We start from the raw sequence: 187,985 nt of genomic DNA, 5'->3' as shown, positions 1-187,985 counted from the left end.
AGATGTGTATAAGAGACAGGGGTCGGGTCGGGGTCGGTGGTCGGTGGTCGGTGGTCGGTGGTCGGGACCGGGATACGCGAGCGGGCGAAATGCCACGGTGCTCTTGCCAGCCCACCCACACATTTCGCCCGCTCGCCCGGATGACCCCGGGCTGCGGCTTCCGTGCTCCCTGCCGTCGCCTCCACCCCGCGAACGGGCGAAACACCGCGGTGCGGTCGGCGGCGGGCGCGGTGTTTCGCCCGCTCACGGGGGCTACCGTCCCTCCACATGGGCGAGAGCGGGCAAGCCGTCCACAGAGGAGGCCCGAATCCCGTCCTCGGGGTCGGCTCGCCGTCACGCTGTGGAGATGACCGCAAGACGCCGACTCCCGATGGCACTCCGCGACGCTTCGTTCCGGGTACGGGATGCGCTGCACCGAGGCGTTTCGCGTGGCCGACTCGACGCTCGAGATCTCGTCCGCCCGTTCCACGGCGTCCGATCAGCGTTCCCACCGGAGTCCGTGGATGAACGAGCAAGGGCGCTCACTCCTCGACTCCGCCCCGATCAGGTCTTCAGTCACGTCACTGCGGCAGCGATCATCGGCGTCCCGCTCCCCCGCCGTCTCGAACGCGATCAGCGGTTGCACGTCACGACGATCGGTACCGACCAAGCGCTCCGGGTTCGCGGCACGGTCGGCCACCGAGCTCGGTACGGATCGGTCCGCGCGACGATCGCACGAGGAGTGCCGCTGACCACTCCGGCCGACACGTTCATCGCACTGGGCTCGATACTGACGCTCGACGAACTCATCGTCGCGGGCGACGCGCTCGTGGGGTGGCTCGGCTGGGCGACGCTCGACGAACTCGCCCAGGCCGTCCGACGACGACGCGGCATTCGCGGCATCGTGAAGCTCCGCCTCGCGCTCGATGAGATCCGGAGGGGATCTCGGTCTCCCGGAGAGACCCGGACGCGGCTGGCACTCGTCCGCTGCGGACTCCCGGAACCGGCGCTCAACCACGATGTCGTCGTCGACGGGCAGTGGATTGCATGTGTGGACCTCGCCTACCCCGATGCCAGGGTTGCGATCGAGTACGAGAGCGATCTGCACCGCACTGATCCAGCCACCTTCCGGAAGGACCTGACGCGCGGGGAGCACCTCAAGGACGTCGACTGGTGGCTCGTCAGAGCAACAGCAGACGACGTCGCGCATGGTGTCGACCGTTTCGTGCACCGCATCCGTCAGCTGCTCGAGGTCGGCGCCAGAGGTGCCCACGACACGCGGTTTGCGACACTTGGGTGAACAATGGTTGACGCTTCAACCAAAACGGTGCACACTGTCGTAGTATCAACTCGATGCAGGCGCATGGAACGCGTCGCACCGCAGACTCTCGTTCGGAAGAAGGACCACCATGACGCTCACCGCTGACACCGTTCCCGGCTACAAGACCGGCACCTGGAAGATCGACCCGACCCACTCCGAGGTCACCTTCTCGGTCCGCCACCTCGCCATCAGCAAGGTCAAGGGCAAGTTCGAGACGTTCGACGCCACCGTCGTTACCGCCGAGAACCCGCTCGAGTCGACCGTCGAGGCCAACATCGACGTCGCGTCGATCAACACCGGCCAGGAGCAGCGCGACCAGCACCTCAAGACGAGCGACTTCTTCCTCACCGAGGAGCACCCGCAGCTGACCTTCCGCTCGACGAGCATCGAGGCGAAGGGCGACGACCTGCACATTGCGGGCGACCTGACCCTGCGCGGCGTCACCAAGCCGGTCGTCCTCAAGGCCGAGCTCGGTGGCTTCACCACGGACGGCTACGGCCAGGTCAAGTTCGGTGCCGAGGCGACCACGAAGATCGACCGCACCGAGTTCGGTGTGAACTGGAACGCGGCGCTCGAGGCCGGTGGCTTCACGCTCGGCAACGACGTCACGATCAACCTCGACGTCCAGTTCGTCCTCCAGGCGGCCTGAGCCACCTCTGACTCAACGCCCGACTGAGGGCACCGAGCGGCACTCCCCGAACCCGAGAAGAACGCCCCGACTCCGCACGGAGTCGGGGCGTTCTTCGTTGTCGGCACCGCTCCCCCGACCACGAGCGGGCGAAACACCCTGGCCCTTCGTCCTGTCACGTCAGGCATTCCGCCCGCTCGACGATGCCGGGCGCCGAAGTCGACGCTGATCCCCGCAATCACGCCCACGCCGGCGCCCGTACGCACGCCCACGCCCACGCCCACGAGCGGGCGAAAGACCGTGAAGATCCCCGTGGCAGGCCGGACATTTCGCCCGCTCGCGCAACGAGGCGCGAGCACGCCCGGGACAGGGAGGCAGCGGGCACGAGCGGACGAGCGCACCAGCGGACGAGCGCCCGGGCGCCGGACAGGCACCGCCCCCGCGTAACGTTGGCACGTGCGACGGCACCGAGGGGAATCCGCACGCCGGACCCCGAGTTGCACGAGAAGCACCAACCACGAGCACGCCCGCACGACGAACAGGAGCACCACCATGGCCACCGACTGGATCGCGATGCAGGCCCTCGCGGCAGCCGAGTTCGGCCGCCGCGTCGCCGCCGTCGCCGACTGGGACGCCCCCACCCCCGACTCCGAGTGGACCACCCGCGACCTCGTCGCCCACGTCGTCGACGAGCAGCGCTGGATCCCGAAGCTCCTGACCGGGTGCGACTACGCCCAGGCCCAGGCCGACCTCGAGCCGATCGGCGACGACCTGGTGGCCGAGTGGCACCGCTTCGCCACGGCGGCCACCGACGCCTGGCGGAACGCACCGCAGGACACCCCCGTGCACCTCAGCACCGACGTCGTCCCCGCCGCGCAGTACCTCACCGAGCAGACGAGCGACATCACGATCCACACGTGGGACCTCGCCCGGGCGACCGGCACCGAGGAGTCCCTGCCCGACGAGCTCGTCCGCGCCGTGTGGGAGTACTTCGAGCCGCAGATCGAGGACCTCGCCGCCACCGGCCTGTACGCACCCCCGGTCGACGTCACCGAGGACTCCCCGCTCCAGGTCCGTCTGCTCGCGGTCACAGGCCGTGATGCCAGAGTGACGGCATGACCACCGACACGAAGCGCCTCGGCAACTCGGGGCTCGAGATCAGCAGCGTCGTCCTCGGCATGATGTCGTACGGCGACCCGGACCGGGGCTCGCACGCCTGGAGCGTCGGCATCGACGAGGCCCGCCCCTTCGTCCGCCGCGCGTTCGAGGCCGGCATCACGACCTTCGACACCGCGAACGTCTACTCGGACGGCAGCAGCGAGGAGATCACCGGCACGCTCCTCGCCGAGCTGGCCCCGCGCGAGGACGTCCAGGTCTTCACGAAGGTCTTCAACCGGATGCGTCCCGGCCGGAACGGCGCCGGGCTGTCCCGCGCGGCGATCATGCACGAGATCGACGCCTCCCTGACGCGCCTGGGCACGGACTACGTCGACCTGTACCAGATCCACCGCTTCGACCCGGTGACGCCGATCGAGGAGACCATGGAGGCCCTCCACGACGTCGTCAAGGCCGGCAAGGCGCGCTACATCGGCGCGAGCAGCATGTGGGCGTGGCAGTTCGCCGAGATGCAGCACACCGCGGAACGCCACGGCTGGACGAAGTTCGTGAGCATGCAGGACCAGTACAACCTGCTCGAACGCGAGGAGGAGCGCGAGATGCTCCCCTTCTGCGAGCACACCGGCGTCGGCGTGATCCCGTGGAGCCCCCTCGCCCGCGGCCGCGTCACCCGCCCCTGGGACGCCTCCGGTTCGGGCTCACGCGCGCAGACCGACGAGTTCGGCAAGACCCTCTACAAGCAGGACGAGGACGCCAACCGCGCGATCGTCGACGCGGTCGAGGCCGTCGCCACGGAGCGCGGCGTCCCGATGGCGCAGGTCGCCCTGGCCTGGGTCGCCGGCAAGCCCGCGGTCTCCGCGCCCATCGTCGGCGCGACGAAGGAGCACCACATCGACGACGCGGTGGCCGCAGCGTCGCTGACGCTCACCGACGACGAGGTCACGCGACTCGAGTCCGCCTACACGCCCCGGGTGCCGTCGGGTTTCTGACGCCCCCACGAGCGGACGGGAGGCACGGTGCCAGCTGGCACCGTGCCTCCCGTCCGTCACGTGGTCGCGGTGACCGCCGTGCTCAGGCGACCGCGCTGCCGTCGGCGCGCTGCAGGCGCGCGATGCGCCGCCGCGCGGCCCGTTCGGAACCGGTCTGGTCGTCGAGCACCGCACCGATCCCGTCGAGCACGAGCTTCGTGGTGCGGACCACCGGCAGCTCCACCGGGCCGACGATCGGCGCACGGAGGCCGAGGAGCGAGCGGTGCCGCGGGTCGAGCGTGGACACCGCTCCCTGGAACACGGCGCGGTAGCCGGGTCGCAGCAGGCGGGACAGCGGCGGGTCCTTGATGAACCGGACGACGTCGCGGGTGCGCGAGTCGACCAGGAGTTCGCCGCGGTCGAGGTACCCGTTCATCTGGGCACGGAGCTCCGCCTCGGACTCGGGCGGGTCGACGATGCGCATGAGGCGCCCGGCCTCGGCCCATTCGCGCACGTAGGCGTCGGCGCCGCCGGGGATCGGGCCTCCCCACCGCTGGGCGGCGCGGAGGAACGCGTCGGTGAAGGCGAGGTGCACCCAGCGCGCCAGGTCTGGGTCGTTCGCCGCGTAGGGGCGGGTGGTGCCGTGCGCGTCGACGTACTGCCCGCGGACCCGCTCGTGGAGCCGGAGCACCCAGTCGCTGCCGCTGCGGGCGGTCTGCCGGTCGCCGTACGTGACCGTCGCGATCCACCGGCTGGTGCCGGCCAGACGGCCGAACGGGTCCTCGCGGTACCGGGAGTGGTCGGCGACGCCGGCGAGCGCGCCGGGGTGCAGCGCCTGGACGAGCAGTGCCCGCACGCCGGCGACGATGCCGTGGCTCCCACCGTGCACCGCCCACGTGGCCGAGCCCGGACCGAAGAAGCCCGCGTCGGTGCCGTGTTCCAGGTCGTCCATCCAGGCTTCCGTGCCGGTCGAACCACCCGTGAACGTCTGGTTGAGGCGGGACCGGAAGACGTCGGAGACAGTGGACATGTCGTCATGTTCCGTCCGTCACCTGGGCGCGGGGGTGGCATCGCGCAAAGTGGCCCTCCCAGCGTGCACGGGGGTGGCCCACTAGGTTGGGTCGGGTGAGCATCGACACGCCTCGTCCCTGGCTTGCCTCGTACGCCCCGGGGGTCCCGCACGACATCGAGGAACAGAGTGGTTCCCTGTACGACCTGGTCGAGCAGTCGGCCCGGAAGTTCCCCAGGCAGGTCGCCCTCGAGTTCTTCAAGCGCACCACGAGCTACGCCGACCTCGAGGAGCAGATCCTCCGCGCGGCGAACGGCCTGCGGAAGCTCGGCGTGGGCGCGGGTGACCGCGTCGCCATCGTCCTGCCGAACTGCCCGCAGCACATCGTGGCGTTCTACGCGGTGCTGCGGCTCGGCGCGATCGTGGTCGAGCACAACCCGCTGTACACGCCGCGGGAACTCCGCCACCAGTTCGAGGACCACGGCGCCAAGGTCGCCATCGCGTGGGACAAGTCCGTCGCGACGCTGCAGGACTTCCCGGCCGACGTGCACCTCGACGCGATCGTCTCGGTCGACATCACCCGGGCCATGCCCCGGAGCACCCGGCTCGCCCTGTCGCTGCCGGTCGCGAAGGCCCGCGAGTCCCGGGCGAAGCTGACGGCGAAGGTCCGCGGTACGGTCAAGTGGGACGACCTCGCCGACACCCGCAAGCTGTCGAAGCGGCACCCGCGGCCGGGAACCGACGACGTCGCGCTGATCCAGTACACGTCCGGCACCACCGGGACGCCGAAAGGCGCGGTGCTGAGCCACCGGAACCTGCTGGCGAACGCCGCGCAGGCCCGGGCGTGGGTGCCGCAGATCCGCCGCGGCGACAACGTCGTGTACGCGGTGCTGCCGATGTTCCACGCCTACGGACTGACCCTCTGCCTGACCTTCGCGATGAGCATGGCCTCGCGGCTCGTGCTCTTCCCCGCGTTCGATCCCGCCCTCGTCCTGACGGCGATCAAGCGCCACCCGCCGACGTTCCTGCCGGCCGTGCCGCCGATCTACGCCCGACTGCAGCACGCGGCCGACTCGGCGAAGGTGTCGCTCAAGGGCATCGAGATCGGCATCTCCGGCGCCATGCCGCTGTCGCAGGACATCGTCGAACCGTGGGAGGCCCGGACCGACGGCTACCTGGTCGAGGGCTACGGCCTGTCCGAGTGCTCCCCGGTCCTGATGGCCAACCCGGTCTCCCCCGAGCGTCGACTCGGATCGATCGGCCTGCCGCTGTCCTCCACCGAGGCGCGGGTGGTCGACCCCGACGACGACACGAAGGTGCTCGGCCTCGACGAGCCCGGCGAACTGCAGGTCCGCGGCCCCCAGGTGTTCCGCGGCTACTGGGGCAAGGCCGAGGCCACCGACGAGGTCTTCACGCCCGACGGCTGGTTCCGCACCGGCGACATCGTGGCCATCGACGGCGACGGGTACGTCCGGATCGTCGACCGCCTCAAGGAACTCATCATCACCGGCGGCTTCAACGTGTCGCCGTCCGAGGTCGAGGACACCCTGCTCAAGCACCCCAGCGTCAAGGAGGTCGCGGTCGTCGGCATCACGCAGGGCGGCAACGAGCAGGTCGTCGCCGCGGTCGTGCCGAAGGACCCCGCGACGTTCGACGGGGCCGCGCTCCGGGCATGGTCGCGCGAGCACCTGGCTGCGTACAAGGTGCCGCGCCGGGTCGTCGTGGTCGAGGACCTGCCGCGCTCGATGATCGGCAAGGTGCTGCGGCGGAAGGTGCGGGACCAGATCCTGGACGGCTGACCGGCGGCCCCGGGTCGGCGCCGGTCCGGCTGACGCGGGCGCCGCTGCTGGTCACCGGGTGCGCCGCCGCTGGTCAGCGGGCGCGCCGCGCGGGCAGCGCCAGCACGGACAGCCCGGCCACCACCAGCACGATGCCGGCCCATCCGCCGGTCCCCAGGCGCTCCCCCACCACGAGGACGGCCAGCACCGCGGCCACGACGGGCTCGAGCAGGGACAGCAGCGTCGCGACCGACGCCGTCACCGTCCGGAGCCCGAGCGCGTACAGCGAGTGCCCGATCACCGTCGGCACCAGCGCCAGGTACAGGAACACCGGCCAGTTGCCGGCGTCGGTCAGGAACGGCCCGCCCGCCACCACGGCGAGCACGACGAGCGGCACCGCGGCCACCCCGAACACCGCGCCGACGAGGCCGCGTTCGTTCGGCCCGCGGGCAGCTCGCGCGGCCGCGACCCCGACGTCCCCGCCGACCGGCATGCTGTCGGACTCCGCCCGACCGACGGCGATCGGCATCCGGCTCGTCGCGGCGTGCATCCCTCGCGCCACCGCCCACGAGTACAGCGCGTACGTCAGACCGGCGACCAGGGCGCTGCCGACGCCGACCGCGAGTGACCGCCCGCCACCGTCGTGCTCGGAGCGCGCGAGGGTGACGACGACCATGCCGACCACGCTCACCAAGGTGGCGACGACCCACCGCCGGGTGACGCGCCTCCGGTCGGCGACCCACTCGACCAGGCCGGCGAAGACGGGCGACGAGCCGATGGCCAGGGTCGTGCCGAGCGCGACCCCGGCGTCAGCGAGGGCCGCGTAGAACGCGACCGCGTAGACCACGAGCGATGCGGCCCCGAGCAGTGCCCAGCCGCGAGTCCGGCGCTGCGTGACGGCACGCAGCGTGCCCCGACCAGCGGTCGCGGCGAGCACGAGTCCGCCGAGCCCGAAGGTCACCGCACCGAACACGAACGCCGGCACACCGGGCGCGAAGTGCGTCGCGGTCCCGGTGGTGCCCCAGACCGCCGCGGCGACCGCGATCGCCGCCAGGCCGCCGACGGGCCTGGAGGCACGCCCCGCGCCCGGTCCGTGGCTCACGAGACGTGGACGCTCGGCCGTCGGTTCACTTCGGGTTCCGCTTCGCGCAGGACCTCTCGCGTGACGGGGGCGACGTCGCCGGCGCCGGTGAACACGAAGCGCAGGGCGTTGCGGATCGGGCTGCCCTCGTTCCACTCGAAGTAGATGCTCGGCACCACCCCGGCGAGGTCGCGGATGGCGAGGAGCGTCGACGCGATGGTGTTCGGGACGTTGCCGGAGCGGACCTTGAGCACGCGGAACCCGTGGATGACGTGCCCTTCGACCACCAGGTCCTCTTCGAAGTCGGAGGAGTCGGCGGGCAGGACCTCGAGGAACATCGTCGGCACGCGGGCCGGGATGCCGGAGTCGCGGCGTTCCTCGCGCCCCTTCGCCCGGTACGCCTCGGCCGTGCCGGCACCGGGTTCGTTCGCGATGATGCAGACGGAGCTGAACTGGTCGGCGTCGGCCTCGACGAACTGGCGGGCGGTCGCGTCGAGCTCGATCGACGATGCCCGGAGCTCGAACGAACGCCGCACGCGCGAGATGAGCGACACCACGACGATCGCGATGATGAAGATCGCCGCGATCCGCACGCCGTCGGGCCGCTCGATCACGTTGGCGACGGTGGTGTAGACGAACACGACCGAGATCACGCCGAACGCGATGGTGCGCTTGCGCTGCTGCTTGCGGCGCGCGGACAGCGTCACCGCGACCGCGGCGCTCGTGATGAGCACGAGCACGCCGGTGGCGTAGGCGCCGCCCTGCGCGTCGACGTCGGCCTGGAAGATGATCGTGATGACGAACGCGATGAGCGTGAAGATGATCACGAGCGGACGCACCGCACGCGCCCACTGCGGTGCCATGCCGTAGCGCGGCAGGAACCGCGGCACCAGGTTGAGGAGCCCCGCCATCGCACTCGCGCCGGCGAACCACAGGATGGCGACGGTCGAGAAGTCGTAGATCGACCCGAACACGCCGCCCATGTACTCGTGCGCCAGGTACGCCAGGGCGCGCCCGTTCGCACCGCCGCCGGGCTGGAACTCGCGCTGCGGGATGAGGAACGTCGTCACGATCGACGACGTGATGAGGAACGAGCTCATGATGAGCGCCGCGACGGTCAGCAGGCGCTTGGTGCCACGGATCCGGCCCTCGGGTCGGTCGCTGGTGTCGTCGGTGGCGTCGCCGCGGACCTGTGGCATCACCGCGACACCGGTCTCGAACCCGGAGAGCCCGAGCGCGAGCTTCGGGAACACGATCAGGGCGATGCCGACCATCACGAGCGGGTTGCTGTGCTGTGCCGTCAGCCCGGACCACCAGTCGCTCGCCACCATCGGGTTCTCGAACACGTGCCAGAGGGCGACGATGATGACGACGGCGTTCAGGGCGAGGAACACCGCGACGAGGCCGACCGCGATGCCGATGGCCTCCTTGAACCCGCGCAGGAACACGATGCCGAGCAGGAGCAGCAGCGCCAGGGTGAGCGGCACCGGGATCTCGGTGAACCAGTGCGGCGTGTACGGGTTCTCGGCGATGTGCGCCGTGGCGTCGGCCGCCGACAGGGTCATCGTGATCATGAAGTCCGTCACGGCGAACCCGAGCAGCACCAGCACGAGCAGCTTGCCCGCCCACCACGGCAGGAGCTTCTCGAGCATCATGATCGACCCGGCGCCCCGGAAGCTGTCGTGGGCGATCCGGCGGTAGACCGGCAGCGCCCCGAACAGCGTGACGAGCACGAGGACGATCGTCGCGATCGGCGACAGCAGCCCCGCGGCGAGCGCGGCGATGGCGGGCTGGTACCCGAGGGTGGAGAAGTAGTCGACGCCGGTCAGGCACATGACCCGCCACCACGGGTGGGTCTTCTCGACCTCGACCTGGTGCGGGCCCTGGTGGGAGGCTCCCTGGTCGGCCCCGTGCAGCATCCACCGGCGCAGGCGGGTGCTGCGGTCGAGGGGCTGCTCGGTGGCGTCGCGCTGGGCGGCCCGCTCGGCGTCTGTCGCGGTCACGTGGATGATGGTAAGCCGTCCGGGTGACCCCCGTGCACACCCGGACGGTCCTGTGGACAGGGCGCTCCCACTACCGCCGTGTGCGGGACAGTGTCGCCACGATCCCGGCCACGACCAGCAGCACACCGGCGGCGATGCAGGCGGCGAGCAGCAGGGTCGTGGTGTCCACTGAGAACATCGGCAGCGCACTCACGGCCATCGCCCCGGCGAACACGAGCATCAGGACACCCCACAGGATCGTGCCGAACCGTGCGCCACGGCGTGCGGGCCGCCGGACGGGCCCGTCGAGAGTGGCCGGTGGAGCCATCGGCGCAGTCGTCTCGTCGTTGGTCGTTCCGTCGTTCGTCATCGTCCCGTTCCTCACTCGCCGACCGTGATCGCCCGCGGCACGTCGACGCCGCCGCCGAGGATCCACAGGTGCACCGTCGTCATCTCGTCCGCATCGGCCGTGCGTGCCGCACGGTTCTCGAGCGTGGTGGTCCGGAGCACCCCACCGGTGCCGTCGTCGTCGCCCCCGCCGGTGTCGACCCCGTAGCCGACACCGCTCACCTCGACGCGCACCGGCAGGTCGGTCGGCAGCAGCACCTCGGCTCCGCCGGCACCCAGCCAGAGGTTCACGTCGCCCCCGACCGCCGACGGTTCGAGCTCGCGGAGGTCCAGCGTCGGACCGCCGGCCAGCATCGCGAAGTTCCGTTCGGTCCCCGGGGCGGCCCGTTCCACCTGCCACGTGGTGCCGCCGATCAGCGAGACCTGGGTGCCGGCAGGCAGGACCCCGGTGACCACCAGGGCCACCGCTGCGACCGTCGAGAACAGTCCGAGCACGTCGTCATCGCGGCCGCGGATCCCGGCGACGATCGTGGCGATCGCCAGCACCGCGAGCGCGGCAGCGATCCCGAGGACCGGGACGGACCACCCGGCCTGCTGCGCCCAGAACGCGACCCCGGCTCCGGCGACGAGTGCGAGTCCGAGGGACACGGCGACGTACGCCGCCCCGGGTCGCCGCTCCACCCGCTCGGCCCGCCGTTCGGCCGCCCGCTCGCGTTCGGCGCGCATCCGCTCCTCGTGCTGCCGTCGCCGGTCCTCGGGGCTCGCGGGTGCACCCCACTGCCAGGAGGCCCGTCCCGCGTCCGTCGCGCCGGTCGCCGCCGCGGTCCACGCGTTCCGGGCCGGGTGCGGCTCCTCGGGGCTGGTCCAGAAGTCGCCCCGCGGTGCAGCGGTCGGGTCGTTGCCGGTGCCGGTGCTCGCGGTCCGCTCACCGTCCACCCCGCGTCGGGCCAGGACCACGATGAGCCAGACGATCCCGCCGACGAGCACGATGCTCCACGCGGTGGCCAGGGTCGCCTCGAGCCAGCCGGGCATCCCCCAGGCGTCCGGGACCCCCTGCCACCAGAGGCCGCGGGCGGCGGGCACGAAGGTGAGCGCCACGAAGGCGCCGATCGCGATGAGCGCCGGGTCGAGGACCCCGCGGATCATCCGCTCGACGTGGATGCGCCCGGCGGTGTCGGGCAGCAGCGCCCAGCCGACGGCGTAGGCGAGGAAGACCGGCCCGCCCAGGAGCGCGACGACGATCGTCACGCCGCGGACCACGAGCGGGTCGAGCCCGGTGCGGCGGGCGACGGCACCGCACACGCCGGCGAGCCAGCGGTCGTCGGTGCGCGCGATGCCGAGGCCGCGGACCCAGTCGAAGAACCGGGTCGTCGAGTCGGCGCTGCCGGCGGCGGTGCCGGGAGCGGAGTCGTGCTGGTGATCGGTCATGGCCACCAGCATCCCGGCAGTGCTGCGCCGACACCATCGGGGTTCCCCCTGACCGGTCCCTGATCCCGGCCCCGGACCCTGCTGCGACCGCCGTCCGGGTGCCAGGATTGCCCCATGGCCACCGCGACGATGACGCGCCCGACCCCCAGGGTCGTCGGCGGGGTCTGCAGCGGGTTCGCGGCGCACACCGGGCTGCCGGTCGGCGCCGTCCGGCTCGCCACCGCGGTCCTGGTGGTCTGCGGTGGCGCCGGGCTGCTGCTCTACGCCTGGCTCTGGGCGACCGTGCCGAGCGCCGCCGCCGGGGCAACCGCCGGACGCGCACCGCTCAAGTCCGTGCTGACCCCGGCCGCCGTCGTCGACCAGGACGAGACCACCGCGTCCGCCCGGCGGGCCCCGGTCGTCGAGATCCTGCTCGGCGTGGCCCTGCTCGCCGCCGCCGGCGCGGTGGTCGCAGCGCGGATGGGGGTGGCCGTCCCCCTCGAGGTCATCGTCCCCGGCGTCGTGGTCGTCACCGGCGCCGCACTCGCCTGGCGGCAGTTCGACGCACTCCGCAACGTCCGCACGGCCGGGTCCTCCGCCCTCGTGGTCCGGGCGCTCGGGGCCCTGGTGCTCGTCGTGCTCGGCATCCTGCTGTTCTTCACGACGAGCAGCCGCCCGAACGTCTGGACCGTGCTCACCGCCGCGGTGGCCGTCCTGGTCGGGGTCGCCGTCGTGGTCGCCCCGTGGGTGGTCCGGCTCGTCCGCGACCTCGCCGAGGAACGCGCCGCCCGCGTCCGCGACCTCGAGCGCGCCGAGTTCGCGGCACACCTGCACGACTCGGTGCTGCAGACCCTCGCCCTCATCCAGCAGAAGGCCGAGCCGGGTTCGGACGCGGCGCGGTTGGCGCGGGCGCAGGAGCGCGAGCTGCGGTCCTGGCTCTTCACCGAACAGGCGGAACCGGCGCGCGACCTCGGCACGCAGCTGCGGGACGCCGCCGTGGACATCGAGGCCGAGTACCCCGCCCGCATCGAGGTCATCGCGGTCGGGCCCGCCCGCAGCGACCTGCCGGACGGGCTCGTCGCCGCCGCCCGCGAAGCGATGCTCAACGCCGCCCGCCACGCCGGTGGGACCGTGAGCGTGTACGCCGAGACCGCCGGCGACCGGGTCGAGCTCAGCATCCGCGACCGCGGCCCGGGGTTCGACGTCGACGCGGTGCCCGCGGGCCGGTACGGCGTCCGCGAGTCGATCGTCGGCCGGATGCAGCGCCTCGGCGGCCACGCGACCATCGCGCCGGGGCCGGGCCGCACCGGCACCGAGGTCCGGCTGACCCTGCCGCTCGCACCCGCGGCCCACGACGAGGAGCACGCATGACCGAGCCCGCCCCGTTGACCGTCGCGATCGTCGACGACCACTCCATCTTCCGAGCCGGCGTGCGCGCCGGGCTGCCACCGGGCCTCCAGGTCGTGGGTGAGGCGGCGACCGTCGACGAAGCCGTGACGCTCGTCGCGGCCACCCGCCCGCGGGTCGTCCTGCTCGACGTGCACCTGCCGGGCGGCGCCGGCGGCGGCGGCGCCGAGGTCATCACGCGGTCCGCACCGGAGAACCCGGACACCCGGTTCCTCGCGTTGAGCGTGTCGGACGCCGCCGACGACGTGGTGCGGGTGATCCGCGCCGGCGCCCGCGGGTACATCACGAAGAGCTCGTCGAGTGCCGAGGTCGCCGAGGCCGTGACCCGTGTGGCGGACGGGGACGCGGTGTTCTCGCCGCGCCTGGCCGGCTTCGTGCTCGACGCGTTCGGAGCGGTCAGCGGCGAGACGGCGCAGCACGACGCCGAGCTGGACCGCCTGTCCGCGCGCGAGCAGGAGGTCATGCGGCTCATCGCGCGCGGGTACGCCTACAAGGAGGTCGCGACGGAGCTGTTCATCTCGGTGAAGACCGTCGAGACACACGTGTCGAAGGTCCTGCGGAAGCTCCAGCTGTCGAACCGGCACGAGCTGACGGCGTGGGCGCTGCAGCGCAAGCTGCTCTGAGCGCCCACTCCGGCGTCACTTCGCGCTGATGCGGGTGTACTTGTTGACCGCCCACGGCACGAAGACCACGAGCATCACGGCGATCCCGATCAGGACGGTCAGCACGGGGTGCTGCATCGTCCAGATGTCCGGCACCGGCGCGGACCCGACGTTGCCGAACAGCTCCCGCGCGGCCTGCACGAGCGACGACACCGGGTTCCACTCCGCGAACACGCGCAGCACCAGCGGCAGGGTGTCGCTCGGCACGAACGCGTTCGAGATGAACGTCAGCGGGAACAGGATCATGAACGAGGCGTTGTTGATGACCTCCGGCGTCTTGACGCTCATGCCGAGCAGCGCCATGACCCAGCTGAACGCGTAGCTGAACAGCAGCAGCAGGGCGATGCCGGCCAGGAACTCGAGCGGCGACGAGTTCACCCGCCACCCGACCGCCAGGCCGGTGAGCATCATGATCGCCATCGAGATCGAGTTCAGGACGAGGTCGGAGTTCGTGCGCCCCACCAGCACGGCGGACGCCGACATCGGCAGCGTCCGGAACCGGTCGATCAGCCCTTCCTTCAGGTCCTGCGCCATCGCCGACCCGGAGAACGTCGCACCGAACACCACGGTCTGCGCGAAGATCCCCGCCATCAGGAACTGCGTGTAGTCGGTCCCCTGCACCTGGATGGCGCCGCCGTAGACCTGGCTGAACAGCAGCACGAACATGATCGGCTGCAGCACGGCGAACACGAGCATGTCCGGCGACCGCTTGAGCTTGATGAGGTTCCGCTTGGTGACGGTCCAGCCGTCCTCGACCCAGACGGCGAGCGGCGAGGTGACGACCACGGGCAGCTGGCGGCCCGGCGCGAGGGACGTGGTGGTCATCGTGCGGTCTCCTTCTGCTTGGTGGCCGCGGGTTCGTCGGCGTCGTCGTCCGTCGCGGCGTGCCCGGTCAGGCGGAGGAAGACGTCGTCGAGGGTCGGGCGTCGCATGCCGGCGTCGTGGAGTTCGATGCCGGCCTCGCCCAGGTCGGCGAGCACGCGCTGCAGGGCGGCCGGACCGGCCTCCACCGCGATGGCACGGGTTCGGCCGTCGCCCGAGGTCTCGACCTCGCCGACCCCGTACCGGCGCAGCACCGTGGTCGCCGCGTCGCCGTCGGCCTCGTCCACCAGGGTGACGACCACGCGGTGCCCGCCGACCTGCGCCTTGAGCTGGTCCGCGGTGCCCTCGGCGATGACGGCCCCGTCGTCGATGACCGCGATGTCGTCGGCGAGCCGGTCGGCTTCTTCCAGGTACTGGGTGGTGAGGAGCACCGTTGCCCCCTCGGCCACGAGGTCCTCGATGATGCCCCAGAGCGCCAGCCGGCTGCGGGGGTCGAGGCCCGTCGTCGGCTCGTCGAGGAACAGCACGCGCGGGTTCATCACCAGCGCCCCGGCGAGGTCGATGCGTCGCCGCATGCCGCCGGAGAAGCCCTTCACCGGACGGTCGCCCGCCTCGGACAGGTCGAAGACGTCGATGAGCTCCCGGGCACGGTCGCGCGCTGTCCGGCGGCCCAGGTGGTAGAGCCGCCCGATCATCTCGAGGTTCTCGAACCCGGTCAGGTTCTCGTCGACCGCCGCGTACTGCCCGGACACCCCGATGGACCGCCGGGTGGCCTGCGGGTCGGCGATCACGTCGATGCCGTCGATCGTCGCGGTGCCCGAGTCGGGCGTGATGAGGGTGGTCAGCACCTTCACCACCGTGGTCTTGCCCGCGCCGTTCGGCCCGAGCAGCGCCTTCACGGTGCCCTGCGGCACCGACAGGTCGAGTCCGGCCAGCGCGTGCACCGGCCCGGACTTCGACTTGTAGGTCTTGGTCAGCCCGGAGGCTTCGATGATGGCCATGTCGCTCCTTCGTCGGACACGGTGGGTACCCGGGGGGCCGGTGGAGCGACGGACGTCACTCAGACGTCGAAGTCACCACCACCGAAGTCGCTGAAGCCACCGCCGAAGTCGGATCCGCTGTCGCCCCAGCCCGCATTGTCGAAGCCGCCGCCGTCGGATGCGCCGCCGTCGGACGCCCCGGCATCACCGGATTCAGCACCAGTGTCCTCCGAACCACCGTCACCCGCAGCGTCGGTACCGCCATCGAACGATCCGGGGTCGGGCAGGAAGGCGCTCATGATCGCCGAACCGATGACGTAGCCGGCCACGGTCCCGAGGATCGAGGCGCCGATCATGCTGCCGAACGACGGACCGCCGCGCTGGCCGCCGAAGCGTCCGCCGCCACCGACGCCGCCGAGCGAGCGCTCCATGAAGCCCGGCTGGCGGATCTCGGAGCGGGTCGCCGACTGGGCCAGCGAGCGGGGGTCGTCGCCACGGGGCGCCTCACCGGGAGGCGCGGTCCGGGTGAACTCGTCGTAGACCATGCGCCGCTGCTCGTCGGTCAGCTTGGCGAAGGCCTCGGCGTGGACCTCTTCGATGCGCTCCGGCGGTGCCGTGCGGAGCAGGTAGCGGTAGCGCTCGACCGCACGCTCGTCGTCGGTCGTCGCACCCTGCTGCTGCGTCGGTGCACCGCCCCACTGCGGGACGCCGTACTGGTCGCCTCCGCCTTGCGGCGCGGGCTGCTGGTACGACTGCTGGCCGTACCGGTAGCCCTGCTGCTGCGGCGGCTGCCCCCACTGGTTCTGCTGTGCGTCGGCGGATCGGTCTCGCTCCGGACGTCCGAGCAGGCGGTCGAGGAATCCCATGGTCGATGCTCCTTCAGGTGCACGGTGAGCCCGGTCGGACCCGTCGTGGACTGCAACACTACGAACCCCCGGCGTCGGCTGACTGAGCACCCGCTCAGAGTCGGCCGGGAGGCGCGTGCCGGGCTGGCACCGTGCCCCCGGTCCGCACCGTGCGCACCTGCGCACCCCGTGCGCGGTTCCCAGCCCCGTGCGCGCTTGCAGCACCGCACCCGGCAGCCAACCCCGCACCGGATCGCCGACCCCGCACCGTGCCCACCACCCACCGGCCGGGAGGCGCGTGCCGGGCTGGCACCGCGCCCCCGGTCCGCACCGTGCGCACCTGCGCACCCCGTGCGCGGTTCCCAGCCCCGTGCGCGCTTGCAGCGCCGCACCCGGCAGCCAACCCCGCACCGCATCGCCGACCCCGCACCGTGCGCACCATCCACCGGCCGGGAGGCGCGTGTCGGCCTGGCACCGCGCCTCCAGTCCGCACCGTGCGCACCTACGCACCCCGTGCGCGGTTCCCAGCCCCGTGCGCGCTTGCAGCACCGCACCCAGCAGCCAACCCCGCACCGGATCGCCGACCCCGCACCGTGCCTCCGGTCGGCGCCGCGTGGCTCACCCCGCGGCGAGCGCCGCCGTCCACACCGCGTGCAGCTCGTCCGCGGCCCCCGGGTGCGCCACGAGGAACGGCTCCCCCACGGGCGGGAAGCCCTCGACGGGGCCGGACCGCGTCAGCACGACGCCCCCGGCCTCGTGCACGAGCAGCACCGCGGCACCGTGGTCGACCGGGTTGAACGCCGAGACGCAGCCGCCGATCCCCCGCCCGGCCGCGACCTGGGCGATCGTCAACGTGCCCGATCCCTGCACCCGGAGCGTGCACGACCGGTCGGCCAGGGCGTCGAGGAACGCCCCGAACCCCGGCCACGGGCGGTGTCCGTCGAGCTCGGTGCCGACGACGGCACCGGCGAGCGGCCGGGGTGTGTCGTCGAGCCGGAGCTGGCGGTCGCGCAGCGTGGCGCCGCGGCCACGTCGGGCCTCGAGCACCTCGCCGCGCCAGGGGTCCGCGACGACGCCGACGAGCGGACGGCCGCCACGGGTCAGGCAGAGCGACATCGAGGTCCAGGGCACGCCGTTGGCCAGGTTGGTGGTGCCGTCGACGGGGTCGAGGAACCAGCGGTGCCGGTCGCCGGGGGCCTCGCCGTACTCCTCACCGGTGAACCCGTGCGTCGGGAACACCATCCGCACGCGGGAGCGGACGTGCTGCTCCACCAGGCGGTCGACGTCGGTGACCAGGTCGGCGGGGTTCGCCTTGGTGTGGACCTCGCTGACCGGGTGCTCGCGCGTGTAGGCGATGACCTCGTGGGCGATCCGGTGGGCCAGGGCCTGGGCGCGCGAGGCGACCTCGGTCTCGGTGGGCTCGCGGTCGCGCTCGGGCCAGCCGTCGCGCTCGGCCGCCGACAGGGCTGCTCCGATGGACCCGACGTCGTTCGTGGTGATCGAGTCGACACCGAGCCGGGCTGCCCAGATGGCGGGCTCGACGTCGTCGATGGTCCAGACGGCGACGCGCAGGCCCAGGGCGTGCGCGACCTCGACCGTGCGCGGGGTGAGGAACGCGACGTCGAGGTTGAGCGTCGACGGCTCGAGCGCCTCGAGGTCCGCCGACACGGGCGGGTCGAGCGACTCCCACGCCAGCCAGACGTCGGCGTCGGGCAGCACGGAGCGGACGGCCGCCATCGCCGCCGGCGCCCCGCACCAGGCCACCGCGGTGGAGCCGGTGAAGCCCGCGACGGTGCGGGCCGCGACCAGGGCGTCCTCGGCGTCGGTCAGGTCGACGAGCAGGGTCGACCGGCAGCCGTCGAGGCGTTCGAGCGCGCCGTCGAGCCGCGGGATCCGGTCGAGGCCGTTGCCGAGCCGGGCGACGTCGCACCAGTCGACGTCGGACACCCGGCGTGCGTCGCCCCACATCCGGCCGAGGGTCTCGTCGTGCAGCAGGACGGCGACGCCGTCGGCGGTGCGGCGGACGTCGACCTCGATCACCTCGGCGCCGAGCGCCTCGGCGACCGCGATGGCGGGCAGGGTGTTCTCACGCCGGACGCGCGGCGCACCGCGGTGGGCGACGAGGCGTGGCGGGCGCACGCCGGGCCTCCCGTCCGGGCTGGTGGCGACCACACGGTCGACCGCAGCCGCAGCGGAGACCGCCGACACGGCGGCGCTCATCGGGCGACCTCGAGCAGCACGCCGTCGCGGTGGACGAGCACCTCGCCCAGGCGCACCCCGGTCTCGGTGCCGACCGCCGGCGGTGGCCCGGTGACGTAGGCGCGGAGCTCCGCGCCGTCGGTGCTGAGCACGACCTCGGCGAAGTGCCCCCGCATGAGCACCCGCGCGACCGTCGCACGGATCGGCGAGTCGTCGGTGAGCGCGACCTGCTCGGGGCGGACCAGCACCGTGTCGGCCGCCGTCGGGCTGACCGAGGTGCCGGCGAGGAACCGTCCGGTGACGACGCTCGTCGACCCGATGAACGACGCCACGAAGCTCGTGGCTGGGCGGGCGTAGAGCTCGGTCGGGGCCGCGATCTGCTCGATGCGGCCGTCGTGCATCACGGCGATCCGGTCCGAGATGCTGAGCGCTTCGTCCTGGTCGTGCGTCACGATCACGGTCGTGATGCCGAGCCGCTGCTGGATGCGGCGGATCTCGTCGCGGACGCTCACGCGGAGCTTCGCATCGAGGTTCGACAGCGGCTCGTCGAGGAGCAGGACGTCCGGCTCCTGCACGATGGCGCGGGCCAGGGCCACGCGCTGCTGCTCACCGCCCGAGATCGCGGTCGGCTTCGAGCCGGCGTGGTGGCTCAGGCCGACGAGCTCGAGCGCGTCGCGCACCCGCTCGGCGACCCGCGCCTTCGGCACCCGTCGGGTCCGCAGTGGGAACGCGACGTTCTGCGTCACCGTCATGTGCGGCCAGAGCGCGTAGTTCTGGAACACCATCGCGCTCGGCCGGCGCTCCGGACCGAGCGACGTGACGTCGCGGTCCCCCATGGTCACGACGCCGCCGTCGGCGGGCAGGAACCCCGCCACCATCCGGAGCGTCGTGGTCTTGCCGCAGCCGGACGGCCCCAGGAGCGAGACGAGCTCGCCCTTCGCGACGTCGAGGTCGATGCCGGCGACGACGTCGCGTCCGCCGAGCGTCTTGCGCAGTCCGCGGATGGTGAGGCCGCCGGATCGGGTCCGGTCCGTCGTGCTGCCGTCGGCCTGGAGGCCCGGTGCGCGTTCCGCGACGAGCGTTGCGTCCGTCATCTGGTCGCCTTTCGTGCTGGTGTGGGTCATCGGTGTCGGTCCGGGTGTCTGTCCGGGTGTCGGCCCGGTCGGTCGCGGCCGGGTCATCGGATCTGGAAGCCGTCCGCCAGTCGGCCGCCCATGATGTGCTTCCGGGCGAGCAGCAGCAGGACCACGGACGGGATGCTCAGCGCGATCGCGAACACCGCCGAGACCTGGCGTGGGGAGTTCAGGACGAGCGAGTACATCGCCGTCGGCATCGTCATGTACGTCGGGGCGCCGACCAGGTACGTGCCCTGCGCCTCGTCGAAGGACGCCAGGAACGACATCACCATCGCGACGAGGATCCCGGGCCAGGCGATCGGGAACGTCACCTTCCAGAAGGTGCGCCAGCGGCTGGCCCCGGCGTCGCGGGCGGCTTCCTCGAGGGACCGCGGCACGGCCGAGAACGCTGCGGCGGGCAGCCAGGTCATGAACACGACGCAGCCCAGGACGTGCACGATCAGGATGCCGGTGACCGTGTTCATGAGGTTCAGCGCGGTGAACATCGCCGACATCGTGACGAAGAGGCCCATCTTCGGGAACGCGTTCGTCGCGAACAGCCCGACGAGCACGAGGCGCCGCCCCGGGAACTCGATGCGGCTGATCGCCCACGCGGCGGGCAGGCAGACCACCGCGGCGATGAGGACCGTGAGCGGGGCGAGGACGAGCGAGTTCTGCACCGCGACGGCCAGGCTGCGGTCCTCGAACACGGTGCCCCACCACTGCAGGGTCCAGCCGTCGGGCAGCAGGTTCGGGTAGGTCCACGTCGTGGCGAAGGCCCGGGCCGCCAGCCAGACGAGCGGCCCGAGGATGAACACGGCCAGCACGATCGCCGTCGCCCAGACGAGGGCGTTGCCGGTCAGACGCTTGATCACTGCTGCTCCTGACGCTTCTCGTCGAGCTCGCCCGCGTTCGAGCGGACCGTCGAGCGGAGGTAGAAGACGCTCGCGGCCGCGGCGAACGCGAACACGATGAACGCCATCGCCGTCGACTGCTGCGGACGGTTGTAGGCCTGGAAGTACTTCGAGATGTCGACGCCGAGCATCGTCGGCGCGTTCGGACCGGTGAAGTACGGCACGGTGAACGAACCGAGCACCCCGATCACGGTGAACGTCGTCGCGATGACGAGCGGGGTCGCGGCCATCGGCAGGAGCACCTGCCAGACGACGCGCCAGGTGCTCGCCCCCGCGTCCTTCGCGGCCTCGACCAGGGCGTCCGGTGTGCCCTGCAGCGCCCCGGCGATCATGAGCACCGCGAACGGCAGGCTGGTCCAGACGCTGCCGAACACCACGGCGACGAGGGTGTAGCCCCACACCGGGACGTCGAGGCCGAACTGGGCGCCGAGGCTCCGGAGGAACCCCTGCGCGTCGGTGAAGGTCAGGATCGACCAGCTCGCGATGACCACCGGCACGAAGATCGGCACCACGGCCAGGACACTGAGGGTCTTGCCGAGGAAGCCTCCGCGGAGCCGCAGGATCACCGCGACGACGACGGCAAGCCCCACGGTCAGGCCCGTCGACAGCGCGGTGACCCCGAGCGTCGCGACCAGGTCGCGCAGGAACGTGGCGTTGCCGAGCAGGGTCGCGTAGACCGCGAACGAGAAGCCGCGCACGGTGTCGCCACCGATGTCGGCGAGCGCCTGGTTCAGGCCGCCCGTGAACCCGAGGCTGAACAGGGCGGCGTTCACCACCGGGACGCCGACGAACAGGACGACGACCAGGACCGGGGCTGCGACGAGGGCGAGGCCCTGCCACCGCCGGCGGCTGGCCAGCCGCTCCTGCGCCGTGCGCCCGCTGGCGGGGTGCGCCGGGCCCTGTGCGTGGGGCGGGACGGGCGGGAGGCCCGCGCGTCCCGCTGAGCGGCGGCGCGCCAGCGACGCGCGGGACGCGCCGAGCGAGCCTGCGAGCTCGGAGTCGCCACGGGCCTCCCGGCCGGTTGCCGGGCCGTCCTGGACGGTCTGGGTCACTGCGGGACCTTCGCGTCCCACGCCGCGTTCATGTCGGAGGCGAAGTCGCTCTGGAACCCGAGGCGGAGCTGCGAGGGGTTCGCGTCGGCGAACTGCTCGGCGACCGACGCCGGCAGGCTGTCGAGCGGGATCACCGGGTAGCCGGAGACGGCGCTCGCGACGAGCTGCTGCCCCTTCGAGCTCAGCACGAAGTCGGCGAGCTTCTCGGCTGCCGCCTTCTTGGCCTTCGGCTCGGTCTTGGGGATGCCGAGGAAGCTCGCGCTGCCGGTGAACGACGGGTCGTCGATCTGCACGGCCTTGACGGTCTTCGGGATGATGCCGGTCTTCTGCGACGTGATGAACTGGTCGCTCCAGACCGGGGCCATCGCGATCTGGCCACTGCCGAGCAACTGCACGACCTGGTCGTTGCCGTTCGGGTAGACGCCCTTCTGGTACGTCGACGGACCGAGGTCCTTCAGGGCCGCGAAGCCCTTGTCCCACTTCGACTCGAGGGACTTGTCGTACTTCGTCTGCATCGTCTCCTGCTCGGCGGGCGTCAGGTACTTCGCGAGCACCGTGGCCACGAACGAGCCACCCGAACCGCCGGACGACGGGGAGTTGTAGGCGAACTCGCCCGGGTTGGCCTTGATCCAGGCGAGCAGGTCGTCGAGGGTCTTCGGCGGGTCCGTGACCTTCTTCGCGTCGTACGCCAGCAGCACGCTCGAGGCGCGGTACGGGATGGCGCTGTCGCCGCCCTGCTGCTTCGTGGCGTCCGGGACGTCCTTCAGGTTCGGGATCGTGCTGTCGCTGACCGGTGCCATCAGCCCGGCCTTGCCGGCGGTGGTGACGAAGCCGGCGTCGACGAGGTCGTACGCGACGGACTTGCCGGCCTTGACCGCGGTGGCGAGGTTCGCCTGGGTCTGGGCGTCGTGCTCGCCGTGCAGGTCGATGCTCGTGCTGACGTGGATCTTCGGGTTCGCCTTCTCGAAGGCGGGGATGAGCGACTTGTCCCAGAGGTCCTGGACGTTGGTGTCGCCGCTGATGAACACGGTGAGGTCGGTGGTGCCGTCGGTGTCGGAGGCGTTCGAGGCGTTGGCGCTCTGGACGCAGCCGGAGAGTGCGACGGTCGCGGCTGCCGCGATGGCGAGGCCGGCGAGGACTCGGGTCTTCACGTGGGTTCTCCCTGTTCCGTGGTGCGTGGGGTGTGCGGGGGTGGGGCGTGCGGGTGTGCGGGGTTCGTGCGGGCGGGCCGTGTGGGAACGTTCCCGCGCCGGGGTCGAGTGTGGCGCTGCCGGGTGAACTCCGGGTGCCGCCGGCGTCGCCGCCGGGTGAACTCCGGGTGCGGTGCGGGCGGCGGGCGCGGTGCTGTGCGTCGGATGCGGTGACGGCGCACGGTGCGAGTTCCGCCGCCTCGTGCGAGGTTGACCGCTTCGTGCCCGGTTACAACCCTGCACGGAGCGGGCTGCTCGCCCCCGACCGGCGAAGGATGCACGGTGCGCGGCCCCGTTCGCTGCCGACGACCCCGCACCCAGCAGCCAGGTCGGCCCTGGGCGACGAACCGCGCACCGTGCGCACCGGCAAGAGGCCGAACAATCTCTCACGGTGCGCTACTGACACCCCTCAGCGCGACATGCGGACTCCGGCCTGGCGGAGCTTCGCGCGGAAGACCCACTCGTTGCGCAGGTCCGACCAGGTGAGCCGCACCACGGTTCGTACCTCGGGGAACGTGCGGAGTCGGTCTTCTCGGATCTTCTCGTCGAACAGCGCTTCCTCCGGCGTCCGTCCCCGCAGGTACGCACTGCTCCGGTACTTCACGGCTCCGTCGAACTCGACCACGACCCCGGCGTCCGGGAACCAGAAGTCCACGACGATGTCCGGCTCGCCGGGCGCTCGGAAGCGGTGCTGGAGGACCGGCGGTGGTGTCCCGAACTGGTCGAACCGCGCTCGTGCGTACGACTCCCCCGGTGAGTCCGATGCGGCATCGGCGAACCCGATCGCCCGGAGCGCGCGACGTCGTCCCTTCTGCCCGCGCCGCTCGATCGCCGACCGGACGTCTTCGCGCTCGACCTCGCGACGGAGGAGCGCATCGAGGGACACGACTGCGTCGGTGAACGGCAGTGTGAGTGCGAGGTCGGTCGCCAGCCGATCGAGTCCGCACAACAGCAACCCGTCGGGCGTGGCGACCGGACGCTCGTTCCGTTCGGCGTCGAGGTCGGCGTGCACCACGAAGGTCGCGTTCGTGGTGCGCCGGTCGGCACCGCGTGAGGTCACGTGGATCCGTGTCGGTGGTGGGGTGAGCAGGGGCACACCGAAGACGACGGCGGCGGAGACGTGTGAGATCAGGTCTCCGGGGCGGATCCGGTCGGCGAACGAGCGCAGCCGGACGTGGTGCTGCTCACTTGGGCGGAGCGCGGCCCATCCCGCAGACTCCGCGTACAGTCCGCGTGCTACCCGTGTGAGCTCGCCCGCAGCGGCCCGACGTCTGATGACATCGGACTCGTCGGGGCGCTGGGCGGAGGTTCGGAACGTGAGGACTTCGGGGACCGGTGCGAGCTTGAGGTTCATCGACATACTCGTGATGCTCCGGATCCTCCGCCTTCGGAGCAGCACCGCATGGGCGTGCTGTGGAGGACCAGCCGCGCCGAGCACCTTGTGGAGGAATGAGCGAGCAGCCCGGGGCCTGCGAGAATGAGCGGGTGAACGCACGCACCTGGGGTTGGCTCGCAGCCGTCATCGACGTCGTCCTCATCGTCGTCTTCGCGCTCATCGGGCGCTCGTCGCACGGTGAGGCCAACACGGCGCTGGCGCTCTGGACCACCGCCTACCCGTTCCTGGCCGGTTGGGCGATCGGGTACGTGACGAGCGGTGCCTGGGCTCGACCGCTGCGCTTCTGGCCGACCGGTGTCGTGGTCTGGGTACTCACGGTCTTCGTCGGTCTGGCCATCCGCGTCGCCACCGGCCAGGGCGACGTCGACGGCAACCCGCTGCCGATCTCGTTCGTCATCGTCGCGACGATCGTGCTCGGGGTGTTCCTGCTCGGCTGGCGCGCGATCGCCCGCGGCGTGCTCCGATTCACCGCGTCGCGGTCGCGACGGGACGCCGCAGCGTCCGACGCGTGAACGGCAGCCGCGGTTCCCAGCCGACGATCCTCGACGTCGCCGCACGTGCGGGGGTCTCGAAGTCGGCGGTGAGCCGCGTGCTCTCCGGGACCGGACGGTTCTCGGACGAGACCCGCGAACGCGTCGAACGAGCGGCAGCCGAGCTCGGGTACGTCGCGAACGCGATGGCTCGCGGGCTGGTCAGCGGTCGCACGAACACGATCGGGATGCTCGTCCGGGATGCATCGTCGATGGTCTACACCGCACTGCACGCCGTGATGGAGCGCCGCGCATCGGAGCTCGGCTACCGCGTCGTCACCACGACGGGCGTCGGCCGGGTCGAGGACGAGAAGTCCGCCCTCGCCGCACTCGTGTCGATGCGCGTCGACGGCCTCGTCGTGTGCAGCGGCCTGATGCCGTCCGCCGACATCGCCGAGTTCGCGCCCCGCATCGCCACCGTCGTCGCGGGTCGGCCCGAGCTGCACCCGGCGCTCTCGAGCGTCTACTGCGACGAGGTCGACGGTGGGGCTTCCATCGCGGACGCCGTCGCCGATGCCGGCCACACCACGGCCGTGGTGTTCACCGTCCCGCTCGACAACGCGATCACGCAGCACGCGCGATCGTCGGCGATGCTCGAGCGGCTCCGAGCACGAGGCGTCCGGGTGATCGACATCGACGCGAGCTTCGTGCGGCCACCCGACGACCTCGCCGCCGACCTGGTGGACGCCGTGCAGGAGTCGGGCGTGACCGCGGTGATGTGCCCGACCGACCGGCTCATGCTCGACGTGTGCGAGGCGCTGGCCCGCCGCGGTATGGAGGTCCCGCGCGACCTCTCCGTCACCGGGTTCGACGGCGTCTACCCGCTGGCGAGCGACTGGATCGGCTTCACGACACTCGAGCAACCGATCGAGCGCATCGGCCGCGAGGCCATCGACCTCGTCATCGGCCGCATCGACGACCCCACGCGCCCGGTCGAGCACCGCTCACTGCGCGGCACCGTGATCCCCGGCCGCACCCTGCTCCCCCGCTGACGCCGGCCCGCTGGCCCGCTGACCTCGCACGGTGCGCGTCGACTCGACCCGTGCAGGCTCCGGGCCTCGCGCACGGTGCGAGGTCGCTCAAACCGCGCACGATTCGTGATGCGGTGCGAGGCTCGAGAAGCACGCACGGTGCGAGGTTCGTCACACGGTGCCACCGTGGTGGCTCCGTGCGGCGCTACAAGCGTGCACCGAGCGGTCAACCCCGCACGGGCCGACACAGACAGCACCGTGCGGCTTCGACCCACGGCCGCCGCCCGCGCCCGCGCCCGCGCCTAGAACAACCCGCTGCGCGGGCCGTCCTCCGGCCCGTCGAACCCGCGGAACATGTCCGACACCAGCGCCTCGATCTGCGGCTCCACCAGGCGTTCCACGGCCTCGGCGATCCGCGGCCGGTGGTCGATGAGCGCCAGGCACACCGCGGTGCCGGTCGACCGCGCACACTCGTCGGACAGCGCGATCTCGTGCCGGAGCGCGGCCTTCGCCTCGTCGGACAACGGCTCGCGTGGCGTCTGCTCCCCCGCACCGGTGCCGGCCAGCTCGCCGAGCGTGAACAGGAACGGCGACCCCGGCGACGGCTCGGGGTCCACGTCGAGGCCCTGGAACTCCGGCGACAACCCCTCGGCAGGCTGGTACCCCGCGTGCCGCTTCCGGGCCGCCGCCCGCTCGAGTTCACGCTGCAGCAGCGGCAGGTTCTTCGCCGTGTAGTCGTCGACGGCATCCTCGACGATCGTCGAGATCCGCCCGATCAGCGCGTGCTGGACGGCGTGCGGCACGTCGGGCCCGAACCCCGCGGCCGCGGCGATCGGGGACCCGGTGCACTTCCGGCAGATGCGCGTGCGCGGGCGGGCGGTACCGATCTGCCAGCGCGGCAGCCAGCGCAGCCACAGGTCGACCGCGCCCCGCACGCGACCGTCGATGCCGTCCATCCCTCAACAGTAGGCCTGGAGGCGCGGATCACCCCCGGCACACCGCGCCGGTCGGGCAATCGCCGGTTCTCAGGCCTGTGGTTCCGTCACGAAGTCGATCAGCTCCTCGACGCGGCCGAGCAGCTCCGGCTCGAGGTCGGCGAAGGTGCGCACCTGCCCGAGGATCCGCTGCCACGCCCGAGCGATGTCGGCCTGCTCGGCGTGCGGCCAGCCGAGCGCCTGGCAGATGCCCGCCTTCCACTCGATCGAGCGCGGGATCGTCGGCCACGCCCGCAGCCCGACCCGCGCCGGCTTGACCGACTGCCAGACGTCGACGAACGGGTGCCCGACGACCAGCACGTGCGCGCCCCACTTGCCACGCATCACGGCGTCGGCGAAGCGGGACTCCTTCGACCCGGGCACCAGGTGGTCGACCAGGACCCCGACCCGGCGCTCCCGCGTCGGCTGGAACTCGTCGAGCACGGCGGCCAGGTTGTCGACGCCGGAGAGTTCCTCGACCACGACGCCCTCGACGCGCAGGTCGGCGCCCCACACCTTCTCGACGAGTTCCGCGTCGTGCTTGCCCTCGACCATGATGCGGCTGGGGAGCGCCACCCGAGCACGCTGCGACTCCACGGCGAACGATCCGGACGCGGTGCGGAGGCGACCACCGTCGGACGCCTGCCGCACGGCGGGCGCGCCCCCGGGCCTCCAGTCCGCATGGACGGAACCAGCGGCACCCGCACGGCCAGCGGAACCAGCAGCACCAGCGCCCCCGGCCGACCGCCCGACCGGCGCCGACGGCCGCCCCAGCGTCACCAGCTCACCCTCGAGCAGGAACTGCCCGGTGAAGGGGAAGGAACGCGTGCGGCCCTTCCAGTCCTCGAGCGCGATGTTGCCCGCCTCGAGCCCCACCACGGCACCGGCCCACCCGGAGTCCGGGTCCTCGAGCACCATGTCCCGTTCGAGCGGCACCTGCCGCACCTTCTTCACCCCGCGCGAGCGCCAGTCCCCCGAGAGCACATCGCCGCCGTACCGGTCGTCGTCCACCCGCACGAGGGTACTGTCGACGACGGCCCGGACGACGTCGACCGCGCCGGTTCCCCATCATCTCGACGGAAGGCCCGCGCGTGCGCGCAGCGATCATCCACGCCCCGAACGACATCCGCGTCGAGGAGCGCGACCGACCCGGGCTCCTGTCCGGCAAGGACGTCGTCGTCAAGGTCCTCGCGGCCTGTGTCTGCGGATCGGACCTCTGGCCCTACCGCGGCGTCACCGAGACGAAGCAGCCGCGTCCGATCGGGCACGAGCTCGTCGGCGAGGTCGTCGCCGTCGGTGACGACGTCACCGACCTGCACGAGGGCGACTTCGTCATCTCCCCCTTCACCATGAACGACGGCACCTGCCAGGCCTGCCGCAACGGCATGACCACCGGCTGCGACCACCTGTCCGGGTTCGGCAGCACGGACGCGTACGGCGACCCCGTCGGCGGCGCACAGGCCGAGTACGTGCGGATCCCGGACGCCGATGCCACGCTCGTCGCGGTCCCCGGTCCGGTCGACCCGGCCCTGGTGCCGTCGCTGCTCACCCTGTCCGACGTCTTCTCGACCGGCCACCACGCGGCCGTGTCGGCAGCGGTCGGCCCCGGCAAGACCGTCGTCGTGGTCGGCGACGGCGCGGTCGGCCTGTCCGCCGTGCTCGCCTCGAAGCGGCTCGGAGCGGACCGCATCATCGCGATGAGCCGGCACGCCGACCGCCAGGCGCTCGCCCGCGAGTTCGGTGCCACCGACATCGTGGCGGAGCGCGGCGACGAGGGCGTCGCGGCGGTCCGCGCGCTGCTCGGCGGCGACCTGGCCGACTGCGCGGTCGAGGCCGTCGGCACCGAGGAGAGCATGGACCAGGCGCTGCACTCCGTCCGTCCCGGCGGCAACGTCGGTTTCGTCGGGGTCCCGCACGGGGTGCCGACCATCGGCACGCGCTACCTGTTCGACACGAACATCGCCATCGCGGGCGGCATGGCCCCGGCCCGGAAGTACATCCCCGAGCTGCTGCCCGACGTGCTGTCCGGCGCGATCGACCCCGGTCGTGTCTTCGACCTGGAGCTGCCGCTCGACGAAGCCGCCGAGGCCTACCGCGCGATGGACGAGCGCCGGGCCATCAAGGTGCTGCTGCGCCCGTAGCGGCGCGCGTCGTGGACGCACCGGCAGACGGACGGGAGGCCCGTGGCGGCGTCGCCACGGGCCTCCCGTCCGTCGTCTGGTCGCGTCGGACAACCGGCGGCCCGCCCGCTCACGCGTCGCGGATCGCCAACACCCGGTGCGGCGCGGCCGCCTCGGCCCGCCACCCGCCGGGCAGCACGTCGCGGAGTTCGGGCACCGTGAAGCTCCGGCGGATCGACCGCAGGCCGTCGACGCGGATGAACGTCCCCGCCGCCACGAGCGGTGACGCCAGCGCGTACGCCCGGTAGGCCGCCGGCGACCGACGGATGTCCGAGTGCAGGCTGCGCCCGCTCGCGAGCAGTTCGGAGTCAGCCAGGAACCCCCGCCGTTCCTCGTCGCCCAGGTGGTGCAGCACGTGGTTCGACACGACGACGTCGAACCGCTCACCCGCCGCGACGAGGTCACGGCTCGACTGCTGCCGGAACGTCACGCCGGTCGGGGACGACCGCCGTGCCGCGGCGATGGCACGTTCGTCCGGGTCGACCCCGACGACCTCGAGGTCGAACCCGTCGCTCGCCGCCCAGCGCACCAGCGAGCGGGCCAGGTCGCCGCCACCGCACCCCAGGTCGAGTACCCGGCCACGGCCGCTGGCGGGCAAGGCCGGCACGACGTGCGAGCGCCAGGCCGCGCGCCAGCCACTCACGAGCGCGTTCACGACGGCGAAGCGCCGGAACGTGCGCGCGAGCGCACGCGGGTCGCAGTCCGGGTCGTCCATCAGTTCGATCAGGTCGAGCGCGCGGGTGCGCAGGTCGACGGCCGGGAGGCCCGTGGTGCCGCCGCCCTGACGGCTCACGCCGCGCCCGTGGTCGCGACGGGCACGCGGGCGGGTGCGACAGTGGGTTCTGCCGCGGGCGACTTCACGGGTTCTGCCGCGGGCGACTTCGCGGGTTCTGCCGCGGGCGACTTCGCGGGTTCTGCCGCGGGCGACGCCTCGGTCCGCACCGTGGTGAGCCGTGCGCTCTCGACGGTGAGTCCGGGGCCGAAGGCGAGCGCGACGACGGCGCTTCCGTCCTCGAGGCCGGCGTCGACGGCGTCCCGCAGCACGAAGAGCACGGTGGCGCTCGACATGTTGCCGTGTTCCCGCAGCACCCGCCGGCTCGACTCCATGGCGCTGTCGGGCAGGCCGAGCGACTCCTGGGTGCGGTCGAGGATGGCCCGGCCGCCCGGATGCACCGCCCACACCGGCACGTCCGACGCAAGCCCACCGTCGAGAAGCGGTTGCACGGCGCTCGGGACGTGCAGGCCGACGAGCTTCGGCACGGCGGTGGACAGGACCATCTCGAAGCCCTCGTCCCCGATGTTCCACGCCATCTCGGACGCCCCTTCGGGCACCACGGCCGTCGTGAAGTCGTCGAAGCGCAGACCGGCTCCGTCGCGGGCGACCACCGCGGCGGCCGCACCGTCGCCGAAGACGCTGTTCGCGACGATCTGGTCGGGGTCGTTCGAGGCGCGGACGTGCAGGGTGCAGAGTTCGCCGCAGACCACGAGCACGACGGCGTCCGGGTCCTGGTCGACGAACGCCGCGGCGATCCGGAGCGCGGGGAACGCGGCGCAGCACCCCATGAAGCCGATGTGGTGCCGGAAGACGCCACCGGGGAGCCCGAGCTGCTCGACGACGTCGATGTCGGGCCCGGGCTGCGTGAACCCGGTGCACGACACGGTCACCAGGTGTGTGACGGCCTCCGGCGCGATGCCGGCACGTTCCACGGCGTCGCGGGCGGCGGCGACGAACAGCGGCGGTGCGAGTTCGCGGTACCGGTCGTTGCGCGAACCGGTGGACGGCGAGCGCAGGGTGCCGTCGTCGTCACGGAAGGCCCCACCGGCACGCGCGGAGTCGAGTTCCTCGAGGACGGTGTGCCGCTGGTCGACCGCCGACCCGTCGAAGGCGGCGGGGACGAGCCGTTTGCCGAGCCGCCCGAGGTCGGGTTGGGCGGAGAACAGGTCACGCACCCGGGGCTGGTCGAGGGTCGTCTCGGGGACGGCGGTTCCGATGGCGCGGATCGTTGCGGACACGACTCATCCTGTCACCCGATCGCTGACGTGTCCCCAGGATGCCCACGGCGACCGGGACCCACGGAGGGCACGGCACCGACCGGTGCCGTGCCCTCCGTGGTGGGACTGCCTACGACTGCTGTGCGCGCTCCAGCACGAGTTCCCGCACGCGGGCGGCGTCGGCCTGGCCCTTCATGGCCTTCATGACCGCACCGATGATCGCGCCGGCTGCCTGGACCTTGCCGTCCTGGATCTTCGCCAGCACGTCGGGCTGCGCCGCGAGTGCTTCGTCGACCGCGGCCGTCAGGGCGGAGTCGTCCGAGACGACCTTGAGCCCGCGGGCCTCGACGACCTGCGCCGGCGAGCCCTCGCCCGCGATGACGCCCTCGAGCACCTGGCGCGCGAGGCGGTCGGTCAGGTCGCCGGACTCGACGAGCGCGATGACCTCGGCGACGTGCTTCGGCGACACCAGGTCACCGGGGGCGGCGTCCTGCGCGTTGGCGACGCGGCTGATCTCACCGGTCCACCACTTGCGGGCGGCCTGGGGTGCGGCGCCGGCGGCGACGGTGCCCTCGACCTCGTCGAGCAGGCCGCCGTTGACGACGTCCTGGAACTCCAGGTCGGCGAAGCCCCAGTCACCCTTCAGGCGACGGCGACGTGCGACCGGTGCCTCGGGCAGCGAGGCACGGAGCTCCGCGATGACGGCCGGGTCCGGCACGACGGGCAGCAGGTCGGGCTCCGGGAAGTACCGGTAGTCGTCGGCGTCCGACTTCGGACGACCGGCCGAGGTGCGACCGGTGTCCTCGTGCCAGTGGCGGGTCTCCTGCGTGATCGTGCCACCGGCGGCGAGGATCGCGGCCTGGCGCTGGATCTCGTAGCGGATCGCACGCTCGACGGCGCGGAACGAGTTGACGTTCTTGGTCTCGGTGCGGGTGCCGAGCTTCTCCTGCCCGCGAGGGCGCAGCGAGATGTTCGCGTCGCACCGCAGGTTGCCGCGCTCCATGCGGGCTTCGGAGACACCGAGCGCCCGGACGAGGTCGCGAATCACCTGCACGTAGGCGGCTCCGAGCTCGGGGGCACGGTGCTCGGCGCCGAAGATCGGCTTCGTGACGATCTCGACCAGGGGCACACCGGCACGGTTGTAGTCGACGAGCGAGTACTCAGCACCCTGGATGCGGCCGGTGGCACCGCCGACGTGCGTCAGCTTGCCGGCGTCCTCTTCCATGTGGGCGCGCTCGATCGGGATGTTGTAGATCGTCCCGTCGGCGAGCTCGACCTCGACCTCGCCCTCGTAGGCGATGGGCTCGTCGTACTGCGAGACCTGGTAGTTCTTCGGGTTGTCCGGGTAGAAGTAGTTCTTCCGGGCGAACCGCGAGGACTCGGCGATCGAGCAGCCGAGCGCGAGCCCGAGCTGGATCGAGTACCGCACGGCCTGCGCGTTCACGACCGGCAGCGAGCCGGGCAGCCCGAGGTCGACCGGGGTGACGTTCGTGTTGGGCTCGCCGCCGAAGAAGTTCGGGGCGTCCGAGAACATCTTGGTCTTCGTCGCGAGTTCGACGTGGACCTCGAAGCCGAGCACCGGCTCGTAGCGCTCGAGCGCCTCGTCGAAGTCCATCAGCGCGTCCTTCTGCGCCATCAGATCACACCTTCCTGCGCAGCGGACTGCTGACTCTGGTCGAGGTCCGGGACGGACGCGATGAGCGGCGCGCCCCACTGCTGTTCGAGCAGACGCTCGAGGGCGGCACCGTAGCGGTACAGCCGGGCGTCCTCACGCTGGGGCGCCATCAGCTGCACACCGACGGGCAGGCCGTCCTCGGGCGCGAGGCCGTTCGGGATGCTCATGCCGGGAACGCCGGCGAGGTTCGCCGGGATCGTGGTGAGGTCGTTGAGGTACATCGCCAGCGGGTCGTCGATGCGCTCACCGATCGGGAACGCGGTCGTCGGGGCCGACGGGCTGACGAGCAGGTCGACCTGCTCGAAGGCGGCCTGGAAGTCCCGCTGCACGAGCGTGCGGACCTTCTGCGCCGAGCCGTAGTAGGCGTCGTAGTAGCCGGCGCTCAGGGCGTAGGTGCCGAGGATGATGCGCCGCTTGACCTCGGGCCCGAAGCCGGCTTCACGCGTGGCGGCCATGACGTCCTCGACGGTGGCACCGTTCTCGGGTGTGACCCGGAGGCCGAAGCGCACCGAGTCGAACTTGGCGAGGTTCGACGATGCCTCGGCCGGGAGGATCAGGTAGTACGCGCTGATCGCGTACGCGAACGACGGGGCGTCGATCTCGACGACGACCGCGCCGGCCGACTCGAGCAGCGCGACCGTCTCCTGGAAGCGCTGGGTGACCCCGGCCTGGAACCCGTCGCCCCCGGCGAGTTCCTTCACCACGCCGACGCGCAGGCCGCGGAGGGTGTCCGCCTGCAGCCCTTCGCGTGCGGCGGCGGCCATCGAGGGCCAGGCGTCCGGGATGGACGTGGAGTCCTTCGGGTCGTGCCCGCCGATGACGTCGTGCAGGAGCGCGGCGTCGAGGACGGTGCGGGACACCGGGCCGATCTGGTCGAGGCTGGACGCCAGGGCGATGGCGCCGTAGCGGCTCACCCCGCCGTAGGTCGGCTTCACACCGACCGTGCCCGTCACCGCACCCGGCTGACGGATGGAGCCACCCGTGTCCGAACCGAGGGCGAAGGGTGCTTCGTGCGCGGCGACCGCAGCGGCCGAGCCACCGCCGGAGCCGCCGGGGATCCGGTCGAGGTCCCACGGGTTGCGGGTCGGACCGTACGCCGAGAACTCGGTGGTCGAGCCCATCGCGAACTCGTCCATGTTGGTCTTGCCGAGCGGCACGAGGCCGGCGGCGCGGAGCTTCGCGACGGGGGTGGCATCGTACGGCGGCACCCAGCCCTCGAGGATCCTGGACCCGGCGGTCGTGGGCATGTCCTGCGTGCACAGGACGTCCTTGACGGCGATCGGCACACCGGCGAGCGGTCCGAGGTCGTCGCCCGCGGCGCGGCGGGAGTCGATCGACTTCGCCACCGCCAGGGCGTTCTGGTTGACGTGCAGGAACGCGTGCACGTCGCCGTCGACGGCGGCGATCCGGTCGAGGTGGGCCTGGGTGGCCTCGACGCTCGAGACGTCGCGTGCCACGAGGGCGTCGGCGAGCGCCGCGGCGCTCAGCTTCGTGATGTCGTCAGTCACTGTTCTTCGCCCTACTGTTCTTCGCCGAGGATGGCGGTCACGCGGAACCGTTCGCCGTCGGAGTCGGGTGCCCCGGAGAGCGCCTGCTCCTGCGTCAGCGTCGTGCCGACCACGTCGGGTCGGGTGACGTTGCCGAGCGGCACGGGGTGGCTCGTCGCCGGGACGTCGTCGGTCGCGACCTCGGCGACCTTGGCGACGCTCTCGACGATGTGCGACAGCTCCCCGGTCAGCTTCTCGATCTCGTCGGGCGTGAGTGCGATACGTGCGAGGTTCGCCAGGTGTGCGACCTGCTCGCTCGTGATGTCAGGCATGGTGCTCCGTCGATCGGTTCGTGGAATGCCCCACAGTCTATTGGCTGCGTCGAGCGCGCAGGCGCGGCTGTGGACAACCCCTTGGAGGCCCGGTGCCGGTCCGCCGGACCGGCACCGGGCCTCCAGGGCGTCGAGGGTCACTTCCCGCTCTGGCCCCTCGCAGCCGGTGCCGCCGGGGCCACCGTGGCGGCGGGCGCTGGCGCAGCCGGAGCAGCGGGTGCAGCCGGAGCAGCAGGCGCAGCCGGCGCAGCCGGAGCAGCCGTCGGCGTCGTCTGGTCGTCCTGCGCCGTCCCCTGCCCGGACGAGGACCCCGACGACGACGAAGACGACTTGCTCGCCTGCCCGATCATCGCCTGGCTCGGCGCCGGCAGCGCTCCCCCGCCGACGGTCTGGTCGAGGTACGCCATCATCGACTTCCCGACCCCGAACTTCGCGCTGTACCCGGTGGTGCCCTGCAGGAACGGCCAGTTCGCCAGGCTCACGCTCCCCTGCACGTTGCCGACCCAGGTGGCGTTCGTGTACTTCGTCGACGACGCGACCAGCCAGTTCTGCACGTCGCCGTCGGTGGTGCCGGTCTTCGCGAACTTCGCCACGCTGTCCCCGGGGTTCGCACTCGCCGCGGTGCCCGAACCGGACAGGACGCCCTGCAGCGCGTAGTCGACCGTGCCCGCGACGTCCGCGGAGACGCCCTGCGTGCAGGACGACGGCGTCGGGGTGATCTTCGTGCCGTCCGCCTCGGTCACCGAGTCGATCGCGGTGGGCGTGCACACGATGCCACCGTTGGCGAAGCCCGCGTAGGCCTCGGCCAGGTCGATCGGCGACAGCTCGTTCACGCCGAGGATCGAGGACGGCGTCTGGCCGAGGGCAGCCCCGTCGGCACGGTGGATCCCCATCGCCTGCGCGAGCTGGGCGATCTTGCACAGGTCGAGCTGCTTGCCCATCGCGCCGAAGGCCGTGTTGATCGACTCGACGGTCGCGGCCTGCACGGTCATCGACGCCGGCACGGACTCCGCGTTCGCGACGGGCCAGACCCCGCCGCTGACGTTCTGGCAGGAGTTCGTGAACTCGGAGTTCTGGAACGTGTGCTCGGTGGTGGAGACGGACTCGGACAGGGTGTGCCCGCTGGCGAGCCACTCGGCCAGGGTGAACACCTTGTAGGTCGAGCCGGTCTGGAACCCACCGGAGTTGCCATACCCGGAGTCGGCGCTGTAGTTCACCGCCGTGGCCCCGGCGGCGGCGTTGTCCCCCTGCGTGTACGTGGTGTTCTGGACCATCGACATGATCCGGCCGGTGCCGGGCTCCACGGTGACGTTCGAGCCGCCGACGTCGACGCCGGCCATCGTGGCCGGCACGTAGGTGGACAGGGCGGACTGTGCCTGGCCCTGCAGGTCGAGGTCGAGCGAGGTGTGGATCTGCAGGCCCTTGGTGTCGAGTGTGGCGATGCGTGCCGCCGCGGTCTTGCCGAACGCGGGGTCCTGCAGCACCTGGTCGCGGACGTAGTCGCAGAAGTACCCGGCGTCGTAGTGCGTCGCGGCGGTCGAGCACCCGTTGGCGGTCTCGGTGATCTTCGGCGTGACCGGCGTCGCGATCGCCTTCGTCATCTGTGCCTTCGTGATCGACTTGTGCGCCTGCATCCGGCGGAGCACGTAGTCGCGGCGCTCCTTCGTCAGCTCGTACCCGTTGGCCTTGCCGTTGTCCTTGTCGCTCGGCACGTCGATGCGCAGGTTCGACGGGTTGTTGAGGATCGCGACGAGCGTGGCCGACTGCACGAGCGACAGGTCCTTCGCGTGCACGCCGAAGTAGTACTCGGCCCCGGCCTCGGCCCCGTAGACCCGCCCGCCGAGCCCGACGATGTTGAGGTACCCGGTCAGGATCTCGTCCTTCGAGTACTTCTTGTTCACCGCGATCGCGTACCGCATCTCCTGCAGCTTGCGCTGCGGCGTGACGCCGGCCGCGTCCTCGTAGCAGGCTTCGACCTTCTTCTCGGTGGCGGCCTGGTCCTTGCCCGTGAGCTCCTCGCACTGCTGCACCAGGACGTTCTTGACGTACTGCTGCGTGATGCTCGAGCCGCCCTGCACGTCCCCGCCGACGACGGTCGCGGCGACCCCGCGGAGCGTCCCGAGCACGTCGATGCCGCCCTCGTCGTAGTAGCGCGGGTCCTCGGTGTCGATCGCCGCCTGCTTGAGCGAGTCCGCCATCTGGTCCGCCGTCACGTTCGTGCGGTTCTCGGCGTAGAACGAGGCGATCTTGACCTGCTTCCCGCCCTGCTCCGCGTACACGGACGACACCTGCTGCGGGGTCTGCACGTCGAGGTACGTCGGCAGGTCCTCGAAGAACGAGACCGCCCCGGAGGTCCCCTCACCCGCGACGGCGACCGCCGGGGTCACGGCGACGGCGACGAGCATGCCGGCGAGCACGGACATCACCACGAACATCAGGAGAGCACCAGGCCATCGCACCACACGCATGACGGCACCGTAGGCAGCAGGGCTGTACTGGTTCTGCCCTGGAACGAGTGCAGGCTGCGGTCGCGCTCAGGTTGCCACCCAGGCGGTTCCGAGGACGCGTCGCGATCCGCGCGGGCGCACCGATCCGGCCGGGAGGCCCGCATCGGCTCCGCCACGTCGGCCGCCGGTCACGATCGGGTCACGTCCACCGCGTCGCCACGACCGGCGGGTCCGCCCGGTCGGTCAGGGCCGGCCGCCCACCGCCCGTCGGTCACGGCCCGTCAGTCACGGGGCTGCAGGTCCTGCGGGCGCACGAGGTACATGTCCGGCGAGGCGCCGACGATGCCGTCACCACCCGACTTGCCGCGTCGGACCTGCTCGCGCACCAGGTCGCCGCGTCCGATGCCGATCAGGGCGACGTCGTGCAGCGATGCCGTGCCCGGCTTGAGGTAGTCGTTGTGGCCCACGGGGCGGCGGAACATGTCACCGGCCGACAGCGCATCGGCGCCCCCGGCCAGGTCGAGCACGGTCGACCCGAACGACGCCCCGCCCGGGTCGGTGCCGAAGTACCCGGAGCCCGCGATGGGGTCGCTGTGCGCACCGCCGACGAAGACCTGCCCGGTGGCGACGGCGAGGTCGTCCGCCGTCCGGACGTCGCTGCCCGGCGACCCGAGCACGGTCAGGGTGTCGGCGGTCATCCGCCCCGACGCCAGGGCCGTCATCGCCGTGGTCGACCCGTACGAGTGCGCGACGATGTTCACGCGCGGTTGGTCGCCCGCCCGGATCACGCGAAGCCCTGCGACGGTCCGTTCGAGCCGCTCGGCCCCGGTCCGTGCGAGCCCGAGCGACAGGATGTTGGACAGGTCCGGCGTGCGGTACCCCATCCATGCGACGACGGCGGCTCCCGACCCGTTGCCCGCGGCGGCGAGCGGCGCCAGGGTGGCCTGCTCACGGGACAGGTCGTTGGCGGTGTTCGTGAAGTCGGTCATCTGCCCGGTGACCGTGAAGAACATGCCCGGCACCACGACGGTGACGTCGGCCGCGGTGTCGAGGTCGCCGATGCTGATCGCCGCACGCCCCGACCCCCGGGTGTCGAGCGCCACCAGGAAGCGCCGCGGGTCGCCGGGTTGCTGCACCAGGGAGTCCCGGACCTGCCCGAGCATCGCGGCCCGGGCTGCTCCGAGGTCGGCGTCGGCGAGGCCGGACGTCAGCGTCGCGCGGTTGGCCTGGTCACGGACCGCGTACGGCACGCCCTCGAGGTTCCCGACCAGGGCGGGCGCGTGCACGAGGAGGCGGTCCTGCTCGTCGGCGGGCAGGTGCGACCACCACTGCGCGACGGTCTGCGCGGGCGGCGGGTCGTCCTGCACCGTCGCCACGACGCCGCGGTCGGTGGCCGCGCTCCGCAGGTCTGCGGCACCGAGCGCACCGAGGTCCTCGACGAAGGCGCGTCCGTGCGCGGCGGCGAGGTCGTCGACCCGCACCGCTGTCGTGGACGACGCCGCTGCAGCCACCGGCGTCGCCACGGGAGCCGACACGGATGCCGACGCCGACGCCGACGCCGACGCCGACGAGAGTACGTCGTCGACCGGGACGATGCGGGTCGTGGCGGTGCTGGCGACCGTGACCTGGTGCGCCGGGGGCATGCCTGGGGCCTCGATCACTCCGAGCGAGTGCACCGAGGCGGTGAGCAGAGCCGCAGCGATGAGCAGCATTCGGGTCTCCCCCGGGAAGGCCGTCCCGACGTCCCCCTGCAGACGACGGGTGATGCTCGGTCGAGTCTATGGAGATGTCCGCGGATCATCCATGCGCGATGCAACTTGTCCCCCGAACTGGGCGCGTTCAACGGCGCGCCGCGCTCAGCGGATGCGACCGGGCGTGCTGTGTGCCCCGGTCGGTCCTCAGTCCTCGGTCGTGGGCGCTTCCGGTTCGGCGAGCGCCGCGGGCCCCTCGGTCACGAGCAGGTGGAACTGCTCGGCGTCGATGATCCGGACGCCCAGCTGCTCGGCCTTCGTGAGCTTCGAACCGGCACCCGGACCGGCCGCCACGAAGTCGGTCTTCTTGCTCACGCTCGAGGCAGCCTTGCCACCGGCGGTGATGATCGCCTCCAGCGCACCTTCTCGCGTGTAGCCCTCGAGTGACCCGGTCGCGACGACGGTGACGCCGCTCAGCACGCCGCCCTCGACGTCGGCGCTGCCCGGGCCGGGGTGGCCCGGGGTGGTGAACTGCACGCCGGCCGTGGTCCAGCGGTCGATGATCTCGCGGTGCCAGTCGACGTCGAACCAGGCGAGCAGGGCGTCGGCGATGATCCCGCCGACCCCGTCGACGGCGGCGAGGTCCTCGCGCGATGCCGACCGGATCGCGTCGAGGGACCCGAAGTGGTTCGCCAGGGCCCGGGCGGCGACGGGTCCGACGTGGCGGATGCTCAGGCCGACCAGGATCCGCCACAGGGGCTTCGTCTTCGCCGCGTCGATGTTCGCGAGCATCTCGAACGCGTTCTTCGACGGGTAGCGGCTCGGCTCACCGGTGTAGTCGGCGCCGCGTGCCTCGGGGTCGAACGGCGGGTCGGTCTTCTTGCGCGCCCGGCTGAACGGCGTGACGCGCTTCGGGGTGCCGTCGTCGTCGACCTTCTCCATGCCGGTCTCGGCGTCGCGGACGATGACCTCGATCGGGACGATGTCCTGCATCGTCAGGTCGAACAGGCCTGCCTCGGTGACGAGCGGCGGGGTCTCCGGGCGGAGGGGCTGCGTGAGCGCCGCGGCCGCGACCTCACCGAGCCCCTCGATGTCGAGCGACCCGCGCGAGGCGATGTGCTCGACCCGACCGCGCACCTGCGCCGGGCAGCTCTTCGCGTTCGGGCAGCGCAGGTCGATGTCGCCTTCCTTCGCGGGGGCGAGCTCGGTGCCGCACTCGGGGCAGTTGGTCGGCATCACGAACTCGCGCTCGGAGCCGTCACGGAGCTCGACCACCGGGCCGAGCACCTCGGGGATGACGTCGCCGGCCTTCCGCAGCACGACCGTGTCGCCGATCAGCACGCCCTTCGCCTTGACGACCTGCTGGTTGTGCAATGTGGCCTGGCGGACGACGGACCCGGCGACCTCGGCCGGGGCCATCACCGCGAACGGGGTGGCACGGCCGGTGCGGCCGACGCTGACCACGATGTCGGTGAGCGTCGTGTGCACTTCTTCCGGCGGGTACTTGTAGGCGATCGCCCACCGCGGCGCCCGCGACGTCGACCCGAGTTCCTCGTGCAGGGCGAGGTCGTCGACCTTCACGACGACGCCGTCGATCTGGTGCTCGACCGACGAACGGCGCTCCCCCGTGGTCCGGACGAAGCCGTTGACCTCGTCGATGGTGTCGAACACCCGGTAGTGGCTGCTCGTCGGGAGGCCCCAGGTCTGCAGCAGCTCGTACACCTCGGACTGGCTGCGGACGTCGGTGCCCTGCTCGAGTTCACGGACGGGCCACGCCCCGATGCCGTGCACGAGCATCCGCAGACGCCGCAGCCGGTCGACCATCAGTGCCCGCTTCGCCTCGGACTTGCCCTCTTCCTTCTGGCGGAGGGACCCGGCGGCGGCGTTGCGCGGGTTGGCGAACACGCGCTCCCCCGCCTCGCGCTGGTTGGCGTTGAGCTCGTCGAACTCGGCGACCGGGAAGAAGATCTCGCCCCGGACCTCGACCAGGGGCGGGTGACCGGTGCCGGACAGGCGGTCCGGGATCGTGCCCATCGTGCGGACGTTGCCGGTGACGTCCTCGCCGACCACGCCGTCACCGCGGGTGGCGGCGGAGACGAGCCGACCGTGCTCGTACCGCAGGTTGATGGCCAGGCCGTCGATCTTCAGCTCGGTCAGGAACCGCACCCGCTCGGCACCGGCGTCCCGCTGCACCTTGAGGGCCCACTCGGTGAGCTCGTCGGGGCTGAAGACGTTGTCGAGCGAGAGCATGCGCTCGGCGTGCTCGACCGGTGCGAACTGCGTCGTCTGCGCCTGCCCACCCACGGTCTGCGTCGGGCTGTCAGGCGTCAGGAGTTCCGGGAACCGCCGTTCGATCGCGTCGAGGCGGTGCACCAGGGCGTCGTAGTCGGCGTCCGACAGGGGCGAGGCGTTGCCCTCGTAGTAGTCGTGGCGCAGCTCGGTGACGCGGGCGCGCAACCGGTCGACCTCGCGCGCGGCCTGGGCGGCGTCGAGCCCGTCGGGGTCGATGGTCTCGAACGTCGCGTCGGTCTCGCTCATGGCATCAGTTCTACCGTGCACCACCGACGCGGCGTGCAGCGAGCGTGTGCCCCGGGAGCGGCGGGGTCAGGCGTCGACGGGGACGGCGCTGACCGTGGTGTCGATCGTGCACTGGCCGAGCACCCGTGTGCCGACGTAGACCACGGCCGTCTGCCCGGGAGCGACCCCGTGCAGCGGCTCGTCGACGTCGATCACGAGCACGTCGTCCTGCACCCGGGCGGTCGCGGGCACCGGGTCGGCGTGCGCGCGGATCTGCACGTCGCAGGCGAACGGCGTCGCGGGGTCGGCTGGCGCCGTGCCCGCCCAGGTGAACCGTGAGCCGGACATCGAGGTGACGGCGAGGGCTTCCTTCGGGCCGACGACGACGGTGTTGTCCTTCGGGCGGATCTCGAGCACGAACCGGGGCTTGCCGTCCGGTGCCGGGCGGCCGAGGGCCAGGCCGCGGCGCTGTCCGACGGTGTAGCCGGTGGCGCCCTCGTGCGAGCCGACGACCGTGCCGTCGCGCTCGACGACCTCGCCGGGGGCGGTGCCGACGCGGTCCGCCAGCCAGCCGCGGGTGTCGCCGTCCGGGATGAAGCAGATGTCGTAGGAGTCCGGCTTCTGGGCGACCGTCAGCCCGCGCTCGGCGGCCTCGGCCCGGACCTCGTCCTTCGACGGCGTCGCACCGAGCGGGAACATCGCGTGCTGCAGCTGCTCGGCGGTCAGGACGCCGAGCACGTACGACTGGTCCTTCGCCCACGCGGCCGACCGGTGCAGCTCGCGGGAGCCGTCCGGACCGGTGACGATCGACGCGTAGTGCCCGGTCGCGACGGCGTCGAAGCCCAGGGCCAGTGCCTTCTCGAGCAGCGCCGCGAACTTGATCCGCTCGTTGCAGCGCATGCAGGGGTTCGGGGTGCGGCCGGCCTGGTACTCGGCCACGAAGTCGTCGACGACGTCCTCCTTGAACCGGGCCGAGAAGTCCCACACGTAGTACGGGATCCCGAGGGCCGACGCGGCGCGCTGGGCGTCCATCGAGTCCTCGATGGTGCAGCACCCGCGGCTGCCGGTGCGCAGGGTGCCGGGCATCCGGCTCAGGGCCAGGTGCACACCCACCACGTCGTGGCCGGCGTCGACCGCCCGGGCTGCGGCCACCGCCGAGTCGACACCACCGCTCATCGCCGCAAGAACACGCATGCGTCCAGGGTAACCCGCCGACGAAGCGGTACCGCTGGCGTACCGTTGGTCGGGCGATGGCCACGACGGGGAACGACTCATTCGACTTCCGGTCCGTCCTGCTGTCCGGGTTCCTGCCCGCTGCGCTCTTCGCGATCGGCGAGGGCGCGATCATCCCGATCATCCCGATCGCGGCCGACTCGCTCGGTGCCAGCCTGGCGTTCGCGGGCTTCGTCGCCTCGCTCATCCTGGTCGGCGAGCTCATCGGCGACGTGCCGTCCGGCATCGTCGTCGCCCGCATCGGCGAGCGGAACGCCATGACCGGCGCCGCGCTCGTGTCCGTGGTCGGGCTCGTGGTCGCCACGACGGCCGCGAACGCCTGGGTCCTGGCGCTCGGGGTGTTCCTGGTCGGCGTCTCCACCGCGGTGTTCGCCCTCGCCCGGCACGCCTACATGACCACCGCGATCCCCCTGCGGATCCGGGCCCGGGCACTGTCGAGCCTCGGCGGCGTCTTCCGCTTCGGCTACTTCGTCGGCCCGTTCATCGCCGCCGGCGTCATCCACCTGACCGGCACCACCAGCAGCGCCTTCTGGATCCACGTCGTCTGCTGCCTGGCGGCGGCGACCGTGCTCCTGGTGCTGCGCGACCCCGCGACGGGCACACGCGGCCTGCGGTTGCCGCCACGGGCCTCCCGGCTGTCGGCCGACCACGCGACGGACGCGAGCGACCACGCGACCGAACCGCCCGTCGACACGGGCGCGCAGTTCGTCCAGCAGGAGGCGCAGGGCCTCTTCCGCACCATCCGCGCGAACGGGGCGGTCCTGCTGCGGCTCGGCAGCGGCGCCGGCCTGATCGGTGCGATGCGCGCCGGGCGGCAGGTGATCCTGCCGCTCTGGGCGGTGAGCGTCGGTCTCGACGACTCGACCGCGGCCCTCGTGATCGGCATCGCCGGAGCCGTCGACTTCGCGCTGTTCTACACGAGCGGGCAGATCATGGACCGGTGGGGACGGCTCGCGAGCGCCCTGCCCTGCATGCTCGGCCTGAGCATCAGCTACTTCCTGCTCGCCTGGAGCGGCCACCTGGACGCCCGGATCGGCTGGTTCGTTGCGATCGCGATGGGCATGTCCCTGGCGAACGGGGTCGGTTCCGGCATCCTCATGACGCTCGGCGCGGACCTCGCCCCGCGCGACGCCCCGGCACCGTTCCTGGGGGCGTGGCGGTTCACCGGCGACTTCGGGTCGGCGGCCGCACCGCTCCTCATCTCCGGCGTGACCGCCGTCGCGTCCATCGCCGTCGCGAGCGGAGTGATGGGCGTGCTCGGCCTGGTCGGCGCGGGCATCCTGCTCCGGTACGTGCCCCGGTACCTGCCGCGCCCGCTGCGCTGACGCGCTGCCGCGCTGGCGCACCGTGCGCGCTCCTCCGCTCCGTGCGCGGTTGACCGCACCGTGCACACCCACAGCGCCGCACCCAGCCGCCGAGCTCGCACCGGGTCACGTCCCACGCACGGTGCGTCCCACGGCCTGGAGGCCCGGCGCACGTCCGCCCCGCACCCCGCGCTCGGTAGACTGCCGCTGCTCGCGGGAGTGGTGGAATCGGTAGACACGCAGGATTTAGGTTCCTGTGCCCCAGGCGTGAGGGTTCGAGTCCCTCCTTCCGCACCGAGTCACCCCTGGCGCACCGTTGCGGTCATCCGCACGCCTCGAGCAGGTCAACCCTGCGAGGGATGGCCCGGTCACTTCCGGGCGGTACCCTCATCCCGCGGGAGTCCTCCCCGTGACTCCCGCTCCACGACCGGAAGAACCATGCACTCCGTCGCACTCGCCCTGATCCCGTGGCTCGATCCGCAGTACATCCTCGACCACTTCGGGGCCATCGCCGTGCTCGTGGTCTGCGCGATCGTGTTCGCCGAGACCGGTCTGCTCATCGGCTTCATCTTCCCGGGCGACAGCCTGCTGGTCATCACCGGCCTGTTCGCCTTCGACCGCGGTGGCGAGATCGGCGGCATCCCGATCTGGGTCGCGGCGCTGATGATCGGCGCCGCCGCGTTCCTCGGCGGTGAGCTCGGGTACTACATCGGCAAGAAGGCCGGGCCACCGATCTTCGAGCGGAAGGACAGCGGGCTCTTCTCGAAGGCGAACGTCGAGCGCACCAACGCGTTCTTCCACCGCTTCGGCCCGCTGGCCGTGATCCTGGCGCGCTTCGTGCCGGTCGTCCGCACCTTCGCCCCGATCGCCGCGGGCGTCGGCCGGATGGACTACAAGAAGTACTCGCTCTACAACGCGATCGGCGCCGTGGTCTGGGGCGTCGGCGTGACGTTCCTCGGGTACTTCATCGGGCACATCCCGTTCGTGGCGCACATCGTCCGCGAGTACATCGACATCATCCTGCTCGCCGCGGTCGTCGTGACCGTCGTGCCGATGGCGCTGACGTACCTGCGCAACGCCCGCAAGGCGAAGCACACGAACGAGGCCGAGGCCACCACGGCCCCGACCGTCGACCCGACGCTCTAGCGCCCTGCACGACCGAAGTCGCCCCGAACCACGTGATCACGTGGTTCGGGGCGACTTCGGTCGTGCGGGACGGAACGAGCGCGGGCGCTCAGACGCCGAAGTGCTCCCGCACGATCGGCGCGATGCCCCGGAACGCCTTGCTGCGGTGCGACAGGGCGTTCTTCTCATCGCGGGTGAGCTCCGCCGACGAGCGGTCGGCGTCGTCCGGCCGGAACACCGGGTCGTAGCCGTGGCCGCCGTCACCGACGGGTTCGGTCAGCACCTCGCCGTTCCAGACCGCCTCGACGACGTGCTCCTGACCGTCGGGCGTCACGAAGGCGGCAGCGCACACGAACGCGGCGGTCCGCTCGACGACACCCTGCAGGTTCGTGAGCAGCAGCGCGATGTTGTCCGCGTCCGAGCGGGTACCGGCGTAGCGGGCCGAGTGGATGCCCGGTGCCCCGCCGAGGGCGTCGACGGCGATCCCGGAGTCGTCGGCGAGCGCCGGCAGCCCCGTGTGCGCGACGGCGGCACGCGCCTTGATCAGGGCGTTCGCGGCGTAGCTGTCGCCGTCCTCGACCGGCTCGGGGCCGTCGTACCCGACGAGTTCGACACCCTCGCCCAGCGCCGACCCGAGGATCTCGCGCAGCTCGACGACCTTGCCCTGGTTGTGGGTGGCCAGCACCACCTCGCGGGACGTCACGCCAGACCCAGGACCGAACGCTGGATCGCCGCGAGCGACTGGTTGCCGACCAGGCCGAGGTCGAGCAGGACGTTCAGCTCGTCCCGGTCGAACGGCGCGTGCTCGGCGGTGCCCTGCACCTCGATGAACTTGCCCGACCCCGTCGTGACGATGTTCATGTCGGTGTCCGCAGCGGAGTCCTCGGTGTAGGCGAGGTCGAGCATCGGCTCCCCCTTGACGATGCCGACCGAGATCGCCTGCACGCTGTCGGTGAGCGGGGTGGCCTTCTTCGCGATGAAGCCCTTGGCGCGGCCCCACTCGATCGCGTCGGCCATCGCCACGTACGCGCCCGTGATCGACGCCGTGCGGGTGCCGCCGTCGGCCTGCAGCACGTCGCAGTCGATGACCAGGGTGTTCTCACCCAGGGCCTTCGTGTCGACGACCGCGCGGAGCGAACGACCGATCAGGCGGGAGATCTCGTGGGTGCGGCCGCCGACCTTGCCCTTGATGGACTCGCGCTGCATGCGCTCGTTGGTCGACCGCGGCAGCATCGAGTACTCGGCGGTGACCCACCCGGTGCCCTTGCCGGCGAGCCAGCGGGGCACGCCGTTGGTGAACGACGCGGTGCAGAGCACCTTGGTGTTGCCGAAGGAGATGAGCGCGCTGCCCTCGGCCTGCGTGCTCCACCCCCGCTCGATGGTGACGGGACGGTGGTCGGTGGCGGTGCGGCCGTCGACGCGGAGGGTGTCGGTCATGGGGTCCTTTCGGTGCGGGGCAGCGTGATGGCCCCCGTCTGGAGGTGGCCGACGCTCGAGACCTCGGGACCGAGGAAGCGCCGGGCGAGCCGGATGAAGCCGTTCTTGTCGTCGCCCGTCGCCTCGAACGAGTAGGTCGGGGCGGTGGTCGCGGTGCGCTCGAGCCCGTGCTCCACGAGCCGGCGGTAGACGTCGTTCGCGGTCTCCTCGGCGCTGGAGACGAGCGTGACCTCCGGACCCATGACGAACTGGATCGCGGCGGACATGAGCGGGTAGTGGGTGCAGCCGAGCACGAGGGTGTCGACGTCGGCGGCACGGATCGGGTCGAGGTAGCCGGCCGCGATCTCGCGCAGCGACGGCGACGAGGTGTCCCCGGCCTCGACGAACTCGACGAACCGGGGGCACGCGGCGGTGGTCAGCGTGACGTCGGCGGCGACCGCGAAGGCGTCCTCGTAGGCGCGCGACGCGATGGTGCCGACGGTGCCGATGACCCCGATGCGGCCGGTGCGGGTCTGCTTGACGGCGGCGCGGGCCGCGGGCTGGATGACCTCGACCACGGGGATGCCGTACGCCTGCTCGTACCGTTCGCGGGCGTCGCGGAGCACGGCGGACGAAGCGGTGTTGCACGCGATCACGAGCGCCTTCACGCCCTGCTCGACCAGGTCGTCCATGACCTCGAGCGCGTAGCGGCGGACGTCGGCGATGGGCTTCGGGCCGTAGGGCGAGTGCACGGTGTCGCCGACGTACCGGATGCTCTCGCGCGGGAGCTGGTCGATGATGGCGCGGGCCACGGTGAGGCCGCCGACCCCGCTGTCGAAGACTCCGATCGGTGCATCCGTCACGGCACCAGCGTACCGACGCAGGCCGACCAGCACCGACGCGACCACGCGCGCCACGCAGGCCGGGCGCACGGGGTGATCCGGGCCTCCCCACCGGTACGTCACTAGTGTCGGAGACGTGACCAGCGCGCTCCTCACCGACCAGTACGAGCTCACCATGGTGGACGCCGCCCTGAAGGACGGCACCGCCGACCGCCGATGCGTCTTCGAGGTGTTCGCCCGGCGGCTGCCGGACGGCCGCCGCTACGGCGTCGCGGCCGGGCTCGGACGCTTCCTCACCGCCCTCGGCGACTTCCGCTTCGGCGACGAGGAGATCGGGTTCCTGCGCGACCGCGGCGTCATCGACGCCGGCACCGCCTCGTGGCTCGCCGACTACCGGTTCAGCGGTGACGTCCGCGCGTACCGGGAGGGCGAGGTCTACTTCCCGAACTCCCCCATCCTGCAGATCGAGGGCACCTTCGCCGAGGCCGTCGTGCTCGAGACCCTCGCCCTGAGCATCTTCAACGCGGACTCCGCGATCGCCTCGGCCGCGGCCCGGATGGTGTCCGCCGCCGACGGCCGCCCGCTCGCCGAGATGGGCTCGCGCCGCACCGGCGAGTGGAACGCCGTCGCCGCCGCCCGTGCCGCGTACATCGCCGGCTTCGGTGCGACGAGCAACCTCGAGGCCGGGCGCACCTGGGGGATCCCCACGATGGGCACCGCCGCGCACGCCTTCACGCTGCTGCACGACTCCGAGGAGCAGGCGTTCCGGTCGCAGCTCGACGCGCTCGGCAGCGGCACGACCCTGCTCGTCGACACCTACGACATCGAGGCCGCGGTCGAGACGGCCGTCCGGCTCACCGACGGCAAGCTCGGCGGCGTCCGCATCGACAGCGGCGACCTGCCGTCCGTCGTCGCCGCCGTGCGTGCGCAGCTCGACCGCCTCGGCGCGACGGGCACGAAGATCACGGTGACGAACGACCTCGACGAGTACACGATCGCCGCGCTCCGAGCCGCCCCGGTCGACTCGTACGGCGTCGGCACCTCGGTCGTCTCCGGCTCAGGGCACCCGGCCGCCGGCATGGTGTTCAAGCTCGTCGCGCACCGGGACGCGGACGGCGGCGACTGGGTCCCCGTCGCCAAGAAGTCGGCCGACAAGGCGTCGATCGGCGGCCGGAAGGAAGCGGGCCGACGACTCCGCAACGGCGTCGCCACCGCCGAGATCGTGCTCACGGGTGCGCAGGTCGGGCCGGACGAGCGGCCACTGCTGGTCCCCGTGGTCACCGGCGGCGAGGTCGACCCGGCGTTCCTCGGCACGCAGGGCGTCGAGGCCGCACGCGCGCACCACAAGCGCGCGAAGGCGGAGCTGCCCGCCGACGCGTCGCGCATCGGGCGCGGCGACCCCGCCATCCCCACCCTGGTGATCTAGGGCACGCGCGCGCGTCGCGCGTCACGTCGCGTCGCGCGACGCCGCTTCGTGAGCAGCAATGGCCGGGTCTGCGTGACGGACCCGACCATTGCTGCTCACGAAGCGACTGAATGACGGACGGGAGGCCCGTGGCGGCGTCGCCACGGGCCTCCCGTCCGTCTGTTGGTCGCGTCTACTCGGCCTTCATCTTCTCGTAGATGGCCTTGCAGTCCCGGCAGACCGGGAACTTCTCCGGGTCGCGACCCGGGATCCACTTCTTGCCGCACAGGGCCTTGACCGGCTTGCCGGACAGGGCCGACTGCAGGATCTTGTCCTTCTTGACGTAGTGCGAGAACCGCTCGTGGTCACCGGGTTCGATCGCTTCGTCTTCGAGGAGCTTCTCGAGCTCCCGGTCCATCACGTCGAGGCCGCCGCCTGGTTCCGTCATGCTCATGGGTCCAGGGTACGACGGTCCGCCCTCGGGCGCGCCGCTCGTCCGCGCTGGGCGATCGTCGCGCGGATTCGCTCGGTGCTCGATGCGCTGCGCCGCTCGTTGCGCTGCGCCGCTCGTTGCGCTGTGTGGCTAGTTGCGCTGTGCCGCGGCGAGCAGGTCGGGTCCGCGGCGGTCGAACAGGCGTCCGCCGGCGGAGACACCGATCACGAGCACGACGGCACCGACCCCGATGCCCACCAGGAGCGTCAGCACCGACCAGGGCTCCGGACCCTGCACGACGGCGAGCACCGCGAGGCAGGCTGCGGGGACCGTGCAGAGCACGATGCCGATCACCATGGACGCCTGCGCGACGGTGGCGGTGACGCCGGCGGCCTGGGGCTGCTGGAACGGGTGGTCGCCCGGGCGCACCGTCGGGTATGGCATGAGCACGGACAGGACGCTCGACAACCCGAGCCCGGACAGCAGCGCGCTCGCACTCACGCCGATGAGCAGCGGGAACGCCGCCCAGTCTCCGAACAGCCGGGCGGACAGTGCGGCCCCGGCGACGATCGCGGGCGCCCCCACGACCAGCACGGGCACGACGCGGCCGAGCCGGTCGCTCCACCCGGGCGCACCCGATGCGACGTGCAGCCACACGGCGGTGTTGTCGTACGAGACGTCGTTGTGCGGCAGGAACCCGGCGATCAGCGCCATCAGCGGCAGGGGCACGAGCGCGGTCCACTGCCACGGCACCCCGGCGACACCGAGCGGGATGACGACGATCGGCACGAGCAGGATGATCAGGTACGACGTGCGGTACCGCGGGTCGCGGACCCAGTAGGTGAGCGCCCGGGCGGCGACGGCCGACACCGGGGCCGAACCGAACCGGTCGAACCAGCCCAGGCCCTGGTAGCGGCGGGTGCGGGCACGGTCGTCGACGGTCTCGAGCGCACGGCCGACGAGTGCCCACCACGCCCAGGCGAGGAGCGCGACGACGGCGACCGCGACGAGGAGCTTCAGGACACCGGCGCCGACGTGGCCGCTCGCGACCTCGGCGGGCACGGCCCACGCGGCACCCCACGGGGTCCACCCGGCGACGTCCGCGACGCGCTGCATCTCGGCGCCCTGCGGGTCGAGCCAGTCGACGCGCAGCAGCAGCGCCACCGTCGGGATCGAGAGCGCGATGATGACGAGCGCCACCAGCCACCCGGCGTCGCGGGAGCGGTCCGGCCCGATCAACCGGGAGCCGACGGTGCAGCAGACCCGGATCAGGAGCGCGCACGTGGCGACGCCGAGCAGCCCGCCGAGCACCGCGAGCAGCCCGAGACCGGGGTCGCGGGCCCAGGCGACGACCTGGCCGACCGCGACGACGACCACACCGATCACCGGGATGCCGACGAGGCCGGCGACGACGAGTCCGATCGCCAGGCGACGGCGCTCGATGCCGAACACCGCGAAGCGCCGCGGGTGGAGCTGGTCACTCCGGCCGACGACGAGCGGCACGACCGTGAACCCGAAGGTGATCAGGGTGCCGACGGGCACGATGACGGCACGTGCGACGTCCGGGTCGGCGTCACCGAGGGCGATGGTCTGCGACGCGACGAACACGGCGGCGAGGAGCCCGGCGAGGCTCCCGAGCACGACGGCGACGGACCGGCGGGCGGTGCCGCGGACCTCGCCCGCGAGCAGGTCCGCCCTCAGCCGGAGAAGCTGTGCAACCATTCCATGCTCTCCGCGACGACACGACCGCCGGCGAGTTCGACGAACTTGTCCTCGAGGCTCTTGCGCCCGCGGACCTGGGCCATGGTGCCGGACGCCAGGACCTTGCCGCCGACGATGATGGCGACCGAGTCACAGGTGCGCTGCACGAGCTCCATCGAGTGGCTGGACAGCACGACCGTGCCGCCACCCCGGGTGTACCGGCGCAGGATGTCCGTGATCGTCGCCGCACTCACCGGGTCGACCGACTCGAACGGCTCGTCGAGCACGAGCACCCGCGGCGAGTGGATCAGGGTCGCGGCCAGGGCGATCTTCTTCGCCATGCCGACGGAGTAGTCGGCGACCTGGCGGCCGAGCGCCTCGCCCAGCCCGAAGGCCTCGGCGAGGTCGGCGCTGCGCTTCCGGGCGGTGGCACCGTCGAGCCCACGGAGTGTGGCCGAGTAGTAGAGGAGCTGCGCGCCGGTCAGCCGGTCGAACAGGCGGAGCCGGTCCGGCAGCACACCGAGACTGCGCTTCGCCGCCGTCGGGTCGGCCCAGACGTCGTGGTCGAGCACCGTCACCGAGCCGGCGTCGGGGCGCAGCAGTCCGGTGATCATGGAGAGGGTCGTCGTCTTGCCGGCGCCGTTCGGGCCGACCACGCCGAAGATGGAGCCCTGCCGGATCTCGAGGTCGACCTCGTCGACGGCCAGGGTCTGCCCGTACCGCTTGACCAGGCCGCTCGCTGCGAGCACCACGGGCTGGAGCGTCTGCGGCTGCTTCGGGGCGGCGGTGCGGGGCGCACGCTTCTTCGCCGCGGGCGCGGCGGTGCTCGCCCGGTCGGCGACGTCCGTCGCGTCGTCCGCGTCGGTCGGGACGGGAGGCGCGGCGTCGGTCCGCGGGGCGGCCTTCGTCGGGCGCTTGGTGCGTCCCTTGCCGTTGCGCGCCTTCGCGGGGCGGGGCGCTGCGGCCGTCGCGTCGTCGGTGCGGTTGTCCGTCGTCGTGTCGTCGGTGCGGGCCTCGGTCGTCGCGTCGGTGCCGGTCGTCGCGTCGTCCGGGTGGTTCTCCGTCGTCGCGTCGGTGCGGACCGCCGTCCCGTCGGTCATCGCGTCATCAGTGGCGGCGTCGTCCGCATCAGTGTCCCCCGTGTCGTCGTCGGCTGCGTCGTCCTCAGCAGCCGCGGCGGTGTCCGCGTCGTCGGCGTCCCCCGCCTCGGTCATCCAGGCAGCGTCGGCCGTGGCGTACACGTCCTCATTCTCTGCTCGCGCTGGCATCGACCCACCGTACCAACGCTCTCCGACCGTCGGGAACCGTCGCGGCCAGGGTCACGAATTGAGTACGAAGCACGCAGACCCGTACCCCACGAGGGGGTGTTTCCGTATCATTCACCAGGGCACGAAGGAGTGTTCACCACTTGGAAACCTGCTCCAGCAGGCGATCCCGGCAGCCTCCTCGCTGCGACGACCACGTCGACGCGACCGGTTCTCGGGCAACTCGGACGTTGGAAGCGCAGACTCGACGAGGCCCGCCCGTACCCCAGGGTGCGCGGGCGGACACCAGAAGGGACCAGCATGACCACGCAGATCGTGATCCTCGCAGCGGGGATGGGCAGCCGTCTCGGCCGCAGCCTGCCGAAGCCGCTCACGGAGCTCAGTGACGGCCGCACCATCATGCAGCAGCAGTTCGACAACATCCGCGCCGCGTTCGGTTCGAGCGCCCGCGTGACGATCGTCGTCGGCTACAAGTCGGAGCACATCGTCGAGGCGTTCCCCGACGCGAACTTCGTCTACAACGAGTCCTACGACTCCACCAACACCTCGAAGAGCCTGCTGCGTGCCCTCAAGGCCACCGGCAAGAGCGGTGTCCTCTGGATGAACGGCGACGTGGTCTTCGACCCGATGGCGCTCGTCCGTGCGGCCGACATGATCGACGAGGGCCGTTCCTTCGTCAGCGTCAACACCGACAAGGTCTCCGACGAAGAGGTCAAGTACACCGTCGACGCCGAGGGCTTCATCCACAAGCTCTCCAAGCAGGTCGTCGGGGGTCTCGGCGAAGCCGTCGGCATCAACTACGTCTCCGCCGCCGACAAGCAGGCCCTCATCCGCCAGCTCGGGCGCGTCGACGACCAGGAGTACTTCGAGGGCGGCATCGAGGCTGCCATCGCCGAGGACGGGCTACGCTGGACGCCGATCGACATCTCCGACCTGTACGCGGTCGAGATCGACTTCGCCGAGGACCTCGAGCGCGCGAACAACCTGTTCGCCTGAACCACCGTCAGGACCCCCTCGGCGGTTCCGCCCGAAGGGAAACCGTGACCACAGCGAGTGCGCCGACCGCGCCCGTGGCTCCCGCACCCGCGAAGGCCCGGAGCGCCGTTCGGCGCTATCGTCAGGCCCTGTGGTTGCTGACCGTCCGCGACCTCCGGGTCCGCTACTCGACGTCGGCGCTCGGCTACGTGTGGTCGATCCTCGACCCGCTCGTGATGTCGGGGATCTACTGGTTCGTCTTCACGCAGGTCTTCCACCGCGGCTCGGTCGGTGAAGATCCGTACATCGTGTTCCTGCTGTCCGCGCTGCTGCCGTGGATGTGGTTCACCGGCGGCGTCTCGGACTCCACCCGGGCGTTCATCAAGGAATCGAAGCTCATCCGCTCGACCACCATCCCCCGCACCATCTGGGTGGCACGGATCATCGCGTCGAAGGGCATCGAGTTCCTGCTGAGCCTGCCGGTCCTGGCTGCCTTCGCGATCGCGACGGGCGCCCACCTGCACTGGCAGGTCGTGTTCTTCCCGCTGGCGATCGTGCTGCAGTGCGCGCTGGTCTACGGTCTGGGCCTCATCGTCGCACCGCTCGTGGTCTTCTTCCGTGACCTCGAGCGCGCCACCAAGCTCGTGCTGCGGTTCCTGTTCTACGCGTCCCCGATCATCTACGGCACGCACGCGCTGCCCTCCGCCCTGCGCGACATCGCCGCGATCAACCCGCTCACCGGCATCTTCGGCATGTACCGCGCGGCGTTCTTCCCCGGCCAGCTCGACTGGCTCGAGGTCGGCGCCTCGGTGGTCGTGACCGGCATCGTCCTGGTGATCGGCTTCGCGGTGTTCCGCCGCAGCGAGCACCGCGTGCTGAAGGAGCTGTGATGACCGCGACCGACCAGACCCGTCGCACCGAGACCGTCGCACCGGTCATCTCGGTGCGCGACGCCGGCATCTGCTTCAAGCGCAACCGCCGCGCGAACCGGAACTTCAAGGACCTGTTCGCCGGACGCGGGCGCCGCAAGCGTGCCGATGAGTTCTGGGCGCTCCGCAACGTTTCGTTCGACGTCCGCCCGGGCGAGGCGATCGGCGTCGTGGGGCGGAACGGGCAGGGCAAGTCGACCCTGCTGAAGCTCGTGGCCCAGGTCATGCTGCCCGACGAGGGCCGCGTCGACGTGGGTGCCGGTGTCGCCCCCCTCATCGAGATCACCGGTGGCTTCGTCGGAGACCTCACGGTGCGCGACAACGTGTACCTGACGGCGGGCCTGCACGGCATGTCACGGGCCGAGATCCGCGACGCCTTCGACGAGATCATCGACTTCGCCGAGATCGCGGACTTCGTGGACACCCCGTACAAGCACCTGTCGAGCGGCATGAAGGTCCGCATCGCGTTCGCGGTGATCTCGCGGCTCGACGAACCGGTCATCCTGGTCGACGAGGTGCTGGCGGTGGGCGACAAGGCCTTCCGCGAGAAGTGCTACAAGCGGATCGAGCAGCTCCTGGCCGGCGGACGGACGCTGTTCTTCGTCTCCCACAGCGACAAGGACCTCCGTCGTTTCTGCGACCGGGGCCTGTACCTCGACAAGGGTCGTCTGCAGCTCGACGGCACCATCGAGGCCGCGCTGGCCCGGTACGCGGCCGACTACGGCTCCTGACCGGCCGGGGTACTCCCCCTGCACCAACACCGGTATCGCTGGCTCCCTCCACAGCCCCGGCCCTCGTGCGCGCCCCCGGGGTCCCGCCGTCGGACCCTCCCCCTAACGTTCCACCCATGCACCACCCACCAACCGCGTACGCCGTCCCGTTCGCCGTCGACCGATCGCACGCACCGCGTCGGTACGACCTCGTCAACACCGGCCCCGAGCCGGTCGACGGGCTCTCCCTCACCCATCTGGGCAACGGCTACTGCCCGCCGCTCGCGGTGCGCCGCCTCGACCCGGGCAGGTCGTTGTCGCTGGCGGTGTTCGGCGCCGACCCCGAGGACACGGGGGTCGTCATCGTGCGGTGGCGTCGGCCCGACCGGTCCGAGTACCTCTGGCGGATGTCACTCGTCGGGCCGGGGCTCCAGCCGTGACCCTGCGCCGACCTGCGCCACGGAGCACCCGGGGTGACGACCGGCCGTCAGCGCCCGTCGCGTTCGGCCGCGACGGTCCGCCACCGCTCGAGCAGCCACTCCACTGCCTCGTGGAACCGCTCCGTGGCGGCACCCGGGGTCGTGTCGCCGAAGTACCGTGCGACCCAGTGCTGCAGGCGTGCGAGCTCCTCGGCGTCGCTCGCGGCCGCGTCGACCCGGGCGAGCACCGACGGGGCGTCAGCCGCGGTCAGCCAGTTCGCGTCGCTCAGGTAGCCCCGCTCGTCGACGTCGGCCTCCGGCGAGACCGGTCGCGTGACGATGAGCGGCTTGCCGACCGCCAGCCGGTCGTAGATCATCGCGCTGATGTCCGTGATCGCCACGTCGGCGTCCGCCAGCTGCCAGCCGAGGTCACCGCCGTCGTCGTACAGGTGGTGCGCGGCGGGGTCGGCGGCGTTGGCCGCACTGATCGCCGCGACGATCCGCTCGTGCGCCGCGCGGTACGCCGGGTCGAGCACACCGCTGCGCGGGTGCGGGCGGTAGACCAGGCGGTGGCGAGGCGACGCCAGCACCTGCTCGGCGATGACCGTGCCGTGCGACGCGATCGACCCGTACGCCGCTGCACCGCGGTCGCCCTCCCACGTCGGGGCGTAGAGCACGACGGTCCGGTCGTCGTCCGGGTACGGGGCCGCTCCGGCGAAGTGGTCGGCCTGGGGGCGTCCGATCGCGATGGTCCGGGCGTCCAGGTCGTAGTCCCACAGCGCCTCCGCCAGACGATCGCGTGCTGCGTCCCCCGCGATGAGGGCGTAGTCGTACGCCTTGAACTGGTTCGTGGTCATGTACATCTTGTCGCTCTCGCCGTGGTTGACGAAGACGTGCCACATCCGCCCGTACCGCATCATCTGGAAGTTGCGGGCGTTCTGGTTGACGTACAGCACCACCTTCGGCGCCTGGGTGTCGACGAAGTGCTCGAGGTCGATCACCTGCCGGGCGTAGACCGCGGGCACGGGCGACTCGTCGAGCAGGGTCAGCATGGTGCCCGGACTCCGCGAGACGATCGCCACCGGGTGCGTCTTCGCGAGTTCGGCCAGCGGCGCGTACCACTGGCGCACCTGGTACATGTTGACCGGACCGTCGGCGAAGTACACGGCGATCTCGACCGAACCGGGCGTCGGCTTCGTCGCGGACGGCAGTCGCTGTGCGAGCTGCCGCCGGCTCCGCCGCGACGTCAGGAGTCGCTCGACGAGCCGCAGTGCGGTCCGCAGGTCGCTGATGATCGACATGGTCCTTCTCCGGGTCTGCTCGGGCGGTACGGGGCGGGCGGGTCAGACGACCGGCGGCCGCCCTGCGATGGTCATCCGTGCGACTGTGAGCCAGCCCATCGGGCGGACCGGACCGCAGTCGGTCGTCCATCCTTCACGGATCCCACCGAACCAGGTGGCCAGTCGGCGGGGGTGACGCCACCAGCGCGCGATCTGGATCGCGGCCCACGACCCCACGTACAGCGGTCGCAGCACCGCCGGCAGGTTGCGCCGAGCGAGCCACACCCGGTTCCGGGCGTTCAACCGGTAGTACTCGGTGTGCCGGGCCGGGTCGATCGCGGGGTGGTGCGCGACGAGGTCCCCGGCGTACCAGGTCCGACGGCCGGCGTCCCAGACGCGCCAGGCGAGCTCGATGCCCTCGTGGGCGTAGAAGTACTCGGCACCCCAGCCACCGACCGCCCGGTACACGTCCATCGGCAGCACGACGGCGCCTTCCCAGACCGAGAAGACCGGCGACGAGTGGTCCGGCTCGCCCTTCCGGATCCGCGGGACCCACCGGCGGGGGTTCGCGGCGCCAGTGGGGTCGACGACCCGCGGCTGCACGAGGCCGAGCGACGGATCGTGCTCGAACACCGCGATCGCGTCGCGCAGGAACGTCGGCGACGGCACCGACGCATCGTCGTCGAGGAAGAACACGTAGTCGCCGTCGACGACCTCGGCCCCGGCGTTGCGCCCGGCCGGGATCCCGACGTTCTCGGGCAGGGCGAGCGCCCGAACGCCGTCCGGCAGCCCGGTCGGCGCCCAGCCGTTGCCGACGCAGACGACGTCGAGCTCGACGTCCTGCTGCGCGAGCACGCTGTCCAGCCCGCGGCGCAGGTCGTCCGGCCGGGTGCCCTGCGACAGGCTCACGACGGCGACGCGCGGTCGTCCGCGGTGCACCACCGCGTGGCGGCGCAGCGTTCCGGGCACGGTCGTGTCCTCGGTCACGCCTTGACCCGCTTCGAGGCGATGATCGCCAGGAAGTGCCCGACCGTCGCGAGCACCGCGAGCGGCAACAGCGCACCGACCAGGATCCGGCTGGCGAGCGGGTCGCCGATCACCAGGGCGAGCAGGGCGAAGACGAACGCGAGCATGCTCAGCTCGACCGAGTGGTACAGCCGGTGGAACGGCAGGAACTTCGCCAGACGGCGGAGCGATGCGAGCTTCCGACCCGACGGCGCGGTTGAGGCGTCCCGCCGGTCGACGAGCTTGTCGAGCCCGGCGTTCGCGCGGGCCACGTGCACCATGTCGTTGAGGGCCTTGTTCAGCACGATGACCAGGCCGAGTGCGCAGCCGATCGTGGTCCACATCCAGTCGGCGTCGTGGATCGGCCAGGTGGCTGCCCGGATGCCGAGCGCGACCGGGATCAGGCCCTCGGTCGTGTAGTGCCCCACCTTGTCGAGGAACACCCCGGCGGGCGACTTCGTGCCGCGCCACCGGGCGACCTCGCCGTCGGAGCAGTCGACGAGCATCTGCAGCTGGCCGAGCACGAGCGCCAGCGCGGCACCCCAGATGCCGGGGATGAGCAGGGCGGCGGCGACGCTCCAGCCCACCAGGATCATCAGGCCGGTGACCTGGTTCGCGCTGACACGGGTCTTCAGGAGCACCCAGGTCAGGTACGGCGAGACGTCGCGCAGGTACAGCGAGGCCGTCCAGTGCTCGGCGTTGGCGCGGGCACGGACCTCGTCCGGCTGGGCGACGGCCCGGAGCTCGGCGATCGAGGTCGGCCGTGCGGATCCGCGGCCGGTCGTGGGCTGGTCGGTCATTCGGTCACCGTCCCGTGTGGGTGGTCAGCTCGGACGTGCGGGTCAGGAACCCGATGATGAACCCGAGCCCCCAGCCCACGTGGATGCAGGGCAGCACGACGAGCAGCCAGAGGAGCGTCGGCAACCCGGAGCGGCACGCCACGGCGATCGACCCCAGGACGACGAAGAGCAGGTAGACGACGGGCACCACGAACCCGAGCAGCGCCCAGGCGAGCGGCGTGCCGAGCACGGCGCCGACGATGCCGACGAGCCCGGCGACGATGCCCAGCGCCATCGCCACCACCATGGCCGGCGGCACGAAGTAGCGCAGGCCGTTGTTCGCCGGGAACCGACGGGCGAGCTCGCCGCGCCACAGCCCGGTGGCGACGAACTGCCGCACCAGGCGCTTCAGGCTCGGCCGCGGGCGGTACGTGACGACGAGTTCGGGCGTGAACCAGACGGTCCCACCGGTCTGGCGCAGCCGCCGGTTGAGTTCCCAGTCCTGTCCGCGCTTGATGCCCTCGTCGAAGAGTCCGACGTCGAACAGCCGCTCGCGTCGGAACACGCCGAGGTAGGCGGTCTCGGCCGGGCCCGCGGTGCCGCCGACGTGGTGCGGCGTGCCACCCAGCCCGACACGGCTGCCGTAGGCCAGGGCGACGGCCCGCTCGAAGGGGGTGCGGCCCTCGGCGCGCATGATGCCGCCGACGTTGTCTGCACCGGACTCGAGGAGCGTGCGCACCGCGATGCGCGTGTAGTCGGTGGGCAGGACCGAGTGCGCGTCGACCCGGATGACGACGGGGTGCACGGACGCACGGATCGCGACGTTCAGCCCGGCGGGCGTCGACCCGACAGGGTTGTCGATCGCGCGGATCCGGGGGTCGGCAGCGCTCATCTCGGCGACGAGCTCGTTCGTGCCGTCGATCGACGGCCCGAGCGCGAGGATGACCTCGAACGGGCCGGTGTAGTCCTGGTCGAGCAGGCTGCCGACGGCGGCCCGGACCTCGGTGACCTCGTTGAGCACGGGCATCACGTACGAGACGCCCGGCAGGGGCTGTCCGTCTGACTGCATGCGTACCTCGGGGTGCTGGCTGGCGGCACGGGACGCACCGGGGCGGTGCCGCCCCGCAGAGCGACCATGAGCCTATCAAGAGGCCGAACCGCCCACCTGCGTCGACGCGGGACGCGCCCCGTGACGGACTGGAGGCCCGGCGCACGTCGTGCCCCGGGCCTCCTGTCCGTCGTGTGGTGGCGTCAGCCCTTGCTGTCGAACGTCCCCAGCTTCACGTCGGCCTGGCGGGTCTGGCCGTCGCGGACGAAGCTGATCGTCGTCGAGGCGCCACCCGCGAAGAAGCGCACCTGCGCGGTCAGGTCGGTGGCGTCGGAGACCGACGCCGAACCGATCTTCGTGACGACGTCGCCCTTCTGCAGACCGGCCTTCGCCGCGGCACCGCCGTTGGACACCGACTTGATGAGGGCGCCGACCTGGGTGGCGCTGGCGTCCTCGGTGGCGTCGCCGACCGTCGCGCCGAGGAGACCGTGGGTCGCCGAGCCGTTGTCCTTGATCTCGTTCGCGACCCGCTTGACCAGGTTGGCCGGGATCGAGAAGCCGACGCCGATGCTGCCGGCGGCCGACTCCGACGACGACGAGCTGCCGGCCGAGGCGATCGCCACGTTGATGCCGATCAGTCGGCCCTTCGAGTCGAGCAGCGCACCGCCGGAGTTGCCCGGGTTGATCGATGCGTCGGTCTGGATGACCGGGAGCGAGACGGTGGTGTTCGCGGACGAGCTGCTGCCGTTGTCCCCGTTGCCCCAGAAGTCGAAGGGACCCGAGCCGCCGTTGCCGCCCTCGTTCGAGTCGCCGCCCTCGCTGGGCGCGCTCGAGGTGACCTGGATGCTGCGGTTCAGCGTCGAGACGATGCCGTCGGTGACGGTGTTCGACAGGCCCAGGGGCGCGCCGATCGCGACCGCGGTGTCGCCCACGTTGAGCTTGGACGAGTCCGCGAACTCCATCGGCTTGAGGTCCGTCGCATCGATCTTGATGACCGCGAGGTCGACCGTCGGGTCGGTACCGATCAGCTTGCCCGCGTAGATCTTGCCGTTCGAGGTCGTGACGGTGATCCGGCCGTTCGAGCTGTCGCCGTCGAGGGTGACCACGTGGGTGTTCGTGACGATGTAGCCGTCCTTGCTCATCACCACGCCGGAACCGGTGCCGGCCTCGTTGCTCGCGGACACGTTGATGGTGACGACGGACGGGGTCGCCTGTGCCGCGACGGCCGTGACCACGGTGGCGGAGTCGTAGTCGTTGACGGTCAGGTTGCCGCCCTGCGACGAACCGGAGGACACCACGCCGCCACCGTCGTTGCCCGAGGAGACGGCCCAACCGGCACCGCCGCCGACCAGACCACCGGCGATGACCGCGGCGATGACCGGCAGGAGCAGCCGGTTGCGGCCCGAGCGGTCCTTGGTCGTCGTGGTCGCCGCGGCGCCCGAGGCGTCGTCGCTGAAGTAGTGACCGTTGCGCTGGTTCGCGCCGTCGACGTCACCGAACGCGCTCGTGGCTGACTGCGGAGCCTGCGCGGACGGGTTCGCGTACTCGGAGGACGAGCTCGGAGCGGTCGAGGACGTCGGCTGGGCGTACTCGCCGTAGCGGGGGCGTTCGCCGCCCGACTGGCCGTACTGGGACTGCTGGCCGGACGGGTTCTGGGGCTGCTGGCCGTACTGGCTCTGCTGCCCGTAGGGGTTCTGGGGCTGCTGGCGGTACTGGCTCTGCTGGCCGTACGGGTTCTGGGCCTGCGGCGTCTGCTGGCCGTACTGCGACTGCTGGCCGTACGGGTTCTGGGCCTGCGGCGTCTGCTGGCCGTACTGCGACTGCTGGCCGTACGGGTTCTGGCTCTGCTGGGACTGCTGGCCGTACGGCGACGTCTGCTGGCCGTAGCCGCCCTGCTGCGCCCCCGAGGAGTCGCCGGAGACGGCGGGGTACGGCGCGGTGTAGCGGTCGGTCGGGTGGTCCGTCGACGACGGGATCACGTCCGTGTGGTCCGGGGTCGTCTCGTCGTTCTGGTTCTGGTTCTGGTTCTGGTTCTGGTTCGGGCGAGGGGTCTCGTCCGGCTGGTCGGAGTCGTTCGGCATCGACGTGTTCCCTCTCGTGGCCGCTGCTGCGGCGTCCTCACTGGCGGCAGGCGGAGCCGCATCGTCCGGACGGCGGTCGTCGCCCTGCCCGCTGGGCGTGGTGTCGGTCATGCTGGACGTGCTCCTTTCAAGCTGGTGCAGTCTGTCGCAAGCACCTGAGCGGTCCTTCTGGCGAGGCTGCGAGCCACCCCTGGCGATCTTATGCGTGCGCTGTACACGGTGGCCCGGTCCGCCGCGGGACGGACAGCTAGGTTGGGGTCCGTTCAGCGCGACACGTCGTCGCCCGCACGGGAGGGAACCACATGCGCCAGGCAGGACCGTGGCTGCGAGCCGCCGACGGAGCGATGCTGCTGGGACCGGACGGGGTCCCCGCACCGACGGTGTTCGCCGAGATGAGCGCCCTCGCCGCCAGCACCGGCGCGGTCAACCTGGGGCAGGGCTTCCCCGACGAGGACGGGCCGGCCGAGGTGCTCGAGGCCGCGGTGCAGGCGATCCGCGACGGCGTGAACCAGTACCCGCCGGGCCGGGGCACCCCTGACCTGCGGTCGACGATCGCCGAGCACCAGCAGCGGTGGTACGGGCTCGAGGTGGACCCCGACCGCGAGGTCCTCGTCACCGCCGGCGCCACCGAGGGGCTGGCCGCCACGATCCTCGCGCTGGTCGAACCCGGTGACGAGGTGATCACCTTCGAGCCGTTCTACGACGCCTACGGCGCGCTCATCCGGCTGGCCGGCGGCGTGCACGTCACGGTCCCGCTCACCGCGCCCGACTTCCTGCCCGACGACCGCACGCTCCGCGCGGCCTTCACCGACCGCACCCGCGCCGTGCTCGTGAACACCCCGCACAACCCGACCGGGCGGGTCCTGCCCACCGAGGTGCTGCAGACGATCGTCGACCTGGCCACCGAGCGCGACGCGGTGATCATCACGGACGAGGTCTACGAACACCTGACGTTCGACGTCCCGCACACGCCCATCGCGACCCTGCCCGGTGCCGCCGAGCGGACGGTGTCGGTGTCGAGCGCCGGCAAGACCTTCAACACGACCGGGTGGAAGGTCGGCTGGCTCACCGCTCCCCCGGCGCTCGTCGACGCGATCACGACGGTGAAGCAGTACCTGACGTTCGTGAACGGCGCGCCCTTCCAACCGGCCGTCGCCGTGGGACTCCGCCTGCCCGACGCGGTCTTCACCGGCATCGCCGCCGACCTGCGCGCGAAGCACGAACTGCTCGCCGACGGACTGACGGCGGCGGGCTTCGACGTGATGCGGCCCGACGGCGGGTACTTCGTGCTCGCCGACGCCGCGCCGCTCGGGTACGACGACGCCCGTGCCTTCTGCCTCGAACTGCCCGCGTTGGCCGGAGTCGCGGGCGTGCCGGTCTCGGCGTTCGTCCGCCCAGACCGGGTCTCCGGCTACCGGTCCCTGGTGCGCTTCGCGTTCTGCAAGCGTCGGAGTGTCCTGGAGGACGCCGCCGCACGCCTGGCGACCCTCGGAGCGCGCCCCGGCGCCTGAGACGCGACCGCGTCGGGGACGCGACCGACGCGTCAGGGCTGCCCCGGGCCTCCAGGCAGGGTGCGCAGTGCGACGTCGTAGCGCCGCAGCGACAGCGACGGGTTCACCCGACGGACGGAGTCCGTGACGGCGGTGTCGATCGTGGCGGTGAGCGTGCCCGGCGAGGCACCCGCCGAGGCGACCGCGACGCCGGACGGGTCGAGGACGACCGAGCCACCGATCCCGATGGGCGGTGTCTGCCCGACCCCGACGACCCAGACGGTGTTCTCGATCGCGCGGGCGGTGAGGAGCGTGCGCCAGTGGTGCTCCTTGCCGGGGCCGCGCACCCACTCCGCCGGGAGGACGACGACGTCGGCCGCGCCGGTCTCGGGAGCGGCGAGGCGCCGGGTGACCTCGGGGAAGCGCAGGTCGTAGCAGGTCTCGAGCCCGACGCGGACTCCGCCGAGCTCGAAGACCGGCAGCTGCTCCGGGTCGCCGGACTCGATGCGGTCCGACTCCCGCGAGCCGAAGGCGTCGTAGAGGTGGACCTTCCGGTACGTCGCCGCCAGGTCGCCCGACGGGAGCACCGCGACCAGGGTGTTCCGGAAGCGCTCCGGCGTGTCCGCCGACTCGGCGACCCCGACGATCAGGGCGATGCCCGTCTCGCGGGCGATTTCACGCAGGCCGGAGACGAACGGACCGTCCAGGGGCTGCGCGGCCGCCACGAACCGATCGTCGATGTCGGCGGCGAAGTACGAGGTGTACTCCGGCGTGATGAGGAGATCGGCGCCACGGGCCGCCGCGTCGACGGCGGCGGTGCGCACGGTGTCGAGGTTGGCGACGGGGTCGTCCACGGGGGCGAACTGCGCCGCCGCGATCGTGAGGGTGGCCATGGGGTGAGCGTACCCGGGGGTCTGCGGCGGGCGGGCCTGCGGCGGGGGGTCCTGCGCCGGGGGGGTCCTGCGCCGGGCGTCCTGCGCCGGGCGTCCTGCGCCGGGCGTCCTGCGCCGGGCGTCCTGCGCCGGGCGTCTCGCGTCGGGGACACGAAGAAGGCCCCGGTCCTGTTGGACCGGGGCCTTCGTGTGACGCTTGGTTGCGGGGGCAGGATTTGAACCTACGACCTCTGGGTTATGAGCCCAGCGAGCTACCGAACTGCTCCACCCCGCGGCACGTTTAGAAGCCTACACGGGGCCGTGGCGGGACACAAATCGAGTGCCCCGCCACGGTGTGTCAGTTGCCGTTCTCGGCTGCCGTGGCGGCCTCGATCGCGTCCTGGAGGCGCTGATCGGCTTCCGCCGCGGCCACCAGGTCGTTGTCGGCGTAGGCCTCCTGGCGGTCCTGCAGGGCTGCCTTGGCGTCGGCCAGGGCTTCTTGCAGAGCGTCGTTGTCGGTCGAGCCGGAACCCGTCGAGCCGGTCGAGCCGGTCGAGCCGGAGCCCGAGGAACCCGTGTCGGAACCGGACCCCGTGTCGGAACCGGATCCACTGTCGGAACCGGAACCGGAACCGCTGTCGCTGCCGCTTGCGCCGGAGTCGCCGGCCGCCGCACCGGAGTCGCCGCCGAACAGCGAGTTCAGCGCTTCGTCGAGGGTGTCCTCGAACGCGATCTTGTCGCCGAAGGCCACGAGGACCTTCTGCAGCAACGGGTACGAACCACTCGAGGTCGACTGGACGTAGACGGGCTGCACGTAGAGGAACCCACCGCCGACCGGCAGCGTGAGCAGGTTGCCCTGCTTCACGGTCGAGTTGCCCCGCTTCAGGATGTTCAGCTCCTGCGACACGGTCGAGTCACCGTTGAAGAGGCTCTGCACCTGCCCGGGGCCCGGGATGTTGTCGGTCTTCGGCATCGTCAACAGCGTGAGTTTGCCGTAGCCCGACGCCTTCTCGCCCTTGCCGGCACCACCCGCGTCGGAGTTCACCGCCAGGTAGCCGGTCAGCACGTTGCGGTTGTTCGCCCCGGCCGACTGCTGCGGGATGTAGGTCGTGTACAGCGAGTACGCCGTCCCCTGCCCCGGCACCTTCATCGTCAGGTAGTACGGGTCCTGCAGGTTCGCCCTGTTGGCGGTCGTCGTCGTCTGCGCGCCGAGCGCGTTCGTCGACGTCGCCGCGGTGTCGGCGTCACTGTCCGACGTCGCCGTGCTGGTCGGTTCCTGCGGGGTGTTCCACGCGTCGTCACCCGAGTAGAACGAGTTGGCGTTGGTCACGTGGTACGTACCGAGGATCGAGCGCTGCACCTTGAACAGGTCCGTCGGGTACCGCACGTGGTCGAGGAGTTCGGCGCTCATGCTCGACACCGGCTTCATCGACGTCGGGAAGATCTTCTTCCACGTCTTCAGGACCGGGTCCTTCGTGTCCCACGTGTACAGCGTCACCTTGCCCGTGTAGGCGTCGACGGTGGCCTTCACCGAGTTCCGGATGTAGTTCACCTGGTCGGTGCGGTACGTCGAGGACTCGGCGCCAGCGATGCTGTCCGACAGGCTCTGGCTCTGCGAGTACGGGTACGCGTCGCTCGTGGTGTATCCGTCCACCACCCACTGGATGCGGTGGTCGACGATCGCCGGGTAGGCGTCGCTGTCGACGGTCAGGTACGGCGCCGCCTTCTGCACGCGGGTGATCGGGTCGCGGTCGTAGAGGATCTGCGAGTCCTTATTCACCGCGTTCGAGAGCAGGATCTGCTCCGACTGGAACTTCGCGGCGTAGACGAGCCGGTTGAAGAAGTTGCCGAGGCTCGGACCGCCGTCGCCGGCGTAGGTGGTGGTCGCGTTGCCGCCGTTGTCGTCGTCGGAACCGGACGGGTAGTCGAGCTCCACGTCCTTCGTGCCCTTCGGCGCACCGACGATCGAGTAGGGCGGCGAGGTCTCACCGAAGTACACGCGCTGCTGGAAGTCGCCCAGTGCACCGTTCGACGGGATGCCGGACTCGAGGAACACCGGCTTGCCGTCGCTCGCGCGCTGGTTGCCGTAGGCCGCGGTGACGCCGTAGCCGTGGGTGTAGACGAACGCCCGGTTGTACTGGGTGTTCGCGGCCGAGCTGAGCCCGGCGAGGTCGATGTCGCGGACCGCGATGACGGTGTCCTCGGTCTCGCCCTTGACGTCGTAGCGGTCGACGTCAAGCTCCTTCGGGAACTGGTAGTACTGCCGGTACTGCTGCAGCTGGCTGAACGTGTCGGAGACGATCTTCGGGTCGATGAGACGGATGTTGGCCGTGGTCTGCGCGTCCTTCGCGAGCGCACCCGAGCTCGTCTCGGTCGTGGCGTCGTAGTTCTGTTCCTCGACACCGGCGACACCGTAGGCGTCTCGCGTGGCCTTGATGTTCCGCTCGATGTAGGCGGACTCGAAGGTGCGCTCCGAGGGCTTCACCTGCAGACGCTGGACGACCCACGGGTAGATGCCGCCGACGACGATCGCGGCGACGAGCAGCAGGCCCGTCCCGACGATCGAGATGCGCCAGCGGCCGATGACCGCCGTGACGATGAAGAGCAGCGCGACGATCGCCGCGATGCCCGCCATGATCTCGCGGCCCGGGATCACTGCGTTGACGTCGGTGTACTGGGCACCGGTGATAAGCGAGTTCGACTTCGTCAGCGCCGCGTACTGGTCGAGCCAGAGGCTGACGGCCTGCAGCGCGATGTAGAGCGCCGCCGTGACCGCCAGCTGGATTCGCGCAGCACGGGAGATCCGGACCTCGCGACCACCGAAGCGGAGCGCGCCGTAGAGGTAGCTCGCAGCGAGCGCGGCGAGGCCGGCGATGAGGACGACGGCCGACGAGTAGGCCACGATCGAGCGCCAGAACGGCAGCTCGAACACGTAGAACCCGATGTCCAGTCCGAACTGCGGGTCGGTCTTGCCGAACGGCGTGCGGTTGAAGTACTCGAGGACCATGCTCCAGCGACCCGCGGTCGAGAGCCCCGCGAAGATGCCGAGGACCACGGGGATGCCGATCATCACGGCGCGCCGCAGCGGCTCGATGACCTGCTGGTAGCGGTCGAGCTGCGAGTTGAGCTTCGCGTAGACCGGCCGGAACCGGAACGCGAGCGCGATGCTCACGAAGACCGGGACCGCCATGCCGAGGAAGCCCGCCAGGAACATCAGGGTCCCGGCGATCCACCGGGTGGTGAGGACCTGCTGGAACCCGAGCTGCGCGAACCACGCGTAGTCGGTGTACAGGCTGGCGAAGATGAAGAAGGCGATCACCAGTGCGGCCAGCACGATGATCGTGACCACGATGGGGACCCGCGGCGAACGCCGCCCCGAGGTGGACGAGGTTGTCGTCACTTGATGTGCTCCAGACGTGTCGGACCGGCGGGCCCGGCTCGCGGCGGGCCGTCAGTGACACTGATCCTATGGGACCGGACCGAGCGTGAACCTGTACGGGGACTCAGGACCGGGTCAGGACCCGCAGCGGGCGAGCTTCGCGGTGCTCCCGCCGTCGGCGATCGTCTGCAGGTCGGTGACGGCCTGGTCGAGCGTGGAGACGCTGTAGACGTCGAGCCCGTCCGGCACGTGCCCGACGACCTCGTCGCAGTTGTCCGCGGGGGCGAGGAACACCGTGGCGCCCGCGTCCGCGGCGCCGTAGAGCTTCTGCCGGATCCCGCCGATGGGCCCGACCTCGCCGTCTGCCGTGATCGTGCCGGTGCCCGCGACGTGCTTGCCGCCGTTGAGCTTGCCCGGCGTGATCTCGTCGATGATCCCGAGCGCGAACATCATGCCGGCGGACGGACCGCCGACGTCCTGCAGGCGGATCGACACCTTGAAGGGGAACTCGTAGCGCTCGGTGACGCCGACCCCGAGCAGCGCCGTGCCCTGCTCGCTGCGCGGCGTCACCCGGACGTCCTTCGTCGCGCCGTCCCGTTCGACGGTGACGGTCGCGGGGCTCGAGGTGCCGTGCTGCGCGACGGCTTCACGCAGGCTCACCGCGTCGGCGTTGGTCGTGAGCGACTTGCCGTCGAACGCCGTGATGACGTCGCCCTTCTCGATCGCGCCGTCGGCCGCTGAGCCCTCCTGCACGGCGCTGACCTCGAGTTCGGTGGGCAGGTCGTTCCCCTGCTGGATGAGCGCGGCGGCAACGGCCGACTGCTGCGACGCCTGCATGTCGGCGGAGTCCCGCTCGTTCACCTGCTCGGTCGTGGTGCCGCTCGGGTAGATCGACTCGACCGGGATCACCGCCTGCGACCTGGTGAAGATCGCGCGGATCACGCTGGTCCACGACGGGCGGTTCGTGGCGTCGCCCTGGATGCCGACGGTGAGCATGTCGAGGGCGCCGGCCGTCGGGTACGTCTCGTGGCCGGACACCTGGATGAGCTTGACGTCCTTCGCGTCCTTGCCCGTCCCCTGCTCCTGCGTGCCGATGGTGTTGTAGACCGGCCCGGGGACCTCGATGAGGTACGGGCTCGGCAGCAGGCTCGCCAGCAGTCCCAGCACGACCGCGCCGATCAGGAAGGCCCACCCGACGGTCCGGGCACGCGAGCGACGACGGGGCGCGGGGGCGAAGAGGGTCACGCGGAGTCCTTCCGAGGTGGGCACCCGCGCCTGGCGGCAGGGTGGTCGCCCACGTCTCGCGACGGGGCTGTTCGCCCTGGGCGCAGCGCTTCGGGCGTTCCCACGGGGGCATCCCAGGTGCGGCCCCGTGAGCAGCGATTAGCGTAGTCGGCATGCCTGATGAACCACAGCCGGGGCCGGACGACGACTTCCAGGAGATGCTGCGCAAGCTGCTCTCGGGCGAGGGGCAGATCGACCCGTCGCAGCTCGCCGGTGCCGCCGGTCTGCCGAACGACCCGGCCTCCGTGGCGAACCTGATGAGCCAGCTCCAGCGTGCCGCGCAGTCCGGCGGTGACGGCATCGACTTCTCGGCCACCGCCGAACGCGCCACCGCGATCGCTCGGGACGGCGGCCACCCCGTCGACCCGGCCACCTCGCAGGCGGCAGACCAGGCCTTCCAGGTCGCTGCACTGTGGCTCGACGAGGTCACGACGGTCGCCGAGCTGACCGCGACCCCGAGCCTCTACACGCGTGAGCAGTGGGCCAAGGCGACCGTCCCGGTGTGGACGCAGATCGCCGAGCCGGTGGCCTTCAGCATCGCCGATGCCCTGACCGAGGCGATCGACCAGCGTGCTCCCGAGCAGCTCAAGGCGATGCTCGGAGACGTCTCGAAGGCGATGCGCGGCATCGGCGGGGCACTGTTCGCGATCCAGCTCGGCCAGGTCGTCGGGCAGCTGTCGAAGGAGGTCGTCTCCGGCGGTGACGTCGGCGTGCCGCTCCTCGACGAGCAGGTCGCAGCGCTCCTGCCCCAGAACGTCGCCGAGTTCGCCGAGGGCCTCGACGTCTCCGAGGACGAGGTCCGCATCTACCTCGCGGTCCGCGAACTCGCCCACGCCCGGCTCTTCCGGTCGGCACGGTGGCTCCGGCTGCACATCATCTCGTCCATCACGGACTACGCGCGGGGCATCCACATCCCCTTCGACCGCGTCGAGGAACTCGCGGCCGACATCGACCCGACCAACCAGGAGCAGCTGCGCGACGCACTCGCCTCGGGTGCCCTCATCCCGCCGCGGACCGCCGAGCAGGACGCCGCGCTCGCCCGGCTCGAGACGATGCTCGCCCTGGTCGAGGGCTGGGTGGACACGGTCACCGCCGCGGCCACCGTCCGTCTCCCCAAGGCCGGAGCGATCGCCGAGATGGTGCGCCGTCGCCGTGCGGCCGGCGGCCCGGCCGAGTCGGCGTTCGCGACACTCGTCGGCCTCGAGCTGCGTCCGCGTCGTCTACGTGAAGCCGCCGCGATGTGGCAGCGGGTGACCGACGAGCTCGGCGCCGAAGAGCGTGACGCCCTCTGGTCGCACTTCGACCTGGTGCCGACCTCGGACGACGTCGACGCACCCGACGCCCTCGTCGCACGGCTGCGGAACCCGTCCCAGACCGACGAGGACGACGCGTTCGACAAGGCCCTCGAGGACCTGCTGAACGACTCGACCGGTGCGCGTCCGCACGAGGACGAATCCGGCCGCGTGGCCGACGACCCCGAGGGTGGAGCGGGCGACGAGCCCGGGAACGACACGGGCGATCAGCCCCGCTGAGTTCTCCACAGATCCCCCTGGTGACCCCACGCGTGCCGCGTACTCCGGCACCGTGGGGTCATGGGCATCCGCATCGATCCGACGCTCGAGTTCGTCTGGCGTGACCCCGCCACGGTCCAGCTCGGGGTCGATCCTCCACGCGCCGTCGTCGCGGTGCCCACCACGGGGGAAGAACGGTTCCTCAACGGTCTGCGACGCGAGACCGGCCACGACGTGCTGGCAGGCCTGGCGGCCGCGTCGGGGTGCTCGCCGGAACGTGCTGCCGGTGTGCTCGGTGCCGCGTCGCCCGCGGTGGTCGAGGTCCTGCCCGAGCCGCTCGAACGCATCGAGGTGCACGGCGCCGGTGTCCTCGCCGACACCGTGGCGACGTTCCTGTCCGGCGAGGGCGTGACGGTCAGCCGCACCACCGCGCCCGCCGGGGGCCCGATCGTACTGCCCGAGCCCGAACCGCGCCTCGCCGTGGTGGTGGCCGACCACGTCGTCGACCCGGCGCTCCGCGCCGTGTGGACCCGCCGGGGCGTGCCGCACCTGGCGGTCGTCGTCGGCGACGGACGCGTCCGTCTCGGTCCGTTCGTCGTGCCGGGGGCCGGGCCGTGCCTCCAGTGTGCTGAGTACGCACGCGTCGACGACGACCCGGCCTGGCCGGCCATCGCCGCTCAGGTGTGGGGGCGGCACCCGGCACCGCTGTCACCGTGGCGGGCGGCGGCGGTGGCCGCCGCCACGACGCGGATGCTGCTGGAACGGCTCCCGCTCCGGACGCAACGAGCCGAGCCCGACCAGCTCGTCTTCGAGCGCGACGACCTGTCGGTCAGCCGTTCGCCGGTCCGGCCCCATCCGCGGTGCGCGTGCCGAGCGCTGCCAGGAACCGACTCGGAGCCCGGGCTCCCCCACGCGTGGAGCCCTGTTGCGACCACGTGATCGTGACCGAACGGCGGGCGCGCGTCAGCCCGACGTAGAACAGGCGTCGTTCCTCGTCCACCTCGGTGTCGGTCGACGCGTGCGAGATCGGCAGGAGCCCCTCGGCGGCGCCGGCGATGACCACGTGCGGCCACTCCAGACCCTTCGACGAGTGCAGCGTCGCGAGCGTGACGGCATCGACCTCGGGCTCGTGGTGCGTCGCCGCACGGTCCACCAGGTCCTGGGTGAACTGCTGCATCGTCGTGCCGGCGGGGGCGTCCTCGGCCAGGCCCATGATCGCCTGCAGCGCTTCCCACTGCTCACGGACTGCGCCGGTGCCCTCCGGCGGCGTCTCCGTCCAGCCGCTGACCTGCAGCACCAGCCGGACCCGTCGGGTCAGCTCGTCGTCGGTCTGCCGGATCGCCTCGCCGCGCATGTGGTGGACGGCGAGCTTGACCTCCGGGCGGTTGAAGAACCGGGTCCCGCCCTGCACGCGGTAGGGGATGCCGTTCCGGCCGAGCGCGGACTCGAGCGCAGCGGACTGCGCTCCGACGCGGAAGAGCACGGCGCAGTCCCCGTAGGACGCTCCGGCCCCGACGAGCTCGGCGATGCGCCGGGCGATGGTCTGTGCCTCGTCACCGTCGTGGACGCAGGCCAGCACCACCGGTTCCGGGCCCGGTTCCTGGCTCTGGGCCACCAGGTCGAGCGCGCCGGGCTGGCCGCGCATCAGCGTGTTGGCCGCGGACACGACCTCGCGGGTGGAGCGGTAGTTCCGCTCGAGGCGCAAGACCGACCCGCGCGGGAACTCCGACCCGAACCCGAGCAGGTAGTCGCTCGAGGCGCCGGCGAACGAGTAGATGGTCTGACTGGCGTCGCCGACGACGCACAGGTCGTCACGGCCGCCCAGCCAGGCCCGCAGCAGGTCGTGCTGCACGGGCGAGACGTCCTGGTACTCGTCGACGACGAAGAACCGGTACTGCTGCCGCACGTACGACGCCACGCGGGGCTCGGACTCGACCATGCCGAGGGTCGCCAGCAGGACGTCCTCGAAGTCCAACTGCCGCCGGTCGTCCTTCAGTCGCTCGTACGCCTTCATCAGGTCGATGACCCGGCGCGGCGTGGTGTCGCGCGGCATCGCCCGGTCGGCGGCGGCGGCCTCGTACTCGTCGAGCGAGAGCATCTGCACCTTGCGCCACTCGACCTCGGCGGCCAGGTCGCGGAGCACCGGGGTGTCGACGTTCATGCCGACCGTGTCCGCGGCGTGGGCGATCATCCGCCCCTTGGACTCGACGATCTTGGGGGCGTGCCCGCCGACGGTGTCCGGCCAGAAGTAGCTGAGCTGCGCCATCGCGGCGGCGTGGAAGGTGCGCGCCTGGACCGTCCCGGCCCCGAGCGCGCGCAGGCGCGACCGCAGTTCGCCGGCGGCACGGGTCGTGAACGTCAGCGCGAGGACGTGGTTCGGCGCGTAGGTCCCGGTGGCGACGCCGTAGGCGATCCGGTGCGTGATCGCGCGGGTCTTTCCCGTCCCGGCGCCGGCGAGCACCGCGACCGGACCGAGCAGGGTGCGGGCGACCGTCCGCTGCTCGGCGTCGAGCGCGGCGAGCAGTTCGTCGGGCGAGGGCGGCCGGGGTTCGACTGCCCCGGCACCCGGTGCACCGCGCGGACCGGTGACGCTCACGGCAGGTCCAGCGGCCCGCCGTACCACTCCTCGATGATGGCGCGGGCGATCGAGGTGCGTCCCGGCAGCAGCAGGGTGTCGCCGGCGCGCTCGCGGATCTCGTCGCGCGAGAACCACCGGACGTCCAGGATCTCCACGCCGTCGGGGCGGGCGGTCGTCGGGTCACCGCCGGCTGCGCGGGCGCGGAAGCCCACCATCAGCGACGCGGGGAACGGCCACGGCTGCGAGCCGAGGTACTCGGGCTCCTCGACACGGACGCCGGACTCTTCCCAGACCTCGCGGCGGACGGCGTCCTCGAGCGACTCCCCCGGCTCGACGAACCCGGCCAGCAGCGAGTACCGGTCGGCGTCCCACGCGGCGTTGGAACCGAGCAGGATCCGGTCGTCGGCGTCGACGACCCCGACGATGATCGCCGCGTCCGTACGCGGGAAGAGGTCGTGTCCCTCGGGGTCGCGGCGGACCCATCCGCCGCTCACAACGGCAGTGGGTGAGCCGGTGCGCGGCGAGAAGCCGTGCACGGCGTGCCAGTTGGCCATCGCGACGGCTTCGACCGCCAGGCCCTGGTCGCGCGGCGAGAGCTCGGTGCCGAACATCCGGAGGCTCTGCCAGGCGTCGTCGTCGGGTTCGATCGCGGTCGCCGTCGCGCTGTCGATCAGGGCGGCGACGAAGCGGGTACCCGCCGGGGCATCGACGGCGTCCGACACCGCACGGCCGAGGTACAGGGTCACGGTGTCGACCGGGATCTCCGTCGCGGTCACGAAGCGCAGGGTGCCGTCGGCGTTCCGGAGCATCTCGGCACCACGCACCGGCAGGTACCGGGTGCGCTCGTCCTCGCGCAGGACACGCTCGACGTCGTCGGTCGTGCGGAACTCGGCGTCGCGGTCGAGTTCGTTGCGGGACAGCGGGAGCCGGGCGGCGAACTCGACGGTCACGGCGGGAGAGCTCCTCGGATCGGGTGCGGACGTGCAGGAGACGTGCGGTGGGCGTGCGGGCCGCCGAACAGCGTGGCGTGCAGCCGTGCACGCGACACGCGCCTACCCTGAGGGGCATGGCGGGATCCCAGTTCACTCTAGCCGCGTTGGCGACGACGGCCGTTCCAGGTCTCCTCGTCACGGGCACGCGCACGCTCGGCTCGGCCGCGGCCGGCGACTACGAGTCGGCGCTCCTCCGCGACGCCGACGGCACCGAGATCGTCATCCGCCGCCCCCGGAACCAGCGCGCCGAGGCGCGGCAGTCGGCCGACCTCGTCGCCATCCGCGCGCTGAGCGCCGGCATCCGCACACGCCTGCCGTTCGGCGTCGCCGAGTACCGCGGCCAGGCGCCGATCGGGTCGACGCGCGCCATCGTCACGACGCGGCTGGCCGGAGCTCACCCGACCCTCGCGTCGCTCGTCGAGCGCCCCGACCTCGCCACCAGCGTCGGCCGTGCCCTCGCCTCGATCCACCAGCTGCCGACGAGCTTCGTCTCCGACGCCGGCCTGCCGTCGCTCACGCCGTTCGAGGTGCTCCGGTCCGCCGTCTCGGTGATGGACCGCGCCGTGGCGACCAAGCTCGTCCCCGCCGCGCTCGTCGAACGCTGGGAGGGTGCCGCCCGCGACCAGCAGCTCTGGCAGTTCACGCCGACCGTCGTGCACGGTTCGCTCGGCACCGGCGCCCTGCTCGTCGACGGCGACGCGGTGACCGGGATCCTCGACTGGGGCGAGCTGCGGCTCGGCGACCCGGCGAAGGACCTCGCCTGGGTGCTCGCCGGCCGCCGCGATGCCTTCGACACCGTCCTCAGCGCCTACGAGGCGAACGGCGGCGGACGCGACCGCCAGCTCGCACAGCGTGCACGCGTGCACCACGAACTCGAGACGGCGCACTGGCTGCTGCACGGCGTCCAGGCGAAGAGCACCGAGGTCGTCGACGACGCCGTCGCGATGATGCACCGCCTGGTCGACGCGGTGCACGCCCCGAGTGCGGAACCACTGCAGTCCGTGTCACCCGAGACGATGGAGATCGGCGAGGTGGAGCAGCTGTTGTCCTCCACCGAACGCCGCCACGGCTGACGCTTCGTGAGCAGGAATGGTCGGGTCGCTGCGGCGCACCCGACCATTTCTGCTCACCAAGGTGCGGCAGGAGTCGTGGACGCGACCGCCAGGAGGCCCGGCGCGGGTCCGGCGGACCGGCACCGGGCCTCCAGGGCTGAGCGCGACACGGGCGCGGAGCACGACACGGGGGCGGAGTACGACACGGGCGCAGCGCGCCCGTAGGACGTCAGCCGACGGCCTCGGACCACGCGCGCTCGAGTCCGGCGCGGTCGAGCAGCTCGGTCGGACGGACCTCCAAGTCGTCGGCGACGAAGTAGAACACCGCGTCGACCTGGTCGAGCGGCCGCCCGGTGAACTCGGCGTAGGCGACGCGGTACAACGCGAGCTGCAGGGTGCGGCGGGCCAGGTCGTCCGCCCCCGACGGCGCCTTGCCCGTCTTCCAGTCGACTACCTCGGCGCGCCCCTCGATCTCGTACACGGCGTCGAGCTTGCAGACGACGCTGTGCCCGAGGAACGGGATGTGGATCTCGCGCTCGACCTCGATCGGAGTCAGCCCGGCCCACCGTGAGCGCGCGAACGTCGCCTGGAAGTCCGCGAGTCGACGGGCGTCGTCGTCGGTGACCACGGCGTCCGGCGACGAATCGGCGAGGTCGTCGGCATCGAGGTCGAGCTCGCCGTCCCACACGTCGAGCGTCTCGAGCGCGCCGCCGCTCCGTGCCCGCTGTTCCACCCACTGGTGGAACAGCGTGCCGAGCCGGGTGGCCCGGTACGGGCGCTCCGGCATCGGCCGGCGGAGCCGCTCGGCCACGGAGTCGGGTTCGGTCAGGTAGTCCTTGAAGCCCGACGCCGGGACCCGGTGCGGGACGGCGACCGCGTGCTTCGCGTTCCGGGTGGCGTGCCGTTCGGCGAGCAGCAGGTCGATGTCGGCGGCGAAGCGCCCCGCAGCACCGGGATTCGCGTTCCGCACCCGCTCGGCGGCAGCCAGGACCCGCGGCGCACGCTGCCCGAACGGCACGTGCGGCCAGGTCTGGGTCGCGCCGCTCTCCCCCATCGGGTTCTCGTCGTGCACCGTCGTCTCCGGGATCGCCGCACCGTCGATGACGCCGGCGTCCACCAGGTCGCGCAGGTAGCGGCTCGGCTCGGTGGGTCGGACCCCGCCGGCCCAGAACGAGCCGGACACCAGCAGGTCGTGCTTGGCACGGGTCAGGGCGACGTAGGTCAGCCGGCGTTCCTCGTCCTCGTTGCGCGCCTTCACCTGTTCCTTGAAGGCGTCGATCGCCGTGGTGACGTCCTTCTGGGTCTCCTGCCCGCGCCATGCGAGTCGCGGCAGCTCGGCGGCGTCTCCACGGAACTCGTACGGCAGTCGGCCGAACCCGAGCCAACCCGACGAGCCCTCCTGCGGACGCGCCGGCAGGCCGCCCTCGACCATCCGGGGCACTGCGACGGCGTCCCACTCGAGCCCCTTGGACCCGTGGATCGTCAGGATCTGCACGGTGCCGGCCTCAGGCTCCTCGGACCGCGGGCCCATGTCGTCCCGTCGGGCTGCAGCGTCGATCCACCCGAGGAACGAACCGAGGTCGGCGCGGTCGTCGGTCGACACGAAACCGGCGAGCTCGTCGATGAAGGCGTCGAGGTACGCGCCGCTGCCCTGTTCGTGCGCGGCGACCTCGATGTCGAGTCGCATCTCCTGCACGACGAGCGTCACGAAGTCGACCAGGTCGCTCCCCGCGCGTGAGCGGAGCATCGCGAGCTGCCCGCCGAGCGCACGCATCCGGCTGCGACCCGCGGGGGTGATGCCCTCGAGCGCGCCGTGCTCGTCGGGTGCGGTCGCGACGAAGTCGAGCGCGTCGACGATCGACCCGTGCTCCCCGGCGGCCACCGAGGCCCGGAAGGCCGCGGTCAGGTCGTCGTCGAGGCGTTGCTGGGTGTGATCACGCTGGAACAGCCACCGGGCGAGCTGGTGCAGGGCGACGATGTCCGCCGCCCCGACCCGCCACCGTGCACCCGCGAGCAGCCGGATCAGGTCGTTGCCGGCCGCCGGGTCGTGCAGGACGCGCAGGCACGCCACCAGGTCGACGATCTCCGGACGCTGGAGCAGTCCGCCCGTGCCGAGCACGTGGTACGGCACCCCACGGGCACCGAGCGCCGCCGTGAACGCCGCGAGGTCCTTCCGGGCCCGCAGCAGCAGCGCCATCGAGCCCGCCGGGTTCTGCCTGCGGTGGTCCTGGAACCACGCCGCGACCTCGTCGGCCTCTTCCGGCAGGGTCTCGGGGAACACCACCCGCACGGTGCCGGCGTCCGCACCCGGCCGGGGCGAGAGCCGTTCGACGTCGACCTCGGACGCCTCGGACAGCGGTGACACGATCGCGTTCGCCCCCGCGAGCACGTCCACCGGGTTCCGCCAGCTGGTCGACAGCGCGAAGGTGACGGGTTCGGCCACGCCGGGTTCGTCGCCGCCGAAGTCGTGCGGGAACCGGGCGAGGTTCGCGGCGCTCGCACCACGGAACCCGTAGATCGACTGGTGCGGGTCGCCGACCGCCATCACCGAGTGCCCGCGGAACAGCCGCGCGAGGAACCGGGTCTGCACGACCGAGGTGTCCTGGTACTCGTCGAGGAGCACCACCCCGTACCGGCTCCGCAGGTCCGAGACGACACGAGGGGCCGACTCGGCCGCGGCGAGCGCGAGGGCGATCTGGTCGGAGAACTCCACGAACCCGCGGTCGACCTTCTGTCGTCGGAACTCGGCGACCAGGTCGGCCAGGGGTTCGAGGGCGCCGATCGCGGCGACCGCGTCCGTGATCGCCTTGTACGGCTTGCCGCGGTTGCCGGGGAGTTCGAGCAGCTCCGAGAACTCGATCGCGAACCGGCGCAGGTCCTCTGGCTCGACGAGGTGTTCCGAGGTGGCACCGGCGAGCGCGACCACGGCTGCGGTCAGGGTGTCGACGTCGCGGTCGAGTCCGGCGAGCCGGTCGTCGCGGGCGGCCACCACGACCCGACGGGCGAGCTGCCAGGCCGACGGTTCGGTCAGCACCTGGGACTCGCCGTCACGCCCGACGAGCAGGGCGTTCTCGCGGAAGACCGCGTTGGCGAAGGCGTTGTACGTCGAGACCGTGGGTGCCTCGAAGGCGTCACCGGGGGTGATCAACCCCACGTCCTCGAGCGCGCGGATGCGGTCGTTGATGCGGACGGACAGCTCGCCGGCGGCCTTGCGGGTGAAGGTCAGGCCGAGGACCTCGTCGGGGCGGACGAGTCCGTTGGCCAGCAGCCAGACGACGCGCGAGGCCATTGTCTCGGTCTTCCCGCTGCCGGCACCGGCGACGACCAGCGCCGGCACGAGCGGTGACTCGATGACGGCGCGCTGCTGGGCGGTGGGACGAGGGCGGCCGAGAGCGTCGGCGATGGCGTCGGCGCCGTGCCGGATGACGGGCGGTGCAGCGGCAGCCGTGTCGTCCGCAGCAGCAGCAGCCGTGCCGGTCGCGTCGGTCGTGTCCGCCGTGTCGGTCGTGTCCGTCGTGTCGCTCACCAGGTCACCTCTGCCACCACGTGGATCCGGCACTCGACCCCGGTCCGGGCCTTCTCGCAGTGGTCGTCCACGTTCGCCACGAAGGTCCGGCCGGCCATGCCCCGCGCCACCCCGTGCAACCGCTCGCGGTAGGCCTCGCGCGCCTCGGCGTCGAACGCGTGCTGGGTCCGCTCGGAGTACGCCTGTCCGCCGCGGGGGTTCTGGACGAAGACCAGCCGGGCGTCGGTCATCGGAGACCCCGCCGGCACGCCCTCGACCGCGCCGTCCTCGACCGCGAGTTGATAGGCCCCGAGCTGCGGGTGTTCCGGCATGTCGTTCTTCTCGCTGGGCATCGAACGGCCGGTCTTCAGGTCGACGACGCTCACCCGCCCCTCGGGGTCGACCTCGATGCGGTCGATGCTCCCCCGGATCCGGGCGGGCCCGGTCACGAGCGCGAACGAGGTCTCGGCGCCGAGCAGTCGACGGCCGGCGCTGGCGAAGGTGCGGAGGTAGTCGCTCAGCCCCTCGATCATCCGCCGGGTCCGGGCACGTTCGCGGTCGGCGACCCAGGGCGACTCGAACGTGAGCTCGTCCCACCGCGCCTCGACCCGCTCCCACAGCGACTCGACGTCGATCTCGGTGGCGTGCTCCATCGCTTCGTGCACGATCGTGCCGATGCCCATCGCCGGGCTCGGGGCACCGCCGCCGAAGGTCTGCGCGAACCAGTGCACCGGGCACTCCTCGAAGGTGCCGATCCGCGACGGCGACACCGACACGGCCGGGGAGACGGGCTCGCCGCCCTCGACCTCGGGCGCGGGCTCGGCGTCGAGGTCGACCAGGGGGTCGTCCGTGGTCGGTTCGGCGAGCCCGTACCACTCGTCCGGAGCCGCCCCGGGGACCTCGGCCTCGGCCAGGCGGGCCAGGGCGGACGCGGCCTCGTGGTCGCCGGAGCCCACCACCCGGCGGCGCAGCGAGCCGGCGAGCCCACGCAGGGACAGTGGGTGGACGGTCGGCTGACGGTCAGGCGGCACCGGGACGAGCCGGACGAAGGGTGACGGCGACTCGTCGTCGTTCGCGACCGTGCCGATGACGACCTGGGTGGTGGCGCGCGAGACGGCCCGGGCGAACAGCCGGAGTTCGTCGGCGACCACGGCGGCACGGTCGTCGATGGGCGAACGCTCGACCCCGGCGGCAGCGCGGACCAGGCCGTCCGGGTCGAGCAGACTGCCGCGCACCCGGGTGTTGGGCCAGACGCCGTCCTGCAGACCGAGCACGACGACCACGTCGCACTCGAGCCCGATCGTCGCCGACGGCGTCAGGACCCGCACCCGGCCGGCGGTCCGGTCGGGGCCGATCGAGTCCTCTGGCAGGTCGGCGCCGAGCAGGTCGTCGACGAAGACCCGCGCGGGGGCGTCCGGCGTGCGCTCGACGAAGCGCTTGGCGGCGGTGAACAGGCCGACGACGGCATCCAGGTGCCGGTCGGCTTCCCCGGCGCCGACCCCACCGGCGGCGGACTGGGCGCCCCACGACTTTGCAAGACCGCTGCGTTCCCAGAGGCCCCAGAGGATCTCCTCGATGCTCGATCCAGCCTGGGCGTCGGCACGCGCCTGCACTAGGCTCCGGGCCAGCCGGGTCGCCCGGCGCGCGAACCCGGCGTCCACCGTCACCAGGCGCTCCGGTGCGCCCAGGACATCGACCAGCAGTTCGTCGGCGGTGCGGCTGCCGTCGCCCGCGAGTTCCTCACGCCGCAGGGCGAGCCGGAGCCGACGCATCGCCAGGGTGTCGAGGCCCCCGAGGGGCCCGGTGGCGAACGCGGTGGCCAGGGCGGCGTCGAGCGGCAGGACGTCGAGCGCCACCGCAGCCGCGTCGAGCAGCGCCCGCGCCGCGGAGTCGTCGCGCGGGCGGACGGGCGCGGCACCGGCGGTCGCCGGGACCTCGGCCACGGAGAGTGCCCGGACGAGTTCGGGGATGGCAGCACCGCTCCGGGTGACCACGGCCATCCGGTGCCATGGCACGCCGTCGAGCAGGCGGTGTTCGCGGAGTCGACGGGCGATCGCCACGACGAGCGCGGACCGGCTGGCGGCCTCGAGGTGCACGACGGCGTCGGGCCGCGCATCCTGGTCGCCCGCCGACGCGCTGCGCTGCCGACCGGCCGCCGCGGTGCCGATGCGACCCGTGACGCCGGTGACCAGGGCACGGATCGGCGCGGGGTGCCGGTGCACCGCGCCGAGGAACAGCTCGTCGACGCGGTCCACCCCGAGGCGCACGGCCAGCCGACCGAGCACGTCCGGTTCGGCGCCGCGGAACGCCGAGGCGGCGATGTCCGGGTCGCCGAAGGCCACGACCTGCACGCCGGAGCGCGCGAGTGCCCCGAGCAGCGCGATCTCACCCTCCACCAGTTCCTGCGTGTCGTCGACCACGACCAGGCGCAGGGCGGCGATGCTCGCGGGGAGCTCGTGCCGCAGCACCGCGGCGGTGGCGTACGCCACGAGTTCGCCGGAGTCGAGCCCGGTCGGCCGGAACGCGGTGACCGATGCCCGGTAGTCGTCCACGAAGTCCCCGACGGCCCGCCACTCGGGCCGTCCGAGCTCGTCGCCGAGTTCCCGCATGTCGTCGGGCTCGACGCCGGCCGCCACCGCACGCATCATGACGTCGCGCAGGGCGGTTCGGAACCCCGCTCGCTCCCGGACGACGGCGGTGATGGGGTCGGGCCAGGTCGGACCAGCTCCGTCGAGTTCGTGCCCGGCGAGCAGGTCGGCGATGATCCGGTCCTGCTCCCCGCCGGTCAGCAGCGTCGGGGGTTCCTGCCCCTGCACCGACGCCGCGTGGGTGACGATCTGGAACGCCAGCGAGTTCACGGTGCGTGCGAGGGCACCCGGCACGACCCGGTCGACCGCCCGAGCGAGCCGGTCACGCAGCGCCGTCGCGGCCGTCCGCGCCGAGGTCAGGGCGAGCACCGTCGCGTGGCCGTCGGGGGTGATCGCGTCGGGTCGGGTCAGCCGGTCGGCGACGAGCCGCGCGAGCGTGGTCGTCTTGCCGCTGCCCGGCGCACCGATCACCGCGGCGTGACGGCCGTCCGGCAACGCGAGCACCGCGGCGTGCGAGGGGTCGTCGACCAGTGCGCGCGCGAACCCGGTGTCGTCGGGAGCGGGCATCAGCATGGTCTGCGGCACGCTCGTACGGTACCCAGGACCGCCGACAGCACCGCTGCGGACGCGCGGGGCACCGGTCGTCACGCCGTCGAGTGCGCCCGCGGCGAACGCCCGATGCCGCACGGGACCGCTCGGATACGCTGTGCTCGTGGACATCAAGATCGGCATCATCAACAGCCCCCGCGAGATCGCCTTCGAGACCGCCCAGACCGCGGACGAGGTCGAGAAGGCCGTGTCCGAGGCGCTCACCGCCAAGTCGACGCACCTGTCGCTCCAGGACGACAAGGGCCGTCGCTTCATCGTCCCCGTCTCGGCCCTGGCGTACGTCGAGGTCGGCGCGGAAGAGGCACGGCGCATCGGCTTCGTCGCCTGACGACGTGGAACTGCTCTTCGCCGTCCTCGGCGGCGTCATCATCGGTGCGGTCGCGCACGTGATCCTGCCGTGGCGGTCGAACCGTGGCGTGCTCGTCGGCCCAGCGGTCGGCGGCATCGCCGCAGCAGTGCTCTGGGAAGCGCTGACCTGGGCCGGGTGGCGGTACGACGGCACCTGGATCTGGGTCGTGGCCCTCGTGGGCTCCGGCGTGGTAGTCCTCGTCGTCGAGTGGCTCCTCGGCACGCAGCGCGACAAGCGCGACGCCGAGTACTACGAGCAGCTCAAGACGCGCGGCGCCTGACGCTCGAGCAACTCAGACGCGCGGCGCCTGACGCTCGACCGCTCAGGCCGTCAGCCCGAGCGCGTCCATGCGTCGGGTGTGCGCGGCGATGAGCTCGGTCCAGACCGGCTCGAGCCGCTCCTGGTCCTCTCGGGCGTGCGACGCCAGCGCCGACCGTGCGACGAGCAGGGTGTCGCCCACCAGACGTCGTCCCCACATCGCCAGACGCGAACCGATCTGCGGGTCGTCCTCGATGTGAGCCGTCAGCTCCTCGACGACCGCCGCTTCCTCGCGCGCGTCGAACACCGACCGCAGCCGCTGCCGCACGTCGAGCGGCAGCGAGCGGAGCAGGTTGCCGAACAGATCGTTCAGGATGCCGGCCGTCACGTAGCCGGTCAGCATCGACTCGTACCAGTCGGCGCCGCTCGTCCGTTCGAGGAACAGGTCGATCGCCTCGCGGTGCGGGGCCATCAGCGCCGCCGGATCGCCACCGCTGCGCTCGATCTCGGCCACGATCGTGCGGTGCCGCTCGAGCGCCGTGGTCGCGAGGACCCCGGTGACCAGACGGCCGGAGAGCGTCGGGGCCGAAGCACCGGCTCGTCCCATCGTCTCGTAGACGGAGAGCTGCAGGTACGCGGCCTGCCCGAGGTAGACGTCGAGCTCCGGGGTGACGTCGTCGAGCGCGAGGCGCTTGACCTGCGCGGCTCCGCGCGGGTTCCGCGACGCGAGCCAAGCGGCAGCGAGCTGCGCCGCGCGCTTCCGGTTCCACCACGAGACCACCCGACCAGCATAGAGGGCGAGTCCCGTGGCACCCGCCGGTCGCCCGCCCGGACGCCTCGACGCACCCCTGAGCACCCCGGAGCACCCCGGACCACTCGCCCGTCGGTAGACTGGCCCGGACTTCCACCAGAACTAAGGTGATTCTTTGACTTTCTCAGACCTCAACATCGACCAGGACATCGTCGATGCACTGGCCGGCAAGGGCATCATCGAGCCCTTCCCGATCCAGGAACAGACCATCCCGCTCGGCCTGACCGGCCAGGACATCATCGGCCAGGCCAAGACGGGTACCGGCAAGACGCTCGGCTTCGGCCTGCCGCTGATCCAGCGACTCGGCGCCGACCCGGCGCACGGCGTGAAGGCGCTCGTCGTCGTCCCGACCCGTGAACTCGCGGTCCAGGTCACCGAGGACCTCGAGCTCGCGGCCTCGAACCGCCCGACCACGGTCGTCTCGATCTACGGCGGCAAGGCCTACGAGGGCCAGGTGGAGCAGCTCAAGGCCGGTGCCCAGATCGTCGTCGGCACGCCCGGGCGGCTCATCGACCTGCAGCGGCAGCGCCTGCTCGACCTCTCCCACGTGCAAGAGGTGGTGCTCGACGAGGCCGACCGCATGCTCGACCTCGGGTTCCTGTCGGACATCGAGCGCATCTTCCAGGCCGTCCCCGAGGTGCGGCACACGATGCTGTTCTCGGCGACGATGCCCGCGCCGATCGTCGCCCTCGCCCGCCGGTTCATGAGCCGTCCGGTGCACATCCGGGCGACCGACCCGGACGAGGGCCTCATGCAGGCCAACATCAAGCACCTCATCTACCGTGCGCACTCCCTGGACAAGGACGAGGTCATCGCCCGCATCCTCCAGGCCGAGGGCCGCGGCAAGACCGTGATCTTCACCCGCACCAAGCGTGCCGCGGCGAAGCTCGTCGAGGAACTGAAGGACCGCGGGTTCAACGCCGCAGCGGTGCACGGCGACCTCAACCAGGAGCAGCGCGAGCGCGCGATGGCGGCGTTCAAGGCCGGCAAGCGCGACGTGCTCATCGCCACCGACGTCGCCGCCCGCGGCATCGACGTGGACGACGTCACGCACGTGATCAACCACACGATCCCGGACGACCCGGACACGTACCTGCACCGCGCCGGCCGCACGGGCCGCGCCGGCAAGACCGGTATCGCGGTCACGTTCGTCGACTGGGACGACCTGCACAAGTGGACGCTGATCGACAAGGCCCTCGAGTTCGGCATCCCCGAGCCCGTCGAGACCTACTCGTCGTCGCCCCACCTGTTCGAGGAACTCGACATCCCCAAGGGCACCAAGGGCCGTCTGCCCGGCTCGTCGTCGCACGCCGCCTCGGCTGGCGCCCCCGTCGAGAAGCGCAGCAGCGACCGCCCGGCCTCGGGTTCGGGTTCGCGTGACGCGTCGCGTTCGCGGTCGCGCAGCCGCACCCGGTCAGGAGGCTCGGAGCAGTCCGCCCCGCAGGCTCCAGCCACCGAGTCGGTCGCCCCCACCACCGCGGCGGGCACCGAGGACGGCTCGGCCGCCGAGGGTGGTTCCACCGACGGCGCCGCGAAGCGTCGCCGTCGTCGCCGCCGTCGCGGAGCCGGCACCGGCGATGCCTCGGCGACCGCCTCGGCACCGCAGGGAACGTCGGACGGCGAGTAGCGCCTCCAGACCGAAGGGCCCGTCGCTGACGCGACGGGCCCTTCGTCGTCCCCGCCCGCCGACTGCCCCGCGAGGGCGACAGATCGCCGCCAACTGTCAGCGGGGATCTGTCGCTTTCGCGGATGGGTCAAGCCGCGCCGACCGAGATCTGTCGCTTCGGTGGGACGACGCGACGCGTCAGGACAGGCGCGAGCCGGGTCCGACGACGGGAGCGCTGCCCGTCGCCTCGGACACGATCGCGTCGAACGAGACGCGTGCGGTGCGGTGCTCCCCCAGCCGGTTCGGCTTGCCGGTGCCGTGGTAGTCGCTCGAACCGGTGACGAACAGGCCGTAGCGCGTCGCCCAGTCGAGCAGGGTGCGCTTGCCGTGTGCCAGGTTCTCGCGGTGGTCGACCTCGAGCCCGCCGAGCCCGGCGTCGACCAGGTCGCGGAGCATCGGCTCGTCGATGACGATCCCGCGCGAGGACGCCGCGGGGTGCGCGATGACGGGCACGCCGCCGGCCTGCCGGATGAGTTCGACGCCACGCAGGGGCGAGGGTGCCTCGTGGGGTTCGTAGTAGCCGGACGCCGGGTGCAGGATGCCGCGGAACGCCGCGGACCGGTCGGACTCGAGCCCGCGGGCGACCAGGGCGTCGGCGATGTGCGGACGGCCGATCGTGGCACCGGGGCTGGACTGGGCCAGGACGTCCGCCCAGGTGATCGGGTGGTCCTCGGCGATGCGGTCGACCATGCGGTGCGCGCGGGAGAGTCGGCCGTCGCGGATGCGGGTCGTCTCCTCGACCAGTCCGGGGTGCTCGGGGTCCACCAGGTAGCCGAGCACGTGCACGCTGCGGTAGCCGATGCGGGTGCTCAGCTCGAGGCCCGGCAGCAGGGTCAGGGGCAGCTCGTGCGCCGTGGCCGTGGCGTCCGCCCACCCCGCGGTCGTGTCGTGGTCGGTCAGCGCGACGGCGTCGAGTCCGGCGGCCGCGGCCGCTCGGACGAGCTCCGCGGGCCGCTCGGTGCCGTCGGAGACACTGGAGTGCGCGTGCAGGTCGATGAACGGGTCTGGCACGTGGCCAATGCTATCCACAGGTGAGCGGCCGCACAGGCCGGGTGTCGCCCGGCGGTGCGATGATGGACGCATGGCCGACACGACTCCCCGCGCGACGAGCAACCGATCCACGACCCCCGGGTCCTCGACCTTCAAGGACTTCATCGGGTCGCAGTGGGCCGAGCGCTCGGAAGCGCAGCCCGAGCCCCGCGAGCAGGCCGTGTTCGCCGCCGAGCGTCGCGCGCGCATCTCCGAGCTGCACCCGGGCCGCACGATCGTGGTGCCGGCCGGGCAGGCCAAGGTCCGCTCGAACGACTGCGACTACCCGTTCCGCCCGCACTCCACCTTCGCGCACCTGACCGGCTGGGGCACCGACACCGTCGTCGGATCCGTGCTCGTGATGACGCCGAACGGCTCCGGCCACGACGCCACGCTGTACTTCCGTGCCACCGCGGGCCGCGACTCGGAAGAGTTCTACGCCAACCCCGAGATCGGGGAGTTCTGGGTCGGACCGCGCCCCTCGCTCGACGCCGTCGCCGCCGACCTCGGGCTGGCCACCGCCGACCTCGGGGCGTTCACGGCCGTCGCCGATGCACTCGACGCGTCGGCGCTGCTCGTGCGTGAAGCCGACGACGACCTGACCCGTTCCCTCGACGCCCGCATCGGCGCGGCCATCGGTGGCGCGGACGAGACCGAGGGGTCGCCGGCCACCGACGACCTGCTCGCCCGCGACCTGTCCGAGCTGCGACTGGTCAAGGACGCGTACGAGGTCCGTGAGCTCCGCAAGGCCGTCGACGCCACGAAGCACGGGTTCGACGACGTCATCGGCGACTTCGACGCCGTGCTCGCGCACCCGCGCGGTGAGCGCATCGTCGAGGGCACGTTCAACCGCCGGGCGCGCGCCGACGGCAACACCGTGGGCTACGACACCATCGCCGCCTCCGGCCACCACGCCTGCATCCTGCACTGGACCCGCAACGACGGCGCCGTGCAGCCGGGCGACCTCATCCTCATCGACGCCGGGGTCGAGGTCGACTCGTTCTACACCGCCGACATCACCCGCACGCTCCCGGTGAGCGGCACGTTCTCCCCCGTGCAGCGGATGGTCTACGAAGCCGTGCTCGAGGCCGCCGACGCCGCGTTCGCGATCGTCAAGCCGGGCATCACGTTCCGCCAGGTGCACGCCACCGCGATGGAGGTCATCGCGCGCAAGACCGCCGAGTGGGGCTTCCTGCCGGTCTCGGCCGCCGAGTCGCTCGAGCCGGACAACCAGTTCCACCGCCGCTACATGGTGCACGGCACGAGCCACCACCTCGGGCTCGACGTGCACGACTGCGCGAAGGCCCGTCGTGAGATGTACCTTGACGGCACCGTGCAGGCCGGCATGGTCTTCACGATCGAGCCCGGGCTGTACTTCCAGCAGGACGACCTGACCGTGCCGGAGGAGTTCCGCGGCATCGGTGTCCGCATCGAGGACGACATCCTGGTGACCGAGGACGGCGCCGAGAACCTGTCGGTCGGCATCCCCCGGACCCCCTCGGAAGTGGAGGGGTGGATCGCCCGCTCTGGCCGCTAGCCTGATCGGGTGACCATGCCCGAGGCCTCCCCGAACACCATCTCGATCGAGGTCGAGCACTTCGACTCCCCCGACGCCCAGCGACTCCGCGCCGCCCAGCGCCTGGAGATCGACCGGGCGCACGGCGGCGACACCGAACCGGGTGAGAAGCCGACCGCCGAGTCGATCGCGGTGTTCTTCGTCGCACGCGACGAGTCCGGGACTCCACTCGGGTGCGGGGGCCTGCGCATCGTCGACGACGGCATCGCCGAGATCAAGCGGATGTACGTCCGACCGGAGTCCCGCGGCTCCGGCGCCGCGGCTGCGTTGCTGCGCCGGCTGGAAGAAGCGGCGCTCGACCTTGGGTCCCCGGCGCTCGTCCTCGAGACGGGCACGGAGCAGCAGCGCGCCGTCGGGTTCTACCAGCGCGAGGGGTTCCGGCGGATCGCGAACTTCGGGCCCTACGTCGGGGCGCCCCTGTCGGTCTGCTTCTCGAAGGTCCTCTAGCCCGCCCGAGCCTGCCCGGACCGCGCCGCGCGCAAGCCCGGCTCGCGCGCGCCCGAGCCCGCTCGGCTCTCGGTCACGACGTGCCGTCTGCCCGAGGTCGAGCGGTCACGAACCGTCGTCTGGGCCGGCGCCGAACGACGATCTCCGACCGCTCGAGGCCGTGCGCGCGGGGTGTTGCGACCGCCCGGACCACCCGGACGCCGCCGAGGTCGCACGAAGTGCCGCCCGCGCAGCTCGGCGGCGACAGTTCGTGCGACCTCGGCGAACGCGAACGGCGTGTCGAGCGATCTCGCACGACCCGATCTCGCGCGACCCGATCTCGCGCGACCCGATCTCGCGCGACCCGATCTCGCACGACCCGAGGACGAAGCCCGATCGCGCCGGCCGGAGCCCGGCTAGCGGCGGTCGCTGTCCCCGTCGCCGTCGCGCTGGGCGTCCGGCGAGGACGAGGGCTCCGGCGGCGTGGCACCGGCGACCCGCTCGCCGTAGCGCGGCGGCTCCTCGGGCCGACGCTCCGGCACCGGCGGAGCCGCGGGGGCGGCGGCCGTCTCGGGGGTCTCCCCGTACCGGGGTCCGTCGTTCGTGCCGTAGCGCGGCGGGCCCGAAGGCGCACCCGTCTGCGCGCCGGGGGCCGACGTACCGGGGTGGTGCGGGCCTCCCGGCTGCTGGTGCGGTGTGGCGTGCCCGCCGTACGGCGACTGCTGCTGCGGCGGGACCCCACCGGGGCCCGGACGCCACTGCTGCTGCTGCTGCTGCTGCTGCTGCTGGGGAGCGTCGTTCCAGTGCGTGGACGGGGTCGCCCCGTGCTCGCCGAGGATCCGCTGCGCCTGCCCGGTCAGCTGCGGGTTGACGACGATCTGGTAGGTCGTGGCGAGCACCTGGTGCACGCTCGTGAAGTCGCGCTGCCGCTTCGTGATCGCGAACGAGACGATGCCGTAGAGCATGCCGAACGCGGCACCGATGACGGCCGCGGCGAAGAACAGCCCACCTGCTTGCGGTGAGAACAGCGTGAGCACGATGCCGAAGAAGAACCCGAGCCACAGGCCGGACAGCGCACCGGCGATCGCGGCACGGCCGTAGGTCATCTTGCCGGTGACCCGCTCGACCGTCTTCAGGTCGTTGCCGACGATCGAGAGCTGGTTGACGGGGAAGTCGGCCTCGGCCAGCTTCGCCACCACGCGCTGCGCGTCGGGGTAGCTGTCGTACGTTCCCAGGACGTCGCCCTTGGGCAGCGTCGGGAACGCCTGGGCGGTCCTGCCGGCGAAGGGGCTCTGATTGCTCACACAGCCATCATTCACCGCACACCTTGCAATCGCACGTGCACTCTCAGGGAAGCAGCCGATCGCAAGCCGTCGACCGGTGCCGTCGGCGGCGCGAGCGAACGCGCACACCCGAGCGACTACGCTGGGTCGGGTGAGCGCCACGAAGGTCTTCGTCGCCCGCCTCGCCGGGTGCTCCGTCTTCGACCCCGCGGGCGACCGCGTCGGCAGAGTTCGGGACGTCCTGGTCGTCTACCGCCGGGCCGATCCCCCGCACGTCGTCGGGCTCATCGTCGAGGTGCCCGGCAAGCGCCGCATCTTCGTGAGCATCGGCCGCATCACCTCCATCGGTGCCGGGCAGGTCATCACGACCGGCCTCGTGAACATGCGCCGCTTCGAGCAGCGTGGCGGCGAGGTCCGCGTCATCGCCGAGATGCTCGGCCGCAAGGTGCTCATCAAGAACCAGCGGATCCGCGCCACCATCGAGGACGTCGCGATCGAGGACCGCGGGCAGGGCGACTGGGAGGTGGCGCAGCTCTTCCTCCGCAAGCCGAAGACGACGCCGTCGCCGTTCGGCAAGGGCCCGACGACGTTCGCGACCTGGAACGAGGTCACCGAGGACGAGCTCCCCGGCGAGGCCCAGTCCGCCGAGCACGTCATCGCGGCCTACTCCGACCTGCTGCCCGCCGACCTCGCGTCGACGCTGCTCGACCTGCCCGCTGAGCGCCGGTTCGAGGTCGCCGAGGAGCTTCCCGACGACCGCCTGGCCGACGTGCTCGAGGAGATGCCCGACCAGGAGCGCATCGAGATCCTCACCCGACTGGTGGACGCCCGCGCCGCCGACGTCCTCGACCAGATGCAGCCGGACGACGCGGCCGACGTCCTCGCCCAGTTCTCCGACGAGCGGAGCGAGGCCCTCCTGCAGCTCATGGAGCCGGAGGAGGCGCAGGACGTCCGCATGCTCCTGGAGTACGAGCCGGACACCGCCGGTGGTCTGATGACCACCGAACCGGTGATCGTCTCGGCCGACGCCACCGTGGCCGAGGGCCTGGCGCTGGTCCGCCGCCACGAGCTCGCTCCGGTGCTCGGCGCCGCCGTCTGCGTCACCCTGCCGCCGTACGAGCCGCCGACCGGTCGGTTCCTCGGACTCGTGCACTTCCAGCGGATGCTCCGCTACCCGCCGAACGAGCGGCTCGGCACGCTCATCGACCAGCAGACCGAACCGGTCCGGGTCGACGCGAGCGCCGCCGAGGTCACCCGCATCATGGCGACCTACAACCTGCTGTCCGTCCCCGTGGTCGACGACGCCCACCGTCTCGTCGGGGTGGTGACGATCGACGATGTCCTCGACCACGTCCTGCCGGACGACTGGCGAAGTCAGGGCGAGGGGGAACCCTCACCGCTTCCACGCCAACGCCCGCGCAGGACACCCGTGACGACGGGAAGGAGGACCACCCGTGGCCCGAACGGATGACAACCGTCGCGACCGTGACCGCCAAGAGGTCCGGCTCGACTCCCCGAAGGGCATGCGCACGCGTGTGCTCCCCAGCCGCCGCCGTGGTCGCGGGGACACCTTCGGTCGCGCGACCGAGGGCATCGCCCGCGGCATGGGCACGCCCTGGTTCCTCATCGGGCTCACGCTGTTCTGCGTGGTCTGGATGGGCTACAACACCCTCGCGCCGAAGCCGTGGCAGTTCGACTCGGCGGCCATCGGCTTCACGGCTCTGACGCTCGTGCTCTCGCTGCAGGCCTCGTACGCCGCCCCGCTGATCCTGCTCGCGCAGAACCGGCAGGACGACCGCGACCGCGTGCAGTTCGAGCAGGACCGCCAGCGCGCCGAACGCAACTTGGCCGACACCGAGTACCTGGCCCGCGAGGTCGTGGCCCTGCGCCTGGCGATGCGGGACATGGCGTCGAAGGACTTCATCCGCGCCGAGCTCCGTTCCCTGCTCGAGGAGCTCGACCGCCGCGACGCGGACGAGGCCGGCTACGCGGACGAACACGACAGCTCCACCCGTGGCTGACGCCGTCCCCACCGACGAACAGCTCGGCACGGCGGTCCTCGCTGCGCTCGGCCGCGTCATCGACCCCGAGATCCGCCGCCCCGTCACGGAGCTCGACATGATCCGCGGTGTCGACGTGCAGCCAGGAGGCGCGGTGCGCGTCGACCTGCAGCTCACGATCGTGGGGTGCCCCGCCGCCGACACCATCGAGCGCGACGTCCGCGTCGCCGCCGGGTCCGTCCCGGGGGTCGCCGCCGTCGACGTCGACGTGTCCGTGATGGACCCGGCCACTCGTGCCGCGCTGACCGAGCGGCTGCGAGCCGGCCGCCCCAAGGGCGTCCAGTTCACCGCGGACTCGCTCACGCGCGTCATCGCCGTCACGAGCGGCAAGGGTGGCGTCGGCAAGTCCACCGTCACCGTGAACCTCGCCGTCGCGCTCGCCCGCCGGGGCCTGCGGGTCGGGGTCGTCGACGTCGACGTGCACGGCTTCAGCGTCCCCGGCCTGATGGGTCTGACCGACGAGCACGGGGTCGCACCCCGCCCGACCCGCGTGGACAGCATGATCCTGCCGCCGGTGGCGCACGACGTGAAGGTCGTGTCGATCGGCATGTTCGTCGACGACGTCTCGACCGCGGTGTCGTGGCGCGGACCGATGCTGCACCGCACCGTGAACCAGTTCCTGACGGACGTGTTCTTCGGCGACCTCGACGTCCTGCTGCTCGACCTGCCCCCGGGAACCGGCGACGTCGCGATCTCGGTGGGGCAGCTGCTGCCGCACGCCGAGGTCCTGGTGGTCACGACCCCGCAGGCCGCCGCGGCCGACGTCGCCGAGCGCAGCGGGATCGTCGCCCGGCAGACCGGGCAGCGGGTCATCGGCGTGGTCGAGAACATGGCGGGGCTCGTGCAGCCCGACGGCTCGGTGCTGCACCTGTTCGGCGAGGGTGGTGGCGCCGAGACCGCCGCACGGCTGTCCCGCGGGCAGGACGCCCCCGTCCCGGTGCTCGGCACCGTGCCGCTGTCGGTGCCCCTGCGCGAGGGCGGCGACGCCGGGGTACCCGTGGTGCTCGGCAGCCCGGAGGACCCGGCCGCGGCGGCCCTGACCGCGATCGCCGACCGGATCACCACGATGGGACGCGGGCTCGCCGGCCGGAAGCTCGGGTTGTCGCTGTCCTAGGCTCGGGGCATGAGCACCGATCACGTCGATGTCGACTGGGACCACGCACGCGCCACGAACCGCGCGAACTGGGACGACCGGGTGCCGATCCACGAGGGTGCCTACGCGATCGACGCCCTCGCCGACCCCGGCCACCGTTCCGACGTCGTCCGTGAGGACCTGCCGGCCCTGACACCCTGGTTGCCGAACGGCTCGCTCACGGGCCTCGACGTCTGTCACCTGCAGTGCCACATCGGCACCGACACGGTGTCGCTCGCCCGCGAGGGTGCCCGACTGACCGGTGTCGACTTCTCCCCCGCCGCCCTCGCCTCGGCCGCCGGACTCGCATCGCGCCTCGGGCTCGACGTCACCTGGGTCGAGACCGACGTCCTCGATGCCCGGGCCGCCGTCACCGGTGACTTCGACGTCGTGTACACGAGCATCGGCACGATCTGCTGGCTCCCCGACCTCGACCGCTGGGCTGCGCAGGTCGCCGGCCTGCTCCGCCCCGGCGGGGTGTTCTTCATCCGCGACGGACACCCGGCGCTGTACGCCCTCGACGAGGACGCCGACGAGCTCGTCACCCGGTACCGGTACTTCCCGGACGGCACCGCGCAGCAGTGGGACGACGCCGGCACCTACGCCGGCGACGGCACGGTGGCGAACACGCGCACCTTCGAGTGGCCGCACCCGCTGTCCGAGATCGTGAACGCCCTGCTCGGGGCCGGACTGCGGCTCCGACAGCTCGACGAGGGCCGGACCCTGCCGTGGCGCTTCAGCTCCCGCATGGTCGAGACCGACACCGGCTCGTGGGCCTGGCCGGAACACGACCGCGACCGGATCCCCACGACCTTCACGATCGTCGCCACCCGCGACTGACCTGGTCCGTTCGGCGCATCCTGTGCGTTCGTTCATGGACAGGGCGTTCTACCCCGGCGCATTATGCAAGGGCATTACACAATGCCCTTGCGGAATGTGACGTGAGGGCTCCACCCGCCGGACGACGACGTCCGACCGAGGACAGGAGAACCGTGTGAACCAGAACACCCGCGTGCGATCGGGCCTCGTGGCCACCATCGCCGCCGTCATCGTCGCAGGGGGCTCGCTCACAGCGGCGCCAGCCCTCGCCGCGACGACCTGCGCGACCGCCTGGAGCGCCGGCACCGCCTACAACGGCGGAGCCACCGTCAGCGAGAACGGTTCGAACTACACCGCGAACTGGTGGACCCAGGGCGACGAACCGGCGACCCACTCCGGTGCGACCGGCAGCGGCCAGCCGTGGACGTCGTCCGGCACCTGCACCGGTGGCGGCACCGGCGGCGGGACCACCACCCCTGGCGGCGGTGGGACCACCACGCCCGGCAACGGCAGCACCGGCACCGCGAGCGGTCTGGTCTTCAGCCCGTACAAGGACATCACCGTGAACCTCGACTGGAACACGAACGTCATGAACACCGCGGTCACCGGCACGCGGATCCCGGTCGTCGGGTCGAGCAACAGCCTCGTGTCGACGCGGGAGCCCGGCCTCAAGGCCATCACGCTCGCCTTCGCCACCGGTACCTGCGGCAGCGAGAACTGGGGCGGGGTGGCCGCCGACGCGTTCGCGAGCGCCAACATCGCGAAGCTCGACGCTGCCGGCGTGAACTACATCGTCAGCACCGGTGGCGCCGCAGGCTCGTTCAAGTGTTCCGGCACCGCGCTGCAGTCCTTCATCGCCCGCTACGCTTCGCCGCACATGATCGGCGTCGACTTCGACATCGAGAGCGGGCAATCGGCCGCGGACGTGCAGAACCTGGTGAGCGCAGCGGCCCTGGCGCAGGCGAAGTACCCCGGCCTGCGCTTCTCGTTCACGCTCGCCACGCTGGCGGCGTCCGACGGCTCGTTCGGTGGACTGAACAGCACCGGCGACGCCACCGTCAAGGCGATCAAGGCCTCGGCGCTCACGAACTACACGATCAACCTCATGACGATGGACTTCGGACGCGCGACCACGGCCAACTGCGTGATCGTCGGGTCGACGTGTCAGATGGGGCAGTCCACGATCCAGGCGGTCACGAACCTGCAGCACACCTACGGGATCGCCTCGTCGAAGATCGAGGTCACCCCGATGATCGGCGTCAACGACACCTCTGACGAGGTCTTCACCCTCGCGGATGCCGACACCGTCGCCGCGTACGCCAAGTCCCACGGGCTCGCGGGCGTGCACACCTGGTCGCTCGACCGCGACACCCCCTGCCCGACGGCGCAGAGCACCGCGTCACCCACCTGCAGCTCGGTGGCCGGCACCACGGCCCTCGCCTGGACCGACCGCTTCCTGGCGGGCCTCCAGTCCGTCAGGTGGGGACGTGACGGGCGTCAGGTCGCCTCGGCGTCGAAGGGTGCCGGTTCACCGGCGGCCAGGGGCACGACGGGAGCCGTCGCGCGCACCTTGGAGGCCGTCACCTGCGCGGTCTGGACGGCTGCGGCACTCGTGCCGGAGTCGAGCAGGGCGTCGCGGATGATGCGGCGCGGGTCGTACTGGCGCGGGTCGAGTTTCTGCCACTCGATGTCGTCGAACTCGGGGCCCATCTCGTCGCGCATCCGCTCCTTCGCGGTGTCGGCGAACCGACGGACGGCCTTGACGAACTCGGCCAGCTTCTGGGCGTACATCGGCAGGCGCTGCGGCCCGAGCAAGAGGACGCCGATGACCCCGATGATCAGGATCTTGTCGAGCGGGATGTCCACGCGAGCGAGCCTAACGCGTGCTGCTGCGTTGCACCTCTAGAGTTGTCTCCCGAACGGAGTGTGCGTGTCAGAGAAAGAGTCGAACTGGAAGTTCGCCGAGGACATCGTCTCGGAGACCGAGGCGATCGCCCGTGCTCGTGAGCACTCCCTGGAACTCGGGGTCGAAGCGATCTCGCCCGCGATCGGTGCGCAGATCGGGGTCATCGCCGCAGCCTCGCGAGCCACGAGCATCATCGAGATCGGCACCGGCCTCGGGGTCTCCGGCCTGTACCTGCTCGCCGGCGCCCCGAACGCGACCCTGACCACGATCGACGTCGAGGTCGACCACCAGCAGTTCGCCCGCGACGCCTACATCAGCGCCGGCACCGCCCCCGCACGGATCCGGCTCATCCCCGGTCGAGCGAACCAGGTGCTCCCCCGCATGAACGAGGCCTCGTACGACGTCGTGCTCGTCGACGCCGACCCCGAGCACGTCATCGAGTACGTCGAGCACGGTCTGCGGCTCGCCCGCCTGGGTGGCACCGTCCTGGTGCCGCACGCCCTGTGGCGCGGACGCGTGGCCGACCCGGTGAAGCGCGACCGCGCCACCACGGACTTCCGGCTGCTCCTGACCGAGGTGTCGACCTCGGGTGCGGTGCGCAGCGCGCTGTCGCCCGCCGGTGACGGGCTGCTGCAGTTGACGAAGGTCACCAACTAGCGCTCGACCCGCCGGCGCTCGCGCAGGTCAGTCCAGGTGCCGCAGGTACCGCTCGGGCGACTCGAGGAACGCACGCTCGTTCCGCACCAGGTCGAGGTCGCGCCACTCGGTGCGCCGCAGGCCCCACTCGCCGACCTCGTGGATCTCGGCCCCGGGGAACGCGGCGAGCACAGGTGAGTGGGTCGAGAGCACGACCTGGCCGACACCCGTCTCGACGATGGACTGCAGGAGCCCGATGAGCGCCAGGCACCCCGAGAACGACAGCGCGGACTCCGGCTCGTCGAGGATCCAGAGCCCGGGCCACTGCGACCGGTGGATCACGAAGTCGAGGAACGACTCACCGTGGCTCCGCTCGTGGAACAGGGGCTCGGCTCCCCCGGGGTGCTGTTCGAGGTAGGTGAAGACCCCGTGCATGGTCTCCGCGCGCAGGAAGAAGCCGGACCGCACCGCTCCGGGCTCCCGGTGCAGGGCGATGTGTTCCCAGAGCTGCGATTCGCTCGGGCGGGTGCTGTGCCCGGACTTCGTCGAACCACCCTCGGGCCCCATCCCGAAGGCGAGCGCCATTGCCTCGACCAGGGTGGACTTGCCGGCACCGTTCTCGCCGACCAGCACCGTCACCGGAGCGAGGTCGAGCCCGTCGTCGAGCAGCTGCCGAACGGGCGCGAGCGTGGCCGGCCAGACGCTGCGCGGCATCGGGTCGGGCGCGTACTCCTCGACGCGGCGGATCGGCAGTCTCGTCCTCGGCACGGCCCCATCCTGCCGGAGCCGACCGACACCGCGTGTGGGAGCCCCCTACCGGCGGACAGACGGAAGGCCCGGAGCGTACACGCTCCGGGCCTTCCGTTCTGGTGCTTCGACGTACTAGGCCGAGACGACCTCAGCGAGTGCGTCGTGGAGTTCCTTGGCCTCGGCATCGTTGACCGAGACGACCAGGCGGCCTCCACCTTCGAGCGGAACCCGCACGATGATGAGTCGACCCTCCTTAACAGCCTCCATCGGCCCGTCACCGGTCCTCGGCTTCATGGCTGCCATCAGATGTCCCCTTTCGTGCAGTAAATGCAGCCCCATTATCCCGTATGGAGGGGGCAACTGCGAAACCGCCCAGGTTGGGGGTGTCGGATGCCCCGTCCGGATGCTCCGCAGAACGCGGTTCCACGGGCCTCCGGCGCCCCGCATCGATCACGGCGGGGTCCAGTCGTAGCCGTCGATCCACCACGTGTAGTACAGCCAGACCCACTGCAGCCCGACGAACGCGACGACGACGGCCACGCGGTACACCCGCGACCGCGGCAGCGCCACGATGCCGAGCAGCGGTGCGATCGGCACGAGGATGCGCCAGGTGCTCGACTGCGGGAAGAACACCGCGAGCAGGTACACCAGGTACGCCACGCCCCAGAGTCGGAGCTCGATGCCGATCCGGCGTGCGGCCGGCATGCACACGAACGCGGCGAACCCGACGAGCACGACGACGAGCAGCACCGTGCCGGCCGGCTGCCCGAACCACCACCCGAACCCCTGCACCCACGGCGCGAACGGCACGAGTTCCTTCCACCCGATGTACGACGACCGCCAGGCGAGCTCGGTGTCCGTGTAGGCCTTCGGCGCCCCGGTCACCGCCCACGCGATCGCCGGCCATGCCAGACCGACCAGACCCGACACCGTGGCGACCACCGCGGGTGGGACGAGCCGGCGGAGGGTCAGCGGCTCCGACGAGCGCACCCACGCCGGGCGGATCGCCCAAGCGGCCACGAAGAGGACCACCAGGAACGCGAAGGCGAGCCCCGTCGGTCGGGTCATGCCGAGCAGGAGCACGACGGGCAGCATCGCCCACCACCGTCGATCCACCATGAGCAGCAGCGCGACGAGCAGCAGGAACAGACCCATCGACTCCGCGTAGGCCACCTGGAACATCGCCGACACCGGGGCGACGCAGAACAGCACCGTGGCGAACGTCGCCCGTACGGGATCGAGGAACCGTCCCATGAGCCTGCGGAACACCAGCGCGGCCCCGAGTCCGGCGAGCAACGACACCGAGACCGCGACGAACTCGAACGACGCTCCGGTGAGCAGCGTGAGCGCGCGCACCAGGAACGGGTAGGCGGGCATGAACGCCCACGCGTTCTCGGTCACGTGCCCGGCGGCATCGACCGGCAGCGTCGACGGGTACCCGCCCGTGGCGATCACGCGGTACCAGGCACCGTCCCAGACCGACGCGAACGACAGGTAGCCCGGGCTCTGCACGGTGAACGAGTTCGCCGCCTGCACGCGGGCGAACGCGATCATCATGGCGCCCGTGACGAGCCGCGCCAGCACGTAGACGACCGTGATGCGCACCCACCACGGGACGACCCGGTACCGGGCCCGCCAGCGGTTCCGAGCAGGGGTCCTCCGGGTGGCCCCCGCCGTTGTCAGGCCGTCAGCCACCGACGCAGCCCGGCCTCGACCGCGGTGATCTGCGCGACCGGGACCTGCTCGTCGTCGTGGTGGGCGAAGACCGGCTCGCCGGGGCCGTAGTTGACCGCGGGGACCCCGAGCGCCGAGAAGCGTGCGACGTCGGTCCAGCCGTACTTCGGACGGGGCTCCGGTCCGCCGACGGCCGCGACGAAGTCCTGCGCGAGTGGGGCATCGAGTCCGGGGCGGGCACCGGCGGCGAGGTCGACGATCGTGACCTCGTACCCGTCGAACAGCTCGCGGATGTGGGCGACGGCTTCGTCGGCCGAGCGCGAGGGTGCGAACCGGTAGTTCACGTGCACCATCGCCTCGTCGGGGATGATGTTGCCCGCGATGCCGCCGCTGATGCCGACCGCGTTCAGGCCTTCGCGGTACTCGAGCCCGTCGACCGTGACGGCGCGGGGCTCGTAGGCGGCCAGGGTGGCCAGGATCGGGGCGGTCTTGTGGATCGCGTTGTCGCCGATCCAGCTCCGGGCGCTGTGCGAACGCTTGCCGAACGTGCGGATCTCGGCGCGGAGGTTGCCGTTGCACCCGCCCTCGATCTGCGCCCCGGACGGCTCGCCCAGGATCGCGAAGTCGGCGGTGAGGAGTTCGGGTCGTGTCCGGGCCAGGCGGCCGAGGCCGTTCAGGGCGTCGCTGACCTCCTCGTGGTCGTACCAGACCCAGGTGACGTCGACCGAGGGGGCGACCAGGTCGTACGCGAGCTTGAGCTGCACCGCGCAGCCGGCCTTCATGTCGACGGTGCCGCGGCCCCAGAGGATCTCGGTGCCGTCCTCGGCGGTCCGGAACTCGGTCGGCAGGTTGTCGTTGAGCGGCACCGTGTCGATGTGACCGGCGATGACGACGCGGCGGTCGCGGCCCAGGTTCGTCCGCGCCACGATCGCGTCGCCGTCGCGGATCACCTCGAGGTGCGGCAGCGGTGCGAGCACGGCCTCGATCGCGTCGGCGAGGGCCTGCTCGTTCCCGGACACCGACTCGATGTCGCAGATGGCACGGGTGATGTCGATGGACGAGGCGGTGAGGTCGAGGTGCTCCGGCATGCGGGCAGCCTACCGGCCGCCCCTCGCACCACCCCGGCAGTCCGGACGGTCGGGAACCCCACCGCCCCGGCAGTCCGGACGGTCGGGAACCGCACCGCCCGGGCAGTCCGGACGGACGGTGCCCGCCGACGGCCGCTCGGTACCCTGGAGCCGTGACCGACACGACTGCCACCGACCGCCCGACCCACGCCTGGGGCCACGGCCTCGCGACGATCGCCGCCGACGGCACGACGCTCGACACCTGGTACCCGGAGACGCACCTCGGGGCGCTGCCCGCCGGCGCCGTGTTCCCCGCCGAGCTGCAGGCGCACGTCGGTGACGACCCCCGCCGCGAGGTCCGGATCGAGGCCGTCACCACCGAGATCACGATCGACGCCGCTCCGACGAGCACCCCGGACGCGTACCTCCGCCTGCACCTGCTGAGCCACCTGCACGTCCGCCCGAACGAGGTCTCCCTCGACGGCGTCTTCGGCCACCTGCCGATCGTCGCGTGGACGAACGCCGGCCCGGTGCACCCCGAGTCCCTGACGCGCCTGCGCCCGTCCCTGCAGCGCGCCGGCATCGCCGTGCACGCCATCGACAAGTTCCCGCGCCTGCTCGACTACGTCGTGCCGGACCGCGTCCGCATCGGCGACGCCAACCGCGTCCGCCTCGGCGCACACCTGGCGCCGGGCACCACCGTCATGCACGAGGGCTTCGTCAACTTCAACGCCGGCACCCTCGGTGACGCCATGATCGAGGGCCGCGTCTCGCAGGGCGTCGTCGTCGGCAACGGCACCGACATCGGCGGCGGCGCCTCGATCATGGGCACGCTGTCCGGCGGCGGCACCCACCGTGTCTCGCTCGGCGAACGCGCGCTGCTCGGCGCGAACGCGGGCCTCGGCATCTCGCTCGGTGACGACTCCGTCATCGAGGCCGGTCTCTACGTCACGGCCGGCACGAAGGTGGTGCTGGTCGGCGCAGCCCCGAACCCCGACGGCACCCCGAAGACCGTCAAGGCCGCCGAGCTCTCCGGCACCCCGAACATCCTCTTCCGCCGCAACAGCATCAGCGGCGCCGTCGAGGCACTGCAGCGCAAGGGCGAGGGCATCCAGCTGAACACCGCGCTGCACGCGTAGCGCCCCGCCCCGGCCCGCGCGCCCGGAGGCCCGCCCCGCGAGCGGTCACGACACACCGTCCGCGGGCGCCGAGGGCGAACGAACCGTCGGTTCGACACCCGCCGGACGACAGTTCGCGACCACTCGGCGGAAGCGAGCGGCGCGTCCCGCCGCCCCGCGCCCTGCACGCACGCACGGGAGGCCCGGTGTCGGTCCACGAGACCGGCACCGGGCCTCCAGGTCGTCGCGTCCAGAGCCCGCCCCGCCCCGCGAGCGGTCACGACACACCGTCCGCGCGCGCCGAGGGCGCACGAACCGTCGGTTCGACACCCTCCGAACGACAGTTCGCGACCACTCGGCGGAGGCGACCGGCGCGTCCCGCCGGACGACGGCACGCGGCGCACACGCACGAGCGCCCCGCGCCACGGGACCGTGGGGCGGGGGGCGGGGCGCTCGGAGTCGATCAGCGCTCGGGGACGTCGCGCTCGGGCGCACCCACGTAGAGCTGCTGAGGGCGACCGATCTTGTTGAGCGGGTCGTTGTTCAGCTCGCGCCACTGGGCGATCCAGCCCGGCAGGCGACCGATGGCGAACAGGACGGTGAACATCCGCGGCGGGAAGCCCATCGCCTTGTAGATGATGCCGGTGTAGAAGTCGACGTTCGGGTAGAGCTTGCGGCTGACGAAGTACTCGTCCTCGAGCGCGATCTGCTCGAGTTCCATCGCGATGTCGAGCAGGTCGTCCTGCACGCCGAGGGACTCGAGGACCTCGTGCGCGGACTCCTTGACGAGCTTCGCGCGCGGGTCGTAGTTCTTGTAGACGCGGTGCCCGAAGCCCATGAGCTTGACACCCTGCTCCTTGTTCTTCACCCGCTCGACGAAGCGCGTGACGGGCTCGCCCGAGTCCTTGATCTGCTGGAGCATCTCGAGCACGGCCTCGTTCGCACCGCCGTGCAGCGGGCCGTACAGAGCGTTGATGCCGGCCGAGATCGAGGCGAACATGTTCGCCTTCGTCGAGCCGACCATGCGCACCGTCGAGGTCGAGGCGTTCTGCTCGTGGTCCTCGTGCAGGATGAGGAGCCGCTCGAGCGCCTTCGAGAGCACCGGGTTGGGCTTGTAGGTCTCGGCCATGGTGCCGAAGTTCAGCCGCAGGAAGTTGTCGACGAACGACAGCGAGTTGTCCGGGTACAGGAACGCCTGCCCGATGGCCTTCTTGTGGGCGTACGCCGCGATGACCGGGAGCTTGGCGAGGAGCCGGACGGTCTGCAGCTCGACCTTCTCGGGGTCGTCCACGTCCATGTCGTCCTCGTAGTAGGTGGACAGGGCGCTGACGGCGCTCGAGAGCACGGACATCGGGTGCGCCGAGTGCGGCAGGGCGTCGAACAGGCGGCGGAGGTCTTCGTGCAGCAGGGTGTGCCGACGGATGCGGGCGTCGAACTGCTCGAGCTCGGTGGCGGTCGGCAGCTCGCCGTAGATCAGGAGCCACGCGACCTCGAGGAACGTGCAGTTCCCGGCGATCTGGTCGATCGGGTACCCGCGGTAGCGCAGGATCCCCTGGTCGCCGTCGATGTAGGTGATCGCGCTCTTCGTCGCACCGGTGTTCACGAACCCGTAGTCGAGCGTGTTCATCCCGGTCTGCTTCTTGAAGGTCGAGATGTCGATCGCGGACGCGCCGTCGACGCTCTGCAGGATCGGGAACTCCGCCGTGCCACCCGGGAACGTCAGCGTCGCGGTCGCGCCCTGCTGTTCGGCGGCGGGACTCACGGGGACGGGCGTGGTGGGCGGTGTGGCCGTCTTCTGAGCGTCATTGGCAGTGTCAGTCACGAGGACAGCCTAATCGCGGCACCTGTCGGTCGTGCACACATCCCAGGTGACGATTTGGTGGTTCCCACGGATTGCGGGCACCACCGGAACGACTCGTGTCCGTGCTACGCGGTGCCGAGGCGACGGCTGCTCGCCAGTCGCTGCGACGCTGCGGCGATGCGTTCGTCGGTCGCGGTCAGGGCCACGCGGACGTGCTCGCCCCCTGCCGCACCGTAGAACGTGCCCGGTGCGACGAGGATCCCGCGGTCGGCGAGCCAGGCCACGGTGTCGAGTGCGGGTTCGCCCCGGGTGGCCCAGAGGTAGAGCCCGGCCTCGCTGTGGTCGATCCGGAACCCGGCATCCTCGAGTGCTCGCCGGAGCATGTTCCGTCGCGCGCGGTAGCGGGCCTTCTGCTGCTGCACGTGGGTCTCGTCCTGGAGCGCGACGACCATGGCCTGCTGCACAGGCAGCGGCGGCATGAGCCCGGCGTGCTTCCGGACGGCCAGGACGTCGGCCAGGATCGCGGCGTCACCGGCGACGAAGGCCGCACGGTAGCCGGCGAGGTTCGACTGCTTCGACAGCGAGTACACGCTCAGCACGCCGTCGAGCGAGTCGCCGACGACCCGGGGGTCGAGGATCGTGGGCGTCGGCGTGGTGGCGTACTCCGGCTCCCACCCGAGCTCGGCGTAGCACTCGTCGCCGACGATGACGGCTCCGAGCTCGCGGGCGCGCACCACGGCGGCACGGAGCTCGTCGATCGTCAGCACGCGGCCGTCCGGGTTGCCCGGGGAGTTCAGCCACACCAGCTTCGTGGTCGACGGCCACGCTGCCGGGTCGTCCGAGGCCAGGGCATCGGCGCGGACCAGTGCGGCGCCGAGCTCGTACGTCGGGTACGCGGCTGCCGGGAACACCACGGTGTCACCGGGGCCGATGCCGAGCCAGAGCGCCAGACCCGCGATGAACTCCTTCGAGCCGATCGTCGGCAGCGCGTTCGCCTCGGTCAGGGCGACGCCGTGCCGACGGCCGTACCAGTCCGCGATGGCCTGCCGCAGCGCCGGGGTACCGGCGACCTGCGGGTAGGCGTGCGCGTCGGTCGCGGTGGCCAGGGCGGTGCGGACGACCTCGGGCGTGGGGTCGACGGGCGATCCGACGCTGAGGTCGACGATGCCGCCCTCGTACGCCGCGGCGCGCTGCTTGAACGGGACGAGCTGGTCCCAGGGGAAGTCGGGGAGGTCGAGCGCCACGAGGGGGGTCCGGTCAGCCGCGGACGGGCTCGGCCGCGACGACGGGGTGGTCCTTGTGGATCACGCCGACCTTCGCAGCGCCGCCGGGCGACCCGACCTCGTCGAAGAACTCGACGTTGGCCTTGTAGTAGTCGGCCCACTGGTCGGGCAGGTCGTCCTCGTAGTAGATGGCCTCGACGGGGCAGACCGGCTCACACGCACCGCAGTCGACGCACTCGTCGGGGTGGATGTAGAGCGAGCGGTCACCCTCGTAGATGCAGTCGACCGGGCATTCGTCGATGCAGGCGCGGTCCTTGACGTCGACACAGGGCTGGGCGATCACGTAGGTCACGGTTCGGGTGCTCCCTTCGACGAGCGGGTTCGAGTCTACTCGCGGCCCGGGGCCGTCCGGGACCGCAGCCCCGACAGGTCCGGCCACGCGAGGACCAGGGCGGCGATGACCGCGGGGGCGAAGGTCCAGACGTACCCGGCCGCGTTGGCGAGGACGAGCGGCGAGCTCTCCCCGCCGACCGACACGAGCACCTGCGTCGCGACGAGGATCCCGATGCCGATCGCGGCGACCATCGCCCGCGAGCGGTAGACGAGCCGCACGCCCACGGTCAGGCCGAGCACGATGAGGGTGGTGACGACGAGTCCGACCGGGAACGCGCCGAGCGTCTGCTGGTGCGTGACCGTCCCGAGCCCGCCCGCGAGCAGCCCGAGCAGCAGCGAGACGACGACCGCCGCGGCCTTGCCCTGGCCGGACATCTCGGCGTAGGTCTGCGGGGCCGCCAGCTGCGGGGCCGCGTCGTGCCGGAACGCCTCGACCGCCGGGGCGTGCTGCCGGACGCCGTGCGGCATCACCCACGACAGAGCGCTCGGGTCGGCGGGATCCACGGGGTCGACGTCGACCTGGGAGCGGTACTGCTCGACGGCCGCGCGCACCTTGGCGCGGACCGGCAGGACGTCGACCGTGAGGTCGGCCTGGCCGCTGCCGGGGTCGACGATCATCGAGAAGGGGACCTCTTCGGCACGGGCCGCGTACTGCGCCGCGTGGTGCATCCGCACGTGGTCGGGGTGCCCGTAGCCGCCGTCGTCGGCGTAGCTGATCACGGCGTCGGCACCGGTGGAGCGGATGGCGGCACGGACGTCGTCCACCACCTCGCCCAGGTCCGCTGCGGTGAGCGAGTCGGCCGGGGCGTCGTCCGCGGCGGTGGCCCGCCCGTCCGGGCCCCACTGCATGCCCGAGTCGACGTAGCGACGCTCCGGCAGGTCGGTCGGCCGGGCACCGCGCCCGCCGAGCCACAGGTGCTGCGGACCACCGAGGGCGGCGAGGGCCGCGGCGATCTCGGTCTCCCGGTGCCGTGCCACCCGCGCGGGGTCGCCAGCCAGCGGGGCCAGCTGCTCCGTGAGCATCTCACCGCGCTCGCCCCGGGTCGCGGTGAGCACGGTCACCTCGGCGCCGCGCTCGAGCAGGGTCGCGATGGTCCCGCCCGACGAGAGCGTCTCGTCGTCGGGATGGGCGTGCACGATCAGGACGCGCTCAGGGCGCGTGGCAGGGGCCTTCGACATCGTCCCCAAGGGTACGGGACTAGCGGGGCGTGACGATGTAGGTCGCCGTGACGCCGCCGCTGTCCTTGGTCTCCGAGAAGGTCAGGACGACGCGGTAGGCGTCGCTCCGGAACATGCCGAACGCGCTCGACGAGTCCGCACGCTTGGCCGACTCGGTGTACCCGGCGTCGGTGAGCTGCTGCACGGCGGCCTGGAAGTCGTCGACCGAGGCCGCCCGGACCTGCGCGACCCACCCCGAGCCGTTCGGGCCGGCTCCCCCGCCGAGCACGGTGCCGTCGACGAGCGGGACGTCGGCCGACGGGAACCCGTCCGGCACCTTCCCGTCGGAGGTGACATCGGCACCCTTGAGCGCCGTGTCGAGCGCGCCGTCGATGCCACCGGCGACCGAGGACATGCCGTCCTGGATCGCCTTGCCGTCGATGCCCGCGATCCCGTCGGCGACGTTCGACGCGACGGAGGACCCGAGGTCGGTGGCCTGCTGCACGGCCTGGGTCGAGCAGCCGGTGAGTCCGGCCAGGGCGATGCCGGCAGCGACGGCGGCGATCAGCGGGGTACGGAGGGAACGCATGGCGCGACCGTAACGGACGAGCCGGGAGGCCCGGCGCGAGTTGGCTGTGAACGTGCCGTCCCCGGGGCGGTCACGTGCGCGGCGGGCCGCCCCGGGCCTCCTTCCCGAAGAAGGTGTCAGGCGACGTAGGCGCGCGTCGCCGCGACCAGGGCGTCGACGCCGACCGGGATCGCGGTCTCGGCCTGCGGCGCGTAGAACGGCGAGTGGTTGCTCGGGATCTCCTCGCCGCGGCGGAAGCGCTCCGGGTCGGTGATGCCCGTGAACCAGTACACGAGCGGCGCTCCGGCGGCGGTGGCGAGCTGGCCGACGTCCTCCGACGCCATGGCGAGCCCGATCTCCAGGTCGCGGGCTCCCGGCACCTCGGCGCGGATGGCCTCGAGCACGGTGGCGGCGGCCTCGGCGTCGTTCACGGTGACCTCGGCGCCCGGCGCGCGCACGATCGTCGGCTCGGACAGGCCTCCTGCCGTGCTCTCGGCCCGGACGATGCGCTCGATCGAGGCGATGATGCGCTGGCGGGTCTCCTCGTTGCGGGCCCGGGTCGAGATCTCGATCACGGCCTCGTCGGGGATGATGTTCGCCCGCGTGCCGGCGTGGAAGCTGCCGACGGTGACGACCCCCGCGTCGCTCGGCGAGACCTCGCGGGCGACGACCGTCTGCAGCCGCACGACGGCCGAGGCCGCGGTGACGACCGGGTCGAGCGAGGCCTGCGGCGCAGAACCGTGCGCCCCACGGCCGTTGAAGGTCACCGTCAGCCGGTCGCTCGACGCCATCACGGGGCCGGTGCCGACCGCGACGATGCCGACCGGTGCGGGTGCGGAGTGCTGCCCGAGCACGACGTCCGGCTTCGGGAACCGCTCGACCAGGCCGTCCTCGACCATCGCGCGGGCGCCGGAGATGACCTCTTCAGCAGGCTGGAAGACGGCGACGACCGTGCCGCGCCAGTCCCCCGTGGTGGCGACCAGGCGCTCCAGCGTGCCGAGCAGCCACGTGACGTGGATGTCGTGGCCGCAGGCGTGCATGGTCGGGACCTCGCGGCCCTCGTCGTCGGTGCCGACGTGCTCGCTGGCGTAGGACAGGCCGGTGCGTTCCTGCACGGGCAGGCCGTCCATGTCGGCGCGGAGCCAGACCACCGGTCCCTCGCCGTTCGACACGACACCGACGACGCCGGTGCCGCCGACGCCCGTCGTCACCTCGATCCCGCCGATCTCGGCGAGCTTCGCAGTGATGACACCGGCGGTGCGGTGCTCCTGGAAGCCGAGCTCCGGGTGGGCGTGCAGGTCCTGGTAGATCGAGAGCAGGTCGAGAGTCACGCTGACCACGGTACAACCGCGAACGGCCCGGCCACCTGTTGCAGGTGACCGGGCCGTCGGACGGAGGACGGGCCTCCGCGGGTGTTGCTCGTGCTGGTGCTTACGCGTCCTGGCGCTTGAGACGCGCGTAGGAGCGCTGGCGAGCCGACGCGTCCAGCTCGACCTTGCGGATGCGCACGGCGGCGGGGGTGACCTCGACGCACTCGTCCTCACGGGCGAACTCGAGGCACTCCTCCAACGAGAGCTGACGCGACGGCGTCATCGACTCGAACGTGTCGGCGTTGGCCGACCGCATGTTGGTGAGCTTCTTCTCCTTGGTGATGTTCACGTCCATGTCGTCGGCGCGCGAGTTCTCGCCGATGACCATGCCCTCGTAGACCTCTTCGGTCGGGTTGACGAAGAACGACATCCGCTCCTGGAGGTTCGTGATGGCGAACGGCGTCACCACACCGGAGCGGTCGGAGACGATCGAGCCGTTGATGCGGGTCTGGATCGCGCCGGCCCACTCGTCGTAGCCGTGGAAGATCGCGTTGGCGATGCCGGTGCCGCGGGTCTCGGTGAGGAACGACGTGCGGAAGCCGATCAGACCGCGCGACGGGACGATGAACTCCATGCGAACCCAGCCCGTGCCGTGGTTCGTCATGTTCTCCATGCGGCCCTTGCGAGCGGCCATGAGCTGCGTGATCGCGCCGAGGTACTCCTCCGGCGTGTCGATCGTCATGTGCTCGTACGGCTCCTGCAGCTTGCCGTTCTCGTCACGCTTCGTGACCACCTGCGGCTTGCCGACGGTGAGCTCGAAGCCCTCGCGACGCATCTGCTCGACCAGGATGGCGAGTGCGAGCTCACCACGGCCCTGGACCTCCCACGCGTCGGGGCGGCCGATGTCGAGGACCTTGAGCGAGACGTTGCCGACGAGCTCGCGGTCGAGGCGCTCCTTGACCATGCGGGCGGTCAGCTTGTGGCCCTTGACCTTGCCGACGAGCGGGCTGGTGTTCGTGCCGATCGTCATCGAGATCGCCGGGTCGTCGACCGTGATGGTCGGCAGCGGGCGGACGTCCTCGGGGTCGGTCAGGGTCTCGCCGATGGTGATCGTGTCGAAGCCGGCGACGGCGACGATGTCACCGGGGCCCGCCGACTCGGCCGGGTAGCGGTCGAGCGCCTTCGTGATGAGGAGCTCGGTGATGCGGGCGTTGACGACGGTGCCGTCGTGCTTGACCCACGCGACCGTCTGGCCCTTCTTCATGGTGCCGTGGAAGATGCGCAGGAGCGCCAGGCGACCGAGGAACGGGGAGGCGTCGAGGTTCGTGACGTGCGCCTGCAGCGGGTGCTCGTCGTCGTACTTCGGGGCCGGGACGTGCTGGAGGATCGCTTCGAACAGCGGCTCGAGGTCGTCGTTGTCGGGCAGCTCGCCGTCGTTCGGCTTGTTGCGCGACGCGGCGCCGTTGCGACCCGAGGCGTAGACCACCGGGACGTCGAGGATCGCGTCGAGGTCGAGGTCGTCGACCTCGTCCGACAGGTCGGAGGCGAGGCCGAGGAGCAGGTCCTGGGACTCGGAGACGACCTCGTCGATGCGGGAGTCGGGCCGGTCCGTCTTGTTGACGAGCAGGATCACCGGGAGCTTCGCGGCGAGCGCCTTGCGCAGCACGAAGCGGGTCTGGGGCAGGGGACCTTCGGAGGCGTCGACGAGCAGCACGACACCGTCGACCATGGAGAGGCCGCGCTCGACCTCACCACCGAAGTCGGCGTGACCGGGCGTGTCGATCACGTTGATGGTGATGGGGCCGTCCGCGCCGAACTCGGTCGCGTGCTTGCCGTTGTAGAGCACCGACGTGTTCTTCGCGAGGATCGTGATGCCCTTCTCGCGCTCGAGGTCGTTCGAGTCCATCATGCGGTCTTCGCCCTCGAAGTGGGCGTCGAACGAGTTGGTCTGCGTGAGCATCGCGTCGACGAGGGTGGTCTTGCCGTGGTCGACGTGTGCCACGATGGCGACGTTGCGCAGGTCGGACCGGGTGGCGAGCGCCATACAGGACATCCTTCAATTTCTGGGAGAGTGTCGGGCCAGTGTTTTCACAGCACCGCACCCGTGGGCAGAACGCCCGACACGCCAGTCTACCGGTAGTTCGCAAGCGACAGGAGTACAGCGCATGAGCCGTCGGCGAACGTGGGTCGAGATCACCATCGTCCTGCTGCTCTCGCTCGGTGCCAGCGCCCTCTACTCGATCCTGCAGATCATCGACGACCTGTCCCAGACGACCCCGCTCGGCGAGCAGTCGACGGCGCTGAACACCTCGTCGACGACGGTGCAGTACGTCGACCTCGCCCGGCAGCTCCTCGGCATCGCGGTGGACCTGGCCCCGGTCGCGCTCGTCTGCTACCTGCTGTGGAGCACGTCGCGACCGCACCTGGGCCGGCTCGGGATCGACCGGTTCCGGGCGAAGCCGGACCTGGGCGGCCCGGCGCTCATCGCCCTGTGCATCGGCATCCCGGGGCTCGCGCTGTACTTCGCGGGGCGGGCGCTCGGCATCACGGTCGCGGTCGACCCCGCCGCGCTGAACTCGTACTGGTGGACGGTCCCGGTCCTGCTGCTGTCCGCGATCCGCTCGGGCCTGCAGGAAGAGGTGATCGTGATCGGGTACCTCTACGCCCGTCTCGGCGACCTCGGGTGGGGCCGCTGGCAGATGATCCTGTCGACCGCTCTGCTGCGCGGCAGCTACCACCTGTACCAGGGGTTCGGGGCGTTCATCGGCAACGCGGTGATGGGCATCGTGTTCGGCTGGATCTACACGAGGTGGGGCCGGCTCCTGCCGCTCGTCATCACGCACGCGCTGCTCGACGCGGTGGTCTTCGTCGGGTACCCCTGGGTGGCGCACGCGTTCCCGCAGTTGTTCTCGTAGGCCGCGGCGCGCCGCTGGCAGCTCGTGCACGCGCCGCTGGCAGCTCGCGCACGCACCGCTGGCCGTTCAGCGCGTCGCGGGCGCATCCACAGCCCCCGCACAGCGCGCCGAGGGGCAACCACCGCCGGGCCGCCCTACCGTGAGACCCATGAGCATCCCCGCGATCGGCGAGTCCGCCCCGTCGTTCACCCTGCCGGGGATGGTCGTGCGCGGCGGCGTCCGCTCCGACGACGAGTACGACCTGTCCGCCGAGATCGGCCGCACCGTGGTGCTGGCCTTCTACCCGGGCGACGCGACGGCGGTCTGCACGGCCCAGCTCTGCAGCTACCAGGCCGAACTCGACGAGTTCACCGACCTCGGCGCGACGGTGTGGGGCATCAGCCCGCAGGCACTCGACTCGCACGAGGGGTTCGCCCGCGGGTCCTCGCTCGCGTTCCCGCTGCTCAGCGACACCGCGGGCTCGGTGATCCGCGCCTACGGGGTGCAGGCACCGGGCATCGGCCTGCGCCGGTCGGTCTTCGTGATCGGCCCCGACGGCGTGGTCCGGTGGCGGCACGTCGGCCTGGTCGGTCTGCTGTTTCCGAAGGCCGAGACGATCCGCGAACAGATCGAACTGCTCGTTTCGTAGTCCACGGCGTGGGATTCCCCTGAATGCGTCACGATGGGGTATTGACACCCCAACTGGGGGCGACGACCATTGACGGCACGAGGGTCCGTCCAGGATCTGCCTCCCCGGGGAATCGGGTCGTCCGGAGATACGCGCCGGTGTGTCACACCCGCTCCCCGGGCGTCTCCGGGGAGGCATCTCGTACCCTCGTCCGGTGCCCACCACCATCGTCGCCCCCGGCCTGCGCGCCCTCGCCGTCGTCCTCTGGGTCGTGGCCGTCGTGCTCGTCCCACTGGCGCTGCTCGGCGGCGGCGCCCCCTGGCTCGTGCCGATCCCGAGCATCGCCGTCGCGTTCGTCGCCTGGGCTGCGCTCTGGCGTCCCCGGATCGAGCTGACGCCGGAGCACCTGCGCATCGTGGACGTCCGGCGGACCAGCACCTACACCTGGTCCCGCATCAGCGAGGTGCGCACGAAGTACGGCATCGAGGTGGTCACCAGCGAGGGCGTCCGCCGCGTCTGGATCGCGACCCGCCCGACGGCGCGTCTCGCCGCGCACACCGGTGACCGGCCGGGAGGCCCGGATCGCCTGGACGTCGACGCTGCGGCCGCGCGGATCCTGGCCCACGTGCCCGCCCCGGCCGAGCAGGACGGCCCGCCCCCGTCGACCGTGACGGCTGCGCCGATCACGCACCGCGCCCACGGCTGGACGATCCTGGCGATGGTCGTCCTCGGGGTCGCGGCGTCGCTGGCGGCGGCACGGTTCTAGCGGTCACGACGCAGAACGACACCCCCGACGTCGTGCGACGTCGGGGGTGTCGTTCGTGAACGGGGCGGCGACTACTTCGTGTAGCCGACGTCCTGCCACTTGACCGAGGACTGCTGGAACTGCGCCGGACCGTAGTTCACCAGGTCCTTGCGCACACCCCAGGCGTACGGCTCGGCGAACAGCGGGATGGTGCCGGCGACCGCGACGATCTTCTTGTCGATGGCCTGCGCGTCCTTGATGCGGGCATCCGGGTCGAGCTCGCCGTTCGCCTTGTCCCACGCGGCACCGAGCGAGTCGTCCGTCACGCCGGTGTAGTTCTGGCCGGCGTCGGCGGGGTAGTAGATCGACTTCAGCGACGAGATCGGGAACGGGGTGCCCTGCCACGCGAAGTACGTGGCGTCGAAGTCACGGGTCGTCGTGGTGATGTACTTCGTGAAGAAGTCGTCGGTGGGCACGGTGTCGATGGTCACCTTGAAGCCGGCGAGCTTGGTCTGCTGCTGCACGAGCTGCGCGACGTTCGCCGAGTTCGGGTTGTCCGACGGGATCACGAAGCGGACGTCGAGTTCCTTGCCGCCCTTGGTCGCGTAGCCGTCCGAGCCGATCTTCCAGCCGGCGTCCTCGAGCTTCGACTTCGCCTTGTCGGTGCTGTAGCCGTAGACGCTCGACGCGTCGTCCTCGTAGCCCTGCTGCCCGGGCAGGTAGACGAGGTTGTTGAGCACGTCGCCCGGGCTCTTCACCGGCGACAGGATCGCCTGGGCCACGACCTTGCGGTTGATGGCCTGTGCGAACGCCTGGCGCACGTCCTGGTCCTTGAAGACGTCCGAGGTGCCGTTCAGCGTGATCTGACGCTGCGTGGTGCCGAGCGAGCGCTCGATCTTCGAGTCGGAGCGCGAGTTCGCCGTCTTGAGGTTGTCGGCGCTGCCGTTCAGGTTGAACGCGTCGAGCTCCTTGTTGCCGTACGCCTGGGCGACGCCGTCACGCGAGACCGTCTTGAAGACGATCGTGTCGAGCTTGCCCTCGTCACCCCACCACTTGGAGTTCTTCTCGAAGGTCACGACGCCACCGTTGGTGTCGAAGGACTTCAGGATGTACGGACCACCGGAGACGTAGGTCTTGCCGTCGGCGGCGTACGGCGCCTTGGCCCAGGCCTTGTTGAAGTGGTCCGGGGTGTCGACGGCCCAGTACGGGTAGATGGCGGTCAAGACGCTCGCCCAGTCCGCGTTGGTCTTCGAGAACGTCATGATGACGTCACGCTCGTCGGAGCCCTGCTTGACCGAGTCCACGTCCTCCCACACGTTGGTGGACAGCGGCGCGAAGGCCTTGTCGGAGCCGTTCAGCGCCTTCCAGTTCGCGATGACGTCCTTCGCGCTGATCGGGGTGCCGTCCGACCACACGGCCTTCGGGTTGATCTTGATCTCGACGGTCTGGGGCGAGTCCTTGGTCAGCTCGACGGACGTCGCGTAGTCCTTGTTCGCCTCCCACTCGCCGTTCTCCTTGAACTGGATGAAGCTCGGCAGGTAGGTCTGCGAGATCGTCGTGTCGTCGACGGTCCCCGAGTCCAGGTTGAGCAGCTGCCAGTTCGCCGGAGCGGTGTCGATCGGCAGGGTGATCGACCCGCCGTCCTTGACGTCGGCGCGGTCCGCGACGGTCCAGCCGGTCGACTTCAGCGACGACTCGGCGACCGCGGAGTTGTCGCCGCCCGCTTCTCCGCCGCCGGAGCAGCCTGCCAGCACGACGGCAGCTGCCGCAGCGGTGGCCAGGACGGCGATGCCCTTGATCCTCTTTCGCATGGCGAGGATTCCCTTTCGTTGTGGTTCGCGCAGATCGCGCTGGACCGCGGCGGCCCCCGCCGTCGCGCCTGTTGGTTGAGAACCCTAGCCACATCCGAAGGCGGCACAAGGGTCTGTGCGATGAATCGAAACACGCTCGTAACGAATGTTGCATAGCGTCACTTCCGTTGTCCCACCCAGTCGCTCGAACGGCTAGCCTGTCGCCACCGACAACGCCGTCCGGTCGGACGGCCGCACCCAGAGGTCACGAACCACATGCTCGCCTTCATCGCAAAGCGGATCGTCAACTACATCGTCCTGACGATCGTGGCGACCACGCTCGGGTACATCCTCGCCAGCACGACGCTCAACCCGGCAGCCCGGTTCCTGGGGCGCAACCCGGCCGTGCCGCCGGGCACCATCCAGGCGTCGCTCCGCAAGCTCGGCGCCGATCCGGACACCCCGCTCCTCGTCCGCACCTGGGACTGGTGGGTCGGGCTGGTGACGCACGGCTCGCTCGGCATGAGCACCCGCGGCACCGAGGTGACGGCCGACATCATCGCCCGCTCCGGGACGAGCCTGCGGCTGCTCGTGATCGGCACACTGCTCGGCGCGATCCTCGGGGTGCTCCTCGGCGTCTGGAACGCGGTCCGGCAGTACCGCACCTCCGACCAGGTGTCGACGTACCTGTCGTTCGCTGTGCTCGCCACCCCGACCTTCGTCATCGCGGTCGTGCTGATGATCCTCGCGACCACGCTCAACCAGGGCGTGGGGACGCAGGTGATCCGGTTCACCGGCGAGTACACGCCGGGGGTGACCGGGTTCTTCCCGGTGCTCGGCGACCGGCTCGTGCACCTGTTGTTACCGACGATCTCGCTGACCATCGGCGCCGTCGCCACCTACTCGCGCTACCAGCGCTCGGCGATGCTCGACGTGCTGTCGAACGACTTCATCCGGACCGCACGGTCGAAGGGCCGCACCCGCGGCTCGGCGATCATGCGCCACGGTGTGCGGGTCGCCCTCATCCCGATGTCGACCTTCTTCGCGTACTCGTTCGGACTCATCCTGACCGGCGCGAGCATCACCGAGCTGGTCTTCAGCTGGCACGGCATGGGCGAGTACTTCGTCCAGAGCATCAGCAACAACGACATCAACGCGGCGTCGGGCACGATCCTCTTCACGGCGATCCTCGTGCTCATCGCAGGGACCCTCGCGGACCTGCTGTACGCCGCGCTCGACCCGCGAGTGAGGGTGTGACCCGTGTCTGTTCTCGACCCCACGACCACGACCACCGCCGGTGACCCCGGCGACGGCAACGCCGGGACGCCGGCGCACGTCATCGAGGTGAAGGGCGGCCGCACCCCGCTCTGGCGCAAGGTGTTCGGCACCTGGCGCGCACGCATCGGTGGCAGCGCCCTGCTCCTCATCATCCTCTGGGCGTTCCTCGGCCCGTACCTGTACCACTGGAACGCCGTCGACTCCGACGGGCTGGCGTTCGGCATGCCGCCGAGCGCTGCGCACTGGTTCGGCACGAACGACATCGGCCAGGACATCTACGCGCAGACCCTGGTCGGCCTGCAGAAGTCGCTGCTCATCGGCCTGATCGCCGGACCGGCAGCGACCCTGATCGCCGGCATCGTCGGCGCGATCGCCGGGTACTTCGGCGGCCTCACCGACCGGCTGCTCGTGTGGGTCATCGACCTGCTGCTCGTGATCCCGTCGTTCTACGCGCTCGTGCTGCTCAGCCCGGTGTTCAAGAACCTGACATGGGTTGCCCTCATCGTCGGCCTCGCGGTGTTCAGCTGGATGGTGATGGCCCGGGTGATCCGCGGTCAGACGATGTCGCTCCGCGAACGCGACTACGTCAAGGCCGCCCGGTTCATGGGCGTCCCGGCGTTCACGATCATCCGTCGGCACATCCTGCCGAACGTGGCGTCGCTGCTCATCATCGACGCCACGCTCGGCGTCGGCGCCGCGATCCTGGCGGAGAGCTCGCTGAGCTTCTTCGGCTTCGGCATCCAGATCCCCGACGTGTCGCTCGGCACCCTGCTCGCCGCCGGCAGCCAGTCCGCCGTCACCCGCCCGTGGCTGTTCGTCCTGCCCGCCGCGACGCTCGTCGCGACCGTGCTCTCGACCAGCCTGCTCGGCGACGCCCTGCGCGACGCCATCGACCCCACCTCCGGAGCCAACCGTGACTGAGCCGCTGCTCACCGTGTCCGACCTGTCGGTCACGTTCAACCCGAAGACCAAGCCCGTCTACGCGGTCCGGGGTGTCGACTACTCGGTGGCCCCCGGTGAGTTCCTCGGCATCGTGGGCGAGTCGGGTTCCGGCAAGTCGGTGTCCTCGATGGCCGTGATGGGCCTGCTGCCGTCCTCCGCCCAGGTGCAGGGCAGCATCCGGTTCGACGGGCAGGAGCTCGTCGGCAGGAACGATCGCGAGATGTCGGCGCTGCGCGGCCGGGACATCGCGATGGTGTTCCAGGACCCGCTGTCCGCATTGACGCCGGTGTACACGATCGGCCAGCAGATCATCGAGGGCCTGCGCCTGCACGACCGCTCCCTCACCCAGCACGCCGCACGCACCCGCGCCGAGGAACTCCTGCGCATCGTCGGCATCCCGAACCCGGCTCGACGACTCGACGCGTTCCCGCACGAGTTCTCCGGCGGCATGCGCCAGCGCGCGATGATCGCCATCGCCATCGCGAACGACCCGAAGCTGATCATCGCGGACGAGCCCACCACGGCGCTCGACGTGACGATCCAGGCGCAGATCCTCGACGTGCTGCAGACCGCCAAGGACATGACCGGTGCGGCCGTCGTGCTCATCACGCACGACCTCGGCGTCGTCGCCGGCAACGCCGACCGCGTCGCCGTGATGTACGCCGGCCGGATCGTCGAGACGGCGCCGGTGCTCCCCCTGTTCCGTGAACCGGTGATGCCGTACACGATCGGGCTGCTCCGCTCGATGCCGAACATGACGTCCGCCCGCACCGAGCGGCTCGTCCCGCTCGACGGCCGCCCGCCCCTGCTCACGCAGAAGCCGACCGGCTGCCCGTTCGCCGACCGCTGCCCCGCCGTCATCGACGCCTGCCGCGACGGCGAACCCGCCCTCGTCGCACCGACGGTGCCGCAGAGCGCCGACAACCCGGTCCTGACCGGTGCCGTCCAGACGATCGGCAACGGCACCCTGCTCGACGACCACACCGCCGCGTGCATCCGTCGCGACGAGATCGCCGCGGGCACCCTCGAGCGCTCGGAGATCTTCCCCCGCCCCGAGGACGTCCCCGAGGCAGCGGTCGACCACGGCGACGAGGTCGTGCTCGAGCTGCAGGACGTCGTCAAGACGTTCCCGCTCACCAAGGGCGCGCTCTTCCGCCGGCAGATCGGCGAGGTGCACGCGGTGGACGGCATCTCCCTGACGCTCAAGCGCGGCCAGGTGCTCGGTCTGGTCGGCGAGTCCGGCTGCGGCAAGACGACCACCATCATGGAGATCCTCGAGCTCGCCGGGGCCCAGCACGGCACCATCCGGGTGAACGGCGTCGACACCGCCTCGCTGTCCAAGAAGGACCGTCTGGCACTGCGCCGCGACATCCAGGTCGTTTTCCAGGACCCGATGGCGTCGATCGACCCGCGCCTCGACATCGGCTCGGTGATCGGTGAACCCCTCACCGTGCACGGCGTCGCGAAGGACGAGATCCGCCGGCGGGTGCGCGAGGTCCTCGAGCTGGTCGGGCTCGAGCCGAGCTACATCGACCGGTACCCGCACGAGTTCTCCGGCGGCCAGCGGCAGCGCATCGGCATCGCCCGTGCGCTCATCGTCGAGCCGAAGATCCTGGTGCTCGACGAGCCGGTCTCCGCGCTCGACGTCTCGGTGCAGGCCGGTGTGATCAACCTGCTCGAGGACCTCAAGCACCGCCTCGGGCTGTCCTACCTGTTCGTGGCGCACGACCTGTCCGTCGTCCGGCACATCGCCGACGACGTCGCGGTCATGTACCTCGGCCGCATCGTCGAGTACGGCGACGGCGACGCGGTCTTCTCGGACCCGCAGCACCCGTACACCCGGGCGCTGCTGTCGGCCGTGCCGGTGCCGGACCCCATGGCCGAGGCCGCCCGCGGGCGCATCCTGCTCGACGGCGACCTGCCCTCCCCCACGGAGCGCATCGACGGCTGCCGGTTCCGCACGCGCTGCCCGCTCTACCAGCTCCTCGACGAGGGCCGGCAGGAGCAGTGCCGCACGATCGACCCGGGTCTCGAGCCCGTGCACGGCCGCGGTGTCGCCTGCATCCAGACCGACCAGGAGCACCTGCTCACCGAGCGGGTCGGCGCGGTCGTCTGACGACGCCGGTCACGCCGTGGACGTGACCAACGGACGGACGGGAGGCCCGGTACCAGCTGGTACCGGGCCTCCCGTCCGTCGTGTGGTCGCGATCGCGAGCCGCGTCAGGCCCCCAGCCACAGGCTGAGCAGCGAGGCGGCGAGCAGCGCCAGCGCCGCTGCGCCGACCGCCAGGGCCGGCACGTCCCAGCCGCGCACGGCGTCGCCGGCGCCGGTGCCGTCGCGGTGCTCGGACCAGCGGTCGAGCAGCACCGTCATCTCGTCGGGCTGTCGCAGGACGGCCCGCTCACCGCGCCGGGCCGGTTTCGGCCGCGGCAGCGACGGCCCGCCCCAGCATTGGACCTTCCGGCCGGCGACCGTCTCGATCACGATCTGCCAGCGGAGCCGGACGTCGGCGACGGCCTGCCACGGCACCACGGTGCGGCGGAGCGGGTTGACCACGGTGACCGCGCGCTCGTCGATGACGATGCACGGACGGTAGGTCAGGACCCAGAGCGCCCAGACGAGCACGGCGATCGGGCCGGCGGCACGGAGGACGACGTCCCAGCTCCCCCGGAACGCCGCATCGCCGAGCAGGAACAGGCCCAGGACGGCGACGAGGCCGGACGCCACCGCGCCCCCGCGACCAGCGCGGAGGACGACGGGGCGTCCGGCCTCGTTCGTGTCCAGGTGGATCAGCGTCCGAACTCGAACCCGGCGCCGGGGATGGCGGCCAGGAGGTCCTTCGTGTACTGCTCCTTCGGGGCGGCGAAGACCTCGTCGGTCGTCGCCTTCTCGACGATCTGCCCACGGCGCATGACGCACACGTTGTCCGCGACGAGGCGGACGACCGCGAGGTCGTGCGTGATGAACAGGTACGTCAGGCCGAGCTCGGTCTGCAGCTCGGTGAGCAGGTCGAGGATCTGCCCCTGCACGAGCACGTCGAGCGCGGAGACGGCCTCGTCGAGGACGATGACCTCCGGCTTGAGCGCCAGCGCGCGGGCGACGGCGATGCGCTGTCGCTGGCCACCGGACAGCTCGTTCGGGTAGCGGTTCACCATCGACTTCGGCAGCGCGACCTGGTCGAGCAGCTCCAGCACCCGGGCGCGACGCGAGGCCTTGTCGCCCACCTTGTGCGTGGCGAGCGGCTCGGCGATCGTGTTCCCGACGTTGTACATCGGGTCCAGGGAGCCGTACGGGTCCTGGAACACCGGCTGCACGCGGCGGCGGAAGTCGAAGAGGTCCTTGCCCTTCAGCGCGCCGATGTCGATGCCGTCGAACTGCACGGTGCCGCTCGTGATGCTCTCGAGCTGCAGGACGAGCTTCGCGACGGTCGACTTGCCCGAACCGGACTCGCCGACGAGCGCCGTGGTGGTGCCCTTCTGGATCGAGAACGACACGTCGTCGACGGCCTTGAGCTCGCGGGTGGCGAGGCTCTTGCCGCGCAGCTTGTAGACCTTCTCGAGGTTCTTCACCACGATGAGGTCCTCGGCCGGACGGTGCTCGCGCTCCTGGGCCCGGGCGATCAGCTCGGCGTCGTCGTTGCCGGCGTCGGCGATGTCGACGCGCGCGTGCTGCACCTTCGACTGGATGCGACGGCTGGCCAGCGACGGGGCCGCCGCGACGAGCCGCTGCGTGTACGGGTGCTGCGGGTTGGCCAGGATCTCCTTCGAGGGACCGGCCTCGACGACCTGGCCCTTGTACATCACGACGAGCTTCTCGGCACGCTCGGCGGCGAGGCCGAGGTCGTGCGTGATGAACAGCACCGAGGTGCCGAAGTCGCGGGTCAGGCTCTCGAGGTGGTCGAGGATGACGCGCTGGACGGTGACGTCGAGCGCGCTCGTCGGCTCGTCGGCGATGAGCAGCTGCGGGCGGCTCGACAGACCGATACCGATGAGCACGCGCTGGCGCATGCCGCCGGAGAACTCGTGCGGGTACTGCTTCAGGCGGGTCGAGGCGTCGCCGAGGCCGGCTTCCTGCAGGACCTCGACGGCACGGTCACGGACGGCCTTCTTGCCGGTCGCCATGCCGTTCGCACGGATCGCCTCCTCGACCTGGAAGCCGATCGACCACAGCGGGTTGAGGTTCGACATCGGGTCCTGGGGGACGTAGCCGATCTCCTTCCCGCGGATCTCCGACATCTCCTTGTCGCTCAGCCCGACGAGCTCGCGCCCGTTGAACTTGATCGAGCCGCCGGTGACCTCACCGGTGCCGGGGAGCAGCTTGATGATCGCCTGGGCGCTCGTCGACTTGCCCGAACCGGACTCGCCGACGATGGCCAGGCGCTCGCCCTGCTCGAGGGTGAGGTTGACGCCGCGGACGGCCTGTACGAGGCCGCTCTGGGTCTTGAAGCCGACCTGCAGGTCGGTGATCTCGAGCAGCGGCGCGCCGGAACCACCGGTGCGGCTGCTGTTCGTCTGGGTCAGTGTCTCGCTCATCGGCGGGCCCTCGCCTTCGGGTCGAGCGCGTCGCGCACCACGTCACCGAGGAGCAGGAACGCGAGCACGGTGATGGACAGGGCTGCCGACGGCCAGAAGATCGTCGACGGGTTCGTGCGGATCGATGTCTGGGCGGTGCCGATGTCGAGGCCCCAGCTCAGGGCCGACGGCGGCAGACCGATGCCGAGGAACGACAGCGTCGCCTCGGCGACGATGAACGTGCCGAGCGACACGGTCGCGACCACGATGACCGGAGCCAGCGAGTTCGGGATGACGTGGCGCACGAGCGTCCGGAACCGGTTGACACCCAGGGCCGCCGACGCCATGACGTAGTCGGCCTGCTTGGCGCTCAGCACGGCGCCACGCATGATGCGGGCGATCTGCGGCCACGCGAACGCAGCGAGGACGAGCGCGACGGTGATCGCGTTCCGCGCGGGGATGACCGACATGATCACGATCGCACCGAGGACGGTGGGGATCGAGAAGAAGATGTCACCGATGCGGGACACGATCGTGTCGAGCCAGCCGCCGTAGAAGCCGGCCAGGGAACCGATCACGATGCCGACGATCGACACCAGGATCGTCGCGACGATGCCGACGATGAGCGAGTTCTGGGCGCCCCAGATCACGCGGGCGTAGACGTCCGAGCCCTGACGCGTGAAGCCGAGGATGTGCCCGGCCTCGGGCCCGCCATCGCTGTTGTCGAGGTTCGACGCGCGCGGGTCGACGTGGGCGAAGAGCCCCGGGAAGACCGCGACGACGATGATCAGCAGGATCAGGATCGAGGAGATCCAGAACGTCGGGCGGGTCCGCATGGACTCCCAGGCGTCGGTCCACAGGGAACGGGTCTTCTCGTCCTCGTTGACCTGGTCGACCGCCTGCAGGGGGGTTTCTTCGAGCGGGGCGACGTAGTGCGTCGCCGAGCGGGGTGCGGCGTTACTTGGCATAGCGGATCCTCGGGTCCAGGACGGCGTAGAGCAGGTCCACCAGGAGGTTGGCGAGCATGAAGATGATGACCATCACGGCGACGAAGGAGACCACCGTCGGGCCTTCGCCGAGCTTGACGGCGCGGAACACCGTGCCGCCGACACCGTTGATGTTGAAGATGCCCTCGGTCACGATCGCGCCGACCATCAGGTTGCCGATGTCGACGCCCAGGTAGGTCACCACGGGGATGAGCGAGTTCCGGAAGATGTGCACGCCGACGACACGACGGCGGGGCAGGCCCTTGGCCGTGGCGGTGCGCACGAAGTCGGCGCTCATGTTCTCGGCGACGCTGGCCCGGGTCAGACGCACGATGTACGCGAACGAGACCGAGGCGAGGACGATCGCCGGCAGGACGAGTTCGCTCCACGGCGCCTCGCCGGACACCGTGACGCGGAACAGCCCGAGCTTGATGCCGAAGACGTACTGCAGCACGAACCCGACGACGAAGGTCGGCACCGAGATGAGCAGGAGCGACACGACGAGCGCGGTGGCGTCGAACAGCTTGCCCTTGCGCAGACCCGCGACGACGCCGACGACGATGCCGGCGACGGCCTCGAACACGAGCGCGAGGATCGCCAGGCGCGCGGTGATCGGGAAGGCCGATGCGAGCTGCTGGCTGACCGGCAGACCCGAGTAGGTCACGCCGAGGTCGCCGCGGAACACGCCGCCGATCCAGAGCAGGTACTGCACGATGAACGGCTTGTCGAGGTTGTACTGCTGACGCAGCGTCTCGATGACCTGCGGCGACGGCTGCCGGTCGCCGAACAGCGCGGCGATCGGGTCGCCGGGCAGCGAGAAGACCAGGAAGTAGATGAGGAACGTGGCCCCGAAGAACACGGGGATGAGTTGCAGGAGGCGCTTGCCGAGGTACCAGAGCATCAGATCACTGCCCGGTCCGGAGCGATGTCGATCAGGTTCATTGTGGTGAGGGGTGGACGGTCCGAGGGTCGGCACGGATGTCCGGTGCGGGAGGGCGCCCGCTGTGTGGGGGTGTTGCCACCGTGGTACGGGGGTTCGGGGACCTGTGCGGTCCCCGAACCCCCGTCCGGTGATCGCGAAGCAGGATACCTGCTCGCGCTTCGGTCTCTAGGAGACCTGGATCAGTTCTTGACCTCGATGTCGTAGTACAGCGGCACCGAGTTCCAGCCGAACTTGACGTTCGACACGTTGTCCGCGTTCCAGACACCGGTCACGTTGGAGTACCAGAGCGGGATCTCGGGCAGGTCCTCGAACAGGAGTTCCTGTGCCTGGTCGAAGGACTTGTTGCCCTCTTCGACGGTCGCAGCCGAACGGCCCTTGGCGAGCAGCTCGTTGTACTCCTTGGAGTCGTACCGCGAGTAGTTGTTCGACGAGCCCTCACCCATGGTCGGGCCGAGGAAGTTGTACAGCGACGGGTAGTCGGCCTGCCAACCGGTGCGGCTGCCGCCCGTGAGCTTGTCGTTCGTCTGGAGGTCCAGGGCTTCCTGGAACGTCGGGATCGCGTTGCCCTCGGCCTTGATGCCGAGCGTGTTCGAGATCGAGTTCGTGACCGCGGTCACCCAGGCCTCGTGGCCACCATCGGCGTTGTACGTGATGGTGAGCGTGTCGTCGTACTTCGAGATCTTGTCGGCCTCGGCCCAGAGCTTCTTGGCCTCGGACTCGTCGTAGTCCAGGACGTCCGAACCGTCGAGGTCGTCGTTCCAGCCGGCGATCACCGGGGAGGTGAAGTCCTTGGCCGGGGTGCGGGTGCCGTCGAAGATCTTGTCGGTGATCTGCTTGCGGTTGATCGCCATCGAGACGGCCTCGCGACGCAGCTTGCCCTCTTCACCCTTCCAGTGGTCGAGGTAGTAGGGCAGGTAGATCGCCTGGAAGATCGCGGCGGGCTGGTTGACGTTCGAGTCCGGGAAGTCGGACTTGTAGGTCTTGAATGCGCTGTCCGGCACGGCGTCGAGGACGTCGAGGTTGCCGCCCTGGGCGTCGGAGTACGCGGTGTCCTGCGAGGCGTAGAACGTGATCGTGAGACCACCGTTCTTCGGCTTGCGCTTGCCCTCGTAGTCCTTGTTGGTGACGAGCTTGATGGACTGGTTGTGGGTCCAGGCCTTCTTGCCGTCGAGCTTGTACGGACCGTTGCCGATCGGGTTCTCACCGAAGGCCTTGGTGTCGTCGTAGAACGCCGACGGGAGCGGCACGAACGCCGAGTAGCCGAGCGACAGCGGGAAGTCGGACTGCGCCGACTTCAGCGTGACGGTGAACTCGTCGTCGTCCACGACCTTGAGGCCGGTGAGCTCGGAGTCCTTGTCGGCGTTGTAGCCCTCGATGTTCTCGAAGAAGTAGCTGGCGCCCTGGGCGTTCGACTTCTGGGCTGCCCAGTTCCACGCCTTGGTGAACGACTCGGCCGTGACCTTCTCGCCGTTGGTGAAGGTGTAGCCGGTGTTCAGCGTGATGTCGAACGTCTTCGAGTCATCGGTGTCGATGCTCTTGGCGACCTCGTTGACCGGCTTGCCGTCGGCGTCGTACGAGACGAGGCCCTCGAAGAGCGAGTCGATGATCTTGCCGCCACCGGTCTCGGTGGTGTTCGACGGGATCAGCGGGTTCTGGGGTTCGCTGCCGTTGGTGGTGACGATCCCGGACGCGTTCGCCGAGCCCGAGCCACCCCCGTCGGAGCTGTTGCTGGAGCAGGCGGTCAGGGCGAGTGCTGTGGCCCCGAGCACGGCGAGGGCGGAAAGCCCGGCGCGCTTCTTGATCAAGGTTCCTCCTGGTGCATGGGACGCGCAGGGCACAGCGGTGTCGCCCGGGCGCGTTTGACCTTTGCAGCGTAGGCAAGGTGAACAGCGGCGTCCAAACCCAGGGGCGAACGGTTACACGCCGGTAACCAACTTGCACGATCCTTGCGACAAGATGCAACATTCGCGCGCGTGCCGGTGAAGGGTGCGTTTTTGTTGCATCCGCATGAAATCCATTGCACTCCGTCACACTTCTGTGCAAGTCGGGGGACGGCCGAGCATCGCTCAGGGGTACGGCTCGGGGGCCGCGTCGAGCGGTCAGGACATGCCGTGGGTGGCGCGCCGAGTGGTCACGAACTGTCGGTGGGAGCGGGTCCGGACGACGGTTCGTGACCGCTCGGCGGAACTGAGCGGGGTGTCGTGACCAGCCGGGACACGACCGTGCCCCGTCCGGAGGACCGGACGGGGCACGAGGCGCTCAGCGACTGAGCACAGGGCGACGACGAGGGTGTCGGCGCTGGTCGGGATCAGGCGAACGCCTCGATCGGCGGGCAGGCACACACCAGGTTGCGGTCCCCGTACGCCTGGTCGATGCGACGCACCGGCGGCCAGTACTTCCGGCCGCTGATGCCCGGCAACGGGTAGACGGCCTGCTCGCGGGTGTAGGCGTGCGCCCACTCCCCCGAGATCACCGACGAGGCGGTGTGCGGCGCGTGCACGAGCGGGTTGTCGTCCGCCGGCCACTCCCCGCGCTCGACCGCTGCAGCTTCGGCCCGGATCGCGAGCATGGCGTCGACGAAGCGGTCGAGCTCGGCGAGGTCCTCGCTCTCGGTCGGTTCGACCATGAGCGTGCCCGCCACCGGGAACGACATCGTCGGCGCGTGGAACCCGTAGTCGACCAGGCGCTTCGCGACGTCGTCGACCGTGATGCCGGTGGTGTCGCGCAGCGGGCGGAGGTCGAGGATGCACTCGTGCGCGACCAGTCCGTCGTCGCCCGTGTACAGCACGGGGAACGCATCACGCAGACGGGCCGCGATGTAGTTCGCCCCGAGGACCGCGGCCTCGGTCGCACGGGTGAGGCCCTCGAGCCCCATCATCCGGACGTACGTCCACGTGATCGGTAGGATGCTCGGGCTGCCGTACGGCGCCGCACTGACCGGGCCGCCGGCGTGGGCCAGGCGGTCGTCCGCCTCGGCGGCGGTCGCGCCGGAGCGCCGGTCGGCCTGCTGCGCGAACGGGTGGCCGGGCAGGAACGGTGCCAGGTGTGCCTTCGCGGCGACGGGTCCCACGCCGGGGCCGCCACCGCCGTGCGGGATGCAGAAGGTCTTGTGCAGGTTGAGGTGCGACACGTCGCCCCCGAAGTCGCCGAAGCGGGCGTGGCCGAGCAGCGCGTTGAGGTTCGCGCCGTCGACGTAGACCTGGCCGCCGGCGTCGTGCACGGCGTCGCAGATCTCGCGGATGTCGTGCTCGTAGACGCCGTGGGTGGACGGGTACGTGATCATCAGGGCCGCGAGGGTGTCGGCGTTGGCGGCGACACGGGCCCGGAGGTCCTCGAGGTCGACGTTGCCGTTCTCGTCGCAGGCCACCACGACGACCTTCATGCCGGCGAGCACCGCGGACGCCGCGTTCGTGCCGTGCGCGCTCGACGGGATGAGGCAGACCGTCCGGTCCTCGTCGCCACGAGCCTGGTGGTACCCACGGATGGCCAGCAGGCCGGCGAGCTCACCCTGGCTGCCGGCGTTCGGCTGCAGGGACACGGTGTCGTAGCCGGTGACCTCGGCGAGCCACGACTCGAGGTCGCCGATCATGTCGAGGTACCCCTCGACGTCCTCGCGCGGTGCGAACGGGTGGATGTTCGCGAACTCCGGCCAGGTCACGGCGGCCATCTCGGTCGCCGCGTTGAGCTTCATCGTGCAGCTGCCGAGCGGGATCATGCCGCGGTCGAGCGCGTAGTCCTTGTCGGACAGGTGCTTGAGGTACCGCATCATGCGGGTCTCACTGCGGTGTGCGCTGAACACGGGGTGCGTCAGGTAGTCGCTCTCGCGCTGCAGGGCGGCCGGGAGGCCCGTGGCCGCGTCGCGCACGGCGGTCTCGGTCGCGGGGACGGTCACGTCCACCGCCCCGAGCACGTTCGCCAGCGCCACGACGTCGTCGGGCGTGGTCGTCTCGTCGACGGACAGCTGGAACGTGTCGGCGTCCACGACGTGCAGCAGGTAGCCGGCGTCCTGTGCTGCCGCGACGATCGCCTCGGCGCGACCGACGGCCCGCAGGGTGAGCGTGTCGAAGAAGGCGTCGTGCACGACCTCGACCCCGGCGTCACGCGCCACGGCGGCGAGTGCACCGGTGGTCCGCGCGACCCGACCGGCGATGAACCGCAGGCCCTCGGGCCCGTGGTACACCGCGTACATCGAGGCCATCACGGCGAGCAGGACCTGCGCGGTGCAGATGTTGCTCGTCGCCTTCTCGCGGCGGATGTGCTGCTCGCGGGTCTGCAGGCTGAGGCGGTAGGCCATCTGACCGTCGGCATCGAAGGACACCCCGACCAGGCGACCGGGGAGCTGGCGCTCGAGGCCGGCGCGCACCGCGAGGTAGCCGGCGTGCGGGCCACCGAAGCCGAGCGGGACGCCGAAGCGCTGGCTCGTCCCGACGGCCACGTCGGCACCCAGGTCGCCGGGGCTGGCGAGCAGGGTCATCGCGAGCAGGTCGGCTGCGACGACGGCGATGCCGCCACCGGCGTGGACCCGCTCGATGACGGACGACGGGTCGACGATGCGGCCCGACGCGCCCGGGTACTGCACGATGACACCGAACGCACCGTCGAGCTGGTCGTCGCTCGGGCCGTCGGCAGCGTCGAACGCGCGCAGCGTGATGCCCACGGCGTCGGCACGGTGGTCGAGCAGCGCACGGGTCTGCGGCAGCAGGTCGGCGTCGACGAGGAACGCGTCACCCTTGACCTTGGACGCGCGGCGGGCGAGGAGCATGCCCTCGACCACGGCGGTGCCCTCGTCGAGCATCGAGGCGCCGGCGGTGGCCATGCCGGTCAGGTCGGACACCATCGTCTGGAAGTTGATGAGCGCTTCGAGGCGGCCCTGCGAGATCTCCGGCTGGTAGGGCGTGTACGCCGTGTACCAGCTCGGGTTCTCGAGCACGTTGCGCTGGATCACCGCGGGCGTGTGGGTGCCGTGGTAGCCGAGGCCGATCATGGCGCGACGGACGGTGTTGCGGCCGGCCTTCGCGCGGAGTTCGGCGAGCGCCTCGGTCTCGCCGACGGCGGCCGGGATCACCGAGTCGGCGACGGGGCCGACGTGGATGGCCTCCGGGATCGCGGCACGGACCAGCGCGTCGAGCGACGGCTGTCCGACGACGTCGAGCATGGCCTGCTGGTCGGCCGGGGTGGTGCCGATGTGGCGGTCGGCGAAGGACGTCTGGAGGTTCTCGAACGCGGTCATGCGATGGAGGCCCGGTACGCGTCGTGGTCCATCAGGTCCTCGGGGAACGAGGTGCCGTCGACCTTGATCTTCACGAGCCAGCCGGCGCCGAACGGGTCCTGGTTGACGGTGTCGGGGGTGTCGACGACGGCGTCGTTGACCTCGACGACCTCGCCCTCGATCGGGGCGAAGAGCTCGCCGACGCTCTTGGTCGACTCGATCTCGCCGATCTGGTCGCCAGCGGTGGTGGCGGTGCCGACGGCGGGGAGCTCGACGTAGACGACGTCACCGAGCTGCTCGGCGGCGTGGTCGGTGATGCCGACGGTGACGGTGTCGCCCTCGACGAGCAGCCACTCGTGGTCGGCCGTGTACTGGAGTGCGGTCTGGTCGGTCATGGGGTCAGCCTTTCGAGGCGCGGCGGTAGAAGGGGAACGCGGAGACCGTGCTGGGGACGGCAGTCCCGCGGACGTCGATGTGGAGGACCTGTGCCCCGTCCGACACGGCGGCGAGCGCGGCCGGGTCGACGAAGGCCATCGCGACGGGGTGGCCGAGCGTCGGCGAGAGCGCGCCCGAGGTCACGGTGCCGACGACCGCGCCGTCGAGCACGACGTCGTAGCCGGCGCGGGGAGCACGGCGGCCCTCGGTCACCAGGCCGACGAGCACGCGGGCGTCCGCGGACGGGGTGACGCCGGCAGCACCGACGAACTCGCCGTCCTTCGCGACGACGCGGCCGAGGCCGGCCTGGGCGGGACGGACATCGGTGCCGAGCTCGTGCCCGTAGAGGGGCATGCCGGCCTCGAGTCGCAGGGTGTCGCGCGCGGCGAGCCCGGCGGGGACGACGCCGCGGTCGGCACCGGCCTCGAGCAGGGCGTCCCAGAGCACCGGGGCGGTGCCCGGGTCCGTGTAGACCTCGAAGCCGTCCTCGCCGGTGTACCCGGTCCGCGCGACGAGCACGTCGGCACCGTCGAACACCGCGTGCAGCACGCGGTAGTAGCCGAGTTCGTCGAGCGGGTTCTCGGGCTGCAGGCGGTCGGCGACGACGAGCGCGTCGAGCGTGCCGGCAGCCGCGGGGCCCTGGATCGCGACGAGGGCCGTGGTGTCGGAGTCGTCGGAGACCTCGACGTCGAAGCCGTCGGCCCGGGCGGTGAGCGCGGTGACGGCAACGTCGCGGTTGGACGCGTTCGCGACGACGAGGAAGACGTCGTCGTCGGTCCGGTACACGACCAGGTCGTCGAGGATCCCGCCGTCCTCGGCGAGCAGCAGCGAGTACTTGGCGCGACCGATGGGCATCGTGCCGAAGGAGCCGGCGAGCGCGTGGTCGAGGAAGGCGACGGCGTCGGTGCCGGTCACCCCGATCTCGGCCATGTGCGACAGGTCGAAGACCCCGGCGGCCTGGCGCACGGCGTGGTGCTCGGCGAGGTCTGACGAGTAGCGCACGGGCATGCGGTACCCGGCGAAGTCGGTGAAGGTCGCACCGGCGGCCTCGTGCACGGCTTCGAGCGGCGACGAACGCTGACCCGGCGTGGGCAGTGGGGACGGACTCATGGCGGAGTTCTCCTGGCATCGGCAGGGCCCGGCGACGATCGCCGGGTGGAACTCCCCCTCTGTCATGGGCCTGAGAGTTTCACCGCGGCCCGTGAGGTCCGGCGGCTTTCACCGTGGGCGAGACGACCGAGCGTCTGCTTTTCAGAGTGGCCTGTCCGCTGCGGTGTGGGACCTGAGAGATTGACGGGGGGATTGCTCCTTCGGTGCCGTGCGTGCGCCCGAGGGCACGACGTACCCAGAGGCACGACGTACCCGGAGGTACGTGCACGGCGTCTCCCGCGACGGATGAACGGCCGGTGTGTTCAGTTGTCCGCGACGAGCATACCGAGGCCGCGTTTCGAGCGTGTGTCGCGAGCGAGCCTTCGACATCTCGTAGAATGCGGGGATGGCCGGACAACGATCGCGCCCCCGCGGGCAGCTGGAGCAGGCGGTGCTCGATGCCCTCCGCTCCGCCGACTCCGGGCGCACCGCACGCCAGGTGCTCGACGCGTTCCCGGAGCCCCGCCCCGCGCTGACGACCGTCCTCACCGTGCTCGACCGCCTCGGCCGCAAGGGCCAGGTGGAACGGGAGCAGCACGACGACGCTCCCCTGACGTTCCGCGCCGTGCACAGTCGCGACGAGCAGACCGCGTCGCTGATGTCGAGCGCGCTGGCCGCGTCGTCCGACCGCGAGGCGGCGCTGCTGCAGTTCACCGGCTCGCTCGCCTCGGACGACCTCGAGGCCCTGCGCCGCGCCCTCGACGCCCGCGCCCGCTCCTGACCGGCTGCGCACCGTGGTCGTCGCCGGAATCGCGCTCATCGTCCTCGCACTCGCGGTGGTGGTGTTCGCGCCCCGGGTCCTGACCCGTTCCGCCTGGACGATCGACCGGCCCCGCACCGCGCTGGTCTGCTGGTCGGTCGCGGTCCTGCTCGGCGTCGTCGGCTTCGTGGCCGGCATCACCCTCGTGGTGCTCGCGGACCGTCCGGTCACCGAGCTGTTCGGCGGGGACGGCTCCCCCACGCACGGCTTCAACGTCGGCGTCGCGCTCCTCGCGGTCGTCGCGTTCGTCGTCGCGGTCCGGGTGCGCCCCGGCCCGGAACACGAGGCCGTCCGGCAGGCGATGCGTTCCGGCGTCGCCCCGCACCGCGAGATCGACGGCACCCCCGTCGCCGTCGTCGAGGCCGACCACGCACTGGCGTGCGCCGTGCCGGGTCGGAGCGGTGGCGTCCTCGTCAGCACCGGCTTGGCAGACCGGTTGCGCACCGACGAACTGGAGGCCGTGGTCGCCCACGAACGCGCCCACCTGACCCAGCACCACGCGGCTGCGGTCGCGGTCGCGGAATCGATCGAGCGTGCGGTCCCGTGGGTGCCCGGTGCGCGCGCCATGGCGCGGTCGACGCGTGTGCTCGTGGAGTTCGCCGCGGACGACGCGGCCGCCCGTCGCGTCGGACGCGACGCCCTGCGCCGGGCGGTGCTGGTGGCGGACGGGAGCAGCGCGCTCGGGGCGATCCGCGCCTCCAGACTGTCCTGAACGGGGCGATCCGAGACCGCACCGTCGACCACACGACTGTCGTGACGCACCACGTGTCGGGGGCGAGGCATATGGTGATCGGACCGTGAAGCCACTGACCGAAGCCGACATCCGATCGTCGTTCGTGAACGCCACCCCCGACGAACTCGCACAGCTGCCCATCCCGGGCCTGCACGAGACACTCTGGGACGAACGCGAGTTCCTGGGCTGGCGCGACCCGCAGGCCGCCCGCCGCGGGTACATCGTGTCCTGGATCGACGAGCGCCCCGTGGGCATCGTCGTCCGGTCCGCCGGTGGCTCGCTGCGCCCCGGCATCGCCGCGATGTGCTCGTTCTGCCACTCGCCGCAGCCCGCGACCCAGGTCCGGCTGTTCTCCGCCGCGCGTGCCGGTGAGTCCGGGCGCAACGGCAACACGATCGGCACGTACATCTGCGAAGACCTCGGGTGCCCGATGCTGATCCGCACCGCGCCCCCGCACCTGAACCCGCCCGCGACCATCGCGATGCGTGGTGCCTCCCTGCTGCAGCGCGTGCAGAACTTCACCGCGGACATCACCAAGACGGCGTGAGCCGGTTCGGCACCGCCCGCTGGGCCGTGGTCGAGGAACTCGGCGACGGCCGGTGGCGGCTGACGCTGCGGGACGAGGCCGACGACGAACTCGGCGCGTTCGGTCTGGGCGTCGAGGGGCCGTGGGACCCCGACGTCGAGCCGCACGTCGGGTTCGTGCTCGTCCAGCTCGGCTTGACACTGCGCGGGGCTCGGCCGTGGCGCATCGACGAACTCGGTGACCACCGGGCGCCCGTCCTGTCGCTCGGCTGAGCGAGGACGCCCGGACGGCTTCCTTCGGCGCGCGCGGTCCGCTCGGTCAGTCCGCGGCGACGAAGTTGCGCAGGATCTCGCGGTCGTCGTCGGCGCGCATCGCCCATGCGAGCTCGCTGCGGTGGTCGCTGCCCTCGAGCGGCAGGAGCGCCACCGTGTCGGGTGCGGCGAGCGCGGCACTCTCCGGCACCACCGTGACACCGAGGCCCACCCCGACCAGGTGCAGCACGGTCGCCCAGGTCGTGGCCTCCTGCACGATGACGGGACGGCGACCACCGGCGGTGACCGGTGCGAGGTTGCGCTCGGTCGCCAGAGCCCCCGCGACCGCCGGGAAGAACACGAACGGCTCGTCGACCAGTTCGGTGCCGCGGATGCGTTCGCGGTCCGCCAGACGGTGCCCGCGCGGCACGGCGGCGACGAACGCCTCGGACCGGAACTGCAGCAGCCGCACGGCGGGGTCCGGGTCGGCATCGCGGACGACGGCGAGGTCGAGCTCGCCGCGGACGATCCGGGCGAGCAGGGTCGACGAGTACCCCTCGGTCAGTTCCACCCGGACCAGCGGGTAGCGCTCCCGGAACGCCTGCACGCGTTCGATCGGACCGAGGGGCAGCGCGGAGACGACGAACCCGACGTCGAGCCGACCGACCTCGCCCCGACCGACCCGCACCGTCTCGTCGAGGTCCCGTCGCACCTGCCCGAGCAGCGATCGCGCACGCCCCTGCAGCACCCGGCCGGCGGCGGTCAGGGCCACACTGCGGCTGGTCCGGACGAACAGGTCGACCCCGAGCGCGCGTTCGGTGCGCCGGATCTGCTGGGACAGCGCGGGCTGGGCGATCCGCAGCTGCTCGGCCGCTCGGCCAAAGTGCAACTCGTCGGCGACGGTGAGGAACGCCCGCAGCTGCCGGAGGTCGACGTCCGGTTCTCGATCCATGCACACAGGCTATCGATCAGCGCGAACGAGTATTGGACGTGACTGCATCGTCGATCGAGGATGGATGCATGCCCGAAGCAACCTCCACCGTCACCATCGCCGACCTCGCCACCCCCGCGGACGCCGAGGCGTTCCGCACGCTCAACGAGGCGTGGATCACCCGGTACTTCACCCTCGAGGACGAGGACCGCGTGTTCCTCTCCGATCCCGTCGGCCGCGTCGTGGAACGGGGCGGGGCCGTCCTGGTCGCCCGGCTCGACGACCAGGTCATCGGGTGCATCGGGGTCGTGCCCACCACCCCCGGCGTGTTCGAGCTCGTGAAGATGGCGGTCTCCCCCGACCACCAGGGGCACGGCACCGGGCGGAAGCTCATCACCGCTGCGCTCGACCGGGCGCGCGAACTCGGCGCACGCCGCATCGACCTGGAGAGCAACGCACAGCTCGCCAGCGCCGTGCACCTGTACGAGGCGTTCGGGTTCCGGCACCTGCGCGAGGACGAGGTCGCCCCGAGTCCGTACGTGCGAGCCGACGTGCACATGACCCTCGACCTGCACTGACGTTCGACCTGCGCTGACGTTCGACCTGCACCGCCGTTCGACCTGCACTGACGGCGGCCCGGTCCCGGTACGCTCGCGGCATGGCGACGTACGAGGTGCAGGCGGTCCGCGAGGCCGGCGCGTGGCAGGTCTTCATCGACGGCTTCATGGTGACCGAGGTGTCCCGGTGGCCGTCCGTCGGGTTCGTGGCCCGCGAGCTCCTCGCGATGGACCGTGACGACGACCTGCGCATCCGCGTCGTCGGCCGCAACCAGTACGTGGCCTGACCGCAGCGGAGCGCGATGACCAGGTCGGTCAGCGAGCCGCGGCGACCAGCTGTTGTGCTCGCTGGTGCGAGACGTGGAGCAGTGGTCCGATCTCACGCACCGTGAGCCCGGACTCGTGCAGGACCAACGCCGCGGCGGCCGTCTCCTTTGCCGCCTCGATGCGTGCGCGCTCGGACTCCTCGCGGAGCGCGACCGCCCGATCCAGGTGCGCCTGCGCCGCTTCGGGCATCGCCACCTCGACGACGAGTTCGAAGGACTCCGGATCGCGGTCGTCGTTCATCAGCGAGAGCCAGTCGCGGGCCATCAGCTCGATCTCTCGTTCGCGCTTCGCCTGCGTCCGGATGACGCCGTCGATCCAGATCAACCAGTACTTCCCGTCGCGCTCGGCGCGAACAGTGTGTCGGCTCATTCCCGGCCTTCTCCCCGTCGTTGACTCGGCCGATCGCGTAAACCGGTCCACGAGTTCCGCGCGCTTCACGCTACGCGTCCAATCGGGATTGGGCAAAGCTGTCTACTCGAAGTAGACAAGACCTCTCGGCTGGGTCAGCGGCATGCACTCAGGCGACGTGCCAGACCAGCCCCTCCTGCGCGCTCGACGGGTACGCCGAGGCGATCCGGAACACGGCCTCGCGCAGGGTCTCCGGTGAGCACGCCAGGTTGAGCCGGACGAACCCGCGCCCCTCGGACCCGAACCCCAGCCCGGAGTTGAGCGCGACGTACGCGTTCTCACGCAGCGGCACCGCGGGGTCGTCGCCGAGGCCGATGCCGCGGAAGTCGAGCCACGCCAGGTACCCGGCGCGCGGCCGCGTGTAGACGACCCCGGGCAGGTGCTCGGCGAGCAGCTTGGCGAGCAGCCGGTCGTTCGCCACGATGCGCGCCACGACGTCGTCGAGCCAGTCCGTCGCCAGGGTGAACGCCGCCAGGTTCGCGTGCAGCCCGAGGATGCTCGTGCGGCAGGCGACCTCCTCCCACAGGGTGTCGAGGAGCGCGGCGGTCCGGGGATCGCCGGCGACGATGACCGAGCACTTCACACCGGCGAGGTTCCAGCCCTTGCTCGCCGAGGTCACGCACACGCTCCGGGCACCGAGCGGCTCGGCGACGGCGGCGAACGGGGTGAACTGCACGCCGGGGTGGGTCAGGGGTGCGTGGATCTCGTCGCTGATGACGAGGACGTCGTACTTCGCAGCGAGTTCGGCGATCGCGACGAGGTCGGCCCGGTCGTGCACGAGCCCGACCGGGTTGTGCGGGTTGCAGAGCAGGAAGACGCCGACCCCGCCGGCGAACGCCCGCTCGAGGCCCTCCAGGTCGAGCCGGTACTGCCCCCACTGCTCGAGCAGCGGGACCTCCTCGACCTGACATCGGGCCTCTTCGACGAGCTCGAAGAACGGCGGGTACACCGGCGGTGTGATCGCGACTCGGCCGCCGTCAGGCAGCGCGAGCCGGAGCGACTCGACGATCCCGACGCTGACGTCGGTGGCCAGGTGGATCCGCGACGGATCGATCTGCCAGCCCCAGCGGTCCAGCGCGAACTGCGCGAACGCGGGAGCGAGCGGACCGGGGCCGTCGAGGTACCCGAGGTCGGACTGCGAGACCCGTTCGATCAGGGCCTGCCGGATCGCCGGCGCGACGTCGTGGTCCATCTCGGCGACGAACAGGGGCAGCACGTCGGGCGCGTACCGCGTCCACTTGATGCTCGTCCGGACCCCGCGGAGCGTGCCGACCGGGTCCTGCTCGTCGCTCGCCATGCGTCCCAGCATGCCCCTGCCAGGAGGCCCGGCGCGACTCCCGACGTCATCCCACGTCGTCTTCGGGTGGGGTGACGGCCGGGGGCCGCCCCGTCGGCCTACTGTCGGCAGCATGAGCACGAGCACCGCCGACAAGGCCGTCACCCTGAAGCAGCTGCACGAAGCCCCCGAGATCCTGCGCGTCGTGAACGTGTGGGACGCGATCACCGCCAAGGTCGTCAGCGACCTGCCCGGCACGAAGGCGATCGCCACCGCCGGGCACTCGATCGCCGCCTCGTACGGGTACGAGGACGGCGGCATGCCCCTCGACCTCGCCCTGTCCGGAGCCGCGATCGTCGCCGCAGCCACGGACCTGCCGGTCACCGCCGACCTGGACGACGGCTACGAGGACCCCGCCGAGACGATCCGCCGCGCCATCGGCTCCGGCATCGTGGGTGCCAACGTCGAGGACCGGCTGCGTCCCTTCGACGAGGCGGTCGCCCGCGTCGCCGCGATCACCGCAGCGGCAGAGGCCGAGGGCGTCGACTTCCAGCTGAACGCGCGCACCGACGCGATAGTGCGCGGCGGCGAGCGCCCGGTCGACGAGAGCATCGAGGACGCGATCGCCCGCGGCAAGGCGTTCCTGGACAACGGCGCCGCCCTGGTCTTCGTGCCCGGCGCGGTCGAGCGTTCCGTGGTCGAGCGACTCGTCGCCGGTCTGGGCCGCGGCAAGCTCTCGGTCATCGGCCTGCCCGGCGCCCTGCCCGCCGCCGAGTACGAGGCGCTCGGCGTCGCCCGCATCTCCTACGGCCCGCTCACGCAGCGGGTCGCGCTGCGCGCGCTCCGCGACCTGGCGACCGACCTGTACGCCGACGGCGTCGTGCCGGAGGACACCCCGACCCTGAACTGACGGAGCAGACGGACGGGAGGCCCGTGGCGGTGTCGCCACGGGCCTCCCGTCCGTCCTGTGGTCACGTCACGCGACCCGCTCAGCTCAGCCGAGCGCCGGGTACAGCGCCGGCGCGGTGCGCGCGTGCGTCTCCTGCTCGAAGGCGTAACCGAGGCCGATGACCGTGCTCTCGTCGAACGAGCGGCCGAGGAACTCCAGGTTCACGCCGGCACCGGTGATGGTGTTGTCGGCAGCGGTCGCCTGGCCCATCGGGACGGTGATCGCCGGCATGCCGGTGTTCGGGCTGAGGCGCATGTTCGTCGACTGCGTGCCGTACGGCGTGCCCGACGGGTAGACGAGCGCGTCGAGGTCCTGGTCGTCGAGCATCTGCGTCACGAGCTGCTTGCCGGTGGCGAGCTGCGTCGTGTGCGACCCCGTCGGTCCGGCCCACGCCTGGTACTGCGTGTCGGTGATCAGGTCGCGCGACTGGTAGGTGCTCTTGCGGCTCGGCACGTACTCACCCGAGGCCAGGATGCCCTGCAGGGAACGCGCGGTGACGTCGGGGTCGAGGTGCTTCGCGACGTACTCGTCCAGGTCGTGCTTGAACTCGTTCGTGCTGCCGCTGCCCTCGGACAGGACCCGGTTGAAGGCCGTCGTCGCGGTGATCGGGACGACGGTGGCACCGGCGGCCTCGAGCTTCGCGACGGAGGCGTCGAACAGGCGCTTCGTCGTGGCGTTCGTGCCGACCATGCTCGTCACGTAGCCGATGCGGGCGCCCTGCAGTGAGTCGGCGTCGAGCGACGACGTGTACGACGTCGGCACCTTGCCGGCCTGCGCAGCCGTCGCCGGGTCCGCCGCGTCCACGCCGGTGACGGCGTCGAGCGCGACCGCCGCGTCGGTGACCGAGCGGGTGATCGGGCCGCCGGTGTCCTGCGACAGGGCGAGTGGAATGATCCCGTCACGGCTGGTCAGGCCGACCGTGGGCCGGATGCCGACGAGCTGGTTGTACGTCGACGGCACGCGGATCGACCCGCCGGTGTCGGTGCCGAAGCCGATCCCGGCGAGGTTCGCGGAGATCGCCGCACCGGTGCCGCCGCTCGAGCCACCGGCCGTCTGCGCCGTGTTGTACGGGCTGGCGACCAGGAGCGACGAGCCGGCGGGCTGGTTCGACGAGAACTCGGAGACGAAGCCGAAGGCGAACTCGTCGAGGCTGGCCTTCGCCAGGATCACGGCGCCGGCGTCGCGGAGGCCGGTGACCATGGCGGCGTCGGTGTCGGTCTGGTTGTCGTCCCAGCAGCCGCAGCCACCGGTGGTCGGCATGTCCTTCGTGTCGTAGTTGTCCTTCACAGCGATCGGCACGCCGAGCAGCATGCTCGTCATCCCGTGCTCGGCGCGCTCGGCGTCCGCGGTCTTCGCGGCGGCCAGGGCGTCGGCGTTGGTGGTGACGATCGAGTTGAGCGCGCGCCCGGTCGACGCGGTGTCGACCGTCGCGCGGTCGTACGCGGCGATGCGGTCGAGGTAGTCCTGCGTGATCGCGACCGACGTGGTGACCCCGGCGTTCATCGCGGCCTGCATGTCGATGGTCGACGCCTCGACGAGCTGGAACGGGCCGTCGTCGTAGATCATCCGCTGGGACAACCCGGCCAGGTCCGCGACGGTGATGGTGCCGTCGGCGTCGGTGTCCGCGGCGCTGACCGTCGCCCAGTCGGTGCTCACGGTCGTCGCACCGAGGTGGTCGGTGAGCACGGCGAGGTCGGCATTCGTCACCTGGTCGTCGCCGGTCAGGTCGAGGTCCGTGTAGTACGGCGCGAGCATGGCGGCGGGGCTGGCGTCGACGGCTGCGGGTGCTGCAGCGGCCGTGATCGCGGGGGTCGCGGCGAGGACGGTGCCGACGAGGGCGATCAGCGATGCGCCGGCGACGGTGGTGCGCTTCTTGCTGGAGGCCCGCTTCGTGGCGGCCTGCTTCGTGGCGGTCATGCGGAGGCTCCGGTGCGGTCGCGGCGGGCACGACGGGCCCGCAGGGTGATCAGGGTTCCGCCGGCTGCGAGCAGGGCGATGGACGCGGCGATCCACGGCGCGACGTCCGCGCCGGTCCAGGCGAGGTCGCCTCCGGTCGGACGGTCGTCCCCGGCTCCTGCCACGGCGGTGGCGCCGTCGGTCGGATCGGCGCCCGGTGCCGTCGGGTCGCCGGGGCCGGCGGGGGCACCCGTGCCGCCACCGGCGCCGGGCTGCGTGGTCGCACCCGGCGTCGGTGTGGCCGTCGGGGCGGTGGTCGCGGCCGCGGCGACCACGACGCTGGTGCTCGCCGGGTCGTCGAGGGTGGTCGACGTGCCGTCGGAGCCGACGAGGGTGATGCTCGTGACGTCGAGGTCGACGCTGCCGACCGCCGTCGGGGTCAGCGAGATCGAGGTGGCCAGGTCGCCGTCGAGTGCCGGTGAGGTGCCGAGGCGGGTGTGCACGATCGTCAGGGCGTCGCCGTCCTGCTCGACAGTGTCGAAGCCGCCGTCCGGGCCGGTGACGCTGTCGTCCCGGTACTGCACCGAGTCGGCCTCGAGCGTGATCTCGTAGGCGTAGACGTCGGCGGTGTCCGGGATCGCCAGGTCGACGTCGAACGCCGTGCCGACGGTCACGGTGTCCGGGGCGTCGATGGTGGCGGTGGTCGCGGTGGGCGCTGCCTGGGCCGGAGCGGCCGTCAGGACGGCGAGGCCGAACGCCCCGGCGGCGACGAGCGTCGAGGAGACGATCGTCGCGCGTGGGCGCAGCCGTGGTCGGTGCTGCATGGGCGCAGTTCCTTCGGGTGGGGTGGAGGGGTGCTGAGCGGGTACTCAGTGAACCGAAAGCTAACGGGACGCTGTTTCCGGTTCTGGCCCGGCACGTTTCCGCCCCGTTACGGCTCGTTCCTGCCGCTACTGTCGTGCCATGTCGGTCGACGTCGAAGCCCTGCTCACCCCGCCCTCCCCCGTCGCGGCACGCGCGCTGGAGGTCGTCCGGGCGTGGTCGGAACCCGCCCTCGTCAACCACTGCCTGCGCTCGTGGGCCTGGGCCGTCCTGCTCGCCCCGACGGTCGACCTCGAACCGGACCCCGAGCTGCTCTTCGTCGCGACGATGCTGCACGACCTCGGCGTCACCCCGTCGTTCGACGCCCACCGTGTGCCCTTCGAGGACGCCGGCGGCGCGGTCGGTTCGGTCTTCGCGCTCGGTGCCGGGTGGGACGCCGTGCGAGCCCGTCGGGTCGGGGAGATCATCGAGCGGCACATGTGGCGGTCCGTCGACCCGGAGCTCGACGCCGAGGGGCACCTGCTCGAGGTCGCGACCTCGCTCGACGTCTCCGGCGTGGGCTTCGACAGGTGGTCGTCCGACGACCTGCGGGACGTCACGGCTGCGCTGCCCCGCCTTGACTTCTCGGCGTCGTTCGACGGGCTGATCCACGAGCAGGCTTCGCGCAAGCCCTCCTCGGCCGCGGCTCGCCTCGACGGCTCGGGCAACGTGGCCGCCGGCGGAGACCGCTGGACGGCGTTCCTGGCGTCCTGACGCTCGGTCCGGTCGCTCGCTGGACTTCTCGGCGGGGTGGGCGTATAGTCTCTGGTTGGTGCACTGCAGCGAACCCATCTGACTCGCGCACACCACCCTCTCGACACCGACTCACCCGAGTCGCATTCCACTCGAGACACCGCTCGATCCGAACGGACGAGCTGCACGTTGAAACTCGACGTGCGCGCCCCGCACTCGATGCGTCGCGCTGGACTGAGACGTCCGCCGACACCGAGTCGCCCTGGCGCCGAATGACCAGGAAGTACAGCACCATGACCAGCAACGAACGAATCACCGTGTTCGGGACCGCACTCGCGGCCCCGACGATCACCCCCGACCGCATCGCCGAGTTCCCGGTGCGCGACGACCGCTCGCAGCGCGAGTACCTCGTCCGCATCGCAGCCGACGACCTAGGGACCTTCGTCACCCGGGGCACCCGGCTCGACGCCGTCGGCGAGGCCGGCTGGACCGTCCCGGGCCGCTCCTGGGCGGGCGAGGCCAGCCGCACCCTGCTGCAGGCACAGTCCGTGCAGGCGGGCGAGATGGCCCTCGCGGCCTAGGTCCGACCAGCACCACCACGAAGCGCCGCCGAGTTCGCTCGGCGGCGCTTCGTCGTTCCCGGGGCAGCCCCGGTGCGACGCGTCAGTACTCGCCCTTGATCACGAAGAACGAGCCGCGGATCGTGCCCGCGAGCTTCGACCGCTGCCGGGCGAACTTGAACTTGTCGGCGAGTTCCTCCGGCACTTCCATACCGTCGGAGAGCTTGAACCCGACCGCACGCTTGCCGCCCGGTTCGAGCGTGTAGAGCACGTTGATCGCCAGGCCGGACTCGTAGAAGACGTAGGTCCAGCGGACGCCGTCGACCAGCGCTTCCGTGGCTTCGAGCGGCGGGGACGCGATCACGAGCCCCCGCTCCTCCACGAGCACGCGGGCGACGTACTCGACCAGCTCGGGAGCCTCGGCGGCAGGACGTGTGGTGAGGTCGTGGTCGTACTTGTTCTTGAAGTAGCGGGCCTCGTTCGCACGGAGTCCGGCGAGCGCATCCACCACCGGCGAGGTCTCGAGCCCCACCGTGGAGACGTTCATGAAGTCGACGACGTACGGCATGGGGCCTCCTCGGGCACTGGACGAGCCGAATCTAGTCCCCCATGCCACTTCATCCGCAAGGGCGAGTCCCTTATAGTCGGGAGCTATAAGGGAGGTCGCCATGCGGGTCGAACGTGCCGCGGAACTCATCCGCGCCGCCCGCGAAGACCTCGGCCTCTCGCAGACCGGTCTCGCTGCCGCCGCCGGCATGCAGCAGCCCACCATCTCGGCGTACGAGAGCGGACGGAAGCGGCCGCGCCCGGAGTCGCTCCGGCGGATCCTCGAAGCGGCGCACACCCGCCCGAGCATCCCGCTCGCCGTCTACGCCGACGCGATCCTCGACGAGGCGAAGCGCTTCCACCTCGACGACGTCCGCGTCTTCGGCTCCGCGGTGCGCGGGCAGGACACCGAACACAGTGACATCGACCTGCTGGTCCACCTGACCCCCGCGGCATCGCTGTTCGATCTCGGTGGATTCGCGCACGAGGTCGAGCGCATCACCGGTTTCGAGGTCGACGTCCTCACCGACGACCTCGAGGACGACGAGCACCTCGCCCACGTCCTCGACGAAGCCGTGCCGCTGTGATGCCGGCCCCTCGGTTCACGCCTCGGCCCCGCAACGACCGTGACCCTGCTGCCCTCGACGAGCGGTGGCCGTCGCTGCAGCCAGCTTCCTCGACCTGCTCGCCGAGTGCTCCATGATCGTCGAGCACGGGCGGAGCGAGTTCGACGCGGCCCGCAGCCTCACCTACCGGGCAGCCGAAGCGGTCATCATCCACTTCGACGACCTGCTCGGTCGCATCCCCCCGGACCGGGAGGCACGGCTTCCGTCCGACCTGTCACTCGCGGCGGTCCGGAAGACCCGCAACATCCTGTCGCACGACTACCGGAAGGCGCGGAAGGAGATCGTCTGGGATGCGATCGGGCACCGCATCCCGGCGGTCATCCTCGCGCTCGTCGACTGATCATGCCCGGCCCGATGCCGACTCCATCGGTCGGCTTCACTCGTACCCGTCGAAGCGGTAGCTGATCTGTGGGTCGTACAGCGGCAAACCCAGGTCGACCACCGCCGAGATGACGACGTTCCACTGTTCCGGCTCCATGCCGTAGCAGGTCGTGGTCACCATCTGCGGGCTGTAGCTCACGTCGACCGCGCCGCGGTCCCCCGGCCCGGCGAGCATCGTCTGGTGCGCACCGTCAGCGCGGGTCCTCTCGACGGCCCAGTCCGGGAAGGCGGCGATGAGCGCAGCCTCGACGGCCTCGAGTTCGGGGACGTGCTCACCCTCGACCAGGCACTCGTACACCTGCGCGGAATCGAGTCGCTTGCTCGTGCGCCAGAAGGCGAACTGTTGACTCATGCGTCCCCCGACCTAGTTGTTGAAGCGGAACTCCACCACGTCGCCGTCCTGCATGACGTAGTCCTTGCCCTCGATCCGGGCCTTGCCGGCAGCGCGGGCCTCGGCGATGGAGCCGGTCTCGACCAGGTCGTCGAACGAGATGACCTCGGCCTTGATGAAGCCCTTCTCGAAGTCGGTGTGGATGACGCCGGCAGCCTGGGGAGCCTTCCACCCCTTGCCGATCGTCCACGCACGGGCTTCCTTCGGACCGGCCGTCAGGTAGGTCTGCAGCCCGAGGGTGTCGAACCCGATGCGGGCGAGCTGGTCGAGGCCCGACTCGGTCTGACCGGTCGACTCGAGCAGTTCGGCGGCGTCGGCAGGGTCGAGGTCGATGAGCTCCGACTCGACCTGGGCGTCGAGGAACACGGCCTGCGCCGGGGCGACGAGCGCGGCCAGTTCGGCCTTGCGGGACTCGTCGGTCAGGATCGCCTCGTCGACGTTGAAGACGAAGATGAAGGGCTTGGCGCTGAGCAGGCCGAGCTCGGCGATCGGCGACAGGTCGATCTTGGTGGCGGACAGCAGGGTGCCCTGCTCGAGCGCGGCACGGGCCTCGCGAGCGGTCTCGAGCACGATCGGCTCGGTCTGCTTGAGCTTCACGGTCTTCTCGTACCGCGGGAGCGCCTTGTCGATGGTCTCCATGTCGGCGAGGATCAGCTCGGTGTTGATGACCTCGAGGTCGTCCTTCGGGGAGACCTTGTTCGCGACGTGCACGACGTCGTCGTCGGTGAAGCCGCGGACGACCTGCGCGATGGCGTCGGCCTCGCGGATGTTGGCGAGGAACTTGTTGCCCAGGCCTTCACCCTCGCTCGCGCCCTTGACGATTCCCGCGATGTCGACGAACGACACCGGCGCCGGCACGGTCTTCTCCGAGTGGAAGAGCTCGGCGAGCTGGTCGAGCCGCGAGTCGGGCAGGTTCACCACCCCGACGTTCGGCTCGATCGTCGCGAACGGGTAGTTCGCGGCGAGGACCTGGTTCTTGGTCAGGGCGTTGAACAGGGTCGACTTGCCGACGTTCGGGAGACCGACGATTCCGATGGTGAGAGCCACGGAAGAAGAGCCTACCGGCGGCGGCCTGTCGGAGCCGACCCGGGCCTCCAGTCCGTCCGTCAGATCAGCGGACGCGACCCGCCCATCGGAGGCCCCAGGGCAGTGATGCGGCGCTCGACGACGTCGAAGACGTCGGCCTGCAGCCGCTGCGATCGCCGCCAGTCCCCCGGCACCTGGAGCGAGTGGTCGGCACCGTCGACGGTCTGGAGGCGCGCAGCAGTCCCCGAGACCCGCTCAGGCCGCCACATGGTGTCGTCTCCACCCCCGATCGCGTCGTGCGCGTCGGTGGCAGCAGCGAGCGCCGTGGCCACGTCGTCGTGAGTGAGGACCGGCGTCAGCCAGACGCCGGGCACCTCGTGGCGGATCGCCCACGGCAGGGCGAAGCAGCCGAACGACTTCGCGACGACGAGGTCGGGCAGCCGGTCCCCCAGGGCGGCGGCGACAGCGGTCTCGACGAACCCGACCGGATCGGCACCGGCAGCGTCGTCGACGTGCCATCGAGGCGCGACGACCTCGCACCCGGCCGCGGCGGCGATCTCGTTCGTCCACCAGAGCAGCGGCGCCTGTTGCCCGTAGCCGGCGCCGGCGAGCACCAGGACGAGCGGACGTCGGTCGGCCTCGTTCCCCATGCGCCGACAGTAGCCGTACGCAACGCCGACGGGAACGGAGGGCGATGTCGGCACCCCGTGCGACGATCGGGACCGTGCCGTTGAACTTCACCGCGATCGACTTCGAGACCGCCAACAGCTCGCCCGCCAGCGCCTGCTCCGTCGGGCTCGTGAAGGTCCGCGCCGGCCGGGTCGTCGATCGGGCGTCGTGGTTCATCCGCCCGCCGTTCGGGCACGACGCGTTCCTGGAGTGGAACACGCGGATCCACGGCATCGTCGCCGAGGACGTCACGCACGCCAAGACGTGGGAGCAGCAGTACCCCGACCTGGTGGCCTTCGCCGAGGGTGACGTCCTGGTGGCGCACAACGCCCGCTTCGACATGGGCGTCATCGCCGGTGGGTGCTCCGCGACGGGCATCGACCTGGCCGAGCACCACTCGCTGTGCTCCCTGGCGGTCGCCCGCAAGACCTACACGCTCGACTCGTACCGGCTGCCGGTCGCCGCGATGGCCGCCGGGTTCGAGGGCTTCCAGCACCACGACGCCGCCGCCGACGCCGAGGCCTGCGCCGCGATCGTCGTGCACGCAGCCGGGCACCACGGGGTCGAGACGGTCGAGGCGCTCGGCGCGGTGACCCGGGTGACGATCGCCCCGGTCCGCGCGCGTGCCGAGAAGCCGAAGGGTTCGAACCAGCCGCGGCTGTCGAACCGGCCGATGGTGTTCGCCGACTGAGAGTCTGCGCTGGCTGACGGTGTTCGCCGACTGACGCAACGCCCGCTGCGCGCGGCCGGGGCGCCACATCCCCGGTGGTATTGTCACGACAATGCCGTCGGCACCGACGCCGGCATCTCCGCACGTGTGAAGGACCGCGATGACCAACGAAGGCCAGCTGCCGTCCGACCTGTTCATGGACCTGGACCGGTCGGGTCCCATGCCCCTCTACTTCCAGGTCGCCTCGCGCATCGAGGAGTCGATCCGCTCCGGCGCGATGCCACCAGGGGCCCGGCTCGAGAACGAGATCGCCCTCGGTGAGCGTCTCGGTCTGTCGCGGCCGACGATCCGTCGCGCGATCCAGGACCTCGTCGACAAGGGTCTGCTGGTGCGCCGCCGGGGCATCGGGACCCAGGTCGTACATGGGCCGGTGACCCGCAAGGTCGAGTTGACGAGCCTGTACGACGACCTGGCGCAGGGTGCGCAGGCTCCGGCGACGAAGCTCCTGCAGCGCAACGACGTCCCCGCGTCCGACGAGGTCGCCGCGGCACTGAGCATCGAGCCCGGCACGACCGTCGCGCACATCCGGCGGGTGCGGTTCGCCGAGGACGTCCCGATGGCGATCCTCGAGAACTACCTGCCGCCGGAGTTCCTCGACCTGACCGACGAGGACCTGCAGGCGTACGGGCTGTACCAGCTGCTGCGCGGCCGCGGCGTGACGATGCGGGTGGCGAAGCAGCGGATCGGGGCCCGCGCGGTCACCGACGAAGAGGCCGGCCTGCTCGAGATCGAGGACGGCGACCCGGTGCTGACGATGAGCCGCACCGCGTACGACGCCTCGGGCCGTGCGGTCGAGTACGGCGTGCACTGCTACCGCCCCGACCGGTACTCGTTCGAGGTCACGCTCGTCGACAAGTAGGTCGCCCGTCGAGGGGTTGCGACACGCTGTCGGTGATGCGCCGAGTGGTCACGAACTGTCGCCTGGAGACCCGGCAACCGACAGTTCACGACCGCTGGGCGGAACTGAGCGGGGTGTCGTGACCACCCCGCACCCGCACCCGCACCCGCTCACCCGAGCGCGGGCACCCCGAGCTCACCGGTGACGTACTGGGCCCGTCCGAAGCCGAACGACCAGTCCTGCGGCCCGTTCTCGACGTAGCCGATGAAGACGTCCTCGGACGCGACACCGATCGCCGCGAGGGCGTCGTGGATCGCCCGGTACAGCGCCGCCTTCGCCTCGTCAGTCCGCCCGCGCTGCGTGAACACCTGGATGACGATGACGCCCTCGGTGCGCTCGAACCCCAGGCCGGCGTCCTCGGCGATGATCTGCTGCGCCGGGTGCTCGGTGATCACCTGGAACCGGTCACGCACCGGGATCCCGTACACGTCGACGATGGCCTGGTGGATGGCGTCGGCGATGCCACGGACGGCCTCCGGCGTGCGGCCGGTGGCGAGGTCGATACGGACGAGCGGCATGGTGCCTCCTGGTTGCTCGGACTTTGTCCTTACATACTAACAAGCAGACGCCGCCATGTGTCTAGAACCTCGGCGTCGGCGCCCCGTACGTCAGCGGCCCGTCGACACGAGCGACGTCGTGCCACGCGCCGTCGACCAGCGAGGCCTCCGCCGCCTCGACGATCGACGCCGCAGCCAGCCCGTCGGCGACCGAGGGTGCGAGCTGCTCCCCGCGCTGCACGCTCGCGATGAACTGCGCCGCCTCGATCGTCTTCAGGTCGTCATAGCCCATCGCGGTCCCGGCGCCGGGCTGGAAGCGACCGAAGTCACCGTCCCCGGGAGCGACGTAGTGCGTCGCGTACCCATCGATCTCTTGCCCGTCCAGGTACACCTCGAGCTCGTTGAGGCGTTGGAAGTCCCACCGGACCGAACCGCGGGTGCCGTAGATCTCGAGCGTGTACTCGGCGTGCGGCCCGCGCATGACCCGACTCGAGTCCATCGTGCCGACCGCACCGTCCTCGAACCGGAACAGCAGGGCGGCGTAGTCCTCGTTCTCGACGGCACCGAGCTCGCCTGTCGCCGCGGCGCTGCGGTCGACGATGCCGGCACCCGGGCGGGGACGCGACTCGATGAACGTCTCGGCGAGCGCACTGACCGAGGCGATCCGGCCGACCACGTACTGCGCCAGGTCGAGTCCGTGCGACAACAGGTCGCCGAGCACACCCGATCCGGCACGCTCACGCTCGAAGCGCCAGGTCAGCGGTGCAGCAGGGTCGGACGAGTAGTCGGCGAGCAACGAGCCGCGCACGTTCGTGATCCGACCGAGCCGTCCGCTCCGGACGAGTTCACGGGCGCGCTCGATCGCCGGGGCGTGCCGGTAGTTGAAGCCGACGCTCGTGATGACTCCGGCACTCTGCACCGCCTGGTGGATGGAGCGCGAGTCGCTGGCGTACCGGCCCATGGGCTTCTCGATCCAGAACGGCTTGCCCGCCTCGGCCGCGGCGACGGCCATCTCGCGGTGCAGGAAGTTCGGCGAACAGATCGACACGACGTCGACCGCCGGGTCGGCGAGGACCTCGTGGTAGTCGGCGACGGCCCGCTCGTACCCGAGCCGCGTCACCGCCTGGTCGCGTGCCGCCTCGATCGGGTCGGCCGCGACGACGAGCCGCGGCTGGACGCCGAGCTCCGGGAAGTGGTCCGGCAACGCTCGGTAGGCACGCGAGTGCAACCGCCCCATCCAGCCGACCGAGATCAGCCCGACGCCGATGCTGTCCATGGAGAACTCCTTCGTTCAGGTGACGCGCATTGGAGCGCGACAACGAGCGTAGCCGATGCGGCGGACTTTGTCAGCACATGACGCAACCGCCTGGAGGCCCGGTGCCGGTCTCGGGGACCGGCACCGGGCCTCCAGGCTGGTGCGTCAGCGCGCGGGGCGCGACCCGTGGTTCCGACTGCGGATCGCACCGCGCATCAGATCGCGTCTCAGACCGCGTCTCAGATCGCGGGGACGATGATGTCGCGGACCAGGGCGTCGAGCTTCGCGTCGGCGTCCAGGAACTGCCGGAGCGTCGTCACGGTCGCACCGAAGCGGTCGAACTCGTCGATCGTCATGCCGTCCACGTCGTAACCGCGGGCGAACTCCGGCGTCGCGGCCCGGAGCGCCTCGATGACGTGCACGGGGACCTCGTCGTCGATGGCGTGCGGACGGAACGGGAACGCGTTGTCGTTGATGTCCTTCGTCCACTGGAACGGCGGCGACACCACCAGGTCCCCGCCCTGGAACTCCGACCACTGCAGTGCGTTGCGGAACGCGGCAACCAGCACGCGCGACCGGAACCCACGCTCCTGGAAGACGCGGTAGGCGTTCTTCACCGCGGCGACACCGGCCCACTCGAGGATGCCCGGGTCCACCATCACGTGGTCGCGCTTGACGACGGTCTTCAGCCAGTCGTCGAAGCGGCCGGCCATCAGGGTGACGACATGACCGAACTCCTGCTCCGGCAGGCCCTCGGCAGCACGGCGGTCGAGGGCGCGCTCGATGGCCCCGCCCACGGCGACGACCTGCGGCACGGTGAACGACACCGTCGCGTTGATGGAGACCCCGCGGTAGGCGGCTTCCTCGATCGCGGCGATGCCGACCTTGGTGGCGGGGATCTTCACGATGATGTTCGGCGCGAGCTGCGAGAACCGGACGGCCTGCTCGACGAGCGCGTCGGCATCGCGGTGGAACCGGGGGTCGGTCTGCATGGACAGTCGACCGTTCCGGCCGCCGGACGCCTCGAACGCGGGCAGCAGCTGCGCCGCGGCGGCGATGGAGAGCTCCTCGACGGCCTTCCAGCCGATCCAGGACTCCCCCGCCGTCGGGTGCTCCTCGGCGATCTCGCGGATGCGCGGGACCCAGGTCTCCGGGTCCTGCTGGATGCAGGTGTACGCGATCACCGGGTTGCAGGTCGCACCGACGGCGCCGTACTCGTGGATGGCGGTCGACAGTTCGCGCGGGTCGGCGGAGTCGTTCCACAGGGCGGTCGGGGTCTGTTCCGCGGCCTGCAGGGTGACGGGTCGGGAGTCGGCGTCGGTGGACGCCTGCGTCTCGAGTGTGGTGGTCATCGGTGGAGTCCCTTCGTGATCGTGTCGAGCTGGAACCGCGACACCGCGTCGGCGTTCTCGTCCTCGGCGAAGACGCTCGAGACCGCGACGGTGTCCTCGCGCGCCGAGAAACCGACCCGGTCGAGTGCCGCCCAGAAGGCGTCGAAGTCGACGTCCGCCTGGCCGACCGGCAGGTGCTGGTGCACGCGGACCGGGTTTCCGGGCGGGTTGGTGATGTAGCGCAGGCCGTGCGAGCGACGGTGGTCGTACGCGTCGGCGACGTGGACCAGCTGCAGCGAGTCACCGGCCGCGTCGATGATCTCGTCCATGTTGCCGCCGTAGTGGAACGTGTGGCAGGCGACGTAGACGAAGCCGACGTGCTTCGAGTTCAGTCCGCGGATCACCCGGAGCGCCTCGAGCCCGTCCTCGACGAAGTCGTCGGGGTGCGGGTCGATGAGCACACGGATGCCGGCGTCCTCGATGATCGGCAGCAGTTCCTCCATCGACCGGTAGAACTGGTCCTCCGATTCTTCGGCGCGCTCGGGGCGGCCGGAGAACTCCGTGTTGATGGTGTCCACGCCGAGGCGCTTCGTGATCTCGATGACCCGCTTCCACTTCCGCACGGCAGCCTGTCGGGCGTCCTCGTCCGGACCCGACCAGCGCAGCACCGGGAGCACGCTCGCCACCTGGACCCCGGCGTCACGGCAGGCCGCGGCGAACGCGTCGACCAGGTCGTCGTCGGCCTTGGGGTGTCGGTAGAAGGGGATGAAGTCCTTGTGCGGCGTGAGCTGCAGGTACTCGTAGCCGAGCTCCGCCACCTTGCGCGGGAACTCGAGCAGCGACAGGTCGTGGTGGAACGGGGTCGGGTCGAGCGCGATCTTCGGCATCGATCAGGCCCCGGCGAGCGCGGCGGTCGCGTCGCTCGTCGCGTCGCTCGTCTCGTCGTAGAACGCCGGCTTCGTGACCGCGTACTCGACCACTTCGTGCGCGCCGGACTGCTGGGCCCGGACCGCGACCTCGGCGACGACGGAGGCGGTGTAGCCGTCCCAGGCACTCGGCCCGTCGATGCCGCCGGTCCGGGCCGCGTCGACCCAGCGCTGGACCTCTTCGTCGTAGGCGGCGGCGAACCGCTCCTTGAACGACGGCGTGACGCCCTGCGAGGTCGCCCCGGCTGCGGCGAGCGAGAGCGAGGTGTCGCGGCCGATGTAGGCGACGCCGGACTCGAACACGGCGTCGGTGGTGACCTGGTAGCCGAACTGGGCGTTGACGTTGATCTCGACGATCGCCATGGTGCCGGACTCCGTGGTGAACAGGACGAACTGCGGCTCGGGCAGGTCGGCCGGCGCCAGGGAGTTCTTGCGCGGCTTCTTCACCTCGACGCTCGTGATCGCTTCGCCGGTGAGGAACGGGATGATGTCGATCTCGTGGATCACCGAGTCGTGGATGAGCATCGACTCGCTGAAGTTCGGCGGCGTCGTCGGGTTGCGGTGCGCGTGGTGCAGGGCGAGCAGGGCGCCGTTCGCCCCCGACTCGCGCAGGGCCTTGAGCTCCTGGTACCCGGCGTCGAACCGGCGCATGAAACCGACCTGGATGACGGGCCGGGCGGCGTGCTGCTGCTCGAGCTCGACGATGCGCAGCGAGTCCTCGGCGCTGGTCGTCAGCGGCTTCTCGCACAGGACTGTGAGTCCGCGCTCGAGCGCGGTCACCAGGATCGGCTCGTGCAGGAAACCGGGCGTCGCGATGATGACGGCGTCGATCTCGGTCTGCTCGAGCGCCTCGTCGAAGGACGCGGCGGTGATCGCGCCGGGCGCCAGGGCGGCTGCCGCAGCGGCACGGGCCTGGTCGGGCTCGACGACGGCGACGACGTCGGCGTTCGAGATCTTGGCGGTGATGCGGCGGACGTGGTCGGCGCCCATCATGCCGGCGCCGACGACGGCGACGCGGAGGTTCTGCGTGGTGGTCATGGTGGTGTTCTCCTGGTGGTTGTTGACGCTGCGTGGACGGCGCGTCAGGAGGCGCGGGCGGCCGAGGTCGAGCCGAAGATGTGCTGGAAGGTGCGCTCGGCGATCGGGCCGGGGGCGTCGACGGAGCAGCCGTACATGTCCTGCTCGACGATGCCGAAGACGTCCGGGTTGATCGCGGCGACGGCCTCGATGATCGGGGCGAGCTCCGGGGTGCCGTGCGGCGGCTCGGTCATGATGCCCTGCGACACGGCGGTGGCGAACGGCACGTCGTTCTTGAGCACGTCGAACAGCAGGTCGGTGTCGACCTGCTTGAGGTGCAGGTAGCCGATGCGCTCCGGGTGGGCGGCGATGAGCTTGAGGTTGTCGCCGCCGTAGTAGGCGAAGTGGCCGGTGTCGAGGCAGAGGTTGGTGTACTCGGGGTTCGTGACCTCGAGGAACCGCACGGTCTCCTTGTAGGTACCGACGTGGCTGTCCGCGTGGGTGTGGAACTGCTGGTGGACGCCGTACTCCTCGAGCAGCGCCTTGCCGAGCTGGTCGTGTCCCTTGCCCAGGCGCTCCCACTGCTCGTCGGTGAGCGTGCGCGCCTCGAGCACCTCTTCGGTGGCGTCCGAGCGCCACAGGTCGGGGATCGTCACCAGGTGCTCGGCGCCGAGCTTCGCTGCCAGACCGGCGACCGCGACGGCCTGGTCCCACGCACGCTGGAACTGGTCCTCGCCCTTGTGGAACCCGGTGAAGACCGTGCCCGCCGACAGCTTGAGCCCGCGGGACTCGAGCTCGTCGGACAGCTGGGACGGGTCGGTCGGCAGGTACCCGTACGGACCGAGCTCGATCCACTCGTACCCGGCGGCGGACGCCTCGTCGAGGAAGCGCTGCCACGGCACCTGCTTCGGGTCGTCCGGGAACCAGACGCCCCACGAGTCCGGGGCGGTGCCGATGCGGATCGAGGCGGGCGCCGCGTCGGTGGCGGGGCTGCCGATGGGGGTGGCGGTGTCGGTCATGACGTCGCTGTCGCTTTCTGTCTCGTGAACGGTTCAGCCGAGCAGCGGACGCTGCGTGGCGACCTGCTGCTCGTACTCGGCACGGGCGGCCTGGGTGCTGGGGAGGGTGGAGGTCTGCGCGACCGGCACGTCCCACCAGCCGTCGCCCTCGGGGGCGTAGACCAGCGGGTCGGAGTTGATGTGCACCAGGGTGGTGTGGTCGTTCGCCTTCGCCTGACGCAGTGCGGCCTTCAGGTCCTCGATGCTGTCCGGGCCGGGCTGCACCTCGATGACGTCGACGCCGTAGGAGCGGGCGTTGGCGGCGAGGTCGACGGGCAGGGGCTCGCCGTTCTCGAACGACTCGGTCTCGTCGAGGTACCGGTACTTCGTGCCGAAGCGCTCGGAGCCGACGGTCTCGGACAGGTGCCCGATCGATGCGTACCCGTGGTTCTGGATGAGCACGACGATGATCTTGATGCCCTCGGCCACGGCGGTGACGAGCTCGGTGTGCAGCATCAGGTAGCTGCCGTCGCCGACCATCACGATCGCGTCGCGGTCCGGAGCCCCGCGTCGGACGCCGATGCCGCCGGCGATCTCGTAGCCCATGCACGAGAACGCGTACTCGACGTGGTACCCGAGCTCGTCGCGCACCCGCCAGAGCTTGTGCAGGTCGCCGGGCAGCGAGCCCGCCGCCTGGATCACGACGTCGCGCGGGTCGGAGACCGACTGCACGGCGCCGATGATCTCGGGCTGGCCGGGCAGGTCCGCGCCGGACGGCGCGAACGCGCCGTCGACGGCGGCGTCCCACGCCGCCTTCAGCGAGGCGATCTCGGAGGCGTAGCCGGGCTCGACGACGTACGCCGTGTCCGACGTGAGCGACTCGGTCAGGGCGACCAGGGCCTCCCGGGCATCCGCGATCAGCGGCAGCTGCGAACCGTGCTTGTAGGCGTCGAACGCGGCCACGTTGACGTTGACGAACGTGACGTCCGGGTTCTGGAACGCCGTGCGCGACGCCGTGGTGAAGTCGCTGTAGCGGGTGCCGATCCCGATGACGACGTCGGCCTGGGCAGCGATCGCGTTGGCGGCCGCGGTGCCGGTCGCCCCGATGCCGCCGAGGTACTGCGGGTGGTCCCAGACCAGGGACCCGCCGCCGGCCTGCGACGTGCCGACCGGGATGCCGGTGGCCTCGACGAAGGCGCGGAGCTCGTCGGCGGCGTCGGAGTACAGCACCCCGCCGCCGGCCACGATGACCGGACGTCGGCCCGCACGGATCGCGGCCACGGCACGCTCGAGCGGGCCACGCTCGGGCAGCGGACGGCGGATGTGCCACTCGCGCGGCTGCAGGAACGCGACGGGCACGTCGAACTCCTCGGCCTGGACGTCCTCGGGCAGGGCGATCGTCACCGCACCGGTCTCGGCCGGGTCGGTCAGCACCCGCATCGCGGCGAGGGCGATCGAGAACAGCTGCTCCGGACGCTCCACCCGGTCGAAGTAGCGCGAGAGCGGACGGAAGGCGTCGGTGACCTGCAACGACGTGTCGTGCGGCAGCTCGATCTGCTGGAGCACCGGGTCGGTGGTGCGCGTGGCGAAGGTGTCCGACGGCAGCAGCAGTGCCGGCAGCCGGTTCGTGGTGGCGAGCGCCGCGGCGGTCAGCATGTTGGCGGCACCTGGGCCGACCGACGCGGTGGATGCGTAGGTCGCACGGCGGCGGTGCATGCGGGCGAAGCCGACGGCCTCGTGCACCATCGCCTGCTCGTTGCGGGCCTGGTGGTACGGCAGCAACCCGGGCTGCTCGACGTGGAGCTGCTTGATGGCCTGACCGACCCCGGCGACGTTGCCGTGCCCGAAGATGCCGAAGATCCCCGGGATGGTGCGTTCGCGGACGTCGCCGTCGACGGTCCACTGGTTGGCCAGGAACTCGACGAGTGCCTGGCCGACCGTCATCTTCCGCGTGGTGGTGGTCACGCCTGCTTCCTTTCGTAGGGCAGTCGTGGGTCGATCGATTCCGATGCCCACGCCTGCCGGACCCACCCGTGGGCGGGGTCGTCGGTGATGTTCCAGACGCGCTCCGGGTCGGGCCCGGCCATCACGTTCAGGTAGTACATGTCGTAGCCCGGAGCGGCGACCGCCGGACCGTGCCAGCCGTACGGCACCAGGGCGACGTCGCCGGTCCGGACCTGCCGGAACTCGTCGATGGCGCGGTCGTCCGAGGCGTACGTGCGGTGCAGGGCGAACGGGTCGGCGGCCTCGGGCGCGATCGACTCGAGCCCACGGGACACCGCCGCCTCGTAGTAGTAGATCTCCTCGAGGTTCGACTCAGAACCGGGCACGTTCGTGTCGTGCTTGTGGGGCGGGTACGACGACCAGTTGCCGGCCGGCGTGATCACTTCGCACACGATGAACTTGACAGCGTCGAGCGCGGCCGGGGTGCCGAAGTTGTGCACCTGGCGGCTCGACTGCCCGGCGCCGCGGAGTTCCACGGGCACGTCCGGCCGGGCCACGTAGGTGGTCGGCTTGACGGTGTCGGTGGGGGCTTCCGCGACGGCGAACCGGCCGCTGCCGGTGATGGTGGCCGTGGAGCCCGATCCCAGGTACAGGACGTCGGTGGGGCCGTCGAAGACGCTCCCCCGCCCCTGCAGGGTCTGCTCGCCGTCGCCGGCAGCGCTCGAGTGGGTCACGTGGAACGACCCCGCGAGCGGCACGACGATGCGCTCCACGGCGTCGGCCGGGAGGCGCAGCTCGCCCCCGTCGGTCAGCGCGCCGGTCCGGAGTCCGGTGTGCGCCCACCCCTCGATGCGACCGTCGACCACGTCGGTCCAGCCCGCCTCGGGCCGGGAGCCCGCCGGGATGAACCACTGGTCGTGCTGGTGCTGTTCGTTCGCCATGCCGCGGGTCAGTTGTTCGACGGGAAGCCGAGGTTGATGCCGCCGTGCGACGGGTCGAGCCAGCGGCTCGTGATCGCCTTCTGGCGGGTGAAGAAGCTCACGCCGTCGGCCCCGTACGCCTTGTGGTCACCGAACAGCGAGTTCTTCCAGCCACCGAACGAGTAGTAGGCGACGGGCACCGGGATCGGGACGTTGATGCCGATCATGCCGACCTGCACGTCGCGCTGGAACCGTCGAGCGGCGCCACCGTCGTTCGTGAAGATGGCGGTGCCGTTGCCGTACGCGCCGGAGTTGATGAGCTCGAGGCCCTCTTCGTAGGTGGCGACCCGCACGACGCTCAGCACCGGACCGAAGATCTCCTCGGTGTAGACGCGGCTGGTGGTGGGCACCTGGTCGATCAGCGTCGGGCCCAGCCAGAAGCCGTTCTCGTCGCCGTCGGGTCGGACGGTGCGGCCGTCCACCACAACCACCGCACCGTCCTGCTCTGCGACCTCGATGTACGAGGCGACCTTGTCACGGTGCTGCTTCGTGACGAGCGGGCCCATGTCGCACCCGCGACGACCGTCGCCGATGCGCAGGGTCGCCGCGCGGTCCTTGATCTTCTGGATGAGCTCGTCGGCCACCGGCTCGACGGCGACGACGACCGAGATCGCCATGCAGCGTTCACCGGCCGAACCGAAGCCGGCGTTGATCGCGTTGTCGGCGACCAGGTCGAGGTCGGCGTCCGGCAGGACGAGCATGTGGTTCTTCGCGCCACCGAGGGCCTGCACGCGCTTGCCGTGCTTGGTACCGGTCTCGTAGACGTACTGCGCGATGGGCGTGGAGCCGACGAACGAGATCGACTCGACGTCGTCGCTCGTGAGCAGGCCGTCGACGGACAGCTTGTCGCCGTTGAGCACGTTGAAGACGCCGTCGGGCAGCCCGGCCTCCTTGAACTTCTCGGCGAGCCAGATGGCGGCCGACGGGTCCTTCTCGCTCGGCTTCAGCACGACGGTGTTGCCCGCGGCGATCGCGATCGGCAGGAACCAGAGCGGCACCATCGCCGGGAAGTTGAAGGGGCTGATGATGCCCACGACGCCGAGCGGCTGGCGGATCGAGTAGACGTCGATGCCGGTCGAGACCTGGTCGGAGAACTCGCCCTTCATCAGGCTCGGGATGTTGGTGGCGAGCTCCACGACCTCTTGCCCACGGGCGATCTCGCCCATGGCGTCGTCGATGACCTTGCCGTGCTCGCTCGTGATGATCTCGGCCAGCTCGGCCTTGTCGCGGTTCAGGATCTCGCGGAACGAGAACAGGATCGCCTGGCGCTTGGCCAGGGAGAGGTTGCTCCAGCCGGGGAACGCCGCCTTGGCGCTGCCGATGGCCGCCTGGATCTCGGACTCGTCGGCCAGCGCGACCTGCTTGGTCGCGACGCCGAGCGCCGGGTCGTACACGGGGGCGGTGTTGCCCGACGCGGATTCGACGCGCTTGCCGTCGATCCAGTGCCCGACGGTGGTGGTGGTCGTGTCGGTGAGCGTCATGCGTTGCTTCCTTCCGAGATGGACGAGTCCATGGTGGTGGCGCCCGCGAGCCGAGCGGCTGGGTCGTGGGCATCTGTGGAGAACCCGCCCCGGGCCTCCTGGCTGTGGACGAGACCGGCGGCCACGTCCACGGCGGCGGCGACGTCGCCGTCCGAGGGGTAGAGCAGGGTGCGTCCGACGACCAGGCCGCGGACGCCGGGCAGGGCCAGGGCGTCAGCCCACTTGGCGTACGTCTCCAGCGGGCGCGAAGCCGGGTCGCCGCCGAGCAGCAGCGTCGGCAGCGTCGTCGCGGCCATCACGCGCTCCATGTCGTCGACGACGGGGATCTTGAGCCAGCTGTAGGCGCTGGATTCGCCGAGTCCCGCAGCGATCGCCATCGAGGTGATCACGGCGTCGGCCGACAGGTCGTTGACGACCCGGCCGTCCCGCCACTCGGACATGAACGGCTCGAGCATGATCGGCAGCTGGAGCGCCGCGGCCTCGCTGACGGCGCGGGCCGTGGCCTCGAGCGTCGGCGCGGTGCCCGAGTCCTCCAGGGCGATGCGCACCAGCAGCTTGGCGAAGTCGAGCCCGGAGTCCTTGATGGCCTGCGCCGAGTACGCCGTGTACCGGTCGTCCATCTCGAACGTCGCGCCGCGGAGTCCACCGCGGTTCATCGACCCGACGACGACCTTGCCGTCGAGGGCGCCGAGCAGCGCGAGGTCCTCGAGGATGTCGGGGGTGCCGAGCACGCCGTCGACCCCCGGCCGGCCGAGGGCCGTGACGAGCCGCTCGAGCAGGTCGTAGCGGTCCGCCATCGCGGACTCGTCGTCGCGCACCGCCAGCGCACCGCGTGCGGGGTGGTCGGCGGCGACGATGAAGAGCTTGCCGTCGTCGGCGAGCAGGGAGCGCTTGCGGCGGGCGTCGAGCGTGGCACGCACCAGGTCCGGCTGGCCGGCACGGATGTCGCGGAGGCGCTGGAAGTCAGCGGGGCTGAGCTCAGGCATGGGTCTTCTCCTCGGTGTGCGTCTCACCCGTGTGCGTCGCACCCGTGTGCGTCGTGCCCTCGGCGGGGTTGTCGGTCAGGAACTGCTCGATCTCGTCGCTCGTCGGCATCGCCGTCGAGCACTCGAACCGCGTCGCGACGATCGCGCCGGCGGCGTTGCAGAACGCCAGGATCCGCTCGAGGCTCCAGCCCTGCAGCAGCCCGTGGGTCAGCGCGCCGCCGAAGCCGTCGCCCGAGCCGAGCCCGTTCACGACGTCGATGTGGTGCGGACGGAACTCGACGAACTCGTCGCGGGTCTTCGCCAGCACGCCCTTCGGCCCCTGCTTGACGATCGCGATCTCGACACCGCGGTCGAGCAGGGCGTCGGCGGCGCGGACCGGGTCGGTCTCACCGACCGCGACCTCGCACTCCTCGCGGTTGCCGACGGCGACGGTGGCGTGCTCGAGGGCGATCGCGACCTCGCGCGTCGCGGCCTCGGGGCTCGACCAGAACATCGACCGGTAGTCCAGGTCCAAGACGGTGTGGGTCTTCGTGCTGTTCTGCGCGGCGGACCGGGCTTCGTACGCCACGTGGTGCGCCTGTCGGCTCGGCTCCTCGCTGAGCCCGGTCACCGTGGTCCAGAAGATCTTCGCGCGCTCGATCTCGTGCAGCGGCAGGGACTTCGCCGTGATCATCAGGTCGGGCGCCTTCGGGGCCCGGTAGAAGTAGAGCGGGAAGTCGTCCGGCGGGAAGATCTCGCAGAAGGCGACGGGGGTGTTCAGCCCCTCCACCGTCTCGACGAAGGCGTTCGCGACCCCGTACTCGGGCAGCGTGCGGGCGATGTACCGGCCGAAGGGGTCGTTGCCCGTCCGGGTGATGACCGCGGCGTCCGCGCCGTGTCGAGCAGCGGCGATGGCGACGTTCGTGGCGCTGCCGCCGACGGACTTCGAGAAGGTCGAGACGTCCTCGAGCGGGCCGGTCTGCTGCGGGTAGATGTCGACGCTGACGCGTCCCATCGTGATCACGTCGTAGGCGTGGGGAGCTTGGTTCGTCATGCGACGCGGTGGACCTTCCGTGCGGCTTCATCGGCGGACGATCACGACTGTACACCCTGTTTGCCCTAATGTCATGACATGGATTCCGCGGTCCGTCATGTGGGTCCCGTGGCGCTGGTCACGCTGGTTCTGCGGGGCGCGCCGGAGTGCCGGGAGGCGCGGTGTCGGTGGGTTCTGCCAGGGTCGCGACATGCAGATCCTCGCCCTGGTCATCGGTCTCGTGATCGGCATCGCCGTCGGTGCGGTCGTCGCCTGGTCGCTCGCCCGCTCGCGCGCGGGCGTCGACGCCGCGTCGTCCCGCGCGACGGCCGAGGCACTCCGCGGCCAGCTCGAGGCAGTGCGGCGCGACGCCGAGGAACGCCTCGACGCCCAGGACACGCAGTACCGCCGCCAGGTCGACTCGCTCGAGCGGCGCTCCGCCGAGCTCGAGCACCTGGTGCAGCGCATGCACGGCGTCGACGCGGCACGGAACCAGAACGAGTCCAAGGTGCTCTCCGCGCTCAGCCCCGTGGCGCAGACGCTCGACGTGATGCGCACGAAGATCGCCGAGCTCGAGCAGTCGCGGAGCGAGCAGTACGGCGCGCTGTCGGCGCAGCTCCGGTCGGCCGCCGAGTCGGAAGAGCGCCTGCGCGCCACTGCCGACACCCTGGCCAGCGCCCTGTCGTCGAACAGCACGCGCGGCGTCTGGGGCGAGACGCAGCTGCGCAACGTGGTCGAGGCCGCCGGGCTGCTCGAACGCGTCGACTTCGACGTGCAGTCCTCCGTCACCACCGCCGTCGGCTCCGCCCGCCCGGACATGGTCGTGCACCTGCCCGGCGGCAAGACCATCGCCGTCGACGCCAAGGTGCCGTTCAGCGCCTACCTGCAGGCCGCCGAGATCCCGGCGACCGCCACCGGTGCCGAGGCAGCCCGACGCGACCAGCTCATCGCCCAGCACGTCAAGGCGCTCCGAGCGCACGTCGACGCCCTCGCCGCACGGGAGTACTGGACCGGCTACGACGCCTCCCCCGAGCTCACCGTCGCCTTCATCCCGTCCGAGTCCCTCATCTCGAGCGCCCTCGCCGCCGATCCCGGCCTGCTCGACCACGCCTTCCGCAAGCGCATCGCGCTCGCTTCACCCGTGACCCTGTGGTCCGTGCTCAAGACCGTGGCGTTCTCGTGGCAGCAGGACGTCGTCTCGCAAGAGGCCCACGAGCTCTTCAAGGTCTCCCGCGAGCTCTACGGCCGGCTGTCCACGATGGCCGGGCACGTCGACAAGCTCGGCCGCTCGATCCGGGGCTCCGTCGTCGACTACAACCGGTTCGTCGGGTCCCTCGAGCGCCAGGTCCTGCCCAGTGCCCGTCGGCTGTCGCTGCTCGACGAGTCGAAGGTCATCGCCGACCCGTCGTCGATCGAGGACGAGCCGCGGCTGCTCACGGCGCCGGAGCTCGTCGGCGCCGTCGACGAGGACTGAGCCGCTCGCTACGATCGATCGTCATGGGGGAAGCACTGCAGAACCATCCCGGCGACCGCGAGTTCCCGGTCCGTCCACGCTGGCGGCACCGGGCGATGGTCGCCAAGGCGCGGAAGCAGACCGGGCGACGACGGGACCGCGCCGCAGCGTGGATCATCATGGCGATCGCGATCGTCGCGTTCTTCGTCGTGCTCCTGATCTCGATCCTCGCCCCGTACGACATCCGGCAGCACTTCGGGTACGGCATCCAGGCGGTGTGGCGCTGCTTCCTGATCGCCGTCGTCGTGTGGTTCGTGCTGACCTTCATCACATCGCTCCGTGACATCGGGCTGCCGGTGCGGGAACAGCGGCGGTACCGGGAGCGCACCGGCGCCCGCGAGCTGCCCGTCCGCCGACTGCAGCAGCTGGCCCTCGCCTCGTTCGGCGACTTCCACGACGGATGGTGGCCGGCGTCGCTCGCCCCGTACGGTTCGCGGGTGGAGCTCGGCGGCGAGTACCTGCAGGACACCACGCCGTCGCCCTTCGTGACCATCCCCCTGCCCCCGCTGACGTTCCTGCGCCGCGAACTCGACGAGACCTACAAGATCGCCAGCGGGCGGGACGCACAGGCCTTCGCCGTCGACCTGCTCGGTCCGAAGAGCGTGTCGTGGCAGTTCCTCGCGTTGAGCCGATCCGCCGAGGGTGAGACCCGGCTCACCCGGCTGTCCTCACTGCTCGGCACCGACCCGTGGGCAGGGTCGAGCCTGCTCGAACGCCGAGCGGACCGCCCGCCGAAGCTGCTCTGGTCGATGGACGTCAAGAACGCGGTCACCGCCGTCAGAGGTGCGTACGCCGCCGGGCTCCTGAGCGAGGACGACGTGTGGTCGTCGATCGACCTGGTCGCCGATGTCGCCTTCACCCTGTTCGACTCGTGGGACGACTACTTCGACAACCTGCGGGCCGCGTACGCCCTGGTCTACGACGAGCTCAAGACGGTGCAGGAGTTCGATGCCGGGCGGCGTGAGCTCTTCGCCTCGAACTGGCCGGTCACGTGGTTGCCGTGGCCGGGGTCGCCGGGGGCGCTGCTGCCCCGGACCGTCAGCGACCCGCTGTGGGCGGACGAGGACGACGCGTCGGTCTCCTGACCACGACAGGATCACCGTCGGGGCGACGGCTCATGCGTCGGAGTACCCGGGGAGCGCGCGGACGGCCTCGGCGTTGCGGTACCACTCCGTTGCGATCCGCCCGATCGGCCACGCGTCAGACCCGCCGAACAGCCACATGGTCCCCAGGATCACCATGTCCGATGCGAAGGCGGCGAGGTGCCCCGAAACCGGCATGAACTCGTCCATCTCCCGTTCCTCGGCGGACCGGTCGATGTGGTGCCGAAGCGCCTTCCCTTGCATCAACGGCTCTCTCACCGTCCATCCGGCAGTCCGTGCCGCAACCGATGGTGGGTCGGAGTCGCGAGCGGCTGCGAATGCCACCGCCGCGTCGGCACCACGCTGCCTCGTCAATTGGGTGTGGGACACACCCTCGTCAGGGACGCGCAGCGCGCGTGCCGCCGTGCTCACACGGGGAGCGTCACCGTAGACCGCGATCAACACCGATCCCCAGATCAGCGCTGCCCCGCCCGGAACCGTGACGAACGACTTCACCCGAGCCGCCTTCTCGAAGGCGTTCCGGACCTGCTTCGGAACGTCCATCGAGGACGGATCGAGCGCTGTGCGGAGCACTTCGACGTCGATCACCTTGAACCACCTTCGTTCGTGTCGCGACCAGGAGCCTTCGCAACGACAGGGCGCTGCTCGACCGCCAGTTGACCGCCTTCACCGAGAGTCTCGCTGGGAGGAGCGCACGCGATTGCCCCGTCGACACTCGTTCCTATCGTTGCCTCACCTGGGCTGCCCGACCAAAGATCTGTCGAACTTCACAAGAGGTCCGCTGGGAGGAAGGGCGACACAACGTCGTCGAGGTGCGCATCGATGGCACTGGCCACCGCAGGCAGTTCCATCGCCCAGTACCCGATGAAACCTTGACCGTACGAGTCACCGGGTCTGACCCGTTCCAGGGACCCCATCCAACTCATCGACTTCATACGCGTTGGCCAGTCCGTCAGATAGGTCTGGATCGTGCGGTCCGCTTCTTCGGGCCGTTGAAGAACCGCCAGCAGAGGCCGCGCAACCCTGGGCGTCGAAGCCGCAGGGGATCCGCTGGGAAGGGCCAGCCGGTGTGCAGAAGCAAGAGCCGAGAACAACGGATCCGCGCCCTGCCTGATCACGGATTCGAGCATCGTCCGCGCGCTGTCGTCCCGACCACAGCCCGCCGTGATCCCGAGAAGTTGCAAGACGCTGATGTAGTACTCGTTCCCGTCGCTGAGGCGGGGCGAAGGGCCGGCATCGGAGAGCGCGGAGGTGACCCAAGCACGGTACGAGGCCGCGACGGACTCGGCTACATCGCCGATCTCATCGACGCTGACACCTGCGGAGTACTGCACGACCAGATGCTTGAGGCCCATGTGCCATTCGCCGCGCAACGCCCTCAGTCGCTTCTCCGCATCCGTTGCTCGGTGCACCGCTGCCCTGCGCCCCTCCCAGTTGGTTGAGGTGACTTGGATGGCACTCCGCCAGTAGCGACCGTTGAACTCGCTCGCCCGCTGGCGCAGCCCAGCATTCCGTCGGAACAGCGGCATCAGGATCGGGAGGTTTCCGCCGAGATGTACTGAGCGGGAACGAACAAGGCCAGGGTCACCCGGTCGTGCCCCTCCGAGAACTCCACGCCCTCCAGGTGGGCGCGAGCTGCATCGATTCGCAACAGGACGGGAGCGGTGGACTTGCGCCGCCCAGCCTGCAGAGCCAGCTCGCGATCGGTCGTCAGATGCGCGTACTGGCGCCCCATCGGCGAGAGCCCGTCGCGCAGGATCGACTCAGCCGCAGCGGGGGAAGTTGCGTGCCAGAGCACCGGCTGCGGAACGATCAATTGCTTCACGATGCGCTCGTCGATCGAGTGCCCGTACTGGGCACGGATCCGGGCGCCGTCGACGGCGAAGCGCTGCTTGTCGGATTCGACCACCACACGGTGAACATCGTCCTCGGACGCTGCCACGCCCGCCCGCTGCAAGGCGTCCACGAGGTCTGCGAGCGGGACGCTCCCGTCGGCGTCGAGCTCCAGCCCGTACGCACCCGGTTCGTGCCGCAACGCGTGCGACATCGCCTTGCTGATCGACGTGTCCGTACGAGGCATGTCTCAGTACTCTTCCTGCTCCGCGAGCCACGCTGCTCGATGCTCCTCCATCTCCTCCCACCAGACGTCGAAGGACGTCCACTGCCCCCGGTACTCCGTCCCGGGCGAAGCGAACGTGTGGATGATCAGCACGGGAGGGTTGCCCGAACGGTCGCCACCGTCAAAGCAGAACACATCGTCTGTGTCCTGGTGCTTTGCGAAGGGTACGAGGGAACGGGTCGGATACTGCTTCCCAACGATGTCAACCCGGTTCTTTGCCTGGTTCTCGTACTCAGACGTCCACATGAAGGGATCGATTTCGGGAGGTGGGTCCTGTGCAAGGGCACGTTGGAAGCGCTCGGGGTACTGGGATCCCTCAGGCGCGATCAAGCGCGCCTCGACTTGCCGTTCCTCAACGGTTGTTAGTCGCCGCTCCCTCACTGTGGTCCTCCGGTTCCCTTCAGGAGGTCGTGAGCCCCGCTGGCTTCGCTTTCGACCAGTTCATGCCTTGCGCACTTTATCCGACCTCAGCGGCTCCCACGTTTCGGGGCAACGCAATCGGTCATATTGCCTGGTCAACTCATGAATCAGATGAGGGGGTTGCCCTCGAGGACCTTCTTCGACAACGCTTGCCAATCACCAAAATCCGGCGTGTTCGCCCAGTTCGGTTCGACGTCGACTCCGTGGAACTCCTCCAAGTCTTTTGTCTGCTTGAAGTGATCGATACGCGTGAGCTGCCCGTCACCGTTCGGAGACAGGTGCAATTGATTGGAGAACAGGGGCTTGTTGGCCAGCGCACGTTCCTTAGGCTTGAAGTCCTCAGGGTCGGGGAAGATCTTGTAGATCAATTCGCTGAGGAACAGCCGTCCGCCCCACCGGTTCGAATACGTGCCCAAGGTCACATTGCGATTGTTCGCGTCCCAAACGAATACTTGGAAAGCTGGCCCGTCGACGGCAATACCGCCCCGCGGCGTGACCTCCATGGTCCAGGACGGCACGGCAGATGCGGGATCCATTTCAAATCCGCCATCGTCCCGCCTGACGAAGCTGCCGACGCTCGGTTCGGCGGGGACCACAGTGAACCAGTCCATCTGGTCATCCTGATGCTTGCGCCAACGCCCGCGACACTCTTGCTCGCTCAGGAACCCTCTCGGATCCGGTGTTCGGGTGAAGTGATTCCACTTCTGCATGTAGAGGTATCCGTGCTCGATCACGGGCTTTTCGATCGTCCTCGAGTTCTCGGCTCTACCAAATCTGAACATCAATCACTCCCGGCTGCGATGAAGTCTCCGGGCGCAGTCGCGATGCCGGCACTCACAGCGACGCCTCGGTACACGGGGGCATCCAGTGAGAACGCCACCGGCGTCGGGCCGCTTGGTAGGTCATTGTAAACGTGGCCAGCAGGGTCCCTGATCAGGATGCCGGAGTCGGTCGCCGCATTGCTGATCGCGGGAGGCACAGCCAGATGCTGGACCGGAACTTCGAGGATCATGTCGCCGCTGAGCGGCGAACCGACGACGCCAGACCCAAGCTGGGAGACGTTGTGAGGTGTGCCTGCGATGACCGCTTGGCCAGCCTGGTACTTGCCGACGAATTCATTGATGTAGCTCGTACCCGCACCCTCCGACACGGAAGCGAGCTGAGTGCTCTTCCTGGATACGATGACATCACCGTGTTCGTACGAGTCCACCCGGAGGTACGATTTCTTCCCAGCCTGTTCGATGTGTACTTCGTTCGCTGAATACACGGGCGAGCGCTCGGCGTTGAACCTGTTGCCAGCCTCCATCCGGCCCCGCCACGGAACATGAGCAAGAGCCTTCTCGCGCCGAGCCGCCTTTTCGTACCGAGCGAGTTGCTCCGCGTTGAAGGCACCTTTCTCGACGCGGTATGCGCCACCACCAAGCCCTCTCGTGGCTCCAGTGATCGTGTTTCGACCAGCTCTGAGCGAAGCCATCGCGACCTTGACTCCCTCGCCGCCTCGGCGCAGAGCCATCATCGCTCCACCAAGTCCCGCAAGCGTCGTCAAACCCTTCGTGCCCGGGATGCAGTCGAGCAGCGCGAAGGCGAGGTCCCACCCGTCGGCGGTGCCCTTGCTCATCTTGTACAGGGTGTCAGCGAGCACGAGCAACGCTGCACCGAGCACGATCCATGCGAGCGGTCCGCCGACGATCATGACGATGATGCCGCCAACAGCAACGACGACCTTCGCGATGGAGACGATGGTCTCCCACTTCTCGGACCCGAAGATCTTGTCCCACGTGGACTGCTTCCCGAGGCCCGCGTCAGCAGCTTCACCGATCTTCGTCGCGGTCCGCTGCTCCGCGTCCTGCCAATCACCCTTCGCATCCGCCACGAGCCGCTTCGCCGCATCGATCCGCGACTGCGCCGCCGAGATGTCCCCCTGCGCCGACGACACCGACCCCTGCGCGACGGACGCGTTGTCGGACGCTGCCCGCAACTGCGCCGGCGAGGGAACATCCACCCCGTCCGGCACGTCGGAACCCGCCGGGTACTTGTCCGCAACCTTCGACAGGTCCTTCGACGCGGACTCGTAGTGCGACAACGTCGACTGCGCATCCGCCAACCGGTCCTGCGCCGCGGCGAGGTCCCCGGTGGCGTCCTTCGCATCCGCCAACGCACCATCAGCCCGGTACTGGGTGTCATCGACCGTGTCAGCCCACCCCGACAACGCCGTCGCGGCGAGTTCGTACGAATCGACGAGCTTCGTCAGGTCCGACGGGGTGTCCTCGATCGCGTCGACGAACACATCCGCGGCCTCACCCTCCCAGTCGGTCAGCCACCCGGACCCCTTCACCGACTTCAGCCGGGTCGAGGCGTCATCGGCCGCGTCGGAGATGCGCTGGTACTCCCGCGCCATCATCCGCAACGTCGACGGATCCCCCTTGACCGGGTCATCACCCTGATCGACAACGTCCCACCCCGACGGTCGCCCCATCATTCCTCCCCAGGTCCGATCTCTCGCGCCGTTGTCCACAAGCGCGCGAGTGTGACCATATCAGGGGGCAGCGACGGGAACGAGTTCCACCGACCGATGTCGACCCGTCAGAGGGCCGCGCGGACCGACTCGAGGTCCGGGAAACCGCGGAGCCGGTAGCGCGTCGGGCGGACCTCGAGTTCCTCGATCAACCCGGACGCCAGCTCCCGCAGCCGACCGAACGGCACGGGCTGCGTCTGCCCGTCGAGGGTCACGAGCACGATCGTGTCGACCGCGGCGACGACGGTCTCGACGTCCTCCGTCAACGACGAGTACGAGAAGGCCGGGTCGTCCTCGGCGAGCCGGGCGACCGAGACCGCACCGACGTGGACGTCCTCGCCCCGCCGGTCGAACGACTCCTGCAGGGCGTCCTGCTGCAGGTTCGCGGCGGTCGCCGTCCAGTGCGCGCGGATCGTCCGGAGCTCGCCGTCGAGTGACGGGTGCTCGAACCGGACCCACCCGTCACCGCGCAGCACCATGGGCGGTCCACTCAGGACCTCGCCCTCGTCGTCGGCCAGGATCTGCTGGGCGACACCGGCCGCGACCTGGAGCCCGTCCTCGTCCTGGTCGCCGGTGACGATGAACGTCGTCGGCGCAACCGGGAAGACCACTGCGCTGCCGCGGAACTCGATCCCCTGGAACGCCTGCGGTGCGAGCACGAGCACCACGGCGAGGTCGGGGTCCTGGATGACGATCGTGCCGGGCTGGATCACCGCGACGTCGCCTCCGGCCTGCTCCTGCGCGGCGGCGACGGCTGCACGCAGGACGTCGTCGTCCGCCCAGCCCATCTCGGCGAGCGCCGGCGCGGTGAGGATCGCGCCGTCCTCGTCCGCCAGGATCACGCCGAGGTCGGGCGCCACCGGCACGACGTGCGGCAGCCGGTCGACCGTGCCGTCCGCCTCCGCGTGCAGCGTGCGGATGCCCGCGGTGTCCAGTCCGACGATCCGTGCCGTTGTCGCAGTCATGCGTCGAGCCTACGCAAGGGCTCGTACAACGGGGCGCCGCCGGAAAACCGGCGACGCCCCGAAGCGGCGGACGATCGTCCGGCCTAGAACCACTTCTCCGCACGGTGGTCCGCCTGGATGCGGCGGATCGTGTTCGAGCGCGAGCGGAGCACGAGCGAGTCGGTGTGGATGACGCCGCGCGAACGACGGACACCGTCGACCAGGACGCCGTCGGTGACGCCGGTGGCGACGAAGAACGTGTTGTCCCCCGTGACCAGGTCGTCCTGGTCGAGGACCTTGTCCAGGTCGTGGCCGGCAGCGATGGCGCGCTCGCGCTCCTCGTCGTCCTTCGGCTGGAGCTTGCCGAGGATCACGCCGCCGAGCGCCTTGATCGCGCACGCCGTGATGATGCCCTCGGGGGTGCCGCCGACACCGACGCACATGTCGATCGTCGAGCCGGGCAGTGCGGCGGCGATGCCACCGGCGACGTCACCGTCGAGCAGCAGTCGCGTGCCGGCACCGGTCGCGCGGATGGCGCGGATCAGCTCGTCGTGGCGCGGGCGGTCGAGCACGGCGACGACCATGTCCTCGAGGTCCTTGCCCTTGGCCTTCGCCAGCGCGCGGATGTTGTCGCCGATCGGCTTCTCGAGGTCCAGGACACCGCGACCCTCGGGGCCGGCGGCGATCTTGTCCATGTAGAAGACGGCGGAGGGGTCGTACATCGAGCCACGGTCCGAGACGGCCATCACGGAGATGGCGTTCTGGCGGCCGGCGGCGGTGAGCGAGGTGCCGTCGATCGGGTCGACCGCGATGTCGCAGGCCGGACCGTGACCGTTGCCGACGTGCTCGCCGTTGTAGAGCATCGGGGCGTTGTCCTTCTCGCCCTCGCCGATGACGACGACACCGTCGAAGTTCACGGTGCCGAGGAACTTGCGCATCGCGTCGACCGCGGCACCGTCGGCGAGGTTCTTCTCACCACGCCCGACCCACGGCTGCGCACGGATCGCGGCGGCCTCCGTCGCACGCACGAGCTCGAGCGCGAGGTTGCGGTCGGGCTGGAGGAACAGGGAGCCGGTCTCAGTCGTGGGAGTCACGACCCGAGCCTACCGACCGGCGGCCGACCCACGGTCCGGACACCGGGCCCGTGCACGCATGTGCACGCCGGACGTGAGCCGACCGCGTAACCCGGACCGCGCCTCCAGAGCTTCTGACTACGATCGGCGGGGACATCACCGAAGTCGAAGGAGATCCACGTGCCCATCGCAACGCCGGAACAGTACGCCGAGATGATCGAACGCGCGAAGGCGGGCAAGTTCGCGTACCCCGCGGTCAACGTCTCCTCCTCGCAGACCATCAACGCGGTCCTCCAGGGCCTGCAGGAAGCCGGTTCCGACGGCATCCTCCAGGTCACGACGGGCGGTGCCGACTACTTCGCCGGCCACACCATCAAGAACCGCGCAGCGGGTGCCCTCGCGATGGCGAAGTTCGCCCACGAGGTCGCCAAGAACTACGACATCACGGTCGCGCTGCACACCGATCACTGCCCGAAGGACGCCCTCGACGGCTTCGTCCTGCCGCTCATCGCGGCGAGCGAGGAAGAGGTCCGGCAGGGTCGCAACCCGATCTTCCAGTCGCACATGTGGGACGGTTCGGCCGTGCCGCTCGACGAGAACATCGAGATCGCGAAGACCATGATCGAGAAGACGCGGAACATCAACGCGATCCTCGAGGTCGAGATCGGCGTCGTCGGCGGCGAAGAGGACGGCGTCCAGCACGAGGGCACGAACGACGCGCTCTACACGACCCCGAACGACGTCGAGAAGGTCGTCGACGCGCTCGGCCTCGGCGACAAGGGCCGCTGGATCGCGGCGCTCACCTTCGGCAACGTGCACGGCGTCTACAAGCCGGGCAACGTCAAGCTCCGTCCCGAGCTCCTCGGCGAGATCCAGGCGTCCGTCGCGGCGAAGCACGGCACCGGCGAGAACCCCCTCGACCTCGTCTTCCACGGCGGCTCCGGCTCGACCGACGACGAGATCCACGAGGCCGTCCGCAACGGCGTCATCAAGATGAACATCGACACGGACACGCAGTACGCGTTCACCCGCTCGATCGCGGACTCGATGTTCCGCAACTACGAGGGTGTCCTGAAGATCGACGGCGAGGTCGGCAACAAGAAGCAGTACGACCCCCGCGCCTGGGGCAAGGTCGCCGAGACCGCCATGGCGGCCCGCGTCGTCGAGGCCGCGAAGGTCCTCGGCTCGGCCGGTCACGCCAAGGGCTGAGCAGGTCCGTCCGGTCGGGTCCACCGGCCTGGAGGAACGGGGTGCGTCCGACGGACGCACCCCGTTCTGCGTCGGGTCGCCTCCACCCCGTGCCACGATGGGCGGGTGACCGTCGACGCCATCGCCTCCGAGTTCGCCCAGTTCGTCACCGAGTCGCCCACCGCGTTCCACGCGGCGGCGGCGACCCGTGACCGTCTCGTCGCAGCCGGGTTCACCGAGCTGTCCGAGCTCGACGCCTGGCCGACCGAACCCGGTGCGTACGTGGTGGTCCGCGACGGCGCCGTCATCGCGTGGCGCCTGCCCGACGGTGCCGTCCCGACGACGCCGTTCCGGATCCTCGGCGCCCACACCGACTCCCCCGGCTTCCGCGTGAAGCCGAACCCCGGCGTGCGCACCGGGGGCTGGGAGCAGCTCAACGTCGAGGTCTACGGCGGCGCGCTCCTGTCGACCTGGTTCGACCGCGACCTGCGGATCGCCGGCCGGGTCGTCGACGCCGACGGCAGCCTGCGGCTCGTCAGCACCGATGCCGTCGCCCGCATCCCCAACCTGGCCATCCACCTCGACCGCGGGGTGAACGACGGCAAGGAGATCGACCGCCAGCGGCACACCCTGCCGATCGTCGGGGTCGACGGCGACGCCGGTGGGACCTCCGTCGTGGAGTGGCTGCTCGCCCGGCTCGGCGAGGGCGCCGTGTCGTGGGACCTGTTCCTCGCCGACACCCAGGCGCCGGCCCGGATCGGCATCGAGCGGGAGTTCCTGGCGTCCGGCCGGATGGACAACCTGACGAGCGTGCACGCCGGACTCCGGGGCATCGTGGACGCTCCGACCGACGGTGACCACATCCCGGTGTTCGCGGCGTTCGACCACGAGGAGATCGGGTCGTCGACGCCGTCCGGTGCCGGTGGTCCGTTCCTCGAGGACGTCCTCGGCCGTGTGCAGGAGGGCCTCGGCGCCACCCGCTCCGAAGCCGCCCGGGCGTTCCGTGCGTCGTGGCTGCTGTCGAGCGACGCCGGGCACCTGGTGCACCCCAACCAGCCGGAGAAGCACGACCCGACGAACCGTCCGCGCCCCGGAGCCGGCCCGCTGCTGAAGATCAGCGCCAACCAGCGCTACATGACCGAGGCGAAGGGCGAGGCCGTCTGGGCCGCCGCCTGCGAGACCGCCGGTGTGCCGTGGCAGCCGTTCGTCAACGTGAACACGATCCCCGGCGGCTCGACGATCGGCCCGATCGCGGCGACCCGGCTCGGGATCCCGACGATCGACATCGGCGTCGGACTGCTGTCGATGCACTCGATCCGGGAGCTCGTGCACGTCGACGACCTGGCTGCCCTGCACGGAGCGGTCGCGGCGTTCCTGGCCGGCTGACTTCCGGCTGCTGGCTGGGGTGGTCACGACTCCCCGCACGCGCAGGGCCGAGGGGGCACGAACTGTCGCTCGCGCCAGTGCCAGACGACACTTCGTGACCGCTCGACGGCGGGCCCGCGGCATGTTGCAACCACTCGGCGGTGGCTGCTGCGCTCGCCCGCGAGGCTGACGAAGCTCGCCGGAGGGACACCGGCACGCGACTGGCCGACGGACGGGCTGCCGAGAGGTCACGACTCCCCGCACGCGCAGGGTCGATGGGTCACGAAGTGTCGGTTGCGCCGGTGCCAGACGACACTTCGTGACCGCTCGACGGCGGGGCCGCGGCGTGTTGCGACCACTCGGCGTGCGGATGCCGGCGCCGTGAGCAGCCCGGCGGTCAGGCGGTCAGGCGTTCAGGCGTTCAGGCGCCGGACTGTCGCAGCATGAAGTCGACGAAGGCCTGGTCCTGCATGACCACGACGACGAACGCGATCGTGCTGATCGCCGTGGCGACGACCGCGCCGACCACCGGCACCCAGAACGTCCGCTTCCGTGCGCGGAGCCGACGGATGGACCACCAGGCGACCAGGGCGAAGACGACCACGTTGGTGATCGCGGCGATGGCGGCCGCCGTGCTCAGGGCGCTCGGGTCGTCCAACGCCGTGTACTGGGTCTCGAGGGTGCGCCGCACGGTGGAGGCGACCTCGCCCACGGCCAGGGACTGCACCACGGAGACCAGACCGAAGGCGAGCAGCCCGACGGTGAGCACGAAGTCGGCCGGTGTGCGCCCGAACCGGCTGCGGGCCATCGACCGCTGCGCCCCGGCAGGGACTGCACCGGATCGAGCGTCCGCACCGGCGCGTTCACCGCGGACGCCGTCGCTCGGAGCAGCGTCGCGCACCCCGGTGGCGGGGGCCTGGTCCTGCCGCTCCCGTGCCTGACGCTCCCGCTCCTGGCGTTCCTGCTCGACGAGGACCGGGTTCACCCAACCCTCTGGTGCGTACTCGCCGTACCCGGGGGCGGGACGGCCCTGGGGCCGACCGTTCGCGGGACCGGCGGCCGACGTCGCGGACGCACCCCGGGCCTCCTGGCCGGTACCAGCGCCGGCGTCGCCGTGGTTCGCCGGGTCGCGACGCGGGACCGAGGACCAGCCGTCCGAGCCGCTCATGCCCGACGCCCGCCGAGCGCGCGCGTCGGGTTGCCCGAGGCGTCGGTGCGGAGCTCCTTGGGGAGCGAGAACATCAGGTCCTCGTGCGCGGTGACGACCTCTTCGACGGCGGCGTAGCCGGCGTCGGCGAGCTGTTCGAGCACCTCGGCCACGAGTTCTTCCGGCACGGACGCACCGCTCGTCACGCCGACCGTCTCGACACCGTCGAGCCACTCCTGCTGGATCTCCTCCGCGTAGTCGACGCGGTGGGCGGCGCGGGCACCGTGCTCGAGCGCGACCTCGACCAGTCGCACGCTGTTCGACGAGTTCGCCGAGCCGACCACGATCACCAGGTCGGCACCGGGCGCGACCTTCTTGATCGCGACCTGGCGGTTCTGGGTGGCGTAGCAGATGTCGTCCGACGGGGGGTCCTGGATGGCCGGGAACTTCTCGCGCAGCAGCCGCACGGTCTCCATCGTCTCATCGACGCTGAGCGTGGTCTGCGACAGCCAGACGAGGTTGTCCGGGTCGGGGACCGACAGCGCCGCGACGTCGTCGGGACCGTTCACCAGGATCGTGCGGTCCGGGGCGTGCCCCATCGTGCCCTCGACCTCTTCGTGGCCGGCGTGGCCGATCAGGATGATGGTGCGCTCGGCCTTGGCGAACCGCGTGGCCTCGCGGTGGACCTTGGTGACGAGGGGGCAGGTGGCGTCGATGGCGTGCAGGTCGCGCTCGGCAGCCCCCGCGACGACGGCCGGCGACACACCGTGCGCGCTGAAGACGACGTGCGAGCCCCGGGGGACCTCGGCCACGTCGTCGACGAAGACGGCACCGCGCTGCTCGAGCGTCGAGACCACGTGCACGTTGTGGACGATCTGCTTGCGGACGTAGACGGGCTCGCCGTACTGCTCCAACGCCTTCTCGACAGCGACGACCGCACGGTCCACCCCGGCGCAGTAACCACGGGGGGCCGCGAGCAGCACCTTCTTGGGGCCGGCGACCGGTTCGTCACGCAGTCGACCCCGTGCCGCGTGCACACGCGGCGGGGCGAGCGGGACCGTGTGGCCGTTGGTGATCGTCACGTCCCCGATGATAGGTGAGCAGCACGCACGCGACCTGGGCGCGCGGAGTGCCCGTGGAGAACACGACGTCCGTCGCCTGTCACCGGTCTCGGGCACGATGGACGTCCCAGCAGGACGAGGAGCGACATGGCGATCGAACAGGGCCCGCCGACGGCCGACAACCCGTGGCCGGTGGCGCTCCTCGGCGCGAAGCTCCGCGACTGGATCGACCGGCTCGGCACCGCGTGGGTCGAGGGCGAGATCACGCAGTGGAACGTCGCCGGCGGCAACGTGTACGGCAAGCTCAAGGACGTCGAGGTCGACGCCACCGTGTCGTTCTCCATCTGGTCGAGCGTGCGCTCCCGGGTGCCGGCGGACATCAAGCAGGGCGACCGGGTCGTCGCCGCACTCAAGCCGAACTACTGGGTCAAGGGCGGCTCGCTGACCATGCAGGTCGTCGAGATGAAGCACGTCGGGCTCGGTGACCTGCTCGAACGCCTCGAGCGCCTCCGCCGCACCCTCGCCGAGGAAGGGCTGTTCGACCCGTCCCGGAAACAGCGTCTGCCGTTCCTGCCGCACCGCATCGGCCTCATCACCGGCAAGGACTCCGACGCCGAGAAGGACGTCAAGCGGAACGCGCAGCTGCGGTGGCCCCAGGTGGAGTTCCGCACCGTGCACACCGCCGTGCAGGGCGAACGGACCGTGGGCGAGGTCACAGCCGCGATCCTCGAGCTCGACGCCGACCCCGAGGTCGACGTCATCATCATCGCCCGCGGCGGCGGTGACTTCCAGAACCTGCTCGGATTCAGCGACGAAGGACTCGTCCGTGCCGCGGCCACGGCGTCGACCCCGATCGTCTCGGCGATCGGGCACGAGGCCGACCGCCCGATCCTCGACGAGGTCGCCGACCTGCGCGCCTCGACCCCGACGGACGCCGCCAAGCGCGTCGTGCCCGACGTCGCCGAGGAACTCGCCAACGTCCGAGCAGCCCGCGCCCGGCTCGGGCTGCGGCTCTCGCACACGCTGTCGGTCGAGGCCGACCGGCTCGCCGCGCTGCGGTCGCGCCCGGCCCTGGCGTCGACCGCGTGGCTCGTCGACACCCGTGCGGAAGAGGTCGCCCGCGACCTGTCCCGCGCCCGCGAACTGCTCGACCGCCGACTGGAGCGCGGGCACTCCGAGGTCGGGCACCTGACCGCGCGGCTCCGGGCACTCTCGCCGCGCGACACCCTGCGCCGCGGGTACGCCATCGTGCAGCGTGCCGACGGCGGTGTGGTCCGCGGCACCGACGACCTGTCCGGAGCGACGCCGGTGCACGTCACGCTCGGTGCCGGCACGGCCACGGGCACGCTCGAACCGGACGGCCCCGGCCCGGACGGCTCCTGACCACCGCGGGTGTTCTCCACAGCGTGGGTCCGGGCGACGGATCGTCGGTGGACGCTCGGTAGGATCGACCCGTGCCATCCCAGCAGGAACCCGAGCAGACCGACGTCCAGTCGCTGAGCTACGAAGCGGCCCGCGACGAACTCGTGCGCGTCGTGAGCGAGCTCGAACAGGGCTCCGCGACGCTCGAGCGTTCGCTGGCGCTCTGGGAGCGGGGCGAAGCCCTCGCCGCCCGGTGCGAAGAGTGGCTCGTCGGCGCCCGCGCTCGGCTCGACGCGGCCCGTGCCGCCAGCGACGCCCAGGACGGCTCCGGCCGATGACCGACGCCGACGGCCGCCCGATCGTCGCCGAGCTCGGTCGCCCCGAGACGGCAGAGGAGACGTGGGCCCGCAAGGACGCCGCCCGGACCGCCCGCCGACAGCACCAGACCGCGTTCAACCTGGTCATCGCGCTCATCGCCTCGCTCGGCATCGTGCTGTTCCTGGTGGCGGTCGTCGTCCGGCCCGACACCACGGTGGACCGCACCGTCGACTACCAGCAGATCGCGGCGAAGGCGAACGTCGACGACGTCACCCTGGTGGCGCCGCCGCTGCCCGACGGCTACAGCGCCAACCGCGCGGACTTCGCCAGCAAGACCACCGACGGCGTGGACGTCTGGACCGTCGGCTTCGTGACGCCGGACAAGCAGTACCTCGGTCTGCAGCAGGGCATCGACGCCAACGCCTCGTGGGTGTCGAACCAGCTCGACCAGCGCCCGTCCACCGGTGACCGCACCATCGGCGACACGGAGTGGACCGTCTACGACCGCCGCGCCGAGGGCACCGATGCCGGCAACCACGCGTACTCGCTCGTCTCGACGTTCGGCAAGAACACGATCGTGCTCTCCGGCACCGCCGACGACAAGGCGTTCCGGACCGTCGCGACCGCCGTCTCCCGAGAACTGACCGAGTAGACGACGGGCACCGCCCCGCCAGTCACCACCCCGTCCCACCCGAACCGAGGAGCCCCATGCCCGACCGCGCCGCCTCCACCCCGTCCGACGCCCTGCGCCTGCTGGTCGACGGCAACGCCCGCTTCGCCGCCGACAAGCGCCGGATGGGCCGCGTGGACCCGGACCGCCGCACCGAGCTCGAAGGATCGCAGTCGCCGTTCGCGACCGTCCTCGGCTGCTCGGACTCGCGGGTGCCGTTCGAGCACGTCTTCGACGCCGGCATCGGTGACCTGTTCGCCATCCGCAACGCCGGCCAGATCGTCGACGACGTCGTGCTCGGCTCGATCGAGTTCGCGGTCGTCGCCCTGGGCACACCGCTGGTCGTCGTGCTCCGGCACACCCGGTGCGGTGCGGTCGCTGCAGCACGCTCCGGTGAGCCCGTCCCCGCTCCGCACCTGCAGGCCCTCGTCGACGCGATCGCCCCGAGCGTCGAGAAGGTCCGACTCACCGACGCCGAGCTCCCGCAGGAAGCCGTCGGCGCCGCGCACCTCGAAGCCACCCTCCGCCAGGTGATCGAGCGCTCCGGCGCGGTCTCCGACGCCGTGGCCGAGGGTAGATTGGCCGTCGTCGGGGCGACGTACGACCTCGCCACCGGAGAAGTCACCATCGACACCGTCGTCGGCCAGGTCTGACCGACCCGACGACGACCGAGCCGGACGAAGAGCGACTCCGACGACGACCGCCCCGGCGACACCGGGGCGCAGGCACGGGCCGGCGCGACCGCGACCGGCGAGCACCCCAGGAAGGACCACGACGACGTGACCGACACCACCCCGACCGAGTTCCGCATCGAGCACGACACCATGGGCGAGGTACGGGTGCCGAAGTCGGCGCTCTACCGTGCCCAGACCCAGCGCGCCGTCGAGAACTTCCCCATCTCGGGCACCGGGCTCGAGTCGGCACAGATCGTGGCGCTCGCGCGGATCAAGCGGGCGGCGGCCATCGTGAACGGTGAACTCGGCATCGTCGAGCCCGCCGTCGCCGACGCCATCGCCGGCGCCGCCGACCTGATCATCGGCGGGCAGCACCACGACCAGTTCCCGGTCGACGTCTACCAGACCGGCAGCGGCACGTCGTCGAACATGAACATGAACGAGGTGCTCGCGACACTGGCGTCCGACATCGCGGGCTCGGCGGTGCACCCGAACGACCACGTCAACGCCTCGCAGTCGTCGAACGACGTCTTCCCCACCTCCGTGCACGTCGCCGTGACCGAGGCGCTCCTCCGCACGCTCGTGCCCGCCCTCGAGCACCTCGCCGAGTCCCTCGAGGCGAAGGCCACGCTCTGGGCCGACGCCGTGAAGTCCGGCCGGACGCACCTGATGGACGCCACGCCCGTCACCCTCGGGCAGGAGTTCGGCGGCTACGCCCGCCAGATCCGCCTGGGCGTCGAGCGTGTGCAGGCGACGCTCCCCCGCGTCGCCGAGGTCCCGCTCGGCGGCACCGCGGTCGGCACCGGCATCAACACCCCCACGGGCTTCCCGCAGCGGGTCATCGCCCAGCTCGCGAGCGACACCGACCTGCCGATCACCGAGGCCGTCGACCACTTCGAGGCGCAGGGCGCGCGTGACGCCCTGGTCGAGGCCTCCGGTGCGCTCAAGGTGCTCGCCGTCAGCCTGACGAAGATCAACAACGACCTGCGCTGGATGGGCTCCGGTCCGAACACCGGCCTTGGCGAGCTGCACATCCCCGACCTGCAGCCCGGCTCCTCGATCATGCCCGGCAAGGTGAACCCGGTGATCCCCGAGGCCACCCTGATGGTCGGCGCCCGGGTCATCGGCAACGACGCCACCATCGCCTGGGCCGGGGCCTCGGGTGCGTTCGAGCTCAACGTCGCCATCCCGGTGATGGGCACGGCGCTGCTCGAGTCGATCCGCCTGCTGGCGAACAGCTCGCGCGTGCTCGCGGACAAGACCATCGACGGCCTGCAGGCGAACCTCGAGCGTGCCCGCGCCTTCGCGGAGTCCTCACCGTCGATCGTCACCCCGCTCAACCGGGTCATCGGCTACGAGGCTGCGGCGAAGGTCGCGAAGTACGCCGTCGCCGAGGGCATCACCGTGCGCGAAGCCGTCGTGGCCCTCGGCCACGTCGAGCGCGGCGAGGTCACCGAGGCGCAGCTCGACGAGGCGCTCGACGTCCTGAGCATGACCCACCCGAACTGACGCGACGCTCCTGACGCCCCCCCAGGACGGACGGGAGGCCCGGTGCCAGCTGGCACCGGGCCTCCCGTCCGTCCGATGGCGGCTCGACGCGCGCTACGCCAGGTCCGGCGAGTCGAGCAGGTCCGTGACCAGGGCGGCGATCGCGGAGCGCTCGGACCGCGTCAGCGTGACGTGCGCGAAGAGCGGGTGCCCCTTGAGCCGCTCGATGACCGACGCGATCCCGTCGTGCCGTCCGACCCGCAGGTTGTCGCGCTGCGCGACGTCGTGGGTGAGCACGACCCGCGAGTTCTGGCCGATGCGCGAGAGCATCGTGAGCAGCACGTTCCGTTCGAGCGACTGCGCCTCGTCGACGATCACGAAGGCGTCGTGCAGGGAGCGGCCGCGGATGTGGGTCAGGGGCAGCACCTCGATCAGGCCGCGCTCGACCACCTCGTCGAGGACGTTGTCCGACACCACCGAACCGAGGGTGTCGTAGACGGCCTGCGCCCACGGGTTCATCTTCTCGCCGGCGTCGCCGGGCAGGAAGCCGAGGTCCTGCCCGCCCACGGCGTACAGCGGCCGGAACACCATGATCTTCTTGTGCTGCTGCCGTTCGAGCACCGCTTCGAGTCCGGCGCACAGGGCGAGCGCCGACTTGCCCGTGCCGGCGCTGCCGCCGAGCGAGACGATGCCGATCTCGGAGTCGAGCAGCGCGTCGATGGCGAGCCGCTGCTCGGCCGAGCGCCCGCGGAGGCCGAAGACCTCGCGGTCGCCGCGCACCAGTGCGACGGCGCCGGCGACGTGCACGCGGCCGAGGGCCGATCCGCGTTCGGAGTGGATGACGACGCCGGTGTTCACCGGGACGCCGTCGAGCTTCGAGGACCGGATCTCCTCCTTCTCGTACAGGTCGGACATCTGCTCGCCGGACACCTGCAGGTCCGCGATGCCGGTGTAGCCCGAGTCGACCGCGAGTTCGGCGCGGTACTCCTCCGCCGCCATGCCGATCGAGGACGCCTTGACCCGGAGCGGCAGGTCCTTCGACACGACCACGACGTCGAGTCCGTCGTTCTTGAGGTTCGACGCGACGGCGAGGATGCGGGAGTCGTTGTCGCCGAGCTGCAGACCCGACGGCAGGACGGACTGGTTGGAGTGGTTCAGTTCGACGCGGAACGAGCCGCCGTCGCCGATCGCGATCGGGAAGTCGAGCCGCTCGTGCTCGATGCGCAGTTCGTCGAGCAGCCGGAGGGCCTGCCGGGCGAAGTACCCGATCTCCGGGTCGTTGCGCTTCGCCTCGAGTTCGCTGACGACCACCACGGGCAGGACCACGGCGTGCTCGGCGAAGCGGAACAAGGCCCGCGGATCGCTGAGGAGCACCGATGTGTCGAGCACGTACGTGCGCTGGGCGACCGATGTGGACGAGTCCGCGGTGTGCTGCTGCTGTGCTCCGCGAGAGACGTTCTGAGAGGTCACGACCACTCCATCCCCGGGCCGCGACGGGCCCGGTCCTGTCCTCGAACGCGGCCACGGAGCGGGTCCCGAAGCACCGACTGTGGCCGCTTCGATCGGGCGCGGTGCCCGATGGGGACAACGTACGTCCGGCCCCCGACACGCTGACAGCGACACGCGGTTTCCGGAGTTACGGTCGCGTGAACAACGCGAGCGCAGCTCGCGACGCCGCGCGCGGGGTTGGCGCCGAGTGGGCACGACCCGTCGGGTGCGGCGGCGCCGGCCGACAGGTGGTGACCACTCGGCGGACGTGAGCGGGGTGCCGTGACCGCTCGCGGACTCCGGACGGGAGGCCCGTGGCGGCCTGGCACCGCGCCTCCAGGCCGTCCGCTGGTCGCGAATCGTCGCGCGCGCGACGCCGAGTGGTCACGAACCGTCGGGTGCGAGGCCGCCAGCCGACCGGTGGTGACCACTCGGCGGACGTGAGCGGGGTGTCGTGACCGCTCGCGGGACGCGGACGGTCGACACGCGCCGCTGCTACTGCATCGTGGCGTACGAGACGCAGGCGTCGCGGAACATGTCCAGGGTCTCGTCAGTGGTCGACGGGAACACGGACACCCGCGCGACGCCGAGCCGCGTGGTCGCGGTGACGCCGTGGTTGTGCATCGCGGCCGACAGGGCCGTCACGCGACCCTGCGTCGGCCGGAGCACCACGATGCCGGCGCGCTCGGCCGGGTCGCGGCTGGACTCGACCTCGAGCCCGAACTCGTCGGCGATGGCGAACACACGCTCGACGCGGTCGGTGACCCGCTCCTGCACGGCGGCGACGCCGACCGCGGTGAGGCGCTCGAGCGACACCGCGAGCCGGGCCTGTGCGACCGGGTCGATGCGGGACATCTGGAACCCGGCGGCCCCCGGACGCACCGCGGGGACCTCGGTGGGCCAGCCGGACGTGCCGTGCGGGCCGGACAGCGCCGGACGGATCCGGTTCAGCGCACGGTCGCTGAACGCCACGAACCCGGTGCCCCACCCGGCGTGCAGCCACTTCTGCCCGCCGGTGGCGACGACGTCGGCGACCTCGTACGGGGCGTCGACGACGCCGAAGCCCTGGATCGCATCGACGATGAGCAGGCGGTCGCCGATGACCTCGCGGATGGCGGCGAGGTCGGTCAGGTAGCCGGTGCGCCAGTCGACCAGGGACACCGCGACGGCGGTCACCTCGTCGGACAGGCGTTCACGGATCAGCTCGGGGGTCACCCAGCCGGCACCCGACTCGATGACGACGGGCTGTACCCGTCCACCGGTGGCCGAGGCGGCGCTGGCCAGTGCGAGCGGCAGCGACGGGTATTCGTCGGCGGACACGAGCACACCCCCGGTCAGACCGAACGCGGTGTGCAGCAGGCCCGGGGTCGTCGCGGCCTGCGAGACGACCTGGTCCTCGCGGCGGCCGACCAGGCGGGCGGCGACGGTGCGGACGCGGGCGTCCTGCTCGTCGAGGGTCTCCATGGCGCCGAAGCGCATGTGTGCCTGGATGGTGCCGAGCACACGCTGCTCCTCGAGCACGGCGGTCTGCACGGGGCCGAACGCAGCGTGGTCGAGGTAACCGGGGTCTTCGGAGAAGCCGGCGGCGTACTCGTCGATGTTCACAGGTGGTGCACCTTTCACAGGGTTGAACCCTGAGAGCCTACTGGGACGCGGCTCTGCCGACGAACCCGGTGCGGGAGGTGGCTGCTCAGCCGCCGAAGCGACGCGACCGGAGCCCGAAGTCGCGGACCGCGCGGAGGAAGTCGACCTCGCGCAGGTCCGGGTAGAACGCCTCGACGAAGTAGAACTCGCTGTGCGCGCTCTGCCACAGCATGAAGTCGGAGAGCCGCTGCTCGCCCGAGGTCCGGATCACCAGGTCGGGGTCGGGCTGGCCCTGCGTGTACAGGTGGTCGCCGATGAGCTCCGGCGTCAGCACCTCGGCCAGGGTGTCGATGGTGCCGCCACCCGCGCCGTGCGCCTGCACGATGCTGCGCATGGCGTCCGCGATCTCACGACGGCCGCCGTACCCGACGGCCAGGTTGACGTGGAGGCCAGTGCGGCCGGCGGTGCGCTGCTCGGCCTGTTCGAGCGCGGTCACCAGGTTGTCCGGCAGCCCCTCGTTCGACCCGACGTGCTGCACGCGCCAGTCACGGTTGTCGGCCAGGACCCCGGCGAGGTCGGCGATGATGCCGACGAGTTCCTCGAGCTCCTCGCCGCCACGACCCGTCAGGTTGTCGGCCGACAGCAGGTACAGCGTCACGACCTCGATGCCGAGGTCGTCGCACCACGTCAGGAACTCCGGGATCTTCGCGGCGCCGGCGCGGTGGCCGTGTGCGGCGGACTCGAGCCCGAGCTGCTTCGCCCAGCGGCGGTTGCCGTCCACGATCATGGCGACGTGCTTGGGCTTCGCTGCACCCTCGAGCTGGCGGCGGATCCGGCGCTGGTAGGCGCGGTAGAGGATCCCTCGCCCTGTCCATCCCGCCGTCCCGGTCACGCACCGAGCGTAGTGCACCACCGACACCGAGTCCCTGAGGCTCCCGCTCTGCGGACACGTGGCTGTCGTTCGGGGTCAGGCCCTATGGTCGGGACCATGCAGGACGAGCACGAGACCGGAACACTCCCCCACGTCCCGTTCACGGAAGAGGCGTCGGCGACCGCGACCACGACCACGACCACCGCCGAACCCCGTCCGGCCTGGCGCGGCTGGATCCACCTCGGCGCGTTCCCGTTCGCGATCGCGATGGGGATCGTCCTGATCACCCTCGCCGACAGCACCGCGGCGAAGGTCGGCAGCGCGGTGTTCATGGCGACGTCGCTCGCGATGTTCGGCGTCTCCGCGACCTACCACCGGTTCCCGTGGGGGCCGAAGGTGAAGGCCGTGCTGAAGCGCATCGACCACACCAACATCCTGCTGCTCATCGCCGGCACCTACACACCCGTCGCGATCTGCGCCCTGCCGCACACGCTCATGGTCGTCGTGCTCTGGGTGATGTGGTCGGGCGCCGCGCTCGGTATCGCGTTCCGGGTGCTCTGGATCAACGCGCCCCGCTGGCTGTACGTCCCGATCTACCTGGTGCTCGGGTGCGCTGCCCTCGGGCTGCTGCCGCAGTTCTTCGCGGCGAGCGTGCCGATGACCGTGCTCATCCTGTCCGGCGGCGTCGCGTACATCATCGGCGCGCTGGTCTACGGCTTCAAGCGGCCGAACCCCGTGCCGACGCAGTTCGGGTTCCACGAGGTGTTCCACGCCCTGACCGTCGTGGCCTTCGGTGCGCAGTGGGTCGGCGTGCTCATCGTCGCGCTGGACCCGGTGCGCTGACCGTCGCACGTTCCTTCCCAGAACGGGTGCGATGCCTGGTCGTTCCGGGCGTACTCACCCGGAAGTTCTGACCAGGTACGCCCGATTCGACAAGGTACGCCCGATTCGACCAGGTACGCCCGGTTCCGCCAGGTACGCACAAGGCGGACTGGAGGCCCGTGGCGGGATCGCCACGGGCCTCCAGTCAGTACCCGGTCGCGTCAGCCGCGCTCGGTGTCGTCGCCGACGTCGGCTCGGCCGTCCTCGGCCGCCCGCCGCTCCGGCTCGTCGGTCGCGGTGCCGTCGCCCGCGGTGCCGTTCGCCTCGGCCTCGAGCCGCTCACGCACCTCGGCGCGGTAACGGGTCCGACGGATGCGTCGGGTCATGTCCACGACGAGCAGGATCGTCACGATCGCGACGAGTGCGATCGCGATGAACCCGACGACACCCGGGGTGACGTCGACGTCGGGGACGACCGAGGGGCTGGGGCTGGGAGTGGCGGCGAGTGCCGCCGCGATGGTGCTCACGAGGTCGGTTCCTTGTCGGCTGGGATCCCGGCGAACAGGTCGGTCTCCGGGAGCTCGGTCGGCACGCGTGCCTCCACGAGCTGGTAGTCCTCGGTCGGCCACACCGTCGCGAGGAGGTCGTTCGGCCAGTAGAAGAAGGCACTGTCCGGTGCGACCTGGCTGGCGTGCGCGCGGAGTGCGGCATCACGCTGGTCGAAGTACTCGTGCACGTCGACGTGGGTGGTGGCGAGGTCGGGCCGGTCGGCGAACCGCTCGACCCACTCGCGCAGCTGCTCGATCGCGGGGCTGTCCGGGTCGCGCTCCTGCAGGGCTTCGAAGATCGTGCTGAAGCGGCGCGGGTTCATCGTGCGCTCGTAGTAGAGCTTCGCGATCGACCACGGGGCACCGGCGGACGGGTACGCCGACGGGTCGGCGGCGGCGGACCACGCGGCCATCGACACCTCGTGCGTGCGGATGTGGTCGGGGTGCGGGTAGCCGCCGTTCTCGTCGTAGGTGACGAGCACGTGCGGGCGGAACCGGCGGATCACGCGGACGAGGGCCTCGGTGCTGTACTCGAGCGGCACCGTGGAGAACGTGCCCGGCCGGACCGTCTCGCCCTTCTCGGCGTCGGGCAGCCCCGAGTCGTGGTAGCCGAGCCACACGTGGTCGATGCCGAGCGCCTGCTGCGCCGCGGCCATCTCGGTGCGGCGGTACCCGGCCATGTCACGGTGGGCACGGCTCGTGGCCGGCTCGCCGAGCTGGTCGTTCAGGATGTCGCCGGCCTCGCCACCGGTGCAGGACACGACGAGCACCTGGTGCCCGTCGGCCACGTACTTCGCGGCGGTCGCGGCACCCTTGCTCGACTCGTCGTCGGGGTGGGCGTGGACGGCCAGCAGACGGTAGGGCACGTGGGGTTCCTCACTGCGGGTGAGCGGCGTCGGACGCGGGCAGCGCACAGCATCGCGTGAACTACCCTGGGATCAGGATATCCACCCCGGGAGCCCCGAACTGTCCGAACAGACCCAGACCGCCACCCTCGACGAGCGCTACGGCCGCACCCCGGCCCGCAAGCGCCGCAGCCGCCTCTTCGCGATCGTCGCGGCCATCGCGGTCGTCGTGGTCTTCGGTGCGTGGGTGATCTGGGCCGGGCTCGACCAGTCCGACCGCGGCCTCGACCAGGACGTCATCGGGTACGAGGTGCTGTCCGAGCACAGCACCGTCGTCCACTCGCAGGTGTCCGTCGACCCGGGTGTCGAGGCGAAGTGCGCCGTGCAGGTCCTCGACAAGAGCTACTCGATCGTGGGCTGGAAGGAGATCACCGTGCCGGCGTCCGAACAGCGCAGCCGGAGCATCTCCACGCAGGTCACCACGACGACGCGGGGCGTGACCGGCTTGATCCACGACTGCTGGATTCCCTAGACTGTCCTGATTCGCCTCTCGAGACCGACCACTCGGCCGGTCTCGTTTTTTCATGGTCGAAGGGACAGAACATGAGCAACGACACGCAGGTCACCTGGCTGACCCAGGAGGCGCACGACCGTCTCAAGGCGGAGCTCGACGAGCTGAGCGGCGAAGGCCGTGCCGAGATCGCGCGCCGCATCGAGGCCGCTCGCGAAGAAGGCGACCTCAAGGAGAACGGCGGCTACCACGCCGCGAAGGACGAGCAGGGCAAGATCGAGGCCCGCATCCGCGTCCTCACCGAGCTCCTGAAGCACGCCACCGTCAGCGAAGCGGAGTTCGACGGCACCGTCGAGCCGGGCACCGTCGTCACGGCGGTCATCGCCGGCGACGAGTCCACCTTCCTGGTCGGCAGCCGCGAGATCGTCGCCGAGGGCTCCGACCTGACGGTCTACAGCCCGGTCAGCCCCGTCGGCGCGGCCATCGTCGGCCTCAAGGCCGGCGACAAGGCCACGTACACGGCGCCGAACGGCAAGGAGATCGCCGTCGAGGTCGTCAAGATCGAGCGCTACGAGCCGTAGACCCGGCCCACTGCAGACAGGAGGCCCGTGGCGACACCGCCACGGGCCTCCTGTCTGTCTGCTGGTCGCGCCCAGAGCGCGCACCGCACTTCCGACAGTCCACGCGTCGAACGACTCGTGGATCGTCGCGGACTAGTGCTCGAGCAGCTCCGGACGGAAGCCGACCTCGTGGAGGCGCTGGATGACCTCCTGCGCGTGCTCCGGGCCGCGCGCCTCGATCGACAGGTCCAGCGCGACCTCGTTGATGACCAGGCCCTGCCCGTGGCGGGTGTGCAGCACCTCGACCACGTTCGCGCCGGCGTCCGAGATGACCTGGGCGACGCGGGCGAGCTGACCCGGGCGGTCCGGCAGCATGATGCGGATGCCGATGTAGCGCGAGGCGGCGACGAGCCCGCGGGTGATCACGCGCTCCATCATGAGCGGGTCGATGTTGCCGCCGCTCAGCAGCACCACGGTGCGGCCGGTGTCGCGGACGGCACCGGACATGATCGCGGCGACGCCGACGGCCCCCGCTGCCTCGACCACGAGCTTGGCGCGCTCGAGCAGGACGAGCAGTGCTCGGGCGGTGTCGTCGTCCGAGACGGTGACGATGTCGTCGACCAGGTCGCGGATGATGGGGAAGTTCAGGTCGCCGGGGCGCGCCACCGCGATGCCGTCGGAGATGGTCGGCTTCGTGGTGATGGTGACGGGCTCGCCGGCGGTGATCGACGACGGGTAGGCCGCAGCGTTCTCCGCCTGCACGCCGATGACCCGGATCGGCCGTCCGAGCCGCTCGGCCATGCCCTTCACCGCGAGTGCGATGCCGGAGATGACGCCGCCGCCACCGATCGGCACGACGACGGTGTCGACGTCGGGCACCTGGTCGACGATCTCGAGGCCGAGCGTGCCCTGCCCGGCGATCACGGCCGGGTGGTCGAACGGCGGGATGAACACGGCGCCGGTGTGTGCGGCGAAGTCCTTCGCGGCACTCAGCGCCTCTTCCACGGAGTGGCCCCGCAGCACGACGTCGGCGCCGTAGTGGCGGGTGGCCTGCAGCTTGGGCAGGGCGACGCCGACCGGCGTGAAGATCGTCGCGGGGATGCCGAGCTCGCGGGCGGCGAGGGCGACACCCTGCGCGTGGTTGCCGGCGCTCGCGGCGACGACGCCTTTGGCGCGCTGCTCAGCGGACAGGGTCGAGAGCCGGTTGTAGGCACCGCGCACCTTGTAGGCACCGGTGCGCTGCAGGTTCTCGCACTTCAGGTGCACCGGCGACCCGAGCAGCTCGGCGAGGAACTGCGACGTCTCCATCGGGGTGACGCGTGCGACGCCCTTGATGGTCTCGCGCGCCGCCTCGATGTCCGCGAGGGTCGGGATCGCGGCGAGCGTGTGCGGGGAGGCGCTGGTGTCGGTCACTCCCCCATCATCGTCGTTCCGGGGCCCCGCGGCGAACTCGTGTGACGCTCAGTTGGTGCTGGCGGTGTCTTCTTCGGCCGAGGGACCGGAGTCGACGCCCGGTGCCGGGACGTCGTCCCCGACCTTGTGCCGACGTCGTCGGAGCAACTGGATCTGCCCGTGCTGCCCGCGCTTCGGCGTCGCTTCGAGGACGTGGTCGGAGTCGAGCCGCCGCCAGCGTCCGCTCGCGATGGTGGTGACCATGGCGTTCAGCGTCGCGATCAGCGGCACGGCGAAGAAGGCTCCGGCGATGCCGGCGAGCCCGGAGGCCGCGGTGACGCCGAGGACGACCGCCAGCGGGTGGACCTTGACCGCGTTGCCCATGACGAGCGGCTGCAGGATGTGGCCCTCGATCTGCTGGACCAGCAGGACGACGCCGAGCACCAGGACCGCCGCGAGGGGACCGTTGAAGATCAGCGCGACGAACACCGCCAGGAAGCCCGTGACGATGGCACCGACGACCGGGATGAACGCACCGAGGAACACGAACGCGGCGATCGGGATCACCAGCGGCATGCCGCCGAAGAAGAGCCCGACGATGAAGGAGCCCAGGCCGATGCCGACCGCGTCGACGAAGGCGACGAAGATCTGCACACGGATGAAGCTCGTCAGGGTGATCCAGCCGGCGACACCGGCGCCGTCCACCGCTGCGCGGGCCTTCTTCGGGAACAGCCGCACGGACCAGCGCCAGACGTTCTTGCCGTCGATCAGCAGGAAGATCGTGGTGAACAGGATGATGAAGAGCGCCTCGAAGGCGTGCGTCGCACCCGAACCCGCGCTGGCCACTCCGGACAGGATCGACGCGGAGTTGTCCTGCAGCCACTTCGTGCCGTCGTCGAGCCAGCCGTTGACGTCGGACTGGCTGATGCCGAACCCGGAGCTCAGGACGAAGTCCTTGATGTTCGCGTACTGGTCGACCGTCCGGTCACGCAGGGACGGGTAGGACGCGATGATCTGGTCGACGACGAGCCAGATCAGTCCACCGAGCGCCGCGATGCCGCCGAGCAGGCTCATCACGACGGCGAGCCACTTCGGCACGTGGTGCCGCTGCAGCCAGTTGGAGATCGGCACGAGGAGCGCCGAGACCACGATGCCGACCAGGAACGGGATGAGGATCTCGCTGAAGACCGTGACGAGCCAGATGAAGACGGCGATCACGCCCACGACGACGAGCGCCCGCCACGACCACGCGCCGGCGATGCGCACGCCGACCGGGACGGATTCCTCGACCACGGGGTCGGGGTGTGTCTGCTTGCTTCCCCATGCCATGGGCCCGAGTGTAGCGATGTGCTTCCCGTCAGGTGCCAGATACGGCATACGTTCGTGGACGCTCATGTCGGCGGGGTTCGGTAGCGTCGCCGCATGCCCAGGTCGACGCTCTCCGCCGCCGAGGCCCGCCGGGTCGCACTCGCCGCGCAGGGGTTCGGACGGCCACCCACCGAGCCGGTCTCGACGCGGGCGCTGAACGCCGCGTTCGGCCGGCTCGGGCTGCTGCAGATCGACTCCGTCAACGTGTTCGAACGCAGCCACTACCTGCCGCTCTTCGCCCGACTCGGGGCCTACGACCGGTCGACGCTCGACCGGCTGACGCTCGGACGCTCGGGTCCGTACACCGAGTACTGGGCGCACGAGGCGGCGTTCATCCCCCGCGACGACCTGCGGCTGTTCCGGTGGCGGATGGACGCCCTGCGGGAACGGGACGCCGGCCCGACCCGGGTCGACGGCGTCACTCGGACCGCTGCCGTCCGGCGCGAACTGCACGCCCTGCTCCGGGCCGAGGGGCCGATGCGGGCGAGCGCGGTGGAGCACGAGTCGAACGTGCGACGCGGCCCCTGGTGGGGGTGGAGCGACGTGAAGCTCGGGCTCGAGCAGATGTTCCGCTGGGGCGAGGCGGTGAGTGCCGGACGAGCCGGGTTCGAGCGGGTGTACGCCCTGCCCGAGCAGGTGCTGCCCGCAGGCTTCCTCGAGACCGCCCCGCCGCGTGCCGACGCCGTGCTCGAGCTCGTGCGCCAGGCCACACGGGCGCTCGGCATCGGCACCCGAGCGGACATCGCGGACTACTACCGGCTGCGCTCCGACGACACGGCCACCGCGATCGCCGAGCTCACCGACGCCGGCGAGCTCCTGCCGGTGCGGGTCGAGGGCTGGGGTGAGCGGGCCTGGCTGCACGTGGGGGCTCGGGTCCCCCGACAGCTGACGGCGGACGCGGTGCTGAGCCCCTTCGACCCGGTCGTCTGGTTCCGGCGGCGGGCCGAGCGGATGTACGGCTTCCACTACCGGATCGAGATCTACACCCCGGCCCCGAAGCGGGTGTTCGGCTACTACGTGCTGCCGGTGCTGCAGGACGACCGGCTCGTCGGGCGGATCGACCTGAAGAGCGACCGGCAGCGCGGTGTGCTCCGCGTCCGGACCGCGTGGCAGGAACCCGGCGAGCACCTGGACCCCGAGCGGCTCGCCGACACACTGCGACGGACCGCGAGCTGGCAGGGCCTCGGCGCGATCGAGGTGACCGGCCGAGGAACCGCTGCTGCGGCCGTCGCCGGGGCGCTCGGAGTGCCCCTGGTGCCGCACGAGTCCGCTGACGACGCGGACACCCCCGAACCGATCGAGACGGCCGACGACACGGCCGCCGACGGCATCGGCTGACCCGTCAGAACCGGTCGGCGTTCGCCCGCAGCCGCGCGATGCGGTCGGGCAGCGGCGGGTGCGTCGAGAACAGTCGGTCCATCACACCGGGGCGCATCGGGTCGGCGATCCACAGGTGCGCCATCGAGGAGTTCTGCGTCTGCATCGGTCGGCCGTACGCGCCGAGCTTCTCGAGGGCCCGGGCCAGGCCCTCCGGGTGCCGGGTCGTCATCGCCCCCGTCGCGTCGGCCAGGTACTCGCGCTGCCGGGACACCGCCGCCTGCACGCCGGCCGCCGCGATCGGGGCCACGATGACGGCGACGATCCCGGCGATGAGCAGCACCGGGTTGGCGCTGCCGCCGTTGTCCGAGTTGCGGTTCCGCCCGCCGGACAGGCCGCTGAAGATCGAGATGCGGAGCAGGACGTCGGCGATGAGGCCGACGGCCACGACGAGTCCGAAGACCATCGTGGACACCCGGATGTCGTAGTTCCGGACGTGTCCGAGCTCGTGCGCCATCACGCCCTGCAGCTCCTGGTCGTCCATGAGCTCGAGCAGCCCCGTCGTCGCCGCCACCACCGCGTGCTCCGGGCCACGCCCTGTCGCGAAGGCGTTCGGCGAGGGATCGGGGATGACGAACACCCGGGGCATCGGCATGCCGGTCGCGATGGCCAGGTTCTCGACAGTGCGCCACAGCCGCGGTTCCGAGACGCGGTCGATCTCGACCCCGCCGGCGATCGCGGTGGCCTGTCGTGCCGCCAGGAAGTACTGCAGGACCGCGTACCCGAGGGCCACCACGAGGACGATGAAGCCGATCGAGACGTTGCCGGCCATGTACCCGCCGAGGAACCCGAGCGCGCCGATGATCAGCAGGAACACCAGGACGATGAGGACGGTGTTGCGCTTGTTCCGCGCGATGGCGCTGTACACGTCGGATCCGACGCTGGGGTCAGAACTGGACGCGCGGCGGCTCGGCGATGGCCGCCGGCTCGTTCGTCTCGAAGAACGGGGCCTCGGAGAAACCGCGGTTCTTCGCGAACGTGGAGTTCGGGAACACCCGGATCTTCGTGTTCAGCTCACGCACACCACCGTTGTAGAAGCGGCGGGCGGCCTGGATCTTGTCCTCGGTGTCGACGAGCTCGGACTGCAGCTGCAGGAAGTTCTGGCTCGACTGCAGCTGCGGGTACCCCTCGGCCACCGCGAACACGCTCTTGAGCGCCTTCTGCATGTGCCCCTCGGCGGTGGAGGCCGTGTCGGCATCACCGGCGGACAGGGTCTCGGCGCGGGCCTTCGTCACGTCGTCGAAGACCGCCTTCTCGTGCGTGGCGTACCCCTTGACCGTGTCCACGATGGTGGGGATGAGGTCGGCGCGGCGCTTCAGCTGCACCGCGATGTCGCTCCAGGCCTCGTCGACCCGGACCTTGAGCGTGACGAGGGAGTTGTACGTCACCCAGAGGTAGATCCCGATGATCACCAGGACGACCACCACCACTCCGACGACGATGAGCGTCGTGACGAGTCCGGTGTCCATGCGGGCGTACTCCTTTGCGCGTCGGGATCCGCGGTGCTGCGTTGGCCTGAACGGCCATCGTGAAGTCTATCGACGCGCTGAGCATGCTCCGTTCCGTGAGCAGTGTTCACGGCCGATTCCCGAGTCACGCACACCGGGTTCCCGGACTGCGGCCCGATCCCGAACCTCATCCGCGAGGTGTATTGACCGGAGGCCGCCGATCCCGTGGGATGGGTCCGGTGAACACGACCGGGGAGAACGTGGACGAGAGGGCTGTCGGGGGCGACAGCCCTCGTCGTCGTCCCCGCTTCGCCCTGCTCGCAGCTGCGACGACGGTCCTCGTCGCCGCCCTGCTCGGCGCCGCGGCAGCCCCGGCCATCGCGGTCGCCGCGGACGGCACGTCGGTCGACGCTGCCGCTGCGGACGCCCCGGCAGCCCCCGCCGCCCGGGCAGCCGCAACC

Annotated in this window: 171 protein-coding genes, 2 tRNA genes, 1 pseudogene and 1 riboswitch; of the genes and pseudogenes, 67 read left to right on the top strand and 107 right to left on the bottom strand. The window is 71.0% G+C overall.

Translation table 11 applies throughout. The features are described from left to right. The 4 genes from DEJ03_RS18125 to DEJ03_RS10025 all read left to right on the top strand — a co-directional run. Positions 1-1,279 (top strand): hypothetical protein (locus DEJ03_RS18125; protein WP_220034130.1); only part of this gene is annotated, 1,279 nt, incomplete at its 5' end. A gap of 109 nt (positions 1,280-1,388) precedes the next feature. Then, positions 1,389-1,949 (top strand): YceI family protein, encoded by a 561-nt coding sequence (locus tag DEJ03_RS10035; protein ID WP_027464630.1) that lies wholly within the window; start codon positions 1,389-1,391, stop codon positions 1,947-1,949. Between the two features lie 531 nt (positions 1,950-2,480). Further along, positions 2,481-3,047 (top strand): TIGR03086 family metal-binding protein, encoded by a 567-nt coding sequence (locus tag DEJ03_RS10030; protein ID WP_110864494.1) that lies wholly within the window; start codon positions 2,481-2,483, stop codon positions 3,045-3,047. After that, positions 3,044-4,033: an aldo/keto reductase gene (locus DEJ03_RS10025; protein WP_110864493.1), complete on the top strand. Its 990-nt coding sequence runs from the start codon at positions 3,044-3,046 to the stop codon at positions 4,031-4,033. Before DEJ03_RS10030 ends, DEJ03_RS10025 begins: the two co-directional genes overlap by 4 nt. An 82-nt stretch (positions 4,034-4,115) precedes the next feature. Here DEJ03_RS10025 and DEJ03_RS10020 read toward each other — a convergent pair whose 3' ends face one another. After that, positions 4,116-5,042, bottom strand: a complete 927-nt coding sequence (locus DEJ03_RS10020) for an oxygenase MpaB family protein (protein WP_110864492.1) — start codon at positions 5,040-5,042, stop codon at positions 4,116-4,118. A gap of 95 nt (positions 5,043-5,137) precedes the next feature. Between DEJ03_RS10020 and DEJ03_RS10015 the strand changes: the two genes are divergently transcribed. Beyond that, positions 5,138-6,820, top strand: coding sequence for a long-chain-fatty-acid--CoA ligase (locus DEJ03_RS10015; protein WP_110864491.1), 1,683 nt, complete (start codon positions 5,138-5,140; stop codon positions 6,818-6,820). A 73-nt stretch (positions 6,821-6,893) separates the two neighbouring features. Here the strand turns inward: DEJ03_RS10015 and DEJ03_RS10010 are convergent, their stop codons facing one another. From DEJ03_RS10010 to DEJ03_RS09995, 4 genes are all read right to left on the bottom strand, one after another. Beyond that, positions 6,894-7,901: a DMT family transporter gene (locus tag DEJ03_RS10010; protein ID WP_220034129.1), complete on the bottom strand. Its 1,008-nt coding sequence runs from the start codon at positions 7,899-7,901 to the stop codon at positions 6,894-6,896. Next, positions 7,898-9,799: an amino acid transporter gene (locus tag DEJ03_RS10005; RefSeq protein ID WP_217500037.1), complete on the bottom strand. Its 1,902-nt coding sequence runs from the start codon at positions 9,797-9,799 to the stop codon at positions 7,898-7,900. The genes DEJ03_RS10010 and DEJ03_RS10005 overlap by 4 nt, the downstream gene beginning before the upstream one ends. 154 nt (positions 9,800-9,953) lie before the next feature. Next, the gene (locus DEJ03_RS10000) at positions 9,954-10,232 is read right to left on the bottom strand and encodes a hypothetical protein (RefSeq protein ID WP_110864489.1); all 279 of its coding nucleotides are present in this window, start codon (positions 10,230-10,232) and stop codon (positions 9,954-9,956) included. An 11-nt stretch (positions 10,233-10,243) separates the two neighbouring features. Continuing rightward, on the bottom strand, positions 10,244-11,638 hold the full coding sequence (locus DEJ03_RS09995; protein ID WP_181422676.1) for a PspC domain-containing protein: 1,395 nt from the start codon (positions 11,636-11,638) through the stop codon (positions 10,244-10,246). 114 nt (positions 11,639-11,752) lie between these two features. Here DEJ03_RS09995 and DEJ03_RS09990 point away from each other — a divergent pair, with 114 nt between their 5' ends. Beyond that, positions 11,753-12,988 (top strand): ATP-binding protein, encoded by a 1,236-nt coding sequence (locus tag DEJ03_RS09990; RefSeq protein ID WP_110864487.1) that lies wholly within the window; start codon positions 11,753-11,755, stop codon positions 12,986-12,988. Continuing rightward, positions 12,985-13,647, top strand: a complete 663-nt coding sequence (locus DEJ03_RS09985) for a response regulator transcription factor (RefSeq protein ID WP_110864486.1) — start codon at positions 12,985-12,987, stop codon at positions 13,645-13,647. Before DEJ03_RS09990 ends, DEJ03_RS09985 begins: the two co-directional genes overlap by 4 nt. A 15-nt stretch (positions 13,648-13,662) precedes the next feature. Here DEJ03_RS09985 and DEJ03_RS09980 read toward each other — a convergent pair whose 3' ends face one another. The 9 genes from DEJ03_RS09980 to DEJ03_RS09940 all read right to left on the bottom strand — a co-directional run bounded on the left by DEJ03_RS09980 (position 13,663) and on the right by DEJ03_RS09940 (position 23,863). After that, positions 13,663-14,511, bottom strand: coding sequence for an ABC transporter permease (locus DEJ03_RS09980; RefSeq protein ID WP_051596514.1), 849 nt, complete (start codon positions 14,509-14,511; stop codon positions 13,663-13,665). After that, the gene (locus tag DEJ03_RS09975; protein WP_110864485.1) at positions 14,508-15,509 is read right to left on the bottom strand and encodes an ATP-binding cassette domain-containing protein; all 1,002 of its coding nucleotides are present in this window, start codon (positions 15,507-15,509) and stop codon (positions 14,508-14,510) included. Before DEJ03_RS09975 ends, DEJ03_RS09980 begins: the two co-directional genes overlap by 4 nt. A gap of 59 nt (positions 15,510-15,568) precedes the next feature. Beyond that, positions 15,569-16,354, bottom strand: a complete 786-nt coding sequence (locus DEJ03_RS09970; protein ID WP_258370720.1) for a hypothetical protein — start codon at positions 16,352-16,354, stop codon at positions 15,569-15,571. Positions 16,355-16,951: 597 nt separating this feature from the next. After that, positions 16,952-18,553: an inositol monophosphatase family protein gene (locus DEJ03_RS09965; RefSeq protein WP_110864484.1), complete on the bottom strand. Its 1,602-nt coding sequence runs from the start codon at positions 18,551-18,553 to the stop codon at positions 16,952-16,954. After that, positions 18,550-19,626 carry an ABC transporter ATP-binding protein gene (locus DEJ03_RS09960; protein ID WP_258370719.1) on the bottom strand — a complete coding sequence of 359 codons (1,077 nt, stop codon included), beginning with the start codon at positions 19,624-19,626 and terminating at the stop codon, positions 18,550-18,552. Before DEJ03_RS09960 ends, DEJ03_RS09965 begins: the two co-directional genes overlap by 4 nt. 83 nt (positions 19,627-19,709) lie before the next feature. Beyond that, complete coding sequence (locus DEJ03_RS09955; protein WP_017886992.1) at positions 19,710-20,522, bottom strand: ABC transporter permease; 813 nt, start codon at positions 20,520-20,522, stop codon at positions 19,710-19,712. Beyond that, complete coding sequence (locus tag DEJ03_RS09950) at positions 20,519-21,613, bottom strand: ABC transporter permease (protein ID WP_110864482.1); 1,095 nt, start codon at positions 21,611-21,613, stop codon at positions 20,519-20,521. Before DEJ03_RS09950 ends, DEJ03_RS09955 begins: the two co-directional genes overlap by 4 nt. After that, positions 21,610-22,764, bottom strand: a complete 1,155-nt coding sequence (locus DEJ03_RS09945; protein ID WP_110864481.1) for an extracellular solute-binding protein — start codon at positions 22,762-22,764, stop codon at positions 21,610-21,612. Before DEJ03_RS09945 ends, DEJ03_RS09950 begins: the two co-directional genes overlap by 4 nt. Before the next feature lie 448 nt (positions 22,765-23,212). Next, a complete protein-coding gene (locus DEJ03_RS09940) occupies positions 23,213-23,863 on the bottom strand; it encodes a hypothetical protein (protein WP_146237700.1) in 651 nt (216 codons plus the stop codon). Positions 23,864-24,288: 425 nt separating this feature from the next. On the opposite strand from DEJ03_RS09940, the gene DEJ03_RS09935 reads away from it, so the two are divergent. Together DEJ03_RS09935 and DEJ03_RS09930 are read left to right on the top strand one after the other, a co-directional pair. Continuing rightward, positions 24,289-24,711, top strand: coding sequence for a DUF3054 domain-containing protein (locus tag DEJ03_RS09935; protein WP_258367055.1), 423 nt, complete (start codon positions 24,289-24,291; stop codon positions 24,709-24,711). Beyond that, on the top strand, positions 24,708-25,721 hold the full coding sequence (locus tag DEJ03_RS09930; RefSeq protein ID WP_110864478.1) for a LacI family DNA-binding transcriptional regulator: 1,014 nt from the start codon (positions 24,708-24,710) through the stop codon (positions 25,719-25,721). Before DEJ03_RS09935 ends, DEJ03_RS09930 begins: the two co-directional genes overlap by 4 nt. A 281-nt stretch (positions 25,722-26,002) precedes the next feature. Here DEJ03_RS09930 and DEJ03_RS09925 read toward each other — a convergent pair whose 3' ends face one another. Both DEJ03_RS09925 and DEJ03_RS09920 read right to left on the bottom strand, forming a co-directional pair. Continuing rightward, positions 26,003-26,656 carry a hypothetical protein gene (locus DEJ03_RS09925; protein WP_017886998.1) on the bottom strand — a complete coding sequence of 218 codons (654 nt, stop codon included), beginning with the start codon at positions 26,654-26,656 and terminating at the stop codon, positions 26,003-26,005. A gap of 69 nt (positions 26,657-26,725) precedes the next feature. Next, positions 26,726-27,685, bottom strand: coding sequence for a DUF3097 domain-containing protein (locus DEJ03_RS09920; RefSeq protein WP_110864477.1), 960 nt, complete (start codon positions 27,683-27,685; stop codon positions 26,726-26,728). An 80-nt stretch (positions 27,686-27,765) separates the two neighbouring features. On the opposite strand from DEJ03_RS09920, the gene DEJ03_RS09915 reads away from it, so the two are divergent. Continuing rightward, positions 27,766-28,815, top strand: coding sequence for a zinc-dependent alcohol dehydrogenase family protein (locus tag DEJ03_RS09915; RefSeq protein WP_110864476.1), 1,050 nt, complete (start codon positions 27,766-27,768; stop codon positions 28,813-28,815). A 109-nt stretch (positions 28,816-28,924) separates the two neighbouring features. On the opposite strand, the gene DEJ03_RS09910 is transcribed toward DEJ03_RS09915, so the two are convergent. The 9 genes from DEJ03_RS09910 to mnmA all read right to left on the bottom strand — a co-directional run bounded on the left by DEJ03_RS09910 (position 28,925) and on the right by mnmA (position 42,189). Continuing rightward, positions 28,925-29,647 carry a methyltransferase domain-containing protein gene (locus DEJ03_RS09910; protein ID WP_110864475.1) on the bottom strand — a complete coding sequence of 241 codons (723 nt, stop codon included), beginning with the start codon at positions 29,645-29,647 and terminating at the stop codon, positions 28,925-28,927. Then, positions 29,644-30,867: a type III polyketide synthase gene (locus tag DEJ03_RS09905; protein ID WP_258370717.1), complete on the bottom strand. Its 1,224-nt coding sequence runs from the start codon at positions 30,865-30,867 to the stop codon at positions 29,644-29,646. The genes DEJ03_RS09910 and DEJ03_RS09905 overlap by 4 nt, the downstream gene beginning before the upstream one ends. Before the next feature lie 109 nt (positions 30,868-30,976). After that, positions 30,977-32,482, bottom strand: coding sequence for an Asp-tRNA(Asn)/Glu-tRNA(Gln) amidotransferase subunit GatB (gene gatB / locus DEJ03_RS09900; protein WP_035807593.1), 1,506 nt, complete (start codon positions 32,480-32,482; stop codon positions 30,977-30,979). Next, positions 32,482-34,029: an Asp-tRNA(Asn)/Glu-tRNA(Gln) amidotransferase subunit GatA gene (gatA, locus tag DEJ03_RS09895; protein WP_027464607.1), complete on the bottom strand. Its 1,548-nt coding sequence runs from the start codon at positions 34,027-34,029 to the stop codon at positions 32,482-32,484. The genes gatB and gatA overlap by 1 nt, the downstream gene beginning before the upstream one ends. Before the next feature lie 11 nt (positions 34,030-34,040). Then, a complete protein-coding gene (gatC, locus tag DEJ03_RS09890; RefSeq protein WP_017887005.1) occupies positions 34,041-34,340 on the bottom strand; it encodes an Asp-tRNA(Asn)/Glu-tRNA(Gln) amidotransferase subunit GatC in 300 nt (99 codons plus the stop codon). Between the two features lie 137 nt (positions 34,341-34,477). Further along, positions 34,478-36,808, bottom strand: a complete 2,331-nt coding sequence (locus DEJ03_RS09885) for a transglycosylase domain-containing protein (protein WP_110864474.1) — start codon at positions 36,806-36,808, stop codon at positions 34,478-34,480. Between the two features lie 260 nt (positions 36,809-37,068). Next, positions 37,069-38,499: an alpha/beta hydrolase gene (locus tag DEJ03_RS09880; RefSeq protein WP_110864473.1), complete on the bottom strand. Its 1,431-nt coding sequence runs from the start codon at positions 38,497-38,499 to the stop codon at positions 37,069-37,071. A gap of 186 nt (positions 38,500-38,685) precedes the next feature. Further along, positions 38,686-41,016: an NAD-dependent DNA ligase LigA gene (gene ligA, locus DEJ03_RS09875; protein ID WP_110864472.1), complete on the bottom strand. Its 2,331-nt coding sequence runs from the start codon at positions 41,014-41,016 to the stop codon at positions 38,686-38,688. Between the two features lie 66 nt (positions 41,017-41,082). After that, positions 41,083-42,189 (bottom strand): tRNA 2-thiouridine(34) synthase MnmA, encoded by a 1,107-nt coding sequence (mnmA, locus tag DEJ03_RS09870; protein WP_031259645.1) that lies wholly within the window; start codon positions 42,187-42,189, stop codon positions 41,083-41,085. Positions 42,190-42,245: 56 nt separating this feature from the next. Between mnmA and DEJ03_RS09865 the strand changes: the two genes are divergently transcribed. From DEJ03_RS09865 to DEJ03_RS09855, 3 genes are all read left to right on the top strand, one after another. Beyond that, positions 42,246-43,553 carry an MFS transporter gene (locus DEJ03_RS09865; RefSeq protein ID WP_110864471.1) on the top strand — a complete coding sequence of 436 codons (1,308 nt, stop codon included), beginning with the start codon at positions 42,246-42,248 and terminating at the stop codon, positions 43,551-43,553. A gap of 192 nt (positions 43,554-43,745) precedes the next feature. Beyond that, positions 43,746-43,826: transfer RNA gene (locus DEJ03_RS09860), tRNA-Leu, on the top strand. A gap of 144 nt (positions 43,827-43,970) precedes the next feature. Further along, entirely contained in the window at positions 43,971-44,678 is a 708-nt protein-coding gene (locus DEJ03_RS09855; protein WP_027464603.1) for a DedA family protein, read from the top strand. An 88-nt stretch (positions 44,679-44,766) separates the two neighbouring features. Here DEJ03_RS09855 and rdgB read toward each other — a convergent pair whose 3' ends face one another. Genes rdgB through murI form a run of 3 tightly spaced genes read right to left on the bottom strand, consistent with a single transcriptional unit; the run spans position 44,767 to position 46,936 of the window. Further along, positions 44,767-45,360: an RdgB/HAM1 family non-canonical purine NTP pyrophosphatase gene (gene rdgB, locus DEJ03_RS09850; protein WP_027464602.1), complete on the bottom strand. Its 594-nt coding sequence runs from the start codon at positions 45,358-45,360 to the stop codon at positions 44,767-44,769. After that, positions 45,357-46,094, bottom strand: coding sequence for a ribonuclease PH (gene rph / locus DEJ03_RS09845; protein WP_110864470.1), 738 nt, complete (start codon positions 46,092-46,094; stop codon positions 45,357-45,359). Before rph ends, rdgB begins: the two co-directional genes overlap by 4 nt. After that, positions 46,091-46,936: a glutamate racemase gene (gene murI, locus DEJ03_RS09840; protein ID WP_027464600.1), complete on the bottom strand. Its 846-nt coding sequence runs from the start codon at positions 46,934-46,936 to the stop codon at positions 46,091-46,093. The genes rph and murI overlap by 4 nt, the downstream gene beginning before the upstream one ends. A gap of 115 nt (positions 46,937-47,051) precedes the next feature. Here murI and DEJ03_RS09835 point away from each other — a divergent pair, with 115 nt between their 5' ends. Continuing rightward, complete coding sequence (locus DEJ03_RS09835) at positions 47,052-48,341, top strand: nicotinate phosphoribosyltransferase (protein ID WP_027464599.1); 1,290 nt, start codon at positions 47,052-47,054, stop codon at positions 48,339-48,341. Positions 48,342-48,513: 172 nt separating this feature from the next. On the opposite strand, the gene DEJ03_RS09830 is transcribed toward DEJ03_RS09835, so the two are convergent. The 3 genes from DEJ03_RS09830 to DEJ03_RS09820 form a co-directional block, all read right to left on the bottom strand. Then, on the bottom strand, positions 48,514-48,774 hold the full coding sequence (locus tag DEJ03_RS09830; protein WP_110864469.1) for a DUF3039 domain-containing protein: 261 nt from the start codon (positions 48,772-48,774) through the stop codon (positions 48,514-48,516). 129 nt (positions 48,775-48,903) lie between these two features. Beyond that, positions 48,904-50,475 carry an ABC transporter permease gene (locus DEJ03_RS09825; protein WP_110864468.1) on the bottom strand — a complete coding sequence of 524 codons (1,572 nt, stop codon included), beginning with the start codon at positions 50,473-50,475 and terminating at the stop codon, positions 48,904-48,906. Continuing rightward, positions 50,451-51,722 carry an ABC transporter ATP-binding protein gene (locus DEJ03_RS09820; protein WP_258370707.1) on the bottom strand — a complete coding sequence of 424 codons (1,272 nt, stop codon included), beginning with the start codon at positions 51,720-51,722 and terminating at the stop codon, positions 50,451-50,453. Before DEJ03_RS09820 ends, DEJ03_RS09825 begins: the two co-directional genes overlap by 25 nt. Positions 51,723-52,019: 297 nt before the next feature. Here DEJ03_RS09820 and DEJ03_RS09815 point away from each other — a divergent pair, with 297 nt between their 5' ends. From DEJ03_RS09815 to DEJ03_RS09800, 4 genes are all read left to right on the top strand, one after another. Beyond that, positions 52,020-52,715 carry an NTP transferase domain-containing protein gene (locus tag DEJ03_RS09815; protein ID WP_110862735.1) on the top strand — a complete coding sequence of 232 codons (696 nt, stop codon included), beginning with the start codon at positions 52,020-52,022 and terminating at the stop codon, positions 52,713-52,715. A gap of 44 nt (positions 52,716-52,759) precedes the next feature. After that, positions 52,760-53,584 (top strand): ABC transporter permease, encoded by an 825-nt coding sequence (locus DEJ03_RS09810; protein ID WP_220034128.1) that lies wholly within the window; start codon positions 52,760-52,762, stop codon positions 53,582-53,584. Continuing rightward, entirely contained in the window at positions 53,584-54,354 is a 771-nt protein-coding gene (locus DEJ03_RS09805; RefSeq protein ID WP_110864467.1) for an ABC transporter ATP-binding protein, read from the top strand. Before DEJ03_RS09810 ends, DEJ03_RS09805 begins: the two co-directional genes overlap by 1 nt. Before the next feature lie 116 nt (positions 54,355-54,470). Further along, positions 54,471-54,773, top strand: coding sequence for a hypothetical protein (locus tag DEJ03_RS09800; protein ID WP_071405447.1), 303 nt, complete (start codon positions 54,471-54,473; stop codon positions 54,771-54,773). 47 nt (positions 54,774-54,820) lie between these two features. Here the strand turns inward: DEJ03_RS09800 and DEJ03_RS09795 are convergent, their stop codons facing one another. From DEJ03_RS09795 to DEJ03_RS09775, 5 genes are all read right to left on the bottom strand, one after another. Beyond that, positions 54,821-56,053 carry a CDP-glycerol glycerophosphotransferase family protein gene (locus DEJ03_RS09795; RefSeq protein ID WP_110864466.1) on the bottom strand — a complete coding sequence of 411 codons (1,233 nt, stop codon included), beginning with the start codon at positions 56,051-56,053 and terminating at the stop codon, positions 54,821-54,823. 42 nt (positions 56,054-56,095) lie between these two features. Then, entirely contained in the window at positions 56,096-56,971 is an 876-nt protein-coding gene (locus DEJ03_RS09790; protein ID WP_110864506.1) for a glycosyltransferase family 2 protein, read from the bottom strand. A gap of 44 nt (positions 56,972-57,015) precedes the next feature. Next, positions 57,016-57,837, bottom strand: a complete 822-nt coding sequence (locus DEJ03_RS09785; protein ID WP_110864465.1) for a CDP-alcohol phosphatidyltransferase family protein — start codon at positions 57,835-57,837, stop codon at positions 57,016-57,018. A gap of 4 nt (positions 57,838-57,841) precedes the next feature. Beyond that, on the bottom strand, positions 57,842-58,885 hold the full coding sequence (locus tag DEJ03_RS09780; protein WP_110864464.1) for a glycosyltransferase family 2 protein: 1,044 nt from the start codon (positions 58,883-58,885) through the stop codon (positions 57,842-57,844). 182 nt (positions 58,886-59,067) lie between these two features. After that, positions 59,068-61,056 (bottom strand): S1C family serine protease, encoded by a 1,989-nt coding sequence (locus DEJ03_RS09775; RefSeq protein ID WP_258370703.1) that lies wholly within the window; start codon positions 61,054-61,056, stop codon positions 59,068-59,070. A gap of 191 nt (positions 61,057-61,247) precedes the next feature. On the opposite strand from DEJ03_RS09775, the gene DEJ03_RS09770 reads away from it, so the two are divergent. Next, positions 61,248-62,456, top strand: coding sequence for an aminotransferase class I/II-fold pyridoxal phosphate-dependent enzyme (locus tag DEJ03_RS09770; RefSeq protein WP_110864463.1), 1,209 nt, complete (start codon positions 61,248-61,250; stop codon positions 62,454-62,456). A gap of 32 nt (positions 62,457-62,488) precedes the next feature. Here DEJ03_RS09770 and DEJ03_RS09765 read toward each other — a convergent pair whose 3' ends face one another. The 4 genes from DEJ03_RS09765 to DEJ03_RS09750 form a co-directional block, all read right to left on the bottom strand. Beyond that, complete coding sequence (locus DEJ03_RS09765) at positions 62,489-63,328, bottom strand: carbon-nitrogen hydrolase family protein (RefSeq protein WP_110864462.1); 840 nt, start codon at positions 63,326-63,328, stop codon at positions 62,489-62,491. 197 nt (positions 63,329-63,525) lie between these two features. Further along, positions 63,526-63,602 (bottom strand) — tRNA-Met (locus DEJ03_RS09760). A 63-nt stretch (positions 63,603-63,665) separates the two neighbouring features. Next, positions 63,666-66,656 carry a UPF0182 family protein gene (locus tag DEJ03_RS09755; RefSeq protein WP_181422675.1) on the bottom strand — a complete coding sequence of 997 codons (2,991 nt, stop codon included), beginning with the start codon at positions 66,654-66,656 and terminating at the stop codon, positions 63,666-63,668. Positions 66,657-66,821: 165 nt separating this feature from the next. Then, positions 66,822-67,931 carry a PDZ domain-containing protein gene (locus tag DEJ03_RS09750; RefSeq protein ID WP_110864461.1) on the bottom strand — a complete coding sequence of 370 codons (1,110 nt, stop codon included), beginning with the start codon at positions 67,929-67,931 and terminating at the stop codon, positions 66,822-66,824. 152 nt (positions 67,932-68,083) lie between these two features. Here DEJ03_RS09750 and DEJ03_RS09745 point away from each other — a divergent pair, with 152 nt between their 5' ends. Both DEJ03_RS09745 and DEJ03_RS09740 read left to right on the top strand, forming a co-directional pair. Beyond that, positions 68,084-69,502: a zinc-dependent metalloprotease gene (locus DEJ03_RS09745; RefSeq protein WP_110864460.1), complete on the top strand. Its 1,419-nt coding sequence runs from the start codon at positions 68,084-68,086 to the stop codon at positions 69,500-69,502. A 60-nt stretch (positions 69,503-69,562) separates the two neighbouring features. After that, on the top strand, positions 69,563-70,420 hold the full coding sequence (locus tag DEJ03_RS09740) for a TOMM precursor leader peptide-binding protein (protein ID WP_110864459.1): 858 nt from the start codon (positions 69,563-69,565) through the stop codon (positions 70,418-70,420). Here DEJ03_RS09740 and DEJ03_RS09735 read toward each other — a convergent pair. Both DEJ03_RS09735 and nudC read right to left on the bottom strand, forming a co-directional pair. Further along, positions 70,311-72,077: an ATP-dependent helicase gene (locus DEJ03_RS09735; protein ID WP_181422674.1), complete on the bottom strand. Its 1,767-nt coding sequence runs from the start codon at positions 72,075-72,077 to the stop codon at positions 70,311-70,313. The two genes, DEJ03_RS09740 and DEJ03_RS09735, sit on opposite strands and share 110 nt — an antisense overlap. Then, on the bottom strand, positions 72,074-73,009 hold the full coding sequence (gene nudC, locus DEJ03_RS09730) for an NAD(+) diphosphatase (protein WP_110864458.1): 936 nt from the start codon (positions 73,007-73,009) through the stop codon (positions 72,074-72,076). The genes DEJ03_RS09735 and nudC overlap by 4 nt, the downstream gene beginning before the upstream one ends. Positions 73,010-73,125: 116 nt before the next feature. On the opposite strand from nudC, the gene DEJ03_RS09725 reads away from it, so the two are divergent. Further along, complete coding sequence (locus tag DEJ03_RS09725) at positions 73,126-74,124, top strand: phosphotransferase (RefSeq protein WP_110864457.1); 999 nt, start codon at positions 73,126-73,128, stop codon at positions 74,122-74,124. Positions 74,125-74,332: 208 nt separating this feature from the next. On the opposite strand, the gene DEJ03_RS09720 is transcribed toward DEJ03_RS09725, so the two are convergent. Beyond that, positions 74,333-77,629, bottom strand: coding sequence for an ATP-dependent DNA helicase (locus DEJ03_RS09720; protein WP_258370699.1), 3,297 nt, complete (start codon positions 77,627-77,629; stop codon positions 74,333-74,335). Next, complete coding sequence (locus DEJ03_RS09715; RefSeq protein ID WP_181422673.1) at positions 77,626-80,781, bottom strand: UrvD/REP family ATP-dependent DNA helicase; 3,156 nt, start codon at positions 80,779-80,781, stop codon at positions 77,626-77,628. Before DEJ03_RS09715 ends, DEJ03_RS09720 begins: the two co-directional genes overlap by 4 nt. Positions 80,782-80,908: 127 nt before the next feature. Between DEJ03_RS09715 and DEJ03_RS09710 the strand changes: the two genes are divergently transcribed. Then, positions 80,909-81,133 carry a DUF3107 domain-containing protein gene (locus tag DEJ03_RS09710; RefSeq protein WP_031259670.1) on the top strand — a complete coding sequence of 75 codons (225 nt, stop codon included), beginning with the start codon at positions 80,909-80,911 and terminating at the stop codon, positions 81,131-81,133. A gap of 4 nt (positions 81,134-81,137) precedes the next feature. Beyond that, positions 81,138-81,434 carry a hypothetical protein gene (locus tag DEJ03_RS09705; RefSeq protein WP_027464580.1) on the top strand — a complete coding sequence of 99 codons (297 nt, stop codon included), beginning with the start codon at positions 81,138-81,140 and terminating at the stop codon, positions 81,432-81,434. A gap of 42 nt (positions 81,435-81,476) precedes the next feature. Here DEJ03_RS09705 and DEJ03_RS09700 read toward each other — a convergent pair whose 3' ends face one another. Next, entirely contained in the window at positions 81,477-82,193 is a 717-nt protein-coding gene (locus tag DEJ03_RS09700) for a ferritin-like domain-containing protein (protein WP_258367069.1), read from the bottom strand. A gap of 145 nt (positions 82,194-82,338) precedes the next feature. Here DEJ03_RS09700 and DEJ03_RS09695 point away from each other — a divergent pair, with 145 nt between their 5' ends. Then, positions 82,339-83,850 carry a DEAD/DEAH box helicase gene (locus DEJ03_RS09695; protein WP_110864455.1) on the top strand — a complete coding sequence of 504 codons (1,512 nt, stop codon included), beginning with the start codon at positions 82,339-82,341 and terminating at the stop codon, positions 83,848-83,850. 177 nt (positions 83,851-84,027) lie between these two features. On the opposite strand, the gene DEJ03_RS09690 is transcribed toward DEJ03_RS09695, so the two are convergent. Continuing rightward, the gene (locus tag DEJ03_RS09690; protein ID WP_110864454.1) at positions 84,028-84,900 is read right to left on the bottom strand and encodes a PHP domain-containing protein; all 873 of its coding nucleotides are present in this window, start codon (positions 84,898-84,900) and stop codon (positions 84,028-84,030) included. A 70-nt stretch (positions 84,901-84,970) separates the two neighbouring features. Between DEJ03_RS09690 and DEJ03_RS09685 the strand changes: the two genes are divergently transcribed. Next, a complete protein-coding gene (locus DEJ03_RS09685) occupies positions 84,971-86,455 on the top strand; it encodes an aminopeptidase P family protein (RefSeq protein ID WP_110864453.1) in 1,485 nt (494 codons plus the stop codon). A 15-nt stretch (positions 86,456-86,470) separates the two neighbouring features. Beyond that, entirely contained in the window at positions 86,471-86,941 is a 471-nt protein-coding gene (locus DEJ03_RS09680; protein WP_071405472.1) for a GNAT family N-acetyltransferase, read from the top strand. A gap of 395 nt (positions 86,942-87,336) precedes the next feature. Here the strand turns inward: DEJ03_RS09680 and DEJ03_RS09675 are convergent, their stop codons facing one another. Next, the gene (locus DEJ03_RS09675) at positions 87,337-88,224 is read right to left on the bottom strand and encodes a general stress protein (RefSeq protein ID WP_110864451.1); all 888 of its coding nucleotides are present in this window, start codon (positions 88,222-88,224) and stop codon (positions 87,337-87,339) included. A gap of 130 nt (positions 88,225-88,354) precedes the next feature. Here DEJ03_RS09675 and DEJ03_RS09670 point away from each other — a divergent pair, with 130 nt between their 5' ends. From DEJ03_RS09670 to DEJ03_RS18380, 5 genes and pseudogenes are all read left to right on the top strand, one after another. Then, a complete protein-coding gene (locus DEJ03_RS09670) occupies positions 88,355-89,674 on the top strand; it encodes a magnesium transporter MgtE N-terminal domain-containing protein (protein WP_027464574.1) in 1,320 nt (439 codons plus the stop codon). A gap of 52 nt (positions 89,675-89,726) precedes the next feature. Beyond that, entirely contained in the window at positions 89,727-90,224 is a 498-nt protein-coding gene (locus DEJ03_RS09665; protein WP_042539423.1) for a DUF1003 domain-containing protein, read from the top strand. Continuing rightward, the gene (locus DEJ03_RS09660; RefSeq protein ID WP_110864450.1) at positions 90,217-91,377 is read left to right on the top strand and encodes a P-loop NTPase; all 1,161 of its coding nucleotides are present in this window, start codon (positions 90,217-90,219) and stop codon (positions 91,375-91,377) included. The genes DEJ03_RS09665 and DEJ03_RS09660 overlap by 8 nt, the downstream gene beginning before the upstream one ends. 9 nt (positions 91,378-91,386) lie before the next feature. Further along, on the top strand, positions 91,387-92,235 hold the full coding sequence (locus DEJ03_RS09655) for a bifunctional 2-polyprenyl-6-hydroxyphenol methylase/3-demethylubiquinol 3-O-methyltransferase UbiG (protein WP_110864449.1): 849 nt from the start codon (positions 91,387-91,389) through the stop codon (positions 92,233-92,235). 154 nt (positions 92,236-92,389) lie between these two features. Then, positions 92,390-92,620: pseudogene (locus DEJ03_RS18380) on the top strand (carbohydrate-binding protein); the annotation flags it as partial. A gap of 1,091 nt (positions 92,621-93,711) precedes the next feature. On the opposite strand, the gene DEJ03_RS09645 reads toward DEJ03_RS18380, so the two are convergent. Then, positions 93,712-94,080, bottom strand: a complete 369-nt coding sequence (locus tag DEJ03_RS09645; protein WP_027464570.1) for a twin-arginine translocase TatA/TatE family subunit — start codon at positions 94,078-94,080, stop codon at positions 93,712-93,714. A 64-nt stretch (positions 94,081-94,144) separates the two neighbouring features. On the opposite strand from DEJ03_RS09645, the gene DEJ03_RS09640 reads away from it, so the two are divergent. After that, positions 94,145-94,777: an O-methyltransferase gene (locus DEJ03_RS09640; RefSeq protein ID WP_017887052.1), complete on the top strand. Its 633-nt coding sequence runs from the start codon at positions 94,145-94,147 to the stop codon at positions 94,775-94,777. Between the two features lie 27 nt (positions 94,778-94,804). Here the strand turns inward: DEJ03_RS09640 and DEJ03_RS09635 are convergent, their stop codons facing one another. From DEJ03_RS09635 to dapE, 4 genes are all read right to left on the bottom strand, one after another. After that, a complete protein-coding gene (locus DEJ03_RS09635; RefSeq protein WP_110864448.1) occupies positions 94,805-95,524 on the bottom strand; it encodes an AAA family ATPase in 720 nt (239 codons plus the stop codon). Between the two features lie 114 nt (positions 95,525-95,638). Further along, entirely contained in the window at positions 95,639-95,809 is a 171-nt protein-coding gene (locus DEJ03_RS09630; RefSeq protein WP_017887054.1) for a DUF3117 domain-containing protein, read from the bottom strand. Positions 95,810-95,956: 147 nt separating this feature from the next. Next, positions 95,957-97,201, bottom strand: coding sequence for a hypothetical protein (locus tag DEJ03_RS09625; protein WP_110864500.1), 1,245 nt, complete (start codon positions 97,199-97,201; stop codon positions 95,957-95,959). Continuing rightward, a complete protein-coding gene (dapE, locus tag DEJ03_RS09620) occupies positions 97,186-98,268 on the bottom strand; it encodes a succinyl-diaminopimelate desuccinylase (protein ID WP_110864447.1) in 1,083 nt (360 codons plus the stop codon). Before dapE ends, DEJ03_RS09625 begins: the two co-directional genes overlap by 16 nt. A 152-nt stretch (positions 98,269-98,420) precedes the next feature. Here dapE and dapD point away from each other — a divergent pair, with 152 nt between their 5' ends. Next, on the top strand, positions 98,421-99,386 hold the full coding sequence (gene dapD, locus DEJ03_RS09615; RefSeq protein WP_110864446.1) for a 2,3,4,5-tetrahydropyridine-2,6-dicarboxylate N-succinyltransferase: 966 nt from the start codon (positions 98,421-98,423) through the stop codon (positions 99,384-99,386). Between the two features lie 442 nt (positions 99,387-99,828). Here the strand turns inward: dapD and DEJ03_RS09610 are convergent, their stop codons facing one another. The 7 genes from DEJ03_RS09610 to typA all read right to left on the bottom strand — a co-directional run bounded on the left by DEJ03_RS09610 (position 99,829) and on the right by typA (position 107,862). Next, positions 99,829-101,127 (bottom strand): citrate synthase, encoded by a 1,299-nt coding sequence (locus DEJ03_RS09610; RefSeq protein ID WP_110864445.1) that lies wholly within the window; start codon positions 101,125-101,127, stop codon positions 99,829-99,831. Between the two features lie 164 nt (positions 101,128-101,291). Next, on the bottom strand, positions 101,292-102,410 hold the full coding sequence (gene dapC / locus DEJ03_RS09605; protein WP_110864444.1) for a succinyldiaminopimelate transaminase: 1,119 nt from the start codon (positions 102,408-102,410) through the stop codon (positions 101,292-101,294). Positions 102,411-102,423: 13 nt separating this feature from the next. After that, on the bottom strand, positions 102,424-102,741 hold the full coding sequence (fdxA, locus tag DEJ03_RS09600) for a ferredoxin (protein WP_017887060.1): 318 nt from the start codon (positions 102,739-102,741) through the stop codon (positions 102,424-102,426). A 35-nt stretch (positions 102,742-102,776) separates the two neighbouring features. Continuing rightward, positions 102,777-103,961 (bottom strand): PIG-L family deacetylase, encoded by a 1,185-nt coding sequence (locus tag DEJ03_RS09595; RefSeq protein ID WP_110864443.1) that lies wholly within the window; start codon positions 103,959-103,961, stop codon positions 102,777-102,779. Between the two features lie 19 nt (positions 103,962-103,980). After that, on the bottom strand, positions 103,981-104,529 hold the full coding sequence (locus tag DEJ03_RS09590; protein ID WP_110864442.1) for a hypothetical protein: 549 nt from the start codon (positions 104,527-104,529) through the stop codon (positions 103,981-103,983). 116 nt (positions 104,530-104,645) lie between these two features. Beyond that, a complete protein-coding gene (locus DEJ03_RS09585; protein WP_027464563.1) occupies positions 104,646-105,839 on the bottom strand; it encodes an amidohydrolase in 1,194 nt (397 codons plus the stop codon). A gap of 100 nt (positions 105,840-105,939) precedes the next feature. After that, positions 105,940-107,862 (bottom strand): translational GTPase TypA, encoded by a 1,923-nt coding sequence (typA, locus tag DEJ03_RS09580; protein WP_027464562.1) that lies wholly within the window; start codon positions 107,860-107,862, stop codon positions 105,940-105,942. A 121-nt stretch (positions 107,863-107,983) separates the two neighbouring features. Between typA and DEJ03_RS09575 the strand changes: the two genes are divergently transcribed. The 3 genes from DEJ03_RS09575 to DEJ03_RS09565 all read left to right on the top strand — a co-directional run bounded on the left by DEJ03_RS09575 (position 107,984) and on the right by DEJ03_RS09565 (position 110,106). Then, a complete protein-coding gene (locus DEJ03_RS09575) occupies positions 107,984-108,733 on the top strand; it encodes a CPBP family intramembrane glutamic endopeptidase (protein ID WP_071404166.1) in 750 nt (249 codons plus the stop codon). 148 nt (positions 108,734-108,881) lie between these two features. Further along, on the top strand, positions 108,882-109,361 hold the full coding sequence (locus DEJ03_RS09570) for a peroxiredoxin (RefSeq protein ID WP_110864440.1): 480 nt from the start codon (positions 108,882-108,884) through the stop codon (positions 109,359-109,361). 193 nt (positions 109,362-109,554) lie between these two features. Further along, a complete protein-coding gene (locus DEJ03_RS09565; RefSeq protein ID WP_181422669.1) occupies positions 109,555-110,106 on the top strand; it encodes a PH domain-containing protein in 552 nt (183 codons plus the stop codon). Between the two features lie 71 nt (positions 110,107-110,177). Here the strand turns inward: DEJ03_RS09565 and DEJ03_RS09560 are convergent, their stop codons facing one another. Beyond that, positions 110,178-111,896, bottom strand: coding sequence for an ABC transporter family substrate-binding protein (locus tag DEJ03_RS09560; protein ID WP_110864438.1), 1,719 nt, complete (start codon positions 111,894-111,896; stop codon positions 110,178-110,180). 255 nt (positions 111,897-112,151) lie between these two features. Here DEJ03_RS09560 and DEJ03_RS09555 point away from each other — a divergent pair, with 255 nt between their 5' ends. The 3 genes from DEJ03_RS09555 to DEJ03_RS09545 are packed head-to-tail and all read left to right on the top strand — an operon-like array spanning position 112,152 to position 116,211. Further along, positions 112,152-113,132 carry an ABC transporter permease gene (locus tag DEJ03_RS09555; RefSeq protein WP_110864437.1) on the top strand — a complete coding sequence of 327 codons (981 nt, stop codon included), beginning with the start codon at positions 112,152-112,154 and terminating at the stop codon, positions 113,130-113,132. A 3-nt stretch (positions 113,133-113,135) separates the two neighbouring features. Continuing rightward, positions 113,136-114,074, top strand: a complete 939-nt coding sequence (locus DEJ03_RS09550) for an ABC transporter permease (protein ID WP_071404170.1) — start codon at positions 113,136-113,138, stop codon at positions 114,072-114,074. Continuing rightward, positions 114,067-116,211: a dipeptide ABC transporter ATP-binding protein gene (locus DEJ03_RS09545; RefSeq protein ID WP_110864436.1), complete on the top strand. Its 2,145-nt coding sequence runs from the start codon at positions 114,067-114,069 to the stop codon at positions 116,209-116,211. The genes DEJ03_RS09550 and DEJ03_RS09545 overlap by 8 nt, the downstream gene beginning before the upstream one ends. A gap of 104 nt (positions 116,212-116,315) precedes the next feature. Here DEJ03_RS09545 and DEJ03_RS09540 read toward each other — a convergent pair whose 3' ends face one another. From DEJ03_RS09540 to gcvT, 8 genes are all read right to left on the bottom strand, one after another. Beyond that, the gene (locus tag DEJ03_RS09540) at positions 116,316-116,822 is read right to left on the bottom strand and encodes a PH domain-containing protein (RefSeq protein WP_071404172.1); all 507 of its coding nucleotides are present in this window, start codon (positions 116,820-116,822) and stop codon (positions 116,316-116,318) included. Between the two features lie 62 nt (positions 116,823-116,884). Then, positions 116,885-118,627, bottom strand: coding sequence for an ABC transporter ATP-binding protein (locus DEJ03_RS09535; protein WP_071404173.1), 1,743 nt, complete (start codon positions 118,625-118,627; stop codon positions 116,885-116,887). After that, positions 118,624-119,574, bottom strand: coding sequence for an ABC transporter permease (locus DEJ03_RS09530; protein WP_071404174.1), 951 nt, complete (start codon positions 119,572-119,574; stop codon positions 118,624-118,626). The genes DEJ03_RS09535 and DEJ03_RS09530 overlap by 4 nt, the downstream gene beginning before the upstream one ends. Further along, entirely contained in the window at positions 119,564-120,493 is a 930-nt protein-coding gene (locus DEJ03_RS09525; protein ID WP_110864435.1) for an ABC transporter permease, read from the bottom strand. The genes DEJ03_RS09530 and DEJ03_RS09525 overlap by 11 nt, the downstream gene beginning before the upstream one ends. A 221-nt stretch (positions 120,494-120,714) precedes the next feature. After that, positions 120,715-122,340, bottom strand: coding sequence for an ABC transporter substrate-binding protein (locus DEJ03_RS09520; protein ID WP_110864434.1), 1,626 nt, complete (start codon positions 122,338-122,340; stop codon positions 120,715-120,717). A 503-nt stretch (positions 122,341-122,843) separates the two neighbouring features. Next, positions 122,844-125,765 carry an aminomethyl-transferring glycine dehydrogenase gene (gene gcvP / locus DEJ03_RS09515; protein WP_110864433.1) on the bottom strand — a complete coding sequence of 974 codons (2,922 nt, stop codon included), beginning with the start codon at positions 125,763-125,765 and terminating at the stop codon, positions 122,844-122,846. After that, positions 125,762-126,139 carry a glycine cleavage system protein GcvH gene (gene gcvH, locus DEJ03_RS09510; RefSeq protein WP_017887079.1) on the bottom strand — a complete coding sequence of 126 codons (378 nt, stop codon included), beginning with the start codon at positions 126,137-126,139 and terminating at the stop codon, positions 125,762-125,764. Before gcvH ends, gcvP begins: the two co-directional genes overlap by 4 nt. A 4-nt stretch (positions 126,140-126,143) precedes the next feature. Further along, positions 126,144-127,289, bottom strand: a complete 1,146-nt coding sequence (gcvT, locus tag DEJ03_RS09505) for a glycine cleavage system aminomethyltransferase GcvT (RefSeq protein WP_110864432.1) — start codon at positions 127,287-127,289, stop codon at positions 126,144-126,146. 49 nt (positions 127,290-127,338) lie between these two features. Continuing rightward, positions 127,339-127,444, bottom strand: a riboswitch (glycine riboswitch). 230 nt (positions 127,445-127,674) lie between these two features. Between gcvT and DEJ03_RS09500 the strand changes: the two genes are divergently transcribed. The 4 genes from DEJ03_RS09500 (at position 127,675) to DEJ03_RS09485 (ending at position 129,619) form a co-directional block, all read left to right on the top strand. Further along, entirely contained in the window at positions 127,675-128,049 is a 375-nt protein-coding gene (locus DEJ03_RS09500; protein ID WP_110864431.1) for a BlaI/MecI/CopY family transcriptional regulator, read from the top strand. A 13-nt stretch (positions 128,050-128,062) separates the two neighbouring features. Next, positions 128,063-128,800: a M48 family metalloprotease gene (locus DEJ03_RS09495; protein ID WP_110864430.1), complete on the top strand. Its 738-nt coding sequence runs from the start codon at positions 128,063-128,065 to the stop codon at positions 128,798-128,800. 85 nt (positions 128,801-128,885) lie between these two features. After that, the gene (locus DEJ03_RS17940) at positions 128,886-129,368 is read left to right on the top strand and encodes an FBP domain-containing protein (protein WP_027464546.1); all 483 of its coding nucleotides are present in this window, start codon (positions 128,886-128,888) and stop codon (positions 129,366-129,368) included. Continuing rightward, a complete protein-coding gene (locus DEJ03_RS09485; protein ID WP_017887084.1) occupies positions 129,365-129,619 on the top strand; it encodes a hypothetical protein in 255 nt (84 codons plus the stop codon). Before DEJ03_RS17940 ends, DEJ03_RS09485 begins: the two co-directional genes overlap by 4 nt. Before the next feature lie 46 nt (positions 129,620-129,665). Here the strand turns inward: DEJ03_RS09485 and DEJ03_RS09480 are convergent, their stop codons facing one another. Then, entirely contained in the window at positions 129,666-130,550 is an 885-nt protein-coding gene (locus tag DEJ03_RS09480) for a LysR substrate-binding domain-containing protein (protein ID WP_110864428.1), read from the bottom strand. Between the two features lie 68 nt (positions 130,551-130,618). Here DEJ03_RS09480 and DEJ03_RS09475 point away from each other — a divergent pair, with 68 nt between their 5' ends. Both DEJ03_RS09475 and DEJ03_RS09470 read left to right on the top strand, forming a co-directional pair. Then, positions 130,619-131,107, top strand: coding sequence for a GNAT family N-acetyltransferase (locus tag DEJ03_RS09475; RefSeq protein ID WP_110864427.1), 489 nt, complete (start codon positions 130,619-130,621; stop codon positions 131,105-131,107). An 80-nt stretch (positions 131,108-131,187) separates the two neighbouring features. Further along, positions 131,188-131,373, top strand: a complete 186-nt coding sequence (locus tag DEJ03_RS09470; protein ID WP_017887087.1) for a hypothetical protein — start codon at positions 131,188-131,190, stop codon at positions 131,371-131,373. 28 nt (positions 131,374-131,401) lie between these two features. Here DEJ03_RS09470 and DEJ03_RS09465 read toward each other — a convergent pair whose 3' ends face one another. Together DEJ03_RS09465 and DEJ03_RS09460 are read right to left on the bottom strand one after the other, a co-directional pair. Beyond that, positions 131,402-131,782 carry a hypothetical protein gene (locus DEJ03_RS09465; protein WP_110864426.1) on the bottom strand — a complete coding sequence of 127 codons (381 nt, stop codon included), beginning with the start codon at positions 131,780-131,782 and terminating at the stop codon, positions 131,402-131,404. A gap of 148 nt (positions 131,783-131,930) precedes the next feature. Next, positions 131,931-133,118: a MalY/PatB family protein gene (locus DEJ03_RS09460; RefSeq protein WP_071404186.1), complete on the bottom strand. Its 1,188-nt coding sequence runs from the start codon at positions 133,116-133,118 to the stop codon at positions 131,931-131,933. A gap of 112 nt (positions 133,119-133,230) precedes the next feature. Between DEJ03_RS09460 and DEJ03_RS09455 the strand changes: the two genes are divergently transcribed. Beyond that, complete coding sequence (locus DEJ03_RS09455; RefSeq protein ID WP_110864425.1) at positions 133,231-134,007, top strand: isocitrate lyase/phosphoenolpyruvate mutase family protein; 777 nt, start codon at positions 133,231-133,233, stop codon at positions 134,005-134,007. Between the two features lie 84 nt (positions 134,008-134,091). Here DEJ03_RS09455 and DEJ03_RS09450 read toward each other — a convergent pair whose 3' ends face one another. Both DEJ03_RS09450 and DEJ03_RS09445 read right to left on the bottom strand, forming a co-directional pair. Continuing rightward, positions 134,092-135,963, bottom strand: a complete 1,872-nt coding sequence (locus DEJ03_RS09450; RefSeq protein WP_110864424.1) for an amidase family protein — start codon at positions 135,961-135,963, stop codon at positions 134,092-134,094. Further along, the gene (locus tag DEJ03_RS09445) at positions 135,960-136,766 is read right to left on the bottom strand and encodes a hypothetical protein (protein WP_110864423.1); all 807 of its coding nucleotides are present in this window, start codon (positions 136,764-136,766) and stop codon (positions 135,960-135,962) included. Before DEJ03_RS09445 ends, DEJ03_RS09450 begins: the two co-directional genes overlap by 4 nt. A 139-nt stretch (positions 136,767-136,905) precedes the next feature. Here DEJ03_RS09445 and DEJ03_RS09440 point away from each other — a divergent pair, with 139 nt between their 5' ends. Both DEJ03_RS09440 and DEJ03_RS09435 read left to right on the top strand, forming a co-directional pair. Beyond that, on the top strand, positions 136,906-137,517 hold the full coding sequence (locus tag DEJ03_RS09440) for an HD domain-containing protein (protein ID WP_110864422.1): 612 nt from the start codon (positions 136,906-136,908) through the stop codon (positions 137,515-137,517). Positions 137,518-137,789: 272 nt separating this feature from the next. After that, positions 137,790-138,077, top strand: coding sequence for a hypothetical protein (locus DEJ03_RS09435; RefSeq protein WP_017887091.1), 288 nt, complete (start codon positions 137,790-137,792; stop codon positions 138,075-138,077). 82 nt (positions 138,078-138,159) lie between these two features. Here DEJ03_RS09435 and DEJ03_RS09430 read toward each other — a convergent pair whose 3' ends face one another. After that, on the bottom strand, positions 138,160-138,624 hold the full coding sequence (locus tag DEJ03_RS09430; protein WP_110864421.1) for a phage tail protein: 465 nt from the start codon (positions 138,622-138,624) through the stop codon (positions 138,160-138,162). Positions 138,625-138,724: 100 nt separating this feature from the next. Here DEJ03_RS09430 and DEJ03_RS09425 point away from each other — a divergent pair, with 100 nt between their 5' ends. Both DEJ03_RS09425 and DEJ03_RS09420 read left to right on the top strand, forming a co-directional pair. Then, the gene (locus DEJ03_RS09425; protein WP_110864420.1) at positions 138,725-139,189 is read left to right on the top strand and encodes a helix-turn-helix domain-containing protein; all 465 of its coding nucleotides are present in this window, start codon (positions 138,725-138,727) and stop codon (positions 139,187-139,189) included. Between the two features lie 64 nt (positions 139,190-139,253). After that, a complete protein-coding gene (locus tag DEJ03_RS09420) occupies positions 139,254-139,568 on the top strand; it encodes a HepT-like ribonuclease domain-containing protein (RefSeq protein ID WP_110864419.1) in 315 nt (104 codons plus the stop codon). Between the two features lie 36 nt (positions 139,569-139,604). Here the strand turns inward: DEJ03_RS09420 and DEJ03_RS09415 are convergent, their stop codons facing one another. From DEJ03_RS09415 to DEJ03_RS09405, 3 genes are read right to left on the bottom strand one after another with little or no spacing between them, the layout of a single operon-like run. Next, on the bottom strand, positions 139,605-139,961 hold the full coding sequence (locus DEJ03_RS09415) for a hypothetical protein (protein ID WP_110864418.1): 357 nt from the start codon (positions 139,959-139,961) through the stop codon (positions 139,605-139,607). A 12-nt stretch (positions 139,962-139,973) separates the two neighbouring features. Beyond that, entirely contained in the window at positions 139,974-141,047 is a 1,074-nt protein-coding gene (ychF, locus tag DEJ03_RS09410) for a redox-regulated ATPase YchF (protein ID WP_110864417.1), read from the bottom strand. Positions 141,048-141,106: 59 nt separating this feature from the next. Then, positions 141,107-141,676 carry a hypothetical protein gene (locus DEJ03_RS09405; RefSeq protein WP_110864416.1) on the bottom strand — a complete coding sequence of 190 codons (570 nt, stop codon included), beginning with the start codon at positions 141,674-141,676 and terminating at the stop codon, positions 141,107-141,109. 44 nt (positions 141,677-141,720) lie between these two features. Here DEJ03_RS09405 and DEJ03_RS09400 point away from each other — a divergent pair, with 44 nt between their 5' ends. Both DEJ03_RS09400 and DEJ03_RS09395 read left to right on the top strand, forming a co-directional pair. After that, on the top strand, positions 141,721-142,386 hold the full coding sequence (locus DEJ03_RS09400) for an exonuclease domain-containing protein (RefSeq protein WP_181421155.1): 666 nt from the start codon (positions 141,721-141,723) through the stop codon (positions 142,384-142,386). A gap of 139 nt (positions 142,387-142,525) precedes the next feature. After that, the gene (locus tag DEJ03_RS09395; protein WP_071405736.1) at positions 142,526-143,284 is read left to right on the top strand and encodes a GntR family transcriptional regulator; all 759 of its coding nucleotides are present in this window, start codon (positions 142,526-142,528) and stop codon (positions 143,282-143,284) included. A gap of 149 nt (positions 143,285-143,433) precedes the next feature. Here DEJ03_RS09395 and DEJ03_RS09390 read toward each other — a convergent pair whose 3' ends face one another. The 11 genes from DEJ03_RS09390 to iolC form a co-directional block, all read right to left on the bottom strand. Next, positions 143,434-143,841 (bottom strand): tautomerase family protein, encoded by a 408-nt coding sequence (locus DEJ03_RS09390; RefSeq protein ID WP_071405737.1) that lies wholly within the window; start codon positions 143,839-143,841, stop codon positions 143,434-143,436. Positions 143,842-143,902: 61 nt separating this feature from the next. Then, positions 143,903-145,096, bottom strand: a complete 1,194-nt coding sequence (locus tag DEJ03_RS09385; RefSeq protein WP_110864415.1) for a Gfo/Idh/MocA family protein — start codon at positions 145,094-145,096, stop codon at positions 143,903-143,905. A 218-nt stretch (positions 145,097-145,314) separates the two neighbouring features. After that, on the bottom strand, positions 145,315-146,427 hold the full coding sequence (locus tag DEJ03_RS09380; RefSeq protein ID WP_110864414.1) for a transaldolase family protein: 1,113 nt from the start codon (positions 146,425-146,427) through the stop codon (positions 145,315-145,317). Next, the gene (locus tag DEJ03_RS09375) at positions 146,424-147,293 is read right to left on the bottom strand and encodes a sugar phosphate isomerase/epimerase family protein (protein ID WP_110864413.1); all 870 of its coding nucleotides are present in this window, start codon (positions 147,291-147,293) and stop codon (positions 146,424-146,426) included. The genes DEJ03_RS09380 and DEJ03_RS09375 overlap by 4 nt, the downstream gene beginning before the upstream one ends. Positions 147,294-147,296: 3 nt before the next feature. Next, positions 147,297-148,370: a Gfo/Idh/MocA family protein gene (locus DEJ03_RS09370; RefSeq protein ID WP_110864412.1), complete on the bottom strand. Its 1,074-nt coding sequence runs from the start codon at positions 148,368-148,370 to the stop codon at positions 147,297-147,299. Positions 148,371-148,414: 44 nt separating this feature from the next. Then, entirely contained in the window at positions 148,415-149,368 is a 954-nt protein-coding gene (locus DEJ03_RS09365; RefSeq protein WP_017887103.1) for a sugar phosphate isomerase/epimerase, read from the bottom strand. Positions 149,369-149,401: 33 nt separating this feature from the next. Beyond that, the gene (iolD, locus tag DEJ03_RS09360) at positions 149,402-151,291 is read right to left on the bottom strand and encodes a 3D-(3,5/4)-trihydroxycyclohexane-1,2-dione acylhydrolase (decyclizing) (protein WP_110864498.1); all 1,890 of its coding nucleotides are present in this window, start codon (positions 151,289-151,291) and stop codon (positions 149,402-149,404) included. 17 nt (positions 151,292-151,308) lie between these two features. Continuing rightward, positions 151,309-152,232, bottom strand: coding sequence for a 5-deoxy-glucuronate isomerase (gene iolB, locus DEJ03_RS09355; RefSeq protein WP_110864411.1), 924 nt, complete (start codon positions 152,230-152,232; stop codon positions 151,309-151,311). Between the two features lie 8 nt (positions 152,233-152,240). Then, complete coding sequence (locus tag DEJ03_RS09350; protein WP_110864410.1) at positions 152,241-153,752, bottom strand: CoA-acylating methylmalonate-semialdehyde dehydrogenase; 1,512 nt, start codon at positions 153,750-153,752, stop codon at positions 152,241-152,243. After that, positions 153,749-154,738: a class I fructose-bisphosphate aldolase gene (locus tag DEJ03_RS09345; RefSeq protein WP_035807563.1), complete on the bottom strand. Its 990-nt coding sequence runs from the start codon at positions 154,736-154,738 to the stop codon at positions 153,749-153,751. Before DEJ03_RS09345 ends, DEJ03_RS09350 begins: the two co-directional genes overlap by 4 nt. Next, entirely contained in the window at positions 154,731-155,771 is a 1,041-nt protein-coding gene (gene iolC / locus DEJ03_RS09340; RefSeq protein WP_110864409.1) for a 5-dehydro-2-deoxygluconokinase, read from the bottom strand. The genes DEJ03_RS09345 and iolC overlap by 8 nt, the downstream gene beginning before the upstream one ends. Positions 155,772-155,961: 190 nt before the next feature. Here iolC and DEJ03_RS09335 point away from each other — a divergent pair, with 190 nt between their 5' ends. Together DEJ03_RS09335 and DEJ03_RS09330 are read left to right on the top strand one after the other, a co-directional pair. Further along, positions 155,962-157,224, top strand: a complete 1,263-nt coding sequence (locus DEJ03_RS09335) for a DNA recombination protein RmuC (RefSeq protein WP_110864408.1) — start codon at positions 155,962-155,964, stop codon at positions 157,222-157,224. Between the two features lie 23 nt (positions 157,225-157,247). Continuing rightward, positions 157,248-158,348: a DUF1266 domain-containing protein gene (locus DEJ03_RS09330; RefSeq protein ID WP_110864407.1), complete on the top strand. Its 1,101-nt coding sequence runs from the start codon at positions 157,248-157,250 to the stop codon at positions 158,346-158,348. Positions 158,349-158,378: 30 nt separating this feature from the next. On the opposite strand, the gene DEJ03_RS09325 is transcribed toward DEJ03_RS09330, so the two are convergent. From DEJ03_RS09325 to glpX, 8 genes are all read right to left on the bottom strand, one after another. Next, positions 158,379-158,954, bottom strand: coding sequence for a hypothetical protein (locus tag DEJ03_RS09325; protein WP_110864406.1), 576 nt, complete (start codon positions 158,952-158,954; stop codon positions 158,379-158,381). Between the two features lie 179 nt (positions 158,955-159,133). Further along, positions 159,134-159,895, bottom strand: a complete 762-nt coding sequence (locus tag DEJ03_RS09320) for a PoNe immunity protein domain-containing protein (protein ID WP_110864405.1) — start codon at positions 159,893-159,895, stop codon at positions 159,134-159,136. Then, positions 159,895-160,446: an RNA 2'-phosphotransferase gene (locus tag DEJ03_RS09315; protein ID WP_110864404.1), complete on the bottom strand. Its 552-nt coding sequence runs from the start codon at positions 160,444-160,446 to the stop codon at positions 159,895-159,897. Before DEJ03_RS09315 ends, DEJ03_RS09320 begins: the two co-directional genes overlap by 1 nt. A gap of 3 nt (positions 160,447-160,449) precedes the next feature. Beyond that, the gene (locus tag DEJ03_RS09310; RefSeq protein ID WP_146237698.1) at positions 160,450-160,815 is read right to left on the bottom strand and encodes an SMI1/KNR4 family protein; all 366 of its coding nucleotides are present in this window, start codon (positions 160,813-160,815) and stop codon (positions 160,450-160,452) included. A 197-nt stretch (positions 160,816-161,012) separates the two neighbouring features. Then, the gene (locus DEJ03_RS09305) at positions 161,013-161,639 is read right to left on the bottom strand and encodes a hypothetical protein (RefSeq protein WP_110864402.1); all 627 of its coding nucleotides are present in this window, start codon (positions 161,637-161,639) and stop codon (positions 161,013-161,015) included. A 47-nt stretch (positions 161,640-161,686) separates the two neighbouring features. Continuing rightward, positions 161,687-163,420, bottom strand: coding sequence for a WXG100 family type VII secretion target (locus tag DEJ03_RS09300; RefSeq protein ID WP_146237697.1), 1,734 nt, complete (start codon positions 163,418-163,420; stop codon positions 161,687-161,689). Positions 163,421-163,488: 68 nt separating this feature from the next. Then, the gene (locus DEJ03_RS09295) at positions 163,489-164,385 is read right to left on the bottom strand and encodes a hypothetical protein (RefSeq protein WP_110864400.1); all 897 of its coding nucleotides are present in this window, start codon (positions 164,383-164,385) and stop codon (positions 163,489-163,491) included. An 83-nt stretch (positions 164,386-164,468) separates the two neighbouring features. Further along, complete coding sequence (gene glpX / locus DEJ03_RS09290; RefSeq protein ID WP_017886722.1) at positions 164,469-165,458, bottom strand: class II fructose-bisphosphatase; 990 nt, start codon at positions 165,456-165,458, stop codon at positions 164,469-164,471. A 159-nt stretch (positions 165,459-165,617) separates the two neighbouring features. Here glpX and fbaA point away from each other — a divergent pair, with 159 nt between their 5' ends. Then, complete coding sequence (gene fbaA / locus DEJ03_RS09285) at positions 165,618-166,646, top strand: class II fructose-bisphosphate aldolase (protein ID WP_017886723.1); 1,029 nt, start codon at positions 165,618-165,620, stop codon at positions 166,644-166,646. 105 nt (positions 166,647-166,751) lie between these two features. Then, positions 166,752-168,011: a M18 family aminopeptidase gene (locus tag DEJ03_RS09280; RefSeq protein ID WP_110864399.1), complete on the top strand. Its 1,260-nt coding sequence runs from the start codon at positions 166,752-166,754 to the stop codon at positions 168,009-168,011. A gap of 400 nt (positions 168,012-168,411) precedes the next feature. Here the strand turns inward: DEJ03_RS09280 and DEJ03_RS09275 are convergent, their stop codons facing one another. Then, positions 168,412-169,158, bottom strand: coding sequence for a DUF6264 family protein (locus DEJ03_RS09275; protein WP_110864398.1), 747 nt, complete (start codon positions 169,156-169,158; stop codon positions 168,412-168,414). Beyond that, positions 169,155-170,219 (bottom strand): 4-hydroxy-3-methylbut-2-enyl diphosphate reductase, encoded by a 1,065-nt coding sequence (locus DEJ03_RS09270; RefSeq protein ID WP_081827167.1) that lies wholly within the window; start codon positions 170,217-170,219, stop codon positions 169,155-169,157. The genes DEJ03_RS09275 and DEJ03_RS09270 overlap by 4 nt, the downstream gene beginning before the upstream one ends. 126 nt (positions 170,220-170,345) lie before the next feature. Here DEJ03_RS09270 and xseA point away from each other — a divergent pair, with 126 nt between their 5' ends. The 5 genes from xseA to DEJ03_RS09245 all read left to right on the top strand — a co-directional run bounded on the left by xseA (position 170,346) and on the right by DEJ03_RS09245 (position 174,731). Then, positions 170,346-171,581: an exodeoxyribonuclease VII large subunit gene (gene xseA / locus DEJ03_RS09265; RefSeq protein WP_110864397.1), complete on the top strand. Its 1,236-nt coding sequence runs from the start codon at positions 170,346-170,348 to the stop codon at positions 171,579-171,581. Positions 171,582-171,652: 71 nt separating this feature from the next. After that, positions 171,653-171,898, top strand: coding sequence for an exodeoxyribonuclease VII small subunit (locus DEJ03_RS09260; RefSeq protein ID WP_017886728.1), 246 nt, complete (start codon positions 171,653-171,655; stop codon positions 171,896-171,898). Further along, positions 171,895-172,530, top strand: a complete 636-nt coding sequence (locus DEJ03_RS09255; protein ID WP_110864396.1) for a DUF4245 domain-containing protein — start codon at positions 171,895-171,897, stop codon at positions 172,528-172,530. Before DEJ03_RS09260 ends, DEJ03_RS09255 begins: the two co-directional genes overlap by 4 nt. Positions 172,531-172,586: 56 nt before the next feature. Next, complete coding sequence (locus tag DEJ03_RS09250) at positions 172,587-173,201, top strand: carbonic anhydrase (protein ID WP_027464510.1); 615 nt, start codon at positions 172,587-172,589, stop codon at positions 173,199-173,201. A gap of 126 nt (positions 173,202-173,327) precedes the next feature. Next, positions 173,328-174,731 carry an aspartate ammonia-lyase gene (locus DEJ03_RS09245; protein ID WP_110864395.1) on the top strand — a complete coding sequence of 468 codons (1,404 nt, stop codon included), beginning with the start codon at positions 173,328-173,330 and terminating at the stop codon, positions 174,729-174,731. A gap of 93 nt (positions 174,732-174,824) precedes the next feature. Here the strand turns inward: DEJ03_RS09245 and DEJ03_RS09240 are convergent, their stop codons facing one another. From DEJ03_RS09240 to DEJ03_RS09230, 3 genes are all read right to left on the bottom strand, one after another. Next, positions 174,825-176,186: a PhoH family protein gene (locus DEJ03_RS09240; protein ID WP_181422668.1), complete on the bottom strand. Its 1,362-nt coding sequence runs from the start codon at positions 176,184-176,186 to the stop codon at positions 174,825-174,827. A gap of 507 nt (positions 176,187-176,693) precedes the next feature. Then, positions 176,694-177,803, bottom strand: a complete 1,110-nt coding sequence (locus DEJ03_RS09235; RefSeq protein ID WP_071406125.1) for an aminotransferase class V-fold PLP-dependent enzyme — start codon at positions 177,801-177,803, stop codon at positions 176,694-176,696. Positions 177,804-177,888: 85 nt separating this feature from the next. Next, the gene (locus tag DEJ03_RS09230) at positions 177,889-178,674 is read right to left on the bottom strand and encodes an isoprenyl transferase (protein WP_110864496.1); all 786 of its coding nucleotides are present in this window, start codon (positions 178,672-178,674) and stop codon (positions 177,889-177,891) included. A 96-nt stretch (positions 178,675-178,770) separates the two neighbouring features. Between DEJ03_RS09230 and DEJ03_RS09225 the strand changes: the two genes are divergently transcribed. Then, a complete protein-coding gene (locus DEJ03_RS09225) occupies positions 178,771-179,496 on the top strand; it encodes a hemolysin III family protein (protein ID WP_258370684.1) in 726 nt (241 codons plus the stop codon). A gap of 200 nt (positions 179,497-179,696) precedes the next feature. Here DEJ03_RS09225 and DEJ03_RS09220 read toward each other — a convergent pair whose 3' ends face one another. Then, positions 179,697-180,002, bottom strand: coding sequence for a hypothetical protein (locus DEJ03_RS09220; protein WP_017886736.1), 306 nt, complete (start codon positions 180,000-180,002; stop codon positions 179,697-179,699). Beyond that, the gene (mca, locus tag DEJ03_RS09215) at positions 179,999-180,889 is read right to left on the bottom strand and encodes a mycothiol conjugate amidase Mca (protein ID WP_027464504.1); all 891 of its coding nucleotides are present in this window, start codon (positions 180,887-180,889) and stop codon (positions 179,999-180,001) included. The genes DEJ03_RS09220 and mca overlap by 4 nt, the downstream gene beginning before the upstream one ends. Positions 180,890-180,908: 19 nt before the next feature. Between mca and DEJ03_RS09210 the strand changes: the two genes are divergently transcribed. Together DEJ03_RS09210 and greA are read left to right on the top strand one after the other, a co-directional pair. Further along, complete coding sequence (locus tag DEJ03_RS09210) at positions 180,909-181,400, top strand: DUF4307 domain-containing protein (RefSeq protein WP_051596498.1); 492 nt, start codon at positions 180,909-180,911, stop codon at positions 181,398-181,400. A 71-nt stretch (positions 181,401-181,471) separates the two neighbouring features. Next, positions 181,472-181,960: a transcription elongation factor GreA gene (gene greA, locus DEJ03_RS09205; protein ID WP_017886739.1), complete on the top strand. Its 489-nt coding sequence runs from the start codon at positions 181,472-181,474 to the stop codon at positions 181,958-181,960. A gap of 132 nt (positions 181,961-182,092) precedes the next feature. Here the strand turns inward: greA and ilvA are convergent, their stop codons facing one another. Both ilvA and DEJ03_RS09195 read right to left on the bottom strand, forming a co-directional pair. Next, positions 182,093-183,352 (bottom strand): threonine ammonia-lyase, encoded by a 1,260-nt coding sequence (gene ilvA, locus DEJ03_RS09200; protein ID WP_110864393.1) that lies wholly within the window; start codon positions 183,350-183,352, stop codon positions 182,093-182,095. Between the two features lie 48 nt (positions 183,353-183,400). Continuing rightward, entirely contained in the window at positions 183,401-184,660 is a 1,260-nt protein-coding gene (locus DEJ03_RS09195; RefSeq protein ID WP_051596497.1) for an AI-2E family transporter, read from the bottom strand. Between the two features lie 93 nt (positions 184,661-184,753). Between DEJ03_RS09195 and DEJ03_RS09190 the strand changes: the two genes are divergently transcribed. After that, positions 184,754-186,037, top strand: a complete 1,284-nt coding sequence (locus DEJ03_RS09190; RefSeq protein WP_110864392.1) for a winged helix-turn-helix domain-containing protein — start codon at positions 184,754-184,756, stop codon at positions 186,035-186,037. A gap of 4 nt (positions 186,038-186,041) precedes the next feature. Here the strand turns inward: DEJ03_RS09190 and DEJ03_RS09185 are convergent, their stop codons facing one another. Both DEJ03_RS09185 and DEJ03_RS09180 read right to left on the bottom strand, forming a co-directional pair. Continuing rightward, on the bottom strand, positions 186,042-186,944 hold the full coding sequence (locus DEJ03_RS09185) for a M48 family metalloprotease (RefSeq protein ID WP_110864391.1): 903 nt from the start codon (positions 186,942-186,944) through the stop codon (positions 186,042-186,044). A 19-nt stretch (positions 186,945-186,963) separates the two neighbouring features. After that, positions 186,964-187,545, bottom strand: a complete 582-nt coding sequence (locus tag DEJ03_RS09180; protein WP_110864390.1) for a LemA family protein — start codon at positions 187,543-187,545, stop codon at positions 186,964-186,966. Positions 187,546-187,763: 218 nt separating this feature from the next. On the opposite strand from DEJ03_RS09180, the gene DEJ03_RS17935 reads away from it, so the two are divergent. After that, positions 187,764-187,985, top strand: a 222-nt coding sequence (locus DEJ03_RS17935) for a hypothetical protein (protein ID WP_181422667.1), incomplete at its 3' end; no start/stop codon positions are given.

The organism is Curtobacterium sp. MCLR17_043 (genome assembly GCF_003224215.1).
In the GTDB taxonomy this organism is placed as follows: Bacteria; Actinomycetota; Actinomycetes; order Actinomycetales; family Microbacteriaceae; genus Curtobacterium; species Curtobacterium flaccumfaciens.
The sequence above is the reverse complement of the archived record's forward strand: the minus strand, read 5'-3'. Positions and strand labels throughout refer to the sequence as shown.

Bases quoted from the DNA above. Each gene is read 5' to 3' on its own strand.
- DEJ03_RS10035 (WP_027464630.1), top strand. From the start codon at position 1,389: ATGACGCTCACCGCTGACACCGTTCCCGGCTACAAGACCGGCACCTGG.
- DEJ03_RS10030 (WP_110864494.1), top strand. From the start codon at position 2,481: ATGGCCACCGACTGGATCGCGATGCAGGCCCTCGCGGCAGCCGAGTTC.
- DEJ03_RS10025 (WP_110864493.1), top strand. From the start codon at position 3,044: ATGACCACCGACACGAAGCGCCTCGGCAACTCGGGGCTCGAGATCAGC.
- DEJ03_RS10020 (WP_110864492.1), bottom strand. From the start codon at position 5,042: ATGTCCACTGTCTCCGACGTCTTCCGGTCCCGCCTCAACCAGACGTTC.
- DEJ03_RS10005 (WP_217500037.1), bottom strand. From the start codon at position 9,799: ATGCTGCACGGGGCCGACCAGGGAGCCTCCCACCAGGGCCCGCACCAG.
- DEJ03_RS10000 (WP_110864489.1), bottom strand. From the start codon at position 10,232: ATGACGAACGACGGAACGACCAACGACGAGACGACTGCGCCGATGGCT.
- DEJ03_RS09995 (WP_181422676.1), bottom strand. From the start codon at position 11,638: ATGACCGATCACCAGCACGACTCCGCTCCCGGCACCGCCGCCGGCAGC.
- DEJ03_RS09990 (WP_110864487.1), top strand. From the start codon at position 11,753: ATGGCCACCGCGACGATGACGCGCCCGACCCCCAGGGTCGTCGGCGGG.
- DEJ03_RS09985 (WP_110864486.1), top strand. From the start codon at position 12,985: ATGACCGAGCCCGCCCCGTTGACCGTCGCGATCGTCGACGACCACTCC.
- DEJ03_RS09980 (WP_051596514.1), bottom strand. From the start codon at position 14,511: ATGACCACCACGTCCCTCGCGCCGGGCCGCCAGCTGCCCGTGGTCGTC.
- DEJ03_RS09975 (WP_110864485.1), bottom strand. From the start codon at position 15,509: ATGGCCATCATCGAAGCCTCCGGGCTGACCAAGACCTACAAGTCGAAG.
- DEJ03_RS09970 (WP_258370720.1), bottom strand. From the start codon at position 16,354: ATGGGATTCCTCGACCGCCTGCTCGGACGTCCGGAGCGAGACCGATCC.
- DEJ03_RS09965 (WP_110864484.1), bottom strand. From the start codon at position 18,553: ATGAGCGCCGCCGTGTCGGCGGTCTCCGCTGCGGCTGCGGTCGACCGT.
- DEJ03_RS09960 (WP_258370719.1), bottom strand. From the start codon at position 19,626: ATGACGGACGCAACGCTCGTCGCGGAACGCGCACCGGGCCTCCAGGCC.
- DEJ03_RS09925 (WP_017886998.1), bottom strand. From the start codon at position 26,656: ATGGACGGCATCGACGGTCGCGTGCGGGGCGCGGTCGACCTGTGGCTG.
- gatB (WP_035807593.1), bottom strand. From the start codon at position 32,482: ATGGCGCAGAAGGACGCGCTGATGGACTTCGACGAGGCGCTCGAGCGC.
- gatC (WP_017887005.1), bottom strand. From the start codon at position 34,340: ATGCCTGACATCACGAGCGAGCAGGTCGCACACCTGGCGAACCTCGCA.
- DEJ03_RS09885 (WP_110864474.1), bottom strand. From the start codon at position 36,808: ATGCGTGTGGTGCGATGGCCTGGTGCTCTCCTGATGTTCGTGGTGATG.
- DEJ03_RS09880 (WP_110864473.1), bottom strand. From the start codon at position 38,499: ATGCTGCTCATCGCTGCGGCTCTGCTCACCGCCTCGGTGCACTCGCTC.
- ligA (WP_110864472.1), bottom strand. From the start codon at position 41,016: ATGAGCGAGACCGACGCGACGTTCGAGACCATCGACCCCGACGGGCTC.
- mnmA (WP_031259645.1), bottom strand. From the start codon at position 42,189: ATGCGTGTTCTTGCGGCGATGAGCGGTGGTGTCGACTCGGCGGTGGCC.
- DEJ03_RS09865 (WP_110864471.1), top strand. From the start codon at position 42,246: ATGGCCACGACGGGGAACGACTCATTCGACTTCCGGTCCGTCCTGCTG.
- DEJ03_RS09855 (WP_027464603.1), top strand. From the start codon at position 43,971: ATGCACTCCGTCGCACTCGCCCTGATCCCGTGGCTCGATCCGCAGTAC.
- rph (WP_110864470.1), bottom strand. From the start codon at position 46,094: ATGACCGACACCCTCCGCGTCGACGGCCGCACCGCCACCGACCACCGT.
- DEJ03_RS09830 (WP_110864469.1), bottom strand. From the start codon at position 48,774: ATGAGCATGACGGAACCAGGCGGCGGCCTCGACGTGATGGACCGGGAG.
- DEJ03_RS09825 (WP_110864468.1), bottom strand. From the start codon at position 50,475: ATGGTTGCACAGCTTCTCCGGCTGAGGGCGGACCTGCTCGCGGGCGAG.
- DEJ03_RS09820 (WP_258370707.1), bottom strand. From the start codon at position 51,722: ATGCCAGCGCGAGCAGAGAATGAGGACGTGTACGCCACGGCCGACGCT.
- DEJ03_RS09815 (WP_110862735.1), top strand. From the start codon at position 52,020: ATGACCACGCAGATCGTGATCCTCGCAGCGGGGATGGGCAGCCGTCTC.
- DEJ03_RS09805 (WP_110864467.1), top strand. From the start codon at position 53,584: ATGACCGCGACCGACCAGACCCGTCGCACCGAGACCGTCGCACCGGTC.
- DEJ03_RS09800 (WP_071405447.1), top strand. From the start codon at position 54,471: ATGCACCACCCACCAACCGCGTACGCCGTCCCGTTCGCCGTCGACCGA.
- DEJ03_RS09795 (WP_110864466.1), bottom strand. From the start codon at position 56,053: ATGTCGATCATCAGCGACCTGCGGACCGCACTGCGGCTCGTCGAGCGA.
- DEJ03_RS09785 (WP_110864465.1), bottom strand. From the start codon at position 57,837: ATGACCGACCAGCCCACGACCGGCCGCGGATCCGCACGGCCGACCTCG.
- DEJ03_RS09780 (WP_110864464.1), bottom strand. From the start codon at position 58,885: ATGCAGTCAGACGGACAGCCCCTGCCGGGCGTCTCGTACGTGATGCCC.
- DEJ03_RS09775 (WP_258370703.1), bottom strand. From the start codon at position 61,056: ATGACCGACACCACGCCCAGCGGGCAGGGCGACGACCGCCGTCCGGAC.
- DEJ03_RS09770 (WP_110864463.1), top strand. From the start codon at position 61,248: ATGCGCCAGGCAGGACCGTGGCTGCGAGCCGCCGACGGAGCGATGCTG.
- DEJ03_RS09765 (WP_110864462.1), bottom strand. From the start codon at position 63,328: ATGGCCACCCTCACGATCGCGGCGGCGCAGTTCGCCCCCGTGGACGAC.
- DEJ03_RS09745 (WP_110864460.1), top strand. From the start codon at position 68,084: ATGCCTGATGAACCACAGCCGGGGCCGGACGACGACTTCCAGGAGATG.
- DEJ03_RS09740 (WP_110864459.1), top strand. From the start codon at position 69,563: ATGGGCATCCGCATCGATCCGACGCTCGAGTTCGTCTGGCGTGACCCC.
- DEJ03_RS09725 (WP_110864457.1), top strand. From the start codon at position 73,126: ATGGCGGGATCCCAGTTCACTCTAGCCGCGTTGGCGACGACGGCCGTT.
- DEJ03_RS09685 (WP_110864453.1), top strand. From the start codon at position 84,971: ATGGCCGACACGACTCCCCGCGCGACGAGCAACCGATCCACGACCCCC.
- DEJ03_RS09680 (WP_071405472.1), top strand. From the start codon at position 86,471: ATGCCCGAGGCCTCCCCGAACACCATCTCGATCGAGGTCGAGCACTTC.
- DEJ03_RS09665 (WP_042539423.1), top strand. From the start codon at position 89,727: ATGCGCACGCGTGTGCTCCCCAGCCGCCGCCGTGGTCGCGGGGACACC.
- DEJ03_RS09655 (WP_110864449.1), top strand. From the start codon at position 91,387: ATGAGCACCGATCACGTCGATGTCGACTGGGACCACGCACGCGCCACG.
- DEJ03_RS09630 (WP_017887054.1), bottom strand. From the start codon at position 95,809: ATGGCAGCCATGAAGCCGAGGACCGGTGACGGGCCGATGGAGGCTGTT.
- dapE (WP_110864447.1), bottom strand. From the start codon at position 98,268: ATGCCGGAGCACCTCGACCTCACCGCCTCGTCCATCGACATCACCCGT.
- DEJ03_RS09595 (WP_110864443.1), bottom strand. From the start codon at position 103,961: ATGTCGAAGGCCCCTGCCACGCGCCCTGAGCGCGTCCTGATCGTGCAC.
- DEJ03_RS09590 (WP_110864442.1), bottom strand. From the start codon at position 104,529: ATGCGTTCCCTCCGTACCCCGCTGATCGCCGCCGTCGCTGCCGGCATC.
- typA (WP_027464562.1), bottom strand. From the start codon at position 107,862: ATGGCGCTCGCCACCCGGTCCGACCTGCGCAACGTCGCCATCGTGGCA.
- DEJ03_RS09575 (WP_071404166.1), top strand. From the start codon at position 107,984: ATGAGCCGTCGGCGAACGTGGGTCGAGATCACCATCGTCCTGCTGCTC.
- DEJ03_RS09570 (WP_110864440.1), top strand. From the start codon at position 108,882: ATGAGCATCCCCGCGATCGGCGAGTCCGCCCCGTCGTTCACCCTGCCG.
- DEJ03_RS09560 (WP_110864438.1), bottom strand. From the start codon at position 111,896: ATGCGAAAGAGGATCAAGGGCATCGCCGTCCTGGCCACCGCTGCGGCA.
- DEJ03_RS09555 (WP_110864437.1), top strand. From the start codon at position 112,152: ATGCTCGCCTTCATCGCAAAGCGGATCGTCAACTACATCGTCCTGACG.
- DEJ03_RS09535 (WP_071404173.1), bottom strand. From the start codon at position 118,627: ATGAGCGAGACACTGACCCAGACGAACAGCAGCCGCACCGGTGGTTCC.
- DEJ03_RS09530 (WP_071404174.1), bottom strand. From the start codon at position 119,574: ATGCCAAGTAACGCCGCACCCCGCTCGGCGACGCACTACGTCGCCCCG.
- DEJ03_RS09525 (WP_110864435.1), bottom strand. From the start codon at position 120,493: ATGCTCTGGTACCTCGGCAAGCGCCTCCTGCAACTCATCCCCGTGTTC.
- gcvP (WP_110864433.1), bottom strand. From the start codon at position 125,765: ATGACCGCGTTCGAGAACCTCCAGACGTCCTTCGCCGACCGCCACATC.
- gcvH (WP_017887079.1), bottom strand. From the start codon at position 126,139: ATGACCGACCAGACCGCACTCCAGTACACGGCCGACCACGAGTGGCTG.
- gcvT (WP_110864432.1), bottom strand. From the start codon at position 127,289: ATGAGTCCGTCCCCACTGCCCACGCCGGGTCAGCGTTCGTCGCCGCTC.
- DEJ03_RS09500 (WP_110864431.1), top strand. From the start codon at position 127,675: ATGGCCGGACAACGATCGCGCCCCCGCGGGCAGCTGGAGCAGGCGGTG.
- DEJ03_RS09480 (WP_110864428.1), bottom strand. From the start codon at position 130,550: ATGGATCGAGAACCGGACGTCGACCTCCGGCAGCTGCGGGCGTTCCTC.
- DEJ03_RS09475 (WP_110864427.1), top strand. From the start codon at position 130,619: ATGCCCGAAGCAACCTCCACCGTCACCATCGCCGACCTCGCCACCCCC.
- DEJ03_RS09470 (WP_017887087.1), top strand. From the start codon at position 131,188: ATGGCGACGTACGAGGTGCAGGCGGTCCGCGAGGCCGGCGCGTGGCAG.
- DEJ03_RS09465 (WP_110864426.1), bottom strand. From the start codon at position 131,782: ATGAGCCGACACACTGTTCGCGCCGAGCGCGACGGGAAGTACTGGTTG.
- DEJ03_RS09460 (WP_071404186.1), bottom strand. From the start codon at position 133,118: ATGGCGAGCGACGAGCAGGACCCGGTCGGCACGCTCCGCGGGGTCCGG.
- DEJ03_RS09455 (WP_110864425.1), top strand. From the start codon at position 133,231: ATGAGCACGAGCACCGCCGACAAGGCCGTCACCCTGAAGCAGCTGCAC.
- DEJ03_RS09450 (WP_110864424.1), bottom strand. From the start codon at position 135,963: ATGACCGCCACGAAGCAGGCCGCCACGAAGCGGGCCTCCAGCAAGAAG.
- DEJ03_RS09445 (WP_110864423.1), bottom strand. From the start codon at position 136,766: ATGCAGCACCGACCACGGCTGCGCCCACGCGCGACGATCGTCTCCTCG.
- DEJ03_RS09440 (WP_110864422.1), top strand. From the start codon at position 136,906: ATGTCGGTCGACGTCGAAGCCCTGCTCACCCCGCCCTCCCCCGTCGCG.
- DEJ03_RS09435 (WP_017887091.1), top strand. From the start codon at position 137,790: ATGACCAGCAACGAACGAATCACCGTGTTCGGGACCGCACTCGCGGCC.
- DEJ03_RS09430 (WP_110864421.1), bottom strand. From the start codon at position 138,624: ATGCCGTACGTCGTCGACTTCATGAACGTCTCCACGGTGGGGCTCGAG.
- DEJ03_RS09425 (WP_110864420.1), top strand. From the start codon at position 138,725: ATGCGGGTCGAACGTGCCGCGGAACTCATCCGCGCCGCCCGCGAAGAC.
- DEJ03_RS09415 (WP_110864418.1), bottom strand. From the start codon at position 139,961: ATGAGTCAACAGTTCGCCTTCTGGCGCACGAGCAAGCGACTCGATTCC.
- DEJ03_RS09405 (WP_110864416.1), bottom strand. From the start codon at position 141,676: ATGGGGAACGAGGCCGACCGACGTCCGCTCGTCCTGGTGCTCGCCGGC.
- DEJ03_RS09400 (WP_181421155.1), top strand. From the start codon at position 141,721: ATGTCGGCACCCCGTGCGACGATCGGGACCGTGCCGTTGAACTTCACC.
- DEJ03_RS09395 (WP_071405736.1), top strand. From the start codon at position 142,526: ATGACCAACGAAGGCCAGCTGCCGTCCGACCTGTTCATGGACCTGGAC.
- DEJ03_RS09390 (WP_071405737.1), bottom strand. From the start codon at position 143,841: ATGCCGCTCGTCCGTATCGACCTCGCCACCGGCCGCACGCCGGAGGCC.
- DEJ03_RS09385 (WP_110864415.1), bottom strand. From the start codon at position 145,096: ATGGACAGCATCGGCGTCGGGCTGATCTCGGTCGGCTGGATGGGGCGG.
- DEJ03_RS09380 (WP_110864414.1), bottom strand. From the start codon at position 146,427: ATGACCACCACACTCGAGACGCAGGCGTCCACCGACGCCGACTCCCGA.
- DEJ03_RS09375 (WP_110864413.1), bottom strand. From the start codon at position 147,293: ATGCCGAAGATCGCGCTCGACCCGACCCCGTTCCACCACGACCTGTCG.
- DEJ03_RS09370 (WP_110864412.1), bottom strand. From the start codon at position 148,370: ATGACCACCACGCAGAACCTCCGCGTCGCCGTCGTCGGCGCCGGCATG.
- DEJ03_RS09365 (WP_017887103.1), bottom strand. From the start codon at position 149,368: ATGACCGACACCGCCACCCCCATCGGCAGCCCCGCCACCGACGCGGCG.
- iolD (WP_110864498.1), bottom strand. From the start codon at position 151,291: ATGACGGTCGGCCAGGCACTCGTCGAGTTCCTGGCCAACCAGTGGACC.
- iolB (WP_110864411.1), bottom strand. From the start codon at position 152,232: ATGGCGAACGAACAGCACCAGCACGACCAGTGGTTCATCCCGGCGGGC.
- DEJ03_RS09350 (WP_110864410.1), bottom strand. From the start codon at position 153,752: ATGACGCTCACCGACACGACCACCACCACCGTCGGGCACTGGATCGAC.
- DEJ03_RS09345 (WP_035807563.1), bottom strand. From the start codon at position 154,738: ATGCCTGAGCTCAGCCCCGCTGACTTCCAGCGCCTCCGCGACATCCGT.
- iolC (WP_110864409.1), bottom strand. From the start codon at position 155,771: ATGACGAACCAAGCTCCCCACGCCTACGACGTGATCACGATGGGACGC.
- DEJ03_RS09335 (WP_110864408.1), top strand. From the start codon at position 155,962: ATGCAGATCCTCGCCCTGGTCATCGGTCTCGTGATCGGCATCGCCGTC.
- DEJ03_RS09330 (WP_110864407.1), top strand. From the start codon at position 157,248: ATGGGGGAAGCACTGCAGAACCATCCCGGCGACCGCGAGTTCCCGGTC.
- DEJ03_RS09320 (WP_110864405.1), bottom strand. From the start codon at position 159,895: ATGCCGCTGTTCCGACGGAATGCTGGGCTGCGCCAGCGGGCGAGCGAG.
- DEJ03_RS09315 (WP_110864404.1), bottom strand. From the start codon at position 160,446: ATGCCTCGTACGGACACGTCGATCAGCAAGGCGATGTCGCACGCGTTG.
- DEJ03_RS09295 (WP_110864400.1), bottom strand. From the start codon at position 164,385: ATGACTGCGACAACGGCACGGATCGTCGGACTGGACACCGCGGGCATC.
- DEJ03_RS09275 (WP_110864398.1), bottom strand. From the start codon at position 169,158: ATGAGCGGCTCGGACGGCTGGTCCTCGGTCCCGCGTCGCGACCCGGCG.
- xseA (WP_110864397.1), top strand. From the start codon at position 170,346: ATGGCGATCGAACAGGGCCCGCCGACGGCCGACAACCCGTGGCCGGTG.
- DEJ03_RS09255 (WP_110864396.1), top strand. From the start codon at position 171,895: ATGACCGACGCCGACGGCCGCCCGATCGTCGCCGAGCTCGGTCGCCCC.
- DEJ03_RS09250 (WP_027464510.1), top strand. From the start codon at position 172,587: ATGCCCGACCGCGCCGCCTCCACCCCGTCCGACGCCCTGCGCCTGCTG.
- DEJ03_RS09225 (WP_258370684.1), top strand. From the start codon at position 178,771: ATGCAGGACGAGCACGAGACCGGAACACTCCCCCACGTCCCGTTCACG.
- greA (WP_017886739.1), top strand. From the start codon at position 181,472: ATGAGCAACGACACGCAGGTCACCTGGCTGACCCAGGAGGCGCACGAC.
- DEJ03_RS09195 (WP_051596497.1), bottom strand. From the start codon at position 184,660: ATGGCATGGGGAAGCAAGCAGACACACCCCGACCCCGTGGTCGAGGAA.
- DEJ03_RS09190 (WP_110864392.1), top strand. From the start codon at position 184,754: ATGCCCAGGTCGACGCTCTCCGCCGCCGAGGCCCGCCGGGTCGCACTC.
- DEJ03_RS09180 (WP_110864390.1), bottom strand. From the start codon at position 187,545: ATGGACACCGGACTCGTCACGACGCTCATCGTCGTCGGAGTGGTGGTG.